Origin of the sequence: Plantibacter sp. T3 (assembly GCF_902506515.1) — a bacterium.
Classification (GTDB): Bacteria; Actinomycetota; Actinomycetes; order Actinomycetales; family Microbacteriaceae; genus Plantibacter; species Plantibacter auratus.
The window spans coordinates 54,968-280,863 of sequence record NZ_LR733286.1 but is presented as its reverse complement, the minus strand read 5'-3'; the positions used below and the strand labels follow the sequence as shown (position 1 = coordinate 280,863).

Sequence of the window (225,896 nt, the reverse complement as noted above, 5' to 3'; positions counted from 1 at the left end):
CACCGCGCCGGCACCCGGTGGGGAGGTCTCAGGTCACCGCGGTGCGCTGGCGCGAGACCTGCCGAGTCGGCGTGGGCGCGGGTCTGGGAGGTGAGCGCACCCCTCTGGAGACCCGCGCTCGCGGCTGCGGGGCGCGCTCGCGTCAGCGCACCGCGCTGGCATCCATCACAAGTGGGGGAGGACCTGGGCGAGCGCGATCGTGGCGTCGCCGGTCAGGGACAGGGTGCCGGCCTCGAGTCGGATGGTGTCGTGCCGCTGGAGCGCACCAGGGTCCAGACCTGGCCCCTCCGCCGACAGCAGCCCGTCGAGGAACACGACGAACGTGGTGGCTCCCGGCGGCGTGGTGACGAGCCTCGACCCATCGACGACGCCGACCTCGAGCGATCCACGGAACCGATCCCGCGACACCATCAGGTTGAGATCGAGCGTCGGCCCGACCACGCCCCGCGACGACACCGCTGAGGCCCCGTCGAAGGCGGCGACCTGCCACCGGTCCAACTCGACCGGCTCACCGTCGATCAGGAGTCCGAGTCCGCCCACCGACAACGCCATCAGTTGTCGGTCGACACCCGGGAACGACGAGAAGACGACGTCCGCGTCGACCGTCGCGATGCTCAGCGTCCAACCCGGCCCGGTCGGCGCGTCCCCGCGCCCGTCCCTGGTCGCGGTCCCGTCACCGCCGTTTCCAGCCTCGGCCGGTTCCGCCGCGATCTCCGCCGCCGTCCCCAGCCCGTTCCGCCACCGGTAGCTCCGATGCCCGGACGCGGGCAACCGCACGATGGCACGCTCGTCAGCCTCGCCGCTCATCGCCGTTCACCGATCGTGACGCGCTCGCCGCGCTGCCGGACGCCGACCGTCAACGGCACGCCGGGCCGGTAGGCGAGGTGTGAGACCGAGGGCGCGTCGAGCACCTGCAGGTCCGCGAGACCACCCACGCGAAGCGATCCGACGGCGTCGACACCGTGCTCGCGGCCGACCGCCACCGCGGCCCCTCGCGTCGCAGCCCACACCGCCTCGGCGATCGTCAGCCGCATCTGCAGCACGGCGGTCGCCACGCAGTACGCCATCGACGTCGTGTACGAGGTGCCCGGGTTGCAATTGGTCGCGAGCGCGATCGAAGCACCGGCGTCGATGAGCGCGCGCGCCGGCGGGAACGGTTCGCGCGTGGACAGGTCGCAGGCGGGCAGCAGGGTGGCGACCGTCGACGAACCCGCCAGGAGGTCGACGTCGGCGTCAGAGAGGTGGTTGCAGTGGTCGACACTCGCCGCCTCCAACTCGACCGCGAGGCGCACCCCGCCGCTCTCGCCGAGCTGGTTCCCGTGCACCCGGACACCCAAGCCAGCGGCGCGACCGGCGAGCAGCACCTCGCGCGACTCCTCGACGTCGAAGGCGCCGACCTCGCAGAACGCGTCGATGTAGGACGCGAACGGAGCCACCGCCGCGAGCATCGGCCCGGTCACGAGGTCGAGGTAGTCGCGGCGGTCCGCACCGGCCGGCACGAGATGGGCTCCGAGGAAGGTGACGACGTCGGCGACCTCGGCCGCCGCCCGAGCGGATCGCGCCTCGCCCTCCACGTCGAGCGCGTAGCCGGTCTTCGCCTCGAGGAACGTCGTCCCCTGCGCGAGCGACTCCGTCCGCAACCGCCGCGCACCCGCGACGAGCTGCTCCTCGGAAGCCGCCCGGGTGGCCGCCACGGTCGTCGCGATCCCGCCCGCCGCATACCGGCCGCCGGCCATGCGCGCCTCGAACTCCGCCGAGCGGTCGCCCGCGAACACGAGATGCGTGTGCGTGTCGACCCAACCCGGGAGCACGGCGCGCCCGCCCACGTCGGTCCGCGCGTCGGCGTCGGGCGCGTCGACCGCTGCGCCGAGCCACGCGATCCGGCCGTCTTCGATGATGAGTGCCGCATCGGTGATCCGGTTGCCGTCGACGTCGCCCGGCCCGGAGCCCGCGTTGGTCGTGAGCTCGGCGATGCCGGTGATGAGTTCGCTGGTCATGGCTGCATCTCCTGCGAGGGGTGATCAGGTGTCGGGGACGAGGTGGCTGTCCGGGGCGTCTCCGTCGATGCTGCCAGCTCGGCGAGGGCCACCGCGAGGAGCTGTTCCGGCGTCGACTCCCGTGACGTCGCGAGCAGCCGGCCGCCCTCCGCCACGAGCTGCCCGCCGACGACGACCCGCTCGACGTCGGACGCGGTCGCGACGAGGGCGAGTTGCGCAGGGTCGGTGCCGGTCGTGCGCAGACTCGACGTCGACACCTCGACGAGGTCGAGCGGGTCGCCGACATCCAGCGTGTGCCGCCCGAGTCCGAGCGAACGGTACCCGTTGTCGGTGCCCGCCGCGAGGAGCTCGGCGGGCGAGAACCGGCCGCGTCTGCCGGAGGCGAGCCGCTCACCGGCTTCGAGTCCACGCAGTTCGAGCAGCGGGTCGACCACTGCGTTCTGGTCGGAGCCGACGGCGATCCGGGCACCCGCGTCCGCGAGGCGGCGGGCCGGTCCGATGCCGTCACCGAGGTCGGCTTCGGTCGTCGGGCACATCACGACGGTCGCGCCGGACCGCCCGATCGCCGTGACGTCCGCGTCGGTCAGGTGCGTCGCGTGGACGAGGCTGATGCGTGGGGCGAGCGCACCGAGCGCGGCGAGCACGCCCGTCGGCGTCCTGCCCGTCTTCGCGAGCGTGTCGACGTTCTCCTGCGGTTGCTCCGAGAGATGGACGTGCAGCGGGACGTCGTCGGGCAGGCCGGCGAGGATCGTGCGCATGGCGTCGACGGGCACGGCGCGTACGGAGTGCAGCGCGGCACCGAGCGTGACGAGCCCGGTGGCGCCGACCGAGCCGGAGAGCGCGTCGCGCAGTCGATGCCAGCGGGCGAGCCAGCCGGACGCGTCGCCGTCGCCGAACGCGAGCTGTTCGGTGAGCAGCGGAGCGGCGGGACCCCCGGCGGGCCCGAGGCCACTCGCGAGGTAAGCCGTGTCGAGGAGGGTGAGCCGGATGCCGACGTCGGCGGCGGCTCCGGCGACCGCCAGTTCCATCGCGTGGGCGGTCGGGTACGGGGTGCCGTCGGCCTGGTGGTGCACGTAGTGGAACTCGCCGACCGCCGTCCAGCCGCAGACGAGCATCTCGCCGAACACGGCACGAGCGACCCGGCCGTAGTGGTCCGGGTCGAGGCTGGCGGCCGCCGCGTACATCGCCTCGCGCCACTGCCAGAAGTCACCGCCGTCGGCGTGGGTGCGCCCCCGCAGGAGGCGGTGGAACGCGTGGGAGTGGGCGTTCCCCATGCCCGGGATGACCGTTCCGAGGCGTCGGTCGCCCGTCTGCGGCCCGACGCCCCGCTCGACGGCGGTGATCCGTCCGGAGTCGTCGGCCGTGAAGCGTACGCGGTCGGTCGGGCGACCGTCGATGATCGCGGTCGCGGCCCAGATGGGAGGCCGGACGTCCGCTGCGCCGGGGTCGACGCTCGCGACCGTCACAGGACGCTCCGGAGCAGGGTCTCGAGCGCCTCGACACCGGCGACGCAGTCGTCCGCCTCGGCGAACTCCTCCGGCGAGTGCGAGACGCCCGTCGGGTTCCGCACGAAGACCATCGCCGTCGGCACGGCTCCGTTCAGGACACCGGCGTCGTGACCGGCACCCGTCGGCAGCAGGGGGACCCCGCCGAGCGTGCCCGCCAGCCGCGCGGCGAGCTCGGGGTCGAACTCGACGACGCCCGACCACGACTCCTCGACCAGCTCAGCTGTACAGCCGGAACCGGCGACGGCCTCTTGCACCCGGCTCTCGATGTCCGCGACGAGGGCGCGCGTGCCGGCGTCGGTGGCGGCGCGGGCGTCCACCCAGGCGTCGACCTCGGAGGCGATGACGTTGGTGCCGCCCGGCACGATGCGCATGCGGCCGACGGTGGCGCGGGCGTCGTCCGTCGCGAGGGCTGCCTGCTCGACCGCGAGGACGGCCCGTGCCGCGGCGACCACGGGATCACGGCGCTCGCGCATGCCGGTGGCGCCGGCATGGTTCCCCTGACCGCTCACGCGGAGTCGCCAGCGGCCGTGGGCGAGGATCGACGAGGCGACGGCGGTGGGCGAGCCGAGGTCGATGAGGCCGCGACCCTGTTCCACGTGCAACTCGATGAAGAGTCCGACGCGGCCGAGCGCCTCGTCGTCGCGGCCGAGGTGCTCGGGAGCGAGCCCGGCGGCCGCTGCGGCCTCCGCCACGGTGACCCCGTCCGCGTCCGTCAGCGCTCGGGCGGCGTCCGCGGTGATGGCCCCGGACAGGAGCCGGGATCCGAGGCAGGCGACCCCGAACCGGGACCCCTCCTCCTCGGCGAACACCACGACGGCGACGGGACGCGACGGCTGGAACCCGGTGGCCTGCAGACGCGCGACGGCGTCCAGCGCTGAGACGACGCCGAGCGGCCCGTCGAAGGCGCCGCCGCCCGGGACGGAGTCGAGGTGGCTGCCGGTGACGACCGCGTCGGGCCCGGGCTCGCCCCACCACGCCCACAGGTTGCCGTTCCGGTCCATCTCGACGTCGAGCCCGAGTCGGGCGGCGCGAGCGGTGAACCACTCGCGCAGCTCGAACTCGGCCGGCGTCCAGACGTGCCGGGAGTACCCGCCGCGTGCCGGATCGACGCCGACGCCGGTGATCTCGTCGAGCCCAGCGAGCCGACCGTGGGCGATCAGGCCGTCGGTCACTCGCCCTCCCACATCGGCACCCGCAGGCCGCGTTCGCGGGCGACCTCGGCCGCCCGCTCATAGCCGGCGTCGACGTGACGCATGACGCCGGTGCCCGGGTCGTTGACGAGCACGCGCGCGATCTTCTCGGCGGCGAGCGGCGTCCCGTCGGCGACGATCACCTGACCGGCGTGGATGGATCGGCCGATGCCGACCCCGCCGCCGTGGTGGATCGACACCCAGGTCGCGCCGGACGCCGTGTTGAGCAGGGCGTTGAGCAGCGGCCAGTCGGCGATCGCGTCGGAGCCGTCGGCCATGGCCTCCGTCTCGCGGTACGGCGAGGCGACGGAACCGGAGTCGAGGTGGTCGCGGCCGATGACGACGGGCGCGCTCAGTTCACCCGAGGCGACCATCTCGTTGAACTTCAGGCCGGCGAGGTGGCGCTCCTGGTAGCCGAGCCAGCAGATGCGGGCGGGCAGCCCCTCGAAGGCGATCTTCTCGCCGGCCGAGGTGATCCAGCGGCGCAGCTTCTCGTCCTCGGGGAAGAGTTCGAGGATGGCGCGGTCGGTCGCGGCGATGTCCGCCGGGTCGCCGGAGAGCGCAGCCCAGCGGAACGGGCCCTTGCCCTCGGCGAAGAGCGGCCGGATGTAGGCGGGCACGAAGCCGGGGAAGTCGAAGGCGCGCTCGCAGCCGCCGAGTTTCGCCTCGGCGCGGATGGAGTTGCCGTAGTCGAAGACCTCGGCGCCGGCGTCCTGGAAGTCGACCATCGCCTGCACCTGCTTCGCCATGGCGAGTCGCGAGCGGCGCGTGAAGTCGACCGGGTCGGCCGCCGCCTCGGTCTGCCAGTCGGCGAGCGCCGTGTCCTCGGGCAGGTAGGCGAGCGGGTCGTGAGCGCTCGTCTGGTCGGTGACGATGTCGATGGCGACACCGCGCCGCAGCAGTTCGGGGAAGACGGTCGCGGCGTTGCCGACGAGACCGACCGATAGCGGGCGCCGTTCGGCCTTTGCGGCGAGCACGCGTTCGACGGCGTCGTCGAGGTCGTCCGTCATCTCGTCGAGGTAGCGGTGCTCGACGCGTCGCTCCAGTCGGCTCGGGTCGACGTCGACGATGAGCACGACGCCCTCGTTGAGCGTCACGGCGAGCGGCTGTGCCCCGCCCATGCCGCCGGCGCCGCCCGTGAGGGTCAGCGTCCCGGCGAGGGTGCCGCCGAACCGCTTGTCGGCGATCGCGGCGAAGGTCTCGTAGGTGCCCTGGAGGATGCCCTGCGTGCCGATGTAGATCCACGAGCCGGCGGTCATCTGCCCGTACATGGTGAGACCCTCGGCCTCGAGCTTGCGGAACTCGGGCCACGTCGCCCAGTCACCGACGAGGTTGGAGTTCGCGATGAGCACGCGCGGCGCCCACTCGTGCGTGCGGAAGACGCCGACGGGCTTGCCGGACTGCACGAGCAGGGTCTCGTCGGCCTCCAGCCCTTCGAGTGTGCGGACGATCGCGTCGTACGCCTCCCAGTTGCGCGCGGCCTTCCCGGTGCCGCCGTAGACGACGAGGTCCTCCGGGTGCTCGGCGACCTCGGGGTCGAGGTTGTTCATGAGCATCCGGAGCGGGCCCTCGGTCTGCCAGCTCTTGGCGGTGAGGGTGGTGCCGCGAGCGGCACGGATGGTCCGGGTGGTGGTCGGCATGCGCTGGTCCTTTACGTCTGCGGTGCGGTGGTGGTGGTGCTGTTCCGACGGGCTCAGGGGCGGGTCGCCGTCCTTGAACCGGTTCTCGCCCCCTGGATTGCTTCTCGACCCCGAGCCCGTCGAAGGGTGCTGCTAGCCGAGGTCGGCGTCCTTCAGCCACTCCTCGGCGATGCTCTTCAGGCTCGTGCCGTCGGACGCCTTGCCGTTCATCTCGATGAGGTCCTCGGTGGTGAGGGCCGCGGACACCTTGTCGAGCGTCTTCGAGATCGTGTCGTCGAGCTTGCTCGTGCTGATGACGGGGACGATGTTCTCGGCCGCGAAGAGCGACTTGTCGTCCTCGAGGGCGACGAGCTTGTTCGCGGTGAGCCCGGGGTCGGTGCTGAAGATGTCGCCGACCTGCACCTGGCCGCTCGTGAGCGCGGTCATCGTGAGCGGTCCGCCGGCGTCGAGGCTGACGAACTCCTTGAAGGTGAGCCCGTAGACCTGCTCGAGGCCGACGACGCCGTTGACGCGCGTCTTCCACTCCGGCGGGCCGCCGAGGCTGAGCTCGGACATGTACGGCACGAGGTCGGAGATCGTCTTGAGGTCGTACTTGTCGGCCGTCTCCTGGGTGACGGCGAGCACGTCCTTGTCCTCCGCGGGCGAGATGTCGAGCATGCTGACACCCTTCGGGAGCTTGTCGCCGAGTTCCGCGACGACGTCCTCGCTCGTGCTGGCCTTCGACTCGGAGTCGAGGTACTTGAGCAGTGCGCCCGAGTACTCGGGGAGGAGGTCGATGGAGCCGTCCTGCAGCGCGGCCATGTAGACCTCGCGGCTGCCGATGTTGAACTGCTCCTTCACCTTCACGCCCTCGGCTTGCAGCGCCTGGGAGTAAATGGTGGCGATGAGCTGGCTCTCGGTGAAGTCGGCTGAGCCGATGATGACGGCGTCGCCGGAGGAGCCGGACGCGCCGTCGCTGCTGAGGGCGTCCTGGCCGCCGCAGCCGGTGAGGACGAGAGCGGCGGCTGCGGTGGTCGCGGCGATGGCCGCGAGTCGACGGGGGAAGGTGGGGAAGGGCATGAGGACCTCGATTCGGTGAGATGGACGGATCGGTGGTGCGGTCGTGCGGAGGTGGTCGTGCGGTGCGGGTGCGGCTCAGGCCGGCCGGGGGATCGCCCCGGTGACGGTGGTCGGGGCCACCGTCCGCCGTCTGCGGCTGGTGCGCCGCAGACCGGGGGAGACGATGAGGGTGCCGAGGAGGGTGAAGGCGATCTCCAGCGCGAAGGCGAGGGCGGCGACGAGGATCGCGCCGCCGGCCATCTGGAAGAAGTCGGCCTGGGCGCGGCCGTCGATGATGTACCGGCCGAGCCCCTGGAGACCGAGGTAGGCGGCGACCGTCGCGGTCGAGACGACCTGGAGGGTGGACGAGCGGATGCCGGACAGCAGCAGGGGGAGGGCGCAGGGGAGCTGGACGTGCCAGAGGATCTGCAGCTTCGTGTAGCCCATGCCGCGGGCGGCGCCCACCGCGTCGGGATCGGCGCTCTGGATGCCCGTGTACGTCCCGGTCAGGATGGGCGGGACGGCGAGGAGCACGAGGACGACGATCGTCGGGATGACGTAGACGAGCTGCCCGGGGACCACCGGCGAGATGAGGAGGAACAGCAGGATGAGGAGGCCGAGGGTCGGCAGGGCGCGGAGGGCGTTGGCCGATCCGGCGACGAGGCGCTCGCCCTTGCCGGTGTAGCCGACGAGGATTCCGAGCGGCACGGCGATCGCTGCGGCGATGACGAGCGCGATGCCCGTGTACAGCAGGTGGTAGCCCATTTGTGAGGGGATGCCGTCCGCACCGGTCCAGTTGGCGGGGTCGGTCAGCCAGTCGATGACGCTCATGCTGCCACCGTCCGATCACGCCAGGGCGTCGCGAGCGAGCCGAGCCGGACGATGATCAGGTCGAGGATCACGGCGAGGACGACGCAGAGCAGGATGCCGGTGACGAGCGGCACGAACAGGCGGAGCTGGAAGCCCTGGGTGAACAGGGTCCCGAGTTGCGGGATGCCGAGCAGGGCGGCCATCGTGACGATGCTGACGTTGGAGACGACCGCGACGCGCAGGCCGGCGGCGATCACCGGGACGGCCACGGGCAGTTCGACCAGCACGAGTCGCTGCCAGGACCGGTAGCCCATGGCCTCGGCCGCCTGCACCGCGTCTACCGGCACCGAGGACAGCCCGTCGGAGACGACACGGACGAGGAGCGACACCGTGTAGACGGTCAGGGCGATGACGATGTTGATCGGGTCGAGGATCTTCGTGCCGAGGATCGTCGGCAGGATGATGAACAGTGCGAGTGACGGGATCGTGTACAGCAGCCCGGCGGTACCGACGATGAACGGTCGGCCGCGACGCGAGCGGTGCGCCCACCAGCCGAACGGGAGGGCGACGAAGAGTCCGAGCACCGTCGGGGTGAGCGTCAACCAGAGGTGGTTGAGCGTGAGGTCGCCGATGAGTGGGAGGTTCTCCCAGATCCAGTCGATCGTCATCGGAGGCTCCGCTCGGGGGCGGGGCGCTCGAGCAGTTCGCTGGCGGCGATGGTGCCCGTGAGACGGCCGTCGTCGTCGAGGAGCCCGACACGTCGACTCGGGTGCGCGAGCGCTGCGTTGAGCGCGATGCGGAGCGACGCCGTGCGCGGCACGAACAGGCCGTGGCCGCTGATGGTGTCGATCGAGACGGAGCCGTGACCGGCTGCGGTGTCGAACCAGCCGAGGGGACGGCGTTCGTCGTCCGTGACCACCACCCAGCCGCTCGCGTGCACACCGGTCACGGCGGTGTCGCCGAGCCGGGCGACGGGCTCACGGTGGAGGGCGTCGTCGTGGTCGAGCCCGAGGAAGCCGAGTGCACGGTAGCCGCGGGCCTCACCCACGAAGTCGGCGACGAACGCGTCGTGGGGGCGGGTCAGGAGGTCCACCGGCGGCGCGATCTGCGCGAGGAGACCGCCCTCGCGCAGGACCGCGACCTGGTCGCCGAGCTTGAGTGCCTCGTCGATGTCGTGGGTGACCATCACGATCGTCTTCGAGATGTCGGCCTGCAGGCGCAGGAACTCGTCCTGGAGCTGCGCCCGGACGATCGGGTCGACCGCGCTGAAGGGCTCGTCCATGAGGAGGAACGGCGGGTTCGTCGCGAGGGCGCGGGCGACGCCGACGCGCTGCTGCTGACCGCCGGAGAGCTGCCACGGGTACTTCTTCGCGAACTTCTCGTCGAGACCGACGCGCTCCAGCAGCTCGAGGGCCGCCGTGCGCGTCTCCCGACGCGAGCCGCCGAGCAGGCGGGGGAGGGCTGCGACGTTGTCGACGACGGTGCGGTGCGGGAACAGACCGGCGTTCTGGATGACGTAGCCGATCCGACGACGGAGGGTGACGCGGTCGAGCGACTGGGTCTCGACGTCGTCGAGCAGGATCGACCCCGAGGTCGGATCGATGAGGCGGTTGATCATCCGGAGCGAGGTCGTCTTGCCGCAGCCGGACGGGCCGACGAGCACCGTGAGGGAGCCGGTCGGCACCTCGAAGGAGAGGTCGTGGACGGCGACCGTGCCGTCCGGGTAGGCCTTCTTGACGTTCGTGAAGCGGATCATGCGCGTCCCTCCAGGAGGTCCGCGGCGTCGTCGGGGACGGTCGCGGGTGTGTTGTCGGTGGGTCCGGTGTACGAGGCGAGCCCGCTGGAGAGCCGGTCCGTGGCGGCGACGAGGAGCTCGCCGTAGGAGGCGATGAGGTCGTCGGTCATCCGGTAGCTCGGGATGACGAGGCTCAGCGCCGCGACGATCCGTGCTCCCGAGCGGACGGGAGCGGCGATCGCGGTGACGTCCGACTCGACGCCCCGCTCGACCGTGACGTAGCCGGCGGTGGGCGTCCGCCCGGTGAGTGCGGCACCCGCGGCCGACCCGTCGAGGGGGATCGTGCGACCGACCCAGCTCGCGTGACGGACGGAGTGGGTGCCCTCCGTGATCGCGAGGTAGAGCGCGGTCGACGCGTGACCCTCGACGCTCAGGTAGGCGGACTCGCCGGTGCGTTCGACGAGGTCGAGCATCTCCGTGTGGCAGAAGCCGACGAGCGACTCGTTGCTGAGTGCCTGCGTGCCGAGCTGGACGACGCGGCTGCCGGGTCGGTAGCTGCCGTCGGCGTCCTTCCGGACGAAGCCCGTGGACTCCAGGGTGCGGAGGAGCCGGAGGGCGGTGCTCGGCGAGAGGTCGACGAGTCGCGCGCTCTCGGCGAGGGTCGTGCGGCCGCGGTCGCACACCACGGCGAGGAGCGAGAGTGCACGCTCCACGGTTCGAGTCGATGATTCAGCCATCAGATCCCTCTCTGTCGAGCCACCACGCTATGGCTCCACGGTTTCAGCGAACCGCCTCAAATGTTTCCGTCAGGTAAAACTCGAATTTCATCTGGTGGGACGTTCGCCGTGTGAGCAAGGATGGTGCACACGACGGCGGAGCGCAAGAGAGGGTGTCGGGATGATCGAGATCGCGGGAGCACTGGGCATCGACGAGCTGCGGCGGATCGCGGACCTCGAGGAGGAGGCCTTCGTGCCTCGCACCGTGCTCGACCGACTGGCCTCGGCGCATGACGCAGCACAGGACCTCGCCGAGCACGCGGACGTCTACGGCAGGAGCACGGGCGTGGGGGCGAACAAGGACACCGCGGTGGCCGACGACGGCGATGCCCACGCCCGCCGCCTGCTCCGCAGCCACGCGGTCGACGCGGGTGAGGTCGTCCCCGACCGGGTCGTGCGGGCGATGCTCGCGGTCCGGCTCAACCAGCTCGCCGTCGGCGGATCGGGTGTCGAGCCCGCGGTCGTCGCGGCGCTCGCCGATATGCTGCGCCGCGACGCACTGCCGACCGTCCGGACCCTCGGGTCGATCGGGACCGGCGACCTCACCGCACTCGCCGGTACGGCGCTGACCCTCCTCGGCGAACGGCCGGCGTCGACGCCGCTCGAGCCGTTGGACGCGTGGGGCGCGGAGAGTGCCCTGTCGTTCATCAGCAGCAGCGCCCTGACCATCGCGCGCGCGGCGCTCGCGGTCACGGAGCTTCGGGTGCTCGACCGAGCTTGGTCGGGGGTCTGTGCGCTCAGCTTCCACGCGCTGGACGGCAACGCGCAGGCCTTCGCCGAGGCGTCGGCGGGTGCGTCCGCCGCGCCCGGTGTCGAAGCTGCTGCTGCGGCGTTGCGCGCGCTCATCGGACCCGCGCCGGAACCGGCCCGGATCCAGGACCCGTTCGCGCTCCGCATCGCGGCGATCACGCAGGGCGTCGTGGCGACGGCGACGGACCGGCTCGCGGACCAGGTGGCGGCGCTCATCGGTGCTGCGGAGGAGAACCCGCTGTACGTCCTCGGTGCCGATGCCGGATCACGGGCGGTCCTCCACCACGGCGCCTTCTTCCAGGCGCAGCTGGCAGCGGAACTGGACGCCACCGCCCTCGCGCTCGCGCAGACGTCAACGGTCACCCTCTCTCGCCTGCGGCTGTTGAACGAACCCGCGTTCACGGGCCTGCCGCCGTTCCTCGGCGACGGGGAACCGGGTGCGTCAGGACTGATGATGGTCGAGTACGTCGCTGCGGGCGCGGTCGCCGACATCCGGCACGCGGCGCAACCGGCGGCGCTCGGCACGGTCGTCCTGTCGCGCGGCGCCGAGGAGGACGCACCGTTCGCCGCGCAGGCCGTCGCCCAGCTGGAGGACGCGGTCGTCGCCACGAGGACGCTCATCGCCTGCGAACTCCTCGGTGCGGTCCGGCTCGTGCGGCGCCGTGGTGTCGCCGACCGACTGACCGGGGCGCTGGCCGACGTGTTCGCCCGGGCGTCGGCGTCGCTCGGCACGGACGACGCCGACCGCGACCTCCGCCCCGACCTCGAGCGGGCGACGGCGCTCCTCACCGAGATCGCGGACCTCGTCGAGGGACGGTAGTCGGACTCAGCGGTGTCGCCGGCTACGGGAGCTTGACGAGCAGCCCGCCGCGGTGCGCGTCGAACGCGACCATGGTCGCCATGCCGAACGCGTCGCCGTCGAGCTCGAGGTCCTGGGCCTCGTCGACCCGCACGGTCAGCGCCTCAGCACGCAGGTTCGTCACGGTGTTCCCACCCCGGCCCTCGGTGAAACGGATCATCCGTCGCCCCACGGCAGTCCGCCGCAGGACCCGGTTCTCCCACGTCACCTTCCGCCACACGAGCAGCCAGCCGAAGGCACCCTTCGGTTGCAGCACCGCGACGTCGAGGAACCCGTCGTCGAGTTCGGCGTCCGGCATGAGCTGCACGCCGCCCTGCAACGTGCCGCAGTTCCCGACGAGCACCGAGCTCACGGTCGCCGCATGCTGACGGTGCCCGCGCAACTGGTAGTGGATGCGGAACGGCGCGGCCGTGGCGATCGAGCGGAGACCGGACTCGACGTAGGCGAGCCAGCCGAGCGACTTCTTGAGGTCGGGGTTCGCGGTGGCGATCATCATCGCGTCGATGCCCATGCCGGCCATCACCACGAACGCGTGCTCCTCCTCCGACCCGTCGGCGCGGGTGATCATGGCGACGCCGATGTCGATCGCGCGCGTGTCGCCCGTGAACGCCGTCCCGATCGCGGCCACCTGGTCGCCGAGCGGCAGCTTCAGGTTCCTCGCGAGCAGGTTGCCGGTCCCCGAGGGGATGAGGGTCAGCGGCACACCGCTCCCGCGCAGCCCCTCGGCGACGGCCCGCACGGTCCCGTCGCCGCCGGCCACGAGCACCACCCGGGCGCCGTCGAGGACCGCTCGCCTCGCCTGACCGACACCGGGGTCGTCGACGCTCGTCTCGTACAGGTGCGGAGCCGCCCATCCCGCCTCCTGCGACCGCGCCTCCAACGCGCTCCGCAGCCGGGTGGCGTCGACCTTCACCGGGTTGTACACGAGCGCGGCGTGCGGGGGAGTCGGCATGGCCCAACGGTACTGTCCCGGGGCCTCGTCACCGACCTCGATCGCTAGACTTGCCGGGTGATCGATCCCGTACTCCTCCGCGAACAGCCAGAAGTCCTCCGAGCGTCGCAGCAGAAGCGAGGGTCCTCCGTCGACCTCGTCGACCAGGCGATCGACGCCGATACCGCACGCCGCGCTGCGATCACCGGGTTCGAGGAACTCCGTGCCGAGCAGAACGCGTTCGGCAAGCAGGTCGCCAAGGCCCCCAAGGAGGAGAAGGCCGCCCTCGTCGCCCAAGCGCAGCAGCTCGCCGCCCGCGTCAAGGAGGCCCAGCAGGTCGCGACCGAGGCCGAGGCCTACTTCGCCGACGTCGCCGGTCGCATCCAGAACCCGGTCCTCGAGGGCGTGCCCGCCGGCGGCGAGGCCGACTTCATCACGCTCCGCGAGGTCGGCGAACGCCCCTCGTTCGACTTCACCCCGCGCGACCACCTCGAGCTCGGGGAACTCCTCGGCGCCATCGACATGCAGCGCGGCACCAAGGTCAGCGGCTCGCGCTTCTACTTCCTCCGCGGCATCGGCGCCCGCCTCGAGATCGCCCTCATGAACCTCGCGCTCGACCGCGCGATCGAGGCCGGCTTCGTCCCGCTCATCACGCCGACGCTCGTGCGCCCCGAGATCATGAAGGGCACCGGCTTCCTCGGCGAGCACGCCGACGAGGTCTACCAGATCGCCGGTGAAGACCTCTTCCTCACCGGCACGAGCGAGGTGGCGCTCGCCGGGTACCACTCCGACGAGATCCTCGACCTCGAGGAGGGCGCGCTCCGCTACGCCGGCTGGTCGACCTGCTACCGCAAGGAGGCCGGGTCCTACGGGCGCGACACCCGCGGCATCATCCGGGTGCACCAGTTCAACAAGCTCGAGATGTTCGTCTACACCAAGCCGGAGGACGCCGCCGCCGAGCACGAGCGCCTGCTGTCGTACCAGGAGGCGATGCTGCAGTCGCTCGGCCTCAGCTACCGGGTCATCGACACGGCCGCCGGCGACCTCGGGTCGAGCGCGGCACGCAAGTTCGACGTCGAGGCCTGGGTGCCGACGCAGGACGCGTACCGCGAGCTCACCAGCACCTCGAACTGCACCACCTACCAGGCGCGTCGCCTCGACACCCGGTACCGCGGGGAGTCGGGCAAGACCACGCCGGTCGCGACGCTCAACGGAACGCTCGCGACCACCCGCTGGATCGTCGCGATCCTCGAGACGCACCAGCAGGAGGACGGCAGCGTCGTCATCCCCGAGGTGCTGCGTCCGTACCTGGGCGGCATCGCGGTCGCGAGGCCGATCCGATGACGGACGAGACGACCACCACCGCGAACCCGCTGCTCGTCGCCCTCGACATCGACGGCACCGTGCTGCACGAGGACGGTTCGCTCAGCCTGTCGGTCGCCGACGAGGTGCGCCGCGTGGTCTCGCTCGGCCACATCGTCACCTTGGCCACCGGTCGCAGCTGGGAGAGCACGCGCCCGGTGCTCGAGGAGCTCGAGCTGACGCCGCAGTACGTCGTCTGCGCGAACGGTGCGCTCATCATGAAGCGGAACGAGTCGAAGCCCGACTCCTACGAACGCTTCTTCATGGAGACCTTCGACCCGACCGAGGTCCTCGGGCTCATCCAGCCGCACCTCTCCGAGGGCAGCTACATGGTCGAATACCCCGACGGCTTCCGCAAGTACACGGTCGGCATGGAGGACTGGAACCTCGAGAACGCGATCGAGGTCCCGTTCGAGGAGCTCGTGACGAGCCCGGTGACACGCGTCGTCGTCGTGTCCCCGAGCCACGACGAGGAGGAGTTCCTCCGCATCGTCGACAAGATCGGGCTCAGCCAGGTGAGCTACGCGATCGGGTGGACGGCGTGGCTCGACATCGCGCCGAAGGGCGTCAACAAGGCGACCGCGCTGGAACGTGTCCGGGAGTGGCTGGGGCTCGAGCGCTCGCAGATGGTCGCCGTCGGCGACGGCCGCAACGACGTCGACATGCTCGGCTGGGCCGCCGCCGGAGGGCGCGGTGTCGCCATGGGCCAGGCGCCCGAGGAGGTCCTCGCGGTCGCGTCGGAGGTCACCGGCACGGTCACCGACGACGGTCTCTCTCAGCTCCTGAGGAGCATTTCGGGTTAGCATCGTCCAAAGCTCCGTGCCGATACGCCGTTTCCGGTGGGCACGGGCGTCGGTGCGCGCCTGCTCCAGGTGTCGCCGGACGACTCGCCGCAGCCCGGTCTCCTGGGTTCCGGCCACCCCTGTTCCTGAGACGAGAGCGAGATCCATGACCCGCAACGCCGACGCGTCCAAACCGCGCGCCGCCGTCCGTCACGGCAGACTCCGCAAGTCGAACCCGTTCGTCACCGTCGCGAAGATCGTCGCCGCGACGGCCGCCGTCGTCGGCGTGAGTGGCATCGCGGTCGCCGGTGTGGCCGCGCTCGACCTCGCCAACAGCGTCAAGCCCGTCGCCCACCTCGACAACGAGACGCCGGGTGCGCCGCCGCCCAACATCGGCGCGATCGAGGGCGGCGTCAACCTGCTCCTCGTCGGCAGCGACTCGGGCGATGGCAACCAGGCGTACGGCGAGCGAGACGAGAACCTCAACGACGTCACGATCCTCATGCACATCTCGGCAGACCACTCGAGCGCCACGGTCGTCAGCTTCCCGCGCGACATGTACGTGCAGATCGGCGACTGCGCCGACGGCGGCAACGGTCGCGACAAAATGAACACCGCCCTCATGTACGGCGGGGCCGACGGCGGGCTCGCCTGCGCGGTCTCCACGGTCGAGGGCATCACCGGCCTCTCCATCCCGTTCGCCGCGCAGATCGGCTTCGACGGCGTCATCTCGATGTCGAACGCGGTCGGCGGCGTGCCGGTGTGTGTCACCGAGCCCCTCAACGACGCCTGGAGCGGCATCAACCTCGACGTCGGCACCCACGACCTCTCGGGCGCGTCCGCCCTCGCCTTCCTCCGCTCACGTCACGGCGTCGGCGACGGCAGCGACCTCTCGCGGATCTCGAACCAGCAGGTCTTCCTCTCCTCGCTCGTCCGCACGCTGAAGAGCAGCGACACGCTCTCCGACCCGATCAAGCTCTACTCGATCGCCCGCGCCGCGCTGAAGAACGTGACCCTGTCGAGCAGCCTGAACAACATCGACACGATGGTGTCGATCGCCGCAGCGCTCAAGGACATCCCGCTCGACCGCGTCGCGTTCGTCCAGACGCCGACGGCCACGGTCGAGGGCGGAGTCGAGGCGACGTCCGATGCCGACGTCCTGTGGACGGCGCTGCAGAGCGACCAGGCCGTCGCCCTGTCCGCCACCGGCAAGTACGTCGTGACCGACCCGAACGCGCCGGTCACGCCAGACCCGGCGACCACCGACGCGGCTGCCGATCCGGCTGCCACGGCGGACCCGGCAGCGCCCGCGGACCCGTCCGCCGCCGGCCCCGTCGCCTTGCCCGACACGATCACGGGCCAGAACGCCGCACAGAACACCTGCACGGCCGGTCGTCCGGAGGAAGACCAGTAGTCACCGCGTGATCGGATGGGGCCGCTTCGTCGCTGGCCCCATCCGATACACTCGATCCTGGTCGTCAGCTGCGTCATCGCGGGCGATCGACCATCAGGAGGGCTGTCCGAGCGGCCGATGGAGCCAGTCTTGAAAACTGGTGGGCAGAAATGTCTCGTGGGTTCGAATCCCACGCCCTCCGCACGTTCATCAGATGGCTGGTTGGGCCTGGCGGCGCAATGCTGGCGCGTTGCGGGGTTCGAATCCCACGCCCTCCGCACTTTCTTCACCGTCCTCAGAGACTCCCGCACCTCGGCGCCCACGGCCTCCGGCTGTGCGCTTCACATGAACCCGTGGTTGAATCGACGAATGCCCCCGCATTCGACCGACATCGACGAGCCCGCCGGCGACGCCGCGGCACGCCGACCGGCAGCTCGTGGGCCCCGCCCGAAGAAGCTCGCGACCATCGCCCGCCACGGACGACTCAAGCGGTCGAACCCGATCACGACCGGCCTGAAGATCGTCGCCTCGACGCTCGCGGTCGCGCTGGTCAGCGGTGGCATCGTGGCCGGCATCGCCCTCTGGGACGTCGCCGCGACCGTGAAGCCCGGCGTCGCGCTCGTCGACTCGCAGGGTGAGGCGGTCACCGACCTGCCCGCGATCGGAGCGTATCCGGGCGGGGTGAACCTCCTCATCGTCGGCAGCGACTCGCGCGCCGGCCAGGATCCCGTCTTCGGTGATGCCGAAGAGGAGACCGGCAACCTCAACGACGTCACGATGCTCGTGCACATCTCCGAAGACCACAGCAACGCGACCGTCGTCAGCTTCCCGCGCGACATGTTCGTCCCCATCCCGTCCTGCCCCGACCCGTCCGGTGGCTCGTTCGACTCGATGAGTCGGCAGAAGATCAACACCTCGCTCAGCTACGGGGGGCTCGCCTGCACGGCGTTGACGGTGTCGCAGCTCACCGGCCTCGAGATCCCGTTCGCCGCAGAGGTCCAGTTCAGTGGCGTGATGGCGATGTCGACCGCGCTCGGTGGGGTGACGGTGTGTGTCGCCGACCCGATCGAGGACGAGTACACGAACACCTTCCTCTCGGCCGGCGAGCACACGCTCGAGGGGTACGAGGCACTGCAGTTCCTCCGCACCAGGCACGGTGTCGGCGACGGCAGCGACCTCAGTCGCATCAGCAACCAGCAGGTGTTCCTGTCGGCGATGATGCAGCAGGTGAAGAGCGCCGAGACGCTGACCAACCCTGGAATCCTCTACTCCCTGGCCAAAGCGGCGGCGAAGAACATGCAGCTGTCCGACAGCCTGACGAGCCTCGACACGATGATCGCGATCGCCATGACGCTGCGTGAGGTCGACCTCGCGAACATCGCGTTCGTGCAGTATCCGAACGCGGCCGTCGAGGGTGGCGTCGAGCCGATCGACGATGCGGCAGCCGCGCTGTTCGAGGCGCTCGGCAACGACCAGCCCATCCAGCTCTCGGGCGCGACGGGCGCCGGTGCGGTGGCGAACCCGACCGACCCGACCGCGGTCGATCCCGCCGAGGGTGCGGATGCCGGTGGCGATCCTGCCGCGACGGCTCCGCCTGCCGATGCGACCGACCCCTCCGCCGGTGGTGCAGTGGTCCTCCCGTCGTCCGTGACGGGCCAGACCGCCGACCAGCGCACCTGCTCCCGCGGTCGTACCCTCGACAACCAGTAGGCGTCCCGGTCCGTCAGCGGCCCGGTCCCAACCTGGTTCGGTCCCTGAGCTGCGCCGCACTGAGCTTGTCGAAGTGTCGAAGGGCGTCTCGGACCCGGGTTCGGACCCGGGGATTCGTCACCACGCCCATCACCGGTTATGCTGGTCGTCGTGCGTCCGCTCGCGAGCGCACATGGAGACGTCGCATAGTTCGGCCTAGTGCACCACCCTGCTAAGGTGGAGTCCCCGTAAGGGGACCGCGGGTTCAAATCCCGCCGTCTCCGCACTGGATCTCAGCTCGAAACCCTCGGCTCGCCGGGGGTTTCTGCGTTGCACGATGTCTGCCGGAATCGCCAGCGCGGTGCGCTGACGTCACCGCGCCCCGCAAGCGTGAGCGCGCCCCTCCGGAGACCCGCGCTCGGGGCTGTGACCCGCGCTCACGCCAGCGCACCGCGCTGGGGAATCCGCCAGGTGTCGGGGCGGGGTGGTCAGGCGGAGCGACGGAGCTCGCCGTGGTGGCGGAGTTCGCGGAGGATGCTGAACGAGCCGGCGTAGTGCTCTTCGGTGAGCGTGTTGAGCGCGGCGAGCGTCCCGCGGTCGAGTCCGGAACGGACGGCGATCGACTGCAGTTCGCGGCGTGAGATCGGGAAGTCCACGGTCCTGAGGAGGGACTTCAAGTCGGTGCAGGCCGCTGTTTCTGGCGGCTCCACCGTGTCGGGGTAAGGTCTGGCATCCATGTCCACATTGTCGGTATCGACCCCCGAAAAGGCGACAGTCGGACTCCGTTCTGGCGCAAGAGGGCGCTAGCCTGACGTGAAATGATGCGAGGGAGCGGCACCGTGCCCGATGACCGCGACACCGGAACGCCGGCCCCGACTGGCCTCGCGTCCGCAGCCGTCGAGTTGCTGCGCGTCCCCCTCAGCGGCTTCGTGGCGGAGCGCAAACGCCTGGCCGTCGCAGCGCGCGACGACGGAGACGGCGACCTGGCGACGGCGATCCTCGCGCTCCGCAAACCGTCGGTCGCCGCCTGGGCGCTCAACGTGTTGACGGCGCACCGCCCGGACCTGCTCAGCGAACTGGAACAACTCGGCTCCGCGCTCGGCGACGCTCAACGCTCCGGCGACGCCACAGCGCTCCGCACGCTCGGCACCGAACGTCGCTCGCTGATCGCGACGCTCGTCACCGCCACCGTCGAGGCCGCAGCAGCGGAGGGGGTGTCCCTCTCCGGAGCGGTGATCGAGACCGTCCGTCAGGGTCTGCAAGCGGCGAGTGCCGACGCCGATCTCGCCGCGCAGGTGTCGTCCGGGCGGCTGACCGACGCCCCGACCTCGAGCGGAGCGGGGTGGGGTGGTGTGGTCGGCGGTCCAGGATCCCCCGGTGGGCGCTCCACCGCCGACGGCTCCCTCGGGACGTGGGGCGACGGAGACGGCGACCGTTCCGACGACGACGACGACCGACGCCGACGCCTTCGGACCCGGCTGGAGGCGGCCGAGCGCGACGAGGAGGCAGCGTCCAGCGCGAGTGAGGAGGCGACCGCCTTCCTGGACGAGTCGGCGGTCCGGCGATCGGGACTGCAGCGTGACCGCGAGGACCTCGCACGGCGGCTCGAGGAGCTCGACGCGGACATCGCCGACGCCGATCGCGAGTGGGCCCGACGCCAACGAGAGGCTGACCGGGCGCAGCGTGCGAGCGACGCAGCGCACGAGGACGTCGAGCGTCTGCGGAGCGCGCTCGAGGACTGAGTCACCGAGCTGATCGAGTCACCGCGGTGCCGAAGCCCGCCGCGACGGATCGCTGCTCGAACGTTCCGGCGCACGCACCATGCGGCACGCGCCTAGACTCACCGTGTGGGTGAAGTGCGACAACCGGAAGCATCGCGGCGGCGACGGACACAGCAGCTGGAAGCGGAGCGTTTCGAAGGCATGCCGATCCTCGGTGACGTCCCGCAGCACGATCGGCTGAGCCTCGTCGCCCCCGATCTCGCGTGCACGATCTGCACCGCGACCCTCGAGCTCGGCGACCGCGTGCTCCGCTGCCCCGCCGGTCACAGCTTCGACATCGCCCGGCAGGGGTACGCCTCGCTCGTCGTCGGCGGTCGGACGCCGAAGACCGGCGACACGCAGGAGATGGTCGCGGCCCGCGCAGCGTTCCTCGAGGCCGAGCACTACGAGCCGATCGCCGACCACGTCGCAACGACCCTGCCGCTCGCGCGCTTCCTCCCGGACGGCTCGGTCGACGACGACAGCGCCCCGCTCGTCGTGGACATCGCCGGCGGGACCGGCTACTATCTGGGCCGGATCCTCGACGCCCGGCCGGCCTGGCGCGGCTTCGGGTTCGACCTGTCGCCGCTCGCCGCTCGTCGCGCCGCGCGCGCACACGGTCGGGCTGCAGCGGCGACCGCTGACGCCTGGGCGCCGTTCCCGCTGCAGGCGGCGTCGGTCGACCACCTGTTGAGCATCTTCGGCCCACGCAACGGTCCCGAGATGCGTCGGGTGCTCCGCCCGGACGGCCTGCTCACCGTCGTGACGCCGCAACCCGGTCACCTGGCAGAGCTGCGCGACCGGCTCGGCATGATCGGGATCGCCGAGCGCAAGGACGCCCGCCTCGACGCGCAGCTCGACGGGTTCGAGCTCCGCTCCCGCGACACGCTCGACTACGCGGTCGAACTCATGCCGGAGGAGGTGCGCGACGAGGTCCGCATGGGGCCGAGCGCCCACCACCTCGACGACGACGTCTTCGAGCAGGCGATCGCCGACCTGCCCGGCTACACGACGGTCACGGTCGCCGTCACGCTCAGCGTCTTCGCGCCCGCCTGACGCCACCCGCCTGACGCCGGGCCAGCCCGGCACCGGCACCGCGAGACCGGCGTCGGGGCGTCGGTGGTGCGTCGATACGATGGAGGGCACTCATCGAAAGGCGCTCATGACGATCACCGCTGCCGCAGACGGCTCCGCCCTCGGCAACCCCGGACCCGCCGGCTGGGCCTGGTATGTCGACGACGATTGCTGGGCAGCCGGGGGATGGCCGCACGGCACGAACAACATGGGCGAGCTGCGCGCCGTCCTCGAACTGTTCCGCGCCACCGAGCACCTCGACGAGGACCTCCACATCCTCTGCGACAGCAAATACGTCATCGACTCGATCACGAAGTGGATGCCGGGCTGGAAGAAGAAGGGTTGGAAGAAGGGCGACGGCAAGCCCGTCATGAACCTCGAGCTCATGCAGGAGATCGACGCCGCCATCGCCGGGCGGCGCTACCGGTTCGAGTGGGTGAAGGGGCACGTCGGTCACCGACTCAACGAGGCCGCCGACATCCGCGCCCGCACGGCGGCTGAGGCCTTCCAGCGCAAGACGCCGGTGCCGGAGGGGCCCGGTTGGACCCGCGCCGGAGCTGCGGAGACCCCGTCGACCACCGAGGCTGATGCCGGCGCTGAAGACGCTCCCGAGACGACCGAGCCGGAGCTGTTCGTCGACCTCGAGGTCGAGGAGGAACGCACCGCCCCCGTGTTCGACGCGGAGGACGACGGCGCGCTGTTCTCGCTCGACGTCGAACCGACGTGGCACCAGCTCACCCTCGACCTCACGTCCGACGAGCACGAGCGCCTGGTCCGTCGCGCCCGCGAGGCCGGGACGAGCGTCCAGGAGTTCCTCCGCGGCCTCATCTGACGTCGCTTCCGAGTTCACAACTCAGGACGAGCGCGGCGTTTCCCGCGTGGCACGCCGCGGCAGGAGGTCGCCGCGCCGAGCGCATCCTGAATTGCGAACCGGACGGGGCGCGCACAGGGGCAGGCGACCGGGTCAGCGGGCGGCGGACTCCGGCGCGTCGTCGTCCTCGGGCACGGCGAAGCCGTAGCTCGCGTCCACGAGGATCGGCAGGTGGTCCGAGATGCCGCGGCGGAGCGTCTGCACCCGGTCGATCTTGAGGCCCACGGACGTCGCGAAGTCGAAGTGCCCACGGAACATCTTGTAGCGGGTGTAGGTGCTGCGGTCACTGAGGCTCAGGTCGTAGCCGCTCTCCTGCATCTTGGTGCCGAGACCCTTCTGGAAGAGCGGGTAGTTGTAGTCGCCGACCATGAGCGTCGGGACGTCGCCCATCGCGTGCAGCTGCTCGTGCGCGGCCTTGATCTGGTGCCGACGCAGTGAGTTGAGCGCGGTGAGCGGGGCCGCGTGGAACGAGGCGACGATGAGTTCGCGCCCGGCCTCGACATCGGTGAGGCGGGTGCCGATGAGCCGCTCGTGCGCCGGCGCGAGCACCATGTCGTGCAGCGACTTCTTCAACGCGAACGTCTGTGTCGACTCGGCGGTGAACCGGTCGCGGCGGTAGTAGATCGCGAGGCCGAGCCGGTTGCGGTGGGTGCTGTCGGCGAGGTGCAGGCCGCCGAGCTCGGCGGGCAGCTGCAGGGTGTCAGCCTCCTGCAACGCGAGGACGTCCGGGCCGAACTCTTCGGTGAGCGCGACGAGCTCGCCGCTGGCCTTGTTCTTCCGGAGGTTGTAGCTGATGACCTTCATCCCAGCCTCACATTCTGTTGGCAGAGCCCAAGCCTACGGTCCTTCCCGTCGCCCGGTGCTCTGGAGGGGTCCGGACGACGGTGCGTCGCCGGTTGCCCACGGTCAGCTCGACGAGTCGACGACCGTGAGCCGTTGGGTGGCACGGGTGAGCGCGACGTACCGGAGCGACAGGGCCGCGTGTCCTGTCCCGCCCAGCGCGTCGGGCTGCACGAGGACGACGCTGTCGAACTCGAGGCCCTTGCTCTCGCGCGCGGTGCCGGTCCACACCCGGGCACGGTCCGCCCCGGCGTCGGCGAGGAGGGCGTCGATCTCCGCCAGGAGCGAGCGCGGTGCGATGACGCCCGCGATACCGGCGTGTGCGGTGATCGCGTCGATGGCGGCGCGGACAGCGGTCGGGGCCAGGGCGGCGGGTTCGACCGTGAGCTGCACGGGCTCCTCCTCGCCGCGTCGGATCGACACGGGCGCCGGGGAGTCCGGGTCGAGTTCGAGCCGGACGGGATCGGCGAGCGCCATGATCTGCTCGGGCGTCCGGTAGTTGACGGTGAGCAGCTCCTCGGTCCAGCGCGGGAGCTGGGGGCCGAGCAGCTCCTGCCAGCTGGAGCGGGTGGCGGAGGTGCTCTGCTGGTTGATGTCGCCGACGAGCGTCATCGAGCGGTTGGGACCGCGTCGCAGGACGGCCCGCAGCAGCATGGGGGTGAGCTCCTGCGCCTCGTCGATGATGACGTGCCCGTAGACCCAGGTGCGGTCGCTCGCGGCGCGTTCCGCGGGGCTGCGGTCGTCCTCCACGGTCTGGCGGTCGGCGAGGTCCTGGGCGGAACGGAGGTAGTCGTCGTCCTGGGCCTCGTCGTCGATGCTGATGTCACCGATCATCTCGAGCACACTGCGCGCGTACTCGACGTCGTGCCGGCGCTCGTAGGCGGCGCGGCGCTGGCGTTCCAGCTCGGGACGCTGGTCCTCGCCGATGAGCTCGGCGGCCTCGTCGACGAGGGCGATGTCGCCGGGCGTGAGCCGGGCCGCCCAGTCGGTCTCACCTGCGCCGTCCGTTCCGGCGACGGGTTCGCGGAGCAGGAGGCGACGCTCCTCCTCGGTGTGGTCGGGCGCGACGCGAGCGAGCAGCTCTGGATCGGTGAAGAGGCGGTCGATGATCTCGGCCGGCTCGAGGATCGGCCACATCGTGTCGAGCAGCTCCTCGACCTCGGGCTCCTCGCTCAGCTCCTGTCGACGCTCGTCGGCATCGTCGCCCGTGCGGGGCTCGAAGCCGTCGCGCTTCGCCTCGAGCCCGATGAGGTGCGTCAGCACGGCGCGGTCGAACCGCAGCTTCGCCTCGTTGTGCGGCGTGCCGGAGCGCTCGATGCCGGCCTTGATCCGGCGCAGGACGCCCGGCGTGACGCGGAGCGGGCCGTCACCGGCGATGCGGATCGTGACCGGCTCGTCGAGCGGCACCTGGCGCTCGCGGACGGCCCGGGCGACGACGTCGGCCATCCGCAGTCGACCCTTGAGTTCGGCGGCCTCGAGCGAGTCCTCCGCGTGTGCGTCGAGTCCGGGCACGAGGGTCGCCGGTGTGACGAGGACGACGGCGGTCTCGCCGAGCGACGGCAGCACGCGGCTGATGTAGTCGAGGAAGGTCGAGTTCGGCCCGACGATGAGCACGACACTGCGCATGAGCCGCTCGCGGTGCTCGTACAGGAGGTACGCGGCGCGGTGGAGCGCGACGGCGGTCTTCCCGGTGCCCGGACCGCCCTGGACGAGGAGCGTGCCGGGGAGGGGCGCGCGGATGATCGCATCCTGCTCGGCCTGGATGGTGTCGACGATGTCCGCCATGTGCTTGGTCCGGGCGCGACCGAGGGCCGCCAGCAGCGCACCGGACTCGCCGATGCCGCTCGGCTCGTCGTCGCTGAGCATGGTCGTGTCGAGGACCTCGTCGTGCACTTCCGTGACGCGGCGACCGGCCGTGCCGATGCGGCGGCGCAGCCGGAGGCCTTCGGGGCGGAGCGGCGTCGCGGTGTAGAACGGGCGCGAGGCCGGCGCGCGCCAGTCCAACAGGAGCTGGTCGCCGCTCTCCGGGTCGCGCAGGCCGATGCGCCCGATGTGGTGGCGTTCGTCGGTCTCGCGTTCGAGGAGGCCGAAGAGGAGTCCGTAGCTGGACGAACGCAGCTCGACCATCCGCTGGCGGTGGTGGGCGACCAGGGCGTCGCGTTCCGAGAAGCTCGAGTCGTCGTCGCCGTCGAAGGCGCGGAGGGCCAGTTCGGAGCGTCGTTCCTCGAGGTCCGACTGCGACCGGATCACGTCGTGCAGCCGATCGAGATGGTCCTGTTCCTCGGCGATCGCGTCGTTCTGCACGGTGCTCCTTCTGGGTGTGGCGCGGTCCGTGTTCCGGGTTCACTGCGAGGACCGCACGAATACGGTAGTCGCTTTCCGGGCCCCTCACCGCCCTTGAGCGTGAGCTCCCAGAGAGCTGGAGGCTGCCGTCGGGGCGAGGGGTCGGGCATCGAGCGCGGGCTGGTCGGTAGGCTGACGGGCATGAGCACACCGGACGGATCCAAGCCGCAGCCCTCTGCGCCGCAGCAGGCGTACTCGCAGCATTCGGTTCCGCCGCAGCCGTACCCGCAACAGCAGCTCCAGCCGCAGCAGTACGGGGTGCAGCCGTACGCCCAGCAGGCGCCCTACCCGCAGCAGCAGCCCTACCCGCCGCAGTACGGCATGCAGCCGTACGCGCAGCCGTATGCGCCCGTGTACCCCGCGCCTTACCCGTACCCGGCGTCGCCGCCGAAGGGGCTCAGCATCTCCAGCATGGTCATCGGCCTGGTGTCGCTGTTCTTCGGGTTCACCTTCGTGCTCCCGGTCGTCGGATTCGTCCTCGGCCTCATGGGGCTCCGCCGCGAGCCCGCCGGTCGCGCGATGGCCATCACGGGCGTCGTGCTCAACGGGCTGTTCCTGCTCGGCTGGGCGGCGCTCGTGCTGCTCTGGGTGTTCGTCATGGGTGGCCTGCTCGCCGGCGTCGGCAGCGCGGCCTCCACCGGCATCGCCGCCTAGTCGCCGGTCAACCGCCGAGCCGCCGGTCAGCCGGCCGGGACGACCGTGCTGACCATCGACAGCACCGCGGCGCCGTCGACGTCTTCGCTTTCCAGCCAGACGGCGATGTTCGAGAACTCGCCCAATGACGCCACGTGGGTGCCGCCGCAGGCGATGACCGCGGGGCCGCCCGGCAGCTCGCAGTGCCAGCTGCGCCGATCGGTGAGCAGCTCACCCTCGCGATCGATCCGGACGGCGGCGCCGCTGTCCAACCAACCATCGAGCGTGTTCCGGATGCGTGACCCGAGCGCGTCGAGGTCGTCGAGGGCGGCCGGGTCGAACCCCTTCCGTCGAAGCGACTTGCCGATGCGGTAACGGTCGGTCGACGCGTTCGGAGCGATCCGCGACGACTCGCAGGCGAGCGCGTCGAAATCCGGAGCCCCGAGGGCGTCGGGGACGACCTCCTTGCGCCAGGCGTCGGCGAGCGCGGCGTTCAGGGCGAGTGATGCGAGGTGGCAACCGGTGTGTCCGGCGGAGAGCGCGTGTCGGGTGGACGCGTCCACCTCGACGCGGGCCGTCTCGCCCTCGACGGCGCTCGGGGTCGCCTCGGCGGAGACCAGATGGGCGACGAGGAAGGCCCACCCCTCGGTGCCCTTCTTCACGGGGATGTCGGCGCCGAGGTACAACTGAGTGCCGTCGGTCGCGGCGACGACGCAGTCGGTCACGGCGACCTCCACGGCACTCGTGCCCGCACCGAAGGTGATGGTCGCCGTGTCGGCGGGCTGGTCGGGCCACGCGGCGTCGACCGGGTGGCAGGCCGTCTCGTCGAGCACGACGGCGAGGTGGTCGCCGACGGGTTCGACGTGCAGCACCGTGCCCGTCGAGACGAGGGCTCCGGAGGGATAGGTGACGCGCGTGTCCGTGACGGGGAGGCTCATGTCCCCACGCTATCGCGACCGGCCCGGACGCCCGTCGGCGGCTGTCAACCCCGGGAGACCGTGGAGGATCACGACGTAGAGTCCGAGGACACGGAGCGCGACGCGTTCCGCGGAGAGGAGTGCATCATGACGGATCAGCAGGACCAGCGTTCAAGCGACGACCTCGCGACCGGTGCGGCCGGAGCGGACCAGGAAGCCTGGGAGGGTGCCGACATCGACACCGCAGAGCTCGTGAGCTCCGACCAGACGACCGCCGGACCGGGCTCGGATGGGTCGAGTCAGACCGTCGACGGCACCGGCTCGGAGGACGCGGCTCCCGACGAGGAGCAGGCGACCGAGGAGGCCGTCGAGACCCCGGAGCCCTCGACCGAGCTCGACGCACCGCTGGCCGAGGGCGAGGGTGGCGACGCCGACGGTTCGGCCGACCACCAGCCCGACTCCGGGCCGGCCTCCGAGGCCACCGACGACGCCCGCGAGGTCTACGACACCGCACCCGACTGAGTCGGACACCACACGACCGACGGGCCGTCCTCCGATCCACTCGGACGACGGCCCGTCGTGCGCTCCGGACACCGTGCTGGGGCGGAGACGGCGGCTCAGATCGGCAGGAGCGACCAGACCACCGCGAGGGCGATCAGACCAGCGACGCCCGCGATCGCCAGCGCGTTCAGCAGGCGGTGCTCGACCATGATGGCGACGTACTCGCGGAGGAACGCGCTCGGCACGTAGTAGGCCGCCGTCGGGGAGCCGATGACCTGCGCCTCGCTCCCGATCGAACGTGCGAGGAGCGCCGCGCGGAGGACGTGGTAGTTGTTCGTCACCACGATCGTCTCGCCGTCCCGCCCGGCCGACTGCTGCAGGTCCCGGGAGAGCAACAGGTTCTCGCGCGTGCTCGTGGACGCGGTCTCCGGGAGCACGTCCGTCGGGTCCGCGCCGTTCGCGACGAGGTACTCGGCCATGGCCGTCCCCTCCGGGCGCGGTTCGTCGTCGCCCTGGCCGCCGGACGGGATCAGGATCGGTCGCGTCGTCCCCGGTGCTCTCGCCCGGTAGATGCGGAGTGCCAGGTCCAGGCGACTGCGCAGTAACGGCGGGACCTCGCCGTGGATGAGGCCGGAACCGAGGACGACGAGGGCGTCGGGCGTCCGGGTGTGGCGGTAGCGGCTGTAGACGAGTGAGTACACGCCGAAGGCCGCGAAGGTCGCCGCCGCGTAGAAGCACGCGAACCCGAGCAGGAGACCCAGCGCGACGAGGACGATCGTCAGCCACGAGGGCAGGGACTGCGGGTGCGCTCCGAGGACCAGCAGCACGGCCAGCACGGGCAGGACGAGGATCGCGACCCCGGCGAACAGCGAGAGCAGGTTGCCCAGGCTGCGTCCTTCGAGCCGGAGCATCGTGATGCCGTTGCCGATGAGGAGGACCCCGAGCACGCCCACCAGCAGGACCGTGCCGAACGCGGCGAGGAGCACGGTGAACGGCGTCGTGCGGGACGCCTCCGAGAGGAGCGCCACCAGCCCGCAGGCGATCGCGGAGACCAGGAAGACCCCGTTGCGCAGGCGGCGGGCGTCGCGGCGTCGGCTCGCGACGTAGAGCACCGCGAAGACGGCGGCCGGGAACAACATGATCATGCCCTCATCCTGCCCGACCGATCGTCCTGCACCGGCCGTTCGGATGGGGCGTGCGGGCAGCGTGTCCGGGGTGCTAGGACCGCGGCGGCTTCGGCGTCATCGCCTTGAGCGTCGCCTCCTCGGCGTCGATCGCCGCCAGGACCGCGGCGACCGCAGGTTCCTGGTAGCGACCCTCGGCGCGCGCCGAGAGGAGCGCCTCGCGTTCCGCCGCGATCATCTGGCGGCGGAGCCGGGCGAACGCGACCGTGCGGAGTTCCGAGCCGTCACCCGTGTACTGCTCGAGGGCGTTGGCCACGAAGCTCGCATTGGTCCGCAGACGGTTGAGCACCTGTTCCTCGTCCGCCTCGGTCGTCAGTTCGTCGAGGCGGTCCAGGCCGGCCGTCTGGACCTCCGCCATGAGCATCAGTTGTTCGACGCGCTCCTGGCTGTGGTTCGGCGGCGGGAGGTGCAGTGCGCGGATGATCCGGGGGAGCGCGAGCCCCGAGAGGAGCGTGCCGACCACGACGACGAACGCCAGGAACTGCAGGAACTCGCGCGACGGGGTGTCCTCGGGCAGCAGGAACACGGCCGCCAGGGTCACCACGCCGCGGACGCCGGCTGCGGAGACGGCTATCCCGTTGCCCCACGACCAGCTCCGCTCACGGAGCCGTCTCGGCCCGAGCCGGTAGATCGCCGTGACCGTCATCTCCCACACGAACCGCGAGACGATGAGCGCTGCGAGGACCCCGATGCTGATGAACACGGTCGGCCAGAGCCCCGGACCGGTCTGGATCGCCCCCTCGAGGATGCCGGCCAGGTTGAGCCCGATGAACAGGAAGACGGCGTTCTCGAGGAGGAACTGGATGGTGCGCCAGTTGAGCGACTCGGCGATGCGCGCCTCGGCCGACTGCACGATGGGCGCCCGGTAGCCGAGCAGTAGCCCGGCGGTGACGACCGCGAGGACGCCCGAACCGTGGATCACCTGCGCCAGGAGGAACGCGAGGAACGGGGTGATGAGGGAGAGGCAGGTGTCGAGGACTGGGGCGCGCAGGCGTCGGCGGACCTCGGACAGCACCCAGCCGACCGCGAGACCGACGCCGACACCGGCGACGACCTCGATGACGAACTCGCCGGCGATCATGACCGGGTTGACGACGCTCGTGATGGCGAGGATCGAGGCGTTGAGTGCCACGAGTGCGGTGGCGTCGTTGAGCAGGCTCTCGCCCTCGAGGATCGTCAGCACGCGGCGGGGGAGCCCGAGTCGTCCGGCGATCGCGCTCACGGCGACGGCGTCGGTCGGCGCGATGACCGCTGCGAACGCGAACGCCGCCGCGAGGGTGATCGACGGGATGAGGAGCCAGCTGGCGAACCCGACCGACACGACGGTGAACGCGACCGCTCCCACCGAGAGCAGGATGATGCCGTCGTTACGGGCACGGATGTCGATGAGGGAGATCCGGATCGCCGACGCGAAGAGCAGCGGCGGCAACAGTCCGTAGAGGATCAGGTCGGGTTCGATCTCGACGGTCGGGACGGCGGGGATGAACGACGCGACGCCGCCGACGAGCACCAGGGCCACCGGGGCGGAGACGCCCGCTCGGCCGGACAGGCCGGAGACGATGACGGTGACGACGACGAACACGACGATCCACGAGATGAGCGCGACGGGATCCATGTGGGGATTCTCCCACCTGGGAGGCCGTGGTCGTCCGTACGATCGTCCGAACTCCGGAGCGGCCGGGATCGGCGCCGGTTCCGGACGCACGACGCCCCCGCTCGGTCAAGCCGTGCGGGGGCGTCGGTTGGAACGGCGAGGGAGCTCAGCCGCGGCGGTTGGCCGTGCTGCTGGAGCCGCGCTGCTCCGCACCGGTCTCCCGGGTGCGGAGACCGAAGCGGTAGGTGAGCTTCTCGGTGGAGTGACCGCGGCCGTGGACGGCGGTGCCCGCGGAACGGTTGGAGGACGCTGGGGTCCGAGTCTGGGTGATGGACATGGTGGTTCTCGATTCTGGTGTTGCGGATGATGGATGGGCCGGTTCCAGAAAGGGAATGCGATGACGATCGGTGCAGGTCGCATGGATGGAGCGACGAGACCGTCCGGAGTGCAGCTGCGCCGAGATTCGGCTGCGCTGGTCGGCTGGGGCCGTCCGGTGGATCGTTCTTCGCCGTTCTGGATGACGGCTGGTGGTGTCGTGTCGGGAGCATCGGCGTATCCGTGGAGGTGTGGACTCTGCACACGGAAGCCGGTTGTGACATCGGCACTCGAGGAACGAGCGTACGCGACCAAGCTGAGAACGACCTGGGAATGCCAGACTTCAGTGCTTGCGCGGGTCGATGCCCGAGATTGGACCCGAGCATCGACCGGCGGTGTCGCAGAGCTTCGGGCCACCGCACCTAGGGGAGGGGTGGCCGTATCTCCCGCGCACCCGAAGGGATATCGGGCTCGGGAGGCCGGAGGGTGATCGCGGGGGACGATCGGTTACCGGTGGAGGCGTTGGAAGAACTCCAACACAATATATATTAACAGCTCAGCGTTGCGTGTTGCTGTGGGATTGCTGGGAGTATTCAGTCCGTCGCAAGGAGGCGCAGGATCCGTGCGGTCTCGGCCGCGACCGCGCTGCGCCCGGCCCGCACGTAGGTGCGGGGGTCGACGAGCTTCGGCTGCTCGTCGAGGACGTCGCGCACCGCCCGGGTGAACAAGCCGTTGAGGTGCGTCGAGAGGTTGATCTTCGTCATCCCGGAACGGACCGCCGCGCGGAGCTCGTCGTCGGGGAGTCCGGAGGAGCCGTGCAGCACGAGTGGGACGGGCACCTCGCGGCGGAGCTGCGCGATCAGCGCGTGGTCGACGGCGGCCTCCCGGCTCGTCATCGCGTGCGAGGTGCCGACGGCCACGGCCAGGGCGTCGACGCCGGTCGCAGTGACGAACGCGACGGCCTCTGCGGGCACCGTGCGCGCACCCGGAGCGTGGACGCCGTCCTTCCCGCCGACCTCGCCGAGCTCCGCTTCGACGGCCACGCCGCGTGCGTGGCAGAAGTCCACGATCTCCTTCGTCGCGCGGACGTTCTCGTCGTACGGCAGGGTCGAGGCGTCGAACATCACGCTGTCCACGCCGAGCTCGACGCCCTCGTGCACGAGCTCGGCCGACTCCACGTGGTCGAGGTGGACGAGGACCGGCACCGTCGCGGCACGCGCGATGGCCAGCGAGGCGAGCGTTATGGGGGCGAGCGACCCGTGGTACCGCACGCAGTTCTCGCTGATCTGCAGGATGACCGGCAGCCCGGCCTCCTCGGCGCCGGCGACGATCGCCTCCGCGTGCTCGAGGAGGACCACGTTGCACGCCGCGATGCCGGCGTTCGAGGCCGAGGCATTGGCGAGGAGCGCGGTGAAGTCGAGGGCGGTGGTCATTCGGTTGCTCCAATGGGGTCGGGTGCGGCGGGTGCGTCGAGGAATCGGTGGAAGGCGGCGAGGTCGATCGCGCCGGCGATCGGTTCGAGCACGGCCGCCGCGCCTGCGACCGCCGCCGTGCGGAGTGCCTCGGGAAGTGTGGCTCCCGCGCGGAGTGCTGCGACCAGGCCGGCCGTGGCGGCATCGCCGGCGCCGGTCGGGTTGCCGCTGACGCCGGGGACGGCCGGGACCTCGTGGGCACCATCGGCGTCGCCGGCGGTGAGGCCGTCGGCCCCACGGGAGATGACGACCGCGCGGGCCCCGAGCGCGAGGAGTGCTGCGCGAGCGGTTGCGAGGTCGGCCGCGCCAGTCGCCTCGAGGGCCTCGTCGAGGTTGGGTTTGAGGATCGTCGCACCGGCGCGGGCCGCGGCGAGGAGCGCCGTGCCGCTGACGTCGACGATCACCGGGACGCCGGCGTCGTGCCCGGTTCGGACGAGGGCTTCGACGACGGCGTCGGGCGTGGCCGGCGGGAGCGAGCCCGAGATGACGAGTGCGCTCGCGTCGTGGAGGGCGCGTCGGAGCTCGGTCGTCAGGGTGGTCCACTCCTCGGGTGTCACGACCGGACCGGCTTCGGCGAAGAGGGTCGGATGCTGGACGCCGTCGACGACCGCGACCGTCGAGCGTGTCTCGGCGCGGAGCTCCACGACTCGGGTGGGGAGGTCGTCGGCCGCGAGGGCGTCCGCGAGCCAGGTGCCTGAGGCGCCACCGAGGGGGAGCACCTGCAGCGTCGGGACCCTGAGCGACTCGAGGACGCGAGCGACGTTCACGCCCTTCCCTCCGGCACGCCGCACGACGGACTGGACGCGTTGCGTGACCCCGAGCTGCTGCTCGGCGACCGTGTAGGTGATGTCCACAGCCGGGTTCGGCGTGACGACCACGACGCGACGCGGCGCGGGCGTGGTCGTCATCGGGCTGCCACCAGTCGGCGAGCGAGGATCCCCGCACCGACCGTGGCCGCCTCGTCGCCGTGACGAGCGGGCAGGAGCTGCGGGACGCGGACCACGTCGAGCCGCTCGCGGAGTCCGTGCTCGAGTGGCTCGAAGAGGGCGGCTCCGGCGAGGGCGAGCCCACCGCCGATCACGATGGCGGTGGGTGCGGCGACGACGGTGATGCCGGCGAGGGCCTCGGCGAGAGCATCGACGGCGTCGTTCCAGATGACGATGGCGGCCGCGTCCCCGCGAGCGACGGCGTCGGCGACGGTCTTCGCGTCGCGGGCGCCCGCGCGTCGTGCGATGCCGCCCGCCGAGGCGAGTTCCTCGACCCGGAGCCCGCGGTGCGGGCCGTCCTGGATCACGCGCTGGCCGATCTCGCCGGCCCAGCCGCCGCCGGCGAAGGGGATGCCGTCGATGACGAGCGCCGAGGCCAGACCGGTTCCGACCGGTACGAACGCGATCGTGCCCGTGACGTCGGCTGCAGCGCCCGAGACCGCCTCCGCCAGCGCCCCGGCGCGGACGTCCTGCCCGAAGGCGAGCGGCACCTCGAGCGCGGGACGGAGGAGCTCGGGGAAGGCGAGGTCGCGCCAACCGAGGTTGACCGCGTGGATGCAGACGCCGTGCTCCTCGTCGACGACGCCGGGCACGACCACCCCGACGGCCGCTGGGGCTGCGACGCGGCTCGCGGCGCCGACGAGTCCGAGGACGATGTCGCGAGTCAGGACACCCGAGGTGTCGCCCGAAGGCGTCGCCTCGCGCCAGCGCCCGAGGACCGTGCCGTCGGCATCCGTCAATGCGGCTTTGATCCCGGTCCCGCCGACGTCGATGCCGAGGACCGCCCGCTCGGTCACGGCGTCAGGATGACGGAGCGCGTGAGCGAACGGGGGTGGTCGGCGTCGAGGCCGCGGGCCTCAGCCAACGCGACCGCGAAGCGCTGGGCGACGACGAGCCCGGCGATGGGGTCGAGGTCGTGCTGCACGAAGGTCGCTCCAGTGGCCGCGACGTCCTCCGGCAGGCCGGCGGGCGTCGGGCCGAGGGACCAGACGAGTCGGCCGGGCTGCGCGATCGCGATAGGACCGTGGCGGTAGTCCATGGCGGGGTAGGACTCCGCCCAGAACTGTGCCGCCTCCCGGGTCTTGAGCGCGGCCTCGAAGGTGAGGCCCACGGCGTGCCCGAGTCCGATGAAGGAGACCTGGTCGGCGGCGAGGTACTCGTCGATCGGGATCTGCAGCGCCCGCTCGGCTTCCACGGCGAGTGCCTCGACGTCGTGGCCGAGCGAGCCGCGGAGGAGCGCGAGCGTCGTCGTGGCGAAGCGGGTCTGGACCACGGAACGCTCGTCGGCGAAGGGGAGGGCGATGACGTGTGCCGCCGGAACGGTCGCGGGGGAGTCGTCGACCGCGGTGATGAGGACGGTGGTGACCGAGTCGCCCACCGCCTCCAGCAGGTGCACGATCTCCGTGGTCGTGCCGGAGCGTGAGATGGCGACGATACGGTCGTAGTCGCGGATGCCGGGGAACTCCGAGCCCGCGAACGCGTCCGTGATGCCGAGCCCCGCCTGTTCGCGCAGCACGGCGTAGCTCATCGCGATGAACCAGCTGGTGCCGCACCCGACCACCGCGACGCGCTCACCTGGCTGCGGCAGTACGGCGGCGGCCTCCGGCACGAGGGCGGCGGCGGTGCGCCAGGATTCGGGCTGCGACGCCAGTTCGGCGGCGACGAAGGTCTCGGGCATGACGTGCCTTTCACGTGAGGGGACGCGATCGCAGCGTGGCGATACGTTGCCGCAACCATACCGGATCGAATCTGATCGATACCAGTGCAAATCGTCAGAATCAATCAGACAGGCGCTGGCTGAGCGCCCATATGATGGTCACAGTACGCCCGACCCGACCGGAAAAGCAGGACAGATGACGCAGCAACAGCGACTCAACGCCCTGCTCGAGCTCGTGAGCGAACGCGGCAACGTGACGATCGCCGAGATCGGCGAAGCGCTCGGCATCTCCGCGGCCACCGCTCGTCGCGACCTGACGGCGCTCGCCGAACAGCGACTCGTCACGCGGACCCACGGCGGTGCCGCCGCCCTCGGCACCGGCTACGAGCTGCCGCTGCAGTACAAGATCGCCCGCCAGGCCGACGCCAAGATGGCCATCGCGAAGGCCACGGCCGCCCTGATCAACGTCGGCGACGCCGTCGGACTCAACGGCGGTACCACCACGAGTGAGGTCGCGCGCGTGATCGGGCGGAGTGAGCACCTCGTCCGTTCGGACGGCGACGCTTCGGTCACGATCGTGACGAACGCGCTCAACATCGCCTTCGAACTGTCCGTGCGCTCGCACGTGAAGATCGTCGTGACGGGTGGCGTCGCACGACGCCAGTCCTATGAACTCGTGGGATCGCTCGTCGCTGGGGCGCTCGCCGAGATCGCCCTCGACGTCGCGATCCTGGGCGTCGACGGCTTGAGCGCGCAGTTCGGCGCCACCACCCTCCACGAGGGTGAGGCCTCGGTGAGCCAGGAGTTCGTCAAGGTCGCGAAGCGGGTCATCGTGGTCGCCGACAGCACCAAGATGACGAAGGCGACCTTCGCCCGCATCTGCCCGCTCGACCGCATCGACGTGCTCGTCACCGACCAGCCGGTGGATCCGACGCTTGCCGACGCCCTGGCCGCGGCCGGCGTCGAGCTCATCATCGCCGCCTGAGTCCTCCGCTTCCGGTCACTGAGCCACCCCCTCTGGGCGCTGAGCCGCCCCTTCCTGTCACTGAGTCGCCCTTCCTGTCACTGAGTCGCCCTTCCGGTCACTGAGTCGCCCTTCCTGTCACTGAGTCGCCCTTCCGGTCACTGAGTCGCCCTTCCGGTCACTGAGTCGCCCTTCCGGTCACTGAGCCTGTCGAAGTGCGACTCCGCTCCCCATGTTTCCGCGCGGTAAAACCTCTCCACATCGGCCGCCCAGCACTTGCGTCAGCGCTGTGATCGCCTATTGTCATTTCATGATCGTTTTGGCATCATATGAATCAACTTCACGCAAGGAAGCGGATGTGATCGAGTGAGCACTGCACCAGCCACCACCCCCGAAGGCCTCCGGGTCGCCGTCATCGGCACCGGCCAGCGCGCCTACATCGCCGAACACGTCGCCACGAGCCCCACGTCCGCATCGGTCGTCGCGGCGGTCGACACCACCGAGATCGGTCGCGGTCGGGCACGGCAGCTGTTCGGCGACGACATCGAGGTGTTCGACTCCCACGAGGCGCTCATCGCGCAGGGCGGTGTCGACGCGGCGATCGTGACGACGCCCGACTGGACCCACAAGGAGATCGCGGTCGACCTGCTGCGCGCCGGCATCGCCGTCTACCTGGAGAAGCCGCTCGCGATCACGCTCGACGACGCCGACGCGGTCCTCCAAACCGCCTACGAGTCGCGGACGCCGCTCTACGTCGGGCACAACTTCCGGCATGCGGCCGTCGTCCGGCTCATGCACGAGGTCATCGAGCGCGGCGAGATCGGCGCGGTCAAGTCCGTCTGGGTGCGTCACTTCGTCGGCAACGGCGGCGACTACTACTTCAAGGACTGGCACGCCGACCGCTCGCGCGTGAACACCCTGCTCCTGCAGAAGGCGAGCCACGACATCGACGTCGTCCATTTCCTCGCCGGCGCGTACACGCAGCGCGTGGTAGCGATGGGCGACCTCGCGGTCTACGGCGACATCGACGATCACGAGGACCGCAGCGGCCAGACCATGGCCGACTGGTTCTCCTACGACAACTGGCCGCCCGAGGCGCAGCGCGGCCTGAACCCCGTGGTCGACGTCGAGGACGTCTCGATGATGCTCATGACCCTCGAGCACGGGATCACCGCCAGCTACGAGCAATGCCACTTCACCCCCGATTACTGGCGGAACTACACCGTCATCGGGACGCGCGGCCGGCTCGAGAACGTCGGCGACACCGCCGGTGGCACCGTCAAGGTCTGGAACCGGCGTCGCACCTGGAGCACCGAGGGTGACGTCGAGTACCCGATCGCGGGCGTCGAGGAGGGGCACGCCGACGCCGATCTCGACACGATGAACGAGTTCCTCGCCTTCGTCGCCGACGGCACCCCGACCACCTTGTCGCCGGTCGCCGCACGCCAGGCCGTCGCCGCCGGTGCCCTCGCCGCACACTCCCTCCGCAACGGTTCGATCCCGCTCGACGTCCCGCCACTCGACCCCGCACTCGTCGAGTACTTCTCCTCCCTCACCGCCAGCACCGCACCGCACTCCCTCGACGCCGCCGCCCGGTAGCGCACCTCGAAAGGACTCCAGTCATGCCTTCGCCGTTCATGAACCGCAACGCCGCACCCGGCGGTCGCAACCGACGCCGTGCCATCCTCAGCGGCATCGGCCTCCTCGCCGCCGCCGCGCTCACCGCCGGCTGCAGCACCGGGGGAGGGGGCGCCACCGGTGGCGAGTACGCCGCCGCCCCGAAGGACCTCAAGGCCGAGATCACCTACGGTGTCTGGGATCAGGCCCAGGTCGAGGCGATCGACGCCAACATCGAGGCCTTCAACAAGATCTACCCCGACATCACCGTCAACGTGAACGTCACGCCCTGGGCCTCGTACTGGTCGAAGCTCCAGACGCAGGCCTCGAGCGACACTCTGCCCGACCTCTTCTGGTTGAACGGGCCGAACTTCCAGGTCTACGCGGCGAACGGCAAGATCGAGCCGATCACCGGCGCCGTGAAGGCGGGCGACATCGACCCGAAGAACTACCCCGAGGCCCTGAACGAGCTGTACTCGCTCGACGACACCCAGTACGGCGTGCCGAAGGACTTCGACACCGTCGGCGTCTGGGTCAACACGGCGCTCTTCGAGCAGGCCGGCGTCGCGCTGCCCGCCGACGACTGGACCTGGGACGACTTCGACACCGCCGCGCAGACGATCTCGACGAACCTCAAGGACCAGGGCGTCTACGGTGCCGCCGGCGGTATGGACGGACAGACCACCTACTACAACACGATCCTGCAGGCCGGCGGCGAGGTCATCAACGCCGACCAGACCGAGTCCGAGTACGACAGCCCCGAGGCCCAGGAAGGGCTCCAGTTCTGGACCGACCTCATCGCGAACGGCTCCTCGCCCAGCATGCAGCAGCTGACGGACACGCCGGCCGACCAGTGGTTCACCTCGGGCAAGGTCGCCATGTACTGGGGCGGCAGCTGGCTGCGACCCCTCGTCGGTGAGTCCGATGTCGCCGCCACCACGCAGGCCTTCCCGCTGCCCACCGGCAAGGAGCAGGCGACGGTCATCCACGGCGTCTCGAACGTCGTCGCGGCGGCGAGCAAGAACAAGCAGGCCGCTCAGGCACTGCAGGTGTTCCTGGCGAGCGAGGAGGCCCAGCAGCAGCAGGGCGACCTCGGCGCCGTCATCCCCGCCTTCACCGGCACGCAGCAGTCCTTCGTCGACTCCTACCCGACGATGAACCTGCAGGTCTTCCTCGACGCCCTCGACTACGCGAAGCCGCTGCCGGTGTCGGAGAACACCGCCGCGTGGAACGCGCTCGAGGTCGAGCTCCTGCCCGACGCGTTCAGCGGCGACAAGCCCGTCGCCGATGTGGCGAAGGACATCGCCGAGCAGATGAACGCAGCGCTGGCCAAGAAGTGACCGGTCAGACCGTGCTGCGCACCCCGTCGGCGCCGCTCTCCTCACGGAGAGTGGCCCGGCGGGGTGCCGCCCGCGGCGAGGGTGCCTGGCCGTGGGTCTTCGTCCTCCCGCTCCTCACCGGCATCGGCGTCTTCTTCATCTGGCCGATGATCCAGACCGCCTACTACTCGTTCACCGAGTGGGGCGTCTTCGGCGGAACCACCTTCACGGGTGTCGAGAACTACGTCCGGTTGTTCGCCGACCCGCGGCTCTACGCCTCCCTCGGCAACACGCTGATCTACACGGCGGTGGTCCTCCTCGGCATCCCGATCGCCGTCTACCTCGCGAGCCTGTTGAACCTCCCCGGCCTGCGGTTCGCGAGTTTCTACCGGGTGCTGTTCTTCCTGCCGTACGTCGCGATGCCGACCGCCGTGGCCATCGTCTGGCGGATCATCTTCAACGGTGACTTCGGCATCCTCAACTACACGCTGTCGCTCGTCGGCATCGACGGCCCCTACTGGATCAGCACGCCGGGCACCGCGATGTTCGCCGTGGCGATCGTCGGCCTCTGGTCGTCGCTCGGCTTCTCGATGATCATCCTGGCGTCCGGACTCAAGAACATCGCACCGGAGCTCTACGAGGCGGCCGAGCTCGACGGCGCCACCCGGTGGCGGCAGTTTCGCTCGATCACGGTTCCGCTGCTCACTCCGAGCATCTTCTTCGTCACGATCATCACGGTCATCTCGAGCTTCCAGCTCTTCGACCTGCTGTACGCGATCCTCGGCAGCACCAACCCGGTGCTCCCGAAGAGCATGTCGCTCGTCTACTTCTTCTACGACCAGGGCTTCGTCCAGAACGACAAGGGGTACGCGGCGGCGATCGCGATCGTGATCTTCCTGATCATCGGACTCGTGACGCTCCTCCAGTTCCGGCTCCAGAAACGATGGGTGAACAATGACTGAGCAACTCACGGCCACAGCACCGCTCACCACCCGTGCCGTCACCGTTCCGGGTTCGGGTCGTCCGTCCGCTGCGTCCGCGCGACGCCGCGAGGCCGGTCGCCCCGGCCAGCGTCGCGGGTCGCACGTCGTCGCCCACATCGTGCTCGGCGTCGGTGGCCTCATCATGGCGTTCCCGTTCATCTGGCAGATCATCATGTCGCTGTCGACGAACGCGGAGGTGCAGAGCGTGGTCCCCACGTTCTGGCCGGCCGAACTGCAGTGGCAGAACTACGCCGCGGTGTTCGAGCGCCTCCCGTTCCTCGACCAGCTGCGCACGTCGATCGTCATCACCGTGATCAGGACGCTCGCGCAGATCGTCCTCTGCACGATGGCGGGGTACGCGTTCGCGCGGATGCGGTTCCGCGGGCGCGCGGTGCTGCTCGCCGTGACGCTGTCGATCCTCATGGTGCCGTCGCAGGCGTATCTCATCTCGCAGTACCAGATCGTGCAGGGCTTCGGTTGGCTGAACACCACGCTCGGCATCGTCGCACCGGGCCTGTTCAGCGCGTTCGGCACGTTCCTCATGCGGACGGCGTTCCTGAACCTGCCGACGGAGCTCGAGGAGGCGGCGCGGATCGACGGCGCCGGGCCCTTCCAGATCTTCTGGAAGATCATGCTGCCGCTCGCGAGGCCCAGCATCAGCGTCCTCGCGATCACGACCGTGCTCTGGTCGTGGAACGAACTGCTCTGGCCGCTCGTGGTCTCCACGTACGCGAACTCGATGCCGCTCGCCGCCGGTCTCGCGACGCTCTCGAGCGACAAGACGACGGACTACCCGGTGATGATGGCCGCGTCGATCCTCGCGATGGCACCGGTACTCATCCTGTTCATCGTGCTCCAGCGCCGGGTGATCGACGGGCTGGCGTTCTCCGGGCTGAAGTAGCCCCTCGACAGGTGGTCCCTGCCCTTCGACAGGCTCAGGAACCGCTTGTCGAAGGGCGTGACCGGGCGGGGCGTCAGGCCTCGCCGGTGCTCCACCAGGAGGCGACCGGCGTCCCGTTCACGACGTGGTCGCCGATCGCCCTGGCCTTGAAGCGGGACGGGTTGTGCGAAGCGATCGTGCGGGCGTTCCGCCAGTGCCGGTCGAGCGCCCGGTGCGTCTCCACGGCGCTCGCACCGCCCACGTCGAACAGGGCGGTCGCGGCGTCGAGCACGGCGGGCAGGATCACGAGCTGCGCGCGCGCCGTCGCGATTTCGACGGCGGCGATCCGTTCCTGGACGAGATCCGGGTCGGCACCGAGGATCGCCGCGCTCGAACGCCCCAGCGCGGTCGTCGCGGCGGCCAGGGCGGCGTCGGCAGCGAACGACTTCGCCGACAGCTCACCCACGACCTCCTGCACGATCGGGTCGGCCTGGGCGGTCGACGCCGCACCGTGGCTGTAGGTCCTGGTCCGCGTCCGGACGAACACACCGGCGTCGTCGACGATGGCGCGGCCGATGCCCGTCACCGCCGCCAGCAGGACCAACTGCACGAACGCGCCGCCGTGCGAGGGGCGTTCCGGCTCGCGCCGGGTCACCGCCGACGCGTCGACGGCGACCTCCGTGAAGACGGTGGTCCCGCTGCCCGTCAGTCGTTGTCCGAACCCGGTCCAATCGTCGATCCGCTCGACACCCGTGGCGTCCGTCTCCACGAGCACCGAGACGAACTCGCCGTCCTGTTCGGCGGCGACCCCGACGAGGTCGGCGAACAGGGTGCCCGTGCTGTAGAACTTGGTGCCGTTCAGCCGGAGACCGCCCGGCGTCTCGGTGAGCCGGGTGGCGAGGGATCCCACCTTCGCGGTCGACCGCTCGTGGCTCGCGTTGCCGACGATGGCTCCGTCGGCCAGCCGGGCGAGGCGCGCCTCGCGGTCCGCGGACGCCGGCGCGTGCAGAGTGCGGTCGATGTAGGAGAAGTGGGAGCGGAACAGTTGCGCGAGGTTCGGGTCACGTCTGGCCAGCTCGGCGAGCAGCTCGAACAGCTCGCCGTGCGTGGCCTCCTCGCCGCCGTACCGTCGCGGCAGCGTCACGCGGGTGAAGCCTGCTTGACGCAGTGCCTCCACCTCGGCATACGGCAGCCGGCGCTCACGCTCCCGTTCGGCGGCGTCCCGCCCGAGCTCGTCGAAGAGCGGCGCGAAGCGCTGCGCCAGGTCCCGGTCGATCGTCGCCGTCTCGCTCATGCCTGCTCTCCATCCGCCGGAACGGGCTCTGTCTCGTGTCGCGCCCCCGGAGCCTGCCACTCGGGCAGGGTGCCGTTGAGCTCGAACTGCCCGAGTGCCGCCGAACGCTGCACGGCGGGATTGTGGGAGGCGATCGTCCGGACGTTCCGCCAGTGCCGGTCCAGCGCGGTCGACCGGCCGACGGCGGAGGCACCACCGACCTCGAACAGGCGGCTGAGGGCATCGAGGACGAGCGGGAGGACGACCTGCTGGACGCGGAAGACCTCCAGGAGTGCCGAGCGCGCGGCGTCCGGATCGGAGGTCGGTTCATCCAGGGTCCGAGCGGACGCGAGGACGAGCGCGCGGGCCGTATGCACGACGCTGCTCAGCTGGCCCACGATCGACTGCACGAGCGGATCCTCGCGTGGCAGGTGCTCGCCCGCGTGGCCGACGGTCCGTCGCCTGGAGCGCACGTAGTCGACGGTGTCCTCGAGGGCACGTTGCGCGATGCCTGCCACCACACCGAGCAGGATGAGCTGTTGGAGGGCGCCCGTCCGGTGCCACCCCGCCGCGTCGCCGCTGTGGACGACGAGGTCGCGCGGGTCCACCGGTACGCGGTCGAAGGTGGTCGTCCCACTTCCGGTCAACGGTTGTCCGAATCCGTCCCAGTCGTCCACCGAGCGGGTGCCAGGATCGTGCGCGGAGACGGTCACGGCGACGCGGTCGGTCCCGTCGAGCGCGGACAGGTAGATCCAGTCGGCGTAGATGCTGCCGGTCGTGTAGTACTTCGTGCCGGTCACCGTGAGGAGTTCGCCGTCGCGGTCAAGGACGGTCTCGAGGTGCGCGGTCGCGTGCCGCTCCGACTGCGCGTTCCCGACGAGGTCGCCGACGCTCAGCCGGGCGAACCAGTGCTCCCGATAAGCGGTGTCGGGCGAGGCGAGCAGCGCCTCGACGAACAGGATGTGTCCCCGCCAGACGTGCCCGAGGCTCGAGTCCGCCGCCGAGAGCGTGATGAGCCGCGCGAACAGCTGCTCGAGCGTGAGCCCGCCGCCGCCGGACGCGACCGGGACTCTGGCAGCGGCGAAGCCCAGGTGCTTGAGCTCGGCGACCTCGTCGAACAGGAGGCGTCGGTCGGTCTCGCGCGACACGGCGCCGCCGCGGATGGAGGAGAGGAACGAGTCGAAGTCGTCAGCGCTCATCGGTGCAGCACCCGCTTCGCCAGCACGTTGCCGAGCAACTGGGCGAGCTGCACGAGCAGGACGAGCGTGACGACCACGAGTCCGACGACGATCCAGTCGAACCGCTGGTAACCGTAGGTCATGGCGAGGTCGCCGAGGCCGCCGCCGCCGAGCACACCTGCCACGGCCGTCGCATCGACGAGGGCGACGAGGATGTAGGTCAGTCCGAGGATGAGTGGGCCGAGCGCCTCGGGCACGACGATCGTGAACAGCACCCGCACGGGGCTCGCCCCCATGGCCGCGCCTGCCTCGATGGCACCCGGTGAGACGGCGACGAGGTTCGACTCGGAGACGCGACCGATGGCGACGCTCGCGACGAGGATGAGCGGGATCGTCGCCGGAAGCGGTCCGAGGCCGGTGCCGAACACGAGCCGCGTGAGCGGGATGAGCGCGATCGCGACGATGAGGAAGGGCACCGGTCGGATGACGTTGATGACGAAGTTGAGAACGCCGAACACGACGCGGTTCTGCAGGAGGTTTCCGGGCCGGCTCGCGTAGAGCAGGAGGCCCAGCAGGATCCCGATGACCGTCGCGACGGCGAAGGACACGGAGACCATGAGGCCGGTCTCCCCGATGGCCTTGAGGAGACGCGGGAAGAACGCGTCGGGATCGAAGTCACGCATGGGTGTGCTCCTTCAGCGTGGTGGGGTCCTCGGCGAGCGGTTCATGCCCTTCGACAGGCTCAGGGACCGGAGCAGGCTCAGGGACCGGCGTGGGCTCAGGGACCGGCGTGGGCTCAGGGGCCGGAGCAGGCTCAGGGACCTGCGCGAGTTCAGGGGCCTGCGGGGTCGGCACAGGGTCGATCGCGGTGACGGTCGCCGTGGCGCGGAGCCCTGCGATGGCGGCGTCCACGCGGTCGTCCGGCCCGAGCAGCTCGACCGTGAGACTGCCGAACAGTCGCCCCTGGAGTTCGTCGACGCCGCCGAACACGACGTTGAAGTCGATGTCGTTGTCGCGTGCGACCCGCGAGAGGAACGGGTGGTTGGTGTCGCGGTCCTCGACGTGCAGCTGGACGAGGCGCCCGTGGTGCACGGCTCGGATCTTCGCGAGCACCTCCTCGGAGGGGATGTGGTGGAGCACCGACGAGACGAAGCGTCGCGCGGTCGCGGTGCGTGGTGCCGAGAACACCTCGTACACACTGCCCTGCTCCACCACCTCGCCACTCTCCATGACGGCGACCCGGTCGGCGAGTTCGCGGATGACGTCGATCTCGTGAGTGACGAGCAGGATCGTGACGCCGTACTCCTCGTTCACCCGCCGGAGGAGCTCGAGGACCTCGCCGGTCGTCTGCGGGTCGAGGGCGCTGGTCGCCTCGTCGGAGATGAGGATCTCGGGGCGGGTGGCGAGGGCGCGGGCGATGCCGACCCGCTGCTTCTGCCCGCCGGAGAGCTGCGACGGGTAGGCGAGGGCCTTGTCGCTCAGCCCGACGAACGCGAGCAGCTCTTCGACGCGGTCGAGGATCTCGGCGTCCGGCACCTTCGCGAGTTTGAGCGGGTAGGCGATGTTCTTGTAGACGGTCCGGGACTCCAGGAGGTTGAACTGCTGGAAGATCATGCCGATCCGCTGACGGGCGGCGTAGAGCGCCTGCCCGGCGAGTGCGGAGATCTCGAGCCCCTCGACGATGACCCGCCCGCTCGTCGGCCGCTCGAGGGCGTTGACGGTGCGAAGGAGCGTCGACTTCCCGGCGCCGGAGTATCCGACGATGCCGAAGATCTCACCCCGCTCGACCGTCAGGTCGACGTGGCGCAGCGCCTCGAAGGCACGGCCCTTCACCTCGAACGTCTTGCTGACGTCCTCGAAGACGATTGCTGTGTTCATCACCTGCTCCTCTCGCGGGCGGGCCGTCCGGGAGACCCCGGACGGCCACTGCGTGGTGGCCGCCGGTCATCGGGAGGCGATGACCGGCCGCCGTGGTGCTACTCGGCTTCGGCTTGGAGCTCGGCGAGCTTGTCGCGGAGGTCCTTCACCGGGACCTTCACGAGGATCGAGTTCCCGGCGAACTCGTCGTCGAGCGCCTCGGCGACGCGCGGGTCGGCGTAGGTGTCCTCGAGGATCTTCCAGGCCGGGTTGTCCTTGTCCTCTGCGCGGGTGGCGATGACGTTGACGTAGGGCAGGTTCTTCTCGGAGAGCGAGTCGTCGAGGAAGAGCGCGTCGTCCTTCGTGATGCCCTGGCTCGGGTCGAAGTAGGAGGTCCCGACGACGACGGCCGCGAGGGACGGGTCGTCGAACTGCTGCGGGATGCTCGTCGCGGGCAGTGGCACGAACTGGAGGTTCTTGTCGTTCGCGGTGACGTCCTCGACGGTCGGGAAGTTCCCCGCGTCCGCTGCGATCTCGATGAGTCCGGCCGCGGCCAGGATGTTCAGGGCACGGCCGCCGTTGGACGGGTCGTCCGGGATCGCGACGCGCGCGCCGTCGGCGAGGTCCTTGACGTCGGTGAGCGTCTTCGAGAAGACGCCCCACTGCGTGATGACGGTCGAGAACACCGGTGTCAGGTCGGCGTCGTTCTCCGCGTTGAAGGCCGAGAGGTAGAGGATGTGCTGGAAGGCGTTCGCGTCGACGGTGCCGGCGACGAGTTCGGTGTTCGGGAGTACCCAGTCCTTCACGTTCACCCACTCGACGTCGAGGCCCTTCTCGGCGGCGACCTCCTTGACGGCGTCCTGGAACTGCGTGTCCTCCGACACCGCGATCTTCACGCTGAGGCGCTCGGCGGGTGCGTCGGAACCGGTCGCCGCGTCGGCGGCACCGTTCTGGCCACCGACGACGACCGAGACGACGACGGCGATCGCGGCGACGGCGACGACCGCGACACCGCCGATCAGCAGGTTCCGACGCTTCCGCTTGCCGGAGGCGATCGACGCCCGCAATTCGCTCGGTTCTGGTCCCGTGTGCTCACTCATGATGGTCCTCGGCTCTGTCTGTGGGTGCACTGGTGCGTGCACGGAGCCAGTTTCCACAGGCGTGCGGAGGGACGCCCGTTGCGTTACCGCGGACCGTCACCGTTCGAGATGAAACGTAAACGCGCAGCACGGACGGGCGATCGTCCCTACACTGCGGCACGTCGACCGGCGCTCCGCACCCCCGGTCCCTGGGCTCCTTCTCCGGTCCCTGAGCTCCCAATCCGGTCCCTGAGCTTGTCGAAGGGTGGTGGGCACTTCGACAAGCTCAGTGACCGGGGCCGGGGCTCAGTGACCGAGTTCCTGCACGCGCCTCTTCCGGTCCCTGAGTTCCTCCTCCGGTCCCTGAGCCTGTCGAAGGGCGGGGTCAGGCGGGGTGGACGACGTTGCTCCGGCGGCGGGCGAGACGTCGGCCCGCGAGCTGATCGAAGATGGGGCAGTCGGCCGAGGCGAGCGGTGACCCGTGCTGGATCGGTGTTCCGGTCGAGCGGGTCTGCTCCGGAGCAGATGACGCCGCCTGCGCGTCGAACCCGTGGGTGAGCGTCGTGAAGATCGGGGACGCGGAGCGCGGCGGGCGCGCGGACGAGCTGGGCACGGGGTCCTCTCGGGAGTCGGCGGCGAGGGCTTCGCGATCACGGTGAGTACGTCGCGACAGCGGTGCTCATATTCTAGAACATGAATGCTGAGTGTCGGCCGCCATCTGTCAGGTGACCACCGTCACCCGACGTCGTATCGCGCCAATGCATCGGCGTCCTGGGCGATCCGCGATGCCCGGCGGGCGGCGTCGAGCGCCTCGACCGGATCGTCGACCGCTGCCGCCTCCGCGAGCGCGAGCTGCCGCTGTGCCTCGGCGAGGCGCGTCCTCGCGTCGGCACCCACCCTCCCTCGGTGCGCGGAGATGACGTCGACGGCGACGCGGATGTTGCTGTCGGCGGTGAACAGTGCCCCGCGCATCGCCTCGCGTGCGTTGTCGAGGCGCTGCTGTGCGCTCCGGGCGGTCGCGAGGGCCGCGTCGAGATCGATGTCGGCGGCGCGAACCGCCTCCAGGCGTCGCATCGGATCGGGCAGGACGCGGTCGCCGTCCACGGACGTGGTCGACTCCGCCTCCAGGAGCGCGCGGTTCGCCCGCTCGACGGCAGCCGCGATGACGGCGGCCGTCTCCGCGCGTTCCACCGCCGCGCCCAACGCCTCCGCTTCGGCGATCACCGTGCGGAGCTCCCGCCCCGCTGCGGCGAGTTCGGTCTCCGCTGCAGCGATGCCCGCGAGCGAGCGCTCGACGGCGTCCAGCCGGTCCTCCGCCTGCTGCAGCTCGCGCCCCAGGGCGTGCAGTGCCGCGGCGGCCGGCCGGCCGGTGTCGATCCGATCCTTCGTCTTCGCCGCATCGGCCGTCGCCTGGTCGGCTGCGTCCTGCGCGGTCCGGCGGAGCACCCGCGCGTCCTCGACGGCGCTCGCCGCATAGCGATCGGCGGCCGAGGCGATCGCGAGGCCGGTGGTGGTGAGTCGTTCGCGCGCGCGGTCGATGCGTCGCTCGAGCTGGTCGAGGAGGTCGGGGGCCGAGCGCTCCGCTCCGCGGCGTTCGTCGAAGCCGCGCAGTCGGGCGCTCAGCGTGCGCTCGACGTCCTCGCAGACGCTGATGATCCGTTCGTTCCAGGCGCGGCGCTGCGCCTCCGTGTCGGCGATCTCGTCCTCGAGCGACTGACGGAGACGGAACGCCTCCCCGAGCGCCGAGCGTGCCGAGGCGACGTCGGCCGCATACCCTCGGGCGGCTTCGCGTCCGAACTCCGCTTCGGCGAATCCGACCTCGTCCTCGGCCTCGCGGACCGCGTCGTCGGTGCGGACGAGGGCGATGCCCGCGCGGCGGTGGAGGTCGTCGATGGAGGCGACGGGGGTCTTCGGATTGCGCCGACGCAGCAGGGTGACGAGCAACCAGACGATGATGCCGACGCCCCCGAACACGATTAGCGAGGGGAGCCACCACAGGTCGTCCATGGGCTCCAGTCTACGAACGCGGAGCGGGGATCGGCTGGGAAGGACGTGGCGTCGGGCGTCGGGCGTCGACGGCGTTTCGACGCCTGTCGAGCTTCCTCGGGATCGCGTTCGACGCGTCGGTCCGCGGGGCTACCCTGAACCCATGACCCGCCAGCAGCGCCTCGTGCTCACGATCGCGATCCTCTCCTCGTTCGTGGCGTTCCTCGACGGCTCGGTCGTGAACGTCGCGCTCCCCGCGATGACGAAGGAACTCGGCGGCGGCCTCATCGTGCAGCAATGGGTGGTCGACGCCTACCTGATCACCCTCGGGTCCCTGATCCTGCTCGCGGGCTCGCTCTCCGACGCGTTCGGGCGCATCCGCATCCTCCGCATCGGGCTCATCGGCTTCGGCGTCACCTCGATCCTGTGCGCGGTCGCACCGACCGCCGAGGTCCTCATCGTCGCCCGGCTGCTCCAGGGTGGCGCGGCCGCGCTGCTCGTGCCGAGTTCGCTCGCCATCATCATCTCGACGTTCAGCGGCGTCGCGCAGGGCAAGGCGATCGGCACCTGGACGGCATGGACGGGGGCCGCGGGCATCACCGGCCCGCTGCTCGGCGGGGTGCTCGTCGACACGCTGTCCTGGCGCCTCATCTTCGCCATCAACATCATCCCGATCCTCGTCACCCTGTGGCTCATGATGCGCACGGATCGCGTACCCGAGCCCGAACATCGCCCGCGTATCGACGTCGTCGGCGCGGTGCTCGGCGCCGTCGGGCTGGGTGGTCCCGTCTTCGCGCTCATCGAGCAGGAGCGCTACAGCTGGTCGAGCCCGATGTTGCTCGTACCGCTCATCGGCGGTGTCGTGTCCTTCGTCGCGTTCCTCTGGTGGGAGCGCCGTCACCCCGACCCGATGCTGCCGCTGTCGCTCTTCCGCGTGCGCAACTTCGGCTACGGCAACATCGCGACCGTCTTCATCTACGGCGCCCTCTCGCTCGGCTTCTTCGCCATCGCGGTCTTCATCCAGCAGACGGCGGGCTTCAGCGCCACGCTGGCGGGCATCGCGACGCTGCCGCCGACGCTCGTCATGCTCGCGTTGTCGTCGTGGTTCGGCAAGCTGGCCGGCAAGCACGGACCGCGGCTGTTCATGACGGTCGGGCCGATCATCGCCGGCGTCGGCTTCCTCCTGATGATGGGTGCGCAGCAGGATCTGAACTACTGGGTGCAGCTGTTCCCGGGCATCCTGCTCGTCGGTCTCGGCCTCGCGATCACGGTCGCGCCGCTCACCGCGGGCATCCTCGGATCGATCGATCCGGCCCATGCCGGCATCGGATCAGCGGTCAACAACGCGGTGTCGCGCGTGGCGGGCCTCGTGTCGATCGCCCTGGTCGGCATCATCGCCGGTGGCGCGCTCGGCGTCGACGGGTTCCCGCGGGTGGTCCTGGCGACCGCCGTGTTCATGTTCGTCGGCGGCGTGGTGTCGTTCGTCGGCATCCGGAACCCGCGGACCGCGACCGCGCCGGAGACGCCCACCTCGGCCCCGGAACGTTGATCGGAGGTGCCTCGCTCGTGTCGATCGGCGCTCCAGTTCGACCGATATCGTGAAGCGGGTGAGCTCCTCCACATCCGACACGACCGCGCTGACGCGGCAGATCCGGTGGAGGTCATGGCCGATCAGCCTCGAATCCTCCGTGACGCGGGCATCGGCGCTGGCATGGTGCTCGTGGGCGGGCTGTACTTCGTGTGGATGAGCATCGGTCTGCCACTCGACCTTCCCGCGGAATGGCGAGACCTCGGCACCGCGGTCGAGATCGTCTTCGGCATCACCGGCGTCGTCGCCAGCATGTTCATCATCCTCGGTGCCTTCCTCGTCACGCAGCCCCTCACGGAACGACGTCGACTCCGCGTGCGCTTGTTCGCGGCCGACAACGGGCTCGAGTACCGCGCGGCTGTCGTGCATGACAAACGGGTGGTACTTCGGCTCAACAGCCGAAGTACCACCCGTCGACAGCTCGGCTAGGACCTGCGCGCGGCGGCAGCTCGCTTGCGGCCATGGATGGACGCAAGCGAAACGACCGCTGCGCCGATCATGAGCGCGACGAGCCCCACCAGCGCAGGGTACGCGGCGTCGGCGCCCGTTGATGCCAACGACGCGTCCTTGTCGGACAGGACCGGTGCTGTCGGCGACGGCGACGGCGATGAAGCGGGCGTGACGGTGATGACGATGCTCGCAGTGCCGACGACGCCGTCCGTGTTCGTCACCTGGTAGGTGACGCTGGGAACGGTGCCCGCGAATCCGCTCTCGGGAGTGAAGATGACCGTGCCGGCTGACAACTCGAATGTTCCGCCGGTGACCGTGAGACTCGAGACGGGTTGTGACGCGTCATCGACGAGCGTGAGGGTGCTGGCGTCAACGCCAGGTTCGCCGGCGAGGCCGTCGTTCACCAGGACGTCGATCGTCACGGGCGACCCTGCGGTGGTCGATGCTGCATCATCGACGAGTGTCGTGGGGAGGGGGGCACGGTCCGTGGACTGCTGCAGGAACACTCCGGAGAAGGTCAGCGAACTCGTTCCCGGGTTCACCCAAGACCAGGTGAGTGAGTTGGGTCCGGCGGCAGCGTAGGTCCACGAGAGTCCGTCCGCTGCGACAACCGCGGTACCCGACTGGGCGAGTGCGGGAACACGGTCGGTGTTGCTGAGGTAACCGATCGTCGGGTTGTCTTGAACGTCGCCTGCGATGACGTCGGGCAGCACGATCTCCTGATTGATCGCGTCGATGTAGGTGCCGGAGGTTTCGGCTTGCTGGGTCGCGAGCGCGCTCAGCGGCGACACGTCGACGATGTGGTTTCCGACCAGGAGAAGGTTCTTGATCTGAACCAGACCTGCCAGCGGTGAGACATCGCTGATCTCGTTGAAGTGCAGGAACAGGATCTGCACGTTCGACAGCGAGCTGAGTGCAGCAATCGACTGGATCTGATTGCTTGCCAAGTCGAGGCTTGTGAGCTGGCTGAGGTTGGCGAGCGGAGTGACGTCCTGGATCTGGTTCCCACCGAGGTACAGCTGTCGCAGGCCGGTCGATGTGCCGAGTGTGGAGATGTCGCTGATCTGGTTGCTTCCGAGTCCGAGGTTTTGGAGGCTCGTGAGCCCGACCAGCGGCGCGAGATCACTGATCTGGTTGCTCCCGAGTTCCAGGACGCTCAGGTTGGTGAAGGATTCAAGGCCAGTGAGGGTTGAGATTCCCAGGTTGAAGCATGAGAGGTCGGTGACCGTCGCAGCTTGGGTGTCGGAGATGGGGTCGTCGGGTTGCTGGCCGAGCGCGGCGTTGACGCAACCCCGCAGTCCCGCATCCGGGATGGAGATGTCAGCGGCGTTCGCCGGCGCTGCGGTGAGGAGCGTCGAAGCGACGATCGCAGCGGCCACGAGTCCAGACGATGTGATTCGGGTTCTGATGGTCATGAAACGGTTTTCTCTCTCGGGGTTCCGGGTCGGGTCGGATGCACTGGAAGAACACTCCACCCGCGAATATTGAAGTAGATCATACTTATGATCAGATTCTTCTGAAATGCTAGCAGGTCCGTCCAGGGATGGCCACTGATGGCGCTTGGGCAGGCGATCGCCGTCCCGGTGTCGGCCGGACCATGCCTGGCGTCACCGAGAACGCGGGCATGTCGCCATGAATCAGCGCGAACACGGGTCGACGGACGTGGTCGTCGCGCTTCGCCGCCCGGGCGCCACCCCGTGGGGGTCTGTGCGCGGCGACACCGCAACGTGTGGGGGTGTTCGCGTCGCTCGATCCTCCCCGATCGGGCCCCGGCTGGTCGCGTGTTCTCGAAGGATCCTTCGCGCGCCAGGCGCTCGGCGCTCGTCGCCGCAAGCGGTCCGGCCTGACCGTCAGGGCGTCGCGGTGCTACTCGGCGTACCGGTTTGGCGTCGTCGGAGCGACGCGCGGTTCCAGCTGGCGACCGCAGCGGCATCCGACGTGGACCGGCTGCTTCCGTGGATTCGCGGTGATGACGCCGAGTTCAGGATGCGTTGTCGGCTGTGCCGGTTACCGCGGGCGCGGTGGTCGCCGCCCCGATCACCGCGTGGAGCATCTCGCGGAGCTGGGTGAGGTGCTCGGCGTCCATGCGGAGCTCGTTCATGACCCGATGCGGGATGGCCTCCGCCTGGGTGCGGAGCTCGCGGCCGGCGGTGGTGAGCGAGACGTCGAGGACGCGCTCGTCGATTCGGCTGCGGTCGCGTCGGACGAGCCCGGCGGTCTCGAGGCGCTTGAGGAGCGGGGACAACGTCGCCGGCTCGAGCTGCAGTGCTCCGCCGAGGTCCTTGACCGAGCGCGGGCTGTGCTGCCAGAGCGCGAGCATCACGAGGTACTGCGGATGGGTGAGACCGAGCGGTTCGAGGATCGGTCGGTAGAGCGAGATGACGCTGCGCGACGCGACGGCGAGCGCGAAGCAGACCTGGTTCTCGAGCTGGAGCAGGTCGTCAGTCGTGGCGACGGTGGTGGATTCGTTGGCGGTCACGGTCCCATCGTACCCAAATGATTAGTACACTCATCAATATGAGCGAGAAACGATCCTTCCGGGAGTCCGTGCGCGAGGCCGGCGGTCTGTACGGCTGGGTGAACGGCCGCATGTGGAAGGTGCTCGGTCCGCCGCCCCTCGGTCCCTACAACGAGGAGCCCTTGCCGCCGTCCGCGCAATCGGGGTGCCCGATCTGTGGCCACGCCATGTCGGAGCACATCGTCGACCGCACGACCGGCCCGCGCACGCAGCTGCACTGCCCGAAGGCGCCCGCCGCCTGAGGGCGATCTCAGTCCCGGGTGGCAGGACGTCATCCTCCAGGTGCATGCGCGGTTCCGCCACATCTGCTGAACTGGTGATATGCCTCAGGTCAACATTTCTTCAACGCCGCCGGTTCCGTCCACCGGCGACGCCACCTCGCGTCGCTGGCACCTCATCGACGCCCTCCGCGGGTTCGCGCTCGTCGGCATCCTCTTCGTCAACGTCCCCGACATCACCCGGCTCGGTAGCGACATCCCGTTCGACCAGCGACAGTCCACGCTCATGGACACCGTGCTCGAGTTCGCGGTGCAGACGCGGTTCGTCCCCATTTTCGCCTTCCTCTTCGGGCTGAGCGCGATGCTCGTGATCCAGGGCGCCCGCCGTCGCGGCACCGGCGCGCTCGTCCCGATGCTGCTGCGGTTCAGTGCGCTGGCGGTGATCGGCATCGCGCACGGGTTCCTCTACCCGGGCGAGATCCTCCGCGAGTACGCGATCTGCGGACTGCTGGTCCTCCCGCTGCTCCTCCTGCTCCCGCGGTGGGCGATCCTCGGGGGCGGTGTCGTGCTCACGATCGCCGCCTACGCGCTCACGGGCGGTGGGCTCGCGACCCTGCCCGGACTGTTCCTCGCCGGCGCGGGGGCGGCGGCATACGGTTTGCCGAAGGTGCTCGACGCCGGCGGGCGGCCCGTGTGGATCACCTTCCTCGTGGCGACGGCCCTCGCCGTCCCGGCCATCGTCTGGCAGACCACCGAGCCCGGCGATCCGCGGTTCACGACCGCCGGCGGGATCGCGGGCGGGATCCTCGCCGTCGTGTACGTCACCGGATTCGCGCTGCTCTGGCAGACACCGGTGCGTCGAGTCCTCGCAGCCGTCTTCGAACCCCTCGGCCGCATGGCGCTCACCAACTACCTCGCCGCGAGCGCCGTGTTCGCGGTCGTCGGGCTGGTCGTCCCCTTCCGGGAGATCGACGACCTGGCCGCGGTGAGCGTCGGAGCACTCGCGCTCATCGCGGTGCAGTCGGTGCTCAGCCGGGTCTGGCTGCAGCACTTCCGCTACGGGCCGGTCGAGTGGGTCTGGCGGATGGCCACCTGGCGTCGCGCCGTCCCGCTGCGGGGCGCTGCGCTGCCGGCCGCCTGAGCACTGAGTCGCTCGGATCTGCACGATTTCGGCTCGGATTCGTGCAGATCCGGGCGACTCAGCGGGGCGGAAGTGAGGCGGCAGCGACCGCGACCGTGTCCGCTGGTTCGCGTCCGAGCAGGGTTCGGAGGTCGTCACCCGCGCCGCCAAGGAATCCGTGCCGGACGCCGGTGAAGATCGACATGAGCATGGCGGGCTGGAACGGCTTGAGCGCGGCCTCAGCCAGCGCCGTCCGCTGCTCGGCGAGGGAGACGGAATGGAGTGGGACGCCCAGCCGATCGGCCACCTGCGCGGCCGTGATCGGTTCGCCCACGAGGTCGTAGCTGCGACCGACGTGGTCCGACGGTGACGTCGCGACGACGGCCGCGGCCTCGGCGAGGTCGGCTCGTGCGACGGCGGCGAGCGCGCCGTCGCCGAACGCCGAACCGAGCGAGTCGCCCGACCACGCCAGGAGCGACCCGAACAGTTCGGCGTACAGGCCGTTCCGCAGGATCGTCCAGGCCAGGTTGCTGTGCTGCAGCCGACGCTCGGTCCACCGGTGCGCGAGCGCGAACGCGAGGTGGTCTCCGGCCGAGGTGAGGCTCGTGTACACGACGTGCTGTACTCCGTCCCGCTCGGCCGCGGTGATCGCGGTCTCGTGTCGGGCGATCACGACGTCGTCCTCGGCTTCACCCGCCGATACGAGGACGAGGGTGTCGACCCCGACGAAGGAGACGGTGTCGGGGTCGTCGAAGTCGATCCGTCGCGTGCCGTCCTGTCCGCTGCGGTTGCTCGCGAGCGGTGCAGCCCCACGGGTGGTGAGCGCATCGAGGATCGCGCCGCCGAGTTGGCCGGTGGTTCCGGTGACGAGGATCATTTCAGGGCCTTTCGGTGTTCGGACTGATGACTCGGACGAGTCTGCGTCCCCTGTTCCCGCCCCACAAGAAGGCACTTCCATGTCACTCACGCACACCGCGGTAACCGCCGACCTCGAACCCTGCGGCAAGGAGGACCACCCGGACTGCGGCATCCGGGACGTCCTCGACCGCATCGGCGACAGCTGGTCGGTCCTCGTCGTCGTCGAGCTCGCGTCGGGCGACCGCCGGTTCCGCGAACTCCAGCGGGCGATCGACGGGATCTCCCAACGCATGCTGACGCTGACCCTCCGCCGCCTCGAACGCGACGGCCTCGTCGACCGGACCGTGTACCCGACGGTTCCCGCGCAGGTGTCCTACGCGCTCACCTCGTCCGGTGCTGGGCTCTCCCACCTGATCAAGACGCTCGCCGACTGGTCGCTCGAGCAGCGGCCGGTGATCGCGGTGTCGCGTTCGGCGTACGACGCCGCCCACCCGGGGCACCGCATCCGGTGAGCACTGTCGCGTGACGCCCGCGCGGAGTAGCGTCGGCGCATGGAGCATCCGATCGTGCATGATCCCGACGATCCGTTCGTCGAACGCGTCAGGCGGTTGTGCCTCGCCTATCCGGAGGCCGTCGAGACGTTCGGCCACGGACGCCCGCGGTTCAAGGCGGGCAAGCGCGTGTTCGTGACCGTCGGGTCGGAGATGCGCATCCCGCACAGCGTCACGTTCACGCCGGCCGAGGAGGAGCGCGGCGCCTGGCTCGAGGACGAGCGGTTCTGGTCGCCGAAGTACGACGGCCCGTCGGGCAAGCTCGCGTTCGACGCCGGTCTCGACGGCGACGACGGCCGCACGCTCGACGACGTCGACTGGGCACTCATCGCTGAGTTGATCGACACCTCGTACCGGCAGGTCGCCCTCCAGCGGCAGCTCCGGGCGCTGGACGCGCGCTGACCCGGGACGGGCCCGGTCGCGGCAGCATCTCGAAAGGGTCGTGCCAGACTGACGACCGGGGGAGCGTCATCGAGACGCATCGGAAGTGGGGAGCCATGAGCGACGGGGGCGCAGCCGGGACATCGCCTGAGCGCGATGACGCCGAGGCCAGCGCCGCCGGATCCGTCCACGCGACCTCGACCGTGGCGACCTCGCCCGACCCCGACGACGCATCCGCGGATCCCCAGGATCCTGCCCGCCGGTCGCCCCGAGTCGCGTTCCTGATCGCGTATCTCATCCGCTCCGTCGACCTCGTCGTCTCGGCCGTCCTCATCATCGCCATCGGGGGCGTCGTCACGACGCTGTTCGACATCGTCGGCACCGCCATGCGCGTCGATCAGTCGACCGGGTCGTACGGCCCCGACGCGCCGCTCGTGCTCGGCGGGCCGTCGGGGGCGGAGCTCTGGTACCAGATGCTCGGCTCGCTCGGCGGGTGGATCCTCCTCGCTGTCGGCGTCATGCTCGTGATCGTCCAACCGGTGATGGAGGTCGTCCGTCGGAGGACCCCCTCGCGCGGGCTCGCCTACGTGAGCGGCCTGACGGCGGTCATGGTCGCCGGGATCGGCTTCGGTGTCCTGGTGGTCTTCGGGATACCGCCCGTGGGGTTGATCGCCAGCGGAGCCGCTGGTGGGCTGGTGAGCAATCTCGGATCAGCACTCGCGATACTCGTCTTCGGACTCGTCGTCTACGGAGCCCCCGTGCTGATCGTCGCCGCGCTCATCATGCTCCTCTCCTTCGCCATCGGTCGGCGACGGGTACGGGTCGTCACTGCGGTGCTCGCCGGTCTCATCGTCGTCGCCGTCATCGTGGCGTCGACCGGTGCGTTCCGCCCGCCGCCCGCGCGTGAGGTCGCCGCGGCGCAACGGTCCGAAGCCGAGGACGGATTCACTCGGGCGCTCGCGGACATCGACGGGATCGCCGACATCGAGGTCGTCGGTCACGGCGCGACGGTGACGATGTCCCTCGATGCCGGCGTCGGGCAGGTGCTCGGCGCGGCGGACGCGGCGAAGCGTGCCGGGGAGGACCTCGAGGGCATCGCGATCGTCGTCATCCAGCGCGAGCCGGACCCGACGTCGGCCGCCCAGCAACAGGATCCACCACGGGGACCGTGGCGGGTGCAGCTCGTGCCGAGCGATCAGAGCATGGACGAGATCGCCGACGAACTGCAGCGGCTGATGCTGACGGAGCGGCTGCAGGTGTCGATCGCCGTCACGGAGGGGGCACCGCTCATCACCGTCTTCTCCATGGATGCCCTTCCCGCGGCGGTCCGGGAACTCCGCGGGATCTACCCGGACGGCGCGCACTACCGTGTGCCGGAACGCTTCTCCATGGCGGACGACCCGGCCGAGCTGAGCGTGCCGATGGTCGACGCCATCCTCGCCGTCGTCGAGGCCTACCCCGATGTCGAGATCGAGGTCAACGCCCAACCGAAGCTCTACGTGAACGACGTGACCCCGGAGGAGGCTGCAGCGATCGTCGCCATCCTGCAGGACCCGGCGCTCGCCGGAACGAGTCCGTCGGGCTACCCCGCCGACTACCAGATCCACACCTCCGGACCCGAGGGGGACGTCTACCTGGAGGGCACCTTCGGCTGAGCCCCTGCCGGTAGCGTGAGGGGATGACCGCCGCTCAGCCCTCCCGCCTCCAGTTCGGTGCCTTCGTGATGAACACGGGCTCCCACATGCAGCACGGCCTCTGGCGCCACCCAGACGCGAAGCAGCACACCTTCGACGACGTGAACCTCTGGGTCGACCTCGCGAAGACGCTCGAGCGGGGTCGGTTCGACACGATCTTCTTCGCCGACGTCGTCGGGGTCTACGGCGGTGCCGGAGCGTCCTTCGACGTGAACGCGCGCGAGGGCATGCAGTTGCCGAGCAACGACCCGTCGATGCTGCTGTCGGCGTTGGCGATCAGCACCGAGCACCTCGGCCTCGCGTTCACCTCGTCGATCCTGCAGGAGCACCCGTTCACCTTCGCCCGGAAGATCTCGACGATCGACCATGCGTCCGGTGGGCGGGTCGGCTGGAACATCGTCACGAGCTTCCTCGAGAACGCGGCGCGCAACTACGGGCTCGACCGCCTTGTCGAGCACGACGAGCGGTACGCGTGGGCCGAGGAGTACGTGGCGGTCGTCGGCAAGCTCTGGGAGGGGTCGTGGGACGACGGCGCGCTCCTTGCCGACAAGGCCAGCGGCGTCTTCGCCGACCCCACCAAGGTGCACCGGATCGACCACGTCGGCGAACGGTACCGCGTGGAGGGCCCGCACCTGTCGTCGCCGTCGCCGCAGCGCTCGCCGCTCCTGTTCCAGGCCGGGTCGTCCGGTGCGGGGAAGGCGTTCGCCGCGAACTACGCCGAGGTGCAGTTCATGATGGCGCCGAGCATCGAGGCCGCGCGGGCGTCCGCGGAGTCGACGCGCGCGCTCGTCGCCGAGACCGGCCGCGACCCGCGCGACGTCAAGTTCTGGCAGGCGATGTCGTTCATCGTCGGCAGCACCGAGGAGGAGGCGAAGCGTATCGAGGCCGAGTACGACGACCTCCTGTCGGCCGACGCGTTCCTCGCTCACTCGAACCTCGGCACCGACCAGGCGACCGGCAAGCCGATCGACCCGGACACCCCGCTGAAGGACGTCGAGACCCAGGGCGGGCACAGCATGCTCGAGGCGCTGAAGGCCCTGTCGCCGGACCGGGAGCCGACCGTGCGCGACCTCGCCAAGCTCACCGCGAAGCTGCGGGGTCGCGTCGTCGGCACGCCGGAGCAGATCGCCGACCACCTGGCCGAGTGGCGAGCGGCCGGGATCGACGGGATCAACGTCGCCAACTGGATGGTCCCGCACTCCTACGAGGTCTTCGTCGACGAGGTCATGCCGGTGCTGCAGGAGCGCGGTCTCGCCCAGCGGGAGTACGCGCCGGGCACGCTCCGCGAGAAGCTCTTCGGTGCGGAACCCACCCTGCCGGAGACGCACCCGCTGCGTGCCTACCGCGGCGCCTTCGCCGGCCGCTGACCCGCACCCGCTCGGCAGCAGGACATCCTCCCGAGAGCAGGACGTTTCGACGCGGAATGTCCTGCTCTCGGGCGGATGTCCTGCGCTCGTGCCGCGGCGGGCTACTCCGGCTTGGCCGTACCGACGGCCCAGACGAAGGGCGGCGGCGTTCCGTTGATGGACCAGTCGCCGACGATGCGCGTCTTGTAGATGACGGGGTTGTGCGACGCGACCGTGCGGGCGTTGCGCCAGTGGCGGTCGAGGGCGCTCGTGCGGCTGACGGCTGAGGCGCCGAGCGTGTTGAACAGCAGCGTCGCGGACCGTGGGACGAGCTCTGAGAGCACCACCTGCGCCTGGGCGGAACGGATCTCGGCCTCGATGTTCGCCTGCAGGTCGTCCGCGGAATCCCGGTCGGCGGCGGTCTCCGACGCCCGCTCGATCGCCGCGGCGACCCCGAGGACGGTCTGCTTCGCGACGAACGCGATCGACGAGATCTCGCCGACGACCGCCTGGATCTGCCCGTCGTCCTTCACGAGCGGTGCGAGACCGTGCGTGTAGACGCGGGTGCGGGCGCGGATCTGCTCCCCGGCGTCGCGCTCGACCGCCGCCGCGATCCCCGCGTGCACGGCGATGAGCACGTGCTGGTAGAGCGCGGTCTGGTAGCGGAACCGGTCGGTGAAGGGGTGCAGCTGGTCGGCGTCGACGACGGCGTCCTCGAACACGATCGTCCCCGTGCCGGTGAGCTGCTGCCCGAAGCCGTCCCAGTCGTCGGCGATCGTCACGCCCAGCTGGTTCGTGCGGACGAGCACGGTGACCTCGGTGTCGGGCTGGCCATCGACGACGAGGCGCGCGGTGGCGTCCGTCCAGTCGGCATAGATGCTGCCCGTCGTGTAGAACTTGCGGCCGTTCACGACGTAGTGACCGTCGCGCTCGGTGACGACCGTTCCGGAGACGCCGAGCGCGCCCGAGCCGACCTCGCTCCAGGCGTTGCCGACGATCTCACCGGCGACGAACCGCTCGAGCCAGGCGGTGCGTCGATCGCTGGGGGCCGCGACCAGCTGGTCCTCGACGAGGGCGATGTGGCCGCGGAAGATCTGCGGGAGGTTCGAATCCGCCGCGGCGAGCTCGATCAGGAGTTCCGTGAACTCCGGGAAGGTGAGCCCCGAACCACCGAACTCGGCGGGGACCCGAAGCGCGCCGAAGCCGGCGGCGGCGAGCTTCCGCACCTCCTCGCGCGGGAGCCGGTGCTCGAGTTCGCGCTCCACGGCGCCGGCCTGGATCTCGGCGAACAGCGGCAGGAGCAGCTCGCGGGCGGCCGCGAAGCCGACCGGGCGGGCGGTGGTGGAGGGTGCGGAGGTCATCTGGTTCCGTTCCGGAGGCGGCGGTGGGCTGGTCGTGTGGTTGGCCCTTCGACAGGCTCAGGGACCGGTGGAGGTGCTCAGGGACCGGTGGAGGTGCTCAGGGGCCGGTGGAGGTGCTCGGCGACCGGGTTGAGCAGTCTGGGTTCGGTCCCTGAGCCTGTCGAAGGGCGGGAGTGGCGCGAAGGCCTAGGTGTAGAGCGAGATCGGCTGCAGCTCGCCGTTCAGGTGGTTCGCGCCGACTTCGAGCTTCTTGTAGTCGACCGGGTCGTGGAGGGAGTGCGTGCGCACGTTCCGCCAGAACAGGTCGAGCCCCACGGAGGCCTTCGCCGAGCTGGAGCCGGTGACCTCGAAGATGCGGTTCGCGACCTCGATGCCGAGCTCGGTGGAGACGACCTTGAGCTTGGCGATCTCGATGGCGATGGCGCCGCGGTCCTCCGCGGTCACGTCCGCTCCCCGCTCGATGATGCGGTCGAAGCTGGCGTTCGTGCGGTCGGCGAGCGCCTCGACGGCGGCGATCGACGACACGAACTCGCCGACGACGCGCTGGACGAACGGGTCGTCGCGGTAGGTCTCGGCGTGGCTGAGGAACCAGGCGTTCTTCCGCGCCCGGACGAGCTCGGTGCCCTGCGCGAGCGCGCCCTCCGCGATGCCGAGGTAGAGGTTGCCGAAGGCCAGCTGGATGCCGGGCGTCACGAGGGAGGAGAACGGTTCGTCGCCGACGGTGCCGAGGATGTCCGTCTGCTCGACGAGGACGTCCTCGAACCGCACGGAACCCGACGCGGAGAGCCGCTGGCCGAGCGCGTCCCAGTCGCCGAGGTAGGTGATGCCCGCGCGGTCGTGGTCGAGGACGAACTGGAAGATCGTGCCGTCGTGGTCGCCACCGCGGACGACCGCGTTGACGAGGATGACGTCGCCGGCCGAGGCGCCCGTCGAGAACCGCTTGAGTCCGTTGAGGCGGAACGCGTCGCCGTCCTGGGTGAGCGAGAGGTCGGGGTCCGTCGGGTTCACGGAGTCGCCCCAGATCCACCGGCCCTGCACGGTTTTGCGGTGCCACTCGGCCTGCGTGTCCGGGTCGGCGGTGAAGCCGATGTTGCCGGCGTTGATGTAGTGGTAGGCGAGCAGCTGGCCGATGGAGGCGTCGACGCGCGACAGGATGCGGACGACCCGGAAGGCGCTCTCCCAGTGTCCGCCACCCCCGCCGAACTCGGTGGGGTCGAGCAGGTTGACGAGGCCCGATTCGCGGAGGAGGTCGAGCTCGGTGGTGGGGTCGAGGTTCGCGCGGTCGCGTTCGAGGACGTCGACCGCGAGCTTGGTGGCGACCTCGGTGGCGACGGCGTCCCAGTGCGCGAGCTCGGCGTCGTCGGCGGTGCCGGACCAGTGCGTACGCCCTTCGGGGACCGGCTGCCCGGTCACTGAGCCTGTCGAAGTGCTGATCGTGTCGATGCTCATGCTGAGGCTCCTTCTGGGGCGTAGGCGTTGGTCTCGTCGGCGTTGTCGGTGTCGAAGAGGGAAGGCGCGGTGTCGTCGGCGGCGGACGGCTGCCCGACGTACGCACCGCGGTAGCGGTGGGCCGGGTGCCACTCGGGCACGACGGAAGAGCCGGTGCCGTTCAGGCGGCCGCGCAGCGTCCCCTCCGGGTACTCGTCCCAGACGCGGCCACGGCGACGCAGCTCGGGCACGAGCAGGTCGACGACGGCCTCGAAGGTGCCGGGCGTGATGACGTAGGCGAGGTTGAAGCCGTCGGTACCGGCGACGTCGATCCAGCGCTCGATCTCGTCGGCGACCGTCGCGGCGCTGCCGACGAACACGGGCCCGATGCCGCCGATGCCGATGTAGTGGGCGATGTCGCGCGGCGTCCACTCGCGCTCCGGATCGGCGAGCGTGAAGATCGCGAGCGCCGAGCGGGCGGCGTCGGTGTCGACGTACTTGAGCGGCTTGTCGGGGTCGAAGGAGGAGAGGTCGAGGCCGGACCAGCCGCCGTAGAGGGTGAGGGCGCCGTCGAGCGAGATGTACTGCTGGTACTCCTCGTACTTCGCCTGCGCCTCCTCGTCGGTCTCGGCGACGATCGCCGTGGCGAGGGTGAGGATCTTCACGCTGTCGCGCGGCCGTCCGAGGGCCTCGGCGCGGTCGCGGATGTCGTCGGTCGTCTTGCGCGTCAGCTCCGGGACGAGCCCGTTGATGAACACCGCCTCGCCGTGGGTGGCTGCGAACTGGCGACCGCGGGCCGAGGCGCCGGCCTGGAAGATGACGGGGGTGCGCTGCGGCGACGGTTCCGAGAGGTGGATGCCGGGCACCTGGAAGTGCTCGCCCCGGTGGTTGATCGGGTGCACCTTCGTGGGGTCGGTGTAGACGCCGTTCTCCCGGTCGATGACGACCGCGTCGTCCTCCCAGGAGCCCTCCCACAGTTTGTAGGTGACGTCGAGGAACTCCTCGCCGATGCCGTAGCGGTCGTCGTGCTTGATCTGGGTGGTGAGCCCGAGGTTGCGGGCGGCGGAGTCGAGGTAGGAGGTGACGACGTTCCAGCCGACCCGACCCTTCGTGAAGTGGTCGAGCGTCGAGAAGCGGCGGGCGAGGGCGTACGGCAGCTCGTAGGTGGACGCGACGGTGACGCCGAAGCCGAGGTGCTCGGTCGCCTTCGCCATGGCCGACACCTGGATGATCGGGTCGCCGACGGGCAGCTGCGCGGAGTCGATGAGCGCGGGCGCGGAGGAGTGACGGTAGACGTCGTAGATGCCGACGACGTCCGCGATGAACAGGGCGTCGAAGGTGCCCCGCTCGAGGAGTCTGGCGAGGTCGATCCAGTAGTCGATGTCGTTGTAGCGGTGCGCCTGGTTGTCGGGGTGCTTCCACAGGCCGGGCGCCTGATGGGTCACGCAGCTCATGTCGAACGCGTTGAGGATGATGCGCTTGCTCACAGGGATACCACCGGGTCGTCTCGTCGAGGCTGGGTCCGACGGCGATCACGGCGCCGTCCAGCACGACGGTACTCGGGGGCTCGGGTGCTCGCGAGGGGCTCGAAACAGAGCGTCACATGGGCCGCCGGGCGTTTGTTCCTCACGGTTCGTTCCCAGAGTTACTTTACCTTACGTAAGGTAAAGTAACTCCCATGAGACCCAGTGCACGGAACGAGATCCTCGATGCGGCCGTCCGCGTCGTCGACGCCTCCGGAGAGGCGAACATCACCTACGAGGCGGTGGCGCAGGAGGTCGGTCTGACGAAGGCCGGCCTGCGCTACCACTTCCCCTCACGGGACGCGATGATGATCGCGGTGATCGAGCATGTCGTCGCCCGCTGGCAGCGCGAGCTCGTGGAGGAGCTGGGGGCGCCACTCGAGACGTCGACGCTCGAGGAGCGGGTGCGGGCCTTCGTCGCCTTCGCCGGGGAGGGCGGGGCGAGCCAGGGCGAGTTCGTCGTCTTCGCCGAGGCGGTCAGGCGTCCCGAACTCGCCGCTCCCTGGCTCGAGTACCTTCGCACCTGGTTCGGGTTCGGTGAGGACACCGATTCGACCTCCCTCCTGCTCGTCTGGTTGGCGGCGAACGGTCTCTGGATCGCCGAGGCGACCGGCATCCTCGACGTCGGCCGCGACCAGCGCGCCGACCTGGTCTCGCGACTCCTGGCCCTCGCTGGAGGTGAACCCCGATGAAGAAGTGGCTGATCCTCTCCGCCGCCATCCTGCTGGAGGTCACGGCGACCCTCTCGCTCCGTGGCGCCATCGAGAACCCCTGGTGGTCGATCCTCGCGGTGGCCGGGTATGCGGGCGCCTTCGTCGCCCTGTCGCTCCTGCTCCGGATGGGGGTGCCGATCGGGGTGGTCTACGGCATCTGGGCTGCGGCCGGCGTCGCGCTCACCGCGGTGCTCGCCTCGCTTGTGTTCGGCGAGCAGTTCACCTTCATGATCGGGCTCGGCATCGCGATCGTGATCGCCGGCGTCGTGCTCGTGGAGACGGGCCACGCCCCGGAGCCGCCGAAGCCGGGCGCGGCGAACGAGGAGGTCGGCGCATGACCTGGTTGCTTCTGGCCGGTGCCATCGTTACCGAGGTCGCCGCGACGCTCTCCCTGCGCGCCTCGGAAGGCCTGCGGAAGAAGCGGTGGATCGCTCCCGTCGCCGTGTTCTACGTGACCGCCTTCGGACTGCTGACCATCGCACTCGCGAACGGGATGCCCGTCGGGATCGCCTACGGGATCTGGGCCGCCTGCGGGGTCGCCCTCACGGCCATCGGTGCGCGCGTGCTCTTCAAGGAGAAGCTGACGCCGAAGATGATCGTCGGCATCGGCCTGATCGCGGTCGGTGTCCTCGTCATCGAGCTCGGTTCCCAGGCGCACTGACCCGCGCTGGTCGTCGCCCCACACCCACTCTCCGCCCGAAAGGAAACGCGTGTTCACTATCGCTCCCGCCTCGCCCGCCGACCTCGAGGAGGCCGCGGCCGTGCTCGCGACCGCCTTCCGACAGGACACGGTCACCTCGACGCTCGTCTCCGGTTCCGATCGTGAGCGCCGGCTCGCCCTCCTCTTCGAAGCGATGCTGTGCTCGGGTGCGGCATCGAGTGGCCGCGTCGACCTCGCTCGCCGGGACGCCGACGGCGTCGTCCTCGGTGTCGCCGTCTGGGAGACGCCGGACGCCCGCCACTCCGTGCTCGACCAGGTGCGGCAGCTGCCGAGGTTCGCCCGTGCGCTGGGGCTGCGCGGACTTCCGCGAGCCATGCGCCTGCAGCGGACTCTCGCGCTGCCCCGTCCGGTCGAACCGCACTGGTACCTCGCACAGATCGGCGTCGGCGACGGCGCTCGCGGGGCCGGTGTCGGGGGTGCGCTCCTCGAGTCACGCCTGCGCGCCATCGACGCCGACGGTCTCCCCGTGTACCTGGAGTCGTCGAACGAGCGCAATCGCGCGCTGTATCGGCGAAGCGGATTCCGGAGTATCGCCTCCATCACGGGCATCCCGGGCGTGACGCCGGCTGCGATGTGGCGGGACGCCGCGCGGTCCGCTCCTGCGTCGACCGTCTCGGCGTCGACGGACAGGCGTGGATCGGTGGCCGTTGACGCTGGACTCCCGTCGCCGGCCTGACCGTGGCCTGACGGGGTGGGGAGCAGTACCCATTGAACGGCTGTCGGGTCTGCGGCATCCTCGTCCTGGGCGAACCGCCCGGAATCGACAGCCTTGGGGGGCTCCTGTGGACAGCAACGTGCTCGCGATCATCGCCATTCTCGTCCTGCTCGCCATCGTCGGGCTGGGGGTGTTGAAGGGACTCGGTCGGCGGAAGCTGCGTGAGGCCGGCGAGAGCAAGCAGGCCAGGATCCCCGCGACCCTGCAGGAGTTCGGTCGCTCCGTCATCCTCGGGACCGACACCGCCGGTGCGGTCGCGCTCATCGAGGGCCTGCCGAAGAGTCGGTTGAAGTCACTGCGTCCGGGCGTCTGGGGCCTCAACCAGATCTCGAAGGAGGACGCGGTGATCGAGGTGTGGCCCGCGGGTTCCGGCGCTGAGGTGCTGGTCACCTCGCTGGAGGAGAACTTCGGGTTCCCGCAGGGGCTCGACGGCTGGCAGCGCTTCACCGGTCAGTTGGAGGCCGCTGCCACGGCGCAGGGTGTCGCCGTCCAGCGTGGCGCCCGGGCCTTCCAGTACCAGCCGGCACCCGCGAACTCCCTCGACCGCGCGCACTGGGTGCTCGCCAAGGTCGTCGCTCGCTGAGTCGCCTCTCCCGAATCGCGGCGGCGCTCACTCACCCCTCCGGAAGAGCTGCGGAGGCGCCAGCACCGTCGTGGCCGCGACCGATACCATCGGGCAATGTCCATCGCGAGGTTCGACACCGTCCTGATCAATGGCAGCGTGGGCACCGGCAAGACCTCCGCTGCCGAGGCAGTCGGTGAGGCGTTGCAGCGATGCGGCGTTTCAGGCGCGGTCATCGACGTCGACTGGTCGAGCCGGTTCTGGCCTGCACCCGAGGACGATCCGTTCCGGGCCGCTCTCGCTCTCGAGAATCTGCAGGCGATCACCGCGAACTTCCGGCGCGCCGGCGCAGCGGTCGTCGTCGTCGCCACGGTGATGGAGACGCCCGACCAGCTGCAACGCACCACCGTCGCCCTCGGCTCCCCGAGGCTGCTGCACGTGCGCCTGACCCTGGATCCGGACGTCGCGCGCTCGAGGTTGGCCGGACGCCACGGTGACGACGAGGCGGCGCTCAGCTGGCACACGCGGCGTCACCCCGAACTGGCGGGCGTCCTCGAGCGGGCCGGATTCACCGACGACATGCGCATCGACACGACTCACAAACGGCCCAGGGAGGTCGCTCGAGAGATCCTCTCGGCAATCATCGCCGGTCCCTGAGCTTGTCGAAGGGCTGTGAGCCCTCGTCTAGTCCCTGAGCCTCCCTCCGGTCCCTGAGCCTCCCTCCGGTCCCTGAGCCTCCCTCCGCTCCCTGAGCCTCCCTCCGGTCCCTGAGCTTGTCGAAGGGCCCGCCAGCCGCCCTCTCGCCTACAGGTTCCCGAGATAGGCCAGGCGCTCGCCGCCGAGTTCGACCGCCAGCGCCCGCTGCCGCTTCACCCGCCGCCAGCGCACGATGAACAGCACCGTCCCGATAGCCGTGAGCACGAGGCTGACGCCGAGCATGATCGGCCCGGTCGCGCCGAGCTCCTCCGGGTCGACGGACAGGAGGGCGCCCGCGAGCACACCGACCCCGCCGAGGCAGGTCCCGGCGTAGGCTCCGGCCGCGAACAGGCGCGACGCGGGGATCGGGCCGAGGAAGTGCTGCAGGAGCACCGGCGGGAGTCCGCGGCGGCGTTGTTCCGGGCCGCGCCGGTCGAGCCACTCGAGGGAGAACCGCTGAGCGATGTGGATCTCGCGTGCCCGCGCGATGCCGCCGACGATCCACGCGACGAACGCGAGTAGCGCGGATCCGACGACCGCGACAGCGACGAGCGCGTTCGCGTCGGACGGCAGGAGGCGGTCGATGACCCCTTCCGCGATGGCCGCCCCGAAGATCGCGAGCAGGCCGATCCCGGCTAGCCCGATGAGGATCCAGTCGCAGACCTTTCGGAGGGTGCGTGCGCCGACCGTCTCCGGAATCGGTTGCAGGTGGACGACGTCGTCGTCGTCCGCGAGCCAGGACCGCACCCGAGCCTGGTCCTGTGGCGGAATCCACGACGGCAACTCGCGTCCGTCGTCCGGGTCGACGCGCTCTGCATCCCGATTGCTGCGCTCTGCATCCCGGTTGCCGAGTGCCCCATTCCGGTCACCGAGCTTGTCGAGGTGCACTCGGTCGACGATCTGCTCCGCGGCCAGCCGGGCCGGGTCGTCCGGTCGACGGAACCGGTCGTCGTCCGTGTCGTCGTCGACCGCCGTCGCCTCGTCCTCGTCCGCGACGACCGACCCGTACTGCGGCGCAGGCGGCACGAGGGGAGTGGGGTTCGGGGCGTCATGCGCCGCTGGAGCCACGTCCTGATGCGCGCGCACGACCTCCTCCACTGCGCCCTGTGCGGCCCGCATCGCTTCGTCCCGGATGCTCCGGCCGAGCGGCCCCGCGGCCTGGACCACCGCGTCGAGCAACTTCACGTCGCCGGTGGACTCCGCCACGGCGATGCAGTCGCCGATGAACCCGCGTCGACCGATCGCGACGTCCGAGCCCTTCCCGGCGAGTGAACGGGAGATGCGTTCCCGGCCGACGTCGAGCGGATCCTGGCCGGTGTCGTCGGGGATGCCGCTACCGGCGATGAGCGCGACGAGTGGCACGAGGTCGGACGTGGGGAGGCTCCGGAGCCAACCGCCGTTCACGATGATGCGCGCACGTGTACCGGTGTCGGTCGTGAGTCGCAGACTGAGGGCCGGCGTGGTGGCGGCGGGATTGCGGGTGAGGAGTTCGCCGCTCACGATTGAGCGCAGCGGGATCGTCTCGCCCCGGAGGAGCGCGGTGCCGCGGACGGTGTCGACGCCGACCGGGCGGAAGGCGGTCCGGAGGTATGACAGGCAGATGCCGGCGGTGAGGAGGAAGCAGAACGGAATGGTGATGATCGGGGCGAGCGCGATGTCGAAGACGGAGTCGATGATGCTCCCGAGGCCCCACCCGACGACGGTGGCGAGGATGCCCGACAGGATGACGATCAGGACGAGGTTCGCCCGGACGGGAGGTCGGCCGATCACGGTGAAGCCGTCGTTCGTCGGTCCTGGTGCAGCGCTCACGTCGTCCTCTCCGCAGGTGGTCGCATCGACTGTTCCATGTCGGCGCCGGTCGTGTCGATGGGGAGCCCTCCCATGGTCCGCGGGCCGCACACGTTCCCTGAGTCACCTCCTCCGCTCCCTGAGTCAGCTTCCCCGGTCCCTGAGCTTGTCGAAGGGTGTGGCCTTCCCCGGCCCCGAACCCTTCGCAGCACGATTCGCGTCTTCGGCTTCCGTGTTGTAGGCTCTACTTCGGCCTGCCGAGCCGAAGTTCTCTTCTCTCAGCAGGCAATGCGCCCGTAGCTCAACGGATAGAGCATCTGACTACGGATCAGAAGGTTGGGGGTTCGAATCCCTTCGGGCGCACATCCTGAAAAGCGGTCCACTTCGGTGGACCGCTTTTGTTTTGCCTGGTCAACGGCCATTTCTTGTTCGCCTTTTCAAGGCTGCGAGGCTGTCGTCGGGATCGATTTGTGATCCCTGACAGCAACCGAGACAGCAACGTCTACGGTATGGGGGCTGTGGGCGCCAGAGCGGAGTAAATAGCGGATGCGGCATCGACGAGCGCGCTCGGCATGACATGGGCTTAGAGGTCCGACGTGATGGACATCGTAGAGTGTCCGAGCACATCCATCACGACCCGCAACGGAACGCCCCGTGCCAGCAGGAGCGACGCGCACGTGTGACGCATGTCGTGGAAACGAATACGACGGACGCCAGTGGTAGTGATCGCCTGGTCGAAGCTCCGCCGCAGGTTGCTTGGTTCGATCATCGTGCCGATGCCAGTCGAGAACACGAGACCGTTCTCCTGCCAGGATTCACCGGCCAGTTCGCGCTCGATGCGCTGAGACCGTTGCCTCGAGTGCAGTTTCTCCACAGCGATGTCGGAAGCGGAATGGTCGACGGGAGCGAGCTGACTTCGGCGGACCGATAACCATGCCGTGGGAAGCTCCCAGGCGTTGAGCCGTTTGCCGGACGTGGAGTTTGCGCGTGGCGAGATCAATGTCCTCCCACCTCAGTCCGAGGAGTTCGCCCCTGCGGAGTCCGAGAGCAAGCGCCAGAGTGAAAAGCTCGTTGTGCTGCTCGGTGGTCGTGAGCTGCAGGAATGTCGCCGCTTCCTCCACCGTCCACGGGGTGGTGTGTGGTTGGGCATACCCCACCCCGATCTCAAACGGGGAGTCCCCTCTAATAGCGATGATGAACGGTCGATTCACTGAAGTGACGCGTGTTCTGGATTCGTCGCTTGGCGAGTAGCCTGAGGCCAGGTTAGAGCCGAGCATCCGGGCCGCGCCCTGCGCCTCTTGCGATCGATCCTGCGCTCGGTCCCTCAGTGTTCGTCGTGTAGGCATCTTTGCGGTTGAACGGAACAGGCAGGCGGCCACTCTGTGCTTTGTGCGCCGAAAGGTCACCATTTTCGACGTTGTAGGGCAGGATGTACGACATGACGAATGCGCCCGTAGTGCCAATTTCGGTCCCGGACAGGTTTGAGAGCCTCCGCTCGGTTGGAGATGGAGTCCTGAAGGGCATCGTTATGCCGATCGACGACCTGCTCGAGATTATCGATGCTCGATTCGAGGACATCAACTCTTCAGGAGTCGGTGAATCTTCCGGGAAGGGTTCATTGATGCTCCTGCGCGGAGACAGCGGAGCGGGGAAGTCGACATTCCTGGATACGGTGGGTCTCTTCCGTAGTGGGGTCGAGACGGTGACTATTCGTTCAAAGGAGAACGTGCAAGAGGTCCTAGCTGCTATGGGGGCTAGCCTGGGGCCCAGAATCATTGTTCTCGAAGGTCGTGAGGCATTGAGAGACGTCTCGGATCGAGATCTAGAGTCGGCTCTTCATGAAATCAATTCGTTCACGCGCTCGGAAGAGGGTAAGGAAACGCTGTTTGTCTGGCCGACAAATCGAGATGACCTGTCAGAGAGACTTGCTGATCTGGGCGATAAAATCGGCGATTCCGGCCTGTTTGGTGTCGACGGTCCTATCGTTCAGTTTTCGGGGCCCCCGAAGGAACAGTGGGTGCGAATTGCTGAGCGTACAGTGAGTGCCCTCAATCAGGGGGCTCAGCTCAGTGCGCTTGGTATTTCTGCTGAAAAAGCGGAAGAGCTGTTGAGTGGATCGAGCACTGTCGGGCACTACCTAGCTAGCGTCCGTAAGCTGCTCCTAACGAACACGAGACGCGTCAAATCTCTGCAAAAAGTCAAGCAAGAGCGTGTCTGGATAGTCGTGATTGCGGGTAACGATCCCGACAATGATGTTGCCGCGCTTACCCGCGGCCGTGGGTCCTACGCAGACATTGAACGCTCAATGTCTGCCACGGAAGCCAATGTTGTAGCAGAGCTCAAGAACTATCCAGACCAGCTCGGAATTCTCGGAACGGTCCTTGATGCGCGGATCATGTACGTCGACACCTTGACTGCCCAAGCGGTTGCGCGTCAATACGGTTCGACGGCGCTTCACGCGGCCATGCGGGAGCGCAGTGGTAGCACCGCCCCGGATCCGAAGGCTCCAGACCGGTTTCGCACGAGTGAGCTTGGAATCGTCGCGGGCGGTGGGTCTCTTGGTGTTCGTCGCCGAGGGAAGAAGCCGGGCTCATCCTCCCAGGCAGCCTTCGCAATTTTGGCAGACATCGCAGCCAAGAACGATGGATTACTGAATGCTGCCTTTGCTGCGGCGATGACCCAACTCGGACTAGCGTCCAATGCTGAAACCGAGGTACCCCTGGAGGGATCCGGATTAAAATATCACAGCGACATCCTTGCAACTATTGGCGGTGAACCTGTCCGAATCGAAATGATGTGGCGTAAGCAGACAAGCAGGGCGGAGATCGCGAATTATGCGCTTACAAAGCTAAATAACTACGGCAAAGCAATCGGCCTGCTGGTGACCTGAGCGAAGCCAGCGCATCATGTTTGTTGAGGTAAAGTCTGAGATAACTGACATTTGCAACGGGAGAGACGATTCGACCGATTTCTGATCGCTTCTACTCACCTTCCGGCGTGGATCGGGCGGGGGAGGATGGCTCATCAACCGGGCGTAGTGCGGCGGAGACCGCATCATCCACTTTGGTCGTGTCGGTAGCGGCCATCAATACCATCTAACCGAACTTTGCCGCTGCGTCACCGTGGAGAGTAACTGACCCTGGAGTCCTCATCCATTTTCGCTCATAATAGTCACGTTCGATAGAGGGCATTGCTTCTTCCATCTTCCCCATCCAGTATCCGTAGGTTTGTGTTCCGTTGGGGGATCTACCCCACCCTCGGACGAACCGCCCGTTGTGCTTCCGTCACAATAGTGCCGAGGATATTCGGTAGTCGATCGCTCCTCGATGGCAGTTGTCCGACGGATTGTTCCGGTAGCTTGACCGGAAAGATATTCGCACGGCACCGTGGGTTAGGAAGGACCTGAGGCCAGCTCTCGGCCTACTCGTAGGGTCACCATTCGAGTTCGATCATGAGGCGGTTTCCGTGAGCGTAGGACAAAAGCCTCTTCCGATGCATCTGATGCACCGCCACGCCCGGTGAAACGCCGATCTGTCGTGCAGTACGCACAATCGCGGTGTCGGACGCAAGTCCGCTGAAGGGCTTCAGTCCATCGTCGCCGAACAGGATGTCGAAAGCAAACGAGTTCGCATTTCTCTCTGCGGTGCTGTTGCGAACTTTCTCGTTCTTGTACTCGATGTGGGTTTCACCGCGAGGGTCGTTCAGTACATGGCCGAGCTCGTGGAAAAACGTCCAGATAATGAACCCGTCGCGAGCGCGGCGACCAGACTGCTGAATGACTGGTACTTTCTGATCGATCCACCGGGTCATTCCATACAGGGGCAGTCCATCCGGCGGCTCAACCATGGAGAAGACGACTCCAACGTCGGAGAGAATCGAGGCGAAATCACGCAGCAGGCGGGCGTCGGGCGTCGCGGCACGCTCTCGCAGGATGGGGAGAGCGGCGCGCAACTGCTCGGAGTCGAACTCGTACTTTCTGCCTCGCTCGTACGCCTCGGAGAGTTCGCCGGCTCGAAGCCATGTCGCACAGGTCACGCGATCGAAGGCCGCCTTACTCTCGGTGAGGGCGGCTAGAGCGTACTCGCCTTGTGCGGCGTCCGTAATGCTAGCTTCGAACGACTCCCACGTTCCGCACCTGTGGAAGGTCAGGAAGTCGGTTACCAGTTGCCCCGGCGTCTTCAGGGTTGCCGCGGTCGCCCCGATGCTGCGGAGGTATGTCGCGGTTCCCTTCGGGATCATTGAGGCATGTTTCGCCAGATCGGCATTCTCGCGAACTCGGGCAAGGTCCAACCTGTACTGCGTTTCGAATCGCAGCCATGAATCGGCCGGGATAGAAGTCAAGCGCTCCAGCTTGAGCGCAGTGTCTGACGACACGGGCGCGCGGCCATTGACTATCTCGTTGACGAGCTTCCGGCTGCAACCCAGAAGGTTTGCGGCGTCTTGTTGTGTTGTCGCGGTGTCATCCAGCCACTCGGCGAGATACTCACCCGGAGCGACAGCGTAGTTTGTGTCCAATGTCATTGTTCTGCCCTCCGGTCAGTGGTAGTCAAAGATTTCTATGACAGTGACGGTCACCGCATCAGCGGCAGCACCTTCTCCATCGGGCCTGATTACGAGTCGCTGGTTTCGACTTAGCTTCCCGGCCCAGGTGCCGGCTCGATTTGACGTGAGCGGGTGCCAATCGCCCAGTGGGTCGAGTGATCGAAGATCCCCGACCTTGCTGGCTATGCGGAGTGCGTTGACCCGAAGTCGAAGCTTGTCGGCGACGTCCGCGCGCTTCTTGAACATCGTTCGTTCATCGGCGCAGGTGCGCTCTAGATCTCGGTCCTCGTATCGAACCTCCATGTGTCACCAACTTCGTTACATGCTAGCCCACCTGCGCGCATAATTCTCCCCACACTGAACCACTCTAGGCGGGCTCTCGGGGATGAACCGACGACCGGCGGCCAGCGAGTGCTGTCGGGGTTACCGGCAAGGCGTTTTGTGAGAACTTTCTATACTCATTCAAGCGACCCGGCTTCGCCGCGTCGGAGCGGGTCGTTTCGTCGCCGCCCGCCTGCGGTGCGTCCGTCCTCGCTTCGCTCCGGGCGGGCGCTCCTCGCCGAACAACGACGAAACGACCCGCCTCGGGGAGACGGGTCGTTCTTGTGTCAGCTCTATCGTGTCGCGTTCGGATCGGAGTAGTCCCACCACTTCGATGGGTACACCTCTCGCAGCTGGGCCTCCAGGGCAACGAGGGATGGCGGCTTTGCGGTGTCCCGCCAGCACTCTGTCCGACCGTGCAGCCCTTTGAGCGTGATCGCCTCGCGTCGTGCGTATGCGCGCGCTGCAAGGATGTGCAGTTCGATCAGGCGTGCGACGCGGGAGTTCGCCACCGGGATGAACTCGACGAGAGGACGACGCGTTGTCACGAGTTTGGACAGTCGACCCGTCGAGGATCGAGTGATTCCTACCTTGAAGAGCTCCTCGTCGAGGATGTGGATTATGTAGACGCGATGCGGCACCCAGCCGATGCCGCGGGGCTTGTACTTTGACATCAGCTGAAAAACGCATGCGTACCAGCCCTCGCCAAGGGTGTGGTCTCTATGGGTCTGCATGTTTACACGTCCTCCTGCGGAGCCAACGTCATGACAGCAACCCTGACAGCAGCTCGCCCGGTTCCATTGGCGTCTGACACCGTCCGATCGCGCGCGGTTGCTTGAATTCTCGGATGAGGTGGACTTCCCTGGACGCGCCGCCCGAGACTACGGATCAGAAGGTTGGGGGTTCGAATCCCTTCGGGCGCACGTTTCGAAAAGCGGTCCACTTCGGTGGGCCGCTTTTTTCGTCCCGCCTGACAGCAGGATATTGGCGCGAGAACAGGATGGAATCGCGGGAAACCTCCGGTTCTCGGGCGTTTGTCCTGCTGTGGTGCAGGGGGAGCTACGCCCGGCAGCTGTCCAGCGTGCCCGTGAGTGCCTGGCGGTCGGCGTCGTCGACCGTGAGGTCGTACACCATCAGGACGAGGACGAACCGCGCCGCGTACTCGCAGTGCGAGGCGGCCGCTGGGGGCATCCAATCGCCGGGTCCGGAGTCCGACTTCGAGGAGTTCGTCGCGCCGTCGACGGCCTGCAGGTTGATCGGGTCGTTCGCGAACTGCTCGCGCTGCTGCTCCGTCCACGTGTTCCCGCCGTGACGCCAACCCCACGCGAGCGGCACGACGTGGTCGATCTGCACGAGCTGACTCGACCGCTCACCGCGCTGGAAGTCGATCGTCGACCCCGTGTAGAGGTCGTGCAGCACTCCGGTGAGGACGACGCAGTCGCGGGTCCCCCGCTTGAAGGTGACATCGACGAGGTCGCGTGCCAGCACGTCGTTGCGGGTGTCGCAGCCGTTGCGGTCGATGTCGGCCCAGCGCTGACCGAACCGGTCCCGGTCGTAGCCGGTGGCCACCTGAGTGGCGGTGTCGACGTCGGCCAGCGCGTCTTCGACTGCGGTGGCCGAGACGACCAACTTCCCCGACGCGTCCACGACAGCGAAGCCGGCCGCCTCGAGCGAAGCCCGCGCGCTCGGGCTGACCGCCGCGGGCGTCGGCGCGTCGGATGTCGGCGTCGATGATCCTGGCTCGCCGAACACGATCCCGCCGTCGAACTGTGTTGCGACGAGCACCACGACGGCTGCAAGGAGCGCGACGAGCAACGCCAAGGGAGTCTTTTTCATGCTGGGTGCTCTCCTCGGGGTCTGCTTCACCAGCGTAGAGGTGGGCGCCGACACGAAGTCGCCGGACGTCAGCCCCGGTAGACGTCGCTCCAATGGCCGAGCGTGATGACGACCACGAGGAGCACACCGTCATCGATCGTGTACACGATCCGATACCTGCCAACCCTGACTCGGAAGCCGGGGCGCCCCTGCAGCGCCGTGGCGCTCGGCGGGCGTGGGTTCTCCCCGAGCAGAGCGATCGCGGCCCGGATGCGTCGCTGGTCCTGATGGTCGATCCTGCGGAGCGCCTTGATCGCGGCCGGCCGCAGCTCGATGTCGTATCGACTCATTCCCAGCCGAGGTCGGCCTTCGCCTGCGCCCACGGGATGCTGTCGCCCTCCTCGGCCATCGCCGCGTCGAAGGCACGGGCGTCCTCGGCGTCTTCGAGCGCTTCCATCATCCGGTCGTACTGTTCGGGACTGATGATGACGGCCTCTGCACGCCCGCGACGCTCCACGAACACGGCTTCGGTGTGGGATCGCGCGATGAGCTCGGAGAACTTCGCGCGAGCTTCGGTGACGTTGATCCGGGACATGTCGCAAATGTACGTTTTGGGCCTCCGTCTGTACATGTGGGGGATGACCGTGGCATCGGCCGACGGTCTCAGGGAAGCCTAGACAAGGTGTGCGGACGACCGACGGCGCTCTCCACAGGGGTGCCCTTCGACAAGCTCAGGGACCGGCGGAGGTGTTCTCAGGGACCGGCGGAGGTGTTCTCAGGGACCGGCGGAGGTGCGCTCAGGGACCGGCGGAGGTGTTCTGCGGGACCGGGGGACTGCCGCTCGCGGCAGGGGCGGGATAGGGTCGAGCAGACACAGGGTGCCCCACAACGGGCGCCCGCGATCAAGGAGGATCACGTGTCAGGTAACAGAGCTGTCGCCTACAAAGCAGCGGGTGTCGTCGAGGTCATCGACATCGACTACCCCACCTTCGAACTCAAGGACGGACCGGGGGTGAACCCGGCCAACGTCGGCCGGAAAGTCCCCCACGGCGCCATCCTCAAGACCGTCGCGACCAACATCTGCGGCTCCGACCAGCACATGGTCCGCGGCCGCACCACGGCACCGCCGAACCTCGTCCTCGGACACGAGATCACCGGTGAAGTCGTCGAGGTCGGACCGGACGTCGAGTTCATCAAGGTCGGCGACATCGTCTCGGTGCCCTTCAACATCGCCTGCGGTCGCTGTCGCAACTGCAAGGAGCGCAAGACCGGCATCTGCCTCAACGTGAACCCCGACCGCCCGGGCAGTGCCTACGGCTACGTCGACATGGGTGGCTGGGTCGGCGGCCAGGCCGAGTACGTGCTCGTGCCCTACGCCGACTGGAACCTCCTGAAGTTCCCGGACCGCGACCAGGCGCTCGAGAAGATCATGGACCTCACGATGCTCTCCGACATCTTCCCGACCGGCTTCCACGGTGCGGTGACGGCGGGCGTCGGCGTCGGCTCGACCGTCTACGTGGCAGGTGCGGGACCGGTCGGACTCGCCGCAGCGACCGGGGCCATGCTCCTCGGCGCCGCTGCGGTCATCGTCGGCGACATGAACGCCGACCGGTTGGCCCAGGCGCGGAGCTTCGGCTGCGAGACGGTCGACCTCACCAAGGGCGAGCCGGCGGAGCAGATCGAACAGATCCTCGGTGTCCCGGAGGTCGACTGCGCGGTCGACGCCGTCGGGTTCGAGGCTCGTGGTCACGGCGGCGACGCGGGTCACGAAGCCCCGGCGACCGTACTCAACTCGCTCATGGACATCACCGCGGCCGGCGGAGCGCTCGGCATCCCCGGGCTCTATGTGACGGGTGACCCGGGCGGCATCGACGAGGCCGCGAAGAAGGGCGCGCTGTCGCTGAGTCTCGGCACCGGTTGGGCGAAGTCGCTGTCGTTCACCACCGGTCAGTGCCCGGTCATGAAGTACAACCACGGTCTGATGATGGCGATCCTGCACGACAAGGTGCACATCGCGAAGAACGTCAATGCCACCGCGATCACCCTCGAGGACGCCCCGCGCGGGTACGCCGAGTTCGATGCGGGGGCTGCGCAGAAGTTCGTCCTCAACCCGAACGGGTATCTGGACGCAGCGTAGGCGGCACTGCGACATCACCGAGAGCGCCCGTTGCGTCGTCTGGAGAGCTTCAGGACGACGGAACGGGCGCTTTCGGCTGCCCGTCGACAGGCTCAGGGACCGGGCGCCGGGGACGGATTCATGTCCTCACCGGGAGGTCCCGACTACTGAGTTTTCACCGAAACGCGTGCGGCGAGGCATCCGGTACGGCGTTGTCTGACGAACTGCTGAGTGAACCGTGAGATTCCCTCCTCTCGGTCCGTCTCTCCAATGACGCGGGAAACCGACGGGGCCATGGGGCCCGTCCCGCGACGAAGAGACCCCCACTCGCACAAGGACGACCATGCAACACTCCTTCCTCGCATCCGAATCAGATCCGGAAAGCGACTCGGACACCAGCCCGCTGCTCGGCAGCGCGAGCAGTACGGCGTCGACGGTTCCGGTCCGCAAGGTCACGGTCAGCGGCGACGACCCGGCCACCGCCCGGCAGAACTACGAGCGCGCCTACGACGGCAGCCGCTTCACCGTCACCCGTGGCACCGAGCCGTTCTCGTTCCAGTGGGTGTCGATCGGCGACGACCGTGTCTCGCTCCGCACCGCGACGATGACCGGACACGTCACCGGTGAGACCCCGGGCCTCACGGATTACGTGGTCTCGTGGGTCACGACCGGCGGCGGCTGGATCGTGCGTCGCGACGGCCAACGGATGGAGATCCCGCGACACCCGTTCGTCCTCCCGTTCCGCCGGCCGTACACGGTGCACCTCACCCCGCACCGGCAGAACTCCGTGCTCTTCTCCGCACCGTACCTCGAGGACATCGCGACCGAGATCCACGCCGGCCCGAGTCAGCAGGTGTCCTTCGATCTCGAGGCGACGCCGACACCCGAGGCGATCGAGCGCTGGCGCGTGGCGCTGAACGCCTCCACCCCGGTGCTCACCGACGAGACGGCGCCTCCGCTGCTCCGTATGAACGCCCAACGACCGCTCGCCCTCGCGCTGCTCCAGCTCGCACCGTGGGCGGTGGTCGACCTGCCGGAGCCGCTCCGCGAGCCCTCGATGGCGCGCACACGCCTCGCGGTCGAGTACCTGCACCATCACGCGGCGGAGCCCATCACGCCCGCCGACGCGGCGAAGGCGGCCGGGCTGCACACGAGGACGCTGCAGCTCCACTGCCGTCGCGAGCTCGGCATGTCGCCCACCGCCTACCTGCGCGACATCCGCCTCGACCGCACCCGGCGCGAGCTCGCCGACAGCTCGCCGCAGGAGACCACGGTCGGCGAGGTCGCGAAGCGGTGGGGGTTCGTCCACCTCGGCCGCTTCGCCTCTGCCTACCGGAACCGCTTCGGCGAGGGCCCGAGCCAGACCCTGCGGGGCTGACGTCCGTCGCCGGATATCCAAAAAATGAGTGCTTCCGGGAAAGTTCGAGACGGACCGTGAGATTCGGGCGTGACGCGCAGTCTCATAGATGTCGCCCGCGAAACGGGCACCGCCGCCGGACATCCGGAGCGTGAACCAGCACCATCAGACACCGAAGGAGCAACACCATGTCGAACACCACCGACACCGCGAACCACGCCGCAACGACCTCCACGGGCAAGAACGTCATCGCCGATGGCGTCGTCCAGAAGGTCGCCGGCATCGCAGCCCGCGAGGTCCCAGGCGTGCACGACCTCGGTGGCGGAGCGGCTCGCGCCATCGGCGCCATCCGCAACGCCATCAACGCTCAGGACCGCGGTCAGGGGGTCTCGGTCGAGGTCGGCGAGAAGCAGGTCGCCGCTGACATCGTGATCGTCGCCGAGTACCCCGTCGACCTCCAGCGCGTCGCGGACGACGTCCGTCGCAGCGTCACCGACGCGATCTCGAACGTCGTCGGCATGGACGTCACCGAGGTCAACGTGACCGTCGCCGACGTCCACATCCCGTCGGACGACGACAACGACGCTGACGAGAGCCGCGTCCAGTGACCACGACCGATCGCGGCATCCTCGTCGGTGCCGTCCTGGCGCTGGCGGCCGTCGCATTCGGGTTCTGGAGCATGATCCTCGTCGCACTGTTCATGCTGATCGGATTCGGCATCGGACGCGTGCTCGAGGGCAAGCTCGACCTGCGCGGTGTCGCCGACGCGCTCCGCGGGCGGCGGTCGTCGTGACCGCGGCGGTGACGGCCGAACAGGCCGTGCATGGTCGCAACACGATCAGCTCCCGCGCCGTGCGTCGCGTCGTGTCTGCCGTCACCGCGGAGGAACTCGGTGTGCGGGCGTCGGAGGTCTCGGTCGAGCTCTCCGACGCCCAGGGGGCCCTCACGGTCACCGCGAGCACGCCCATCCACGTGTCGCCGCTCGGCGCCGGATCCCGGACCTCGGGAACCGTCCTCGAACGCCTGGCACGCGCACAGACCAGCATCCGTGAGCGGTGCCTGGACCTGACCGGGTCGACGATCGGACGCGTCGACCTCCACATCACGGGCGCGAAGCTCGAAGAACGAAGGAGGGTGTTGTGAGCACCCCAGCCCTGTACCGCCGCGCGGTGCGTCGCGAGACCCACTCGCCGCGGTCGACGCTCGCGATCACGATCGCGATCATCCTCGCGCTCGTGCTCGCCTGGCTCGGCACCGAGTCGGTCCTGGCCGCGATCGGGCAGCCGGCGCTCCTCGTCGCGCCGAAGGACATCGTCACCGCGGTGCTGACCGCGGCGACCGCCCCTGCCCCACTCCTCGTCGGCATCGGCGCGGTCGCGGCGATCGTCGGCCTCGTGCTGATCGTCCTGTCGCTGGCGCCCGCCCGACAGGGCCGTCGCGGGTCGATCGCCGAGCGCACGGCGGCGGTCGTGGACGACCGGGTGATCGCGCAGTCGCTCGCCCGCGTCGCCTCGTACGCCGGTGACATCGACCCCTCGCAGGTGAGTGTCAGCGTCGGCGCCAGGAGCGCCCGCGTCGACGTCACGCCGACGAGCGGCCGACGCGTCGACCAGCGCGAGATCCAGCAGGCCGTGGACGCGGAGGTCGCGTCCTACGACTACCGGCCGGCGCTCCGCGCCAAGGTCCGCGTGAGCAGCAAGGGAACGGTGGCCTGATGAACTCCACGAATCGCTTCCTCAACCGGTTCTTCATCTTCGTCGTGGGGCTCGTCGTCCTCGCGGCCGGCGCGGCCCTGTCCGTGGGTGCGCTCCTGCCTGACGTGCAGCGGACGATCAGCGAGAACGCCGAGCGGGCCGTCGGACCGACGAACGACACCATCGACGCCCAGCCGTGGATCCTGTGGGTCGCGGCGGTCGTCGCCCTGCTGCTCATCCTCGTCATCCTCTGGTTCGTGTTCCGGCAGGGCCGCGGGCACACCGGAACGCTGCTGCAGGTCGACGAGCAGCGGACGAAGGACACCCCGACCGGTGGTCGCGTCGTGCTCGACGTGAAGGTCGCCGAGCAGGTCCTCGAAGAGGCGATCGGGCGCAACCCCGACGTGGTCTCCGTCGACGTCACCGGCTTCCGGATCCGCAAGCAGTCCACGTTGCGCCTCACCGCACACGCTCGTCGTGGCGCCTCGCCCGTCCAGCTGCGGCGCGACATCGAGGCGGCCATCCACGAGTGGGACGGCGTCCTCGGGACCTCCACCCCGGTGGTCATCCAGATCGTCAGCGGGCTGCGCACACGGCTCGCCAGCACGAACCGGGTCGTCTGACCCGACACCCCGCGGTGCCGCCGCGGCACCCGAACCGACAGCAGCAGGACCGATGCACCGCCGACGCGGTGCGAGGAGGATCGCATGAGCGACGACACGAAGCACCCGGACCAGCACCACATCCCCACCCCGGCCGAGGTCCGGGCGGAGCACCCGACGGTGCTCGTGCCCGCGCATCCCGATGACGAGGTCCACCGCATCGAGTCGCACGACGGCGAGCACGCGGGGACCGCGCCCGCTCCTGTGGTCGCGCCGGCGAACGGGGCTGTCGCTGGTCCGGAGGCCGCTGAACCGGCCGTGGCCGACTCGATCTCCGCCGAGACGCCGACCGTGACGGTGTCGGAGCCGGTGGCTTCGTCGGAAGCGGCAGACGCACCGGTGGTCGAGCTCGACTCCGGCCGCCGGCGTGAGCAGGAGGCCGACGAGCTCGCCCAGGTCATCGCCACGACGGCCGAGACGGTCCCCGGCGTGCACGCCCTCGGCTCCCCGACGGCCCGCGCCATCGACAGCGCCCGCACCCGCCTGCTCGGCCGAACCGCCGTCCCCGGCGTCAACGTCCTGGCCGACGACGACGTGCTGAACGTCGAGGTCTCACTGGTTGCCGAGTACCCGGCCAGCATCGACGAGGTCGCGGACACCGTCCGGGCCGACGTCGCGGCGGCGCTGGAAGCCCGCCACCCCGGACCGGTCGACATCGACATCACGGTCACCGACATCCACGGGCCGTTCGACCCGATCGAGCCCGATCCGGGCGAGGCGATCGACGACGCGAAGGCCGCCATCGGCAATGCGACGTCTGCGGCGGGTGCCGCGATCGGCGATGCAGCGGAGGCCGCCGGGGATGCCCTCGGCACGGCGAAGGCTGCTGCATCGGACGCGGTGGACTCGGCGCGAGCCGGAGCGGCCGACCTGGCCGACGCCGCCGGTGACGCGGTGGAGCAGCGGACCGGCCGGTCCGAGGGCGACGACGGCCGGTCGCTGGAGAACGAGCAGCCGGTCGTGGTCGCGGGTGCCGACGACGAGCTCACGGCCGACGGCGACGTCGCCGGTGAACCGATCGATGAGGTGGTGTCGGATTCCTCCGACGACGTGTCGGAGGAACTCGCCGAGGCCGCCCGCCAGCTGGCCACCGCGGCCGACTCGCTCGCGACCGTCGCTGACGAGGTGACGCACGGCGAATCGAACCTCACCGGCGCCGAGCCCGTCGGGGCGGCTGACGCGATCCACGACGTTCCAGCGGAAGTGCCGGCCACCACCAGCCCGGATGCCGACCTTGTTTCGGACCCCGAGCAGAACGGCGGCGCCGCTGAGCCCGACGGAACCCCGAGCGCACTCGAGCCCGCCGACGATGACACGCACGACCAGCCTGCCCCGAAGGTCGCTGACGTCGACGAGGTGGCGGACGCCTCCGCCGAGGCCACGGCCGTCCAAGCTGCGGCGCCGACGAAGGAGCAGTGACATGCCGCTCTTCAGCCGGACCACGTCGTACGGCGTCCGTCCGCGTCCGCGTGCCGTGTGGGCGGCCGCGATCACGGGGGTCGTCCTCCTCGTCCTGATCGTCGTCGGGGTGCTGATCCCGATCCTCGGGCTCATCGGTGCGGCCGACGGCGCGACGGTCGGTGCGCTCAACGTCCCGGTCGGTGGCATCGTGGTCGCGCTCCTCATCGGGTACGTCCTCGCGCTGCTGTTCCTGCTCGGATGCGTCCGCAGTCGCAACGGCGCACTCTCCTGGGTGCTCGCCGTCGCCGCGGTGATCTCGGCACTCCTCGTGTCGCTGTGGCCGCTGCTGGCGGTCGCCTTCGCGGGCGTCGACCAGGCGTCGGACGTGGTGCCGTTCATCCAGGACCTCATCCGCCGGGTCACGGGCGGCTGAGCACAGGAGATCCGCCCGACAGCAGGAGGTCCTCCCTCAGGATCTCCTGCTGCCGCGCGGATCTCCTGTTGTCAGCTCAGGCGGCGGGTGAGATGGACGTCGACGGTGTCGCCGATGTCCTTGCCGAGACGCTTCCGCAGCTTCGCGCTGATGGACAGCATGTGACCACCGGAGCCTGTCGGCATGAGCCCGAAGCTCGGGAGCTCGACACCGTCGACGGTCGCGTCGACGCGGACGGATTTGCCAGTGCCGAAGAACTCGGCCGAGCCGGGCATCTCGACGCAGGACCAGACGTCGCCCTTCACGTCGACGCCGATCGGCGCGGTGAAGCGGTGATCGAGCTCGGTCGGTTCGATGGCCATCGGTGGCGCCCCTCATCGGTCGTGGTCGGCGGGGCCATTGTCGCGGCTGAGTCCGACCCGTGGCAAGGGCGGGACCATCCCTGGTCTGGCCCTTCGACAGGCTCAGGGACCGCTTGTCGGAGGCCCCGGAAGCACTCGGCCCCTCGGCAGGCTCGCGGGGAGCACTGCCGAGGGGCCGGGAACCTCAGTTCTGGGGGAAGCCGAGGTTGATGCCGCCGTGGGAGGGGTCGAGCCAGCGGGAGGTGATGGCCTTCTGCTGGGTGAAGAAGCGGACGCCCTCGGCGCCGTGGGCCTTGGTGTCGCCGAACAGCGAGTCCTTCCACCCGCCGAAGGAGAACGTCGCGACCGGGACGGGGATGGGGACGTTGATGCCGATCATGCCGACCTGGATCTCGTTCTGGAAGCGTCGGGCGGCGCCGCCGTCGTTGGTGAAGATCGCCGTCCCGTTGCCGAACGCGCCGCCGTTGATGAGCGCAACACCCTCCTCGTAGGAGGCGACGCGGACGACGGCGAGGACGGGGCCGAAGATCTCCTCCGTGTACACCTTCGACGTCGTCGGAACGTTGTCGATGAGGGTCGGGCCGAGCCAGAACCCGTTCGGGTCGCCGTCGATGGGCGTGTTGCGGCCGTCGACGACGATCGTCGCACCATCGGCTTCGGCGATGTCGAGGTAGGACGCGACCTTGTCGCGATGCACCTTCGTCACCAGCGGTCCCATGTCGCAGTTCCGGCGGCCGTCGCCGATCCGCAGGGTCGCTGCGCGTTCGGCGATCTTGGCGATGAGCTCGTCCGCGACGGGCTCGACGGCGACGACGACGGAGATCGCCATGCACCGCTCACCAGCGGAGCCGAAGCCGGCGTTGATCGCGGAGTCGGCGACGAGGTCGAGGTCGGCGTCGGGCAGCACGAGCATGTGGTTCTTCGCCCCGCCGAGCGCCTGGACGCGCTTGCCGTGCGCGGTGCCGGTCTCGTAGACGTACTTCGCGATCGGCGTGGAACCCACGAAGGAGATCGCACGGACGTCGGGGTGGGTGAGGAGCCCGTCGACGGCCTCCTTGTCACCGTTCAACACCGTGAACACCCCGTCGGGGAGCCCGGCTTCCTTCCACAGCTTCGCGAGCCAGATCGCCGCGGACGGGTCCTTCTCACTCGGCTTCAGCACGACCGTGTTCCCGGCGGCGATCGCGATCGGGAAGAACCACATCGGCACCATCGCGGGGAAGTTGAACGGCGAGATGATGCCCACGACCCCGAGCGGCTGCTTCGTGGAATACACGTCCACACCGGTCGAGACCTGCTCGGAGAACTCGCCCTTGAGGTGGTGCGCGAGGCCGGTCGCGAACTCCACGACCTCCTGCCCACGCGTGATCTCACCCAGCGCGTCGGAGACGACCTTGCCGTGCTCCGCGGTGATGATCTCCGCCAGCTCGCCCTTCTTCGCCTCGAGCAGCTCCCGGAACTTGAACACGATCTGCTGACGCTTCGCGAGCGGCAGGTCGCGCCAGGCCGGGAAGGCCGCGGCGGCGGATGCGACGGCGCGGTCGATCTCCGACTGGTTCGCGAGCGCGACGTGCTTCGTCGCGACACCGAGCGCCGGGTCGTAGACCGGGGCGGTGCGACCCGAGGTGGACGGGGCTTCGGCTCCGTCGATCCAGTGCGGGACGACCGGCAGCGAACCGGCGTCGGTGGTGGGGGTGGTGCTCGTGGCGGTGGTGGTCATGCGGAGGGCTCCTGGGCGTCGTGGGGTGCAGGGGTGCTGGGTGCTGGTCGTGCCGGGACGGGTGCCGGGAGTCCCGACACCGAGTCCCAGAACGGGTCCGGGTCGCCGCTCACGCGCGCAGCTCCCCGAGGGCGGCGTCGATGATCGCGATGCCCGAGGCGACCTCCTCGGCGGTCACGACGGCGGGCGGGACGACGTGGATGCGGTTCTCGCTGATGAACGGCAGGAGGCCGGCCTCGAGCAGGGACGACTTGAACCGACCCATCGACGCCGCATCGAGCGGTGCGCGGGTGTCGCGGTCCTCGACGAGCTCGACCGCCCAGAAGACGCCGCTGCCACGGACCTCGCCGATGAGCTCGTGACGCTCGGCGAGGGAGCGGAGCGCGGGCCCGATGTGGTCGGCGCCGATCGCCTTCGCGTGTTCGACGACGCCCTCCTCGGCCATCGCGGTGAGCGTCGCGACGACACTCGCGGCGGCGAGCGGGTGGCCGGAGTACGTGAGCCCACCGGGGAACACCTGCTCGTCGAAGACGCGGGCGATGTGCTCGGAGACGATGACGCCACCGAGCGGCACGTAACCGGAGTTGACGCCCTTCGCGAAGGTGATGAGGTCGGGGCGCACGTCGAACGCGTCGAACGCGAACCACTCGCCGGTGCGGGCGAAGCCGGCCATGACCTCGTCGAGGATGAGCATGATGCCGTAGCGGTCGGCGATCGCGCGGACACCCGCGAGGTAGCCGGGCGGCGGGGTCAGGATGCCGGCGGTGCCGGGGACGGTCTCGAGAAGGATCGCGGCGATCGAGCCGGGGCCTTCCGCCTGGACGGTGCGCTCGAGGTGGCGGAGGGCGCGCTCCGACTCCTCCTCCGGCGTCGTCGCCCAGAACTCGGTGCGGTAGAGGTAGGGGCCGAACACGTGCACGTGACCGCGCGCGTACTCGTTGGGGATGCGGCGCCAGTCGCCCGTCGCGACGATGGCCGCGCCCGTGTTGCCGTGGTACGAGCGGTAGGTCGAGATGACCTTGTCGCGGCCGGTGGCGATGCGCGCCATGCGGATCGCGTTCTCGTTCGCGTCGGCGCCGCCGTTGGTGAAGAAGACCTTCTCGAAGCCTTCGGGGGCGCGGTCGAGGATGAGACGAGCCGCCTCGGCACGGGTCGCGTTCGCCGCGGCGGGCGCGATGGTGGTGAGCTGCGCCGCCTGCTCCTGGATCGCCGCGACCACCTTCGGGTGCTGGTACCCGAGGTTCACGTTGACGAGCTGGCTGGAGAAGTCGAGGTAGTGGCGTCCGTCGTGGTCCCACACGGTGCTGCCGAGCCCACCCGCGATGGGGAGCGGCTTGAGCGTGCTCTGGGCGGACCAGGAGTGCAGGACGCGCTGGGTGTCGGCGTCGCGGACGCCGGCGTTGTCGAGGCCGGAGAGGAAGTCATTGATCACTCCTGCAGCCTGGCAATCGACGCGGCCGATGTACATGGCGGGATCGGTGATAGCTTCGGCACATGTCCACCACTTCAGTGATCGCTGGCGAGGTCGGCCGTGCGTCCTCGAACGTGTCCCTGCGCACGCTCATGGCTGAGCCGGTCTTCAAGCTCGGCCTCGTCGTCGCGGGTGACGCCGACGTCCTCGATCGCGACATCGCCTGGGTGCACAGCTCGGACCTCGGCGACCCGACACCCTGGCTGGAACCCGGCCAGCTGCTCCTCACCGACGGCATGCAGTTCGCCGGCGAGATGAGCGACGAGCTCGCCGACCGCCGCGCCGACGAGTACGTCCGCCGCCTCTCCGCCCGGGGCGTGCTCGCGCTCGGGTTCGCCACCGGGATCATCCACGCCGACATCCCGCAGCGGCTCGTCGACGCGTGCGAGCGTCACGGGTTCACCCTGCTCGAGGTGGGGGAGCGGACCCCGTTCATCGGCATCATCCGGTTCGTCGCCGACGCGGTCGCAGCCGCGCGCGTGGCGTCGCTCGAATGGTCGCTCGCCGCCCAGCGTGCGGTCGCGAGGGCGGCGCTCCGACCCGACGGCCTGACGGCGATCCTCGCGGAGCTGGGGCAGCAGCTCGGCTGCTGGGTCGCGCTGTATGACGCGCTCGGCAACCGGGTCACCACGAGGACGCGCGAGCCGGTGCCGGAGGGTGTGGAGGCCGCCGTCGCGGAGGTGTTGCGCCGCGGGTCGCGGGCCGGCCTGCACCTCGCGGACGGAGCCGAGGGTGCGACGCTGCTGACGCTCGGTCGCCGGGGTGAGCTGCGGGGCATCCTCGCCGTCGGCTCCAGCGTGCCGCTCGACCACGCCGAGCACGACCTCGTCTCCAGCGTCATCGGCCTCGCGAGCATCGCCCTCGAGCAGCACAGCGCCCTCGACCTCGCACGCCGACAGCTGCGCTCCGGGCTCCTCGAGCTGCTGCTCTCCGGGGACCGCGCCGTCGCCGAGCGCACCGCCCAGCGGCTCTGGGGGCCGCTGCCGCCCGACCCGATCCGCGTCGCCGTGGTCGACATCCCCGAGGGTGAGCTGGGCTTCCTCTCGGAACTCGACGTGCAGGCCGCGGCGCACGGCGGCAAGCTGTTCTTCGCCGAGCAGGACGAGCGGATCGTCATCGTGTCGAGCGACGCGGACACCGGACTCTGGGACGCCGTCGTCCGCCGCCACGGGCTGTCGGGCGGGGTGTCGGCGAGGACGAGCTGGGAGAGGTTGCGGGACGGGCTGTCCGAGGCCGAGCGGGCGCGCGCTTCGGCCGGGGAGACGCCGCGACTCGTGCGGTACGAGGCACTCGCCGAGCAGGGGTTGCTCGGGTTGCTGAGTGCGTCGGGCGGATCGGTGCTGGCGAATCGGCTGCTGGAGCCGTTGGGCGGGCTCGGAGCCGAGGCTCGGGCGGTCCACGTGGAGACGGCCCGGGCGTGGTTGGAGGCCAACTGCGTGACCGATCAGGCGGCTGGCCGCCTCGGGATCCACCGGCAGACCCTCCGCGCGCGCATCACCACGCTGGAGTCGCTGCTCGACCTCGACCTCTCGCGCTTCGGCGACCGCGCCGAGCTGTGGAGCGCCCTCCAGCTCACCGACGGCTGAAGATCCTTCGGGTCCCGGTCGCTGAGCGCAACCCGGTCACCGAGCCCACCCCGGTCACCGAGCTTGTCGAGGTGCCTCCGTGGGCCCTTCGACAGGCTCAGGGAGCGGAGAGGTTGCACGGTTCGGGGTGACCGCCGCTTGCTGACGAACCCCAGCGGGGGTTCCGGTCCCCAAGCCACACCCTGCCATCCCGGTCCCTGAGCTGAACCATCCCGGTCCGGTCCCTGAGTCGCACCCCTCTCGGTCCCTGAGCTTGTCGAAGGGCAGCGACCGCACGACGGGACCGCACTTCGACAAGCTCAGTGACCGGAACGCGTTCCGCGGGTGAGGAGCGCGGTGAGCGGGTGCACCGTGTCCCGGTCCTCGCGCGCACCCCATCCCGGTCCCTGAGCTTGTCGAAGGGCGGTCGACATGGGGCGGGGCCGCACTTCGACAGGCTCAGTGACCGGATGGGGGCGTCAGTGACCGGTGGTGCGAGCTCAGAGACTGGATGGGGCGTCAGTGACCGATGGCGCGAGCTCGGCGACCGGGGCCGAAGCGCCTAGGCGATGCGGATGAGCTTCTTGTTGACGAACTCGTCCATCGCGGGCTTGCCCATCTCGCGGCCGGTGCCGGAGCGCTTCACGCCGCCGAAGGGCAGCTCCGCCGCGTCGCCGAGGACGAGGTTGATCCACACCATGCCGGCGTCGATCCCGTCCGCGACCCGCAGCGCCTGCTCCTGGTCGGTCGTGTAGACGTAGGAGCCGAGGCCGAACGGGGTGTCGTTCGCGAGGCGCACGGCCTCCTCCTCCGACGAGACCCGGTACAGCGACGCGACGGGTCCGAAGAACTCCTCGTGGAACGCGTCCATCTCGGGCGTCACGTCGGTGAGCACGGCCGGCGGGAAGAAGTTCCCCGACGGCTCGCCCGATGCCAGGATCGTCGCGCCCTGTGCCTTCGCGCGGCCGAGCTGCTCGCCGAGTCGCTCGGTCGCTGCGGCCGACGACAGCGGGCCGAGCTGCGTGCTCTCCGCCATCGGATCGGCCGGAGCGTTCGCGGTGAAGACCTCGGTGAACTTCGCGGCGAAGTCGTCGAACAGCTCGTCGATGATGATGAACCGCTTGGCGGCGTTGCACGACTGCCCGTTGTTATCGATGCGGGCGTTGACGGCGTCCTGGACGGCGGCGTCGAGGTCGTCGGTCGACAGCAGGATGAACGGGTCGGACCCACCGAGCTCGAGCACGACCTTCTTGAGGTGCTTGCCGGCCAGCTCGGCGACGGCGGAACCGGCGCGCTCCGAACCGGTGACCGAGACGCCCTGCACGCGCGGGTCGGCGATGACCGTCGCGATCTGGTCGTTCGTGGCGAAGATGTTCACGTACACGGAGTCGTGGGCGCCCAGCTCGGCTTCGGCGTCGTCGAAGATCTGCGCGATCGCCAGCGCCGACTCGGGGCACTGCGGAGCGTGCTTGAGGAGGATCGTGTTGCCGTTGACGACGTTCGGGCCGACGAACCGCGCCACCTGGTAGTACGGGAAGTTCCACGGCATGATGCCGAGCAGCACACCGAGCGACGCACGACGGATGAACGCGGAGCCGGTGCCGTCGGACAGCTCGATCGGTTCGTCGGCGGAGAAGGCCTCGCCGTTGTCGGCGTAGTACTGGTAGATCGCTGCGGCGAAGTCGACCTCACCGAGCGCCTGCTCGTACGTCTTGCCCATCTCGCGGACGGCGATCTCGGCCAGCTGCTCACGGCGCTCCGTGTGGAGGGCGGCGACGCGGGCGACGAGCGCAGCGCGGTCGGCGACGGGAGCGCGACGCGACCACTCCTCGTGGGCGGCGGACGCGGCGGTGATCGCCTGCTGCAGCTCTTCGTCCGTGATCGTCGGGTAGTCGCGGAGAGTCTCTCCGGTCGCGGGGTTGACGACGGCGTAGTCGCTCACTGGTGTGCTCCTTTGTCTGAGGTGCTGCTGGTGCGGTGCGGTGTCCGTTGCGGGCCGATGCGAGCTGTGCGGGTTCGACGTGAGCGGGAGCACCACCTGCACCGTATCGAACCAGGCTCCGCCTGTCATGGGTTGGACTTTGGCTCCTGCGTCGAAACCCGGCTCAGGAGTCGAAGCCCAGCCCGACGGCGTCCATCACGCGGAGCCAGAGCCCGCGTTTGCCCTCGTTGCGGTCGGCCCGGGCCATCTCCGACAGCGAGATGCGCGCGCCGATGAACGCGAGCGGGTCGGGCGGGAACGGCGTCGGCTTCTTCTGGACGAAGTCCATGGTCGTGCGCTCGGTCGGCGCGCCGGCGAGGAGGTCGAGCATGACGTTCGCGCCGTACCGCGTCGCCCCGACACCGAGGCCGGTGAACCCGGCCGCGTGCGCGACCTTGCCGCCGTGCGCGGTCTCGAAGAAGGAGAAGAACCGCCCGCAGGTGTCGATCGCGCCGCCCCACTTGTGGGAGAAGCCGAGGTCGGCGAGTTGCGGGTAGGTGTGGGCGAAGTGGGCGGCGAGCTTGAGGAAGGACTCCTCGCGCTGGTCGAACCGCGGCTCGACGCGCCCGCCGTAGTTGTAGACCGCGTCGTAGCCGCCGTAGAGGATGCGGGTCGACCCGTTCGCGTCGGTCGTGAGTCGCGAGTAGTGGAAGCGGTTGTCGAGGTCGGAGATGCCCTGACGGCCCTTCCATCCCAGGCTTTCGAGCTGCTCGGCGGAGAGTGGATTCGTCATCAGCGCGTAGTCGTAGACCGGCACCGTGTACTTCCGGGCACTCGGGATGAGGGCCTTGAAGACGTTGGTGCCGAGGGCGACGTGCTTCGCGACGACCGAGCCGTGCGTCGTCGTCAGGGTGACCGACGTCGCATCCGACCGGATGGAGCGGACGTGCGTGTACTCGTGGATCTCCACACCCAGGTCGAGGCAGACGCGTCGCAGCTCCCACGCCAGCTTCGCCGGGTTGACGAGCGCCGCACCGGTGGGCTCGAACAGGCCGGCCTGGAAGATCGGCGAGTGGACCTCCGCCTGCATCGCCTCGCGGTCGAGGAACCGGGCGCCGTGCTCCTCGGCGCTCTCCCGCAACCAGTCGACGTGGTGTGGAGCCGTCGCCGCCTGCAGCAGCCCCGTCTCCTCCCAGTCGCAGTCCATGCCGTACCGGGCGATGGTCTCGCCGATCTCGCGCAGGTTCTCGCGCCCCAGCTCCTCCAGACGGTCGAACTCGTGCGGCAGGCGACTCTTGCCGTTCGACGATCCGTGGGTGAGGCTCGGCTCGCAGAACCCGCCGTTGCGACCGGACGCCGCCCACGCGATGCGCCGGCCCTCGAGGAGCACGACCCGGCGGTCCGGGTCGCGCTCCTTCGCGAGCAGTGCGGTCCACAGGCCCGAGTACCCACCACCGACGATCGCGAGGTCCGTCTCGACGTCCGCCTCGAGGCGGGGGAGTGGAGCGGGCCGTGCCGGGTCGTCGAGCCAGTACGGCTCCGGTTCGGCCGAGGCCAGCTGCTCCCGCAGGCGTGCGGTGTCGGCGAGCTCTTCGGCCAGTTCGTAGGTGGTTCTCATGGTGGGTCCCCTGTGGTGCGTGGTTCGGTGCGGTCGCGTGGTGCGCGGTCAGTCGGTGCGGGCGGCGTCGGTGCGTTCGGTCTCGGCACGTGGGGTTCCGGCGGATGCCCCGCCGCTCCCGAGGCCCGCGTCGCGCTTGGTGCTCCGCTGCACGAACAGCCAGATCACGACGCCCAGTGCGAGCAGTCCGAGCGCGATGCCGAGCTCGAGGAACCCGCCGTAGCCCGTGGTGGAGAACCCGGTGGCGCCGACGATGAGGATGATCGCGAGGAGCACCGACAGCACGACCGACAGCGGCACGAAGAAGCGCGGCAGGCGGATCGGGCGGACGGCGTCGGGGCGGTCCTTGCGCAGCAGGAAGAAGCCGGAGACGGCGAAGAAGTGCGTGAGGATGTAGCCGAGGTTGCCGGTCACGATGATCGCGAGCGGGTTCTGCAGCACGACGAGGATGACGACGTTCATGACGAGCATCACGTTGAGCGAGCGGAACGGCACACCGCGACGGTTGAGCACGCCCAGGGACGGGACGGTGACGCGCTCCTTGCCCATGTTGAACAGCACGCGTGAGGCGTCGGCCACCGAGGTGGTCATGATGAGCAGCAGCGAGGCGATGAGGCAGAGCACCATGACGTCCGCGGCGCCACCGACGAGCGAGGCGAAGCTGGCGACGAAGAAGGTCGCCGGGTTGTCGGCGATCGCCGCTTCACCCGCGTAGCCGCCGAGGGTCAGCGGGATGACGAAGAAGACGCCGAGGCAGAAGAGGACGGAGGCCTTGATCGCCTTGGTCGTGTCCTTCACCGAGTCGCGGTACTCCGGGGCGAAGGTCGCGCAGACCTCGATGCCGAAGGTGGTCCACGCCATGATGTACAGCCAGACGATCGCGGTGTGCAGACCCTCGATGCCCTCGAGCTTCCAGGTGAGGTCGAGCGGTGCCCAGTCGGCGCTGAAGAGCGGGAAGACGATGAACACGAACAGCGGGATGAGCAGGATGCCCGCGGTGATGTAGACGAACGCCATCGTGACGCGGACGCCGATGACGTTGATGAGGTACATCACGCCGATGACGCCGAGCCCGATGAGGATCGGGAAGGTGATGGAGATCGGGCCGAGCTGGATCACCCAGTCCTCGTTGGGGAACCACTGGGCCTGGATGAGTGCACCGGTGACCGCGCCGTAGGTGGCGAGGTTGGTGCCCCAGGGGAGCCAGTAGCCGACGCCCGTGATCGGTGCGACCCAGGGTGCACGCGACTTCCACGCTTCGGCCGCGTAGTGCGCGATGCCGCCGGAGGAGTTCGGGAACATGGTGGCGAGCTCGGTGTAGATCCAGTTGACGCCCATCGCGAGGATCATGGAGATCGCCCACAGGACGGCGGCCCCCCAGCCGCCGAGGCCGGTGATGGAGGCGCCGAGGGTGGCGATGAGCGCGGCTGGCATGGTCATCGCCATGGCGAAGCCGTCGAACCAGCGCATCCGTTTCGGCAGGTGCGTGGTCTCGTCGGTGCTGGTGACGTGTTCGGTCGACATGGGCTCTTCTCGATTCGTGGGGGACGGGACGTCGCTGTCTCGCTGCTGGTGTACTCAATGTGCCGAAGAATTGTTGTTACGACAAGATTGTGTCGGTCTCGTTGTTGTAATCGTAACTTTGACGAAACAATACTGCTTGTTCGAGGAATCGCAAGGTCCTAGGCTGATCCCACATTCTCCCGACGACATCCGCACGACGCTGTTCGGCGTCGTCGGCCCAGCCACGACACCAGGAGGTCCGGAATGACCACGTTGCCGACACCCACTCGCACCCAGCTCTTCATCGCCGGCGAGTTCACCGACGGAACCAGCTCGGAGCGCTCGGAGGTGATCAGCCCCGTCACCGGTGACGTCATCGCGTCGATCCCCGTCGCCGGCACCGCCGAACTCGACGAGGCGGTGCGACGTGCGCACGAGGCACAGCGGGAGTGGCGGAAGCTCGGCGTGTTCAAGCGCGCGGAGATCTGTCACCGGGTCGGCGACGCGATCAACGCCCGCGTCGAGGAGCTCGCCCGTCTGCAGACGCTGGAGCAGGGCAAGCCGCTCGCCGAGTCGATCGCCGACATCGCCGAGGCCGCGCAGCTCTTCCACCTCCACGCCGAGGACGCCCTCCGCCTCTACGGCGAGACGCTGCCGTCGAGCGACATCGACAAGCGCATGTTCACCTGGCGCGCGCCGGTCGGCGTCTGGGGCATCATCACGCCCTGGAACTTCCCGCTCCTCATGTTCAGCGAGTTCGTCGCCCCGGGCCTCGCGACCGGCAACGCCTGCATCGTCAAGCCGCCGAGCAACACGCCCCTCGCGGTCCTCGCGGCGATGGACTGCCTCGTCGAGGCGGGCGTCCCGGCCGGGCTCGTGAGCGTCCTCCCCGGCGACGGCGCGTTCGGTTCCGAGCTCGTCTCCCACGACGGCATCGACGCGATCGGCTTCATCGGCTCGTCCGCCACCGGGGCGAAGATCGTCCGCACCGCCGGCCTCAAGCGCTCGCTCATGGAGTGCTCCGGCAACGGCCCGATCGTCGTCCTCGAGGACGCGAACATCGAACGCGCCGCGAAGGCCGCCGTCGACTCCGCGTTCTACAGCGGCGGGCAGGTCTGCTGCGCGACCGAGCGGCTCATCGTCCACCACAACGTCCACGACGCCTTCGTCGAGGCCGCCCTCGCCTACGCGAAGGCCACCGTGCGACTCGGCAACCCCTTCGACGAGGGGATCAACCTCGGCCCGCTCAACAACGAGGGCGTCGCCGCGAAGATGGACCGCCACCTCGACGAGGCGCGTGCGCTCGGCTTCGACATCCTGCTCGGCGGCGGTCGTGCCACCGGCCACCCGACGGACCTCTACTACGACTTCACGATCGTCGACGGCGTCTCCGAGGACAGCCTGCTGTCGCGCGAGGAGTCGTTCGGTCCGGTCCTCCCCATCCTCACGGCCAAGGACGACGACGACATCCTCCGCATCGCCAACGCCGACGCGCTCGGCCTGCAGTCCGCGGTGTTCACCGAGAGCCTGTCGAAGGCCTACCGCTTCATGGAGGAGCTCGAGACCGGCCAGGTCATCGTCAACGACTCCAACGGGTGGTGGGACATCAACATGCCCTTCGGTGGTGCGGGCGGCAAGGGCACCGGCTGGGGTCGGATCGGCGGCATGTACACGCTGCACGACATGACCGACCTCCGCACCGGCGCGATCCACGTCCGCTAGTCGGACCGATCCGCCGATCAGCGACCTCCCTCGGTCCGCTCGATCGGCGTCGCCCCGGTCGACCGCCCGCGTTCGGGTCGGTCGGTCGGCCGGGGCTCGTGGCTCGGGTGGGGCGGACACCGCACCCGGGCCGCACGGCTTCCCTCGCTACGCTTGCCAGATGACCATCCGCCCGCTGCCGGAGGAGCCACATGAACGACCTTGACGACATCGACCGTCGGCTGATCGCGATCCTGCAGCAGGACGGACGGAAGGCGTTCTCCGAGATCGCCACTGAGACCGGTCTGCCGGCGTCGTCCGTCCGCTATCGGATCCAGCGACTCGAGGACACCGGGATCCTGCAGATCGTCGGCATCGCGAACCCGCTGTCGATCGGCTTCGACCACCTGGCGCTCATCGGCATCCGCTGCGAACCTGGGATGGCACGTGGGGTGTGCCAGGAGCTGTCGAAGCACGCGGAAACGAGCTACGTGGTGCTCACGAGCGGTGGCTTCGACGTGATGGTCGAGGCCGTGTGTCGCGACATGGACCACTACAAGACCTTCCTCCTCGACACCCTGCAGCCGACGCCAGGGGTGCGCTCGACCGAGACCTTCTTCGTGCTCGAAGCCCACAAGCTCGCCTACGGCTGGGGCGTCGGGTAGGCCGTCGAGCCGCGCCGACCCCGCTCGTCTCCGTCCTGCCCAGAGAGGTATCTCATGACCGACCACCTGCTCGCTCCCAACACGGTGCTCCAGGGTGCCGACGTGGCGCTCGCCGACAACCCGCTCGCGCCCGAGGACGTCGTCTCGGGGTCGCCGCGGAGCGGGATCGTGACGCTCGCGGCCGTCGGCGACACCGAGGTCGGCGTCTGGGAGCTGGGTGTCGGCGTCGTGCAGGACACCGAGATCGACGAGGTGTTCGTGGTCCTCTCCGGTGAGGCGACGGTCGACTTCGCCGACGGCACCCCGTCGCTGGAGCTCCGTGCCGGCTCCATCGGCCGGCTCGCCGCCGGCGCCCGCACCACCTGGACCGTCCGCGAGACCCTCCGCAAGGTCTACGTCGCCTGAGTCGCGCGCCTCGCGGCGCGACAGCAGGACATCCGCCCGACAGCAGGACGCTTCGCGCCCACCCGTCCTGCCCTCGCGCCGATCTCCTGCGTTCCGGCCACCCCAATAGGCTTGTCGCATGAACCTGCGCACCGTCGAGCTCGACCACACGGACCACGCCGCCCTCGACCTCTGGTGGGGTGCAGCGTCGCGCGGCTTCCTTTCGAAGCCCGACACCGACGTGGCGGTGCGTGCCGAGCGGCGTCAGCTCCTCGTCGGCAGCTCCATCCTCGGGGTCTACGACGACACCGCGGCCGAACCGCTCGTCCCCGTCGGCACGCTCGGTTCCTTCCCGACCGCACTGTCGATCCCCGGCGGCACCGTCCGCGCCCTGGCCATCACCGAGGTCACCGTCTCGACCTCCCACGAACGTCGAGGGATCGCCCGGTCACTGATGGAGAACCGACTCCACCACGCGAAGGCCACCGGTGCCGCAGTCGTCGCGCTCACCGCGAGCGAGGCGACCATCTACGGTCGCTACGGCTTCGCCCCGGCGACCTGGGAGTTCACGCACGAGGTCGACCCCAAGCGCGTCGCTTGGCGGGGTGCGCCGCCCGCCGGCCGCGTCCACACGCTCGACCCGCGCTCGCTCGCCACCGTCGCGCCCGGGCTGTTCGAGCGCTCCCGCGGCACCGGCGACATCGACCGCGGGGTCGCGTGGTGGAAGCAGGCCCTCCGTGAGGTGACCATCCGCCACTTCAGCCACGGTGAGGGTGACACGCTCGCCCTCCGCTACGACGACGCCGACGGCGAACCGCAGGGTTACGCGCTCTACCGCGTCGGCGAGGAGTGGGGGACGATCGTCGTCGACGACCTCGTCGCCATCACCCCGGAGGCCCGCTACGCGCTCTGGCGGCACCTGACCGGGATCAGCCTCACCACGAAGGTCACCTTCCACCAGGCTCCGACGGTCGAAGCCATCCAGTGGCGACTCGTCGACCGTCGCGCCGTCAAGACCACCGCGCGAGCCGACTCGCTCTGGCTCCGGATCGTCGAAGTGCCGACCGTGCTCGGCGCGCGCCGGTTCACCGTCCCCGGGGCGTCCGAACCTCGCGAGCACCTGCTCGACGTCGAGGACGCGCTCGGTCTCGCCGGTGGTCGGTTCGCGCTCCGCATCGATGAGCACGGTGCCGCGGTCGCAGAACGCCTCGGCGACGTGCCGGAGTCGGCCGACGACGACGCTGTGCGCCTCACCATCAACGAGCTGTCGGCCGTCCTCCTCGGCGGCCCGCGAGTGTCGGCGCTCGCCGAAGCAGGCCTCATCACCGGGACATCGGAGGCGGTCCGAGCGCTCGACCTCGCCTTCGCGACGGAGCAGGCGCCCTTCCTGCGGACGCACTTCTAGGGGCTACCCGCCAAGGTGATATAGCTCGGCCGATCGATCAGGGAGCGGTTGCGCCGAGGAGGATCGCCGCGGCCGGGAGGGCGAGCAGCATCATCCAGCCGGTGATGACCGCACCGACGAGGCCTGCCAGGAGGGTGAATCCTCCGATGGTGGCGGCAAGGGTGCGGAACAGCTGGCGTTGCTCGTCCGGGATGCTGCGACGCAGGGTGCGGGGAAGTGCCGCGAGCTGCGGGCGTGGGGTGGGGATGGAGCCGGTGGTGGCTGGGTGCTGCAGGGTCGTCATCGGGGTCGGGTGGTTCCTGGTCGGGTTCGGATGGGAGGCGCGCTTCGGGAACGGCTGATCGGTCGGTCTCAGATCTATATCTCGAAGTGCAGATTTGTTATACACCGTGGTAGACGTGCCTGCAACTCGTCGGCGGCGCACACGCTTGACGCCGCTCCACAGGCGCCCGATCCGCGCTCGCCGCGTCATGCCCACCAACTGCCGAGCCGTCGACCGGCTCCCGATCGATACCGTCGCTGCAGCATCGCGACGGCCATCGTCGCGACACACGGCCAGACAGGAGTATGCGTGGACACGATCCCGGATGAAATGACCACCGATGCGCGCGCGGAGGCGCCGCCAGGGCGCCGTTCCAGGTCTCTCGGGCGGCGCTCGACCATGGCGATCGTCGTCGCGGTGGTCGCTCAGCTGAGTGTGTTCGCGCTGGTGATCGTCGCCTGCACGGGACAGGTCGGGGAGCCGCGGGGTGATCGTGTTTCGGCGGTGCCCGAGCCGCCGGTGATCGACCCGAGCGCTCCTCAGCGCGACGACGAGCTTCCCACCCGAGACGAGGTGTTCGCCGTGGCTGCAGACCTCCTCGGGCAGATGGTCAACGCGGCGACGGGTGGGCAGCCGTTCGCGTTCTCGCCCCAGGCCTCGGAAGCGCCCTGCACCAGTCTGGCGCCGTCTGGTCGGGCCACGAAGCTGGCACGCATGGCCGTCGAGGTCGAGCTGCCGGTCGGAACGAGTCGCGCCGTGCTCGTCGATCTCATCAACGGGTACGCGCCGCCGCTCGAACTCGCGGCCGACTCGGACGAGTTCCGGTCGGAGCTGATCGTGCCCTCGTACGGCGAGCTGGAGCTGTCGACGCAGCTCCGCGACGACGCCATCATCTTCGAACGGGGGCTCCGACCCGATGCCGACGTGCTGCGGATCACGGTCGAGAACGGCTGCTTCCTCCCGCCGATAGAGTGACATCCGTCGAGCAGAGGGGAGTGTCGCATGAAGATCGTCGTCGCAGGAGGCAGCGGGATGGTCGGGCGACACGTCGTCGCGGTGGCCCAGGAGCGCGGACACGGGGTGGTCGCGCTGTCGCGTGCCGCCGGCGTCGACCTCGCAACCGGAGCCGGACTCGCGCAGCAGCTGGAGGCCGCGGACGTCGTCATCGATGTGACGTCGACGGCCACGCAGTCCGCCCAGCAGTCGCGCCAGTTCTTCGGGGCGGTCACCCGCAACCTGCTCGAGGCGGAGGGCGCCGCAGGCGTGCCCCACCACGTCGCGCTGTCGATCGTCGGAAGCGACAAGGCGCCCTTCGGCTACTACGCGGGCAAGGCGCTGCAGGAGGAGATCGTCAGCACCGGACGCATCCCGTGGACGATCCTGCGCGCGACGCAGTTCCACGAGTTCGCGCAGCAGATGGTCGAGCGGTTCCGCTTCGGGCCGGTGACGATGGTGCCGACGATGACCTCGCAGCCGGTCGCCGCGCGCGAAGTCGCCGAGCGCCTGGTGGAGCTGGCCGAGGGCGAGCCGCAGGGGCGCCCGGCCGATCTCGCTGGCCCCGAGGAACTGCGGATGACCGCGATGGTCAAGGCCTACACTGCGGCCACGGGCATCCGTGGCCCGGTTCTGCAGATCCCGCTGCCCGGCAGCTTCGGCAAGGCGATGCGCGACGGCACGACCCTCGCCGGGCCAGATGCGCAGCGCGGCGTGCAGACGTTCGCGCAGTGGATCGACGGGCTCAGCGCCGCTCGCTGACCTTCAGCTCCGCTGAGCCGCCCGGACGTCCTGCATGAGTCGAGGCGTGCGCCATTCGCCGATCCGCTTGAACCACACGGACGGTGGGTAGGCGAGCCGGACGACGAAGTAGTTCACGTACTCGATGACACCCAGGAGCCAGACGAACGGGATGCCGATAGCCGCGAAGGGATGGGCGGGGAACCAGACGATGATGCCGACGAGTCCCGCGAGTAGCAGTACCGCGTCGAGCACGCGGAACCCGCGATAGGTGGCGGCTAGTCCAGGAGGCATGGTGCCCTGCTTGACCCACCGCCGGGCGGCCAGCCAGTAGACGCCGGCCTGCACGAGGATCACCAGCAGCGGTACGAGGGCCGACCAGAACGCGAGCGCATCGGTCGGCTGTTCGAGCAACGGCAGCATGGAGACGAACGCGACCCAGACGAACACGAGGGCAGCGAACAGCTCGCCGAGTCCGAGGCTCAGGTACCGGCCCCGGAGGACCGTGCGGCGATCATCGGTCATGTCACCAGCCTAAACACGGTGTACCGGGCCGATCGAGTCCGCTCGGCGGACCCTCAGGTGCTCAGAACGTGACGGTCGGCAGCGTCATGATCTCGGCGCCGTCCTCGGTGATCGCGATGGTGTGCTCGCTGTGGGCCGTGCGGCTGCCGGTCACGCTGCGGAGGGTCCAGCCGTCGGCGTCGGTGACGAGCGTGTCGGTGTCGGCCATGACCCACGGCTCGATCGCGAGGAGCAGGCCTGGGCGCAGCTTGTAGCCGCGGCCGGCGCGACCGTCGTTCGAGACGTGCGGGTCCTGGTGCATCGTCGTGCCGATGCCGTGGCCACCGAACTCCATGTTGACCGGGTAGCCGGCGCCACGCAGCACGGTGCCGATCGCGAAGGAGATGTCGCCGATCTTCGCACCCGGTTTGGCGGCTGCGATGCCGGCGGCGAGGGCCTCCTGGGTGGTCTCGATGAGCGCGAGGTCCTCGGGGGTCGCCGTGCCGACGACGAAGCTGATGGCCGAGTCGGCGGCGATGCCGTCGAGCAGGACGGCGAGGTCGAGGGTGAGGAGGTCGCCGTCGGCCAGCGTGTAGTCGCGGGGGAGGCCGTGCAGGACGGCGTCGTTCACGGCGGTGCAGATGTAGTGGCCGAAGGGACCGCGACCGAAGGAGGGTGCGTAGTCGACGTAGCAGGAGACGGCGCCGGCCTCGAGGATCATCGCTTTGGCCCAGCGGTCGATCTCGAGGAGGTTGGTGCCGACCGTCACGCGGTGCTTGAGCGTGTGGAGGATGTTCGCGACGAGCTCGCCGGTGCGACGCGCCTTCGCGACCTCGGTGGGGGTGAAGATCTCGATCATGCGGGGCCCTTCCATCGGCGTGCTGCGTTCGTGGTGCGGTGGTGTTCGTGCCGCGAACGGCGCTCGACCAATAACTATACCGGTCAAACTATCCCGTACTACACTGGGCGCATGGTCCGCCTCCCGCTCACCCCCTCCGATGTCGAACGCGGTCAGCGCCTCGGTGCGCTCCTGCGCGAGGCCCGTGGTGAGCGTTCGATGCTCGACATCGCCCTGGATGCCGGCCTCTCGCCGGAGACGCTGCGGAAGATCGAGTCGGGCCGGGTGGCGACGCCGGCGTTCTCGACGATCGCCGCCATCGCAGAGGTGCTCGGCCTCTCCCTCGACGAGGTCTGGGCAACGATCAGCCCTGCGCGACGTGACGCCGCCCAACCCGCCGAACGCCTGCGCGAGCGACTCGTCTCCTAGCTCCCCGGTCGCTCCCGTTCCCTGAGCTTGTCGAAGGGCCCGCGCAATCCCGCGGCCGTGTCCGCCCGACGTGCCGCGCCGGTCCCTGAGCTTGTCGAAGGGCGCGGGAACCGGACATCCGCGCGGCAGCAGGACGCTCGCGGCCCATCTGTCCTGCTGCAGGGCGGTACTCCTGCTGTCAGGAGGACGATCGCTACTGCGTGTCGCTCGTCGTCGGTTGGACCGGGCGGGTGAAGACGTTCTCGCTGATCTTCGTCCAGTCCTCGGCGGGGTCGAGCGCGGTGTCGACGACGGCGTCGGAGAGCACCGTGTACTCGTTGACGCTGTCGCTCATGCTGACGCGGTCACCGCTGCCGCAGGCCCGGAACGGTTCGGTCTCCGCGAAGACGATGATGCAGATCCGGGACTGACCCTGCTCCGTCGCCGACGCGAGGAAGATCTCCGTGTCGCCTTGGACGGCGACGAGTCGGGTCGAGTCGGCGTCGATCGTGAACGGGTCGTCGCTGCCGGCTCCGATGGTGCTCGCCGGGAGCCGATCCTTGTCGGCCTGGTCGCGCTCGAGGTCCGCGTAGCTCGTCACTCCGCCGGTGCAGGCGCTCAGTCCGCCGGCGAGTGTGAGTGCGATGAGTCCTGCTGCGATGCGTCGATGCATGTGACGTCCCCCGATGTCGATTCCCGACAGCCTACGACTCCTGCCCCCGGACAGCAGCCGCGACGGCCGACTCGCGGCTGGCGAGGGCGATGGCGACGATCCCGAGGAAGACGGGGCCGACGACACGGACCCACCCGTCGAGGATGACGATGATCGGGATGAAGAGGGACACGTTCGAACCCGCCGCCACGACGATGATCTGCTGGACGACCCACGATGCTGCGGTCACCGCCACGACCCACAGCGGCGCGAGGTTCCACGGGCGGGGCACGGTTCCGGCGCGCGCGATCTGCGTCGTCGCGATGGCCGCGAGCACGAACTGGACGAGCAGGTCGATGTAGCCGAAGCTCAGGAAGGTCTCGACGGCGGCCGGGATCGTCGCCAGACCGCGGACGAACGAGCTGATCGTCATCCAGACGCCGAGCGCGATGAGGGCACCGGTGCCGAGCGGACGCCTCGCGGTCACGCTGCTGGAACGGTCCGAGCCGATCGCGAACAGGGCGATCGAGCAGACGGACAGGAGTGTTGCGAGGATGCCACCGGTCGGCCCGAGGAACGACCCGATCTGGACGAGTGGGCCGAGGAGGACCGACCCGACCAGAAGCGCTCCGGCGACGACCCACACCTGCTTGGACCCTGACGTGACTGCGTTCGTTTCCCCCATGGGCGCCCAGTCTACGGACGGGCCTGTTTCGCTTCGCGGATCCCCGGTCCCTGAGCCTGTCGAAGGGCGAGCACCTCTCCCCGGTCCCGGAGCCTGTCGAAGGGCGGCGCACCTCTCCCGGTCCCTGAGCCTGTCGAAGGGCGGCGCACCTCTCCCGGTCCCTGAGCTTGTCGAAGGGCGGCGCACCTCTCCCGGTTCCTGAGCTTGTCGAAGGGCGCGCACCTCTCCCGGTTCCTGAGCTTGTCGAAGGGCGCGCACCTCTCCTGGTCCCTGAGCTTGTCGAAGGGCGGCGCACCTCTCCCGGTTCCTGAGCCTGTCGAAGGGCCTGCACGCAGGACCCGAGCTGTGTAGCGTGGCTCGGATGACCGAGGAGCTAGCCGACCTGCACACCACCGGTTTCGTCGACGTGGATGGCGGTGCGTCGATCTTCGTCGAGGAGTCCGGTACCCCCGACGGCGTCCCCGCGCTCTGGCTGCACGGCGGCCCCGGCGGGTCGCTCGGCTCCGGTTGGTACCGCTCGCACTTCGACCTGTCGCGGTACCGCCTCATCGGCATCGACCAGCGCGGGAGCGGCCGCAGCCTGCCGAACATCGTGGACGCCCGCGACCAGCTCGACGGTCACACCACGCAGCGACTCATCGCCGACATCGAGGCGGTGCGAGTCGCCTCGGGTGTGGAGCGCTGGGTCGTGGCGGGGGTCTCGTGGGGCACGACCCTCGCGCTGGCCTACGCGCAGGAGCATCCCGATCGGGTGATCGCGCTGGCGCTCGTCGCGGTGACGACCACGAGCCGTGACGAGGTCGACTGGATCACCGAGGGCGTCGGCCGCGTCTTCCCCGAGGAATGGGCGCGATTCGAAAGTGACAGCGGCCGGCGGGAGGGGGAGCGGGTCGTCGAGGCCTACGCGCGTCGTCTCCGGGAGGGCGACGCGACGGACCGCACACACGCCGCGACCGCCTGGGACCGCTGGGAGAGTGCGCACGTGTCACTCGACCACCCCGAACGCGTCGGCCAGCTGTTCGCCGACGCGACCGTGCGCGAGGCGTTCGCGACGCTCGTCACCCACTACTGGAGTCACGACGGCTTCCTGACCGGCGACCGGGCGGTGCTGTTGCGGATGGACCGCATCGCGCACATCCCCGGCGCGCTGGTGCACGGCCGACGTGACATCAGTGGTCCGGCCGTGACCGCCTGGCGCCTCCATCAGCTGTGGCCTGCGAGTGAGCTGACGATCGTCGAGACCGAGGGCCACGGCGGCGCCGAGGAGAGCGCCGTGCTGCGTGCGGCCCTGGACCGCTTCGTGGCGCTGGTTCCCTGAGCCCAGCCCCGCTGCCTGGCCCTACATCCTGTCCCTGTGCGTGTATGCGGACCCTGCGCGCCTAACCGGTCCCTGAGCTTGTCGAAGGGCGCTCGAGCACCTCGACAGGCTCGGCGAGCGGAGCCCGGCCCCGGGTCACTTGGCTAGCGGCGGCGGCCTCCATCTCGGACACCATCCCGCTCCCTGAGCCTGTCGAAGGGCCCACGAGTCCGCCCTTCCCGCTCGGAGGCTTTCGTCCGGGCGGGCGTCCTTCGTGTGCACTTCGACAAGCTCAGTGACCGTCACTCGGTTCCGGGTCACTGGTGCCTCGGCGGTCCCTCCGCTCGAGCCACCCTTCCGCTCCCTGCCCTTCGACAGGCTCAGGATCCGCCTGTCGAAGGGCACCCCGGACTCACCACGTCCCAGCCATGACAGCGGCCCGTGGCACACTCGACCCATGGAACCCGAGGTCGTGATCCGCGTCGCCACGCCAGCCGATGCCACCGGGCTCGCGGAGCTGAAGCTCATGATGTCGCCGCCGGCCGCTCCGCTCGCCGACTGGGAACGGGTGCTCTTCGCCCACGACCTCGTCTCGTGGATCGCGGTCGACCCCGACTCCCGGGTGTGCCTGATCGCCGAGGTCGACGATCAGCTCGTCGGCATGGCATGGCTCGTCGTGTTCTCCCGCGCACCCAACATCGGCGCACTCCGCCGGCTGACGGGCGACGTGCAGAGCGTCTTCGTCCGCCCGGAGTTCCGTGGTCGGGGCATCGCCGGTCGCCTCGTCGACGGCCTCCTCGATGCCGCCCACGCTCGCGACATCGGACGGGTCTCCGTCAGCTCGAACGACGCGGGTGCGCCGGTCTACCGCCGTGCCGGGTTCGAGGAAGCCCCGCTGCTCCTCGAATGGCGGGCCGACCCACCGGGCCGCTGAACGACGAATCGCCCCGAGTGGTCGCTCCAGGACCTCCTGGACGACCACTCGGGGCGATTCGCGATGCGGCGTGACTTACATGTCGCGGTAGCGCTTGGCCTCGGCGACGAGTTCACGCAGCTTGTCGGCTTCGACGTCCGGGCCGTAGCCGGGGGTGTCGCGCTGGATGCGCCATCCCTCGGAGAGCGCACCGATGTCGAGGGGCTCGAACCCGAAGGAGTCGATGAGTGCGGCGACCGTGGCCTTCGCCTCGGCGTCGTCACCGGCGATGACGAGGGCCCGGCGGTTCGGGGTGCCGGACGGCTTGCCCTTGGTGGTGAGGTCGGCGGCGTAGATGTGGTTGAACGCCTTCACGACCTTCGACTCCGGCAGGTGCGCCTGCAGCATCTCGGCCGTGGTGGTCGTCTCCTCGTCGAGCTCGGCGATGTGGCCGTCGCGCTCGGGGTAGTAGTTGTTCGTGTCGATGACGACCTTGCCCGCGAGCGGTGCGACGGGGACGGTGTCGATCGCGTGCAGCGGGATGGTGACGATCACGATGTCGCCGCGCTCGGCCGCGTCGAGGGCGGTGCCGGCGGTGGCGTGCTCGCCGAGCTCCGAGACGAGGTCGGTGAGCGTCTCCGGTCCGCGCGAGTTGGACACGATGACGTCGTGACCCTGCGCCACCGCGAGGCGAGCGAGCTGAGAGCCGATGTTTCCTGAACCGATGATTCCGATGGTTGTCATGTTCAGGGGAACGGCGGGTGTGGGGTTGGGCATTCCTGCTCCTGGCGATTCTCAGCGGACGTTCAACCGCGATTCCCGAGCTGCGTCCCCGGGCCGTGCCGTGCGTCTGGTCAGTCCGGAGCCGCGACGCCCAGGAGCGCGCCGATCGCCGCGTCGAGTCGGGCGCGGACCTCGCCCTCCGGCTCGGGGGCGTAGGTGAGCTGGGAGGCGACGCCGCCCGCGAGCGCCCAGACGGCCCAGGCGGCGGTGTCCGGTTCGACCCACGCGGGGATCTCGCCCTCAGCACGCCCGCGTGCCACGAGCGAGGCGATGAGGCCGCGGAGTCGGGTGTCGCTCTCGGCGATGGCTGCGGCGATGTCCGGGTCGATCAACGCGACCTGCGCGAACACCTCGCCCTGGCGGTGTGCGGCTCGGCGTGGCTCGTCGAGTGGGAGGACGCCGATGAACAGGTCGACGAGCCACCCGCGCAGGTTCGGGCGGCCCGGTTCGCCGGGTGGCAGGGGTGCCGAGGTGTCGCGGAGTCGGGTGAACGCCGCCGCCACCATCCGCTGCTTGCTCGGGAAGGCCTTCTGCACGGAACCGAGCGAGCAGTCGTCCTCACTCGCGACGGCGCGGAACGACAGTGCGCCCAGGCCGGACCGCGCGACGATCCGCAGCGCCGCATCGGCGAGTTGGGTTTGGCGCTCGGTCAGGTCCACGTTCTCAGGGTAGGGCTGGGGCGTCGGTCGTCGCTGCGCCGTCCGGCCGCGAGGGCGTTCGGCGCCCGAGGAGCGCCGCGTAGCCGACCATGACGACGCAGGCCGCGCCGAGTCCGATGAGTGACCGGCTGTCGGTCGCGTCGCCGCCGATGAAGCTGACGAAGTTCCAAGCGGCGTGCCAGGCGATCGCGGGCCAGAGGCTGCCGGTGAGCACGAGGAGTTGGGCGGCGACGAGGCCGAACAGGGCTGCGAACGCCACCTGCAGGATGGAGGATCCGACGTCCGCGCCGCCCGCAAGGTTCGCCAGGTGCAGGACACCGAAGAGGACGGAACTGCCGACGACAGCAGAGCGGGTGCTGCGTGCGCGGAGGATCGCGAACACGATGCCGCGGAACCAGGTCTCCTCGTTCAGCGCAACGGCGGCGACGAGGACTCCATACGCCGCGATGGTCGGTGCGTCGACCCGGATGCCTTGGGCGCGGAGGATGATCAGGACGGTGGCTGCCGCCGGGACGAACCAGAGTGCGGCGCGCGCTTGCCGCGGACGCCGGAAGCCGTAGTCGCGGACTCGAGGCGGCGACAGGCGCATGACGACCAGGCCGAGGATCGCGGAGACGGCGGCCCCGGCGGCGAGCGTGAGGGCTGCTCCGGCCTCGCTCGCCCCGGAGAGTTGCGCTGCTGCTGAAGCGCCGGCCGTGAACACCACGGGGACGAGCGCGAAGGCGATGGCGGCGACCCACGGTGCGCGCACGCGCCAGCTCGCGATGTGGTGGTTGCTGACCCGGTCGGGTGTGGAGGCGGTGGAAAAGAAAGTCGACACACGGATAGAATACATCTGTATTCCGGTGTCGACCGCAGACGCCTTTGGTGTCGTGATTGATTCGGCCGCCTGGCTGCCGCTCGCGGTCTCGTCGAGGCGCAGCCCGGCTCTTGCTGGAGCGCCGTCCACGCACTCGAACTCCGGGGAGTCGATGCCCGACGACAGCCTGCAGGATGCGGCGCGGGGTGGCGTCAGCGGAGAGGATTGATGCCCGACCACAGGCTCAGGGTGCGAGAGCTCGGCGCGTTGCTCGCCTCACGGCTCAGGCGGCAGTAGCTCGAACGAGAGCGGCTCGGTTGCGACGCCGTCTCTGCGACTGCAGGATTGTGGCCGACCCGACCCGGCCAGTCGTGCTGGGTTGGATCGGGGCGCTATGGCTTGGACACCATCTCGCGCCGTCTTTGAGCCTGCTTGGTCTTGGTGATTGCCCTGACCTGGTGAGGATAGAGTACCCGTGGATCCCTGATCAGGTCGTCCAGTGATATGGCGCCGCTGCGCCACTTCCACCACGCTACCGCGACAATTCTCTCGTAGTGTCCCGAGGGCAGATGCTGCAGCAAGCGGAAGGCTAGCTCGTCACCTGTGTGCAACTGTTGCCGCATGAGTCGGGTGCGTGGCGCTGTCGATGCTGCTGGCGCGACAGCAGACCAGCCAATAAGCCCCCGCAGCTTCTGGTTCGCTGGACCGGTCCATTCTTGTTCGATGCTGATATCTCGGAGCGTCTGAAACAATCTCCAGTGGATGGCCTCCGCCGCCTTCGCGTCTTCGTTTACGGTCGTGACTGAGTGGGCGAGAGCGCCCGACTTCTGACGTCGCCAGCGTCTACCTTGTGCGTCGCTGAACGTGATATGTCCGGCAGAGGAGAACTCCGGATCAAATAGCGATGCGCCGAAACCTGAAACGTGGAAAACTCGCCGAGAATTTGGGCCAATCTCTCCAGGCATGAATAAGGTAACTCCTGGTAGGAAGTAGCGGGGCGTGTGAAGTACGAGTTCGTGTACAGGGGCGTCGGATCTATTCTCGACGATAAGTACCTCACCCCAGCACGAATCGAGTCCCAGATGTTTGTGAGCATTCGCGAGTGACAGGTCGTCCTCATAGGGAAGCGGATGCTCCGAGCACAGCTCATGCCACCAGTGAAGCTGTTCGGCTTGCGCGCGTTCAGCTGCTATGCGGGACTGCTCGCGACGTGCCCTCTTCTCGCGCCAGGTGACGATCGCGCCGGATATGGCTATCGCAAGCGACAGCACCACGGCACCGACAGTTCCGACTGCGGTGAGTTGATCGGTCCATGTCACTACATGATTCAAAGACGCAACCACTGATGCCTCAAGTTCTGGGACGCTCATAGCTGGCAACCTAGCGGCTCGAATTAGATTCGGCCAATTCCGAGGGTCGTTGCCACCAGCCTTAACGAGGTGCCGCTTATGGCCCTCTCAGGGCACCGAGACGACGGCGCTGAATCGCAAGCTCAGGGATCGGGACACGGCAACGCGGTGGGCGGATTGCCACTCTCACTCCACCGGCGGCAGCAGTTCGAACGCCAGCGGTTCGGTCGCGACCCCATTCACCTGCAGCGCGATCCCGTGCGCACCCGGGTGGTAGCGGCGGGTGGTGATCGCTCGGAACGAGTGCTCGCGGGAGAGGAGGATGTGCTCGCCGGGAGCCAGTTCGGTCGTCGTCAGCTTGAACGTCTTCGTCGTCTGCGAGCCGTTCGCCTTCTGGTGGTGCACGACGTAGTCGATCGCCAAGCGGGCCGTCTCGGCACCGGTGTTGCGAACGGTCGCGACGAATCGGACGGTGCCGCCGAACGGGATGTGGGCGCTGTCGAGACCGAACCCCTCCACCTCGGTCGTCGTTGCTTTGAAACCGAGGGCCGCGAGGGCACCCGGGTTGCCGCGCTTCGCGAGGGTGCGCAGTGCGTGGCGGACGAGCGCCGGAGTATTGGCGTCGGGGTCGGCGAGCCAACGGCCGGCAGTTGCGACGACGAGGTCGGGGTCGTCGCGGCTGAGGTCGTTGAGGTGGTCGGCGACGGAGCGGCGCACATACTCGCTCGGGTCGCGGTAGAGGGCGTCGAGGATCGGGACGGTGACGCCCGGGTTCGCGACGATCTCCCGCACGCGCACGGCCCACGGCAGGTAGGGGCGGGTTCCTTCGCTGGCGAGGCGGCGGATGTGCTCGTTGTCGGAGGTGGTCCAGGCGAGGATGATGGCGAGCGCGCGGTCGAGATCGTGGCGCAGGAGGGTGCGGATGGCGAACTCGGCGCTGAGGCGCTCGGTGAGTTCGGCGAGGAGTCGCATGGCATCGTCGAAGGCATCGGGGGTGCCCTCGTCGACAGCACGGGCTGCGACGGCGCTCGTCACCGGCCAGATCAGCCAGCCGGTGAACGCGGGGTTCGATGCGTGGGCGGTGCGGATGATGCCGGCGAGCGTCGCGTAGTCGCCCGGAACGTCCTCGAGCAGGGCGTCGCGCAGGAGGTCGGCGCGCTCGCGGAGCGCGAGACCGTCGAGGTGCTCGGCTGCGTGGGCCGTGGTGTCGAACGGGTTGCCCGGCGCGGTCTCCTGGAGCGAGCGGGTGAGGGTGCGGGCGACGGCGGTGCCGAGGAGCTCGTCTGCGAAGGGCATACGGCGATCATGGCGTGTGCCGCTGACAGGCAAGGGGTCGGGGCTGAGTTGAGTTGCTCGGATGTGTTCCGACTCCGCGCAATCTGCAACAGATCTGGGCGACTCAAGATGCTTGGGCGCCGCCACCTGTGCTGAGTCGCCCGAATGTGTTCCAACGTCGCCCGATTCGCAACACATTCGGGAAACTCAGCATGGTTGCGCCTTGCTGCGCTCGGCACTGCCGCGGAGATCACCGAGGTCGGGTCGACACCCAACCGGTCCAGTGTCAGACTCGGAACGTGACGATCGGCGACCGACAACAGCACTCCCAGCAGCTCAGCGGCGGGCTCCACGGAGCCGATCACGACCTCCTCGAACGCCTCAACGCGGCACATGCCGAAGCGCAGATGGTCGGATGGGACTTCTCTCGGCTGGATGGCGCACTCATCTCCGACAGTCCGTGGTGGGACTTCGAAACCGACTGCCTGCAGGCGCTGCGCGACTCTCGCATCGGAGCCCTGGATCTGGGAACGGGCGGTGGGGAGCGGTTGTCCGCGCTCCTGGAATCGCTCTCCCAAGAGTCCGCACAGCCGCCCGTGGTCGTCGCTACTGAAGGATGGCCACCCAACGTCCCCCTAGCGAGAGCGCAGCTCGCACCCCGCCACGTCGCGGTGCTGCAGTACGACTCGGATGCTGACGACGTCCTCGGCCTCCCTGATCAGTGCCAGGATCTGGTGATGTCTCGGCACGAGTCCTACGACGCGGCCGAGGTCGCCCGCGTCTTGGCCCCCGGCGGCAGGTTCCTGACCCAACAGGTTGACGGCTTCGACGCGCCCCAGATCCATGAATGGTTCGGGAGCGAGTACACCCACCCCGATGTCACCGTGGATGCCCACGCGGAGGCTCTGCGGGAAGTGGGGATGCGGATCGACCAGGTCGACCACTGGGAGGGATCGATGCAGTTCAAGGATGCTGTCGCCCTCGTCACCTACATCGGCCTCGTCCCGTGGGACGCTCCCGACTTCACCGTGCAAGCGCACGCTCAGCGACTCTCCGAGTTGAACGCCGCAGCCCCCATCACCGTGACGCAGCGCCGGTTCCGGGTCTACGCCACCAAGGAGTAGCGGCCGACCGGCGTTCCGCCTCCGTTCACCCGGTCGCGATAGCCTGGCGCGCATGACTGCATCGCTGACTGCCCTGGCCGAAGAACTCACGCGTCGGGGCCTCGTCGCCTCACCGGAGATCGAGGACACCTTCGTGTACGGGCTCGCCCGCTTCGACGCGATCGACGCCGAGGTCATGCTCAACGTCGACCCCGAGCCCGAGGAGCAGGAGGGCGAGCCGGAGCCGGCGGCGCTCGCCGACTTGGCACAGCGGGTCCTGTCGACGCCGACGGCGGAGTGGAAGGTGCTGCTCGACCGGGTGGCGTCGGAGATCGAAGAGGCCGTCGAGTCGGACGAAGTCATCGAGACCGCCGACCTCCGTGACGACCTCGTGCTGCGCTCGGTGATCGTCTTCATCGACGCCGTGCTGCTCTCGTTCGACGCGCCGAAGCAGTTCCCCGACAGCTCAGTGCTCGTGCAGCTCGACGCCGACCTCGCGTTCGAGGCCGTCGAGGTCGAGCCCGACGAGGACGACGAAGAGGGTGTCGAGTCGATCAAGTTCTCGACCGTCGAGGAGCTCGTGCGCCGCCTCTCGATGTGAGTGCGGCGTCGGTCGGTGAGTTCGTGCCTCTTCCGGTCCGCGATCTCGTTGCGGAGCTGCCAGTGACACGCCCATCCCCGGTCGCTGAGCGTGCCGAAGGCCTGACATGGGCACGGTGACACATGCTCTCCGGCAACCGATCCTCTGGGTGCTGCTCGCCATCGCCGCCGTCTACGTGACGGTGGTACTGCTGTTCGACGCGTTCTTCGAGGGCAGCTGCCAGGAGTCCTATCCCGCCCGGTGCCCGGTACTGGACCTGGAACCCGCAGCATTGGTCGTCACAGCGCTCCTGCTCGTCGGTATCGCGGCTGTCGCAGGCGTCCCGACTCGTCGGCCCCGTTCGCGCGCTCAAGCCGCCCTCCTGCTCGCGTTGGTCGCTGCATCGATCGTCCTGAGCGTCGCGGGGTTCCACCTCTCGTTGAGCCCGGCCTGGGAGATCCGCTACTGATCGCTGCTTCTCCGCTGGTAGCGGTTCGATTCATCCCGGACGCTCGACGACAAGACCCCACGAACCGGCCGGGGCGGGTTGGTGGGGTCCTGAACGACGACGGGCGAAGTGACTACTCGTTGAGGTCCATGCTCGAGGCGGAGCACGACGCCGAGGCGTACGCGCCGGTCGAGGTGTTCTCTGCGAGCACCTTGCCGTCGACGGTGATCTTGCAGGAGATGTCGCCCGCGTCGTCGGCTCCGTTCATCGCCATGACGTAGAAGGAGCTGTAGTCGAAGGTGCCACCGGCCTTGATGGTGAACTCCTTGGTGAAGGGGAGCGCCTGGTCGTTGGCCTGCTCGGTGCCGCTGTTGCCGTCGGTGAACGTCATGTAGGTGATCGACGACGCGGCGGACGTGCCGGTCACCTCGTAGACCACGGTGACGTCGCGGTCGGCTTCGGCGGACGATTCCGCCTGCGCGGTCTTGATGCCTTCGCTCACGGCACCGGCGAACCCGGCGGTGTAGGTGATCGCGAGGATGATGCTGAGGATCATCGCGATGAGCGACAGGACCGTGCCCGCGATGGCGAGGCCCTTCGACTTGTTCTTGAGGAAGAGGGCGATGATGCCGAGCACCAGGCCGACGAAGGCGAGGAAGCCGGAGACGAAGTTCACGAACGGGATGAACGCGCCGATGAGTGCGACGACACCGATGATGAGGGCGGCGAGTCCGAGACCGTTGCCGGTCTTCGCGGGCGGCGGCGTCGGCTGGCCGAAACCGGGCTGGCCGTAGGGGGCCTGGCCGTAGGGCTGCTGGCCCTGGGGCGCCTGGCCGTACGGCTGCTGACCATAGGGCTCCTGCGGCGACGGAGGCTGCTCGGGGTAGGACATAGTGGTCGTGCCTTTCTGCGGTGTGATCGGCCGGCGTGCTGGCGTCGGTCGGTGGTGCGGGGAAGCGAGTGGGTGAGCGCTGGTCAGTGCTGCGCGCGCGACCTGGATGCCCGGCGGGTCAGTAGGGGTACGCGATGAGGCGTCGGTTGGCGGTGTCGACCTGGGACTGCATGGTGCAGAGGTCGATGATCCACCACACGAAGGCGGCGAGGATCGCGACGAAGCCGATGCCGAAGACACTCAGCGCCCAGCCGCCCCACCAGAGCGCGATGAAGCCGATGCCGGCGCCGACGTTCCCCAGATAGAACTGATGCGCACCGAAGCCGCCGAGGAGGATCGCCAGCAGGTAGCCGGTGCCGCTCTCCTTGAGCGGACGGGCGTACGGGACCGGTGCCGGGTACGGCTGGTGTGCGTAGGGCATGGGCGCATACGCGGCTGGAGAGGCGGGTGCCCCATACTGCGGTGGTGCGGGAAGCATCGGCATAGGCCCGGTCGGAGCGAGCGGTGCGACGGCCGAGGTCCAGGCGGTGCCGTCCCAGTACTGCTGCTGACCGGGTCGCTGCGGGTTCGGGTACCAACCGGCCGGGATGTTTCCGGGCTGCTGCGGGACGAGCGTCATCGAGGTGCTTTCGGAGAGGGCATGCACCGGCGGAAGGTTCAGCGGGCAGGCAGCGAAGTCAGGTTGACGCCGTGAGGCCCCCTGTGTGTTCAGTCTGATGTCCGCACTGTGGGGGACATCAGTCCCAATCTAGGGCACGCGACCAACTTCGAAGAGGGGGGTATCCCCTGGTCTGGCATCGGAGGAGATCGGCGTTCGCTTGCGTCTGGGGCGTGCTCGGCAGACTCGTCCATGATGCGTACGGCCCGAGGGCATTCGACCGATCTTGTGGTGATCGGTCGCGTGGTCGTTCCCCGCTATCGTCGGGCGGCCGCGCGCCCTTTTGTTGGCCGTCGCCGAATCCACGTCGGAATCGTCGGCGACGTAAATGAATGGAAGTGGATACGGCTCAGGGGGAGGAGCTCACAGGCCACTGCGGTGCTGGTCCAAGGAGTCGTGCGCGATCTCAGGCGAGCCCTGCGCATGAGGGTGCAGGAGTCGGCTGGGGCTCATTCGCTAGGCAACAACGCCTGCCGCGACATCTACTTGAAACCAGCCAGACGCAACGCGGGGGCGACCAGCGATTTCGGCGCTGACGCTAAGCTCTACGTCTTCGGCAGAGCGACACCCGTGGCTCGCGCGCAGGTAACGGATCGCGAACGTTTACGACAATCGCAAACGAATGTGGCGTGAACGGTGCAACATAAGGTACGCATCCTTGTGGAACAAGACTGCGCGGAGAGTTTCAGCGATGCCCCGCAACCGGAGAATAGCCTAGAGATATGGATCGCGTTCTGACCAATCTACTGAGAGTACTTCTGACTTTCAATGCCACCTCTTTGCTCATTGTGGTCTACCAAATCAAGGATCCGTTTCTTCTACCCGCAATCGACGGGGTTCCCAGATATCTATTCAATACCGGCCTCTTGATCGTGCCTGCCCTTCTGACGTGTTTCAGTATTTTGCTCAGCTCTGGCCTCGGTAAGGATCAATTCGTCAAGGGGGATGTTGCTTCAATTGAGTACGCCAACAACTCCTTTCTGCCTAGCTATCTCGGATACTTTTTTGTTGCCTTGAGTATACCCAATCTGGAGACCTTAGTATTCGTTTATGTGATTCTATTCGTATTCACTTACTTCTCCCAGGCGCTGTACTTCAATCCGCTTTTTCTCATCTTTGGATACAAGTTCTACAATGTAACCACTTCGAAAGGTTCGGTGATCTTCTTGATCAGCAAAAAGGACTTCAGGGTCCCTTCTGATATCGCCATTCCGGACGCGCGGCGAATCAACGGATATACGTTCTTGGAGAGAAGATAAATGGACCAGATCTATGCCCGAATTAAACGACTGAGAAATTCACCTTACAGGCGAGTTGTCTCAGGCGAGAGGCTTTTTGACGTCGATGTTGCAAGCCCTGATTCCTGTTCTGAGTATGATCCGAGCACTTTACTTGACGATGGTGAGTGGTACAAGATATCTGGGTTCAGGGAACGCGAATTCTGTTTGCCAGTTCTCCGTGAATCACTGACATCCGCAGATGTGCCCGAACTTGCGAAGGATCAGTTCGAGAGCATCGCCTTTTTGATGTCGGTCCAGGATGGGAAGTACTTCTTTCAACGAGTTCGACCGAGCGCGCTACTGCGTCGCAAATCGATCGTCTTTGGAGATGCCGCGGTCCTTGAGGAGCCTTCGAACAGAATTGTGATCAATCCACAGCCTGATGCGATCTACCTTCCCGATCAGAACGCTCTACTGTTCCGGGAGCTCGCTGCTGTGTCGTCGATTTTCGCGGGTATTGACGCCTTGTACAAGGAGGCCACGGATGATCAAGTCCAGGAGTTCCTCGACTCCACATTTATTGCTTCTGAACTCGAACCGTCCGGTGTATCAAAACCAAATCGGAAGCGAATTGCACTTGCGCTAGACACGTTGAGTAGGATGTCGGAATTTGACCTCGCCAGCGTTTTTGCTTACATTGGCGACTATAGCAACGGAAGGCTTCAGTACGATCCTGATGCAGGCGCTTTCTCGATCGAGAATGACGACGATCTGAAGGTCCTCGTGTATGGCATCGAGCAGCGTTTCTACACTACTTTAGTCGGATCTGAGAAGCGCTTGGCAAACTCCATTGTTCGAATGTAACCAGTGAACTGGCTTGCTTTGAGACCGCAACTCTGGGCATGCAAAGCACGGCGGTTTCCTGCCTTGTTTTGATTGTAGGAAGAGATTGGGGTCATCTTGGTTCAAGTGGTCATGTGGAAGTAATCGACAGGGTCCGCGAGCGGTGCTAGACGAAGGACGACCATCGCGGCGTTGGTGAAACAGTTAATGCAGCACCGGGGAGCCCATCTGCATGCAGTCTGGAGGAGTGTTGGGCCGCGTGTTGTGTGGTGCCGCACCGAGGAACCGCGGAAGTCGTCGTCGCATCGTTCCTGCTCGTGGGAATATCGGTTGCATACGCCCTCGTGGCAGGCCGCCTCAGTCAGTAATTCGGACCGCTTCGCTCGGCAACCCGATCTCCCGAGCGAGCGCCGTCATCGGGTATGGATATGAACTCTCGCTCAGCCCTCCATGGGGAGCCCAGTGCCGAACAAACAATCTTCGGTCATGCCCGCAGCCGCCGACACGCATCGCGCTCGCCCCGGTCGTACGGTTGCAAGGCCGTCATCCGCTGACGTGGTCGTCGCCCTATTTGTTCTCCGTCACCCCGTCCACACCCGACGCGGAGCACGCCACCGATGCATACGCGCCCGTCGAGGTCTGCTCGGCGACCACGTCACCGTCGACGGTGATCTTGCAGCTCACGGACCCGGTGTCCTCGGCGCCGTTGGTCGCGACGAGGGAGAACGCGGTGAAGTCGGTGTCGCTGCCGGCCTTGACGGTGAGCTCCTTGATGAACGGGAGCGCCTGGCCGGTGGACTGCTCGGTGCCGTTGGTGCCGGCCGTGTAGGTGGAGTAGACGATCGAGGCGTCGGTGGCGGTGCCGTTGACCTCATAGACGACGGAGATCTCCTTGTTGGCGGCCTCGGAGGACTTCGCTTCGGCGGTCTTGACCGCGTCGCCGATGAGCCCGGCGAATCCAGCCGTGTAGGTGATCGCGAGGATGATGCTCAGGACGATCGCGATGGCCGAGACGATCGTGCCGGCGACAGCGAAGCCCTTCTTCCGGTTCTTCAGGCACAGCGCGATGATGCCGAGCACAAGGCCGACGAGTCCGACGAACCCGGCGACATAGTTCAGGATCGGGATGAACGCCCCGATGAGCGCGAACCCGCCGACGATGAGGGCGGCGATGCCGAGTCCATTGCCGCGCTTGCCGGTCTTCACGGGAGCCGGGCCGGGCACCGGAAGCGGGTAGGGCTGGTTCTGGGCGGGCGGCTGGTTCGAAGTGGACATGCGCGTGGTGCCTCTCTGCTGCGTTGGTTCCACCGTACCGAGGTCGACGCCGTGGTTCACTGCCGTCTTCGGTTCGCGGTCCATGCCGACAGCGAAGGGGCGGGGCATGTCGGCCGCGCCCTTCGCTTGCCGGCACCAGTCGCTACCGGCTCGCGTCGCGGACGAGTGCCGTGTCGACGAACTGCTCGAAGCGCACGATGAGTCCACCGCGGACAACGAAGTGGTGGGCCACCCGGGCGTTCAGTTCCTTGCCCGTGCCGCGGTGCGTCGCCGTGTACCGCGCGAGCACCACGACGTTCTCGCCGTCGACCACGTAGGTGTCGTCGTGCGCGGTCCAGTCAGCCCAGTCCGCGCCGAGGCGTTCCATCACGTTGCTCGTGACGCCCTCCGGCGTCCGGTACGTTCCGGCGAGCGGGAAGCCGGCCATCTCGGTCCACTCGACATCGGGGGCGAAGGTCGCCCGCAGTGCGTCGAGGTCGCCGGCGGCGGAGGCGAGGTACTGCCTCCGCACGACGTCCCGTGGTGCCGAGGACGGCTCGGTCGTGGTGGTCTCGTTCAGCCCCATGTCATCTCACCCTTCGCGACCTTCGGTCCGATCTGGGCGGCGATGAGCATGCCCGAGGACGGGTACTGCTCGACGAGCGCCTGCGTCGCGGCAGCGCCATCGGCGGACGCTGCGACGATCGTCTCGAACGCCTGCAGGTACGAGCGCGTGTAGTCGATGGCGGTCGCGTCGTTCGCGGTGTCGGGGAGGCGGTGGCCGGCGATCACGAGCTGCGGGTCGAGGGTCTGCATCTCGTCGAGGAGTTCGATCCACGCTGCGCGGAGCTCCGGCGTCGCCGTGTCTGCGGTCCACACATGCTCCTGCTGGAAGAGGAGGACGCCACCGAGGATGGCGCGGTGCTCCGCGTTCCAGAGGTACTGGCGGTCCGGGAGGGCAGCTGAGGCGCCCTTGAGTTCGAGGCGCTGGCCGTCGACGACGAGTGCGTCGCCGCTGAGCGGGGTGAGGGGGACGAGTCGGGTGGGCAGGTTCGCGCCGAGGGAGGCCCAGGCGGTCAGCTTGCCGTCGAACGACGCGTTGATGTGCTCGATGACGATGGGAGTGGCGACGAGCGCTGCGTCGGGGAAGGCGTCTGCGACGACCTCGAGGCCGAAATAGAAGTCGGGGTCTGCGTGGCTGACGAACACGGTGGTGAGCGTCTTGCCGGAGTCGAGGATGGCCGCGACGAGGCGGTGGCCGTCGGCACGCGTGAAACCGGCGTCGACGAGGAGTGCCTCGGTTTCGCCGGTCACGAGGACGGCGGACTTGTTCTTCGAACCTGCGGGGAAGTCGAGGTCGAAGACGTCGAAGTTGAGCGTCATGGTGGTGGATCCTTCGGTTGGACGAGGCTCGGTGCGCCCGAGTCGATGCCGCGGTGCGGCGTACATGAAGGTGCAACAAAAGCTGACTTGTCAGCTATTCCCGACCCTTGGACATAGATCTCCCGACCGATCGGCGGCCTGTCCCCGGCGTCTACTGTGGAGACGTGACGACTGAGAACGAGTTCGCTTCGGCGAAGGACGCCGCGAGTGATGCGCGCATCCTGGTGTTCGGTCGTCTGTTGGGCGCGGCGAACGGGCTCGAGTACCTGCTGGGCAAGGAGCTCGAGGAGCAGACCGGCCTCAGCCATTCGCTGTTCGAGCTGTTGCTGATCGTCGGCCGAGCGGGTGTCGGTGGGCTGTCGGTGCGGGACATCGCACAGGCGAAGGTCGTGACGTCCGGTGGGGCGACGCGGCTCGTGCACCGCGCGGTCGAGCAGGGGCTGGTGAGTCGCCGGGCCTCTGCCGAGGATGGCCGGGTGCAGCTCATCGAGCTGACGGCGGAGGGCGAGCGGGCGGTCGTCGAGGCTGCTGGTCTGCATGCTCGGAACATCGAGCGCCTGATGCTGTCCGTCCTGCCGGTTGAGAACCGCGCGGCCTTCGAGGAGTCGGTCAAGACGTTGAGCAAACAAGCTTCGGGGGCGCTGCCGGTGATGCCGTAGGACGCGTCGGCCCGTGTTCGACCCGTCGGCTTCGGTGCATGCCCTCTGGCTTGCTGAGCACCCGCTTGGCTAGGCTCGCCGCATGAGTAGCGATGTCCCTCTCGTCCCGGGCGAAGACGCCTTCCCGCTCCACATCTTCGACGCCCTCGGCTTGGACCCGGTGGTGTTCAAGGACCGCATCGGTGGGTCGGTGATGGTGATCGAGAAGCGTCCTGAGGACGGGCCGGTGACCATCCTCACCTCAGGGGTGTCTCGGCTTGCGACCGACTCCGGCGAGCGGATCGAGCTCGCGGTCGAGGTCGTCGACGGTCAGCAGGGTGCAGCGATGGTCGCGCTGAGGATCGTGATCAACGAGATCGCCACCAACCGCCGGGTGCCACCGGTGCTCGCGCCATGGCGCAACGGGACGCCGTTCCTCAACGGGACGGCGATCTCTGCGCTCCTGGTGACGCCGTCGCGCTGGGGTGCATCGTTCGACGAGATCCGGAACGAGGCCGGCCAGGTGCTCGGGCACGTGCGGACCCTGCGGTTGCTCACGGACGGTGAAGCCGCGGTCGCGGGGGAGCGTGGTTGGGACGCGCTCGTTGCCGAGGTGGGGTCCGTGGATGCGTTGTTGGATGTGGAGCGAGCGGAGCAGTTCGGCAATCCGGGCGTGCAATAGCTCACCGCTTGCATCGATTGCCGCTGGTAGATTGACCGAATGGCGGACCCCTCACTGCGCGACGAGCTCGCCGATTTCGTGGCCGAGCGTGATTGGGCGCAGTTCCATACGCCGGAGAACCTTGCGAAGAGCATCTCCATCGAGGCAGCCGAGCTCCTCGAGTGCTTCCAGTGGGGGCCGGATGCCGACACCGGTCGCGTGCGCGACGAATTGGCCGATGTCCTCACCTACTGCTTGTTGTTGACGGATCGGCTCGGTCTCGATGCGGAGACCATCATCCGCGACAAGCTCGCACGTACGCGGGAGAAATACCCGGTGGAGAAGGCGCGGGGGCGGTCTGCGAAGTATGACGAACTTTGAGATCACGAGTCTCGACTTCACGTCGACCGAGGTAAAGCTCTGGGCGGCGGGTGATCGGCGGTTCAGCGATTGGCCTGTCGTGTATCTGTTGGATGGGCCGGTCGGATCGTCCAAGGTTCCTTCGGCCTCGCGACGGAGGCGGGTCGGAGTCGCCGCCGAGCGTGATGTCTATGTCGGTGAGTCGCTCAACGTCGCTGCGCGTATGCGCCAGCACTTCGAGTCCACGGCGAAGGAACATCTCACCGGCCTTCGGGTGATCGTGGATGAGACATTCAACAAGTCGGTCTGTCTCGATCTCGAGTCCTTCCTGATCCGTATGCTCGCCGGGGACGGCGCCTACCAGGTGCTCAATCGCAACGACGGCATCGTCGACGCGAACTATTTCGATCGCGACCGCTACCGCGAGTCCTTCGAGGACGTCTTCGATCGACTCAGGGCGGATGGTGTCTTCACTCGATCTCTTCCCGAGATCGAGAACAGCGACCTCTTCAAGCTGTCTCCGTTCAAAGCGCTCACACCTGACCAGACCCTCGCCGTCGAAGGCGTGCTCGAGGGGCTCTTCGAGGACCTCACCCGGTCGCAACGAAGTACGACCGTCGTTCAAGGCGATCCCGGTACCGGCAAGACGGTCGTCGCGATCTACCTGCTGAAACTGATCGCTGACATCCGAGGCTCAGCGGCCCTCGACGAACCTGACGATGACACGCTCTTCTCGTCGTTCTTCACCGAGCGTCACCGCGAGCTGCTGCAGGGTTTCAAGATCGGCATCGTCGTCCCTCAACAGTCATTGCGGGCTTCGATCAAGCAGGTGTTCCGCAAGACGCCTGGCCTGCACCCGGACATGGTGATGACCGCGTTCGATGTCGGGGCATCCGGCGAGGAATTCGATCTCCTCGTTGTCGATGAGGCGCACCGGCTCAATCGGCGTGCGAACCAACCATCCGCGGCACAGAACAAGCAGTTCCGCGAAATCACGACCAAGTTGTTCGGCGCGGACGACAAGTCGAAGACGCAGCTCGACTGGATCATCGCGAAGAGCGCGCACCAGATCTTCCTGCTCGACGCCGGACAGAGTGTCCGTCCCGCGGACGTTCCCGCTGAGCACCTGCACCAGCTGGTCGCCAGTGCGCAGGCTGCTGATCGATACGCCGGCCTCGCCTCGCAGATGCGCGTGCGCGCGGGGTCGGGCTACGTGGACTACGTCCGGAACATCCTCGGAAATCAGGTAGAGATCGAGTTGGCGCCGGACTTCGGCGAGTACGACCTCAGATTGTTCGACGACCTCGCTGAGATGCGAGAGGAGATCCGCAAGCGGGACGCCGAGTTCGGGCTCGCGCGAATGGTCGCGGGCTACGCCTGGGAGTGGAAGACGAAGAACGACAAGGATGCGTACGACATTGTGATCGACGATGTCTCCATGCGCTGGAACGGCACGCAGACCGACTGGATCGCGTCGCCGAAGGCGCTCGAGGAGGTCGGCTCGATCCACACCGTTCAGGGATACGACCTGAACTACGCAGGAGTGATCATCGGGCCAGACCTGCGCTACGACGCTGAGACGAACCGCATCGTCTTCCATCGAGAGTCCTACTTCGACAAGAAGGGCAAGGAGAACAACCCGGCTCTCGGCCTGACCTACTCGGACGACGATCTTCTGCGCTACGTCACGAACATCTACACGGTGTTGCTCACGCGCGGCATCCGGGGGACGTATGTTTACGTGAGTGATCCCGCCCTGCGCGGGTATCTCGCACAATTGATGCGGGAGGATATGCGTGGAGCCGCAGAATCGTAGACGTCCGCTCTCCGCATCGGAGGCCTGAACGCTCGAACCCACGCGCAGATTGTTGGTCGGTCAGCCACCAGCATCGATCTGTCGCTGACAGGTACCAGGCCCAATAAATTGACGGGTGTATGGATGTAGCGCCCATGCTCCTAGCCAGATCAATAGCGAAGTAGATACCCTGTAACAGTTGGATCGGCGCAGGCGGCGCCCTTATCGAGCGATAGGTGTATTCAGATGACGCGCGTGCGTAGTTTCTCCGAGGGAAGACAGAACGTGAAGGCACATGAGACGGAGGTTGAGTGCTACTACCAGTCTGTGAGGACCGTCGAGGGCGACCTACTGCTCCACCTGTCCACTTTCGGCTCCAGCAAGCGTGTCTCGGTGCCCAAGAGTAGCCAGTCGTTGCAACTGGACGTCGTACAGGCGCGAGCACTTCAGCTTCTCATCGATCAAACCTTTGGCTCTCTACGCGACGCTAAAGAATAGGAAGCTTCAACCTCAGGCATAGCTCCACATGCTCGGTCCGGTGCATGTAGTGTCCTCTTCGCCCAGGCTCCAGGCCTTGAACCAGGGCGAAAGCCCGTCATTGACTGGCGATATCCGCAGGCCTAGGGTTTCTATCGTCAGGTAGTCAAGCGCGTTAGGCTGCCTGGACCTCGACCATGCCCGGCGTGCGCACTCTTGGGTCCGACTCCGTTTAGAAACTCCGGCGGGAGGGGCATAACCGGAAGGGCATGTCGAGGCGGTGCCGCGCGCAGCAGCCGTGGTGTCCCAGGCGCGGCGCAGCCAGTAAGAGTCTCCCGTATTGCCTGACCCATGACCTGGGCTAGCAAGGGTGGTGTGGCGTTGCCTGCTTGTTTTGTTCTAGCACGATAATCGCCGGCGAGCTTCCAGGAGTCATCGAACGATTGCAGCCTCAGCTGCTCACGGCTCGATAGAGGTCGGTTCTCCCAGTGAAACGGTCCCGTGGATGGACCTGGCGACGCTGCCAGGGTCCAAGATGGAAGCGAGCGAGATAGCTTTAGAAGGAAGTTCCAGTATTTAGTGCGGTAGCCGAATAACTCTGGACCACCACCGCGACTAGTCAACCATTGATAGTTGTGGCCTTCGGGAATGCTCGCCAATAGCGGTGTCCACTTGCCTTGACTTACCGGCACATCCTCGCGTGGCGCATCATGCAAGGCGTCCCAGCTCGTGCGGGGCGAATCCTTGAATGTAGCTTCAGGCCAGCTAAAATCTCCGCCGTCACGAAGCGCAACGATGATTACGCGACGACGGTTCTGCGGAACCCCATAATCGGCAGCATTCACAAGCCGCCAGTGCAAATCGTATTTCACTCCGTGTCGACGGGCTATGCTCGACAGTTCGTCCTGGAGGTAGCTCAGGGCTGCCCCCTTGCCCTCAACAAAACCGAGCACATTCTCCATTAGCACGGCCCGAGGCAAGAATCGCTCAATTAGAGCAAGAGTGCTGGTAACAGTCGCGGCTCGAGGGTCAAGCATTCCTGCTCGCCCGCTAGCGGCCCATTGCGCCGCAGCAGAGAAAGGCTGGCAGGGCGGACCACCGGCCATGAGGTCCAACTCCCCGGTAGCGAGTCCGACGGCTGCTGGAGTCAGAGTATCCGCAAGTTCGATCACGTCTCCCGAGCCGATCGGGGCCCAATCCCGATTCATCTGGATCGTGCGCCGAGCTGTCTCATCGATCTCGACGAAGCCGGAACAGTGGAAGCCCGCGGCCTCGAGGCCAAGATCCATGCCCCCCGCGCCAGAGAATAGAGATAGAACTCTGAGGTCACTCTTCGCACGGGGTGCGGGCAGTTGAAGCATACGTCGAGCTCACCATGTTCTGATCCAGCTGTCAACTTGATCAGCCTCCGCCTATCCTCTCAGCACTTCGCCACGGAGGACGCTCCTAACGACGCGCACGTCTTGACGAGCTTGGCATCAGGTCAGTTCGGCCAGAACATCGTCCAAGCTTGCTCCTGAGAGCGCCGCGACCTGAGTGAGATCGGCGTGGAAGTGGATCTCTGAGATGGGCGCAGCCTCGGGTACGACCACGCGGGGAATGAGCCGCGCATCCAGTAGAACACAGGCGTTGAGGCCTCTTGGGGCCCACCGGAAGTCGGCAGCCGCCTCAATGTCGCCACCCAGTACCGAGAGGGCCCCTCGGATGACGTGAGCCCTTGACGCAGCCGTGAGCCGAGGACCAATACGTGCCAGCAGATCCTCGATGGAGTACCCTCCGGCGTCAGCCATCGCCCAGATGGAGGCGATCCACGTAGGCCGATCTTGTTGTTCGAGCTGAGCTAACGCAAAAACGTGTCCACGCGCTGCGCGCTCGGTCGTTTTGATCTCGAGGCGGGCGTTGAGGAACGAGAAATCAAAAATGCTGTGACGTTGGTCGTGCCAGCCAGCAGCCAGCGTCTCGGGATCACGCGCTGAGTCCAGGAGCCAAAGCTCACCCCAGAGGCCCAGGAGCGTCGACCGCTCTACTACTGGGGACGCAGAAAACATCGATTCAAAGTCACGGAACAGTCGCTCGATTTCGCCCACGTTTGGCGTCACAGGCACCATCGAAAGCAGCATGCCCGCCAGTGCCCCGAAAGAGCCTGTTAGGTGAACAAAATTTGCCCCTAGGGAAATGCGAGCAAACGTACCCTGCAGACGCGTCGATCCGTCTAGCACAGTCAGTTCGGCACCAGAGGCGAATTCGATCACACTGGTCCTGTATTCACTGACGATGAGACCTGATGGCACTTTCAAGAGCAAATGGAAGGTGCCGTCGACTTCTAGCGCAAAAAAAGCATCAGAGAAGCCTTGCACTGACACGGCGGGCATCGCTCCGGACTCGGTGCCGCGCTGGATCAGCGACTCGCGCGCGGAGATAGCGAAGTCAGCTAAGCTCGACAGTTCAGACATTTTCGAGATAAGCGTCGTTGGCAACCGCGCGTGGAAAGCGCAAGGCGATCCATGGAACAACACCGTAGCTCTCCGAGGAACCTGGTCGAAGATCGGACAGTTTGACAAGCCGCAACTGCACCGCGAGCCGGCTCGGATCTGCGAAGCTGGCGTCACCGGAATAGATGAGCTCCTCGGTGGACGACTTGGCCGGGTTTCTACCGACGTGAATATTGTCGCGCAGTACGGCCAGCTGGCGTCCACTACCAGTGGGATCCGCCAGATCATTCATGAATATGACGTCGCACGCAAGATCAGAAACTGTACCCCTGGCGAGAGCCATATCGATCGCAGAAATCACCAATGAGTCCTCAGCGGTACCGAACCGAAGACTCATGAGAAAGTCTTCCACCACATCGAGCCCCACATCTCGCCAGACCTTGTTCTTGACCACGCGTCGATCCACAGTTCCAGGTATGTTCGTGGCTGGACGTAATGATGGCTGAGCGGCGACCCGTAGGCGCTCAAAGAGCTCCAAATTGTGCAACACGATCGGTGCGCTCACGTGCATAGACTTTGGCCAGAGCCAGCCCAGGCGCAGAGGTATACGACGGACGCTCCGCCCAACTACGTTGTCTCGCGTTGGACGGGCGATTTGACCGTGAAGGATGAAATCACGCTTCCACTCCAGCATGGGCTTACCTTCGTGCCTGTGAAGGCTCTCGCGAAGAAACTCCTCGTCCTCGACGTAGCCCGTAAATGCCTCGATGGCGACGCTGGGCAGATACACGCGACAGAAATCAATATAGCTCTTCCTATACCCGAAGAATCGAGCCCTTTGCTGAAGGACATCGGAGTTCTCGGTCACACGTCGAGGCATGTATGTAACAGTAAGTCCTTCGACTGTGAAGCCTCGGTCCAGCTTTTGGCCGCCGATCAAGATCCAATAAGGCCACTGTTTCCAATCAATCTGCTTCTCGGCATCTTTAGTTGAATTCACCTTCACCACACGCACGTCACGAATGCAATCGAGTAAAGATTGCAGAAGATCCGCTAGAGGCGGGAGATCTGAGACCGTGCGCGACAACTCCTCGAATGCGGGCCGGAACTCCTCATATAGTTCATCAAGTACCGCCGGCTGCGCGCCGTCAAGTGCTTCGTCCCAAGCGGCAATAAGGCTTGACACCCACGTGTGGTATGTCGCGTGGGGAGACGTGTTCTGGTGGGCCTGTATCATCATCGAGCGATTTACTGCAGTGGTCGCCCCTGCGCCGGCAGCCAGCCCAAGGAGGAATAGGCGGAGAGCGTCCTGTAGGCTTGATGGGGGTTCGCTAAAAGGCTCTTTGGGATCGAAGATGTCCGCATCGGGAACCTGCACAATAAGGTCGTCCTTGCGCTCAACAAAGAACGTCTTCCCGCCGGTGTAGCCGTCGCCGCTCTGGATGACCTTTACGAACGATGGGTTGAGGGAATCGCTTATTGCGAGCAGAAGGTTGGCTTGGGGTGTTGCCGTGTACTGTGCATAGGAGTGAAAGGGGAGTGACTCGCGAAGATGTAAAAGCGCTTCGTATGTCCCGCTGCTATCAAATGTTCCGCGCAGCACATTGCTTCGAGCCTTTGTATTCAGGCCGGCTTGGTCGCTTTCGTCATCGATAACGAGAGTCGGTACGTCCACAAGGTCAAGGTTGCTCAGAATCTCCGCAGCACTGTGCAGTCGCATGGCGTGTTTCAGCACCGTTATGAGAATTGCGGGCTTTTCCTGGCTAGTATTGCCGCTGCGGAAACGTTTCCAGCCGTCAATCGTCTTCTTCATGTCTGCGAGGACCTGTGGACTGTACTCCGGGTTCGGGAAGTGGCGCCAATCCCGTTGTAGCTCTGTTAGGCCGAGGTCCGAGCGCAGCCGTTGTTCCGACTGATCCTTGAGGTTGTTTGTTGTCCCAGCCAAGATGACAACGGCGCCGAAGCCATTGTCTCGAGCGAGTGAGGCAAGTGCGGTGAACGAGAGAGTCTTCCCGGATTGCACGTAGCCAACTACCAGGACGGCGTTAGAGGAGGAAGGCATGGCAGGGTTGATGCATTGCGCAAGGATTTCGGCAGACTCCGCGAGAGCTGATTGGAGAGCCGCATCCGGCAGGGCGCCTTTCCCTGCAGTTTTGGCCACCCGGAAGCTATTTGCTCTGTCGCCGGCTACTGGCTTCCACGTTTTTGTCTGAAGTGAGGTATCGGCTGCGAGGATCTTTATGCTCATTGTTTCACTCGTTCCCAGTAAATGTCTTGCGCGCAAGAGTATTCATGTGTTGAAGTATGCTGTAGCTCTTAGCGCCATTCTGTTTCCCGAGAGCTAGGGCTAGTCCGAAAGCTGTCGCCATCGACAGTATGGCTTCAGTATTTTCATTGTTTGAGCCAATGAACTTCTGACTAAACGGATGGGCTAGGCTGATGCTGATTTGCACAACCGTTCGAGGCCCGTCCTGCATAGTGCTCTGTGTCATGGCTCCAACCTGGATCCAGTCACCCATGGCCTCGTCGAGGGTTGCTCGTAGATCTACTCGCCAAGGCTGACCCGCAACGACGACATCGACAAACCGGTGAATCGACTTTGGTGCGGATGGCGGTAGATCGTCCGGGACATGTTGGTCAGGTTCGTTGTCTGCGAGAATCTCGGTCGCGACGGCGCTGAATCGTGACGACACAGAAGATTGAACTTCTGTGGTAGCTCGTTCAATTGGCCTAACCTTGTCGACTATGGATTTGGCTCGGAAGTTCGAAGCCTGACTGAGAAGATCCAGAGGGGCCTTCCTGAGTGCCGTGGCGAGTAGCGTGAGAAATTCGGCCTCATCCTCCTCCCAGCGAATACCGTCTTTTGTATGGCTGACTTCAAATCCCTCCAGGGTCAACTCCCCAAACAGGCGCTGATAGACGTATGAGTTCGATTGACCAAAGATCTCACTTGGTCGATACGGGTCATCATGGCTGCCGACAATCAGCCGCCCACGTCGCATGAGAGCGAACCCCGCGTGCGCGGTGGATCCAACTGCTCGGACTCCAGCAAAGCCGGTGACGCGTTGGCCGCCGCGCATGGTGAAGTCGACCGTCTTTTTCCATCGAACCACATCCTCCTGCGGCTTTGAGGCCGGCGATGCGACGAGACTTTCCACCTCGTTATATCTCAACTGTTCGCCCTGGAAGCTGAGCTGCAGTGTCTGGTCGCGCAGAAATGATCGATAGATGCTTGAGAGATGGTCTCGGATCTTTGTCATTGTCCGATATTGTGGGACGTGGTTGAGATCCTCCAAGACAATCTCCGTAAAATGACTGGAACTCAGGGCCGGCGTCTCAACCACGTGTAGGCGGTCAATCTGTTCAGATGAAATTGCCTGCAGGTCGAAATCAATTGCGCGTTCAATCGGTTCACCCATAACTGACGTTCGCACCCGCCACTTGCGAGCGAACCAAGACGAGGCGCTTTTCATACCCATTCCAAATTCGGATAGACCGCTCCGGTCGGGGGGAACTTGTGCTGCGCGAAACGCCCGAGCAAAGTCTTGAGCTCGGATGCCGGCAGCATTGTCCCGCACCACAATTCGACCCGCGCCCTCGCGCTCGATTGTGATGTCAACGCTCAGTGGTTGTGAGACCAAGGGAAGCGTGGAGGCTAGGTAGCTGCCAAGGGAGTTATCTACATACTCGGCGAGCGCGAACCAGGGTTTGTAGTTTAGATGCCGAAGGACCGCGAGAATGTTGACCTCTGGTCGTATGTCAATGTCCATACATACCCCCGACAGCCTCGCCAGACTCCGGACGAGTGCTCCGCATGTTCGTGTCGTTGATTTTCGTCCCCCCCCGGGCCCGTGCTCCTGCGTAGCATTTTGTTCTCTAGTTGTATCGCACTTTTAGGCAGTCGTGTGTGGTTAGTGGATTGTCGCACCATCGAATTCTCCCGTACGGTCTGAGACTTCGTGTTTCGAGGAGGTCGTGAGGTGGTTCGGGTCAACGCGCATGCGATTTCCGTTGGAGCAGGGTTCCGTCTGCGCACTGGGGCTGGCTCCTTCGTGTGGAGGCGAAGCTCTGCCGGCGTCCGCAGTGTGCAATGTGGCGCCGGTCGCAACTTGTGCGGGGTGTCGCGGGTAGCCTGCTTAGGTCAAGCCGGTCGGGCAACGGTCTTCTAGCTTCGACGGCGAGCAGACTCAGCCCCGTGACGCCCAGGTTTGACGTACCCGCTTCTGAGAGGCTGCGCCCGTGAAATATATTGAACTCAACTCCGCCGTCGGCCAGGGGCTCGAGCAGCTTGGGTTGGGGCTTCGCCGCATCGTCGAGGGTGCGTTCACCGAGGCGGTGCCCGGTGTCGAGTGGACTCGGATTATCGAGGAGAAGGACCGCGCGGCCGGGATCGGGCACGGGCGGTACTCGGCGACCGACGTTTCACTGATGCTTCGGGCGATGACTGAGCGGATCGGGGAGCTGGGGTACCCGTTCGATCGCGTGCTGTCGCGGAGCGCTCGCGGGTATGCGAGTGAGCTTCGGGAGGTTCGGAACGCCTGGGCTCACAACGCGGGGTTCACGGAGCAGTCGGCCTACCGGGCGTTGGACTCGATGCAGTTGTTGTTGGAGAGTGTCGGGGCGACTGAGCAGGCTGCGATTGTGGGGGAGTTGAAGGGGCGGGTGTTGAGCCCTTCGACAAGCTCAGGGACCGATGGGGTGAGCTCAGGGACCGAGACGGGTGCGTTGACGAAGACGGCGAACGAAGACGAGATGGGCCCTTCGACAAGCTCAGGGACCGGAGCGGTTGCGTCGACAGGGTTGGCCGACGGTCGCGAAGCGGAAGATGCGCAGAGCGCCGCAGGCTCCATTTCCGTTGACGGCGCCGCAGGCTCCTCGTCTGCAGCAGACGCCGCCGAAGCCTCCTCCGTCACCATCCGCGTCAGCGCGACGCCGACGCTCAGCTACGCGATGGCGCACTGCAGCATCGCGGTGATCGACGAGATCGTCCTCGAGAATCACGGCGGGGAACGCCGGGCGGCGTCCGTCGAGATCGACGTCGTCACCGCCGACGGCGCCCTCGCCGACACCAAGGTGCTCCTCGCCGACCTCGGCGAAGACCGCACCACCCTCCTCCGCAGCCCCGAGGTCCTCCTCGACCCACGCCGCATGCTCCTCGTCGAAGAACAGCGCCCCGGCGTCATCCGCGTCACCGTGCGTGATGCCACAGGCAACACGCTCGGCACTGACGAGAGCCCCGTCACCGTGCTCGCGTCCAACCAGTGGATCGCCGCACCCGTGCAACTCGGCCTCGAACTCCTCGCCGCCCACGTGCAGCCCAACGCCCTCGTCGTCAGCGAGCTCATGCTCGAAGTCTCCGACCTCCTCGACCAGCAGACCGGCAACAGCTCCCTCGCCACCTACCAACTCGACGACCCCGCCCGCATCGACGCCATCGTCGCCGCCGTCTGGGACGCCGCCCGCGCCCGCGACATCCGCTACGCCGAACCGCCCGCCAGCTGGGGCCAGAGCGGCCAGAAGGTCCGCACCCCCGAGGAAGTCCTCACCAGCCACCTCGGTACCTGCCTCGACACCACCATCCTGCTCGCGTCCGTCCTCGAAGCCATCGGCATCCACCCCTTGCTCTGGCTCCTCAAGGACCACATCTTCCTCGGCTACTGGCGCGTCCAGACCACCCTCGACGTCGTCGCCAGCACCGACGTCTCTGAAGCCGTCAACTCCCTCGAACTCGGCCGCATCGGCGTCGTCGAGACCACCATGCTCACCGGCACCTCCGGCACCTCCGCCACCTTCGCCGACGCCTCCCGCCGGCCCCACACCGACCACCTCGCCGGCTCGCTCGACGACTTCATCGGCGTCACCGACGTCGTCCAGGCCCGCCTCCGCAAGATCTACCCGCTGCCGAGCCGCCGGATCAACGCCGAGGGCGAACCCGTCGTCACCCTCTACCAGGCGCCTGAAGCCCGCGCCCTCACGCAGGACGCCCCGGCCACCGCCGAGTCGACCGCCGCCGGCCACGGCCCCGACGTCCCCAAGCGCGTCTCCACCTGGAAGAACGCCCTCCTCGACCTCAGCCTCCGCAACAAACTCATCAACTACACCGATCGTTCCGGCTTCGAACTCGCCGTCCCCGGCCCCGCGCTCGGCCGCCTCGAGGACAGCATCAACCACGGCACCCCGCTCACGCTCGTCGCCTCCGACACCGTCGCGACGATCGACCAGCAGCGCGGCATCCGCTTCGGCCGCGACCTCGACGAGAGCGACCGCATCACCTTCCTCGAAGACAAGAAGAGCGCCTTCATCGACGTCACCGAGGCCGCCTACCCGACGAAGCTCCGCGCCCTCGCCTACAAGGCGAAGACGATCGTCGAGGAGACCGGCGCCAACAACCTCTACCTCGCGTTCGGCATGCTGAGCTGGCGCTTCGGCGACCGCGATCTCCGCTCACCCCTCGTGCTCGTGCCCGTCACGCTCACGACCACGAGCCGCGGCTCGTCCTACCGCCTTACCCTCGATGAGTCGGGCTCGTCCACACCCAACTACTGCCTGCTCGAGAAGCTACGCCTGAGCTTCGGCCTGGAGATCCCCGGACTCGCCAACCCCGTCGAGGACGGCTCCGGCATCGACCTCCTGGCCGCGTTCACCGCCGTGCGCCAGGCGATCCTCGACGCCGGCCTCCCGTTCCGCGTGGAGGAGACGGCGTCGCTGTCGATCCTCCAGTTCGCGAAGTACCGGCTGTGGAAGGACCTCGACGAGAACTGGGAGACGCTTGCCTCCAACAGCCTCGTCGACCACCTCATCAACTCGCCGCTCGAGGCCTACGCCGACCCGACGCCGGCGCAGACCGACACCGACCTCGACCGCCTCGGCCTCGACTGCCCGGTCGCTGCCGACTCCTCGCAGCTCGACGCGGTCGCCGAAGCGGTCGCCGGCCGCACCTTCGTGCTCGAAGGCCCTCCCGGCACCGGCAAGTCGCAAACCATCACCAACCTCCTCGCCCGGTCGCTCGCCGAGGGCAAGAAGGTCCTGTTCGTCGCCGAGAAGCGTGCGGCGCTCAACGTGGTGAAGCAGCGACTCGAAGACGTCGGACTCGGCGCGTTCTCGCTCGACCTCCACGACAAGGGCGCCAGGCCCAACGTCGTCCGCGCGCAGATCAAAACCGGCCTCGACCTCCGCACCAAGGCCGACATCGACGCGCTGAGCACCAACCGCGAGCTGTCCGAGTCCGGCCTCCGCACCCTCACCCGCTACGCCGATCGCCTCCACGAGGTCAACGCCGCCGGCTTCTCCCTCTACTCCGCGCGGAGTCGCCTGCTCGCGATGGACCACGACCTCGTCCCGATGGCGATCCCCGAGCAGCTCGTCGCCGCCGGCACGCCCGAGGCCTTCGAGGAACTGCGGCAGGTGTTCCGGGATCTGCCCGAACGTTCCGACCTCGCGCGCCCGAGCACGACGCACCCGTGGGCTTTCCTCGACGGCCCCTCGGCTCCCGGGCTCGACGCCGCGACCGTCCAGCAGGCCGCCCGCGCGATGGACGCCGCCCTGGCTGCGACCCTCGACGCCGGCCTCCCGATGGACGCGCTGCGTCTCGCGTCGCGCCCCGACCTGCTCGGCCTGTGGTCCACCGCCGTCGCTGCGCCGCGTCTGCCGATCGGCGCGTTGATGGCTGGAACCAGGCCCGAGGACTTCGTCCGGCTCGGCGACGCCCTCGCCGCCGCCGAGCAGCTCCGCGACGCCCAGGCCGAGTGGCGCTCGACCTTCACACCTGCCATCCTCGACCGCGACATCGCCGGCCCGCTCCACGCCGCCGAGCAGGCCGCTGCGTCGAGCTTCTTCGGTCGCAAGAAGCGGCTCCGGGCCGCGCTCGCCCAGCTGAGCGACGTGCTCGCCGTTGACGCGACCTCGTTCAAAGTCAAGCAGCTCGTGCCGCAGCTCACCGAGGCGAAGGCGGCGCAGGACCGTCTCGTCCAGCTGCGCGGCACGCTCCGGTCCACCGCCCTGCCGCTCGTCGGCGACCGCTGGAACCCGCTCGTCGAACCGACCCAGCCCGTCCGCGAACTCCTCGGTTGGTATCGCTGGCTGTCGGAGGGCTTCCGCCTGCCGGGCACGCCCGACGACGCGTTCATCACCGCCGTCCGCGACCACTACGCCACGACCCAGCCGTCGCAGCAGGCGGCCCAGGCGCTGACGACGCTCGCGAGCACCTGGAGCGACTTCCTGCGCAGCGCGTCCGTCAGCACCGAGCGCCTGTCGGCGTGGTCGGGTGGCGAGGGCTTCCTGCAGGCCTGGTGGTCGACGCGCGACGCCCGCCGTCTCGACGCCGCCGAGCCCGTCGTCCTCGAACGCTGGCTCGACCTCGTGCGGGTCGTCGAACCGCTCCGCACCCACGGACTCGACGACGTCCGCGCTGCGATCCTCGCCGGTCGCATCGAGACCGAGGACGCGACGCTCGCCTTCGAGAAGGGCCTCGCACAGGCGTCGATCGACGAGCGCGAGCGCACCACCACGCTCGACGCCTTCGATGCCACCGCCCACAACCGCAGCGTCACCCGCTTCACCACGAGCGTGAAGGCCGTGCGCGAGGAACTGCCTCGGGCGATCCCGGCGTCCGTGCTCGGGCTAAGGACGTTCAGTTCGCAGTCGGAGAGCGGTCAGGTCGGCGGGCTGCGTCGGCAGATCGACCGTCAGCGCGGCGGCATGAGCGTCCGTGCACTGCTCGAGAACTTCGGCGAGCTCATCACGCAGATCATGCCGTGCACGCTCGCGAGCCCGGAGTCGGTCGCGCGTTTCTTCCCGGCCGCTGCGGAGCTGTTCGACATCGTCGTGTTCGACGAGGCGTCGCAGATCCGGGTCGCCGACGCGATCGGGGCGATGGGGCGTTCGCGCTCGGTCGTCGTCGTGGGCGACAGCAAGCAGATGCCGCCGACGACGTTCGCCGAGGCCGGCGCGACGATCGACGACGACGCCGACTTCACGAGCGAGGTGCTGCAGGACGAGGAGTCGATCCTGTCCGAGTGCGTGCAGGCTCGGGTGCCGAGCAAGTGGCTGTCGTGGCACTACCGCAGCCAGGACGAGTCGCTCATCGCGTTCTCGAACCACCACTACTACGACAGCCAGTTGTCGTCGTTCCCGGCGCCGTTCGCGGGTGCGGGCGACGGTGGCGTTGCGGGTCACGGACTGGCGTTCGTGCGGCTCGACGGGCAGTTCGAGCGGGGTGGTCGCGGCAAGTCGTTGCGGACCAACCCGGTGGAGGCCCAGGCGATCGTCGAGGAGATCTCGCGCCGCTTCGAGGCCTCGCCGGACGAGACGCCGTCGCTCGGGGTCATCACGTTCAACGCGCAGCAGCGGACGTTGATCGAAGACCTGCTCCGCGACAGTGCCGACCCGCGGATCGCGCTGGCGCTCGACGAGCAGGACGGGCTCTTCGTCAAGAACCTGGAGAACGTGCAGGGCGACGAGCGCGACACGATCCTGTTCTCGATCGCGTTCAGTGCGAACGAGAAGGGCGTGATCCCGTTGAACTTCGGTCCGCTCACGCGCGCTGGCGGAGAGCGACGGTTGAACGTCGCGGTGACGCGGGCGCGGCGACAGGTGGTGTTGTTCGCGAGCTTCGACCCGTCGGAGCTGCGGGCGGAACAGACCTCGTCGATCGGCATCAAGCACCTGAAGGCGTACCTGGAGCTGGCGCAGCGGGGGAGTGAGTCCGCGGGCGAGGACGGTCGTCGTCAGGCGATCATCGACCGTCACCGCGACGAGATCGCCGACGAACTCCGGTACGCCGGGCACGCCGTGCGGACGGACGTCGGCTTGTCGGACTTCCGTGTGGACATCAGCATCGCGACGGAGGCGGAGCCCGACCGACCGCTGGTGGCTGTGCTGCTCGACGGGGCGTCGTGGCGTGAGCGTCGGACGGTCGCGGACCGTGACGGACTGCCAGTCGAGGTGCTCAGCGGCCTCATGCGGTGGCCGGGCGTCGAGCGCGTGTGGTTGCCGGAGTGGTTGCACCACCGCGAGGAGGTGCTGGACCGGTTGGTTGCGGCGGTGGAGGCTGCGGCCGAGCGGGCTGCGGCGGGGAGTGCGGTGCCGGAGGTGTCGGCTGGTGCGGAGTCGGATCCGGCTGACGCCTCGGCTGCTGATGATGCGGACGTCGCTGGCGAGGATTCGGATGCGCCCGCACCCGTTCGCAGCGCCCGCGTGCGCGAGTGGTCGGAGCGGCTGGCGTCGCTGGAGACCCTCTCGGAGTTCCGCGACCGCAAGGTCGGTTCGGCGCAGCCCGTCGAGGCGGCCACGGTGGCGGACACGTCCGCGCGCCACCCGGAGCTCTCGGAGTACCAGCCCTGGGACGCTCCCACGTTGGGTGGGATCGAAGTGCTCGACCGCTTGCCCGGGCGGCAGTCGGTCGTCGCGGTGCAGGGCGCGATCCGCGCTGCGGTGGAGGCCGAGGGGCCGATCCACGTGACGCGTCTGGCGAAGCTGGTCGCGGGTGCGTTCGGTCTCGACCGGGTGGTGGGTTCGCGGGCGAAGTCGATCCTCGACAAGGTCCCGGCCGAGTTGTTGGGCCGCTCCGACGAGCCGTTCGCCTGGCCGGCCTCGATCGACCCTCTCACGTGGCGCGGTGCGCGGCAGTCCTCGGCCGAAGCGGCCCGAGCGATCGAACACATCTCCCTGGTGGAGATCGCGAACGCGATGGCGATCGCCGCGGAGCAATCCGCCGGTCTCTCGCCCGACGAACTCCGACGCGAGACCCTCGCGATCTTCGGTGGCAAGCGAGTCACTGCTGCGATCGGAGCCCGCCTCGACGAAGCCCTCGAGTTCGGGTTGGCGTCCGGGCGTGTTCGGCAGAGCGGCGAGACCATCGTTGCTCAGACTGTTTGAGTCTTGGCTGCTTCGGTCGTTCAGAGTCTGAACGACCGAAACGCCTTGACCGAACGACTCCGCCTCAGACGAGTCGAACAGCTCCCAGATAGTCGGAGTGCGTAGCGACCTGGTCCGTCACATCGACATTCTGCAACTTGCTCGACGCGGGCGTGAAGCCCGTGAGTCCTGCCGCTGTCTCTCCGAATTGGGCCGTTTTGTACACGTACTTCAACACGGCGTCGTTACGAGAGTGATATCCGTAGACGACTTCATCTACGGCAGCGGTGAGCCCGTCCCAGTTGCTCTCTGCGCCGATCGCTGCGCCGAGAAGGTGGGCCGACTGGATCCTCGGGCCACCGGGCTTCGTCCCGAGTGTTTCTGCCGCGACGACCATGACCCGTGCACCCAAACTGTGGCCGATGAGTACGTACGATTCAGCGTTCGTGCGCGCCAGTAGGTCTCCGACGATGACACCCGTCTTGTCGGCTCGACTCTTCGCCACATGCCAGGGGTTCTTCGCGAGGTCGGTTGCGATCAACGCCGGCCCGATCAGACCGCCTACAAGCCTCCCGCCAATCTTTGTCGCCACCGCGGCGGCAGCCTGCGCCGCGAACGCGCCGCCGGCTTTGCTCGCGATCCCCGCGCTGAGCACTCCGAAGTCTCGGAGTTCCTTGGAGCCCCAGCGGACTCGATATACCGGGGAGTCGGGGTATCGGTCGCTGACAATCTTCCTCCAGCCTCCCCATTTCTCGCCCTCGCCGTCCGTGAGGAAACCGTTCGCAACGACCACGGGCACGCCTCCGTTGCCGGGACGGAGCAATTCGATGCGGAAGGACTTGTCCTCTCGGACGTATGCGTTGGAAACCGATGCTCCAAGCGCGCCGCCGACCGCCGCACCCACAGCGGTCACGGCTGCGGTGCCGCCCGCCATGCCGAGCCCGCCGGCTGCCAAGCTCCCACCCCCGAGAAGGGCAAGGCCGTGAGCGGAAGCCGCGGCGCCCGATAGTCCGCCGAACAACCCGAGCGAACCGATCGCGCCTCCGATCGCAGGTGCAGCGAGAAAGGTGAGCGGCACGGCGACGCCCACAGCGAGTGCGGCGCCGATCGTGATCTTGGATGCCTTATCGAGGTCGGGTTCTTCGTATCGGAGGAAGTCCTCGTAATCGTGCAGATCCCCGAACGGACCATCGGCCTTCTCGAAGCCCGGAATGTCGTGGCGATGCTCGGCACAGAATTGCGGAATGCGAATGGCTCCGCGGTCGCGGACAGCCAGGTTGTCGCAGCCGAGTGCGACGCAGGGCAGCGTGGGAGATCCGCAGGCCTGACAGACGTACACGGGAAGTTGGCCGACAGGACGGTTCGACTTCCGATGCTCGCTCTGCGTGAAACAGGATGAGCACCATCCATGCTCCACGTCGAGGAGCGACACATCGTCGGCGACGTCGGCGATCCATTGCGCGGTCTTCCCGTAGTCATCAGCACGCTTCTGCGCCATCTTGCGCGCACGTTCGATGAACTTGATGGCCGCCTTCTGCTCATCAGGATCGGCCACACTCAGTGCATCGACAGTCGAGGTCGCACGAGCTGTGTACCAGGTCTTGGCGTGCGCCCACATGTTCCTGAGTAGCGCAGGGTTCGACTCGAGAACACCGCCGCTTTCAACGGTCGGTTCCAGGTCTGTCAGCTCACCGATGAGTGAGAGCGTCGCTCCTTGATCCGATACCACTCGGACGTTGAGATGAGTTCCGTCCATGACGTGGACGTGCAGGGAACCAGGCATGGCAGATGATCCTTGGATTGGGACCCGGCGTGAACCGATGGTGACATCGAAGCGATCGACGGAGCAGGTGACGGACCCGCGAACCGGGCCAAGCACAGTCTGGCGGGGGAGGGGCGGGGGTCATCAGTCCCAGAATGGGTCACGCGCCCGAGTTGTGGGAGGGTAGCGGAAGGTGGATCGACGAGCCCGGCATCTCCCGGCCAGCATCGACCACTCCGACTTGACCCGATGGAGAGTGACCTCCGCATGGCTGAAGCGCTACCCGAAACGGATCCCGGGGGAGACCCACCCGCGCCGCTGAAGTTCACACGAACGACTGCGGGACAGTTGCTGATCGCGTGCTCGATCATCGCGGCGATCGGTGCGATCGTCGTCGTCAGCGTTGTCGTCGGCGGATCGCGTCCTCCAGCAGCCGTCCAGTCGGACAGGCAATCGTCGGTGCAGTCGTCGCCAGCTGACGCTCCTTCGCTGCGGACTGCGGATGATCCGATAGAACAAGCACGCGAGGCGGTTGGCGGCTCGTACTCCTACGAACGAGTGCAGCAGGCGACTGCCGCGGCGCTGGTCGCGACCGGTACGCCGGTCACGACCGACAACTTCTCCAGAGCCTGGAGCTCGGTCCTCGCTGTCACCGACAAGCTCGGTATCGAGCCGATGGACGTCATGTTGTGCGTGCCAGAGCTCGCTTCCTCCGAATCGGGCCTCACCTTTCCAGAGGTCGCTGCGCTCTGTGCCAGTGAGATCTATCTCGGCAAGCGGTGACGAGGGCGACCGACCACCGACTCTGAGCGGACCCGCTGGCGTTGGCGTCCTCGCGAGCTGACCCTGCGCCGCACCGTCATGAGGCGCGCGATCAGCGGCGGAGTAGCTGGTCTCACGGACCACGCGTGTGGCTTATGTCACCAGTGCATTGACGTCACTTCACCCTGCGCCTAGCGTCGATGAGATGTTCGGCATCGGCCGACCGCAGCGAGGGAGGAGCCTGATGGGGAAGCCCTGGTACATCTTCACGGCCGCCGTGGCAGCCGCCATCGTGCTCGTGTGGCTCGTCCAGTCGATTCTCTGGCAGGAGGTCCCGCTGCCGATGGTGACCGCTGCCTACGCGGTGATCGTCATGTCGTCGGGCCTGGGATTCAACATGCTCCGGGATCGTCTCCTCGCGAAGGGTCGGGTCGACGAGTCGGCTGGTCTTGAGCGTGACCTATCGGTCACCGCCCGGGCCGGCAGCTTCAACGATCTCCTGCTCGTCTGCCTCGGGCTCGGCGGAATCTTTCTGCTCAGCGGCAACACCATCGCCGGGCTCGGCTGCGTCGGCCTGGTCATCATCGCGATCGTCAGCGTCGAGACGCGGGTAGTGATGCTCAGACCTCGTCATCCCGCGAACCGTTGAGACCAGGATCCGCGGCGGTCGACCGTGCCCGACAAAGCCTGGGGCATGAGCACGTTCGAGCGATCGACTCTGAGTTCGACGCCACCCGTCGTGTTGTCGAGCCGGCCTGGGGGACGCTCTCACCTCTCACCTTGGCGTTGTCACTCGAGATGTCTGGCCCAGAATCCATCATCGGCCCAACTCGCGGGTACCCCCATCCCTGTGAGGTTCATCAGCGGCCTGGTGACGAGGAGGTTGTGCAAACGACGCGACCATCCGCTGTGAGGCGAGATGGTGTTCAGAACGGACTGCAGCGAGATGAGCACGGGATAGAGACGCTTCTCGGACCGACGAGGAAGAGCGCCGGGAGCCTCCAGCCAGGACACTGTCTGTGATGTTGGAATTGCCGGGTACACGCCCAGACCGACGTTCCAGAGGCGTCCATGGTGCGCACAGATGTTCCGTACGCGGACGTAGCTTCGCAGCCACGATGTCAACACTCGTTCATTGAGTCCAATGCTCGCAGCGATGGCGCTTCTGTCCGAGCGACGCTTCAAGTTGCCGACAAGACTGTCCAGCTGGCCGATTGTCAGTGCTTCAAGCATCAGCCAGGATGGCGGAACTTCCGGTTCGTCGTACGTGGTCAGATAGTGCTCCAGAGCGGACCGGTGGACCAACGCGTCTTCGCCCGCATCGGGCGCACCTCGTAGCCGTTCGTCGCATGACTTTCGAACGATCTGCAGCAGCCCGGCGTGCATTCGGACGTCGCGGAAGTGCTCGGCATTCATGTACCAATGGGCATCTCCGTATGCCGTCGACATGTGGTCGGTGACCGCAGCCCGCACGGCGACTTCGACACGCTCCAACGCATCCATCACGAGCAAGCGAAGAGCCCGGTCGAACACATAGAGGTCGAGCACGTCGTCGAACGAGGTTCCGTCGCGGAACAGATGGTCTGTCCCTGGACTCCGGAATGGAATCGTGCATGGAGATAGCCGGAAATAGCCGATGTGTCTGAGGTACCGACGAGTTCGGTCTCGGTCAGCGATCGTCAGACCGCGCTCTTCGAGTCGACTCACGAGCGCCGCCTCCTTCTCATAGCGAAGGGTGCCGCGGGGTCGAGGTGGTCGAGGCAACGATGGTCCTCCCGAGTGAACAAAAAAATCCCCCAAGTGCGCTTCAACGAGAGGCGTGGGGGATGTGGTGAGTGAAGCCTAGCATTCAGGCGCTGATGGTGGGACGGCGGCATTGAGGCTGTGCAGAGCGTCGACTGCGGGATCCGCGACCACCTCGACCTTGAAGCCCGCCTCGTTCTCGAGCCAGCCCGCGTAGTGCTGCTCGCCACCGGCGTGCGGATAGCGATCCTGATACAGCGGCCGCCAGCCATGCTCGGGGCCCGCCGTCATGATCGCGTCGACAGCCTCCCGCGTGCCGCCGCGGAACGCGAGATGGTTCACGCCCGGACGTCGCCGATCGTGCGACTCCGCGCTGAGGTTCGGCGACGCCGTCAGCGTGACGTAGGTGTCGCCGGCCTCCCAGGACTCGCCGCCCGGCCACTCGCTCTCCTGGGAGAACCCGACGCGCGACAGCAGCCAGGCCCAGCCCGCCCGCTCCGCCTCCACGTCCGCGAGCCACACCTCGACGTGATGCAGCCCGGGACCGGCCGGCGCCGACGGACGCTCCCGCTGCAGCGCATCAGCTCCGTCCTGTAGTCGCTCCAGCGTCCCCGCCACCGCGACTCGCGCCAGTGCATGAGGCCGCGCGAGCACGTCGATGTTGCGGGCGATCCGAACGTCCTCGAGCGGCACCAACACCAGTCGCGGGTCGGCCCGCGGCGCCGTGTACCTCGGGAACAACGCCAGCAGCTCCCCGCCCACGATGAGCGACGCCGCCAGGTGGTAGTCGTTCACCCGATGCGCCCGATGGAACCGCACCCCAGCCGTCGCCTCGACCACCCCGAGCGCGACATCCGGCGCGAAGCCCGCGTGGGCTGCGATCCACGACTCGTCCGCGAGTTCGACCGCCGACACCGACGACCGGCCCGCGAGCGGATGGTCCACCGACATCGCCACATCGAACGGCTCGCTCAACAGCGTCGTCACCGACAGCTGCTCCGACGGCCACGGCTCGTCATGGTCCATCCGGTGCGCGATGACGAGGTCGTACTGATCGACGAGCTCGGCGAACTCCGGTTGCGCGACATCATGCTCGCCGAACACCAGCGACGGTCCACCCTCAGCGTCCTCCAGCAAACCCGGCAACAACGCCTGTCCGGCACTCTGGAACGCCGCCACCCGCACCCGCGCGCCGGTGTCGCCGCCGTACTCGCGCACCGTCTCGGCCGCACGGTCGATCAGCGTGTGCACCGTCCCCGCCATCTCGGCCAGCGCCGTGCCTGCTTCGGTCAGACGGATCTCCCGCCCCACCCGATACGTCAGCGCGACACCGAGCTCGCGGTGCAACGCGGCCAGCTGCTGCGAGATCGCTGGCGCCGTCACATGCAGGTGCCGCGCGACCGCCGCGATCGTGCCGCGTTCGGCCAGTTCGCGCATGATCCGCATCTGAGAGAGATTCATCAGCTCAAGCTAACTGGTGACGTGGAAACCCTCAATATTCATGACGGATCGATCTGACTACGTTGGTCACCAGGACAGCGCAACGACGCCCGTCCGCGACAGCCGGCCCCACCGGCCGCCGCCGCTCCCGCAGGAAGGAACGCCGTTGCTCGCCCTCTGGAAACGACCCGACACCGCCGGTTTCGAACTCGTCGAGCGCGCGATGCCGGCCATGGGCTCCGACGACGTCCTGATCCGCGTCCACCGCACCGGTATCTGCGGCACCGACCTCCACATCGAGTCGTGGGACCCGTGGGCGGCCGGCGCGGTCGACGCCCCGCTCGTCCCCGGCCACGAGTTCTCCGGTGAGGTCGTCGAGGTCGGCAGCCGCGTCGAGGGGATCCCCATCGGCGCAGCGGTCTCCGGTGAGGGGCACCTCGTCTGCGGCACGTGCCGCAACTGCCGCTCCGGCCGCCGCCACCTCTGCCGCCACACCCGCGGCCTCGGCGTCAACCTCGACGGCGCCTTCGCCGAGTACGTCGTCCTGCCGGCCACGAACGTCTGGGTTCACGGCGACCAGGTCACCCCCGACCTCGGCGCCCTCTTCGACCCCCTCGGCAACGCCGTCCACACGGCGCTCAGCTTCCCGATCCTCGGCGAAGACGTCCTCATCACCGGCTGCGGACCCATCGGCCTCATGGCCATCGCCGTCTGCCGCGTCGCCGGGGCGCGCAACATCGTCGCGACCGACGTCGTCGCCGACCGCCTCCAAAAGGCGCTCGCCGTCGGCGCCGACCGCGTGGTCGACGTCTCGAAGGAACGGGTCGCCGACGCCCAGGCCGAGCTCGGCATGCTCGAGGGTTTCGACATCGGCCTCGAGATGTCCGGACAGGCCGCCGCGGCGAGTGAGCTCATCGAGAACCTCAACACCGGTGGCAAGGTCGCGCTCCTCGGTCTGCCCTCGACCAACATCGAGATCGACTGGACCAAGGTCATCACCCGCATGATCACCATCAAGGGCATCTACGGCCGCGAGATGTTCGACACCTGGCACCACGCGAGCGCCATGGTCGATCACAGCCCCGAACTCCGCAACGCCCTCGAATCGCTCGTGACCGCCCGCTTCCCGCTGGCCTCCTGGCAGGACGCGTTCGACACTGCGCGCGGGGGAGCGGCGGGCAAGGTGCTCATCGACTGGACCGACACCCGCGACGTCGTCATCACCGGCGTCATCGCCGAACAGGCACCGGTCGCCGCGACCGCCGCGACGGCGGCCTGAGCGACCGCCACCTCAGCTCAACCGCCCGCTCGACCCCGAGGAGACGACATGTACGGCACCATCAAGACGCAGCTGCGCGACCAGCTCGACCGCATCGAGGCGGACGACCTCACGAAGCGCGAGTTCGCGATCACGTCCCGCCAGGGCAGTCACGTGACGATCGACGGTCGGGAGGTGCGGAACTTCTGCGCCAACAACTACCTCGGCCTCGCCAACGAGCCCTCGATCGTCGACGCCGCCAAGCTGGCGCTCGACGAGTGGGGCTACGGGCTCGCGAGCGTCCGCTTCATCTGCGGCACCCAGCAGATCCACCGCGACCTCGAGCAGGAGCTGAGCGCCTTCCTCGGCACGGAGGACACCATCCTGTTCTCCTCCTGCTTCGACGCGAACGGAGCGGTCTTCGGGGCGCTGTTCGGCGGGCACGACGCGGTCATCTCCGATGCACTCAACCATGCGTCGCTCATCGACGGCATCCGTCTGAGCAAGGCCCGCCGCCTGCGCTACCGCAACCGCAACATGGCCGACCTCGAGCAGCAGCTCATGAACGCCGCCGACGCGCGTCGCACCGTGATCGTCACCGATGGCGTGTTCTCGATGGACGGTTTCTACGCACCCTTGGACGAGATCTGCGACCTCGCCGATCGCTACGGCGCGCTCGTCCTCGTCGACGACTCGCACGCCGTCGGCTTCGTCGGCCCGGGTGGTCGCGGGACGCCCGAGCTGTTCGGGGTGCAGGACCGCGTCGACATCCTCACCGGCACCCTCGGCAAGGCGCTCGGCGGTGCGTCGGGCGGATACGTGAGCGCGAAGCAGGAGATCGTCGACGTGCTGCGGCAGTCGGGCCGGCCGTACCTGTTCTCGAACAGCCTGGCGCCGTCGCTCGTCGCCGGAGCGCGTCGGGCCGTCGAGCTCGCGGCGGAGGGTGACGAGCTGCGCGAGGGACTGTTCCGCAAGGCGGACCTGTTCCGTGCCCGCATGACTGAGGAGGGCTTCCATCTGCTGGAAGGCTCGCATCCGATCATCCCGGTGATGTTCGACGACGAACAGCAGGCGGTGCAGGTCGCGGCGCGGATGCTGGAGCAGGGCATCTACGTGATCCCGTTCAGCTTCCCGGTGGTGCCCCGCGGAGAGGCTCGCATCCGCGTGCAGATCAGTGCCGCGCACAGTGAGCAGGACATCGAGGACTGCGTCGCGGCGTTTGTAGCGGCGCGGGGGTAGGTGCGGCGGTTACTCAGCGAGGTGATCGGCGTCGCTGAGGGCGGCCGTCGATCGAAGTCGCATGCTCAGCACGTGCCGCACCGACCCGTCTGCCCCGAGGTCGTCGGCCACCCGTCGCATGCCGATCTTCTCCGCCACGCGTGACGAAGCCCGGTTGTCGGGGTGAACGATCGCGACGAGCTCTGACGAGTCCGTGTGCTCCTGGGCGAAGTCCCGACTGGCGGCGGCGGCCTCGGTCGCGAACCCTCGACCCTGCCAGGCGGGGCTCACGTGGTACCCGACCTCGAGCTTCAGCTCGCCGTTGACCCGCTGCCACGTCAGGCCGCAGTCACCGACGAATTCGCCGTCGTGGGTCTCGATGATCCACAGTCCGAGGCCGTACTGGGCGTCGTTGTCCTCGTTCCAGGCGATCCACGCCGCGGCCTGCTCGCGGGTCTTCGGTGACGGGTAGAACTGCATGACCGCAGGGTCGCCGAGGAGCTTCGCCATGTCGTCGAGGTCCGCCGGCGTCATGCGCCGGAACCGGAGGTGCTCCGTGTCGTGGGGAAGTGGCATCGGTTGCGCGGCCTCTACTGCGGCAGGACGCGTCCTGCGGCGGCTCGGCGCTCGGCCTGTGTCTCTGCGTGGTGCTTCCGAAGCGCGGACAGGACCGCGGTCCGGATGATGAAGATCCACAGCAGCACGAACAGGATGAAGCCGAGCAGCCAGGCGGCGCTGTAGGCGATGATGATGGCGGTCGGGTCGAGGTTCACCCGTGAAGGCTACCGAAGTCGTGCGTCCGGAGAGTTGGGGCGCTCCTTGGATGGCCCGGGCAGTCACGCAGGCTCCCTGTCGTGCCGAGCGGCGGTGAGGAGGACTGCATCCTTCACCGACGATCCTCGTTACTGAAGTTTGGCTCCCTAACCTTCAGTAAGGGACCTCCTTAGTGAAGTTTGGCTCCCTAACCTTCAGCAAGGGTGTTCATTGACGAAGGTTTCCTTCGCGGAAGGCGCCCGCAGAGACGTCGCCAACACCAGAAAACTTCCGTATTTGACTCTCCCGTAGGGGGAGGCGTGATGCTTGAAACATGTTGCACATCGGAGAGTTCGCAGGCATGACCGGGTTGAGCGTGAAGGCGCTCCGCCACTACGACGAGAAGGGCGTCCTGGTTCCGGCCGACGTCGATCCCGACTCCGGCTACCGCCGCTACGGCGAGGAGCAGGTGCGTTCGGGCGTGATCGTGAAGGCCCTCCGCGATGCCGGCGTGCCCCTCGCCGCGGTGGGCGTCTCCGTCGCCGGCGCCGACCCGTCGACCGCGATCGACGTGCACCACCGCCTGGTCCTGGAGCAGCGGGAGCAGGAGGACCACGCGTTCGCGCAGGCCCGCTCGGTCGTCGCGTCGCTCGCGGCACCGGTCGAGATCGTCGAACGGGCGCTCCCTCCCCAGCCCTACGTCGGCCGGGTGCTCACCGTGCCGCGCGGCGACGAGGACGCCGTGACGGACGACGACGCGAACGAGCAGTTCTCGCAGCTCTACGTCGCCCTGCAGGAGGCCGGCGTCGGCCCGACGGGCACGTTCTGGACCGCGCTCCGTCCGGGCGAGCAGGGGGCGGTCGAGATCGTCTGCTGCTGGCCGACCTCGTCGCAGCTCGAACCGACGTGGGGTGGTGACGAGACCACGGTCGACGTGCTGCCCGAGCGGACCGAGCTCGCCGCGGTCTGGCGATCCGAACCGGGCGTCGAGCTCCCGGAGGGATCGACCCACCCCGCGGTGGTCGCCCTGTTCGACGCGATCGCGGAGCGCGGCATCACGATGCCGACCACCGAGCTCCGGCAGCGGGTGCTCGGCCAGACCGCCGACGAGTACACGGTCGAAGTGTCGATCACCCTGCCGTGATGCGATGGCGAGTCGACACCTGTGGGGCTGTCAGGGCAGGTCGTTAGGCTGGAGTCGTGGCCAACAGCAGAGATTTCGACGCCCGTTACGAGCTCCGTGAGTTCCCGTTCGCGAACGGGGCCGACAGTGAACCGACCCCGGAGAGCCTCGCGGCCCTCGACGCCATCGGATTCGGCTTCCACGAGTCCACCCCCAAGCCGGAGGCGCGCAAGCGCAAGGTGAACGAACTCATCGCCGACGAAGCGGTGCTGCTCGGCGCCTACGTCCGCAAGCCGCAGCCCGGTTCGGTCGACGAGACCTGGCCCGCGGGCACCTTCTCCTGGTTCCCGAAGGCGCTCAGCTGGGGCGACGGCACCAGCATCAACACGCAGGCGATCTCCGACGTCACGGTCCGCCCGACCGAACGACGCCGCGGCATCCTGCGCCGCATGATGACGCAGGCTCTCGAGCGCGGCGTCGCCGACGGCTATGCGATCGCGGCCCTCACCGCCAGCGAGGGCACCATCTACCGTCGCTTCGGATTCGGCTCGGCGATCCGTGAGCGCAACGTCGTCGTGAAGCGCGCGAAGGCACTGCCGTTCCTCGCGCCGACGAGCGGCATCGTGTCGGTCGTCACGCCCGAGTACCTGGTCGATGGCGTCGCGCGTCAGGTGTTCGACCGCTTCGGCGAGCGTTCGATCGGGTCCATGGTCCGCAACACCGGGTCGTGGCCGCTGGTCCTCGGCACGCTGGGTCGCGACGGTGAACCGGCGAAGGACACCCGCGCCGCAGTGCACCGTCCCGCCGACGGCGAGGAGGTCGACGGCTACGTCACGTGGCGCATGGTCGAACAGCCCGGCGGACAGACCGGTATCGAGATCATCGACCTCGTCTACGCGACCGACGCGGCTTACCTGTCGCTGTGGGAGTTCCTGCTCTCCATCGACCTCAACGACGTCGTGAAGTACAACCGCGCGCGCCTCGACGACCCGATCGTCTCGGCCCTCGGCGACAACCGTGCCTACGACATCGAGCACGAAGAGGACCATGTGTGGCTGCGCGTCCTCGACCTCCCGGCCGTCCTCGCGTCACGTCCGTTCGCGGTCGACGGCTCGTTGACGATCGCCGTGACCGACGCACTCGGCTACGCGGCGGGCACCTTCCGCCTCGAGGTGACCGGTGGTCGTGGAACCGCCACGAAGCTGAGCGACGAGACCGACGCTGCCGGCGCCGACCTCGCGCTCGACGTCGCTGACCTCGGTTCGCTCCTGCTCGGCGCGGTCTCCCCGGTGTCGCTCGCCGCAGCCGGTGTGCTGCAGGCGGCCGACGATGCTGCGCCCCTCCTGCTGCGATCGATGCTCCAGACGCCGCGCGCGCCGCACGGGATCACCTTCTTCTAGGCGGTCCCGAGCAGCGACCCGCGGGCGTCGCGCTGTCGCGGATCAGTCGCGCTGCTCGATGAGGGTGAGTTGCGTGCCGTCCGGGTCGATGAGGAATCCGGCCCGGAGTCCCCAGTCCTGCATCCGGACCGGGTGCAGGCGAGGCGCGTCGACGGTCGCCTCGGCGACTCCTGAACGTCGGATCGCGGCATAGAGCTCGTCGACGTCGGCCACGCGCAGACAGCACATGAAGTTACTCGATGCCGGGTCGAGGTCCGGTGCCGGGAAGAACTCGAGCTGCAGACCACCGCGGACGAGGATCAACCAGCCCTCGTCTCGGAACGCGCGCTCGAAGCCGAACGCCGAGTAGAACGTCTCCGTCGCGTCGAAGCTGCGCGACGGCAGGTTTGGTGTCGCGCGGTCGTGTCGTGTCGTGGTCATGGAGTCGATGATCGCAGCGCGGCGGGCGGCTGGGAAGATCAGGCCTGCGTGGCCGGTGTCGCGAGTCGTTCGCGGAGGAAGGCGACCACGCGCTTGCGGGCTTCGAACGCCGGGTGGCCGTCGCGCTCGCGGACCTCGCCGGTGAGGACCGAGTGGGCGGTCTTCGCGAAGCCGGCTGCGTTGCCGGGGGAGGAGTCGAGTTCGATGACCTCGAACGCGTCGCCGAGCTTGGCTGCGATGGTTGCGAAGCGCTCCCGTGGGACGGCTCGGTCCTCGCTGAAGCGGAGGCCGAGTGCGCAGACCGAGCCCTGAGCCGCACGTGCTGCGACGGCGTCGAACTCGGCGGCGGACATCCCGGGGTCGATGCGGCGGGCCCGGCTGACAGGGAACGGCGTGGACGGCTGGCTCATGACGGAGGCGAGGACGTGCTCGTCGACGGCAGCTGCGAGCGCGAAACCGCCGGTGAAGCACATGCCGATGACGCCGACACCAGGACCCGGTGTGCGGGCCGCGAGGTCGGCGGCCAGTGCCCGGACGTGGTCGGCGACGGGTCGGTGGGCGCCGGTCGCGAACGCCTTGAACTCGGCGGAGACGCAGACCTTGCTGACGCTCGCGAGCGTGTAGCCGAGGGTCCCCTCGTGTCCGGGCGTCCCGAACGGTGACGGGATCGCGACGGTGAAGCCCTCAGCGACGAGGTGCTCCGCCAGCCCGAGGACCTCGGGCGTGAGTCCGGGCAGCTCGGGGATGAGGACGACGCCCGGCCCCGACCCCTTCTCGAAGCGGTCGTGCGTGACGCCGCCGCCGGTGAACGGGGTCCGCACCCAGCCGGTGAGGTCTGCGCGTGGAGCGGTGTCGGTGGTCGCATCGTCGGTCATGGGGTGAGCGTAGTCCTGGTCGCTGCGTCCGATCTGCTGGATCGTGGCACGTCCCGCCTGGGAAGCCACCCGCCGTTCACCTCCCGGTCACCGCCGCTCCTCCACCCGGCCACCCCGCGCCGATGGGATGGGACACGATCCCCGTCCCTTCGTGCCCTGGAGACCCATGCCCCACCTCACCCGTGTGTTGACGATGACCGCCGCGTGCGCCATCGGCGCAACCGCCCTCATCGCGACGCCCGCCGCCGCCATCGCCGCCCCAGCGCCGGGGCTCCAGATCAACGAGATCGAGTCCTCCGACGGCCAAGCCTCAGACTGGATCGAGTTCACCAACACCGCGACGACCGCCGTCACGCTCGACGGCTGGGTCGTGAAGGACAACAAGGACGACAAGCCCTACGCCTTCCCGGCCGGCACGGTCGTCGAGCCCGGCGCGTTCCTCGTCATCGACGACACGCAGTTCGGCTTCGGTCTCGGCAAGGACGACTCGGTCCGCCTGTTCGACCCGACCGCCGCGATCGCCGACGAGTACTCGTGGACCGCCCACGCGCCGGTCACCTACGGCGTCACCGCCGACCGCGCCGGCTGGGCCGAGACCACCGAGTCGACGAAGGGCGCCGCGAACGTCTTCACCGCACCCGAGGTTCCCGAGACCGACGGTGAGATCCGCATCAACGAGATCGACTCGCAGCCATCCGACTGGGTCGAGTTCTTCAACCCCGGCACGACGGCCCTCGACATCTCGCGCTACGAGATCCGCGACAACTCAGACGACCACCGCTGGCAGTTCCTGCCCGGCACGTCGATCGCTCCCGGTGAGTTCCTCGTGGTCGACGAGTCGACGATCGGGCTCGTCGGTGGCACCGAGACGCAGGGCGCGTTCCGCGACCCGATCGGCATCGGCAGCGCCGACGAGATCCGCCTGTTCGACGCGACCGGCACGCTCATCGACCGCTCGGGAACGTGGAGTGGCCACGCGGCCATCGACGGTGACTTCATCGCCGCGACGCTCGCCCGCTGCCCCGACGGTGAAGGCGACTTCACGCTTGCACGCATCACCAAGGGTGCCGCGAACGACTGCGTTCTCCCGAACGTCGCGATCAACGAGGTCGAGTCGAACAACGACGCGACCGACTGGGTCGAGATCGTCAACCTCGAGGCGACCGCGCTGGACATCTCCGGCTGGACGCTCATGGACAACGACCCGGTGGGCCACGCTGCCGACACGACCCCGCTGCCCGCGGGCACGATCCTCGAGCCCGGCGCCTACTTCGTCTTCGACCAGAATGTGAACTTCGCGTTCGGGCTCGGCAACGGCGACACCACCACCGTGCGGAACGCCGCCGGCGCGACGGTCGCCGAGTACACCTACGCGGCCCACGCGGACGGCGTCTTCGCGCGCTGCCCCGACGGCACGGGCGAGTTCGTCGACACCGCCGTCTCCACCAAGGGCCTGCGCAACGCCTGCGGCAACCCGGTGCGCATCAACGAGGTCGAGTCCGACGGCGGATCACCCGACGACTGGATCGAGCTCGTCAACCCGACGACCGCCGCCCTCGACGTCTCCGGCATCGTCGTGAAGGACGACGACGACACCCATGCCTACGCCATCCCCACCGGCACGAGCATCGCGGCCGGCGGCTACCTCGTCATCGAGCGCGCAGCCCTCGGCTTCGGTCTCGGTGGCGGCGACACGGTCCGTCTCTTCGAGGGTGACGCACTGCTCGACTCGACCACTTGGGGCGAGGGACACCCGGCGAACACCTGGGGACGCTGCCCCGACGCGACCGGCGCCTTCGCTGCGACGGCCGAGGCCACCAAGGGCACGGCCAACGTCTGCGCCGGTGAGATCCCGGTCGGTCCGTGGCCCGGTTCGCCCGATGTGACGGTGCTCGACACCACGCCGATGTTCCTCGAGGACAGCTCAGGACTCGACACCCAGGTCACCGCCGACGGCGCGTTCCTCTGGGCGGTCGACAACGGCACCGGCTCGTTCTGGAAGCTCGCGATCGCCGCCGACGGTTCCGTCTCGTTCGTCGACGGTTGGGAGAACGGCAAGCGCGCCCGCTTCCAGAAGGACGCGTCGAACCCCTCCGCAGCCGGCCCCGACACCGAGGGCATCACCGTCGACGGCGCAGGTTCCGTCTATGTCGGTGTCGAGCGCGACAACAGCGTGAAGGGCACGACGCTCAACGCCGTGCTCAAGGTCGACCCGAACGCGCCCGGCCCCGACGTCGTCGCCTCCCAGGAGTGGGACCTCACGGCCCTGCTGCCGACGGTCGGCGCGAACCTCGGTGTCGAGGCCGTCGAGTGGGTGGCCGACGGCGACCTCGCCGGCAAGCTCTTCGACGACAACACGAAGGCGACGTACGACCCGGCGAATTACGCTGGCCACGGCGACGGACTGTTCTTCGTCGGCGTCGAGGACACCGGCGACGTGTACGCGTTCGCACTGAACGCCGACGGCTCGGCCACGCTGATCTCGACGATCGACCCGGGCCTCCCGGCGGTCATGGCGCTCGACTACGACACGACGCTCGGCGTGCTGTGGGCCGTGTGCGACGACGGCTGCGCGGGTACCGGTGCACAGATCACGCTGAACGGGACCGAGCAGCCGGGGATCGCTCAGGTCGAGCGTCCGGCGGGCCTGCCCAACCTCAACAACGAGGGCTTCGCGACCGCGCCGGCCTCGCTGTCGGTCGACGGCAAGCGTCCCGTGTACTGGTTCGCCGACGGCTACGCCTCCGAGGCCCTGCGTCTCGGGTCGCTGCCCGGCACGACCACGCCGCCCGTGACCCCGCCGACCGGTGGCGTCACGCCGCTGCCCGGGACGAGCCTCACCGAGGGCAACCGTGGTGCGATCACGCTCGCCGACACGGTGCGGCGGGGCGAGACCGTGACGGTCGGTCTCGAGGACCGCTTCGCGACCACGGCCGTCGAGGTGTGGCTGTACTCGACGCCGGCGCGGATCGCCACCGGCACGACGAACGCCGCCGGTGACCTGCTGGCGACCATCCCGGCCGACGCGACGCTGGGCGACCACCGGGTCGCGGTCTACGCGGCGGACGGCTCGCTCATCGGCTGGACCGAGGTGCGGATCGTCGCGGCCGACGGGACGAGCGTCGACGGTTCGGCGTCGGGTGGGGCGCTCGCGACCACCGGGACTGAGCTGCCGTTCGGCACGATCGGCGCGGGGGTCCTGCTGGTCCTCCTCGGCGGAGTCCTCGTCGCGATGCGTGCGCGTCGCCGGGCGGTCTGACCGACTCGCTGCACGTCCGACGGCCCCGGGAGCACGCAGCTCCCGGGGCCGCCCGCGTCACCGGTCGGGCCTGCCCGGTGTGTGGTGGTGCCAGCGCGGTGCTGTGACGTGAGCGCGGGTCTGGCGCGAGGGCGCGGGTCTCCGGAGGGGTGCGCTCGCGCGTGTGGGGTGCGCCCACGCCGGGAGGCGCACGCTCGCGCCGAGTGCGGCGCACTCACGTGAGCGCACCGCCCTAGCGAGTTCGGTTCCGGTGTCAGCGCGGTGCGCTGGGGCTGACCGCGGGTCTGGCGCGTGGGCGCGGGTCTCCGGAGGGGTGCGCTCACGTGTGTGGGGTGCGCCCACGCCGGGTCGGGAGCACTCGCGTCAGCGCACCGCGCCGGCAGCAGGCAGAGGACACAGGTCGGGCCGGGGTGCGATGCTGGGTGGATGGACGAGCACGGGAGGGCCGAGGGTGGCGTGACCGTCGGTCGGGCGGCCGCCGAGATCGGGGTCAGCGTGCGGACGCTGCACCACTGGGACGAGATCGGCGTCGCGACACCCTCGGGGAGGACGAACAGCGGCTACCGCTCGTACCTGCCCGTCGACATCGCCCGCCTCCGCCGGGTCGTCCTCCTGCGTGACCTCGGGGTCCCGCTCGCTCGCATCCCCACCCTGCTCACCGCGCCGGCCGCCGAACGACGGGCGGAGCTCACGCAGCGTCGGCATGAACTCGACGACACCATCAAACGACTCGAAGCCGTCGCCCGGTCCGTCGACCGCCTGCTCGAAGCCGACGAGGTCGGCGTGCTCATCCCCGAGGACGAGCGCGAAGCGGTGTTCGGCGACGACTGGAACCCCACGATGGCCGAGACAGCTCGCGCCCGCTGGGGCGACTCCGCGCAATGGGCCGAGTACGCCGAACGGTCTGCGACCCGCACGCCGGACGACTGGCGGGTGCTGGTCGGACCCATGCGCGACCTGGTCGACGAACTCGCCGAGGCCGAGCGCGCCGGTGTCGCCGCCGGAAGCGCGACGGCGGACACCCTCGCCGAACGGCATCGCGCCGCCCTCAGCGAGTACTTCCACTGCACGCCGTCCATGCACGTGATCATCGGTCGCCTCGCCCTCACGGAGCCCGGCATGGCCGACACCTACGACCGGATCGAACCCGGCCTCGCCGCGTGGCTCTCACACGTCATCGACGAGAACGCGCGCAGCCACGGCGTGGACCCCGAGACCGCCGTCTGGGAGTGAGAGCGATCCGCCTCAGCCCAGCTCGCGGAGTGCCACCTCGATGATCGTCGCGCTCGGAACGTGCAGGGCTTCGGCGGCGGTCGTCCCCGTCGCCGCCAGATACGCGTCGACGAGACGGTTGCCCGCTGCATACCCGGCACCCATCGGCAGACCGACCGGCTCGCCCCCGTATCGCAGCGCGGCTTCGTCACCGTGTACCCACGAGACGAAGTGCTGCATCCCGCCGACGTCGACACCCTCGACGACCCGGTCGAACACCGCGTCGTCGTCGAGGTGCGCGACACCGATCGGCGTGTAGCCGGACGGCCCGTACATCTGCCGGGCGAACGCATCCGCGAGCCCCTCCGACACCACCTGCTCGCCGACCACGACGGTCGCCGGGTCCCACACCACCCCGCCTGGCGCGTATCGCAGGTTGTGGTTGAGTTCGTGGACGGCGGCCGCCTCGAGGCGCGCGAGGTTCTCCTCCGTCGGCCAGAGGATGAGGGAGATGAACCCGGTCGCGCTGCCGTTGCCGATGAACCCGCGGATCGACTCGATGAAGTAGGTGTCGTCGGGGTCGCCGAGGACGAGCAGGACGGTGATGTCGGGGACGACAAGGGCCGGGACCGCGTCGAGCTGGCTGGCGACCGCCGCGTGGAGCGCTCGTGAGATCCGTCCCCACGCGTCCGCCGCGACGAGTCGGTCGAGGGCGTCGACGACCCGATCCCGGCTCCGATCGATCGGGAACCCCGAGCCCATCGAATGCATGGCGAGCAGGTCGACCTCGCCCGGGAAGTACCGGTACATGTCGGCGACGGGCTCGAGCATGGCGCGGAGTCGCGCTGGTCGTTCGACTTCCGGTGCATCGAGGACGGAACGCATGCCGCTGGCGGTGTCGAGGATCGTGATCGTCATGGTGACTACGCTAAAGCCTCACGCCGCGTGAGGGTCAAGTGCCCCACCCCGGGAAGCTGCCGGCGCGGTGCGCTGACGCGAGGGTGGTGTACCCGGCGTGGCCGCTGCATAACCGGCGTGACCGCTGCACAACCGGCGTGACCGCACCCCGCGCGCGCGAGCGCGACCCTCCGGAGACCCGCGCTCACGCGTCAGACCCGCGGTCGCGTCAGCGCACCGCGTCGGCCCAAGGCGACGGCGGGCGGAGGAGCGGGCTACCGGGAGCGCAGCACTTCGAGCGCCTGGGGCGAGAGCGGTGACCCGGCGCGCTTCGCGGCGTACAGCGCGGCGCCGATCGCCGGACCCAAGAGCGGGGTCCGGAGTTCGTACCGGGCGGGCAGCGCCGCGATGGCCTGCTCGAAACCCGACCGCACCGGCTCAGCGGAGAACACCCCGCCCGAGTACGACACCGGAACGACCTCGTCGCCGCTGAAACCGAGCTCCACGCGGGTCGCCTCGACGATCTCCGCCAGCTCCCCGCTCGCGTCGGCCAGGATCCGCGCCGCGACCTCGTCACCCTGCTCGGCAGCAGCGACGACCGTCTTCGCGAGATCCGCGATCCGGCCACGCTGACCCTTCCAGCGGTTCATGACGACGTCGATCACATCGAGGTCGCTCGTGATCCCGACCCTCGCCCGCACGAGGTCGACGAGCGGACCGCGCGGCAGGCGACCATCGCTCATCCGCGTGAAGGCGTTCAGGCCCCGGGCGGCGATCCAGTACGCCGACCCTTCGTCGCCGAACAGTTCGCTCCATCCGCCGACCCGGTGCCCGCGGCCGCGGCGCTCGCCGTACGTCATGGAACCGGTTCCGCTGATGACGTTGATGCCGTCGACGGCGCCGAGCGATCCGGCCCACCCGCACACCATGTCGTTGTCGCAGGAGAACCGGTCATGACCGAGCACGTCGCGCGGTAGCGCATCGAGGTGGGCGATGTCGGAACTCACCTCGCCGTACCCGGGCAGACCGAAGAAGGCCTGATCGATGTCGGCGGTCGTGACACCCGCCTGCCGGCACACCTCCGAGACACCCTCGGTGAGGATGCGACCGACCAGCTCGATCCCCTCGTCGAAGTAGTAGCAGCTCGCCGTCCTCGCTTCCGCGAGCACCCGTCCGGCGTCGTCGAGCAGCACGAAGGCCGTCTTCGACCCGCCACCGTCGACGCCGAGGTACCACGCCACGACTACTGCTCCTGCAGCTGAGCGGCGACACTCCGAGCGTCGTCGACGCCGTCGAACTCGTGGATCCGGACGCCCTGCACGACGCGGTTCACCGTGCCGCTCGGGAACGGGTTGTCCGGGGTCGCGCCGAGCTGGAGCGAGTACGACAGGCCGAGCAGCTGGGCGATGAGCACGTAGCCGATCGCGAGCTGCGCGTCGTCGAGGCCGGCGAGCTCGGGCAGCACCCAGTCGTACACCGTCGCGTCGGCGACGGGCTCGGAGGAGATCGCGATCACGCGCTCCGGCGAGAGCGTCTCGCGCAGTTCGGCGACGATGTCGAGGTCGTACCGCCGCGTGTATGGATCGGACGACAGGTAGACGACGACGAGCGTGCTGTCGTCGACGACCGCCTTCGGTCCGTGACGGAATCCGAGCGCCGAGTCGTAGTAGGTGACGATCCGTCCGGCGGTCAGCTCGAGCAGCTTGAGCGCCGACTCGCGTGCCAGTCCGGTGAGCGGGCCGCTGCCGATGTAGACGACGCGTTCGCACCCCTCGTTGGCCAGGGCGCGGATGTCCACCTCGCGCTGGTCGAGGATCGTCGTCGCTCCGGCCGCGAGCGCCTGTACGGCGGAGTCGTCCGCGCCGCCGAGGATGAGGAGGACCGAGAGCAGCATCGAGCTGAAGCTCGACGTCATCGCGAAGCCCTCGTCGTTCGACCGCAGGGGCATGAGGACGGTGAGCGACGAGGCGCGGTCGTGGTGGCGTCGGTACAGCTCGCCGGTCTCGTCGCACGTGATCACCAGGTGGTGCACCTCGGCGAGCGACTGGTCGGCGAGTTCCGTCGCGGCCACGCTCTCCGGGCTGTTGCCGGAGCGCGCGAACGACACGAGGAGCAGCGGGACGTCCTCGGCGAACGACTCCTGCGGGTTGGAGACGATCTCGGTGGTCGCGACCGCGTCGATCCGGCGACGGAGCGTCCGGGTCAGAGCCGGTGCCGCGATCTCGCCGATGAAGGCCGAGGTCCCCGCCCCGGTCAGGACGATGCGCAGCTCGGGTCGTGCCAGGAGCGGTGCGAGGAACGCGTCGATCTCCTCGCGGCGGGCGGCGATCCCCGTCGACGCCTCGAGCCAGACGTCGGGCTGCTGGGTGATCTCGCGGACGGTGGCTTCCGAACCGACGATGGTGGTGATGGACACGGGTTGCTCCTGGGGTGGGTCGAGGTGATGAGGGGGAGTTGCGAGGTATCGATGTTGGTTGAGCGTTCGACGCGCGCGCGGCGATGGACGTGATCCTGCCACGCCGGGATTGGTGCCTACCCCTTGAGGCCTGAGAAGGTCATGGTCGCCACGAACTGCTTCTGGGCGAAGAGGAAGAACACGATCAGCGGGAGCGTGGCGACGACGTTGCCGGCCATGAGGAGCGCCCAGTCGGTGCGGCGCGCGCCCTGGAAGTTCGTGATGCCGAGCTGCAGGGTGAAGGCCTGGTCGTTGTTGATCGCGATGAGCGGCCAGACGAGGTCGTTCCACGAACCCAGCAGCGTGAAGATCGCGAGCGTCGCCAGCGCCGGCTTCGCGAGCGGCAGGATCACCCGGAAGAACACCTGCAGTCGGGTGCAGCCGTCGATGAGCGCGGCCTCTTCGAGCTCCGCCGGGAGTGACAGGAAGAACTGCCGCATGAGGAAGATGCCGAACGCGGACGCCAGCCACGGCACGATCGCCGCCCCGAGGCTGTCGATGAGCCCGATCCGGGAGAACAGGATGTAGGTCGGGATCATGAGCAGCTGCGTCGGGATCATGATCGTCGCGACGATCATGAGGAAGCCCATCGTCTTGCCCCGGAACTTCAGACGCGCGAACCCGTAGCCGGCGAGCGAGCAGAGCACGAGGTGGGACAGGACCGCTACCGTCGACACGACGACCGTGTTGCCGAGCCAGAGCAGGATGTTCGACTCGGAGAAGAGCTTCGCGAACCCGTCGAAGGTGATGTGCGAGGGGAGGATGCGGGGCGGATAGGTGTTGATCTCCGACTCCGGCGTCACCGAGGTGATGAACATCTGCACGAACGGGATGGCGAAGATGATCGCGATCGGGGCGAGCACGAGATGCCAGGGGCTGAACCGCCGACGCGTGCGTCGTCCGGCGGGCGGAGCGGTCAGGGACGGCTTGCCGGTGGCGGCGTCGCCGCGTGGTGGGGTGGTCAGGACGGTCATCAGAATGCCTCCACGTTGGAACGGCGGGAGTACAGGACGACACCGATCGTGGCGATGAGTGTCACCACAAACAGCCCGTAGGCGACCGCGGAGCCGTACCCGAACTGCAACTGCTTGAACGCCGCGTCCCAGAGGTAGAACACGATCGTCTGGGTGGCGCCGAGCGGGCCGCCTCTGGTGGTCGTGTACACGAGGTCGAACAGCTGGATCGCCTGGATGAACTGCCAGATGGCGACGAACACGGTGACCGGCCCGAGCTGCGGGAAGGTGATGCGCCAGAAGGACTGCCAGGCGTTCGCACCGTCGATCCGTGCGGCCTCGAGCAGTTCGGCGGGGATGTCCTGCAAGGCCGCCAGGTAGATGACGGTCGTGAAGGCTGCCTGCCCCCAGAGCGACATGATCGTGATGACGACCATCGCCTGCCCCTGGTCTTCGAGCCAGCCCTGCGCCGGGAGTCCGAGGAACCGGAACACGGTGTTGAGGAGCCCGAACTGCGGGTTGAAGAGGTAGGTCGTGAGGATGCCGGTCGCGGCGGCGGAGGCGACGAAGGGGACGAAGATCGCCGTGCGGTAGACGCCGATGAAGCGGATCCGGCGGTTGAGCGCGACGGCGAGGAAGAGTCCGAGGCCGAGCGATGCGGGGACGAAGAGGAGCGTGTAGACGACGGTGTGGACGACGGCCGCCTGCAGCTCGTCGTTGCCGATCATGCTGGCGTAGTTCTCCAGCCCGACCTGCTCCGGCTCGCTGAACCCGTCCCACTTCTGGAGCGACAGGAAGAACGCCCAGATCGCGGGGAAGATCGACAGACCCAGCACGATGAGCATGGCCGGGGCGACGAAGCCCCAGCCGGTGAGGCTGTCGCGGAACCGTCGTCCGGAACGGCGGGGCCGGGCCGGAGCGCGCTCGGCACGCTCCGGCTTCGGCTCCGTCGATGGACGTGTGTCGCGTCCGGCGACCGTGGACATCAGTCCTCCGCCAGAGCGTCGTCGGCGGTCTTCGCGGCGTCCTCGAGCGCTTGCTTCGGATCGCCCTGGCCCTGCAGCACCGAGGAGATCGCCTTGCCGATGGCCTCCGAGAGGCCGACGTAGCCGGGCACCGTCGGGCGGGCCTGCTTGGCGTTGACGCCGTTCTCGGCCATCACGTCGAGGCCGGGCAGCTGAGCCACCTGCGCCTGGAACTCGGGGGTGTCGATCTCGCTCGAGCGCAGCGGGAGGTTGCCGTAGGCGACGTTCCACTTGAGGTCCTGCTCCGAGTCGGTGAGCCACTTCGTGAACTCGTACGCCCAGTACTCGCGGTTCTTGTCCTTGTGGTCGAAGAGCGCCCAGACGTCGGGACCGGAGACGGTCTGGTGGTCGCCGTCGGTGCCGGGGAGGACGGTGACGCCGTACTTCGTGCCCTTCGTCTGCAGCGTCGACAGCTGCCACGGACCGGAGGTGATCATGCCGATGCGGTCGCTGGCGAAGAGGTCGCCGAACTTCGTGTCGGTCTGGTCGAGGTAGACGCTCTTGTCCTCGACCGCCATGTCGCGGAGGAAGGTCAGTGCGTCGACGCCCGCATCCGAGGCGAACTCGGCCGTCTTGGCGTCGTCGGAGATGATCGATCCACCGTTCTGCCAGAGGTGCGGCCAGAACTGCCAGGTCGTCTCCTCGCTGCCCGACACCGAGTACGCGTAGCCGTAGGTGTTCGTCGCCGGGTCGGTGAGCTGCTTCGACGCCTCGCGGAAGTCGTCCCAGGTCCAGTCGGCCGTGGGGTAGTCGACGCCGGCCGCATCGAACACGGTCGTGTTGTAGAGGAGGGAGATGTTGTCGACCACGGCGGGGAAGCCGATCGTCTTCTCACCGGTCGGCTGCACCGTCTTGCGGGCCGCCTCGGAGAACTCGTCCCACTTGACGTCGGGCTCGGCCACCTGGTCGGTGATGTCGAGGGTGCGGCCGGACGCCTCGAGTCGGCTCGCCCAGGATCCGAAGGCGTACGAGACGTCGGGGTAGTTGCCGCCCGCGAAGCTCGCGGAGAGCTTCTGCAGGAGGTCCTCCGTGGACGGCGCGCCCGAGGACACGTCGATGGTCACGTTGGGGTGCAGCTTCTCGAAGTCGTCGACGAGACCGGTGAGGATCTGTTGGGCGGCGTCGGCCTGCCCGGTCCAGAAGGTGAGCTTCACCTTCGCGTCCTTGTCGAGCGTCGTGGCACCGGAGGATCCGCCGGCGCACCCGGAGAGCGCGAGCGCTCCGACGGCGAGGACGGCGGTCGCGGTGATGAGGCGACGTGCGCGGCGGGCGTGCGGGGAGGTGGAAGCGTGGATCGTGGAACGGGGTGGGAACATCGGTGGTCGTCTCCTGTGTCGATCGTTCGGGAACGGTGCGGGTCGGCGGTGCTTCGGGTCGGTCAGATGCGGTCGGCGGGGATGATCTCCCGCAGCGGCTCCGGCAGCAGCTCGCCGTGCGCGGCGACGAGGTCGTTGCACAGCTCCCAGATCTGCTCGGGCGTGAGGGTGGACGAGGCGTTCGGGTCCATGAGGACCGCCTGCCGGATGAGTGTCGGGTTGCCGGTGCGGGCCGCCTCGATCGTGAGCTCCGCGACGGAGACGTACGGGCGGTTGAGTGCGGCGCACTGCACGGGCAGGGCGCCCATGGGCTGCGGGGCGATGCCGTTCCCGTCGACCTGGACGGGGACCTCGACGACGGCACCCTGCGGCAGGTTGTCGATGAGGCCGCGGTTGACGACGTTCCCGTGGATGAGTCGCGGGGTGTCGGTCACGAGCGAGTGGATGAGCTGCGGCGCGTACTCGCTCGCCTCGTCCTCAAGGGTCAATGGGGTCCCGGCGGCGAGGGCGGCCTTCGTCGCCTCGAACTCCGCGACGTTCTCCTCGCTGATGCCGAGATACTCGAGCGGCTGGAGGCGGAAGCGCTCGACCTGCTCGGGGGAGCGGAGGAACCACGACAGGTACTCGGAGGAGTGCTCGCTCGTCTCGGTGGGGTAGTAGCCGATGCGGCGGAACATCTCGACGCGCACGCGGCGGCTGAGCTCCGGGTCCTCGCGGATGCGCTCGCGCAGGGCCGGGTAGAGGTCGCGGCCCTCGTGGGTCCACTCGAGCAGCCACGACTGGTGGTTGACGCCGGCGGCGCGGTAGTTCGTGCCCTCGATCGGCACGCCGACGAGCTCGCAGAGGTCATTGACCGTCCAGAACACGCTGTGGCAGAGACCGATCGTGCTGATGTCGGGGGCGACGACCGACGCCCACCAGATGTTCATCGCCATCGGGTTGGTGTAGTTCAGGAGGTGTGCGTCCGGGCAGATCTCCCGCATGTCGGCGGTCAGCGCCGAGAGCAGCGGGAAGGTGCGGAGGGCGCGGAAGACGCCGCCGACGCCGGTGGTGTCGCCGATGGTCTGCAGGAGGCCGCGGGCCGCCGGGATCTCGAGGTCGGAGACGGTCGCGCGGATGCCGCCGACCTGGACCATGTTGATCACGAAGTCCGCACCGGCGAGGGCGCGACGGCGGTCGGACTCCGCCGAGATCGTCGCGCGGCCGTCGAGGCGCTCGTCGACGTGGCGGGCGGTGCCCTCGGCCACGGCGAGGCGTTCGGGGTCGATGTCGTGCAGGACGATCTCGAGGCCGGCGAGGTCGCGGTAGCGGAGGAGGTCGGCGATGAGTTGGCGGGTGAAGACGACGCTGCCCGCCCCGATGAAAGTCACTCGTGTCATGGAGTGATCATCGACTACAGTGATCGAACCGAGCAAGAACTTGATCGGAAATCGATTGAAATGATCACTTTCGCTGAGCAGAGCCGTCGGCGACGAGGGAGGGGTTCGCCGTGGGAGGACCGACCGCAGCCGAGCTCTCGCGACACGCTCCGTCCGGGAAACGCAGTCAGCGGATGCGCGCCATCCTCGCGCTCCTCGCGGCGGAGGACGCCGTCGTCTCGATCGACGACCTCACGGCCCGGCTCGACGTCTCGGCCCCGACGATCCGTCGTGACCTCGCCGACCTCGACGACCTGGGCCTCGTCCTCCGGACGCACGGTGGCGCTCGGGCGGTGGAGTCGCGCGACGAAGTGCCCGTGCGGTTCCGCGACACGCAGTTCCGTGAGGCCAAGCGTCGGATCGCCTTGCGCGCGGCGGAGATGATCCCCGCGGGACCGTACGCGATCGCCCTGAGTGGTGGCACCACCACGGCGGCGGTCGCGAAGGAGTTGAGCAACCGGGCGGAACTGACGATCGTGACGAACTCGCTCACCACGGCGACCGAGATCGCCTCCCGGCCGAACCTGCAGGTGATCATGACGGGAGGCCTGGTGCGCTCCTCGTCGTTCGAGGCGGTGGGGGCGCTCGCCGAGAACACCTTCAGTGCGATCAACGTCGGCACCGCGATCCTCGGGACCGACGGCATCAGTGCGCAGGGCGGTGCGACGACGCACGACGAGCGTGAGGCGCGGACGAACCTGGCGATGGTGCTACACGCGCAGCGGGTCATCGTGGTCGCCGACGGTTCGAAGGTCGGGCGGGTCACGCTCGCGCGCATGGCCGAGTTGGGGCAGATCCACGACCTCGTGACCGACTCCTCCGCCGACCCCGACGAGCTCGAGCGCCTGGCGGCCGCGGACATCGCCGTGCACGTCGTCGCCCTCTGACCGCTCCTCCTTCCTCTGCTGCGGGTTGGGCCAGCGCGGTGCGCTGACGTGAGCGCGGGCCTCCGGCGTGAGCGCTGGTCTCCGGAGGGGCGCGCTCGCGGTTGTGGGGTGCGCCCGTGCCGAGTGGCGCACACTCGCGTCAGCGCATCGCGCCGACCTCAACCCCACAGATGTCGCGGGCGCGGACGGCATTGTTCTAGTACCATTGCAAACATGTTGTTCCGCGTCGATCCCACCTCCGCGGTCTCGCTCGCCGAGCAGATCGCGGTGCAGGTGCGCTCCGGCATCGCGACGGGCGCGCTGGCGCCGGGGGAGCGCCTCCCGCCTGCCCGCGACCTCGCCCGAGCACTGCAGATCAACATGCACACGGTCCTCCGCGCCTACGGAGAGCTCCGCGACGACGGACTCATCGGGATGCGACAGGGCCGCGGCGCGTGGGTGAACGAGGATGCAGCACCGGGCCTCGTCCGGGTCAACGAACTCGTCGCCCAGCTCGTCACCGAGGCACGCAAGTTCGGGATCACCCCGAAGGACCTCAGCCGGATGATCGAACGCACCTGACGATCCCCGACGCCAACCGCACGACCCCGTCGGTCGACGACGCCGACGATCAGACCACCTCAGCAGCTCAGGGGGAGCACATGCACGACACCACCACCACACCGCCACCGGCAGCACCTGCGCGCGGACGGATCCTGCTCGCCGGCCTCGCCATGGCCGTCCCCGCGATCGCGATCGCACTCACCCGGCTCGTCTGGGGCGATGCGATCCCCGTCGACGTCGCCTCGCACTGGTCGGGCACCGGGGCACCGGATGACTCCCTGCCGGCCGCGGGCGTCTTCCTCGTGACGCTGATCATCGCGTCCGTCGCCGCGATCGCAGCCATCATCCTGCTCGCCCTGCCGAAGCCGGACATGCGCACCAAGCGCATGATCATCCTCTTCATCGGCATCGCCGCTGGGTCGGCCGCGTCCGTGTGGATCATCCCCACCTGGCTCACTGTGCAGGCGGGATCGGTCGACGGTGCCGTCCTCGGCTGGTGGGTCGTCCCGCTCGCCGCGTGCTCGCTCTGGGGCGTGATCCCCGCCGTGCTCCTGCCGGCTCAGCCGCTGCTCGCCGGTGCAGCTGCACGACCGGCGCCGATGGACCTCGGCGAGACCGAGGTCGGTGCCTGGAGTCGGAGCGTCACAGCCCTGCTGTTCCTCTGGCTCGCCCTCGCCCTCGTCGCGATCGGCGCCGTCGCCTACACGCCGATCCTGCTGGGTGGCGAGTCGGGCGTCGCGATGTTCGGTCTGTCGATCCTCGCCCTCGCGACCCTCCTCTGCGCCTCGTTCATCCGGCTCCGCGTGAGCGTCGACTGGCGCGGCCTCCGCGTCGTCTCGCTCTTCGGCATCCCGATGAAGCGCATCCCCCTCGACCAGGTCGACGTCGTCGAGGCCACCGACATCCGCCCGATGGACTGGGGCGGCTGGGGATACCGGATCATGCCCGGCCGCTCGGCCGTCGTGCTGCGCTCCGGCCCCGGACTCGTCGTCACGAGCACCTCGGGCAAGCAGTTCGCGATCACGATCGACGACCCCGAGGAACCCGCCGCGCTCTTGCAGGCACTCGCCGCCCGCGCCGGCTCGCGCGTCTGACGTTGCACCGCGTGACGAACCGGACGTCCAACCTGTCCTGACGCCGTACGGTGAATCCATGAGCGAAGCACCCCTGGCCACGGAGCCGACCACGACCGCGCTGCCCTCGACCACGATCGGGGTCGGCGACACCGCCGCGCAGGTCGGCGCCATCGGGTACGGCGCGATGTCCATCGCCGGCACCTATGGGGCGATCGCCGACGCCGATGTGACCACGATCCTCGACGCCACCCAGGCGAGTGGGGTGAACCTCATCGACACCGCGAACGTCTACGGCGATGGTCGGAGCGAGGAACTCCTCGGCCGGTACCTGACCGGGCGCCGCGACGACGTCTTCCTCGCGTCCAAGGTGGGCATCGTCACCGGCGGCGGCATCGGCAAACGAGGGATCCGTGGCGACCGCGCCCACCTCCACGAGCAGATCGACGGGACGCTCACCCGCCTCGGCACCGACCACCTCGACCTCTACTACCAGCACCGCGTCGACCCCGACATCCCGATCGAGGAGACGGTGGGGGCGCTCGCCGAACTCGTGACCGCCGGCAAGGTGCTCCGCATCGGTCTGTCCGAGGCGACGGGCGACGAACTCCGCCGCGCGCACGGCGTGCACCCGATCGCCGCGATCCAGTCCGAGTGGAGCATCGTGAGTCGCGACATCGAGACCTACGTCGTCCCGACGGCGGCGGAGCTCGGCGTGACGGTCGTCGCGTTCTCGCCGCTGTCGCGCGGGCTGTTCACCGAGGACTTCACGGCCGAGACGGTGCCGCTCGGGGGGACGCGAGCGAACTTCCCGCGCTTCCAGCCCGAGCACCTCGCGGCGAACCTCGAACTGGCGGCCCGCTTCCGCACCCTCGCTCACCGCATCGGGACGACCGCGGAGGCGCTCGCGCTCGCCTGGGTGCACGACCGAGGACAACAGCTCGGCGCGAGGGTCGTCTCGATCCCCGGCACCCGGAGCGTCGCGCACCTGCACGCGAACCTCGAGGCGTTCCAGGTGGAGCTGACGGACGAGATCCGAGCCGAGATCGACACCTACGCCGACCAGGTGAGCGGTCCGCGGGCCGCCGACCCGAACTGGGTGTCGGGCGGTCGCGAGGGGCTCATCTGACGCCATCGCGTGGGTCGTCTCCTCTCGGCCAGCGCGGTGCGCTGACGTCAGCGCGGATCTGTGACGCCAGCGCGGGTCTCCGGAGGGGCGCGCTCACGGCTGTGGGGCGCGGTCACGCCGATTCGAGCGCGCTCGCGTCAGCGCACCGCGCCGGCCGCGGCGCACACCGGCGTGGAGGTGCAGGTGTTATCCGTGCCATTGACTAACATGTGGGAATGACGTCACCCGGGGGACAGACCGCGCTCGACGCGCCCGCATCGACGGCGAACGGCGGGGGCCGATCGCGTCGCGAGAAGCGGACGCGGATGCCCACGATGGCCGATGTCGCCGCGATCGCCGGCGTCTCCCCGCAGACCGTCTCCCGCGTGCTCCGCGGCCTCGACAACGTGACCGAGGTCACCCGCCTCCAGGTCGAGGCGGCCGTCGAGCAGACGGGTTACCGGCGCACCGGCCTCGCTCGAGCGCTCGTCACCGGCCGCAGCCGCACCATCGGGGTCCTCACCCACGAGACCGACTACTACGCCCGCTCCTCCATGATGCTCGGCATCCAGCGGGCGACGCACCAGCACGACTACTTCGTGAGCGCCGCCGGCACGACGTCGCTGTCCGCCGCGTCCATCACCGACGCCATCGATCGGCTCCGTAACCAGGGTGTCGACGGCCTCGTCATCGCCGTCCCGATCTGGGACGAGGTCTCCCTGCTCCGGGTCACGGCCGACCTGCCGACCGTGGTGATCGACGGCCTCGAGTCCTTCGCCGACGAGATCGTGCGCGTGGACCAGGAGGCAGCGGGTCGCATGGCGACGGAGCACCTGCTCGACCTCGGACACGAGACCGTCTGGCACCTGAGCGGGCCGACGGCCTGGAAGGACGCGGGAGGTCGGACGACCGGCTGGCAGGCGGCGTTGCGCGACCGTGGCATCGACGAACCGCCCGTGCTCTACGGGGACTGGAGCCCGGAGTCCGGCTACCGCAACGGTCTGCTGCTCGGGCGCATGCCCGACGTGACGGCGATCTTCGTCTCGAGTGACGAGATGGCGTTCGGCGTCCTGCGTGCCCTGGACGAACTCGGTCGGAGCGTACCCGGCGACGTCTCGGTGATCGGCATGGACGACATCGCGCTGGCGCGATACGCCTCACCGCCGCTGACGACCATCCGGCAACCATTCAGCGAGATGGGTCGAGTGGCGGTCGAGCACCTGCTCACGCTCATCGAGGAGCCGGCCGCGGAGCGGGAGACGGTGGTCATGCTGCCCGAGCTGATCGTGCGCGAGAGCACCGCGGCACCGACGACACGCGCCTAGCCCGCGCAGCGCAGCTCAGAACTCCTCGACGTACTCCTCGGTCGGTCCGAGTTCCGGGCGGTCGACGAACTCGACGGTCGACCCGGCCTCGTGGAGCTCGAGGACGACGATACGGTTCGTGCCCGCCCGCAGGAGGGGCCCCGGCACGTAGAGCGTCTGCTGCGGGCCGATGTTCCAGTAGCGACCGAGGAGCGCCCCGTTGACCCAGACGAAGCCCTTCGTGGAGCCGGGCAGTCGGAGGTGCGTGTCGAGCGGCTCGTCGACGACGAAGGTCGCGCTCGACAGGCAGCCCCCACCGCTCGCGGCGGTCGTCGGGTCGCCGGTCCGGTCGACGACCGCTCGGAGATGGAGCGGGTCCAGCTGGTCGAGGGCCACCGGTCGCGCCCGCCAGCCGTGCACGAGCCGGCGTTCGACGAGGACGGGCCCCAGCAGGCCCTTTTCTGCGCCCAGCTGCGGACCGTAGTTCACGCGGCCGAGGTTCTCGACGACCACGGTCAGCTTCGACACTAGGCCGGAACCGGTCACGGTGACCGTGCCCGAGCCGGTGATCGTGGCCTGGAACGCCCCGTCGAGGAAGACGAGGGCGCGGTCTGCGACGCCGTCGAACACGAGGTCGACCGGTCGATCGGGGAGCAGGACGTCCGCCTCGTAGACGACGAGACCGCCGTCGACGCCGAGGTCCTCGAACGACCGCGGCGCCGACGACCGCGGACTCACGGGGTCGCCGAGCTCGGCGAGTGCGTCCAGGAGCCCGACGCCGCGCTGGAGGGGCACGCTGCCCTCCGGCAAGAACCGCACCTCGGGGGACCGCAGCGGCTCGTCTCCGACGCCGAGGACCTCCCGCAGGGCGAAGAACTTGTCCGTGAACCGGCCGTCCTCGGCGATCGGCGCGTCGGAGTCGTAGCTCGTGATGGTCGGGCGCAGTTCGCCCTCGACGATGTTGGCTCCGGACCAGAGCCCGAAGTTCGTGCCGCCGTGCGCCATGTAGATGCTGATGCTCCCGCCGTCGGCCAGGATGTCGCGGGCCACCGCTGCGGCGTTCCGCGCGTCCCGCACGTGGTGCGGCTGCCCCCAGTGGTCGAACCACCCGTTCCAGAACTCGGCGACGAAGAACGGCTCGTCCGGGCGCCGACTCCGCAGGAGGGCGCGCGCCTCGTCCGGCTTCGAGCCGAGGGTCGCAGCCATCATGATCCCGGGGATGGAACCGCCGTCGATCATCACGTCGGTGGGCCCGTCCGCGGTGTACAGCAGCTCCTGCACGCCGAGGCGACGCAGCAGCGCGGCGAGCCACCCGGGGTGCTGTGCGTCGTCGCCGTAGCTGCCGTACTCGTTCTCCACCTGCACGGCGACGACCGGGCCGCCGTGGATCGCCTGGTACGGCGTGAGCCGGGGGATGAGCTCCTCGAACCACGTCTCGACCGGCCGCTGGTACCCGGGGTCCGAGCTGCGGAGCGCGATGTCGCGGGCGGTGAGCCAAGCGGGGAGGCCCCCGTTCGACCACTCCGCGCAGATGTACGGGCCGGGTCGCAGCAGGACGTCGAGCCCCAGGTCGGCGGCCGTCTCCATGAACCGGCCGACGTCACGCCAACCGGAGAAGCTCGGTGCAGCGTCCGCGCGTGGCTGATGGAAGTTCCACGGGATGTAGGTGTCGATCGAGTTGAGCCCGAGGTCGACGAAGCGCAGCATCCGATCGCGCCACTGCTCCGGCACGACGCGGAAGTAGTGCAGCGATCCGGACCGCACGGAGTGCGGCGCCCCATCGCGGAGCAGCCGGCCGTCCCGCCAGTGCAGTGCGGCCGGAGCCTGCCCCACGGCGTCGTCGATCACGAACGGAACGGCGGGACCGACGGTGTCGGCGAACTTCGTCATGGTGCGGTCGTCTCCTCGGATCGGCGTGCAGACTTCCACTATGAGCCATGCATGTTATGGATGCCAACCCTCTAATTGGCTCATTTCAGCCGATTTGTAACGCTTTCGAGTCAGCGATTGTTATCCGTAGCATTTTCTGCCAGCATGACTGCCAAGCACCGCCGACCCCGCTCCACTCCCACGGAAAGGCCGCACCGATGACCAGCACCGACGCTCCCGCCCACGGCCTCCGTGGTGCGATCTCACGAGGTCGGCGCCGCTCGCTGCTGCTCGCCGCCGGAGCCCTGGTGCTCACGGGAACGGTCGTCGTCGGTGTCGCCGTCAGCGGAGCGGGCGCGGCACCCGCCGAGCTGGGGACCATCGACGGAGCCCCGGTCACCCGCGACGAGCTGCTCTTCCACATGGAGCGCGTCCGACCCGCCATCGAGAACGAGGTCCTCGTCGAGACCGGATCCGGTTCCGTCGACTGGGAAGCGCCGCTCGGCGACACGACCGCCATCGACCGACTCCGGACGGCGGCCCTCGACGAGCTCGCGGCCGACCGCGTGGTGCTCGACCTCGGGCACGAGCGCGGACTCGTCCCGTTCTCGGACTTCGCCGGATTCGAACAGGCCCTCGCCGACACCAACACCGCTCGCGCGGCGCAGCTCGACGAAGGCGAGGTCGTCTACGGACTCACCTCCTTCCGCGCACAGGAGTTCTACGGCCGGTCGATCGCCGATCTCCGCACCAGGCTCGTCTCTGCGCTGAGCTCGGGCTCGGACCCGGTCATCGACGTCTCCGACGAGGAGGTCCGGGGCGCCTTCGACGCGCACGCCGAGGACTGGACCCTGAACGCCGCCACCTACCAGCTCACCCGGATCGCGGTGCCCCTCGCCTCGACCACCGCCGAGCAGTTCGCGGCACGACTTGCCGCGGAGGGCGTCGACGCCGTCTCAGGCACCGACCCGGGCACCACCGTCTCCGCGTCCACCCTCGACGGCGCGACCGGTCTCCTCGACGGCGGCTCCCGCACACCGGACCCACGCCTCGTCGCCGAGGTCGCGACCCTGCCTGCCGGCGCGCTCAGCTCGCCCGTGGTGGAGCTGGGTGAGCACGTCGTCTACCGCGTGGACGCCGTCACCGTCGACCGGGACGCCGCCTTCACCGCCTACGCCGGCCGCATCCGAGCCCAGCTCGAGAACGCCGCCCTCGCCGCGCTCATCGCCGAACGCGTCGCGGCTCAAGACCGCCAGATGAACAGCAACGCCCTGCACCAACTCACGATGGAGGACACGCACTGATGAACACCGCCACCCCCGCGGCGATCCCGGAACCCCGACGCAGACGTCGGAACCGGTCCGCCCACCACCCCGCCCTCCGAGGACTCGCCGTCCTCGGGCTCACCGCCCTCTTCGCCACGGCCTTCGCTCCGGCGGCGTCCGCGGCACCGACCACCCCGGAGACCGCCGTCCAGGCGGCTGCCGCTCCGACAGGCTGGGCCGGTGACACCCCGAACACGACGGGTGGCACGGACTACTTCGTCGACGCCACCGCCGGGGACGACGCGGCCACCGGCACGTCGGCTGCCACCGCCTGGAAGAGCTTCACCCCGGTCAACGCGAAGACCTTCGCGCCGGGCGACCGCGTCCTCCTGAAGGCCGGCGAGACCTGGTCGAACACCTCCCTGTGGCCGAAGGGCTCCGGCACCGAGACCGCGCCCATCGTGATCGACGCGTACGGTGACGCCGGTGCGCGCCGTCCCTACATCGCGACGAACGGACAGGTCCCCAGCCCCTTCACGAGTCCCGGTGTCAAGAACCCCGAGACCGTCGGACTGACCGGCGCAGTGATCCTCCGCAACCAGCAGTACGTCCACATCGCGAACCTCGAGGTGTCGAACGACGACGACTTCGCCACCGACATCACCACGGGCAGCTACGTCCGCGACGGCATCTCCGTCTCGATCAACGCCGACAAGCTCGAGGCCGGCGCCGATTCGATCATGCGCGGGATCTCGATCTCGAACGTCTTCGCCCACGACATCGACGGCCCGAGCTCCTGGCAGAAGATCCACTACGCCGGGGTCAACTTCCAGGTGTTCGGTTCGCAGCAGTACACGGCGTACCCGACAGGTGGCCACCACTTCGAGGACATCAGCATCCAGGACAACACCTTCGAGAAGGTCGAGCTGCACGCGGTGCAGTTCGCGTTCAACTGGTTCGGCGACCAACAGGGGCAGACGGACGCCTCCGGCAAGTACCACGAGGGTTGGGAACAGCTCTGGGTCCGCGACCGCGACCTCTACAGCCGCGACGTGACGATCAGCCACAACTACGCCGAGAGCACCGGCCAGGGTCCGTTCCAGTTCGCGAACACCCAGCGTCTGACCGCCGAGTACAACGAGGCGAACGGCTGGCTCGAGCGCTACAACCAGGTCTCCGCCGGTCTCTACCTGTGGGCCGGTGCCGACAGCGTGATGCGCTTCAACGAGATCTACGGCGGCCCCGCCAACGAGTACGACGCCACCCCGTGGGACCTCGAGTTCACCAACTTCAACGTCGTCTACGAGCACAACTACTCGCATGACAACCAGGGCGGCTGGATGTCTTACATGGGCAACAGCTCCAACTCGATCGCCCGCTACAACCTGAGCGTCAACGACAACGGCGTGATCTTCAAGAACATGCTGTCGTCGAACTACTCGCCCACCTACATCCTCAACAACGTGTTCGTCTACGACGGCGCGGAGCTGGAGAGCTTCCACGACGAGGTGTTGAAGGACCGCGTCTACTTCGCGAACAACATCTTCTACAACACCTCGACGACCACCTCCACGAACTGGGCTCGGAAGGCCGGCGGCCTCGACAAGGGCGTGTTCTCGAACAACGCCTACTTCGAGGCGAGCGGCACGCAGTCGGCCAACCAGCCGGTGGACAAGCGTGCCGTCATCGGCGACCCGCAGTTCGTCGGGAACCCTGCCGACTACGCCAAGGACGCCGGCGTCGACGCCATCCGCGACTCCGCGTCCCTGTTCAAGCTGCAAGACACCTCGCCGCTGATCGATGCCGGTCGGTACAACGAGCGCATCGGCTCGGACGACTTCTTCGGCACCGAGCTCTACTACGGTGACGGCGTCGACATCGGGCTGTACGAGGCCGCGGTCGGGACGAAGGTCGAGAACCCGGTCGACACCGACCCGATCGAGAACGAGGGCGTGGACACGCGCGTCGACCTCGCCAAGGGCAAGCCGATCGTCGCCAGCAGCACGCACCCGCACAACGACTTCGAGTTCAACGCGGGCAAGCTCGTCGACGGCGATCCGGCGACGCGCTGGGCCGGTGCAGACGACGCCACCTATCCGCTGACGATCGACATCGACTTCGGTGCCGACACGACCTTCGACGAGGTCGACCTCTCGGAGTTCACCGACTCGGGCACCGATCCTCGCGTCAACGCCTTCTCCCTGCAGCGATGGGACGCGGCGGCCGGGGCCTGGGTGACGTTCTCCTCCCAGACCGGGATCGGCGCGAGCAAGGTCGTGAAGGACTTCGAGTCCGTCACCAGCTCCAAGCTCCGGGTGTCACTCGAGAGTCTCCTGCCAGGCCAGATCTACGCGCCGACCCTGACCACCATCAGCGTCTTCAACAGTGCGGTCGCCGCAACCGACCCCACGGTGACCCCGACGGCAGCGGTCATGGACAAGAACGCCGCGATGGCGGAGGACCCCGACAACCTGCCGACGTTCACGGTCGACCTCGACGGAGACACGCTCACCGGTCTCCGGTACGTCCAGCCCTCCGGCGCGATCGTCGGCAGCCTCGACAGTGCCGACTATGCCCGCACCGACACCGCGGACGGCGCGACGATCACCCTCACGAACGCGTTCGCCGCCGACAAGGAGCTCGGTACCTCCGGGGTCGTCTTCGAGTTCGGCTCGAACGCGACCAAGCGGGTCACGGTCGAGATCGTCGACACGACCGAACTCGCGGCGTCGATCGGCACGGCGAAGGCCCTCCTCGCCCCGACGGCGGCCGCGGCTCAGTCGGCGCGCGCCGCTGCTCCGGCGGCGGACGGTGCCGAGACGTTGACCGCGGCGGTCGCCTCGGCCGAGGCGGTCCTGGCCCTCGTCAACCGCGACACCGTCGCGACCGGCAACACCGCCGTGACGAACGCCGACGTGCAAGCTGCGGTCGTCGCGCTGAACGCCGCGATCGAGGCCTTCGAGCCCGGTGGCGGCACCCCGGTCACGCCGGGTGGACCGGGTACGCCCGGCACGCCCAGCGCAGGAAGCCCCGGTACCGGTGGATCTGGCGCCACCGGTACCGGTTCCAACGGCGGTTCGCTTGCGAGCACCGGAGTCGACGGCCTCGTGCCGGCAGCCGCAGGGATCCTCCTCCTGCTGGCCGGAGCAGCAGCACTCACCCTGCGGGCCCGTCGCGCATCGGCCATGAACCGATGACGGACCCCAGCACCCTCGCCCACCCCCGCACCACAGCACGGTGGGCGCGTTGGTCGTCATAGTCCGCAATACAACAGGAATCCCCCGGATCCTGTCAAGTGCGAGCGGAAGATGACGTTCTGTTACTCGGGGATTGTCAGCTGGCGGCACAACTGAGATGAGGCGGGAGCAGGGGTCAGACGACGCCGTAGAGGCGGTCGCCGGCGTCGCCGAGCCCGGGGACGATGTACCCGTTCTCGTCGAGCTTCTCGTCGAGGGCGCCCAGGACGATGGTGACGTCCTTGCCGGNCGAGTGTGGCCGGAAGCAGCTGCGATGACGTTGGTGTGGAGCCCGCGGACACCCCAGGCGGCGGGCTCGGTCGTGACGGTGGGGGCGGCGGGGGCGAAGCTGGCGACGTCGCGGATCGTGACGGGGGCCGCCGGTGCTGCTTCGAGGTCGGTGCCGAGGTCGCCGGGGGTGAAGGTGTAACACTCGTCCGGCCGCATGAGGCTGCAGACCGTCCGCTCACCGTTGGGCCCGTCGGTCACCCCGGGTGGCAACTCGGCCGAGCCGCCGCCGCCGCCGCCGCCGCCACCGCCGCCGCCTCCGCCTCCGCCTGTCCCGCCGCCGGAACCACCGCCTCCACCCGAACCAGGCCGCTCGACGCTGCCCCCGATGTCGACCGAGCCGTTGCCAGCGCATCCCCAGATCGCATCCGCGGACCCGCAACTCGCGGCCCTCGCCGGTCCAGGAGCGGCCATTGTGATCGTCACTCCCGCGACGAGAGCCATGGCGAGCATTGCAATTGCCGTCTTCACACGCATGATGAAGCACCTTCTTCCGCATCCTTCGACGTGATGAGGAAGCGGCCGGAGCTTGCCGGGTCAACGCCGAGGGATATCTCGAATCCGATGGCGGGCAGGCGGGCAGGTTGCGGTTGGGGTTGACCGTTCGCATCCAAGATCTCGACGGATCCGATGATCTCGCATGCGAACGCTCGAGCGACGACTCCGACTGAGTCGGGCGAGTTGTAGAACTCGCGAATCTGGACACCGGACAGAGTTATATCTCCTCGGGTGCTGTAGCCGCCATCGCGCATTCGGGAGTAGGCCTCGTATTCGATCGCCGCAACGTCGGCGGACGCGATCACGTCGATGCGCTCCGGATTGACGCCTCCCTCATGGAGGATCGTGTTCGAGATGTCGAGGAACTGCTGATAGCTCTCTGTCACCGCTGCAAGAGCCTCCTGCTCGTTCCCGAAGACCGGAGGCGTGCTCGTCGGTGGCGGGGCTGGTGCCGGGCCGGTGCAGGCCACAAGGCCCAGGAGTCCTGACACGATCGCCAGCGTGGAAACGGTTCGAGGCATCGAGGTCTTTGGCATCCCTCGACGCTAAGCGCACCCAGACTCCCGCCCAGGGTTATCCACAGAGCAGATATGCCTACACGGACATACGTCGCACAACTGGCCCGTGTGCCAGCGCGGTGCGCTGGCGTGAGCGCACCCCGGAGGACGTGAGCGCGGGGCTCCGGAGGGGCGCGCTCACGTCGGTGACCCGCGCTCGCGTCAGCGCACAGCGCTGGCGTCAGGCCCAGGCCCAGGCGCCGAGGTCAGGCGCGGCCGAGCCACCAGGCGGGGGAGGCCGCGATGACGGTGCGGGCCGCCGCGTCGATGTCGTCGAGGTCGCCGGACCGGAGCCACTCCTCGATCGCCGCGACGGTGCCGGCACCGGCGTAGGCCACGAGCATCCGCACGTGTCGCTCGGGCGTGATGCCGTCCTCGCGGGGTGGGGCGATGTGCGGGTGTCGGACGAGGTGGTGCGCGAGCGCCTGCTCGATCCGCTCGGTGAGCGCGTCACGCAGGGGTCCGATGAGCCGGGGGTGCATGGCGTTGCGGTAGATCGTCGCGTGCTCGGCGACGTGACGCAGGAGGTCGCGTTCGGACTCGTCGAAGACGCTGAGCGTCGAGTCGCTGTGCGCCGGCAGATCGGCGTGCGCCTGGAGCGTCTCATCCAGTTCCTCGCCGAGCACGTCGGCGAGCAGGTGGACGGGCGTCGCGGCGTGACGGTAGAAGGTGTCGCGGGTGATCCCCGCCACCCGGGACACCTCCGCCACGGTCACCTGATCGATGCGCTTCGCCGCCGCGAGGGTGTGGATCGCGTCGCGGAGGGCACTGCGGGTTCGCGCCTGACGAGGGTCCATGCGTTCACTCTAGTGATGCCCGACCGGGCGGCTCGTGCCGTAAGTTGCACCCCGGCTCGGAGAGTGCAATACTGCACTTCGTGATGCAGAGTGCAACTTCGACGAATCGACTGTCCGACCGGATGGCCGCCACCGCCGCGCGCCTGACCACCGTGTCACGTCGGCTCACGGCCGCCCAAGGCCTCAACGGCTTCACGATCGAGGAACTCTGCGAGGAGGTCGGCGTCTCGCGTCGCACCTTCTTCAACTACTTCCCGAGCAAGGAGGACGCCGTCCTCGGCATCGACGAGACCGAGGAGACCGAGCGGTTCGCCACCGAGTTCCTCGCCCTCGGCTCGCGGGGGTGGCGCGCCGTGCTCGACGACTTCATGCTCATCGCGGCCGGCCATGCGGAGCGGTCCGGGTTCGGTCTGGCCGAGCACGTCGACTTCCACGCCGCCCTCGAGCGCGAACCGAAGTTGCTGGTCCGGTTCATGGGCCTCAACCGTGAGCGCGAGCAACTGCTCGTCGAGCTCATCGCCGTGCGGGAAGGCGTCCCGGCAGACGACCCGCGTGCCCGCGCCTGCGCGGACCTCTTCGGGATGGCGATCAAGACGACGATGGCGCGTGTCTTCGGCAGCGGCGTCGCCGACATCGGCCAGGGCGGGGAGTTCGACATCGTCGGCTCCATCCGCGACTGCCTCGCGACGTATCGCGCCATCCTCGAGCCCGACGACCCCGAATCCGCCGACGCCGGACTCACCGCCGCCGCGCCTCAGCATCCCCACACGAACCCCACTCCCCGAAAGGACCTCCAGTGACCGCCGCCACCGCCGCACCCACCGAGGGCCCGATGCTGCTCACCAAGCGCCGCATCTGGATCATCTTCGCCGCCCTCATCGCGGGCATGCTGCTCTCCAGCCTCGACCAGACGATCGTCTCCACCGCCATGCCGACGATCGTTGGACAGCTGGGTGGCGTCGACCACCAGGTCTGGCTCACCACCGCCTACCTCCTGGCGACCACGATCGTCATGCCCGTCTACGGCAAGTTCGGTGACGTCCTCGGTCGTCGTCGCCTCTTCCTCGTCGCGATCGCCCTGTTCACGATCGCCTCCGTCGGCTGTGCGTTCGCGGGTGACTTCACGCAGCTCATCGTCTGGCGAGCCGTCCAGGGCCTCGGTGGCGGTGGCCTCATGATCCTGTCGCAGGCGATCATCGCCGACATCGTGCCCGCCTCCGAGCGCGGCAAGTACCTCGGCCCGCTCGGCGCCGTCTTCGGTCTCTCCGCCGTCGGCGGACCGCTCCTCGGTGGCTTCTTCGTCGACCACCTCACCTGGCAGTGGGCGTTCTACATCAACATCCCGGTCGGCATCGCCGCCTTCGCGATCGCGTTCTTCACGCTGAAGCTGCCGAACAAGAAGGCGACCGCGCCGATCGACCTCCTCGGCGTGATCTTCCTCTCGGCGTTCACCACCTGCCTCATCTTCTTCACCGACTTCGGTGGCGACGCTGCGCACGGTTGGGGTGCCATCGAGACCTGGATGTTCGGCATCGGCATGCTGCTCGCCGCGCTGCTCTTCGTCATCACCGAGGCGCGAGCCAAGGACCCGATCATCCCGCTGTCGCTCTTCAAGAACCCGACGTTCATCAACGCGACCGCGATCGGCCTCACGCTCGGCCTCGGCATGTTCTCGGCGATCGGCTTCGTGCCGACGTTCCTCCAGATGTCGTCCGGCACCTCGGCAGCCGCATCGGGCCTGCTCATGATCCCGATGATGGTCGGCCTCATCGGTACCTCGATCGTCTCGGGGAACCTGATCACCAGGACCGGTCGCTACCGGATGTTCCCGGTCATCGGCACGCTCGTCACCGCCGCCTCGATGGTCGCGTTCACGACGCTCACGGCGGACACCCCGATCTGGCTGATCTGCGTCTTCCTGTTCTTCTTCGGCGCCGGTCTCGGCCTGATCATGCAGGTCGTCGTGCTCGTCGCCCAGAACTCGGTGGACGCGTCGATGGTCGGAACCGCGACCAGCACGAACAACTACTTCCGCGAGGTCGGTGCGTCGCTCGGTGTCGCCGTGTTCGGCACGATCTTCACCACGCGCCTCACGGCCAACCTGAAGGACGTGTTCGCGAGTTCGGGTGCCAGCGCGGGGGACGCTTCCAATGCGGCAGCGACGATCGACCCGCAGACGCTCAGCCAGCTTCCGCCGGGCATCCGCGACGGTGTCGTGACCGCCTATGCCGACGCTCTCGCCCCGGTGTTCTGGTACCTGCTGCCGTTCATCGGCGCGGCCTTCCTGCTGTCGTTGTTCCTCAAGCAGATCCCGCTGTCCGACGTCGCCGGGCTCGTCGCCCGCGGCGAGGCGGTCGGCGGGGACGAGGCGGAGTCGCTCGAGGCTGCAGCGCGCGGCAAGGTGCCTGCTTCGACCACCGGGGCACCCGCGTTCGACCGGGCCTCGGGTGGCGACGGTGAACTGGCGGACGCTGATCGCGAGCAGTCGCCGCGGTAGGACTCGGCCGCTGCCTGACGCCGGCCCTGGGACACGTCGTCCCGGGGCCGGCGTCGTCATGCTGAGGGCTGCCTGAAACTATCTGACATGTGACTGATAGATGCGTATGCTGGGGGGTGCTCGCCAGAGCCGGTGAGCAGAACGGAGCGGCATCATGTCGAATGCATCAATCCAGGGCCGGTTCGCCGGCAAGGTCGCGATCGTCACCGGGGGCGTGTCCGGCATCGGGGCGAAGATCACCGAACGGCTGGTCGCCGAGGGCGCCTCGGTCGTCGTCGCGGACATCAATGCCGAGCTCATCGCGCGTGCCGCCGAGACCTTCGGCGATCGCGTGTGGGGTCGGCGCACCGACGTGACCGACGAGGCTGACTTCTCCGCGCTGGTCGCCGAGACCGTCGAACGCTTCGGCACGCTCGACACGCTCTTCAACGTCGCCGGTGGATCGCGCGCCGGGACGATCACCGACATCTCCTTCGAGGACTGGGACTTCACGGTCCGACTGAACCTCTACAGCGCCTTCAACGGCACTCGGCTCGCCGCCCGTCAGTTCCTCGCCGAGGGTAAGGCCGGGTCGATCGTCAACATCGCTTCGCTCAACTCGCTCGTCCCCATGCACTTCGGTGTCGGCTACACGGCGTCGAAGGCCGGCGCGGTCATGTTGACCAAGCAGGCGGCGCTCGAGCTCGGTGAGCATGGCATCCGGGTGAACGCCGTGTCGCCGGGTCTCGTCGCGACGCCGTTGACGAAGTCGCTGACCGACATCCCCGGTGTGCAGGCCGCGTACGACGAGCGCATCCCGCTCCGACGTGCCGCTGCGCCGGAGGAGATCGCCGCAGCCGCCCTGTTCCTCGCGAGCGACGACGCGTCGTACATCTCGGGCGACAATCTCGTCGTCGACGGTGCCTGGCAGACCACCGGCTATCCGGACCTGCGACCGTTCATGAGCTGATCAGGTGGGGCCGACGGCTAGCCCTTCGGGGAGACGACCTTGATGCGGGAGTGACCCGAGGGGCCGCCGGTCGACTCGATGTGGGTCTTGAACGCCTCGAGCGCCCCACGGACGACCCGTCCGGCGAGCCCGAGCGCCGCAGCGGTCCGCTCCACCGCGGACACCGGCTTCCAGTGCACCGTGACGTCCACGCGGGTCTGCTGCTTGTCGATCGCGTCGAAGGTGGCGTCGCCACTGAACCAGACGTCGCCCTCGATGGTGCGCCAGACCAGACGCTCCTCGGGGAGCTGCTCCAGGATCTCGACGAGGAACTGCCGCGAGAGCTTGCTGATCGCGACGGTCCAGCGACTGTAGACCTCGCCGGTCAGCTTCACCTCGCGCACCGCCGGCAAGAACTCCGGGTACGACTCGAAGTCGACCCACTGCTTGTAGACGGCGGCGATGGGGAGGTCGACGATGATGCTGTGTTGGACGGTCGAGACCCCGTCCTCCGCCGTACGGGTTCGCTTCGCCGTCTCTTCGTCCCCGGGCTCGAACGATCCGCCGTCGGGGGCGGAGTCGGTGCTTCCTCGTCGCTTCATTTGTCCTTCTTGTCCTTGTTCTTGCCGTTGTTGCCGTTGTTCCCGTTGTTCCCGTTGTTCCCGTTGTTCCCCTTGTTCCCGGAATCGTCCCCGCCTCCGTCGTCTTCGACCGGTGCAGCGGGTTCGGCCGGCGCGACCGAACTGGGTTCCGGGGTCGGCGTCGGGGTCTCGACCGCGGGGGAGAGGTCGGCGCGGACGAGCGCGATCGCCGCACGGATGTCCGCGGCTCGGGTCGCCGAAACGGTCCCAGCCGCCTCAGCAGCGGCCAGCTGCGCCTCGAGCGCGTCGAGAGCCGCGAGCGCACCCGCAGTGTCGCCGTCGGCGGCTGCGTTCGCGACTACGAGTACACGACTCTGCAGGTCGCGGCCGGTGCTCGCGTCGAGGTCTGCAGCGGGTCCGGCGCAGCCACTCAGCAGGGCGACGACGATCACCGGTGCTGCGAGCAGCCGGAGCCCTCGGTTCCAGGAGTTCCTCATGGCGTCACCTCCCGCAGGAGTTCATCCAGATGCGTCGACAACGGTTCGGGCAGGGTGGGCAGCGTCGGGGCGGGCGACTGTGCCTGGGACACGATGAGCCAGACGACGGCGACCGCGATCACCAGCAGCACGGCCGCGAGGATCAGCCAGCGTCGAAGGCGCCGCGGCTGGTGCGCTGCGGCCGGTCGCCGTGCGCCACCGTCGAGACGTCGCTCCGAGCGGCGAGTGCCGTCGAGCACCGCGGTCGGGCCGGTCTCGGCGCGCGCGCCTGTCATCGGCTCGAACGGCGTCGTCGAGACGAGCGGCTCGGTCGCTGCCGTCGGTGCCGGGTCGCCGGTCGTCGTCATCGCAGGTGCCGAGGTCGCTACGGTCACATCCGCCGGGTCGAGCACGGGGTCCATCGCGCGGACGGTCGTCGCGACGTCGAGGGCGGTGGGGCGTTGCGCCGGATCGGCGGCGGTCATCGCGGTGAGCAGCGACTTCCACTGGTAGCCTAGCTCGCCGGGGATCGTCGGCGACGCGTTGAGGCGTGCCATGAGCGACTCGTGCGTGGTGGTCTGTGGGTAGGCGCGGCGACCGGTCAGGGCTTCGAGGAGGACGAGTCCGAGGGCGTACACGTCGGCCGGAGGGGCCGGATCCGCTCCACGGACGAGCTCAGGACTGAGGTAGGCGACCGTGCCCATCAGTGAGCCCGGCGCGGTCATGCGGGTGCTGTCGATGAGGTAGGCGATGCCGAAGTCGGCGAGCTTCGCGCGGTACTCCTGGTGGGGCAGGATCGTCGGTCGTAGCAGCACGTTGGACGGCTTGATGTCGCGATGGACGACCCGCGCCGCGTGCACCGTGTGGAGTGCCTCCGCGAGGTCGACGGCCATCGCGGCGACCTCGGACGACGGAAGCGGCGACCGAGCGATGCGTTGGGACAGCGTCGGGCCGTCGACGTGCTCCATGACGAGGTAGGAGCCGTCACCGGCCACGACCCTGGCGTCGAACAGGGTGACGAGGGCCGGGTGGTTCAACGACGCGAGCAGACGCGTCTCCGAGGCGGTCCTGGCACCGTCGGTCGCATCGGTCGTTCCCGGGCGGAACAGCTTCACCGCCACCTTGCGCCCGAGCACCTCGTCGGTCGCCAGATGGACGGTCGCCATCCCGCCGGCACCGATCGGTCGCTCGAGTCGATACCGACCGTCCAGCAGTTCGCCGCTCTGGGACGGCGCGGTAGCGGGTTCGGTCATGGGTGGTGCGGCCGGTCCGGTCGTCAGAGGACAGGGCCGTCGTTGTCGGTCGTGCTGCGGCGGGTGACGCGTTCGCCGCTACCGGGGTCCACGGCGGAGCGCGTGGTCGAGGAGACCTGTCGACGGCGGAGCACGAGCACGAGCGAGATGAGGAACACCACGGCGCCGGCGGCCATGAGGATGTACCCGATGAGCGTGAGGTCCACAGCGGGGACGTCGACATTCACGGCGAAGGCGAGGATGGCGCCGATGACGATCAGGGCGATTCCGGTTCCGAGACCCATGAGTAGCTCCTCTTCTGGACGACCGTGAGTTCGAGCGGATCGCTCAAGGGGTGTTCACGGACGACTCAGCCTATTATTGAGTCAATCACGGTTGAGTCAACGGGGGTTGTGTCGGTGGAGTCGCTGGCGGTAAGGGCGTCCAAGTTCGCTGCTCTCTCGGAGCCGGCGCGGCTGCGCATCGTGGACCTTCTCGCGCTCGGCGACCTCTCACCGACCGAGATCCAGCTCGCCCTCGGGATGGGGTCGAACCTCGTCTCCCATCACCTGAGCGTCCTCCAGCGAGCGGGGATCCTCTCGCGGTCGCGATCCGAGTCCGATGGACGCCGCAACTACGTGCGGCTCGTCCCGGGGGCGTTCGACCGCCTCGCGCCCGAACCGATCAGCGCCCCGGCGCGGGTCGTCTTCGTCTGCACGGCGAACTCGGCGCGGTCGCAGATGGCGGAGGCGCTCTGGCAGGACCGCAGCGATGTCCCCGTCGCATCGGCGGGCAGCCGGCCGGCGAGCGAGGTCAACCCGGGCGCCGTCCGGGCGGCGGCACGCCATGGCGTCCGGATCCGCCCGAGCGTTCCACGCGCAACGGCGGAGGTCCTCCGGCACGGCGACTTCGTCATCACCGTGTGCAACCGGGCGCACGAGGAGCTCGGCGGGCTGGACGACCTGCACTGGTCGATCCCCGACCCTGCCGTGCCCGCGACCGACGAGGCGTTCGACGAAGCGTTCCGGGACATCCGCCTGCGCGTCGACGAGTTCGTCAGCCGGCTGGCACCGGTCGCCGGATAGGACCGGGGCGCCCGGCGGTGGCAGCTGGTCGCGGCACCGACCTCATCCGGCGTCGGGCAGGAGTTCCGGGCACTCGCCGCCGGGGACAGTGGCCAACTCGAAGTGCCAGATCTCGTTCGCGTAGGTCTGGCAGAGGCCGTAGTCGGCGCCGTGCTCGATGAGCCAGTAGTCGGCGTCCGTCGCACCGATGTCGACTGCCGCCCCGCGCGTGTGCGAGGACCCGTCGGGCGTGGCCACGTACTGCCGGGCGGCCGCCTCGCTGCCGTACTGGAGGATCGCCTCGTCGAGCAGGTGCTGCTGGTACGCCGTGCTCCGCCAACCGGAGCTCACGTACAGCGCGATGTCGTCCTGCGCCGCTGCGTCGGTCGCCTGCTGGACGGCCTCCAGGAGGTCCGCATCGAGGTTCGCGATGGCCGGGAGATCGGTGTCGTAGGCCGAGCACCGGTTCTCCTCCAACACGCCGTCGTCGGATCCGAACGCGCCATCCGTCGTGGTCGTGGTTCCGTCACCCGCGTCTCCGGACGGTCGCTCGGCCAGTGCGGAGATCCCGCGGGTGATGGTCGGCGCGACGCCCGTGCACGCGGCCAGGGCGATCGCGGCGGTGAGGGCGACGGCCGTGGCGGCGAGGATGACGACGGCTCGGCCGGAGCCTCGGCGGGCGACGGTGCTCCGTCGGCCCGGGTGCCGGTGCGGCTGCTGCTGGTGCTGGTGCTGGTGCTGCTGCTGCATGTCGTGCTGCATGGTTCCTCCTCGGTCGGTCGTCGGTGTTCGGCACGCGACGACCAGGCCCCAGTCCAGCTCGACGGCGGTTGCGCGGGCGTCGGACGATCATCAGACGGTTCCGAAACACGGTGCCGCCTACGATCGACACGACGCCCATCGCGGGCGCCGGAGCGACGCCTTCGACGCGTCGTCCGTCCCGAACACCGGAGGTCCCATGCGTGTCCTGATCGCCGAGGACGAGCAGTACCTCGCCGAGAGCATCCTCGAGGGCCTGCAGCACGAGGGGCTCGCCGCCGACCTCGTGTTCGACGGCGACACCGCGCTCGAGCGGCTCGCCGTCAACGCCTACGACGTCGTGGTGCTCGACCGCGACCTCCCTGGCACGCACGGCGACGACGTCTGTCGCTGGATCATCGCCCAGGAACTGCCCTGCCGGGTGCTCATGCTCACCGCGGCCGCCGACCTCGACGACAAGGAGAGCGGCTTCGAGATCGGCGCCGACGACTACCTGACCAAGCCGTTCGAGCTGCGCGAGCTCGTCCTCCGGCTCCGTTCACTGGCGCGTCGACCCAAAGCGTCGCTCCCACCCGTCCTCGAGTACGCCGGTGTGCGGCTCGACCCGTTCCGCCGCGAGGTGTACCGCAACGGCCGCTACGTGCGTCTGGCGAAGAAGCAGTTCGCGGTGCTGGAGATCCTGCTCGCGGCCAAGGGTGGCGTCGTGAGTGCCGAAGAGCTCCTCGAGCGCGCCTGGGATGAGCACGCCGACCAGTTCACGAACGCCGTGCGGGTGACGATGTCCACACTCCGGAAGGTGCTCGGCGAGCCGTGGATCATCCACACCGTGCCGGCCGTCGGCTACCGGGTCCTGCCGCCAGGTGAGGCTCCCGCCGAGACGAGCGGCGCGGACGCCGACGACGAGGACGACGAGGTGGGCGCATGACCGCCGCTCCGGCCGACGGTGACAACGCCCGGCCGACGTGGATGACCGCCCGCGTCAAACTCACCGCGACCTACGCGGCCTTCACCGTCGTGACGGGACTCATCGCGCTCATCGTCATCAACGTCATCATCTGGCGGTTCCCCAGCTATCCGCTCGCGCCCGCCGCCGACAGTCGACAGATCTCCGCCATCACCCGCGGCGAGATCCGCGATTCGCTCATCAACTACTCGATGCTCGCACTCATCGCGATGGCCGTGATCGGCACCGGCGTCGGCTGGATCGTCGCCGGACGGGTCCTGCGGCCGCTGCGGGACCTCAACGCGGCCGTGCGCGCGGCGGCGGAGGGTTCGCTCGACCACCGCATCGCGATGACCGGTCGCCGCGACGAGTTCCGCGAGCTCGCCGACCGCTTCGACGACATGCTCGCGCGCCTCGAGCAGTCCTTCCTGACGCAGAAGCGGTTCGCGGCCAACGCCTCGCACGAACTGCGGACACCGCTCGCGACGATGAAGATGCTCATCGAGGTCGCCCAGGCCGACCCGGAGGGCCGCGACGTCGACCGCGCGTTGCGACGGCTGCACGAGACGAACGAGCGGGGGATCGCGATCGTCGAGGCGCTCCTGCAGCTGAACCAGCTCGATCGCCGACCGCTCGAGTCCTCGCCCGTCGACCTTGCGGCGGTGGCTCGCGACGCGTCGCAGTTCATCTCGCCGGAGGCCGCGGACGCCGGGGTCACGATCTCGTCGACGCTCCGGAGCGCATCCGTGCGCGGCAACCGCGTGCTCCTCCAGCAACTGTTGACGAACCTGCTGTCGAACGCCGTGCGCTACAACAGCGGTCCGGACGGCTGGGTCTCGGTGTGGGTCGGACCCGACCCGCAGGCGCCGGGACGCGCCGTCGTCGTGGTCAGCAACTCGGGGCCGCTGCTCGACGAGGCTGAGGTGGCGCGGTTCGTGGAGCCGTTCGACCGGCGGGACGCCCGGATGGCGCGGGCTGCCGGTCGCGATCGGGGGAACGGTCTCGGGCTGACCCTGGGGGCCCGCATCGTGGAGCTGCACGGTGGGTCGCTGCGGCTCGCGCCGCTGCCGGCGGGTGGACTCGAAGTGATGGTGCTGTTGCCGGCTCACGACGCCGACCCGGCCGGAGCCTGACCGCGGAACGACAGGACACGGAACGACGGAACGGCCGACCGATCACAGGATCGGTCGGCCGTTCCGTCTGGTGCGGAGGTCACTGCACGGCGCAGGCCCTGGCCTCATCGAACAGGTCCTCCGGCAGGTCCCACACCCCGTTCGCATCCGGGTCCGGGACGTCGAACCCCTGGTCGCGCAGGCATTGGGCGCGGAGCCTGAGCTCGTCGGAGATCTCGGCCTTGCTGGGCTGATCGGGGTTCGTGGGCGGCGGGCCGAGTTCCTCGGCGCAGGCGTCGTAGGCCGTGTTCATCGCCTCGCCACCGTCGAGGGTGATCGCGGTGCCGGGTTCCGGGTCCTCGACGTCGAACCCCTGGTCGCGCAGGCAGCCGGCGAGGGAGATGGTGTAGTCGTCGAACGCCTCGGCGTAGGAGTCGGCGGTCGACGGCGAACCACCGGTCGACGGGGCTTCCGCGGATCCGGAGCAAGCGGTGAGCCCGAGCATGAGGGCGAGGACGGGGACGGCGAAGCCGATGGCTGTGGGTCGGCGCATGGGTGGTCCTTTCTGACGGGCGACCGGTGTCGGTCACCCAGCCATCCCATCAACCGGCCTGTTCCGTCCTCGTCTCCCGATCACCAGACGTTCCCAACACCCTCCCCTGCCCGCGAACTGTCACAAACCGCTAGTCCCGCCCCTCCGGACTAGCAGCAAGTGACAGTTCGCGGGCAGGGGAGGGTCAGTTCATGCGTGTGACGATCCAGACGATCAGTGTTCCGACGACGAAGGCGATGGGGATCCACGTCCCGGAGCGTCGCAACCTGCGGCCGGGCGGAGCGACGCCCGGCGGCGGGGTGAGCAGTCCGATCGCGGGTGGGCCGGCCTGAGCGCCGGGTGCCAGCGGGTGCTCCGGAGCTCCGGACGTCTGCGGCTGCAAGCGGTCGTCCCGCCACCGGGCCCACTGGTCCAACTTCGTCATCAGGGCGTCGATGACGCTGAACAGCCAGGCCCAGGTGTCGGGGTCGAGCGTCGACACCTCCCGTTTCGTGTAGAGGAACAGCCAGTCGTCGATGATCTCGACGTCGAGCTCGGCGGCGTGGTCGATGAACCGCGCCATGATGTCCGGCGTGAACAGATAGAGCGCGTCGCGTTCGTAGCCTTCGGGGCAGTAGAGCGTGAAGTGCCGGTCGAAGTCCCCTTCCAGGGAGAGTCGCTGGGCCCGTTGGAACGCTGCCGGGAGGTTCGAGCCGAACCCGTTGTTGCCGATCGCATCGAGCACGATGTTCGGCAGGGGGACGTCGAGCTTCACCGCGACGTATCCCCAGTGGTGGGTCGTCGAACGCTTCCCGTGACGGACCGTGTACCGGTAGTTGCCGAACTCCACGGCGCGGGCACGACCACCCCGCAGCACGTCGGTCGACTGCCGCGACGATCCGATCCCGAAGATCATGCCGGGGAACGGCGGGTGGCTGAGGTCTGCGGTGTAGGTCATCCCGTTGGCCGCGGCGAACTGGGAGAGACGGAAGCGCTTGATGCGCCTCGTCCGCCAGGAGAGGACCGCGACCACTGCGACGGCGGCGGCCGCGAGGAGTCCGATCCCGAGCAGCGGTGTCGGGCCGGAGCCGCCCCGTGAGGGCGTGGGCAGCGTTCCCAACAGGACGAACCCGCCGACGGTGACCACGACGATCCCCGCGATCAGGCCGATGAGCAGCCGGGCGGACGGCGCGCGATGGTACGAGGGCGCCTTCGCCATGGCGTCACGGTCGATGGGGTCGATGAGCGCTCGGGTGTCGATCGTGCCGTCCATCCCCTCACGCTACCTGCCCGCGAACTGTCACCAACTGCTAGTTGGAGCGGCCAGGACTAGCAGCAAGTGACAGTTCGCGGGCAGGGGGAGGGGTTACATCGAGCGGCGGAGCCAGCTTTCGACACCGGAGACATGGACCGTGACCAGCGCGCGGGTGAGTTCGGTGTCGCGCTTCTCGAGGGCGTCGACGATCGCGTGGTGCTCCTGCAGGGTGCGGGCGACGGCCTTCTCCTCGGTGAGGCCGCGCCAGATGCGGGCCCGGACCGTCTTGCTGCCGAGCGCGGCGAGCAGACTCGCGAGGTAGGCGTTGCCGCTCAGCTCGATCACGCGGGCGTGGAACTGCAGGTCGTGCGCGACGAGGTCCTCGACCGTCGTGGACTCGTCGACCTCATCGACCATGCTGCGCAGCTCGGCGATCCGCTCGTCGTCGAGGTGCTGGATCGCCATCACCGACGCGGAGGGTTCGAGGATGCGGCGCACCTCGAACATCTCGATGAGGGAGGCGTCGGCGTGCATGTCGATGACGAACGACATCGCCTCGTGCAGCAGGCTCGGTTCCAGCGTCGTGACGTAGGTGCCGTCGCCGCGACGGACGTCGAGCACGCGGATGAGCTCCAGCGCCTTCACCGCCTCGCGGAGGGAACTGCGGGAGAGCCCAAGGGTCTCGCTGAGCTCCTTCTCCGGAGGGAGGCGCTGGCCGGGTGTGAGGTCGCCGGCGACGATCATCGCCTGGATCCGCGCGATCGCCTCGTCCGTGACTGCCATGCGACCCCCTGCTCGAGCGAGACGGTCACGTGGAACACCGCCTCGCGCCATGATACATCCGACGTTTCCACGGGCCGCACCCCGACCAGGCTCCACGCACCGCCGACATCGGGCACCTTGTGTTACGTCAGGTTGAGCGCCCTCTCGCGGCCCGTCCGATCACTCCCTACTGTTGCTGCAACCCGACGTCCCGGTGCGCCCCGACCGCTCCGACAGCGGATGTCGGCACGCTCCACCACCCCCTGCACCGTCCCGCACCCCACCGTCATCTGGAGTCCCCATGCGTCGTCGATCGCGCCTCGCGCTGTCTCTTGTCACCCTGGCCGTCGTGGCCGGCCTCGCCACCGGCTGTTCCCTCAAGCAGTCCTCGTCCAGCGAGTCGACGAGCGGCGCCGCTGCCAGCTCGGCCGCCTCCGACGTCGACGTCCCCTCGCTCAAGGGCAAGACCGTCGGCGTCGCCGCCAAGGACGTCGTCCGCGACTTCGGCCGCCTCACCTACCAGGGTGTGCAGGACCGCCTGGAGGAGCTCGGCGCCAAGGTCGTCGCCACCCAGGCCGACGCACAGGACGACAAGCACCTGGCCAACGTCGAGAACCTCGTCTCGCAGAAGGTCGACGCGATCGTCGTCATCCTCGGTGACGCGACCACCCTCGCCCCGGCCTTGCAGCAGGCGAAGGACGCCGACATCCCGGTCTTCACGATCGACCACGCCAGCGAGAACTCGGTGAACAACATCGGTTCCGACAACTGGCAGATCGGCTCCACCCTCGCCCGCACCCTCGCCGAGGACATCGGCGGGAAGGGCAAGGTGCTCGTCTTCAACGGCTTCTACGACGTCACCCCCTGCCAGATCCGCTACGACGAGTTCAAGCTCGTGCTGAAGAACTACCCGAACATCGAGATCATCGAGCCCGAGCTGCAGGACATCTACGAGGGCACCATCGAGGACGCCAAGCAGAAGACGAACGACGCGCTCACCCGCTACCCCAAGGGCGAGATCTCGGCCGTGTGGTCGTGCTGGGACCTCCCGGCGATCGGTGCCTCCCAGGCCATCGACGCGGCGGGCCGCGACGAGATCAAGGTCTACGGCGTCGACGCCGAGCCCGGAGCGCTCGACCTCATCCAGGACCCCGACTCGGTGTACCAGTTCACGGTCGCGCAGCAGCCGACCCTGTTCGGGACGACGAGCGCGAACAACGTCGCCCTGTACCTCGGCGGCAAGCAGGACGAGGTGCCGCTGAGCACCTACCTCGACGCCGTGTTCATCGACAAGGCGAACGTCGCCGACGAGCGCAAGCGACTCGGCCTGGAATGACGCACGACACCTCGATCGACGGTCAGGCCGCCCAGCGCTCGCTGGGCGGTCGGCCCGGTGCCGCCACGGCCGAAGCCTCGGCTCCCGCCGTGAGTATGCGTGGCATCGCGAAGGACTTCGGCGGCGTCCGGGTGCTGGACGACGTCGACCTCGAGGTGTACCCCGGCGAGGTCGTCGCGCTCGTCGGCGAGAACGGCGCGGGCAAGTCGACGCTCATCAAGATCCTCACCGGCCTCTACACGGCGAGCGAGGGCACCATCGAGATCGACGGTGAACCGGTCGTCATCCGCAACCCGGGCGACGCCGAACGCCTCGGTGTCCGCGTCATCCACCAGGACCGCCACCTGGCCGGTCGCCTCACGGTCGCGGAGCAGCTGTTCCTCGGCTCGCGCTCCGCGTTCCTCACCGGCCGGCAGCTCGACCGGCGCGCCGAGCGGGAGCTGCTCGACCTCGTCGGGCTGGACGTGCCGGGCAAGACCCTCGTCGACGAGCTGAGTGTCGCCGAGCAGCAACTCCTGCAGCTCGCGATCGCGACGATCACGCGCCCACGGGTCCTCGTGCTCGACGAGCCCACCGCGCCGCTCGCCGCCGGCGACGTCGAGCGGCTGTTCCGCACCGTCCGGACCCTGCAGAGCCAGGGTGTCGCCGTCATCTACATCTCCCACTACCTGCAGGAGGTGCGCGACATCGCGTCCCGCGTCGTGGTCCTCCGGAACGGTGAACGCGTCGGTGCCCTCGACCTCGCCGATCCCGACGCGACCCTCGACGCCATCGTCCAGCTCATGGTGGGGCGGAGCGTCGAGGAGTTCGGCGACCGCGAACGGATCGTCGCCGACGCCGTCGCCGAACCGGTCCTCGCGATCGACGGCCTGACGGTCGCGGAACGGCTGCGCGGCGTCTCGATCGCCGTCCGTCCGGGCGAGATCGTGGGCGTCACGGGGCTCGTCGGATCGGGCCTCGAGGAACTGGCCGACGCAGTCACCGGGCTCCGGGCGCACGGCGGAACCGTGCGGGTCGGCCAGGCGACGATCCGCTCGCCGCGCGCCTTCGTCCGGGCGGGTGGGGCGTACGTGCCGGCGAACCGCCACCGGGACGGCATCCTGAACCGTCAGTCCGTCCGCGAGAACCTCACGCTCGCCGCGCTCGACCGCATCACCGGGCTCGGCGGGATACTGCGTGGCCGACGCGAGCGGGAGATCGCCGCAGACCTCGTCACGAGGCTCGACGTCCGGCCCGCGAACGACACCGCGGTGGCCGGGAGCCTCTCCGGCGGCAATCAGCAGAAGGTCGTACTCGGTCGATGGCTCGCGGCCGGATCGACATTGTTCGTACTCGACCAGCCGACCTCCGGCGTCGACATCGGGTCGCGTCAACAGATCTACGCGGAGATCGACGCGCTCGTCGCGCAGGGCGCCGGCGTCCTGCTCGTGAGCGTCGACCTCGAGGAACTGATCGGCCTCGCCGACCGCGTCCTCGTGCTGTACCGCGGGACGATCCGGACCGAGCTGCCCCGATCGCAGGCGACCGCCGACACGATCCTCGCCTGGTCGACGGGCGCCGCCGAGGTCGCGTCAACGCCGCCGGCCCCCTCGGTCCCGCCGGTCCCTGAGCTTGTCGAAGGGCCCACGTCGTCGACACAGGCTGATCCCCCGAGGTCTGCCCCGTCGGCAGACCCTGGAGGCGGCACTCTGCCCACCCGAGGAGCTTCCGCATGACCGCCCTCTCCGCTCCACCCGTCGCGCCCGGTCAGGCGCCGTCGGCCGCAGCCGAATCCGCGACCAAACGTCGTCGCCCGGTCTCCCGGCTGGGACTCATCGGCTACGCGATCGTCGTCATCGAGGTCGTCGTCTTCGCGGTCGCCTCGCCCGGCTTCCTCGACCCGGCCAACCTCGCGACGATCCTCACCCAGTCGGCGGTCTACGCGATCGCGGCCTTCGGACTGTCCATCGTCGTCGTCACGGGCGGTGAGGACGTCGTCCGCGGCGGCATCGACCTCTCCATCGGCGCCGTCCTCGGCTTCTCCGGTGCCCTCGTCGCGGTGCTCCTGCAGGCCGAGCTCGGTCTGCCGCTCGCGCTGCTCATCGGGCTCGGAGCCGCGGCGGTCATCGGGCTCGTGAACGGTCTTGTCGTCGTCGCCGGGATCCGCCCGCTCCTCGTCACCCTCGCGATGATGAGCATCGTCACGAGTCTCACGATCGTCATCACGAACAACGTGAAGGTGCCGGTCTCCGACGCCGGGCTGGTCTGGTTGCGGAGCGGACACGTCGTCGGTGTCCCTGCGGCGGTCGTCGTGCTGCTCCTCGTCTTCGCGGTCGCCGCCTTCGCCACCGGGCGCACCAGCTGGGGCGTGAAGAACGCCGCGGTCGGGCAGAATCCGACGGCCGCCCGGGTGGCCGGGATCGCCGTCAACCGCCACATCGTCGTCAGCTACGTCCTCGCGGCGGTCCTCGCCGGGATCGCGGGCGTCCTCATGACCAGTCGGTTGTCCGCTGCCCTGCCGGGGATCGGCGAGCAGTCGCTCATCGACATCCTCCTCGCGACGTTCCTGTCCATCGCGTTCTCCCGTCGGCTCGTCGTCACGATCACGGGGACCCTGTTCAGTGCCGTGTTCGTCGCGATCCTCACCAATGGCTTCAGTCAGCTCGGCGTCCCGAGCCAGTGGATCGGCATCACCAAGGGTGTGCTGATCCTGCTGGTCCTCGCGGTCGCCGCGATCCGCGAACGGAGCGTCAAGCGATGAGTGTCGACACGCGCACGCAGTCCTCCACCACCACCGGCGTCTCCGTCCCGAAGGCCGGGTCGGCTGGAACAGGAGGCGGCGATGACCAGCGTCCCGGCGGCCCGCTCTCGAGGCTGACGGTCCGTGGCCTCGGTGCCGCGGTGCCGCAGGCGCTCGCCCCCGCCGTGCTGGCCGTGCTGCTCATCGTGTTCGCGGTGCTGTCGCCGTCGTTCCTGACCGCCGACAACCTGCTCGGGGTGCTCAACCAGAACGCGCTCCTCCTGCTCGCGGCCGTCGCGATGACGGTCGTCGTCCGCGCAGGCGGTATCGACCTCTCGATCGGTGTCGCCATCGACCTCGCTGCGCTCACCGCGTCGGCGCTCCTGGCCGACGACTACGTGGCCTGGGTGGCGATCGTCGGCGGTCTGGTCGTCGGCCTGCTCGTCGGGGCCGTGAACGCGTTCCTCATCGTGGTGCTGCGCATCCGACCGTTCCTCGCGACGCTGAGCGTCTGGTTCATCGGTGGTGGCGTGCAGCAGGTCGCGACCGACGGCGGGTCGCCCATCTACCTGTCGCGGAGCAGTGTGCCGGACGAGTTCGCTTGGCTGGGTGCCGGAACCGTACTCGGTGTCGCGGCGCCGATCGTCGTCGCCGTGCTCGTGCTGATCATCGTCTGGGCTGCGCTCGAACGGAGTCGCTGGGGTCGGGTGCTGACCGCGGCAGGTGAGCAGCCGACGGCGACCCGGATCTCCGGTCGGCTGGCGGGGACGTCGATGGCGACCGCCTTCATCTTCGCTGCCGGGATCGCGGCCATCGCCGGGCTGATCCTGGCCTCGCGGAGCCAGGGCTTCGTCGCGAACAGCGGGCAGCTCTACGTGCTGGACTCCATCGGCGCGGTGTTCATCGGGACGACGCTGAGTCGGACGGGGCGGCCGAACCTCTTCGGGACGCTCGTCGGCGTGCTCATCTTCGCGCTGCTGACGAACGGGATGAACCTCATCGGGCTGTCCTTCTACTGGCAGGGTCTCGCCCGCGGTGTCGTGCTCATCCTGATCCTGCTGCTCGGTGTCCTCCTGGCGCGCGACCGCGCCCGCAAACCCCTCACCTGACGTCCATCCGAGTCTGGTGGTGCGGTTGCGCCAGCGCGGTGCGCTGACGCGAGGAGGAGTGACTCGGCGCGAGCGCGCCCCGCACGCGTGAGCGCGGGCCTCTGGAGACCCGCGCCCACGTGCATGACCCGCGGTCACGCCAGCGCCCCGCGCTGGCGTCACCCGAGGGAACGGATCAGACCCGGAGGTCGAGCCAGGCGACCTGCTCCGCGGTCAGCTTCAGGGAGAGGGCGTCGGTCGACGAACGGGTCTCCTCGATGGACCGCGGCCCGATGAGGGCGAAGGTCGGGAAGTCCTGCGCCAGGACGTACGCCAGGGCGATCGCCGTCGGCGCGACCCCCAGCTCCGAGCCGAGCTGACGCGCACGGGCCAGCCGCTCGAAGTTGTCGTCGCTGTAGTAGCAGCGCACGAGGTCCGGATCCGACAGGTCCTCGGGCTCGGCACGCCCGGTGAAGAAGCCGCGCGCTTGCGACGACCACGGCAGCAGCGGCGTCTTCGTCTCCTCGAGCCACGCCCGGCTCGTCGGATCCGTCACCTCCACACACCCGGCCCACGGCACGTCGAGCGCGCGGGCGAGACCGAAGTGGTTGCTCAGCGCCGCGAACCCCCGCTTCCCGTTGGCCGCCGCATAGGCGTTCGCCTCCTCGAACCGGTCGATCGTCCAGTTGGAGCCACCGAACGCACGGATGCGACCGGCCTCGGCGTGCTCGTTCAGCACGTCGACGAACTCGCCCACCGGCACCTCCACGTTGTCGCGGTGCATGAGGTACAGGTCGAGGTGGTCGGTGCCGAGACGGTCGAGGCTCTCGAACAGCTGCCGGGAGATCGACTCCGGGTCGCAGAACGGTGTGTGCGCACCCTTGCCGATCACCACGACGTCGTCGCGGAGACCCCGGTTGGCGAGCCAGCGTCCGAGCAGCTGCTCCTGGAGCCCGTCGCCGTACAGCCAGGCCGTGTCGAAGGCATTGCCGCCGCGCTCGAAGAAGTCGTCGAACATCGCCGACGCGTGCGACAGGGTCTGCTGGTTGTCGACACCCATCACGAGCCGCGAGATGTCGTGGTCGATGCCGGCGATGCGACCGGTCGGCATCGGGAGCTCGGCGCGCACGGCGAGCGGCCGGCCGGAACCGGTCGGGATGTCGGTGTCGATCGACTCGAACGGATACTCGAGGCCGACCGCCTCGCGCCAGCGGTCGAGGGTCGCCGCGTTGCCGAGCGAGTCCGCCCAGCGCATCTGCGGTGCCTGACCGGCGTCGGCGAACGCAGCGACCGCGTCGGCCTGGATCGCGTACTGCGGTGCCCCGGGGATGTGGATCGACTCCGTGCCCGAGATGGTGCGGACCTCGATCGTCGAGCCGTCCTCGACCGACGGCAACCACGGGTCGGACACGATGATCTGGCCGGTGGACCCCGTGACGACGACGCGGTTGTCGTCCTGCACGCGCACGCCGCTCGTGACGTGCGCCGTGATGCCCGACGGGAAGACGAGCGACGCGCTGGCCCACTCGTCGACGCCGGTCGAACCGATGGTGCCGTTCCCGGTGACCTCCGTCGGGTCGGCGAACGGCGCACCCACGGCAGCACCCGCGATGAGCCGCGAGATGGAGACGGGGTAGCCGCCGACGTCGAGGATGCCGCCGCCCGCCAGCTCCGGGTTCATGAGTCGGTGGTCGGCGGGCAGATCTGCGGCGAATGCGAACGACGCTTCGATGTGCTGGACGTCGCCGATGGCACCCGACGACACGAGCTCGACGAGCTTCGCGGTCTGCGGGTGGAAGCGGTACATGAACGCCTCGGCGAGGTACACGCCGGCACGGCGGGCGGCCTCGATCGCGAGCATCGCACCGGCGCGGTTCACCGAGAGCGGCTTCTCGCTGACGATGTGCTTGCCGGCTTCCGCCGCTTCGATCACCAGCCGGACGTGCTCCGTGTGCGGGGTCGCGATGTAGACCGCGTCGACGCCGGGGTCGGCCAGCAACTCGGCGACCGAGCCGTACCCGCGGACGGGAGCCGTGCCGTCGCCGAAGCGCTCGCCGAACTCTTCGGCACGCGACGCGTCACGACTGGCGACGGCGGCGAGTCGACCGGTGCGACTGGCGTGCAGCTCGGTCGCGAACCGTTCGGCGATCGTTCCTGGGCCGATGATTCCCCAAGCGACGTGTTCCATATGGTGGTGCTCCTCAACGTTGATCGGCGGTGCGATGGTCTGTGGTGAACGTCACCGTGAACGTTCACGGTGTGAGCGTATCAGTACGATGTGACCATGACCAGGCCCCGCGACGATCGCGCTCCGGCGCGAGCGACGATCATCGACGTCGCCCGCGTCGCCGGTGTCTCGCGCCAGACCGTGACCCGCGCACTCAACGGGATGCGCGACGTCAGCGACGCCACCAGGCAACGGGTCGTCGAGGTCGCGGCTTCGCTCAACTACCGTCCGAACCGCGCCGCGCAGCACCTGGTGAGCGGCCGGACCACGACGCTCGGACTGGTCGTCGACGACCTGCGGAACCCCTACTACCCGGAGCTCGCGGCCGCCCTCGTGCAGCAGGCGGCAGAGCGCGGATGGACCGTGTTGGTCGCCGAGGTCGGGGGAGCGGCGAACGCATCGGGCGACCGACCCGCCGCCGCGGATCGCGGACCGGACCTCCCCGACGCGGAACGTGCGCAGCTCGCCGAACTCGCGCGGCAGGTCGATGCGGTCGTCGGGCGCAACGGCGCCGACCACGGAGCACTCCAGGGCGCCTTCGCCACCATCCCGTTCGTCTCCCTCGGCGACCACCGGTCAGACGAGTCCGAGGCAGGATCGAACCCGTCCGGCGCCGAGCCGACGCTGCAGGTGGCGGGCGTCGACATCGACTTCGAGGACGGGATCCGTCAGGCGCTCGCCCATTTCGTCGCGACCGGGCGCCGGTCCATCGCGATGATCGACGCCTCGGCGGAACCGTCCGGACGACGTCTCGCGTACCGAGCGTTCCTCGAGGAGCACGGCTTGCCGTGGTCGGAGGCTTCGGAGACCTGGGCGGAGGACACCCACCAGGGCGGGGTGTCGGCCGCCCTGCGGTGCCGGGCCGCGATGCCCGACGTCGATGCCGTGCTCGTCTTCAACGACGTCATGGCCGTCGGCGTGCTCAAGGGACTCGCCCGTGCCGGGGTCGGCGTGCCGGAGGACGTCGCCGTCATCGGCATCGACGGACTCGACCTCGGTCGCTTCGTCACCCCTGAGCTCACGAGCGTGGCCGTCGACAAGGGTGACATCGCACGGCACAGTCTCGAACTGCTCGACGGCATGATGTCCGGCACGCTCCCGCTCTCGGGGCCGTCCGTCCGACGCTCGGTCGGTGTCTCACTCGTCATCCGCGAGTCCGCCTGACCCGCTCCGCCTGGGCCACTCCACCCGAGCCGCACCGGCCCCGTCGTCCGGACGGGCGCGGAGGACACGGCAGACTGGTCCCATGTCTGAACTCCTCGCCCTCTGTCGCGTCGAAGCCCTCCAGGTGGACGACGGGTCGATCGGTGTCACCGCGATCGACAAGCGCCCGGTCGACGAGCCACTGCACGTGCGGCCGATGGGGCTGTACGGCGACGTGCAGGCCGATCGCAAACACCACGGCGGTCTGACGAAGGCGCTCTACGCCTACGCCGAGGAGGACGCGCGGTTCTGGGAGGGTGAGCTCGGTCGGGAGATCACGCCGGGGCTGTTCGGCGAGAACCTCCGCACGCAGGGGCTCGACGTGAACGGTGCCGAGATCGGTGAACGCTGGCGGATCGGCGACACCCTCGTCGTCGAGGTGACCTGCCCGCGGACCCCGTGCGGCACCTTCCAGCGGCGCCTGGGCGAGCCTCGGTGGGTGAAGCGCTTCGCCGACGCCGCGCGGCCCGGTGCCTACCTCAAGGTGGTCAAGAGCGGGACGGTGCAGGCGGGCGACCCGATCGAGATCGTCCGACAGCCCGGCCATGGCGTCACCATCGCCTCCTGGTTCGCCGCGGCGGATGAGGCGCAGGCCGTCACCGTCGAGCAGTCGGAGCAGTCCGGCGCCGTGGTGCTGGCGCCCGAGATCCACGAGTCGATCAAGCAGCTCCGCCGCAAGCGGACCGTCTGAGCCCTGCCGTCGCGTCCGCACACCTGTGCGACCGCTGAGTGCAAGCCCCGGCCGGAACAGTCCGGAAGCGGACGCTGTTGCATACCATGGAGCCGAAGACCGGAGCACGCGGGGACCCCGCACGGTGCTCGGCACGAAGGAGGAGTCACGATGAGTGCAGCAGACGAGCAGAGCACGACGACCGAGCGCGCGGTGCTGGCCGGCGGATGCTTCTGGGGCATGGAAGACCTCGTCCGGAAGATGCCGGGCGTGAAGTCGACCCGCGTGGGCTACAGCGGTGGCGACGTCGCCAACGCCACCTACCGCAACCACGGCACCCACGCGGAGGCCCTCGAGGTCGTCTTCGACCCGAGCAAGCTGTCCTTCCGCGAGCTCCTGGAGTTCTTCTTCCAGATCCACGACCCGTCGACGAAGAACCGCCAGGGCAACGATGTCGGCCTGAGCTACCGCTCGGCGATCTTCTACACCTCGCCCGAGCAGGAGCGCGTCGCCCGCGACACGATCGCCGACGTCGACGCCTCAGGGCTCTGGCCCGGCAAGGTCGTCACCGAGGTCGAGCCGGTCTCCGAGTTCTGGGAGGCCGAGCCGGAGCACCAGGACTACCTGGAGCGCATCCCGTGGGGCTACACCTGCCACTTCGTGCGCCCGGGCTGGAAGCTCCCGCGCCGCGCAGAGGTCGCGGAGCAGGCCACCGCGTAAGCACGTCCACAGCGCCCGGCACCTCGGTGTCGGGCGCTGTGCTGTGCGTGGACCGGCAGGCTCAGACGCCGTCGGCGCGCGAGGAGTTGACGGCGTCTGAGGCCAGTCGTGGCGCGAACCGCGGGTCGAACTGCAGTGGTGGATCGTCGGGTGATGCCAGTGACGGCTTCCCGAGGCGGACCCACTCGAGGTACTGGAGGTAGGGGTCGGACCCGGCATCGACCGGCGCATCGACGATGCGCTTGCGTCCCCACGGCCACTTCCACCCCACGATCAGCATCCTACGGACGGTTCCTGAAGATCCGCGGACCATCGCGCCACGATCTCGCAACGATGGCGTCGAGGCGTGCTCGTTTCGTCTGATGGATACGGAGTTGTCCATCGGCCGTCGGTGCTGTCATGATGAAGCACGGCGGAGATAGCTAGACAATCGAGATACTTCGAAGGGTTGTCCGGACCCGGTCACTGCACCTGCCGAGAGAGGTCGTTCCATGGGCTCCGCCGGCAGCGAGACGTCTGAACTCCGCCGAGCCTGGGTGGAGCAGCTCACAGCCGACCGCTTCGGCGTCTTCGTGGGGGATCGGCGAATCGGGTTCATCGATGTGGACTGGCCGCTGCACGTCGCCCTGCGCGGGGCCGACTACGAGACGGCGGTCGAAATCGATCGGGCGATCCGGTTCGACCAGGCGCTACGAGCGGTCCTCGGCGACTGAGTCGCCTCCGGTGTCCGGCGACTATGATCGCAGCACGGTTCGGGTGGACGGTTCGCCGGGCGGCACCCGGTCGGACCTGCGAGACGGAGGGAGAGTGACATGACCGACTCCTTCAGTGCCGAGCCCTGGGCGTCCGGCCTCCCGGTCCTCGAGCTGCCGATGTTCCCGCTCGGCTCTGTGCTGTTCCCGCACATGCCGCTCGCCCTGCGGCTCTTCGAGGAGCGCTACCTGACCATGCTCGCCCACCTGCTCGAGGCCGAGGACCCGGCGTTCGGCGTGGTGCTCATCGAGCGCGGGCGCGAGACGGGAGGCGGTGAGCACCGCTTCCGGACGGGGACCGTGGCGGAGATCGTCGAGGTCGACGGTGGCGAGGGCTTCGTGGCGGTGATCGCCGAGGGCGGTCAGCGCTTCGAGGTGACCGACTGGCTGCCGGACGACCCGTACCCACGCGCCGAGATCCGCACGCTCGACGACTTGGAGTGGGACGAGCGCTGGGAGCAGCTGCGGGACGAGACCGAGGCGGCGGTGCGGCGTTCGCTGGCCGTGGCCAGCGAGTTCAGCGAGCAGCAGTGGGCCTCGGTCGTGGAGCTCGCCGACGACCCGCTGGAGTCGTCGTGGCAGCTCGCGGGCATCGCCCCGGTGAGCGAGATCGATCAGATGCGATTCCTCTCGGCCGGTTCGCTGGAAGAGCTGTTGGTCGGTGTGCGCGATCGCGCCACCGAGGCCGGCGAAGCGTTCATCGCGGGCGGCATCGCCGACGCGGACGACGAGGACTGGGACATCCTAGGAGGCTGAGCCCCGACGTCCCACCTCGACAGGCTCGGTGACCGGTTGGATTCCCCCCGGAAGCTCGCCTCCCGCCCCACCGGTCACCGAGCCTCCCCTCCGCCGGTCACTGAGCCTGTCGAAGTGCCCTTGCGCATTCGTGGAAACGCTTTACTATTTCCTATAGGATCTTTTTTAACCGGGAGCACCAGCCCCGAGCAGTCCCTGAGCGCAATGGAGCATCATGACGGATACGACCGCGACCGCGTCGACCCCCCGATGGACCGCCGACACCTGGCCCATCGCCACCTGCCTGCACGGCATCCCACCCGTCGACCGCAACGGCGTCTCCCTGCACGACGCGGAACCCGAAGCCTGGGACGACCTCTTCGCGCAGGTCGCCGGCGTCGGGTTCACCCTCGCCGAACTGCCCGACAGCCACGTCCGGCCCGCCGACCTCGAACCGTCCCGTCGCGACGAGTTCCTCGCCATCGCGAAGTCGCACGGCGTCGGCGTCCCGTCCGTCCACCTGCAGCGGCAGAGCGTGGTCATGCCGGGCCACGAGGAGCGCAACCTCGAGTACGCGCACCGCACGATCGACGCCGCCGCCGAGTGGGGGATGCAGGTCTTCTCCACCGGCCTGCACCAGCCCTTCAGCGAGGCCCAGCGCAAGGCGCTCTGGTTCTGGACCGCCCAGGGCCCGAAGGACCCCGACGACCCCGAGGTCTGGAACGCCGCCGTCAGCCGCATCCGCGAGCTCGGCAAGCACGCGGCCGACGTCGGGCTGCCACTCGCCCTCGAACTCTACGAGGACACCTACCTCGGCACCGCCGACAGCGCGGTGCGGTTCGTGGAGGAGGTCGGGCTCGACAACGTCGGTCTGAACCCCGACGTCGCGAACCTCATCCGCCTGCACCGCCCGGTGGAGGACTGGCGCGAGCTGTTCGCCAAGACCCTGCCGTACGCCAACTACATGCACGTGAAGAACTACACCCGCGACGAGGCGGCCGACGGCACCTGGGCGACGTCCGTGCCCTCCACCATGGAGGCCGGGCTCATCAACTACCGCCAGGTCTTCCGCGACGCCGTCGAGCTCGGCTTCAACGGCATCATCCTGGCCGAGCACTACGGCGGCGACAGCCTCGGCATGTGCTCCACCAACCAGAAGTACATCAGGACCCTGCTGCCGCAGGCCTGATCCAGACGACCACAGGAGAGCTTCATCATGACCACACACACCATCGCCGTCGTCGGATCGGGGTACATGGGCGGCGGCATCGCCCAGGTGCTCGCGCTGTCCGGCGCCACCGTCCGCATCGCCGACATCTCCGAGGAGATCGCGCGCAAGAACTACGACCGCCTCATCGCCGAGGCCGAGCAGTTCGTCGCCGACGGACTCTTCCCTGCCGACGCCGTGGAGCGGATCCGCGCCAATGTCTCGCCCGCAGCGTCCATCGAGGAGGCCGTCACCGGAGCCGACTTCATCGAGGAGGCCGTCCCCGAGAAGATCGAGATCAAGCACGAGACCCTCCGTCGCATCAGCGCCGCGGCCTCGCCCGACGCCATCATCGGCTCGAACACCTCGACCATCCTCATCGGTTCGCTCGCTGAGGCCGTCACCAACCCGGAGCGGTTCCTCGGCGTCCACTTCTCGAACCCGGCCCCGTTCATCCCCGGCGTCGAACTCATCCCGCACGAGACCACCGCCGATGCGGCGATCGCCACCGTCGAGGAGATCGTCGCAGCGACCGGCAAGGAGACCGCCCGCGTCAAGGACGCGACGGGCTTCGTGCTCAACCGCCTGCAGTACGCGCTGTTCCACGAGGCGACGCAGCTCGTCGAGGAGGGCGTCGCGACGCCCGAGGACATCGACACGATCGTCCGCACCACCTTCGGCTTCCGGCTCCCCGTCTTCGGTCCCTTCGCGATCGCCGACATGGCCGGACTCGACGTGTACTCGTTCTGCTACGCCTCGCTCCAGACCCGGTGGCCCGAGCGGTTCGCCACGCCGGACTCCCTCAAGGAGCTCGTCGACGCCGGCAAGTTCGGCACCAAGTCGGGTGCCGGCTACCTCGACGTCCCGGCCGACCGCACGCCCGAGCTGATCGCCTACCGCAACAAGGCCTACGTCGCGATCAAGCAGCTCATGGACGAGCTCGGCCCCGCGCCCATCAACTGAGCGCGGCGCCGACCGAGCGCACCGTCCGGCTCGATCGGACACCGACTTCACCACTCCCACGCAGAAAGGCCGGCCATGACCGCCACCAGCTTCCCCGAATCCAAGACCGTCGTCCTCACCGGTGCAGCCTCCCCGCGCGGCATCGGTCGCGCCTCCGCCCACCACCTCGCCGAACTCGGCTGGAACATCGGGATCATCGACCTCGACGAGGCTGCGGCGCAGGCGGTCGCCGCCGAGATCGCGGAGCAGCACGGGGTGCAAGCGGCCGGCGCCGGCGCGAACGTCGCCGACGAGGCGCAGGTGCGTGCCGCGTTCGACGCACTCGAGGCCGCCCTCCCACAGCTCGTCGCCCTCGTGAACCTCGCGGGCGTCGCCTCACCGGTGCCCTACCTCGAGGTGAGCGCCGACGAGTGGAAGCGCGTCATCGACATCAACCTCAACGGCGTCCACTACACGACCCGCCGTGCGGCGGAGTCGATGGTGTCGAACGGCGTCGGTCGGGTCGTCAGCCTGTCGTCCGTCTCCGCCCAGCGCGGCGGCGGCACCTTCAGCAAGACGGCCTACTCGGCGGCGAAGGCCGGCGTGATCGGCTTCACCCGCAGCGTCGCCCGTGAGCTCGGCCACGACGGCATCACGGTCAACGCCATCTCGCCCGGACCCATCGACACCGACATCATGGGCGGCACCCTCACCGAGGAGCGCAAGACGGCCATGGCCGCCGACGGCGTCCTGCCCCGCATCGGCACCCCACGCGACATCGCCGCCGCCATCGCCTACCTCATCAGTGAGGACGCCGGCTTCGTCACCGGTCAGACGCTGAACGTCGACGGCGGCCTCTACATGCACTGATCCACCACACGCACCACGAGCGAACGGAGCAGCACCATGCAGCACCTCACCGGTCAGTGGACCAAATCCCGGTTGATCTTCCTCGGTCTCGGCGTCGTCTTCGTCGGCATCGGCCTCTGGATGATCATCCCCTCGATGGTCTCCTGACCACCGCCAGCAGCAGCAGTAGGACCAGCAGCACCCACCCGCACCAGTCATCTCAAAGGAGAGTGTCTTGTCCACACCCAATCCGCCGGCGATCGGATCGACCAACGATCCGGCGCTGAAGTCGGCGATCCGCAAGGCGTCGAAGCACCTCATGCCGATGCTCGTCATCCTGTACTTCGTCGCGTTCCTGGACCGCACGAACGTCGGCTTCGCCGAGGAGGCGCTCAGCGTCGACCGCGGTATCTCCAACGGTGCCTTCGCCCTCGGCGCCGGCATCTTCTTCATCGGCTACGCGATCTTCGAGATCCCGAGCAACCTGCTGCTGAAGAAGTTCGGCGCCCGGTTCTGGCTCGCCCGCATCGCGGTGACCTGGGGCATCGTCGCTGCGGCTTTCGCGTTCACCACGAACGACACGATGTTCATCGTCCTGCGCTTCCTGCTCGGCGTGACCGAGGCGGGGCTCTTCCCCGGCGTCATCATGTTCCTCTCGGAGTGGTTCCCGAACAAGGTCCGTGTCCAGATGTTCTCGATCTTCTACCTGGCGCAGCCGTTCTCGCAGATGCTCGGCGCCCCGCTGAGTGGTGGCCTCATCAGCTTCGGCGACGCCCTGACCCCGTGGCATGGCTGGCAGGTGATGTTCTTCGCCGAGGGCATGCTCGCGGTCCTAGCCGGCTTCGCAGCGCTCTACTTCCTCACCAACTCGCCACAACAGGCGAAATGGCTGGACCAACAGGAGAAGGACTCGCTGACGGCCGCGATGGAACGCGAGGACACCGTGCGGCAGTCGGACGGCCCGACCGGTATCGCGAAGGCGATGACGAGTTGGAAGGTGTGGTACTTCACCATCATCTACTTCTGCCTGCAGATCGCGGTATACGGCACGACGTTCTACCTGCCGCAGCAGGTCTCGAACCTCATCGGTCAGGACGTCGGCTGGCAGGTCGGCCTCGTGGCTGCCATCCCGTGGCTCGTCGGCCTCTTCGCCTGCTACTACGTGGGACGGAACGCGAACACAGTCGTCCGTCGGCGCACCTGGGGCACGTGGTTCTACATCTCGACCGGCGTCTTCATCCTGGCCTCGGCCTGGGCGGGCGCGAACAACCAGCCCATCCTCGGCATCCTGTTCATCACGATCGCCGTGGCGAGCTTCCTCTCGGTCGGGCCGATCACGTGGGCCTACCCGACGGCGTTCCTCACCGGAACGGCCGCCGCGGCCGGCATCGGTCTCATCAACTCGCTCGGTAACCTCGGCGGCTTCGTGGCACCGATCATGCGCACCGGGATCAACGAGAGCGTGCCGACCGACAGCGGTGTGTGGGGTGTGGTCTCGCTCGGGGTGTTCGCCTTCCTCGCGGCCGCGATGCTCTACTGCACCCGGTTCTTCCGTGGTGCGAAGGCGGACGAGCTGCTCGAGACGACGGCGAACCGCACGGCGCACTAGTCTCACCGCAACACCCGGACGGGGTCGATCGCTCAGGCGGTCGGCCCCGTTCTGCCCTTCGACAGGCTCAGGGACCGGAGGAGGGCGGCTCAGGGACCGGAGGAGGGCGGCTCGGGGACCGGAGGACTCGGTCCCTGAGCCTGTCGAAGGGTGGATGCCTGGCCCGGCGCCTGTCAGACTCCGGTCCCTGAGCCTGTCGAAGGGCGGCTCAGTGCTCGGCGTCGCTGCGGGCGCGGGTGCGCACGAGCTCGATGTGCGAGCGCATGGCCGCCGCGGCGGCCTCGGGGCCGTCGGAGAACGCGTCGAGGATGGCGCGGTGCTCGACGACCGCTTGGTCGGCGTCGGTGACGCCCGTCTCGACCGTCTGGCGCATGCGGTGCACGCGGGTGGAGATGCCCTCGGACATGTCGAGGAGGAAGGGATTGCGGGTGCCCTCGAAGATGAGGTGGTGGAAGTTCCAGTCGACCGCGAAGTACTCGCGGAGGAGCGCCACGGGGATCTCGCCGGCCGACGCCGCGGCGCGCACCCTGGCGGTCATCTCGACGTGCTGTGCGAGGGCGACCTCGAGGGCCGGGACGAGCTCGTCGGCGTGGGCGGCGGCCAGCGCGGTGGCGCCGCTCTCGAGCACGATGCGGGCGTCGAACAGCGACTCGAGCTGGTCGTCGGCGAGCGGCGGTGCCACCCGGTAGCCCTTGTGGGTGACCCGGGTGACGAGCCCGGTGCGCTCCAGCTGGACGAGCGCCTCGCGGACCGGCGTCGGCGAGACGTCGAGGTCGCGGGCGATGGCGTCGATCGACAGGCGGGCACCTGGTTCGATACCGGAGCTCAGGAGCATGTCGAGCACCAACTCGTAGACGCGGTCGCGCAGACCACGGCGTTCGAGCGAGGAGGAGGCGCCGAGCGGGAAGACGGCATCAACCACGGCAGCCTCCGAAGGGTGTGCTCGAGGCGTCGTCACGGAGGGGAACCTCCGGTCGAGCGGCCGCGATGATCGTCGAGGACCAGTTTACGGGGCCTCCAGGGGTCATCGCGGCAGGTCGGAGCCCGCGCGGTCGAGGTCGGCCACCTCGTCGAGCACCAGCGAGAGGGCTGCCGGATCGTGGGCGAAGCGGCCGAGGAAGACCCCGTCGACCGCGTCGCCGATCGTCGTGAGCAGGCCGGGTCCGGCGCTCCCGCCGTAGATGACGGCCGAGGAGGTCTCGATGTGCCCGGCCGCGGCGAGCGCGTCGAGGTGGCCGCGCAGCCGGAGGCACACCGTGCGGATGTGGGCTGGACTCGCGGCCTCGGGGGCGCCGATGGCCCAGTGTGGTTCGTAGGCGACGATGACGCGGCCCACGATCCCGGCGGCGACCGCCCCTGCCAGGGCGTCGTCGAGCTGTGCGACGCACTCCGCGGCCGCCACCTCGGCGTCTCCGTGCTCCGCCTCGCCGATGCACAGTACCGGCGCGAGACCGTTGCGGAGCGCGGCGGTCGTCTTCGCGCGGACGACGTCGGGCGTCTCACCGAACAGTCGGCGCCGCTCCGCGTGCCCGACCTCGACGACCTCGCAGCCGACCTCGTGGAGCTCGGCGCCGCTCACCTCGCCGGTGAAGGGCCCGGTGTCCTCGGTCGCGAGGTCCTGAGCGCCCACGGACGCGACGCCGCGGAGCCGCTCGACCGCGCCGGTCACCGAGAGGTATCCGGGGATGACGAACAGCTCCGCCGCGCCGGATCGGAGTGCGTGGTGCTCGGCCGACACCCCCGCGACGACCGAGCACCAGTCGAGCGTCTGCGCGTGCCCGAAGTACATCTTCAGGCTCACGCCGACGAGTCTGGGACGTCCTGACATCAGGACGCTTCGTACGCGCTGATCTCCTGCACCTTGTCGTTCGACGCGCTCGAGGCGTCGAACTCGTAGGTCAGCCACTCGCGCACGTTGCGGCGGGCGAGTTCGATGCCGACGACCCGCTGGCCCATGCAGAGCACTTGGGCGTCGTTCGAGAGCACCCCGCGTTCGACGGAGAAGCCGTCGTGCGCGGTGACGGCTCGGATGCCCTGGACCTTGTTGGCCGCGATCGCGACGCCGAGGCCCGTGCCGCAGATGAGCAGCGCGCGGTCGGCCTCGCCGCGGGCGACGATCTCGGCCGCGGTCACCGCGACGGTCGGGTAGTTGGTGTGGCCGTCGGCGTCGACCCCGACATCGACCACGGAGGCGACCAGGTCGCTCGCCTCGAGGTCGCGCTTGAGGATCTCCTTGTAGTCGTAACCGGCGTCATCGGAGCCGATGACGATTCGCCAGGTGCGGGTCATGGTGTGCCTTTCGTTGCTGGAGCGGGTGGCCCTTCGACAAGCTCAGGGACCGGGGTGTCGCTTCGGGGGATCGGGCGTCAGTGCTCGGCGAGGAGGGTGCCGACGCGCTCGACGATGAGGGCGAGGGAGACGGCCCCGGGGTCCTCGACGCCGACGGCCTTCGAGCCGTGCGAGCGGGCGCGACCCATGCCGGGCATGAGACCGGCCGTGTCGTGGGCCGCGGTGGTGGCCGCTGCCGCCGCCGTGGTCCACGCGGTGGAGAGATCCTCGCCGGCGGCGACGCGTTCTGCGAGCGTGTCGGCGAACGGGACCAGGGCGTCGACGAGCGTCTTGTCGCCGACGGAGGCCTTGCCGTAGCGCATGACGGCGTCCTTCGCTGCGGTCACGCCCTCGCTCACGGCGGTGGCGGTCGGGCGTTCGGCGTCGCCGAGGCGCTCGCCGAGCGTGCGGAGCATGACGCCCCACAGGGCGCCCGAGGTGCCACCGGCGCGGTCGGACCAGGCGTCGCCCGAGCGGTCGAGCAGCGTCGCGACGCCGGCACCGGCCTCACGCAGGCGCTCGGCCTCGGCGGCGGCAGCGGTCGCCCCGCGGTCCATGCCGATGCCGTGGTCGCCGTCGCCGACGATGGCGTCGAGGCGTCCCAGCTCGTCAGCGTGCTCCGCGAGGAGCTCCTGGATCGCGGAGATCGCGTCGGCCACGACGGCTGCCGACTCCTGCGACTCGGGCGAGGCGTCCGGCACGACGAAGGCGACGTCCTCGGTGTCGTCGGCGGCGACGGTCTCGAGTGCGCCGGAGTCGACGGCGCCCGTGCGGAACGCGGGCGTGTCCGCGGCAGCGCTCCACAGTCGCTCCAGCTCCTCGTCCACCCAGAGCAGGGTGAGTGAGACGCCGGCCATGTCGAAGCTCGTGCAGAACTCACCGACCTGCGGGTCGACGAGGGTGATCCCGGCGTCCTCCAGCAGGGAGGCGATGCGGTCGTAGACGACGAACAGTTCCTCCGACTTCACGGAGCCGAGGCCGTTGAGGATCGGGACGACGCGTGCGCCGTTCGGCGTGACGCCCTCCGGGATCTCGGCCTCGTTCAGGAGGTGGTGCACGAACAGCTCCGCCAGTCCGTCCGCGGAGGGGATGTCGGTCTCGTCGATACCGGGCTCGCCGTGGATACCGAGCCCGACGGCCATGCGTCCCTCCGGCACGGAGAACAACGGTTCGTCGGCACCGGGCAGCGTGCACCCGGAGAACGCGACGCCCATCGAACGGGTCCGGGTGTTGGCCAGGATCGCCACGCGCTCGACATCGTCGATGGAGTACCCACCAGAGGCCGCGCCGCCCGCGACCTTGAAGACGGTGAGGTCGCCCGCGATCCCGCGCCGCTTCTCGAGCTCGGTGGGCGGGGCGCTGAAGATGTCGTCGGTCACGGTGACGGTGCGGCAGTCGATGCCGTCGGCCTTCACGGCGTCCTGCGCCGCGGTGAAGTGCAGGACGTCACCGGCGTAGTTGCCGTAGCTGAGGAGGACGCCCCGTCCCTGTTCGCTCGCGCGGACGACGCTCTCCACCTGGTGTGCGGACGGCGACGCGAAGAGGTTGCCCATGGCCGCACCGTGGGCGAGTCCCGGGCCGACGAGGCCGGCGAAGGCGGGGTAGTGCCCGGAGCCGCCACCGATCACGAGGGCGACCTCCGGTTCCGCGGACCTCGTGGAGCGCGACACCCCGCCGGAGACCTTGCGTACCCAGCGTCCGTTGGCTCGGACGAAGCCGTCCACCATCTCGTCCGCGAAGTCGGCCGGTCGGTTCCAGAGCCTGGTCATCTGCATCTCCTCGTCATCGAGTCCGTCGATCCGGCGCAAGCCGGCACATCGCGATAATCCTATAGGATATTGGAACCGACCGAAACCCTGGACTGCGCACAACTCAGGACGCCACGGGCGGGTCGGCGCCCTCGGGCGGCAGCCGGAGGCGACGCGCCGGGGGTACCTGAGTTGTGGACGTGTGACACGAGCGACGCACGTCGCCGGCGTCCCGACGGCTGAACCTGCCGAGGCTGGAGTGGGGGAGACTCAGCCCCGGCAGGTTCGGCGATCGGGACGCCGGCGATCAGGGGCGCGTGACGGTGGACCCCGTGTGCGTGGCTTCGACGCGTTCTGCACGACGCGCGGCGAGGAGCGAGGGCGTGATCGCGAAGGTGATGCTCGACGACCGGCGCGGCGCGGTCGCCCGCAGGAAGCCGAGCCGCTCGGCGAGGGCGATGGACCTGGTGTTCTCCGGCTCGATGACGGCTGTGACGGTCTTCGCCCCGAGCTCGCGGAAGGCCAGGTCGATCATCGCCTCGGAGGCCTCGCTCGCGAGACCGCGTCCGCCGACGGCGGGGTCGAGGACCCATCCGATCTCGACCGAGCGCTCGGCGGGGTGGACCTCCCGGAGATGCAGGGAGACATCGCCGACGAGCCGCCCGTCGTGCTCCACGGCCAGGGCGAGGAAGTCGCCCGACTGCCAGAGGCGGTGGTGCCCGACGCGGTGCCGCAGGTGCTCACGGGACGCCTCGCGGTCGCGGACCGGCCACGGCAGGTGCTCGACGACCGCCGGTGTGGACTGGATGCGGTACCAGGCCTCGGCGTCCTCCAACCGGTGGCGACGCAGGACGAGACGGTCGGTGCTGATCGGGTGCGCGTCGACGGGAGCCTCGATCCGCGGCCCGCGGAGGAATCGAGGACGTGAGACACCTGCCGGGAACAGGGGACGCAGAGCACGGACGGCGGCGGCGAGGCCGCTCCGGATCCGGTCCGCAGGCTCGGCCGTCGCTCCGGCCGTCCGACGACGGCGGGGGGCGAACGACGTGCCCAGGGGCTCTGCTCGGGTCATGCCCTCCACGGTAGGCACCGCGCCCATGGGCTCGGCCTGAAAAGATATGAGGCCTCTATGAATCGCCCGTCGCTCCCGCGCCTCGCAGCTCGACGACGGATAATCGACCCATGCCCTCCGACCTGCCAACGCAGATCGTCGACTCGGGGCGCCGCCGGGCGGTCCTCGCCAAGCTACCGCGGATGTACCGGGCCGACGGTTCACCCATCCGCGTCCTCCTCGTCGACGACGAAGCGGTCCTGACCGACCTCGTGAGCCTGGCCCTCGGCTATGAGGGGTGGGTCGTCGACGTCGCCACCAATGGTCGCGAGGCCGTCCAGCGCTACCGCACGGAACGTCCGGACGTCGTGGTCCTCGACATCATGCTGCCCGACATGGACGGGCTGAGCGTCCTGCGCCAGCTCCGCAGCTTCTCGCAGGGGGAGCCGGAATCGGGCACCCCGACCCTGTTCCTCACCGCTCGCGACTCGGTGGACGACCGCATCATGGGACTCACCGCCGGCGGCGACGACTACATGACGAAGCCGTTCTCGCTGGAGGAGCTCGTGGCCCGTCTCCGCGGTCTCCTCCGCCGCACCGCGCACGTCGTGTCCGACGACGACTCCCGCATCACGATCGGCGGGCTCTTCCTCGACGAGCGCAGCTACGAGGTCAGCCGTGACGGCGAGCCGGTGGCGCTCACCACGACCGAGTTCGAACTGCTGCGCTACTTCATGCGCAATCCGAAGCGCGTGCTGAGTCGTGCCCAGATCCTCGACCGCGTGTGGAACTACGACTTCGCCGGCAAGGCCAGCATCGTCGACCTCTACGTCTCCTACCTCCGCAAGAAGATCGACGCCGACCGTGCGCCGATGATCCACACCGTCCGCGGTGTCGGATACGTGCTGCGGCCGGTCGAATGAGCACCGCATCGGTTCCGACTGCGGGCGTGCCGACGCCTCGGGCGGACCGGCGGCACCCGTGGACGCTCCAGCGACGGCTGGTGACGGGCATCGCTGCGGTCATCGCAGCGGTCCTCGCGGTGTCGGGCATCCTGACGATCGTCACGGTCGAAGGGTCGGTCACCGCCGTCGTCGACACCCAGCTCACCGGATCGATGGAGGCCTTCGAGCACTCCGTGGTGAAGTTCCACGATCAGCAGGCCGGTGGGGGAGCCGTGGTCGACCCCGATGCCACGCGCGGCGAGCCCGGCTACGTCAAGCCGTTCGTGGACTACGTCGGCCATGGTCCCGGCACGCTCATCGCGCTCGTCGCGGACGGTGGGGTCGTCGACTCCGCGCGCTTCACCCAGTCCAACGCGACAGCGCTCGACGTGCGGACGAAGGCGCTCATCGAGGAGGCCGTCGCGGCCGACAGCTCCGAGCGACAGAACATCGAGTTGGGGTCGCTCGGCGGATACCGACTCGAGTTCCTCGACCACGGCGACGGCGAGACCCTCGTGGCCGGCGTCTCGCTCGCCACTCCGCGAGCAGCCGTCCAGCAGGAGGCGATCGTCATCGCGATCCTCGCCGTGCTCGCGCTCGCGGTCACCATCATCGGGGCGATCATCGTGGTCCGCCTCGGGCTCCGACCGTTGTCCCGCGTGGCCGCCGCCGCCGAGGAGGTGTCCACGCTGCAACTCGAGCGTGGCGACACCGGGATCGACGTGCGGGTCGATCAGGCCGACACCGATCCCCGGACGGAGATCGGCAAGGTCGGCGAGGCGCTCAACGGCCTCATCGACCACGTCGACCGCGCACTCGCCGTCCGTGCCGCGACCGACAAGCGCATGCGTCGGTTCGTCACCGATGCGAGCCACGAACTCCGGACGCCGCTCGCCGCGATCCAGGGCTACGCCGAGCTCACCCGCCAGGACAGCGAGAGCCTCCCGCCCATGACGGAGCATGCGCTCGCCCGCATCGAGTCGGAAGCGACCCGGATGAGCTCGCTCGTCAGTGAGTTGCTCCTGTTGGCGCGTCTCGACGAGGGCCAGGACCTGCACCTCGACGACGTCGACCTGAGCGACCTCGTCGCCGCCGCCGTGAGCGACGCGGCCGTCTCGGCACCGGCGCACCACTGGTCGGTCGACGTGCCGGAGCGCGCGATCATCGTGCGCGGCGACCGCGAGCGCCTCCACCAGCTCGTCGTGAACCTGCTGTCGAACGCCGCCGTGCATACCCCTGCCGGCACCTCCGTGGTCACCCGCATCAGCGCACCGAAGAGTCCCGGCGAGCCGCAGCGCGCCGCGCTGACGATCGCCGACGACGGACCCGGCATCGACGAGGCCTTCCTTCCCGAGCTCTTCGACCGCTTCGCCCGGGCCGACTCGTCGCGCTCGCGTGCCGCCGGCAGCACGGGTCTCGGGCTGGCGATCGCGCTGTCCATCGCCGAGGGCCACGAAGGCTCGATCGAGGTCGCCTCGTCGTCCGCCGGCACCACGTTCACCGTGACGCTGCCGTGGTCGGGCCCGTCCGAGGAGCACCCCGCGGTCCGGCCGGCGGCCGACGCCACCGGGACGCGACCGGAGGCGGTCACCTCGTCGCGAGGCTGACGGCCCGTCCTGTCGTCGAGCCGCACCCGGTGACCGAGCCGCACCGGGTCACCGCGTGCCGCCCGGTCACCGAGCGCCACCCGGTCACCGAGCTTGTCGAGGTGCCCTTCGACAGGCTCAGGGACCGGACGGGGTGGCTCAGGGACCGGAGCCGACGGGGCGACCCAGGGACCTGTCGAGGTGCCCTTCGTCAGGCTCAGGGGCCGAGCTCAGGGGGCCGACCGGCGGAGCGCGATGAGCTGCTCTGCCGAGTGCGCGAGGTGCGCGCGGAGCTCCGTCTCGCCGTGGTCGCCGCTGAGTGCGTCGACGAGTCGGTCGTGCTGGTCGATGAGTTCCTCGGGCGGGAGAACGCTTCGGAGCTGCACCATGAACAGGCCGAGCTCGGCGAGCAGTCCAGCGTGCGCCTCGCTGAGTCGAGGGCTCCGGGCCGCGGCGACGATCGCGTGGTGCAGCTCGGCGTGCGCGACCTCGATGGCGCGGTGATCGCCGGGTCGGTCGAGGCAGATGCGTCGGAGACTGTCGTTCGCCGCGATGATCGAGGTCGGTGGGCGCGACGACGGCTCCGCACGCGTTCGCAGCAGCCGGACCGCCTCGGCCTCGATCGCCGTCCGGTACTCCATGAGCGCGAGGATGTCGGCGTCGCTGAACGACCGTACCCGTGCACCGCGGTAGGCCTCGAACGTGACGAGGCGCTCCGCCGCGAGCGCCTGGAGCGCCGCTCGGACGGTGTGCCGGTTGACGCCGAACCGGGCGGTGAGGGCGGTCTCCCGCAACGGCTCGTCCGCGCTGAGCCGTCCGCCGAGGATGTCCTCCCGCAGCGCGTCCGCGACGGCGTCGACCGCGGTCATCGGGCGACCTCGCGACGGTCGATGCGCTTCGGTACGACGAGGATCGCGAGTCCGGTCACGAGCAGCGCGGCACCGACGACGGTGGACGGCCCGAAGGACTCGCCGAGGAGCAGGATGCCCAGGAGCGTCGCCGTCAACGGCTCGAAGAGCGTGAGCGTCGCGACCCGGGACGCGGGCAGCCCGCCGAGCGCGTAGCCGAACAGCAGGTACCCCGCCACCGTGTTCACGAGCGTGAGCCACGCGACCGCGAGGGCGCCGGGCATGGTGAGGATCCAGGCGGTCTCGGTGGTGAGGAGGATCGGCACCGAGACGAGCGCCGCTCCGCCGAAGAGCGCCGCCATGGCGCCGAGCGGTGTCCACCCGTGCTCGATGAGTGCCTTGCTGCAGAGCGTGTACAGGGCGTAGGAGGCTCCGGCTCCGACGGACGCGAGCAGCCCGTCCACGGAGACGGTCCCGATCCCGCCGCCCGTCACTCCGGACAGGACGGCGACACCGGCTGCGGCGACGATCGTGGCCAGGAACCAGCGGGCGCTCGGGCGTTGGCGATGGATCGCCCATTCGAGGAGGCCGGTGATGGCGGGTGCGGAGCCGAGCGCGGTGAGGGTCCCGATCGCGACACCGTTGCGCTCCACGCCGAGGAAGAAGAACGGCTGGTACGCGGTGACGCCGATCGTGCCGACGACGACGGCGACGACCAGCGCGGGCCTCCCGAGTTCCGCTACTCGAGTCAGTGGCGGCCGCGTGCCCCCGGAGCGGCGGGCAAACGCCGCCCACACGAGGACGAGGAGCGCTCCGCCGAAGACGATGCGTGCGGCGCCGAACGCGACCGAGCCCACCTCGATCGGTAGGAGCGCGTGAGCCGTGCCCGTCGTCCCGAAGCACACGGCGGCGAGGATCGCGGCGGCGACGGGCAGGCGCCCGGCGGCGGTGTTGTCGGCGGTCGACGGGGTCTCCGTCGGCGAACGAGTCATGGGGACAGCCTGCCGCAAGATTGTGTAACAATCAACGGCTGACCGTGATGTCCGGGACACACGCCACGACGCCCGCCCGCTCGAGGAGCGGACGGGCGTCGGGTGGGAGATCGGGTCAGCCGGCGTAGCCGCTGCTGATCACCGACACTCCGAGCAGCAGGGCTGCACCGGCGGCGACGATCAGGGCGAGCGCCAGCATGGTGCCGGAGATGATGACGGCGGTGAGGGCGAAGCCCTTCGACTTCGGCTTGCGGGCGAGCGCGATGATGCCGAGCACGAGCGAGGCGATCGGCAGGAGCACGAACGACGGGGCGACGACCGCGGCGATCGACAGGGCGAACGCGATGATCGACAGCGTCTGGGTCGAGCTCTCGCGGTCGGCGGTCGTCGCAGCAGGCACGGGGGCAAGGGGCACGGGGGTCGTCGGCTGAGTCGGCGCGACCTCCTGCACGGGCGTGGCCTGGGTGAGCGGTTCGGGGCCGAACGCTTCGGTCGGGGCGTCTGCCAGGGTCACGTCCTCGGCGGGCGAGATCGTGGTGGACTCGGTGGTGGCTGAGGCGGACATGAGCTGGTTCCTTCCTCCGCGGTGTGCGGAGCTGATCGGTTGATGGTTCCAGCCTCCTCGGATCGCCGCCGGGGCGCGTCGCCCGCGCGCCCGATCTCCTATCCACCTGCGGGACGATCCACTGCGCCTCGCGCATGGGTCTGAGGTGCCGGAGCCCCGCCATACCACGCTGCGCGGTGACCCTCGCAAACCGGACAGCGGGGTTCCGGAGACGTCCGGCGTCCGTTTATCCTGACGCCCATGACCCGCCGCATCGGAGCCGCTGTGCTCGCCCTGCTCGGAGCCTCCGCGCTCGCCCTCACCGCAGCCGTCCCGGCAGCTTCCGCCGCGACCACCTCGAGTTGGGCGACGTGGTCCGAGCTCTCCGGCGGATCGGGGTCGTACCAGGGCACGATGACCCTTGCTGGGCAACCCGAGCTCACCGCGGCGTTGACGAGCGACTCGGTCGGCGGAGGCAGCATCGGCGTCATCCCCGGCACCACGACTTGGCTGGCCGCGTCCACCCCCGTCGGTGCGAAGTACGGCAGCAGCCGCGGTCAGGCCTACCTGAACCTCCGGCCGAAGGCGAACAACGCGGCGTCGCCCTCGACCACGACCTACTCCTTCGCGACGCCGACACCGCCGTCCGGCTGGACGTTCGTCCTCGGCGACATCGACGCCGACCAGGTCACCGTGACGGCGATCGGCCCCGACGGTTCCGCGCTCACCCCTGACGAGCTCGGGTTCAACGGTGGCTTCAACTACTGCGCTCCCGGTCTGGCCGGCAAGCCGTCCTGCACCGGTTCCGCCACGGACGTCCCCACCTGGGACCCGGCGACGCAGGTGCTCCGCGGCAACGCCGCCGCCGCGGACACCGCCGGCGCGGCGGGTTGGTTCGAACCCTCCGCCCCGATCTCCAGCCTCACGTTCACCTTCCAGCAGCGCCTCGGCGCGCCCGTCTACCAGGCATGGTTCGCGTCGATCGCGCGCGACGTGACCGGCACCGTGACCGACCAGACCACCGGCCCGCTGGACGGTGTCGGCGTCCGCCTCATCGACCGCGACGGTCGGGTGGTGGCTTCGACCACGACCGCCGGTGGCGGCGCCTACACCTTCGCCGGCTACTTCGCGACCGACGGCTACACCGTGCAACTCGTCCCGCCGGCCGGCAAGATCGCCGACGGTCCCGCACGAGCCGCCGCGGACCTCACGGACGCCGACGCCGTCGCGGACTTCACCGTCCGGGACATCGTGCCCGTCGCCGTGTCCGGCACCGCGCTCGACACGGACGGTATGCCGATCGTCGGAGCCACGGTCACGATCGACGGCGCGGGCAGCGTCACCACCGACACCGACGGGAACTACCTCTTCGACACCGTGCCGGTTGGCGAGCACACGGTCGTCATCACGCCGCCCGCGGGTTACGCGGTGCAGAGCCCGCCGAACGTCTTCACGGTCCCGGTCGGGAGCGAGACACCCATCACCGAGCAGGACTTCGTGCTCGTCGCGAATCCCAGTCTCGGCGGGGTGATCACGTCCGGTGGAGTCGGTGTGGCCGGTGTCACCGTGAGCGTCGACGGTCCGAACGGGGTCGAGAGCGCCGTCACGGCCGCCGACGGTTCTTACCGCTTCCCGCTCCTGCCCGCTGGCTCCTACGAGGTCTCGGTCGTCGCCCCGGAGGGGTACGTCGTCTCCGGAGCCGCAACCCGGGCGGAGGAGCTCGCCGGCGCCGATCTGGACGCGGTCGACTTCGAGCTCGCTCGGCTCGGCACCGTCATCGGCGACGTCCGGACGGACACCGACGCCCCCGTGCCCGCAGCGACGGTCACGGTGACGACGCCGGGCGGCCCGGTCGCCCTGACCACGACGGCCGAGGGCTCCTACGGGCTCGCCGACCTGGCGCCGGGCAGCTACGAGGTCACGCTGACCGTCCCGGCCGGGTATTCGGTGCCCGCGGGTGGTGCCACGACGGCCACCGTCGTGGTCGGTACGGACGGCGCGGTCCAGACGGTGCCCACCTTCGTGCTCGTCGCCGATGAGGTCGCTCCGGTGCCGCCCGTCCCAACGGCGACGCCGAGCGACCCCGCCGTTCCGAGCAACCCCGCCGTTCCCAGCAACGCGGGTCGTCTGCCCTCGACCGGCGCGGACGCGATGCCGTGGATCGTCGCTGCCGGAGCGCTCTTCGTGCTCGGCGCCGCAGGTGTCGTCACCGCGGCCGTCCTGCGTCGTCGACGCGCGAATCGGGACGAGCTGTCCGGCGAATGACCGTTTGAACGACCCCTCGGGGATGGGAGGGCGCGGCTCGTCCGTAGACTTGGGCGAGCCGCGCCCCACCCAGGAGTGCGGATCGCACTGCTGAACGGGGATCCGTGGACATCATCGGGTGGGTGAACGACGCCGCGACGGCGCTGCCCGATCCGCTGATCTGGCTCCTCGGGCTCCTGTTCACGACCGCCGAATCCGGCCTGTGGCTCGGCCTCGTCGTCCCCGGTGAACCGGTGGTGCTCCTCCTCGCGGCCATGCTCGACTCCGCCCCCGGTGCCCTCGTGCTGTTCCTCGCGGTCGCCCTCGGCGGGTCGCTCGGGGACCAGCTCGGCTACCTCGTCGGTCGTCGTTCCGGCGGTCGCCTCCGTGACTCGGCCATCGTCCGGCGTCTCGGCGTCCACGGCTGGGACCGCGCGGTCGAGGCGCTCGAGCGGCGCGGGGCCCAGGCCGTCTTCCTCACGAGGCTCGTCCCCGTGCTCCGGTGCCTGACACCGACCGCCGCCGGGGTCGCCCGCGTGCCCTACCGGTCGTTCCTCGCGGCGTCGCTGCTGGGCTCCCTCCTCTGGTCCGCCGTCTACGTCGGGGTCGGCTCCCTCGTCCGCGCCACACTCGACACGGTCCGCCAGTACCTCGGTGCCACCGGCTGGGTGCTGCTGTTCGCGCTCGTCGTGGTGGTCACGGTGGTCGCGATCGCCCGATTCCGCCGCGGTGCCGCGATCCCCGGCGACGAGGCGATGATCCCGGTGACCCTGCACGAGAAGACGCCGCTCGCGCGCCTCCGGACGCAGCTGTTCTCCGACGACGACTGGAAGAACCTCCCGAACGCGATCACGGCGGGGCGCATCGTCCTGCTCCCGGTGTTCGCCGCCCTCGTGATCACCGGCTCCTACTGGGCTGCGCTCGTCGTCGGTGCGGTGGTGTTCCTGAGCGACGTCGCCGACGGGCAGATCGCGCGCCGCATGGGCACGGTCTCCGCGCTCGGCACCTGGCTCGACGGGGTCGCCGACCGTCTGACCGTGGTCGTGGTCGCCGCGTCGTTCGCCATCGCGCAGATCATCCCGTGGCAGGTGTTCGTGGTCATGATCGTCCCCGACCTCCTGCTCGCGTTCGTCGCCGTCGTCGCATTCCGCGGGACGCCCGAGGTGCCGGTGAGCATCGCCGGCAAGATCCGGACGGTGTTCCTCTTCGTCGGCTTCTTCGCGCTGCTCATCGGCCTCGCGCTCGGCGGCGGGGATCCGGCGTCGGCGCTCTACCGGGTCTTCGGCGGGGTCGGCTTCGTGGCGATCCTCCTGGGACTCCTCGGCCACTTCGTCGCGGCGACCCAGTATGCGCGACGCATGGTCGTCACCTGGCAGCGACAGGGCGTCCGCGCGGCCCGCTGACCATGACGCCGACCGCCGTCGGAGGTCGCCGCCGGAGGGCACACGGCCACAGCGCAGGCGGTGTCGTTTAGGCTCGGAGCATGCCAGTCGACTATCCGGACCTCGTCATCTTCGACTGCGACGGCACGCTCGTCGACACGGAACGCATCTCCGTCCGGGTGAACCTCCAGCTGCTCAACGAGGTCGGCGGCGACTACACCGAGGCCGAGGTGCGGGAGCTCTTCGTCGGCGCCTCGCTCGAGACCTACGCGACGCTCGTCGAGCAGCGTCTCGGGAAGCCGCTCGAGGCCGACTGGATCCAGCGCTGGAGCGACATGTTCCGCGGCATCTGCGAGCGCGAGCTCGAGGCGGTCGACGGGGTCGTCGACGCCCTCGACGGCATCGCTGCGACCGGGGTGCCGCTGTGCGTGGCCTCGAACGGGATGCTGCACGACGTCGTCCGCAACCTCGGGCAGGTGGGCATCCACGACCGCTTCGATGGGCGCATCTTCAGCGCGACCGACGTCGCCGTCGGCAAGCCCGCACCCGACCTCTTCCTTCATGCCGCCGCCGACTTCGACACGGCCCCCGAGCGGTGCGCGGTCATCGAGGACAGCGTCGTCGGCGTCCTCGCTGCCCGCGCGGCCGGCATGACGGTCTACGCCTACGCCGGCGGCATGACGCCCGCCGAGCGCCTCATCGGCGACGGCACCCACGTCTTCGACGACATGCGCTTGCTGCCCGACCTCATCCGCGACACCTGGGCGACCTCCGCGGCGCGCTAGCCGCGCCGCACTAGCTGCGACTGCGGAGCTCGGGGAAGCCGTCCTCATCGTCAGGGACGGCCTGCGCCGCGACCGTCGGCGCCGCTGCCGGATCGGCTGACATCGACACGTCCTGCTCCTCGGCGCGACGCCGCGTGCGTTCGCCACCGCGCTTGACGGCACGGTCGAACAGCTGGGGGCCGGTCGTCGCCAGGCGCCTCCAGGGGAGGGTGCCCTCGATCTCGATCTGCAGGGAGAAGCTCAGCAGGGTGCGGATGACGACGATGATCGCCAGGACGAGTGCGTCGGTCAGCGAGGGCGTCGACGTGACCGTCTTCACGAGGTCGGCGGCCACGAGGATCTCCAGCCCGAGCAGGATGACCGAGCCGATCGTCTCCCGGAGCATCCGGAAAGCCCGTGCGCCGTCGCGCGTGCTCCACCACAGGCGGGCCGAGAGGGTGACGGCGATCACGAAGCCCACGACCATCGCCCCGACACCGGCGACCTCGAAGACGATGGTGACCAGCTCGAAGAAGTCCATCCCTCCATCATCCTCGCCCGCCCGCTGGACGGGAAGCCGGGCCGACCCGCTAGGGTGGTCGCGAGTGACACGGGGTGCCGATCCCACGACGATCGGCTGAGAACACACCCGTCGAACCTGATCTCGTTAGTCCGAGCGAAGGGATGTCGCGAATGAGCATTCGCACACCGCAGCAGTCTGCCCACCCGTCCACCGACGAGCCGTCCGTCGGCGAGTTCGCGAGCGCCTCCGGGGACCTCCTCGACCGCCTGCGCGAGTGCACGCCGCTCGTCCAATCGATCACGAACGCCGTGGTGACGAACTTCACCGCGAACGTCCTACTCGCCATCGGCGCCGCCCCGGCGATGACCGACATCCCCACCGAGGCCGGACCGTTCGCCCGCATCGCCTCCGGGGTGCTCCTCAATCTCGGGACGCCGCAGGCGGAGCAGCGCGAAGCCATGGTCGAGGCCGCCACCGCCGCGAACGACGCCGGCACCCCGTGGGTGCTCGACCCCGTCGCCGTCGGCTTCCTGCCGGTGCGGACGGCGCTCGCCGCCGAACTCCTCGCCCTCCGGCCGACGATCGTCCGCGGCAACGCCAGCGAGATCATCGCGCTCGCCGGACTGGGCGCCGGCGGTCGCGGGGTCGACAGCACCGACTCGGTCGACAGTGCGATCGAGGCGGCCACCGCGATCGCCCGCACCTCGGGTGCCGTCGTCGCGATCTCCGGGCCGACGGACGTCATCACCGACGGTGAGCGCATCGTCCGCTGCTCGAACGGACATGCCTGGCTCACCCTCGTGACGGGCGGTGGCTGTGCCCTCGGTGCCGTACTCGCCGCCTTCGCGTCACTCGACGACGACCGGCTGCTGACGACGGTCGCGGCGACCACCGCGTACACGGTCGCCGCGCAGCTGGCGGCTGCGGAGAGCCGTGGCCCCGGCTCCTTCGCTCCCGCCTTCCTCGACCACCTCCACCTCCTCGATGCCGACACCGTCCGCAGCCTGGCGGTGATCGCGTGAGCGCCTCGACCACCGCGGACCGGGTCCTCGCGGCCCGTTCGCACGCCGAGCTCGTGCGCCGCGGCATCGCGACCTACCTCGTCACGGACGCCTCGGCCAGCGGCGATCGCGGTGTCCTCGACGTCGTGCGCCGAGCCGTCGACGGCGGGGTGACCGCGGTCCAGCTGCGGGAGAAGACCGCGTCGGCGCGAGAGCTGTTCGAGCTGACCGTTCGTGCTGCAGAGGTCGTCGCCGGGCGGGCGCTGCTGCTCGTCGACGATCGGGTGGACGTGTTCCTCGCCGCCCGTTCCGCCGGTGCAGTCGTCCACGGTGTCCACGTGGGTCAGAGCGATCTCCCGGTCGACGCCGTGCGTCGCATCGTGGGACAGGCCGCCGTCGTGGGGCTGACGGCGAACACCCCGGCGCACCTCGATGCGGTCGCAGCGCTGCCTCCCGGGACCGCCGACTACCTGGGCGTCGGCGTCATCCGCCCGACGACGACGAAGCCGGACCACCCGGAGCCGCTCGGCGTGAAGGGGTTCGCCGCGATCGCCGCCGCGACCCCACTCCCGTGCGTCGCGATCGGTGGGGTGTCACTGGAGGACACGGTCGAGCTCCACGCTGCCGGTGCCGCTGGTCTCGCCGTCGTCTCCGCCATCTGCGCCGCCGACGATCCGGCGGCCGCCGCCCGGGCGTTCCGCAGCGCCTGGATCGAGGTCTCGGCATGAGCGCCGTGGAACAGACGACGGCGCCGGAGTCGTCGAGCTCGGACCGGGTGCGCGGTCGACGACCTGTCACGGTCCGGGACACACCCCGGGTGCTGAGCATCGCCGGGACCGACCCGACCGGTGGTGCCGGGATCCAGGCCGACCTCAAGAGCATCGCCGCGAACGGCGGATACGGCATGGCGGTCGTCACCGCGCTCGTCGCCCAGAACACCCGGGGCGTCCGGTCCGTGCACACCCCGCCCGTCGGGTTCCTCCGCGAGCAGTTGGACGCGGTCGCGGACGACGTCGTGATCGACGCGGTCAAGATCGGGATGCTGGGCGACGTCGCGATCATCGACACCGTGTCGACCTGGCTGCAGGAGACGGTGACCGGACCCGTCGTCCTCGACCCGGTGATGGTGGCGACGAGCGGCGACCGCCTCCTCCACCGCGACGCTGAGGCGGCCATGCGCGCGCTCCTCCCGCACGTCGACCTCGTCACCCCGAACCTCCCCGAGCTCGCCGTCCTCGCGGACGAGCCGGTGGCGACGAGCTGGGCCGACGCACTCGCCCAGGCGGAACGGGTCTCGGTGCAAGCGGGCGTGATCGTGCTCGTGAAGGGCGGGCACCTGACGGGGACGACCGCGTGCCCGGATGCGCTCGTCGACGCCACCGGCGGTCTGGGTGGCGGCCGATCACTCGTCGAGTTCGACGGTCTTCGAGTCGACACACGGAACACCCACGGAACCGGATGCTCCCTGTCGAGCGCGATGGCCACCCTCGTCGCCCAGTCGGGGACCTGGACCGAGGCACTGGGCGAGGCGAAGTCCTGGCTCACGTCGAGCCTCCGGCACGCGGACGCGCTCGCGGTCGGCTCGGGCAACGGCCCGATCAGCCACTTCGCCGAGCTCTGGGCGTCGGCCGGGATGACCTCGGGCCGCCAGGACGGCGCCGACATCCTCACGGGCTGGTGGGAGGACATCGCCGAGCTGCGGGACCGGATCGACCACCTGCCGTTCGTGACGACGCTCGCGGACGGCACCCTCGATCCAGCCCGGTTCGCCTGGTACCTGCAGCAGGACGCGATCTACCTGCGGGCCTATTCGCGGGTCCTTGCGCGAGCGAGTGCACTGGCGCCGACGGCCGAGGAACAGGTGTTCTGGGCGACCGGCGCGGCGGGCTCCATCGAGGCCGAGATGGAGCTGCATCGCACCTGGCTCAGCACGTATGCCGTCGGCGGTATGGATGTGGAGCCGTCGGCGACGACCACGGCCTACCTCGACCACCTGCACGCGGCGACCGTCGACGGCGACTACGGTCGGGTGGTCGCCGCCGTGTTGCCCTGCTACTGGATCTATCAGGATCTCGGCGAGCGGCTCGTCGGCGCATCGCACGCGGAGCATCCGTTCGCGGCGTGGCTCGACACGTACGCCGACCCCGCATTCGCGACGGCGAACGCCCGGGCGATCGAGATCGTCGCCGGGGCGGCAGCTCGTGCGGACGAGGCCGGCCGGGAGACGATGCGACGGGCGTTCCTGGCCTCGGCCGCGCACGAGGAGGCGTTCTTCGCCGAGCCGATACGATGAAGGCCGGATCCGCCGCCGCGGTCCCGGACCACGACGAGAGGCCCCTGATGCTGACGAGCAATGAGTACTTCGACGGCAACGTGAAGTCGATCGGCTTCACCACGAACGAGCCCGGTGCGGAGTCGGCCAGCGTCGGAGTGATGGAGCCGGGGGAGTACACCTTCACCACCGGCAAGGCCGAGGAGATGTCAGTGATCTCCGGCAAGCTCCGCGTGCTGCTGCCGAACACGAGTGCTTGGCAGGACTTCGGGCCCGATGCGCAGTTCAGCGTCCCTGGGCGCAGCAGCTTCCAGGTCGAGGTCGAGGTCACCACCGCGTACCTCTGCCGCTACCTCAACATCTGAGCGCCCTTCGACAGGCTCAGGGACCGGGGTGGGTGCGCCCTTCGACAGGCTCAGGGACTGGGGTGGGTGCGCCCTTCGACAGGCTCAGGGACCGGTTCGGTTCGTCCGAGCGTCCCCGGCTCAGGACCGGTCGACGACCTCGAGCGTGAGGACGACGGTCGAATCGTCGGAGCTGTTCGTCAGCGTCACCGTCGTGCTCCCGACCTCGAGCGGCTGCAGACCGGGGTTGAACGACGCGCCGCCGCGGGATCCGCCCGGCACGTACTCCGCGATCGACGGATCCTCGACCTTCGCGGACCAGACGGTCGGATCGACGGCGACGAGGTCCACCACGTTGTCGAGGCCGACGGTGATGGTGCGGCCGTCCTGATCGACGAGCTGCACGATGACGGGTGCGATCACACCGGCCTCGCTCGCGGAGCTCTGACCGGAGGGCGAATCCGCGCCACCGGTGCAGGCACTCGTGCCGAGCACGGCGCCGACGATCGCGATCACGGTCAACCCACGGGTCGCACGGCGCATGGCGGTCCTCTCTCGACGTGACCTCACCCTACCGCCGGGCGACGGTGGACCTCAGGACCGCAGGGCCAGCGCGTCGGCGGCAGCGCTGAGCCGGCCGTCCTCCATGACGAGCACCTGGTCCATGCGGTCGAGGTGGCTCCGATCGTGGGTGACCAGCAGCGTCGCGGCGCCCGAGGTCGCGGTGAGTTCGAGGATGAGCTCGATGATCGTGGATCCCCGCTCGTGGTCGAGCGCACTGGTCGGTTCATCCACGACGAGGGCGTCGGGCTCGTTCATGAGGGCGCGCGCGATGTTGACCCGCTGCCGCTGACCACCGGAGAGCTGGTGCGGCCGCTTGCCCGCCTGGTCGGCGAGCCCGACGGCGGCGAGCAGCATCGCGGCCCGCTCGCGGGTGAGCGTCCGGTCGGCCCGCGACGCGCGGCCACCGAGTGTCCCGAGGACGCACAGCTGCTCGAGGGCCGTGAGCGACGGCAGCAGGTTGGCCTGCTGGAACACGATGCCGAGCCTCGTGCGGCGGAAGTCGGTGGCCGCCCGGCGGTCGAGGGAGGTGACGTCGACCCCGGCCACCTCCACGAGGCCGCTGTCGGGCCGGATGAGGCCGGCCGCGACGGCGAGCACACTCGACTTCCCGGAGCCCGAGGGCCCGGTGAGCGCGGTGACGGTCCCGGCCGGGACGGTGAGGGTCGCGTGGTCGACGGCGGTGACGCGGTGGTCGCCGTCGGGGAAGGTGAGGGTGACGTCGGTGAGCGAGATCATGCGGTGACTCCGATGGTGACGAGGGTGGGTGCGAGGAAGGATGCGGGGAGGGCGTGCGCGGTCACCGGTTGCCGCCGAGCGCGGTCAGCGGGTCGGCCGAGAGGATCGACCGTAGGGCGAACGCCGCGCCGATCAGGCCGAGGGCGATCATGATCACCCCGGGCACGAGCGTCGTCAGTGGGCTGAGGACGAACGGCAGCGCCGTGCCAGCCGCGGAACCGAGTGCGGCGGTGATACCGATGCCGAGTCCGACGCCGAGGACGAGGAGGACGAGCGCCTGGCCGAGCGCATCGAGCGACAGCCGACGGGTCGTCGCGCCCAGCGCTTTGAGGATCGCCACGTCGCCCGCGCGCTGCATTGTCCACACCGTGAAGAAGGCTCCGATGACGAGCGCGGAGATCCCGAACAGCATGGCGACCATGAGGAGGAGCGATCCGATCTCGGAGCGGAACGAGCCGATCGCGAGCAGGGACGACAGGACGTCCTTTGACACCGTGCCGGTGGCCTGCTCCGCTCCCGCCACCGCATGGGCGCTCGGGTTCCCGGTGATGGCGAGCGCGGTCACCCCGTCGCCGGGGGACCCTTGCGCGGCCTGTAGCGACCGCCACTCCGACAGGCTCGTCCAGACGACCGGCGTGTGGCTGTACCACTGGTCGTCGACGACCGATCCGACCTCGAGTTCGCTGCCACCGATCGAGACGGTGTCGCCTCGGGAGACGTGGAGGGCCATCGCGGCGGCCCGACTCAGGCGGGCGGTCCCGTCGGCCGGCACCTCGGCAGCGCGACCCGCGACGGCGTCACCGCTGATCCCGAACAGCGCCACGGAGGTGCGCGCATCGTCCGTGGTCATCCGCGTCTGGCTGATGCCGAGCTCCTGGACACCGTCCACCCCGGGGACCGCAGCCCACGTGGTGGCCGCGTCCGCGTCGATCGCGGAGTCCGCGAACGTCGCCTGCTCGCCGTCGGACGGGGCCGCGAGGACGATGCTCGACGCACCCAGCCCGGTGATCGCCGAGATGTTCTGGTTCGCCAGCCCTGCGGTGAGGCCGCTGAGGAATCCGACGAGCAGGGTGATGAGGGCGACGACCGCCCCGATCAGCACGAAGCGACCGGTGGCGAAGCGCATGTCGCGCCAGGCGACGAACATGGGACTCCTTGTCCGCCGCCCGACGGCGTCTCCGTGGTGCGGCAGGATTCCAGCCTCGCCGCGTCGCCGACGCCGGGCATCGTCGGACGGGACGGTCCTCCGGCGCGGTCAGGTGGAGGCGACGTTCCACCTTTCTGATGATTCGCGAGGACGATCCCCGCCGTACGCTGGGCGGATGAAGCACTCGGCACTCAGCCCCGTGTTCACCGGCCTGCAGCTCGGCCTCCACGGCCTCGTCACCGCACTCATCGTGCTCGTGATCGCGCGATCCGTCTCGGTCGGTGGCCAAGCGGGCCTCGCGGCGATCGTCCTCGCGGTCGTCATGCTGCTCACCTACGCCGCTGGCGCGATCCTCGGCGGTCGGGTCCGCCGTGCGGTGGCCGTCAGCGGCACCACCGATCGCGACGCTGCTCCTGTCGGCGTGCGTCGAGGTCGGGTGTCCGTCCTCGTCTGGCTGGTGCTGCTCAGCGTCGAGTGGGTGGTCCTCGTGCTCCTCAGCCCGGATGCCGCCTACCTGGTCTTCCCGTTGTTCTTCCTCTATCTGCACCTCCTCCCCAGGGCCGTCGCGGTGCCCGCCGTCGTGACCGCCACCATCGCCGCGGTGGTGGCGATCGGTCTGCACGCCGGCTTCAGCGTCGGGGGAGTCGTCGGCCCGCTCGTCGGTGCGGCCGTGGCCGTCGCGATCGGACTCGGCTACGAGGCGCTGGCCCGGGAGGCGGCCGAGCGGGAGCGACTCATCGCCGAGCTCGTCGCAGCACGCGAGGAACTCGCCGAGCGCGGTCGGCAGGCGGGCAAGCTGGCGGAGCGCGAGCGCCTCGCCGCCGACCTCCACGACACGGTCGCCCAGGCCCTGTCGAGCATCCAACTGCTCCTGCACGCGGCCGAGCGCTCGGCCGTCGAGCAGCCCGGCACCGAGCAGCTGCGTTCGCACATCGGTCTGGCGCGGGACGCCGCGGCGACGGCCCTCGCCGAGACGCGCAGCCTCATCGACGAGCTGAGCCCGCCGGCGTTGGTCGGCGCGACGATCGCGGACGCGCTCGGTCGGCTCGCCGAGACGACGACCGCCCAGAGCGGCACGCCGGTCTCCACGACGGTCACCGGCGATGCGTTCGTCCTCGGCACGCCGGTGACGACCGCGCTCCTCAGGACCGCGCAGAGCAGTCTCGCGAACGTCGTCCGGCATGCCGGAGCGAGCCGGGCGGACGTCACCCTCACCTACCTCGACGAGGAGGTCATCCTCGACATCGACGACGACGGGGTGGGGTTCGATGCGGCGAGCGTCGCCGAGCGCACTGCGGGCGGTTCGTTCGGCATGATGTCCATGCGCCGTCGCATCACCGAACTGGGTGGCGAGGTCGAGGTGCGCAGCGCGCCGGGCGCCGGCACGACCATCACCGTGCGGTTCGCAGCACCAGGAGCGGAGGGGGACGTCCATGCGTGACGATGCGACGGATGCCGGGGAGCCGCCGGTCATCCGGGTCGTGGTGGCGGACGACCACCCGATCGTCCGAGCCGGACTCCTCGCGGTGCTCGCGCCGATCGCCGACATCGAGGTGGTCGGGACCGCGTCGACCGCAGCCGAGGCCGTCGCCGCCGCACCCGGCGCCGACCTCGTCCTCATGGACCTGAGCTTCGGCGACGGTCCGACGGGGATCGATGCGACGAGGGAGATCGCGTCGCTGCCGGGCGGTCCGTCGGTCCTCGTGCTGACGAACTACGACTCCGACGCCGACATCCTCGGGGCGATCGAAGCCGGAGCCGCGGGGTATCTGTTGAAGGACGCCGCCCCGGAGGACCTCATCGACGGCATCCGCTCGGCGGCCGGCGGGAATTCGGTGCTCGGGCCGGCCGTGGCGACCCGGCTGGTCGCTCGGGTGAGCGCACCGCAACAGGCGCTGAGCGCGCGGGAGATCGAGGTGCTCGCGCGGGCGGCCGAGGGCCTCACCAACCTCGAGATCGCCGGGCGACTGCACGTCGGGGAGACGACGGTGAAGTCGCACCTCGCGCACATCTACACGAAGCTCGACGTGTCGAACCGCTCGGCGGCGATCGCCGCGGCCCAGCGTGCCGGTCTCTTCCGCACCCGCTGAGCGCCATCTCGGTAACTGAGCGTCCACCCCGGTCCCTGAGCGTCCACCCCGGTCCCTGAGCTTGTCGAAGGGTCGACTGACTCACGGTCCGATCCACGCGGTCCCTGAGCCCCACCCCGGTCCCTGAGCCTGTCGAAGGGTCGAAGAACGACGGCCCGGAGCTACGCCCCCTTGACCTGCTCGTACGCCGCGAGCGCAGCCTGTCTCGTCTCGCCGAGGTCGACGATCGGCTCGGGGTAGTCGGGCGTGCCGAACTCGGGCACCCACCGCTTGATGTACGCGTCGTCGGCGTCGAAGCGTTCGCGCTGCCGTTCCGGGTTGAAGATCCGGAAGTAGGGCGAGGCGTCGAAGCCGCTGCCGGCCACCCACTGCCAGTTGAAGGGGTTGGACGCCGGGTCGGCGTCGACGAGCGTGTCCCAGAACCAGTCCTCGCCGAGCTTCCAGTGGATGAGCAGGTTCTTGGTGAGGAACGATGCCGTCACCATCCGGATCCGGTTGTGCATGGTGCCCGTCGCCCAGAGCTCCCGCATGCCGGCGTCGACGAGCGGGATCCCGGTCCTCCCGGCGGTCCAGGCGTCGAAGGCGTCCTGGTCGACGTCCGGCCACGGGAACCGGTCGAAGGCCTGACGCCAGTTGCGCGTCGCGAGGTCCGGGAAAGCGAAGAGGCAGTGGTAGGCGAACTCGCGCCAGCCGAGTTCTTTGAGGAAGGTGGCGCCGTCGTCGCCGAGGTGCCGCCGGCCGTCGCGGGCGGCGTGCCAGATCTGCGGCGAGCTGATCTCGCCGAAGCGGAGGTGCGGGGAGAGCCCGGAGGTCGACGGCTGGGCCGGGAAGTCGCGGTCCTCCGCGTAGCCCGTGACGCCGTCGTCGAGGAACTCGGCGAGCCGCGCGTCGGCGCCGGCCTCACCGGGCGTCCACTGCTCCCGGAGTCCGGCCGCCCAGTCCGGCTTCGTCGGGAGCAGGTTCCAGGAGCCGAGCTCGTCGCCCGAGGGCGGTTCGGCCATGGCGGTCATTGCGGTCGGCGCGGGGAGGGGGTGTCTCGGCGGGTTCGCCGCGTGCCGCTGCAGCGAGGCCTTCCAGAACGGGGTGAACACCGAATACGGCTGCCCCTGTCCGGTGACGATCTCCCACGGCTCAGCGAGGAGGTTCGCGGCGAAGCTGCGCGCGTCGAGCCCGGCATCCTTCAGCTCCGACTTGATCCCGGCGTCGATCTCCCGCTCGGCCGCGCCGTAGCGACGGTTCCACAGGACGGCGCCGGCACCGATCGAGCGGGCGAGTTCGGGCACGATGGTCGCCGCACTCCCGGATCGGAGGAGCAGCGTGCCGCCGAGACCGCGGATGTCGTCGCCGAGCGCCTCGAGGCTGTGGTGCAACCACCAGCGGGACGCGCCGCCGAGCGGTCGCAGTTCTTCACTGTCGTCGAGGACGAACAGGCAGAGGATCGGCGCGCCGAACTCGACTGCTGCGTGCAGCGCGGGGTTGTCGGCCAGGCGG

211 protein-coding genes, 3 tRNA genes, 3 pseudogenes and 1 riboswitch (1 of these 218 cut by a window edge) are annotated in these 225,896 nt (G+C 68.8%); of the genes and pseudogenes, 108 read left to right on the top strand and 109 right to left on the bottom strand.

The features are described 5' to 3' along the window. Positions 1-165: 165 nt before the first annotated feature. The 10 genes from GV015_RS01370 to GV015_RS01325 form a co-directional block, all read right to left on the bottom strand. Positions 166-807 carry a HutD family protein gene (locus GV015_RS01370; RefSeq protein ID WP_159876088.1) on the bottom strand — a complete coding sequence of 214 codons (642 nt, stop codon included), beginning with the start codon at positions 805-807 and terminating at the stop codon, positions 166-168. Further along, positions 804-1,997, bottom strand: a complete 1,194-nt coding sequence (gene hutI, locus GV015_RS01365) for an imidazolonepropionase (protein ID WP_159876086.1) — start codon at positions 1,995-1,997, stop codon at positions 804-806. Before hutI ends, GV015_RS01370 begins: the two co-directional genes overlap by 4 nt. Then, positions 1,994-3,463, bottom strand: a complete 1,470-nt coding sequence (locus GV015_RS01360) for a formimidoylglutamate deiminase (protein WP_236555279.1) — start codon at positions 3,461-3,463, stop codon at positions 1,994-1,996. The genes hutI and GV015_RS01360 overlap by 4 nt, the downstream gene beginning before the upstream one ends. Beyond that, positions 3,460-4,677, bottom strand: a complete 1,218-nt coding sequence (locus GV015_RS01355) for an allantoate amidohydrolase (protein ID WP_159876084.1) — start codon at positions 4,675-4,677, stop codon at positions 3,460-3,462. The genes GV015_RS01360 and GV015_RS01355 overlap by 4 nt, the downstream gene beginning before the upstream one ends. Continuing rightward, a complete protein-coding gene (gene hutU, locus GV015_RS01350) occupies positions 4,674-6,335 on the bottom strand; it encodes a urocanate hydratase (RefSeq protein WP_159876082.1) in 1,662 nt (553 codons plus the stop codon). Before hutU ends, GV015_RS01355 begins: the two co-directional genes overlap by 4 nt. Positions 6,336-6,467: 132 nt before the next feature. Then, positions 6,468-7,394 (bottom strand): ABC transporter substrate-binding protein, encoded by a 927-nt coding sequence (locus tag GV015_RS01345; protein ID WP_159876080.1) that lies wholly within the window; start codon positions 7,392-7,394, stop codon positions 6,468-6,470. A 75-nt stretch (positions 7,395-7,469) separates the two neighbouring features. After that, entirely contained in the window at positions 7,470-8,204 is a 735-nt protein-coding gene (locus tag GV015_RS01340; RefSeq protein WP_159876078.1) for an ABC transporter permease, read from the bottom strand. Continuing rightward, positions 8,201-8,851, bottom strand: coding sequence for an ABC transporter permease (locus tag GV015_RS01335; RefSeq protein WP_192006239.1), 651 nt, complete (start codon positions 8,849-8,851; stop codon positions 8,201-8,203). The genes GV015_RS01340 and GV015_RS01335 overlap by 4 nt, the downstream gene beginning before the upstream one ends. Further along, the gene (locus tag GV015_RS01330) at positions 8,848-9,939 is read right to left on the bottom strand and encodes an ABC transporter ATP-binding protein (protein ID WP_159876076.1); all 1,092 of its coding nucleotides are present in this window, start codon (positions 9,937-9,939) and stop codon (positions 8,848-8,850) included. Before GV015_RS01330 ends, GV015_RS01335 begins: the two co-directional genes overlap by 4 nt. Beyond that, positions 9,936-10,631 (bottom strand): IclR family transcriptional regulator, encoded by a 696-nt coding sequence (locus GV015_RS01325; protein WP_236555278.1) that lies wholly within the window; start codon positions 10,629-10,631, stop codon positions 9,936-9,938. Before GV015_RS01325 ends, GV015_RS01330 begins: the two co-directional genes overlap by 4 nt. A gap of 184 nt (positions 10,632-10,815) precedes the next feature. Here GV015_RS01325 and GV015_RS01320 point away from each other — a divergent pair, with 184 nt between their 5' ends. Beyond that, positions 10,816-12,264, top strand: a complete 1,449-nt coding sequence (locus GV015_RS01320; protein WP_159876074.1) for an aromatic amino acid lyase — start codon at positions 10,816-10,818, stop codon at positions 12,262-12,264. A 22-nt stretch (positions 12,265-12,286) separates the two neighbouring features. Here GV015_RS01320 and GV015_RS01315 read toward each other — a convergent pair whose 3' ends face one another. Beyond that, positions 12,287-13,255 carry a diacylglycerol kinase family protein gene (locus GV015_RS01315; protein ID WP_159876072.1) on the bottom strand — a complete coding sequence of 323 codons (969 nt, stop codon included), beginning with the start codon at positions 13,253-13,255 and terminating at the stop codon, positions 12,287-12,289. Between the two features lie 57 nt (positions 13,256-13,312). Between GV015_RS01315 and serS the strand changes: the two genes are divergently transcribed. The 6 genes from serS to GV015_RS01285 all read left to right on the top strand — a co-directional run bounded on the left by serS (position 13,313) and on the right by GV015_RS01285 (position 18,744). Beyond that, positions 13,313-14,578, top strand: a complete 1,266-nt coding sequence (gene serS / locus GV015_RS01310; protein ID WP_159876070.1) for a serine--tRNA ligase — start codon at positions 13,313-13,315, stop codon at positions 14,576-14,578. Next, positions 14,575-15,399: an HAD family hydrolase gene (locus GV015_RS01305; protein ID WP_159876068.1), complete on the top strand. Its 825-nt coding sequence runs from the start codon at positions 14,575-14,577 to the stop codon at positions 15,397-15,399. The genes serS and GV015_RS01305 overlap by 4 nt, the downstream gene beginning before the upstream one ends. Before the next feature lie 145 nt (positions 15,400-15,544). After that, positions 15,545-16,792, top strand: a complete 1,248-nt coding sequence (locus tag GV015_RS01300; protein WP_079706469.1) for an LCP family protein — start codon at positions 15,545-15,547, stop codon at positions 16,790-16,792. A 96-nt stretch (positions 16,793-16,888) separates the two neighbouring features. Beyond that, positions 16,889-16,973: transfer RNA gene (locus GV015_RS01295), tRNA-Ser, on the top strand. Positions 16,974-17,140: 167 nt separating this feature from the next. Continuing rightward, a complete protein-coding gene (locus tag GV015_RS01290) occupies positions 17,141-18,481 on the top strand; it encodes an LCP family protein (RefSeq protein ID WP_159876066.1) in 1,341 nt (446 codons plus the stop codon). 174 nt (positions 18,482-18,655) lie between these two features. Continuing rightward, positions 18,656-18,744, top strand: a tRNA-Ser gene (locus GV015_RS01285). A gap of 204 nt (positions 18,745-18,948) precedes the next feature. Here the strand turns inward: GV015_RS01285 and GV015_RS01280 are convergent. Continuing rightward, entirely contained in the window at positions 18,949-19,197 is a 249-nt protein-coding gene (locus GV015_RS01280) for a DUF2795 domain-containing protein (protein WP_159876064.1), read from the bottom strand. Positions 19,198-19,299: 102 nt separating this feature from the next. Between GV015_RS01280 and GV015_RS01275 the strand changes: the two genes are divergently transcribed. The 3 genes from GV015_RS01275 to GV015_RS01265 all read left to right on the top strand — a co-directional run bounded on the left by GV015_RS01275 (position 19,300) and on the right by GV015_RS01265 (position 22,126). Beyond that, complete coding sequence (locus GV015_RS01275; protein WP_159876062.1) at positions 19,300-20,202, top strand: hypothetical protein; 903 nt, start codon at positions 19,300-19,302, stop codon at positions 20,200-20,202. Positions 20,203-20,307: 105 nt separating this feature from the next. Further along, positions 20,308-21,276: a putative RNA methyltransferase gene (locus GV015_RS01270; protein WP_159876060.1), complete on the top strand. Its 969-nt coding sequence runs from the start codon at positions 20,308-20,310 to the stop codon at positions 21,274-21,276. Between the two features lie 106 nt (positions 21,277-21,382). Next, positions 21,383-22,126, top strand: a complete 744-nt coding sequence (locus tag GV015_RS01265) for an RNase H family protein (protein WP_159876058.1) — start codon at positions 21,383-21,385, stop codon at positions 22,124-22,126. A gap of 132 nt (positions 22,127-22,258) precedes the next feature. On the opposite strand, the gene GV015_RS01260 is transcribed toward GV015_RS01265, so the two are convergent. Continuing rightward, positions 22,259-22,969 carry an endonuclease/exonuclease/phosphatase family protein gene (locus GV015_RS01260; RefSeq protein WP_079706474.1) on the bottom strand — a complete coding sequence of 237 codons (711 nt, stop codon included), beginning with the start codon at positions 22,967-22,969 and terminating at the stop codon, positions 22,259-22,261. A gap of 102 nt (positions 22,970-23,071) precedes the next feature. Next, positions 23,072-25,309, bottom strand: a complete 2,238-nt coding sequence (locus tag GV015_RS01255) for a UvrD-helicase domain-containing protein (protein WP_159876056.1) — start codon at positions 25,307-25,309, stop codon at positions 23,072-23,074. Positions 25,310-25,489: 180 nt separating this feature from the next. Between GV015_RS01255 and GV015_RS01250 the strand changes: the two genes are divergently transcribed. Then, entirely contained in the window at positions 25,490-26,002 is a 513-nt protein-coding gene (locus tag GV015_RS01250) for a DUF4190 domain-containing protein (protein ID WP_159876053.1), read from the top strand. 26 nt (positions 26,003-26,028) lie between these two features. Here the strand turns inward: GV015_RS01250 and GV015_RS01245 are convergent, their stop codons facing one another. Next, positions 26,029-26,919 carry a metal-dependent hydrolase gene (locus tag GV015_RS01245; RefSeq protein ID WP_159876051.1) on the bottom strand — a complete coding sequence of 297 codons (891 nt, stop codon included), beginning with the start codon at positions 26,917-26,919 and terminating at the stop codon, positions 26,029-26,031. Between the two features lie 126 nt (positions 26,920-27,045). Here GV015_RS01245 and GV015_RS01240 point away from each other — a divergent pair, with 126 nt between their 5' ends. Beyond that, positions 27,046-27,420 carry a hypothetical protein gene (locus GV015_RS01240; protein WP_124767560.1) on the top strand — a complete coding sequence of 125 codons (375 nt, stop codon included), beginning with the start codon at positions 27,046-27,048 and terminating at the stop codon, positions 27,418-27,420. Positions 27,421-27,515: 95 nt separating this feature from the next. On the opposite strand, the gene GV015_RS01235 is transcribed toward GV015_RS01240, so the two are convergent. From GV015_RS01235 to GV015_RS01205, 7 genes are all read right to left on the bottom strand, one after another. Continuing rightward, the gene (locus GV015_RS01235) at positions 27,516-28,544 is read right to left on the bottom strand and encodes a YdcF family protein (RefSeq protein WP_159876049.1); all 1,029 of its coding nucleotides are present in this window, start codon (positions 28,542-28,544) and stop codon (positions 27,516-27,518) included. A gap of 73 nt (positions 28,545-28,617) precedes the next feature. Further along, on the bottom strand, positions 28,618-30,198 hold the full coding sequence (locus tag GV015_RS01230) for a sodium:proton antiporter (protein ID WP_159876047.1): 1,581 nt from the start codon (positions 30,196-30,198) through the stop codon (positions 28,618-28,620). Between the two features lie 145 nt (positions 30,199-30,343). Further along, positions 30,344-30,514, bottom strand: a complete 171-nt coding sequence (locus tag GV015_RS01225; protein WP_159876045.1) for a hypothetical protein — start codon at positions 30,512-30,514, stop codon at positions 30,344-30,346. A gap of 571 nt (positions 30,515-31,085) precedes the next feature. Beyond that, on the bottom strand, positions 31,086-31,925 hold the full coding sequence (locus GV015_RS01220; protein WP_159876042.1) for a class II fructose-bisphosphate aldolase: 840 nt from the start codon (positions 31,923-31,925) through the stop codon (positions 31,086-31,088). After that, complete coding sequence (locus GV015_RS01215) at positions 31,922-32,872, bottom strand: 1-phosphofructokinase family hexose kinase (protein WP_079706481.1); 951 nt, start codon at positions 32,870-32,872, stop codon at positions 31,922-31,924. Before GV015_RS01215 ends, GV015_RS01220 begins: the two co-directional genes overlap by 4 nt. Then, positions 32,869-33,747: an ROK family protein gene (locus GV015_RS01210; RefSeq protein ID WP_159876040.1), complete on the bottom strand. Its 879-nt coding sequence runs from the start codon at positions 33,745-33,747 to the stop codon at positions 32,869-32,871. Before GV015_RS01210 ends, GV015_RS01215 begins: the two co-directional genes overlap by 4 nt. Next, the gene (locus GV015_RS01205) at positions 33,744-34,628 is read right to left on the bottom strand and encodes an SIS domain-containing protein (protein ID WP_159876038.1); all 885 of its coding nucleotides are present in this window, start codon (positions 34,626-34,628) and stop codon (positions 33,744-33,746) included. Before GV015_RS01205 ends, GV015_RS01210 begins: the two co-directional genes overlap by 4 nt. 175 nt (positions 34,629-34,803) lie before the next feature. On the opposite strand from GV015_RS01205, the gene GV015_RS01200 reads away from it, so the two are divergent. From GV015_RS01200 to GV015_RS01180, 5 genes are all read left to right on the top strand, one after another. Further along, entirely contained in the window at positions 34,804-35,592 is a 789-nt protein-coding gene (locus GV015_RS01200; RefSeq protein WP_079706484.1) for a DeoR/GlpR family DNA-binding transcription regulator, read from the top strand. 345 nt (positions 35,593-35,937) lie between these two features. Then, positions 35,938-37,170 (top strand): Gfo/Idh/MocA family protein, encoded by a 1,233-nt coding sequence (locus tag GV015_RS01195; RefSeq protein ID WP_159876036.1) that lies wholly within the window; start codon positions 35,938-35,940, stop codon positions 37,168-37,170. 23 nt (positions 37,171-37,193) lie between these two features. Further along, positions 37,194-38,528 (top strand): sugar ABC transporter substrate-binding protein, encoded by a 1,335-nt coding sequence (locus GV015_RS01190; protein WP_236555276.1) that lies wholly within the window; start codon positions 37,194-37,196, stop codon positions 38,526-38,528. Continuing rightward, complete coding sequence (locus GV015_RS01185) at positions 38,525-39,469, top strand: carbohydrate ABC transporter permease (protein ID WP_236555274.1); 945 nt, start codon at positions 38,525-38,527, stop codon at positions 39,467-39,469. Before GV015_RS01190 ends, GV015_RS01185 begins: the two co-directional genes overlap by 4 nt. After that, positions 39,462-40,391: a carbohydrate ABC transporter permease gene (locus GV015_RS01180; protein WP_079706486.1), complete on the top strand. Its 930-nt coding sequence runs from the start codon at positions 39,462-39,464 to the stop codon at positions 40,389-40,391. Before GV015_RS01185 ends, GV015_RS01180 begins: the two co-directional genes overlap by 8 nt. Before the next feature lie 73 nt (positions 40,392-40,464). On the opposite strand, the gene GV015_RS01175 is transcribed toward GV015_RS01180, so the two are convergent. The 7 genes from GV015_RS01175 to GV015_RS01145 all read right to left on the bottom strand — a co-directional run bounded on the left by GV015_RS01175 (position 40,465) and on the right by GV015_RS01145 (position 47,764). Further along, the gene (locus GV015_RS01175) at positions 40,465-41,664 is read right to left on the bottom strand and encodes an acyl-CoA dehydrogenase family protein (protein WP_159876034.1); all 1,200 of its coding nucleotides are present in this window, start codon (positions 41,662-41,664) and stop codon (positions 40,465-40,467) included. Then, complete coding sequence (locus GV015_RS01170) at positions 41,661-42,842, bottom strand: acyl-CoA dehydrogenase family protein (RefSeq protein WP_159876032.1); 1,182 nt, start codon at positions 42,840-42,842, stop codon at positions 41,661-41,663. The genes GV015_RS01175 and GV015_RS01170 overlap by 4 nt, the downstream gene beginning before the upstream one ends. Beyond that, complete coding sequence (locus tag GV015_RS01165; protein WP_079706489.1) at positions 42,839-43,504, bottom strand: methionine ABC transporter permease; 666 nt, start codon at positions 43,502-43,504, stop codon at positions 42,839-42,841. The genes GV015_RS01170 and GV015_RS01165 overlap by 4 nt, the downstream gene beginning before the upstream one ends. Beyond that, positions 43,497-44,699, bottom strand: coding sequence for a methionine ABC transporter ATP-binding protein (locus tag GV015_RS01160; RefSeq protein ID WP_159876030.1), 1,203 nt, complete (start codon positions 44,697-44,699; stop codon positions 43,497-43,499). The genes GV015_RS01165 and GV015_RS01160 overlap by 8 nt, the downstream gene beginning before the upstream one ends. Before the next feature lie 98 nt (positions 44,700-44,797). Continuing rightward, entirely contained in the window at positions 44,798-45,778 is a 981-nt protein-coding gene (locus GV015_RS01155; RefSeq protein WP_159876028.1) for a MetQ/NlpA family ABC transporter substrate-binding protein, read from the bottom strand. A gap of 364 nt (positions 45,779-46,142) precedes the next feature. Beyond that, positions 46,143-46,370, bottom strand: coding sequence for a hypothetical protein (locus tag GV015_RS01150; RefSeq protein ID WP_159876026.1), 228 nt, complete (start codon positions 46,368-46,370; stop codon positions 46,143-46,145). Positions 46,371-46,492: 122 nt separating this feature from the next. Beyond that, positions 46,493-47,764, bottom strand: a complete 1,272-nt coding sequence (locus tag GV015_RS01145) for a hypothetical protein (protein WP_159876024.1) — start codon at positions 47,762-47,764, stop codon at positions 46,493-46,495. Between the two features lie 142 nt (positions 47,765-47,906). Here GV015_RS01145 and GV015_RS01140 point away from each other — a divergent pair, with 142 nt between their 5' ends. Both GV015_RS01140 and GV015_RS01135 read left to right on the top strand, forming a co-directional pair. Beyond that, positions 47,907-49,292, top strand: coding sequence for an MFS transporter (locus tag GV015_RS01140; RefSeq protein ID WP_159876022.1), 1,386 nt, complete (start codon positions 47,907-47,909; stop codon positions 49,290-49,292). A 114-nt stretch (positions 49,293-49,406) separates the two neighbouring features. Next, positions 49,407-49,760 carry a hypothetical protein gene (locus GV015_RS01135; RefSeq protein WP_159876020.1) on the top strand — a complete coding sequence of 118 codons (354 nt, stop codon included), beginning with the start codon at positions 49,407-49,409 and terminating at the stop codon, positions 49,758-49,760. Here the strand turns inward: GV015_RS01135 and GV015_RS01130 are convergent. After that, entirely contained in the window at positions 49,757-51,160 is a 1,404-nt protein-coding gene (locus GV015_RS01130; RefSeq protein ID WP_159876018.1) for a leucine-rich repeat domain-containing protein, read from the bottom strand. The genes GV015_RS01135 and GV015_RS01130 overlap by 4 nt on opposite strands. 602 nt (positions 51,161-51,762) lie before the next feature. Then, entirely contained in the window at positions 51,763-52,260 is a 498-nt protein-coding gene (locus tag GV015_RS01125) for a MarR family winged helix-turn-helix transcriptional regulator (protein ID WP_159876016.1), read from the bottom strand. A 38-nt stretch (positions 52,261-52,298) separates the two neighbouring features. Between GV015_RS01125 and GV015_RS01120 the strand changes: the two genes are divergently transcribed. Both GV015_RS01120 and GV015_RS01115 read left to right on the top strand, forming a co-directional pair. Then, positions 52,299-52,541 (top strand): hypothetical protein, encoded by a 243-nt coding sequence (locus GV015_RS01120; protein ID WP_056011014.1) that lies wholly within the window; start codon positions 52,299-52,301, stop codon positions 52,539-52,541. A gap of 79 nt (positions 52,542-52,620) precedes the next feature. Continuing rightward, positions 52,621-53,658, top strand: coding sequence for a DUF418 domain-containing protein (locus GV015_RS01115; RefSeq protein ID WP_159876014.1), 1,038 nt, complete (start codon positions 52,621-52,623; stop codon positions 53,656-53,658). 58 nt (positions 53,659-53,716) lie between these two features. Here GV015_RS01115 and GV015_RS01110 read toward each other — a convergent pair whose 3' ends face one another. Further along, on the bottom strand, positions 53,717-54,514 hold the full coding sequence (locus GV015_RS01110) for an NAD(P)H-binding protein (RefSeq protein ID WP_159876012.1): 798 nt from the start codon (positions 54,512-54,514) through the stop codon (positions 53,717-53,719). 79 nt (positions 54,515-54,593) lie between these two features. Between GV015_RS01110 and GV015_RS01105 the strand changes: the two genes are divergently transcribed. The 4 genes from GV015_RS01105 (at position 54,594) to GV015_RS01090 (ending at position 58,488) form a co-directional block, all read left to right on the top strand. Next, positions 54,594-55,007 carry a helix-turn-helix domain-containing protein gene (locus GV015_RS01105; RefSeq protein ID WP_159876010.1) on the top strand — a complete coding sequence of 138 codons (414 nt, stop codon included), beginning with the start codon at positions 54,594-54,596 and terminating at the stop codon, positions 55,005-55,007. Positions 55,008-55,046: 39 nt separating this feature from the next. Then, complete coding sequence (locus tag GV015_RS01100) at positions 55,047-55,448, top strand: MmcQ/YjbR family DNA-binding protein (protein ID WP_159876008.1); 402 nt, start codon at positions 55,047-55,049, stop codon at positions 55,446-55,448. A gap of 95 nt (positions 55,449-55,543) precedes the next feature. Continuing rightward, complete coding sequence (locus GV015_RS01095; RefSeq protein WP_159876006.1) at positions 55,544-57,082, top strand: hypothetical protein; 1,539 nt, start codon at positions 55,544-55,546, stop codon at positions 57,080-57,082. A gap of 23 nt (positions 57,083-57,105) precedes the next feature. After that, positions 57,106-58,488: an LLM class flavin-dependent oxidoreductase gene (locus GV015_RS01090; protein WP_159876004.1), complete on the top strand. Its 1,383-nt coding sequence runs from the start codon at positions 57,106-57,108 to the stop codon at positions 58,486-58,488. 101 nt (positions 58,489-58,589) lie between these two features. Here GV015_RS01090 and GV015_RS01085 read toward each other — a convergent pair whose 3' ends face one another. The 3 genes from GV015_RS01085 to GV015_RS01075 all read right to left on the bottom strand — a co-directional run bounded on the left by GV015_RS01085 (position 58,590) and on the right by GV015_RS01075 (position 62,743). Next, positions 58,590-59,828: an acyl-CoA dehydrogenase family protein gene (locus GV015_RS01085; RefSeq protein WP_159876002.1), complete on the bottom strand. Its 1,239-nt coding sequence runs from the start codon at positions 59,826-59,828 to the stop codon at positions 58,590-58,592. A 186-nt stretch (positions 59,829-60,014) separates the two neighbouring features. Beyond that, entirely contained in the window at positions 60,015-61,277 is a 1,263-nt protein-coding gene (locus GV015_RS01080) for an acyl-CoA dehydrogenase family protein (protein WP_159876000.1), read from the bottom strand. Next, complete coding sequence (locus tag GV015_RS01075; RefSeq protein ID WP_159875998.1) at positions 61,274-62,743, bottom strand: LLM class flavin-dependent oxidoreductase; 1,470 nt, start codon at positions 62,741-62,743, stop codon at positions 61,274-61,276. The genes GV015_RS01080 and GV015_RS01075 overlap by 4 nt, the downstream gene beginning before the upstream one ends. Positions 62,744-62,934: 191 nt before the next feature. On the opposite strand from GV015_RS01075, the gene GV015_RS01070 reads away from it, so the two are divergent. The 6 genes from GV015_RS01070 to GV015_RS01045 all read left to right on the top strand — a co-directional run bounded on the left by GV015_RS01070 (position 62,935) and on the right by GV015_RS01045 (position 66,147). Then, positions 62,935-63,471 carry a TetR/AcrR family transcriptional regulator gene (locus GV015_RS01070; RefSeq protein ID WP_159875996.1) on the top strand — a complete coding sequence of 179 codons (537 nt, stop codon included), beginning with the start codon at positions 62,935-62,937 and terminating at the stop codon, positions 63,469-63,471. Continuing rightward, positions 63,468-63,830: a multidrug efflux SMR transporter gene (locus tag GV015_RS01065; RefSeq protein WP_159875994.1), complete on the top strand. Its 363-nt coding sequence runs from the start codon at positions 63,468-63,470 to the stop codon at positions 63,828-63,830. The genes GV015_RS01070 and GV015_RS01065 overlap by 4 nt, the downstream gene beginning before the upstream one ends. Further along, a complete protein-coding gene (locus GV015_RS01060; protein ID WP_071260538.1) occupies positions 63,827-64,153 on the top strand; it encodes a multidrug efflux SMR transporter in 327 nt (108 codons plus the stop codon). The genes GV015_RS01065 and GV015_RS01060 overlap by 4 nt, the downstream gene beginning before the upstream one ends. Before the next feature lie 49 nt (positions 64,154-64,202). Then, positions 64,203-64,889 (top strand): GNAT family N-acetyltransferase, encoded by a 687-nt coding sequence (locus GV015_RS01055; protein WP_159875992.1) that lies wholly within the window; start codon positions 64,203-64,205, stop codon positions 64,887-64,889. A gap of 106 nt (positions 64,890-64,995) precedes the next feature. Further along, positions 64,996-65,511: a hypothetical protein gene (locus GV015_RS01050; protein ID WP_159875990.1), complete on the top strand. Its 516-nt coding sequence runs from the start codon at positions 64,996-64,998 to the stop codon at positions 65,509-65,511. A gap of 96 nt (positions 65,512-65,607) precedes the next feature. Beyond that, on the top strand, positions 65,608-66,147 hold the full coding sequence (locus GV015_RS01045; RefSeq protein ID WP_159875988.1) for an AAA family ATPase: 540 nt from the start codon (positions 65,608-65,610) through the stop codon (positions 66,145-66,147). A gap of 147 nt (positions 66,148-66,294) precedes the next feature. Here GV015_RS01045 and GV015_RS01040 read toward each other — a convergent pair whose 3' ends face one another. Further along, entirely contained in the window at positions 66,295-67,995 is a 1,701-nt protein-coding gene (locus GV015_RS01040) for a hypothetical protein (RefSeq protein WP_159875986.1), read from the bottom strand. Between the two features lie 269 nt (positions 67,996-68,264). Between GV015_RS01040 and GV015_RS01035 the strand changes: the two genes are divergently transcribed. Then, positions 68,265-68,337 (top strand) — tRNA-Arg (locus GV015_RS01035). A 220-nt stretch (positions 68,338-68,557) separates the two neighbouring features. Here GV015_RS01035 and GV015_RS01030 read toward each other — a convergent pair. Next, the gene (locus GV015_RS01030) at positions 68,558-68,974 is read right to left on the bottom strand and encodes a tyrosine-type recombinase/integrase (protein ID WP_159875984.1); all 417 of its coding nucleotides are present in this window, start codon (positions 68,972-68,974) and stop codon (positions 68,558-68,560) included. A 438-nt stretch (positions 68,975-69,412) separates the two neighbouring features. On the opposite strand from GV015_RS01030, the gene GV015_RS01025 reads away from it, so the two are divergent. After that, positions 69,413-70,864, top strand: coding sequence for a hypothetical protein (locus GV015_RS01025; RefSeq protein ID WP_159875982.1), 1,452 nt, complete (start codon positions 69,413-69,415; stop codon positions 70,862-70,864). Positions 70,865-71,406: 542 nt separating this feature from the next. On the opposite strand, the gene GV015_RS01020 is transcribed toward GV015_RS01025, so the two are convergent. The 5 genes from GV015_RS01020 to GV015_RS01000 form a co-directional block, all read right to left on the bottom strand. Beyond that, positions 71,407-72,495, bottom strand: a complete 1,089-nt coding sequence (locus GV015_RS01020; RefSeq protein ID WP_159875980.1) for a HigA family addiction module antitoxin — start codon at positions 72,493-72,495, stop codon at positions 71,407-71,409. Positions 72,496-73,130: 635 nt separating this feature from the next. After that, entirely contained in the window at positions 73,131-73,571 is a 441-nt protein-coding gene (locus GV015_RS01015) for a hypothetical protein (RefSeq protein ID WP_236555272.1), read from the bottom strand. A gap of 325 nt (positions 73,572-73,896) precedes the next feature. Further along, positions 73,897-74,673, bottom strand: coding sequence for an HNH endonuclease family protein (locus tag GV015_RS01010; protein ID WP_159875976.1), 777 nt, complete (start codon positions 74,671-74,673; stop codon positions 73,897-73,899). 68 nt (positions 74,674-74,741) lie between these two features. After that, positions 74,742-75,002 (bottom strand): type II toxin-antitoxin system RelE/ParE family toxin, encoded by a 261-nt coding sequence (locus GV015_RS01005; protein WP_159875974.1) that lies wholly within the window; start codon positions 75,000-75,002, stop codon positions 74,742-74,744. Next, the gene (locus GV015_RS01000; protein ID WP_064296825.1) at positions 74,999-75,247 is read right to left on the bottom strand and encodes a type II toxin-antitoxin system Phd/YefM family antitoxin; all 249 of its coding nucleotides are present in this window, start codon (positions 75,245-75,247) and stop codon (positions 74,999-75,001) included. The genes GV015_RS01005 and GV015_RS01000 overlap by 4 nt, the downstream gene beginning before the upstream one ends. Positions 75,248-75,568: 321 nt before the next feature. On the opposite strand from GV015_RS01000, the gene fdhA reads away from it, so the two are divergent. The 9 genes from fdhA (at position 75,569) to GV015_RS00955 (ending at position 82,315) form a co-directional block, all read left to right on the top strand. Continuing rightward, the gene (gene fdhA, locus GV015_RS00995) at positions 75,569-76,789 is read left to right on the top strand and encodes a formaldehyde dehydrogenase, glutathione-independent (RefSeq protein WP_079706515.1); all 1,221 of its coding nucleotides are present in this window, start codon (positions 75,569-75,571) and stop codon (positions 76,787-76,789) included. A gap of 322 nt (positions 76,790-77,111) precedes the next feature. Then, positions 77,112-78,146, top strand: coding sequence for a helix-turn-helix transcriptional regulator (locus GV015_RS00990; protein ID WP_159875972.1), 1,035 nt, complete (start codon positions 77,112-77,114; stop codon positions 78,144-78,146). A 167-nt stretch (positions 78,147-78,313) separates the two neighbouring features. After that, entirely contained in the window at positions 78,314-78,733 is a 420-nt protein-coding gene (locus GV015_RS00985) for an Asp23/Gls24 family envelope stress response protein (protein WP_064296822.1), read from the top strand. Next, the gene (locus tag GV015_RS00980) at positions 78,730-78,918 is read left to right on the top strand and encodes a DUF2273 domain-containing protein (protein WP_064296821.1); all 189 of its coding nucleotides are present in this window, start codon (positions 78,730-78,732) and stop codon (positions 78,916-78,918) included. The genes GV015_RS00985 and GV015_RS00980 overlap by 4 nt, the downstream gene beginning before the upstream one ends. After that, the gene (locus GV015_RS00975; protein ID WP_064296820.1) at positions 78,915-79,268 is read left to right on the top strand and encodes a hypothetical protein; all 354 of its coding nucleotides are present in this window, start codon (positions 78,915-78,917) and stop codon (positions 79,266-79,268) included. The genes GV015_RS00980 and GV015_RS00975 overlap by 4 nt, the downstream gene beginning before the upstream one ends. Beyond that, entirely contained in the window at positions 79,265-79,840 is a 576-nt protein-coding gene (locus GV015_RS00970) for a hypothetical protein (RefSeq protein ID WP_159875970.1), read from the top strand. The genes GV015_RS00975 and GV015_RS00970 overlap by 4 nt, the downstream gene beginning before the upstream one ends. Beyond that, entirely contained in the window at positions 79,840-80,442 is a 603-nt protein-coding gene (locus tag GV015_RS00965) for a hypothetical protein (RefSeq protein ID WP_159875968.1), read from the top strand. The genes GV015_RS00970 and GV015_RS00965 overlap by 1 nt, the downstream gene beginning before the upstream one ends. Positions 80,443-80,526: 84 nt before the next feature. Next, positions 80,527-81,900: an Asp23/Gls24 family envelope stress response protein gene (locus GV015_RS00960; RefSeq protein WP_159875966.1), complete on the top strand. Its 1,374-nt coding sequence runs from the start codon at positions 80,527-80,529 to the stop codon at positions 81,898-81,900. A gap of 1 nt (position 81,901) precedes the next feature. Next, positions 81,902-82,315 carry a hypothetical protein gene (locus GV015_RS00955; protein ID WP_159875964.1) on the top strand — a complete coding sequence of 138 codons (414 nt, stop codon included), beginning with the start codon at positions 81,902-81,904 and terminating at the stop codon, positions 82,313-82,315. A 71-nt stretch (positions 82,316-82,386) separates the two neighbouring features. On the opposite strand, the gene GV015_RS00950 is transcribed toward GV015_RS00955, so the two are convergent. The 3 genes from GV015_RS00950 to GV015_RS00940 all read right to left on the bottom strand — a co-directional run bounded on the left by GV015_RS00950 (position 82,387) and on the right by GV015_RS00940 (position 85,829). After that, entirely contained in the window at positions 82,387-82,677 is a 291-nt protein-coding gene (locus GV015_RS00950; RefSeq protein WP_159875962.1) for a DUF1905 domain-containing protein, read from the bottom strand. A gap of 184 nt (positions 82,678-82,861) precedes the next feature. Next, a complete protein-coding gene (locus tag GV015_RS00945) occupies positions 82,862-84,397 on the bottom strand; it encodes a CoA-acylating methylmalonate-semialdehyde dehydrogenase (RefSeq protein ID WP_159875960.1) in 1,536 nt (511 codons plus the stop codon). Positions 84,398-84,506: 109 nt separating this feature from the next. Then, positions 84,507-85,829 carry an aminotransferase class III-fold pyridoxal phosphate-dependent enzyme gene (locus GV015_RS00940; protein ID WP_371416526.1) on the bottom strand — a complete coding sequence of 441 codons (1,323 nt, stop codon included), beginning with the start codon at positions 85,827-85,829 and terminating at the stop codon, positions 84,507-84,509. 62 nt (positions 85,830-85,891) lie between these two features. Here GV015_RS00940 and GV015_RS00935 point away from each other — a divergent pair, with 62 nt between their 5' ends. Then, positions 85,892-87,454 (top strand): PucR family transcriptional regulator, encoded by a 1,563-nt coding sequence (locus tag GV015_RS00935; RefSeq protein ID WP_159875956.1) that lies wholly within the window; start codon positions 85,892-85,894, stop codon positions 87,452-87,454. 541 nt (positions 87,455-87,995) lie between these two features. Here GV015_RS00935 and GV015_RS00930 read toward each other — a convergent pair. The 3 genes from GV015_RS00930 to GV015_RS00920 all read right to left on the bottom strand — a co-directional run bounded on the left by GV015_RS00930 (position 87,996) and on the right by GV015_RS00920 (position 92,496). After that, positions 87,996-89,375, bottom strand: coding sequence for an NAD-dependent succinate-semialdehyde dehydrogenase (locus tag GV015_RS00930; RefSeq protein WP_159875954.1), 1,380 nt, complete (start codon positions 89,373-89,375; stop codon positions 87,996-87,998). Between the two features lie 163 nt (positions 89,376-89,538). After that, positions 89,539-90,972: an FAD-binding oxidoreductase gene (locus GV015_RS00925; RefSeq protein WP_159875952.1), complete on the bottom strand. Its 1,434-nt coding sequence runs from the start codon at positions 90,970-90,972 to the stop codon at positions 89,539-89,541. Between the two features lie 48 nt (positions 90,973-91,020). Continuing rightward, complete coding sequence (locus tag GV015_RS00920) at positions 91,021-92,496, bottom strand: APC family permease (RefSeq protein ID WP_137244075.1); 1,476 nt, start codon at positions 92,494-92,496, stop codon at positions 91,021-91,023. A 243-nt stretch (positions 92,497-92,739) separates the two neighbouring features. Here GV015_RS00920 and GV015_RS00915 point away from each other — a divergent pair, with 243 nt between their 5' ends. From GV015_RS00915 to GV015_RS00900, 4 genes are all read left to right on the top strand, one after another. Further along, a complete protein-coding gene (locus GV015_RS00915) occupies positions 92,740-94,197 on the top strand; it encodes an aldehyde dehydrogenase (protein ID WP_159875950.1) in 1,458 nt (485 codons plus the stop codon). A gap of 191 nt (positions 94,198-94,388) precedes the next feature. After that, positions 94,389-94,841 carry an Lrp/AsnC family transcriptional regulator gene (locus tag GV015_RS00910; RefSeq protein ID WP_056013555.1) on the top strand — a complete coding sequence of 151 codons (453 nt, stop codon included), beginning with the start codon at positions 94,389-94,391 and terminating at the stop codon, positions 94,839-94,841. Between the two features lie 54 nt (positions 94,842-94,895). After that, entirely contained in the window at positions 94,896-95,246 is a 351-nt protein-coding gene (locus GV015_RS00905; protein ID WP_159875948.1) for a cupin domain-containing protein, read from the top strand. 118 nt (positions 95,247-95,364) lie between these two features. Then, the gene (locus GV015_RS00900) at positions 95,365-96,630 is read left to right on the top strand and encodes a GNAT family N-acetyltransferase (RefSeq protein WP_159875946.1); all 1,266 of its coding nucleotides are present in this window, start codon (positions 95,365-95,367) and stop codon (positions 96,628-96,630) included. A gap of 37 nt (positions 96,631-96,667) precedes the next feature. Here GV015_RS00900 and GV015_RS00895 read toward each other — a convergent pair whose 3' ends face one another. Then, a complete protein-coding gene (locus GV015_RS00895; RefSeq protein WP_159875944.1) occupies positions 96,668-96,913 on the bottom strand; it encodes a hypothetical protein in 246 nt (81 codons plus the stop codon). Between the two features lie 378 nt (positions 96,914-97,291). On the opposite strand from GV015_RS00895, the gene GV015_RS00890 reads away from it, so the two are divergent. Continuing rightward, complete coding sequence (locus tag GV015_RS00890) at positions 97,292-97,867, top strand: hypothetical protein (protein ID WP_159875942.1); 576 nt, start codon at positions 97,292-97,294, stop codon at positions 97,865-97,867. Between the two features lie 27 nt (positions 97,868-97,894). Next, positions 97,895-98,647, top strand: a complete 753-nt coding sequence (locus GV015_RS00885; protein ID WP_159875940.1) for an SDR family oxidoreductase — start codon at positions 97,895-97,897, stop codon at positions 98,645-98,647. 3 nt (positions 98,648-98,650) lie between these two features. Here GV015_RS00885 and GV015_RS00880 read toward each other — a convergent pair whose 3' ends face one another. Both GV015_RS00880 and map read right to left on the bottom strand, forming a co-directional pair. Further along, on the bottom strand, positions 98,651-99,151 hold the full coding sequence (locus GV015_RS00880) for a hypothetical protein (RefSeq protein ID WP_159875938.1): 501 nt from the start codon (positions 99,149-99,151) through the stop codon (positions 98,651-98,653). A gap of 61 nt (positions 99,152-99,212) precedes the next feature. Further along, a complete protein-coding gene (map, locus tag GV015_RS00875; protein WP_159875936.1) occupies positions 99,213-99,989 on the bottom strand; it encodes a type I methionyl aminopeptidase in 777 nt (258 codons plus the stop codon). 111 nt (positions 99,990-100,100) lie between these two features. Here map and GV015_RS00870 point away from each other — a divergent pair, with 111 nt between their 5' ends. Beyond that, on the top strand, positions 100,101-100,397 hold the full coding sequence (locus GV015_RS00870) for a helix-turn-helix domain-containing protein (RefSeq protein WP_159875934.1): 297 nt from the start codon (positions 100,101-100,103) through the stop codon (positions 100,395-100,397). 193 nt (positions 100,398-100,590) lie between these two features. Here GV015_RS00870 and GV015_RS00865 read toward each other — a convergent pair whose 3' ends face one another. Both GV015_RS00865 and GV015_RS00860 read right to left on the bottom strand, forming a co-directional pair. After that, entirely contained in the window at positions 100,591-101,049 is a 459-nt protein-coding gene (locus tag GV015_RS00865; RefSeq protein WP_159875932.1) for a hypothetical protein, read from the bottom strand. Positions 101,050-101,080: 31 nt separating this feature from the next. After that, on the bottom strand, positions 101,081-101,713 hold the full coding sequence (locus GV015_RS00860) for a hypothetical protein (protein WP_159875930.1): 633 nt from the start codon (positions 101,711-101,713) through the stop codon (positions 101,081-101,083). A gap of 361 nt (positions 101,714-102,074) precedes the next feature. Between GV015_RS00860 and GV015_RS00855 the strand changes: the two genes are divergently transcribed. Both GV015_RS00855 and GV015_RS00850 read left to right on the top strand, forming a co-directional pair. Further along, positions 102,075-103,031 (top strand): alpha/beta fold hydrolase, encoded by a 957-nt coding sequence (locus tag GV015_RS00855; RefSeq protein WP_159875928.1) that lies wholly within the window; start codon positions 102,075-102,077, stop codon positions 103,029-103,031. Between the two features lie 436 nt (positions 103,032-103,467). After that, complete coding sequence (locus GV015_RS00850) at positions 103,468-103,944, top strand: GNAT family N-acetyltransferase (RefSeq protein ID WP_159875926.1); 477 nt, start codon at positions 103,468-103,470, stop codon at positions 103,942-103,944. Positions 103,945-104,019: 75 nt separating this feature from the next. Here the strand turns inward: GV015_RS00850 and GV015_RS00845 are convergent, their stop codons facing one another. The 5 genes from GV015_RS00845 to GV015_RS00825 form a co-directional block, all read right to left on the bottom strand. Beyond that, complete coding sequence (locus GV015_RS00845) at positions 104,020-104,700, bottom strand: NADPH-dependent F420 reductase (RefSeq protein ID WP_371416525.1); 681 nt, start codon at positions 104,698-104,700, stop codon at positions 104,020-104,022. Positions 104,701-104,777: 77 nt separating this feature from the next. Next, positions 104,778-105,365: a TetR/AcrR family transcriptional regulator gene (locus GV015_RS00840; protein WP_159875922.1), complete on the bottom strand. Its 588-nt coding sequence runs from the start codon at positions 105,363-105,365 to the stop codon at positions 104,778-104,780. Between the two features lie 4 nt (positions 105,366-105,369). Then, positions 105,370-106,185, bottom strand: coding sequence for a CPBP family intramembrane glutamic endopeptidase (locus GV015_RS00835; protein ID WP_159875920.1), 816 nt, complete (start codon positions 106,183-106,185; stop codon positions 105,370-105,372). Between the two features lie 371 nt (positions 106,186-106,556). After that, positions 106,557-107,534, bottom strand: coding sequence for a hypothetical protein (locus GV015_RS00830; RefSeq protein WP_159875918.1), 978 nt, complete (start codon positions 107,532-107,534; stop codon positions 106,557-106,559). Between the two features lie 165 nt (positions 107,535-107,699). Beyond that, entirely contained in the window at positions 107,700-108,809 is a 1,110-nt protein-coding gene (locus GV015_RS00825; RefSeq protein ID WP_159875916.1) for a DNA alkylation repair protein, read from the bottom strand. Between the two features lie 278 nt (positions 108,810-109,087). Here GV015_RS00825 and GV015_RS00820 point away from each other — a divergent pair, with 278 nt between their 5' ends. The 3 genes from GV015_RS00820 to GV015_RS00810 all read left to right on the top strand — a co-directional run bounded on the left by GV015_RS00820 (position 109,088) and on the right by GV015_RS00810 (position 110,940). After that, positions 109,088-109,912 (top strand): class I SAM-dependent methyltransferase, encoded by an 825-nt coding sequence (locus GV015_RS00820; RefSeq protein WP_236555271.1) that lies wholly within the window; start codon positions 109,088-109,090, stop codon positions 109,910-109,912. A gap of 52 nt (positions 109,913-109,964) precedes the next feature. Then, a complete protein-coding gene (locus GV015_RS00815) occupies positions 109,965-110,492 on the top strand; it encodes a hypothetical protein (RefSeq protein ID WP_079003398.1) in 528 nt (175 codons plus the stop codon). A gap of 106 nt (positions 110,493-110,598) precedes the next feature. After that, positions 110,599-110,940 carry a hypothetical protein gene (locus GV015_RS00810; protein ID WP_159875914.1) on the top strand — a complete coding sequence of 114 codons (342 nt, stop codon included), beginning with the start codon at positions 110,599-110,601 and terminating at the stop codon, positions 110,938-110,940. 112 nt (positions 110,941-111,052) lie between these two features. On the opposite strand, the gene GV015_RS00805 is transcribed toward GV015_RS00810, so the two are convergent. Further along, a complete protein-coding gene (locus GV015_RS00805; RefSeq protein WP_159875912.1) occupies positions 111,053-111,811 on the bottom strand; it encodes an MmpS family transport accessory protein in 759 nt (252 codons plus the stop codon). 118 nt (positions 111,812-111,929) lie between these two features. Further along, positions 111,930-112,430, bottom strand: a complete 501-nt coding sequence (locus tag GV015_RS00800) for a DUF2510 domain-containing protein (RefSeq protein ID WP_159875910.1) — start codon at positions 112,428-112,430, stop codon at positions 111,930-111,932. 761 nt (positions 112,431-113,191) lie between these two features. On the opposite strand from GV015_RS00800, the gene GV015_RS00795 reads away from it, so the two are divergent. Both GV015_RS00795 and GV015_RS00790 read left to right on the top strand, forming a co-directional pair. Then, entirely contained in the window at positions 113,192-113,728 is a 537-nt protein-coding gene (locus GV015_RS00795; protein WP_159875908.1) for a hypothetical protein, read from the top strand. Beyond that, positions 113,729-114,553: an ATP F0F1 synthase synthase gene (locus GV015_RS00790; RefSeq protein WP_159875906.1), complete on the top strand. Its 825-nt coding sequence runs from the start codon at positions 113,729-113,731 to the stop codon at positions 114,551-114,553. It abuts the gene before it with no gap. A gap of 546 nt (positions 114,554-115,099) precedes the next feature. On the opposite strand, the gene GV015_RS00785 is transcribed toward GV015_RS00790, so the two are convergent. The 3 genes from GV015_RS00785 to GV015_RS00775 form a co-directional block, all read right to left on the bottom strand. Next, positions 115,100-115,807, bottom strand: a complete 708-nt coding sequence (locus tag GV015_RS00785; protein WP_159875904.1) for a DUF4190 domain-containing protein — start codon at positions 115,805-115,807, stop codon at positions 115,100-115,102. A 142-nt stretch (positions 115,808-115,949) separates the two neighbouring features. After that, the gene (locus GV015_RS00780; protein ID WP_159875902.1) at positions 115,950-116,372 is read right to left on the bottom strand and encodes a nuclear transport factor 2 family protein; all 423 of its coding nucleotides are present in this window, start codon (positions 116,370-116,372) and stop codon (positions 115,950-115,952) included. Continuing rightward, positions 116,363-117,169 carry an MBL fold metallo-hydrolase gene (locus GV015_RS00775; protein ID WP_159875900.1) on the bottom strand — a complete coding sequence of 269 codons (807 nt, stop codon included), beginning with the start codon at positions 117,167-117,169 and terminating at the stop codon, positions 116,363-116,365. The genes GV015_RS00780 and GV015_RS00775 overlap by 10 nt, the downstream gene beginning before the upstream one ends. Positions 117,170-117,333: 164 nt before the next feature. Between GV015_RS00775 and GV015_RS00770 the strand changes: the two genes are divergently transcribed. The 4 genes from GV015_RS00770 to GV015_RS00755 all read left to right on the top strand — a co-directional run bounded on the left by GV015_RS00770 (position 117,334) and on the right by GV015_RS00755 (position 120,644). Beyond that, positions 117,334-117,828, top strand: coding sequence for a MarR family winged helix-turn-helix transcriptional regulator (locus tag GV015_RS00770; RefSeq protein ID WP_159875898.1), 495 nt, complete (start codon positions 117,334-117,336; stop codon positions 117,826-117,828). An 82-nt stretch (positions 117,829-117,910) separates the two neighbouring features. Beyond that, positions 117,911-118,489 (top strand): suppressor of fused domain protein, encoded by a 579-nt coding sequence (locus GV015_RS00765; RefSeq protein ID WP_159875896.1) that lies wholly within the window; start codon positions 117,911-117,913, stop codon positions 118,487-118,489. A 39-nt stretch (positions 118,490-118,528) separates the two neighbouring features. Continuing rightward, a complete protein-coding gene (locus GV015_RS00760; RefSeq protein WP_159875894.1) occupies positions 118,529-118,849 on the top strand; it encodes a nucleotide pyrophosphohydrolase in 321 nt (106 codons plus the stop codon). Further along, complete coding sequence (locus GV015_RS00755; protein WP_159875892.1) at positions 118,836-120,644, top strand: DUF2075 domain-containing protein; 1,809 nt, start codon at positions 118,836-118,838, stop codon at positions 120,642-120,644. Before GV015_RS00760 ends, GV015_RS00755 begins: the two co-directional genes overlap by 14 nt. A gap of 614 nt (positions 120,645-121,258) precedes the next feature. Here GV015_RS00755 and GV015_RS19280 read toward each other — a convergent pair. The 4 genes from GV015_RS19280 to GV015_RS00735 all read right to left on the bottom strand — a co-directional run bounded on the left by GV015_RS19280 (position 121,259) and on the right by GV015_RS00735 (position 127,302). Further along, positions 121,259-122,461 carry a DNA cytosine methyltransferase gene (locus tag GV015_RS19280; protein ID WP_371416524.1) on the bottom strand — a complete coding sequence of 401 codons (1,203 nt, stop codon included), beginning with the start codon at positions 122,459-122,461 and terminating at the stop codon, positions 121,259-121,261. Between the two features lie 117 nt (positions 122,462-122,578). Then, positions 122,579-123,553: a PD-(D/E)XK motif protein gene (locus GV015_RS00745; protein WP_159875887.1), complete on the bottom strand. Its 975-nt coding sequence runs from the start codon at positions 123,551-123,553 to the stop codon at positions 122,579-122,581. Continuing rightward, positions 123,546-125,780, bottom strand: coding sequence for a Z1 domain-containing protein (locus tag GV015_RS00740; RefSeq protein ID WP_159875885.1), 2,235 nt, complete (start codon positions 125,778-125,780; stop codon positions 123,546-123,548). Before GV015_RS00740 ends, GV015_RS00745 begins: the two co-directional genes overlap by 8 nt. Positions 125,781-125,784: 4 nt before the next feature. Further along, positions 125,785-127,302, bottom strand: coding sequence for an ATP-binding protein (locus tag GV015_RS00735; RefSeq protein WP_159875883.1), 1,518 nt, complete (start codon positions 127,300-127,302; stop codon positions 125,785-125,787). A 469-nt stretch (positions 127,303-127,771) separates the two neighbouring features. Between GV015_RS00735 and GV015_RS19275 the strand changes: the two are divergent. Both GV015_RS19275 and GV015_RS00730 read left to right on the top strand, forming a co-directional pair. Next, positions 127,772-128,140, top strand: a pseudogene (locus GV015_RS19275) (Swt1 family HEPN domain-containing protein); the annotation flags it as partial. A gap of 192 nt (positions 128,141-128,332) precedes the next feature. Continuing rightward, positions 128,333-134,407, top strand: coding sequence for a DUF4011 domain-containing protein (locus GV015_RS00730; RefSeq protein ID WP_371416580.1), 6,075 nt, complete (start codon positions 128,333-128,335; stop codon positions 134,405-134,407). A 64-nt stretch (positions 134,408-134,471) separates the two neighbouring features. Here GV015_RS00730 and GV015_RS00725 read toward each other — a convergent pair whose 3' ends face one another. Beyond that, on the bottom strand, positions 134,472-136,169 hold the full coding sequence (locus GV015_RS00725) for a DUF726 domain-containing protein (protein WP_201299324.1): 1,698 nt from the start codon (positions 136,167-136,169) through the stop codon (positions 134,472-134,474). Between the two features lie 228 nt (positions 136,170-136,397). Here GV015_RS00725 and GV015_RS00720 point away from each other — a divergent pair, with 228 nt between their 5' ends. Together GV015_RS00720 and GV015_RS00715 are read left to right on the top strand one after the other, a co-directional pair. Continuing rightward, positions 136,398-136,931, top strand: a complete 534-nt coding sequence (locus tag GV015_RS00720; RefSeq protein ID WP_236555269.1) for a hypothetical protein — start codon at positions 136,398-136,400, stop codon at positions 136,929-136,931. A gap of 184 nt (positions 136,932-137,115) precedes the next feature. After that, positions 137,116-137,559 (top strand): hypothetical protein, encoded by a 444-nt coding sequence (locus GV015_RS00715; RefSeq protein WP_159875879.1) that lies wholly within the window; start codon positions 137,116-137,118, stop codon positions 137,557-137,559. A 140-nt stretch (positions 137,560-137,699) separates the two neighbouring features. Here the strand turns inward: GV015_RS00715 and GV015_RS00710 are convergent, their stop codons facing one another. The 3 genes and pseudogenes from GV015_RS00710 to GV015_RS19075 form a co-directional block, all read right to left on the bottom strand. Continuing rightward, positions 137,700-138,617, bottom strand: a complete 918-nt coding sequence (locus tag GV015_RS00710) for an Abi family protein (RefSeq protein WP_236555268.1) — start codon at positions 138,615-138,617, stop codon at positions 137,700-137,702. A 135-nt stretch (positions 138,618-138,752) separates the two neighbouring features. Next, positions 138,753-139,229, bottom strand: a complete 477-nt coding sequence (locus GV015_RS19080; protein ID WP_236555548.1) for a VOC family protein — start codon at positions 139,227-139,229, stop codon at positions 138,753-138,755. Positions 139,230-139,253: 24 nt separating this feature from the next. Beyond that, positions 139,254-140,099, bottom strand: a pseudogene (locus GV015_RS19075) (LysR family transcriptional regulator); the annotation flags it as partial. A 160-nt stretch (positions 140,100-140,259) separates the two neighbouring features. Here GV015_RS19075 and tdh point away from each other — a divergent pair. Next, positions 140,260-141,372, top strand: a complete 1,113-nt coding sequence (gene tdh / locus GV015_RS00700; protein ID WP_159879978.1) for an L-threonine 3-dehydrogenase — start codon at positions 140,260-140,262, stop codon at positions 141,370-141,372. Between the two features lie 48 nt (positions 141,373-141,420). Next, a complete protein-coding gene (locus GV015_RS00695) occupies positions 141,421-142,590 on the top strand; it encodes a glycine C-acetyltransferase (protein WP_159875875.1) in 1,170 nt (389 codons plus the stop codon). A 9-nt stretch (positions 142,591-142,599) separates the two neighbouring features. On the opposite strand, the gene GV015_RS00690 is transcribed toward GV015_RS00695, so the two are convergent. Together GV015_RS00690 and GV015_RS00685 are read right to left on the bottom strand one after the other, a co-directional pair. Next, a complete protein-coding gene (locus tag GV015_RS00690) occupies positions 142,600-143,145 on the bottom strand; it encodes a GNAT family N-acetyltransferase (protein ID WP_159875873.1) in 546 nt (181 codons plus the stop codon). 14 nt (positions 143,146-143,159) lie between these two features. Continuing rightward, on the bottom strand, positions 143,160-143,342 hold the full coding sequence (locus tag GV015_RS00685; protein WP_159875871.1) for a hypothetical protein: 183 nt from the start codon (positions 143,340-143,342) through the stop codon (positions 143,160-143,162). Positions 143,343-143,656: 314 nt separating this feature from the next. On the opposite strand from GV015_RS00685, the gene GV015_RS00680 reads away from it, so the two are divergent. Both GV015_RS00680 and GV015_RS00675 read left to right on the top strand, forming a co-directional pair. Continuing rightward, positions 143,657-144,466, top strand: a complete 810-nt coding sequence (locus tag GV015_RS00680; protein ID WP_159875869.1) for a MerR family DNA-binding transcriptional regulator — start codon at positions 143,657-143,659, stop codon at positions 144,464-144,466. 56 nt (positions 144,467-144,522) lie between these two features. Further along, positions 144,523-145,845 (top strand): GNAT family N-acetyltransferase, encoded by a 1,323-nt coding sequence (locus tag GV015_RS00675; protein ID WP_159875867.1) that lies wholly within the window; start codon positions 144,523-144,525, stop codon positions 145,843-145,845. Between the two features lie 42 nt (positions 145,846-145,887). On the opposite strand, the gene GV015_RS00670 is transcribed toward GV015_RS00675, so the two are convergent. Then, positions 145,888-146,265, bottom strand: coding sequence for a bleomycin resistance protein (locus GV015_RS00670; RefSeq protein ID WP_159875865.1), 378 nt, complete (start codon positions 146,263-146,265; stop codon positions 145,888-145,890). A gap of 38 nt (positions 146,266-146,303) precedes the next feature. After that, positions 146,304-147,140: a dienelactone hydrolase family protein gene (locus GV015_RS00665; protein WP_159875863.1), complete on the bottom strand. Its 837-nt coding sequence runs from the start codon at positions 147,138-147,140 to the stop codon at positions 146,304-146,306. A gap of 166 nt (positions 147,141-147,306) precedes the next feature. Here GV015_RS00665 and GV015_RS00660 point away from each other — a divergent pair, with 166 nt between their 5' ends. Further along, positions 147,307-150,399 (top strand): lamin tail domain-containing protein, encoded by a 3,093-nt coding sequence (locus tag GV015_RS00660; protein WP_159875861.1) that lies wholly within the window; start codon positions 147,307-147,309, stop codon positions 150,397-150,399. Positions 150,400-150,825: 426 nt separating this feature from the next. Further along, positions 150,826-151,632: a MerR family transcriptional regulator gene (locus tag GV015_RS00655; RefSeq protein WP_159875859.1), complete on the top strand. Its 807-nt coding sequence runs from the start codon at positions 150,826-150,828 to the stop codon at positions 151,630-151,632. 12 nt (positions 151,633-151,644) lie between these two features. Here GV015_RS00655 and GV015_RS00650 read toward each other — a convergent pair whose 3' ends face one another. The 7 genes from GV015_RS00650 to GV015_RS00620 form a co-directional block, all read right to left on the bottom strand. Further along, positions 151,645-152,529 carry a DUF2268 domain-containing protein gene (locus tag GV015_RS00650; RefSeq protein ID WP_159875857.1) on the bottom strand — a complete coding sequence of 295 codons (885 nt, stop codon included), beginning with the start codon at positions 152,527-152,529 and terminating at the stop codon, positions 151,645-151,647. Positions 152,530-152,783: 254 nt separating this feature from the next. Beyond that, positions 152,784-153,749, bottom strand: a complete 966-nt coding sequence (locus GV015_RS00645) for an N-acetylglucosamine kinase (RefSeq protein WP_159875856.1) — start codon at positions 153,747-153,749, stop codon at positions 152,784-152,786. Between the two features lie 2 nt (positions 153,750-153,751). Then, entirely contained in the window at positions 153,752-154,924 is a 1,173-nt protein-coding gene (locus tag GV015_RS00640) for an SIS domain-containing protein (RefSeq protein ID WP_159875854.1), read from the bottom strand. A 116-nt stretch (positions 154,925-155,040) separates the two neighbouring features. After that, a complete protein-coding gene (locus tag GV015_RS00635; protein ID WP_159875851.1) occupies positions 155,041-155,937 on the bottom strand; it encodes a carbohydrate ABC transporter permease in 897 nt (298 codons plus the stop codon). Continuing rightward, complete coding sequence (locus tag GV015_RS00630) at positions 155,937-156,902, bottom strand: carbohydrate ABC transporter permease (RefSeq protein ID WP_124767461.1); 966 nt, start codon at positions 156,900-156,902, stop codon at positions 155,937-155,939. Before GV015_RS00630 ends, GV015_RS00635 begins: the two co-directional genes overlap by 1 nt. Further along, positions 156,902-158,257 (bottom strand): ABC transporter substrate-binding protein, encoded by a 1,356-nt coding sequence (locus GV015_RS00625; RefSeq protein WP_079706575.1) that lies wholly within the window; start codon positions 158,255-158,257, stop codon positions 156,902-156,904. The genes GV015_RS00630 and GV015_RS00625 overlap by 1 nt, the downstream gene beginning before the upstream one ends. 62 nt (positions 158,258-158,319) lie before the next feature. Further along, positions 158,320-159,636, bottom strand: a complete 1,317-nt coding sequence (locus GV015_RS00620) for an alpha-glucosidase/alpha-galactosidase (RefSeq protein ID WP_159875849.1) — start codon at positions 159,634-159,636, stop codon at positions 158,320-158,322. A 173-nt stretch (positions 159,637-159,809) separates the two neighbouring features. Here GV015_RS00620 and GV015_RS00615 point away from each other — a divergent pair, with 173 nt between their 5' ends. The 5 genes from GV015_RS00615 to GV015_RS00595 all read left to right on the top strand — a co-directional run bounded on the left by GV015_RS00615 (position 159,810) and on the right by GV015_RS00595 (position 164,611). Continuing rightward, positions 159,810-160,562: a DeoR/GlpR family DNA-binding transcription regulator gene (locus tag GV015_RS00615; protein WP_159875847.1), complete on the top strand. Its 753-nt coding sequence runs from the start codon at positions 159,810-159,812 to the stop codon at positions 160,560-160,562. Between the two features lie 213 nt (positions 160,563-160,775). Further along, positions 160,776-161,123, top strand: a complete 348-nt coding sequence (locus tag GV015_RS00610) for a GntR family transcriptional regulator (protein WP_086474803.1) — start codon at positions 160,776-160,778, stop codon at positions 161,121-161,123. An 80-nt stretch (positions 161,124-161,203) separates the two neighbouring features. After that, on the top strand, positions 161,204-162,199 hold the full coding sequence (locus GV015_RS00605) for a hypothetical protein (protein ID WP_159875845.1): 996 nt from the start codon (positions 161,204-161,206) through the stop codon (positions 162,197-162,199). Between the two features lie 58 nt (positions 162,200-162,257). After that, complete coding sequence (locus tag GV015_RS00600; protein ID WP_159875843.1) at positions 162,258-163,307, top strand: aldo/keto reductase; 1,050 nt, start codon at positions 162,258-162,260, stop codon at positions 163,305-163,307. Positions 163,308-163,522: 215 nt separating this feature from the next. Continuing rightward, positions 163,523-164,611, top strand: a complete 1,089-nt coding sequence (locus GV015_RS00595) for a LacI family DNA-binding transcriptional regulator (RefSeq protein WP_236555267.1) — start codon at positions 163,523-163,525, stop codon at positions 164,609-164,611. 15 nt (positions 164,612-164,626) lie between these two features. On the opposite strand, the gene GV015_RS00590 is transcribed toward GV015_RS00595, so the two are convergent. Continuing rightward, a complete protein-coding gene (locus GV015_RS00590) occupies positions 164,627-166,480 on the bottom strand; it encodes a glycoside hydrolase family 35 protein (RefSeq protein WP_159875841.1) in 1,854 nt (617 codons plus the stop codon). A gap of 197 nt (positions 166,481-166,677) precedes the next feature. Between GV015_RS00590 and GV015_RS00585 the strand changes: the two genes are divergently transcribed. Continuing rightward, positions 166,678-167,763, top strand: a complete 1,086-nt coding sequence (locus GV015_RS00585) for a peptidylprolyl isomerase (RefSeq protein WP_159875839.1) — start codon at positions 166,678-166,680, stop codon at positions 167,761-167,763. After that, a complete protein-coding gene (locus tag GV015_RS00580; RefSeq protein WP_159875837.1) occupies positions 167,763-170,921 on the top strand; it encodes a discoidin domain-containing protein in 3,159 nt (1,052 codons plus the stop codon). Before GV015_RS00585 ends, GV015_RS00580 begins: the two co-directional genes overlap by 1 nt. Before the next feature lie 175 nt (positions 170,922-171,096). Here GV015_RS00580 and GV015_RS00575 read toward each other — a convergent pair. The 3 genes and pseudogenes from GV015_RS00575 to GV015_RS00565 form a co-directional block, all read right to left on the bottom strand. After that, positions 171,097-171,209, bottom strand: a pseudogene (locus GV015_RS00575) (uracil phosphoribosyltransferase); the annotation flags it as partial. 506 nt (positions 171,210-171,715) lie between these two features. Beyond that, positions 171,716-172,282 carry a hypothetical protein gene (locus tag GV015_RS00570; RefSeq protein WP_159875835.1) on the bottom strand — a complete coding sequence of 189 codons (567 nt, stop codon included), beginning with the start codon at positions 172,280-172,282 and terminating at the stop codon, positions 171,716-171,718. Between the two features lie 227 nt (positions 172,283-172,509). Next, entirely contained in the window at positions 172,510-173,100 is a 591-nt protein-coding gene (locus tag GV015_RS00565) for a TetR/AcrR family transcriptional regulator (protein ID WP_159875833.1), read from the bottom strand. Positions 173,101-173,183: 83 nt separating this feature from the next. Here GV015_RS00565 and GV015_RS00560 point away from each other — a divergent pair, with 83 nt between their 5' ends. The 3 genes from GV015_RS00560 (at position 173,184) to GV015_RS00550 (ending at position 176,546) form a co-directional block, all read left to right on the top strand. Further along, positions 173,184-173,900 carry a TetR/AcrR family transcriptional regulator gene (locus tag GV015_RS00560; protein WP_159875831.1) on the top strand — a complete coding sequence of 239 codons (717 nt, stop codon included), beginning with the start codon at positions 173,184-173,186 and terminating at the stop codon, positions 173,898-173,900. 32 nt (positions 173,901-173,932) lie between these two features. Further along, positions 173,933-175,597 (top strand): MDR family MFS transporter, encoded by a 1,665-nt coding sequence (locus tag GV015_RS00555; RefSeq protein WP_124770019.1) that lies wholly within the window; start codon positions 173,933-173,935, stop codon positions 175,595-175,597. 154 nt (positions 175,598-175,751) lie between these two features. Beyond that, complete coding sequence (locus tag GV015_RS00550) at positions 175,752-176,546, top strand: SDR family NAD(P)-dependent oxidoreductase (protein ID WP_124767452.1); 795 nt, start codon at positions 175,752-175,754, stop codon at positions 176,544-176,546. Positions 176,547-176,563: 17 nt separating this feature from the next. Here the strand turns inward: GV015_RS00550 and GV015_RS00545 are convergent, their stop codons facing one another. The 4 genes from GV015_RS00545 to GV015_RS00530 are packed head-to-tail and all read right to left on the bottom strand — an operon-like array spanning position 176,564 to position 179,119. Beyond that, entirely contained in the window at positions 176,564-177,127 is a 564-nt protein-coding gene (locus GV015_RS00545; RefSeq protein ID WP_159875829.1) for an SRPBCC family protein, read from the bottom strand. Further along, positions 177,124-177,603, bottom strand: a complete 480-nt coding sequence (locus GV015_RS00540; RefSeq protein ID WP_159875827.1) for a hypothetical protein — start codon at positions 177,601-177,603, stop codon at positions 177,124-177,126. The genes GV015_RS00545 and GV015_RS00540 overlap by 4 nt, the downstream gene beginning before the upstream one ends. After that, complete coding sequence (locus GV015_RS00535; protein ID WP_159875825.1) at positions 177,600-178,835, bottom strand: serine/threonine-protein kinase; 1,236 nt, start codon at positions 178,833-178,835, stop codon at positions 177,600-177,602. Before GV015_RS00535 ends, GV015_RS00540 begins: the two co-directional genes overlap by 4 nt. 23 nt (positions 178,836-178,858) lie before the next feature. Next, entirely contained in the window at positions 178,859-179,119 is a 261-nt protein-coding gene (locus tag GV015_RS00530; protein WP_064295666.1) for a DUF6458 family protein, read from the bottom strand. A gap of 108 nt (positions 179,120-179,227) precedes the next feature. Between GV015_RS00530 and GV015_RS00525 the strand changes: the two genes are divergently transcribed. Further along, positions 179,228-179,899 (top strand): metalloregulator ArsR/SmtB family transcription factor, encoded by a 672-nt coding sequence (locus GV015_RS00525; RefSeq protein ID WP_159875823.1) that lies wholly within the window; start codon positions 179,228-179,230, stop codon positions 179,897-179,899. 42 nt (positions 179,900-179,941) lie between these two features. Here GV015_RS00525 and GV015_RS00520 read toward each other — a convergent pair whose 3' ends face one another. Continuing rightward, positions 179,942-180,640: a M15 family metallopeptidase gene (locus tag GV015_RS00520; RefSeq protein WP_201299323.1), complete on the bottom strand. Its 699-nt coding sequence runs from the start codon at positions 180,638-180,640 to the stop codon at positions 179,942-179,944. Between the two features lie 196 nt (positions 180,641-180,836). On the opposite strand from GV015_RS00520, the gene GV015_RS00515 reads away from it, so the two are divergent. Next, a complete protein-coding gene (locus GV015_RS00515) occupies positions 180,837-181,562 on the top strand; it encodes a response regulator transcription factor (RefSeq protein WP_159875821.1) in 726 nt (241 codons plus the stop codon). Beyond that, positions 181,559-182,713, top strand: a complete 1,155-nt coding sequence (locus GV015_RS00510; RefSeq protein WP_201299322.1) for a HAMP domain-containing sensor histidine kinase — start codon at positions 181,559-181,561, stop codon at positions 182,711-182,713. The genes GV015_RS00515 and GV015_RS00510 overlap by 4 nt, the downstream gene beginning before the upstream one ends. Before the next feature lie 79 nt (positions 182,714-182,792). Here the strand turns inward: GV015_RS00510 and GV015_RS00505 are convergent, their stop codons facing one another. The 3 genes from GV015_RS00505 to GV015_RS00495 form a co-directional block, all read right to left on the bottom strand. Further along, positions 182,793-183,245 (bottom strand): hypothetical protein, encoded by a 453-nt coding sequence (locus tag GV015_RS00505; RefSeq protein WP_159875819.1) that lies wholly within the window; start codon positions 183,243-183,245, stop codon positions 182,793-182,795. A gap of 184 nt (positions 183,246-183,429) precedes the next feature. Beyond that, positions 183,430-184,497 carry a hypothetical protein gene (locus tag GV015_RS00500; protein WP_159875817.1) on the bottom strand — a complete coding sequence of 356 codons (1,068 nt, stop codon included), beginning with the start codon at positions 184,495-184,497 and terminating at the stop codon, positions 183,430-183,432. Between the two features lie 93 nt (positions 184,498-184,590). Continuing rightward, positions 184,591-185,262: a FadR/GntR family transcriptional regulator gene (locus GV015_RS00495; protein ID WP_064295672.1), complete on the bottom strand. Its 672-nt coding sequence runs from the start codon at positions 185,260-185,262 to the stop codon at positions 184,591-184,593. Between the two features lie 280 nt (positions 185,263-185,542). On the opposite strand from GV015_RS00495, the gene GV015_RS00490 reads away from it, so the two are divergent. Genes GV015_RS00490 through GV015_RS00475 form a run of 4 tightly spaced genes read left to right on the top strand, consistent with a single transcriptional unit; the run spans position 185,543 to position 190,405 of the window. Continuing rightward, positions 185,543-186,577, top strand: a complete 1,035-nt coding sequence (locus GV015_RS00490; protein ID WP_079706592.1) for a sugar ABC transporter substrate-binding protein — start codon at positions 185,543-185,545, stop codon at positions 186,575-186,577. After that, positions 186,574-188,292, top strand: coding sequence for a sugar ABC transporter ATP-binding protein (locus tag GV015_RS00485; protein WP_159875815.1), 1,719 nt, complete (start codon positions 186,574-186,576; stop codon positions 188,290-188,292). The genes GV015_RS00490 and GV015_RS00485 overlap by 4 nt, the downstream gene beginning before the upstream one ends. Beyond that, positions 188,289-189,317 (top strand): ABC transporter permease, encoded by a 1,029-nt coding sequence (locus tag GV015_RS00480; protein WP_159875813.1) that lies wholly within the window; start codon positions 188,289-188,291, stop codon positions 189,315-189,317. The genes GV015_RS00485 and GV015_RS00480 overlap by 4 nt, the downstream gene beginning before the upstream one ends. After that, positions 189,314-190,405 (top strand): ABC transporter permease, encoded by a 1,092-nt coding sequence (locus GV015_RS00475; RefSeq protein ID WP_159875811.1) that lies wholly within the window; start codon positions 189,314-189,316, stop codon positions 190,403-190,405. The genes GV015_RS00480 and GV015_RS00475 overlap by 4 nt, the downstream gene beginning before the upstream one ends. A gap of 175 nt (positions 190,406-190,580) precedes the next feature. On the opposite strand, the gene GV015_RS00470 is transcribed toward GV015_RS00475, so the two are convergent. Then, the gene (locus GV015_RS00470; protein ID WP_159875809.1) at positions 190,581-192,572 is read right to left on the bottom strand and encodes an aldo/keto reductase; all 1,992 of its coding nucleotides are present in this window, start codon (positions 192,570-192,572) and stop codon (positions 190,581-190,583) included. 96 nt (positions 192,573-192,668) lie between these two features. On the opposite strand from GV015_RS00470, the gene GV015_RS00465 reads away from it, so the two are divergent. From GV015_RS00465 to msrA, 3 genes are all read left to right on the top strand, one after another. Continuing rightward, positions 192,669-193,775, top strand: coding sequence for a LacI family DNA-binding transcriptional regulator (locus tag GV015_RS00465; RefSeq protein ID WP_159875807.1), 1,107 nt, complete (start codon positions 192,669-192,671; stop codon positions 193,773-193,775). Between the two features lie 82 nt (positions 193,776-193,857). Beyond that, positions 193,858-194,505: an MOSC domain-containing protein gene (locus tag GV015_RS00460; RefSeq protein WP_159875805.1), complete on the top strand. Its 648-nt coding sequence runs from the start codon at positions 193,858-193,860 to the stop codon at positions 194,503-194,505. A 150-nt stretch (positions 194,506-194,655) separates the two neighbouring features. Then, positions 194,656-195,204, top strand: coding sequence for a peptide-methionine (S)-S-oxide reductase MsrA (gene msrA, locus GV015_RS00455; protein ID WP_079706599.1), 549 nt, complete (start codon positions 194,656-194,658; stop codon positions 195,202-195,204). Positions 195,205-195,265: 61 nt separating this feature from the next. On the opposite strand, the gene GV015_RS00450 is transcribed toward msrA, so the two are convergent. Further along, positions 195,266-195,475 carry a hypothetical protein gene (locus GV015_RS00450; RefSeq protein WP_124767435.1) on the bottom strand — a complete coding sequence of 70 codons (210 nt, stop codon included), beginning with the start codon at positions 195,473-195,475 and terminating at the stop codon, positions 195,266-195,268. 220 nt (positions 195,476-195,695) lie between these two features. Here GV015_RS00450 and GV015_RS00445 point away from each other — a divergent pair, with 220 nt between their 5' ends. The 6 genes from GV015_RS00445 (at position 195,696) to GV015_RS00420 (ending at position 201,298) form a co-directional block, all read left to right on the top strand. Then, on the top strand, positions 195,696-195,917 hold the full coding sequence (locus GV015_RS00445) for a hypothetical protein (protein WP_079706600.1): 222 nt from the start codon (positions 195,696-195,698) through the stop codon (positions 195,915-195,917). 99 nt (positions 195,918-196,016) lie between these two features. Continuing rightward, entirely contained in the window at positions 196,017-196,712 is a 696-nt protein-coding gene (locus tag GV015_RS00440; protein ID WP_236555265.1) for an LON peptidase substrate-binding domain-containing protein, read from the top strand. Between the two features lie 214 nt (positions 196,713-196,926). Further along, on the top strand, positions 196,927-197,880 hold the full coding sequence (locus GV015_RS00435; protein WP_159875803.1) for a sugar phosphate isomerase/epimerase: 954 nt from the start codon (positions 196,927-196,929) through the stop codon (positions 197,878-197,880). Positions 197,881-197,907: 27 nt separating this feature from the next. Then, on the top strand, positions 197,908-198,861 hold the full coding sequence (locus GV015_RS00430; protein WP_079706602.1) for a 3-hydroxyacyl-CoA dehydrogenase family protein: 954 nt from the start codon (positions 197,908-197,910) through the stop codon (positions 198,859-198,861). Positions 198,862-198,936: 75 nt separating this feature from the next. Next, complete coding sequence (locus tag GV015_RS00425; RefSeq protein ID WP_159875801.1) at positions 198,937-199,710, top strand: SDR family NAD(P)-dependent oxidoreductase; 774 nt, start codon at positions 198,937-198,939, stop codon at positions 199,708-199,710. A gap of 214 nt (positions 199,711-199,924) precedes the next feature. Continuing rightward, entirely contained in the window at positions 199,925-201,298 is a 1,374-nt protein-coding gene (locus GV015_RS00420) for an MFS transporter (protein WP_236555264.1), read from the top strand. A gap of 208 nt (positions 201,299-201,506) precedes the next feature. Here the strand turns inward: GV015_RS00420 and GV015_RS00415 are convergent, their stop codons facing one another. From GV015_RS00415 to GV015_RS00395, 5 genes are all read right to left on the bottom strand, one after another. Next, positions 201,507-202,220: a GntR family transcriptional regulator gene (locus tag GV015_RS00415; protein WP_236555263.1), complete on the bottom strand. Its 714-nt coding sequence runs from the start codon at positions 202,218-202,220 to the stop codon at positions 201,507-201,509. Between the two features lie 102 nt (positions 202,221-202,322). Further along, the gene (locus GV015_RS00410; RefSeq protein ID WP_371416523.1) at positions 202,323-203,099 is read right to left on the bottom strand and encodes a triose-phosphate isomerase; all 777 of its coding nucleotides are present in this window, start codon (positions 203,097-203,099) and stop codon (positions 202,323-202,325) included. A 26-nt stretch (positions 203,100-203,125) separates the two neighbouring features. Further along, on the bottom strand, positions 203,126-203,587 hold the full coding sequence (locus GV015_RS00405; protein ID WP_071258616.1) for a ribose-5-phosphate isomerase: 462 nt from the start codon (positions 203,585-203,587) through the stop codon (positions 203,126-203,128). 77 nt (positions 203,588-203,664) lie between these two features. Next, entirely contained in the window at positions 203,665-205,395 is a 1,731-nt protein-coding gene (locus tag GV015_RS00400) for a dihydroxyacetone kinase family protein (RefSeq protein ID WP_159875797.1), read from the bottom strand. Between the two features lie 286 nt (positions 205,396-205,681). After that, on the bottom strand, positions 205,682-206,446 hold the full coding sequence (locus GV015_RS00395; protein WP_159875795.1) for a GNAT family N-acetyltransferase: 765 nt from the start codon (positions 206,444-206,446) through the stop codon (positions 205,682-205,684). 110 nt (positions 206,447-206,556) lie between these two features. Between GV015_RS00395 and GV015_RS00390 the strand changes: the two genes are divergently transcribed. Then, positions 206,557-207,348: a response regulator transcription factor gene (locus GV015_RS00390; RefSeq protein ID WP_064295688.1), complete on the top strand. Its 792-nt coding sequence runs from the start codon at positions 206,557-206,559 to the stop codon at positions 207,346-207,348. Beyond that, entirely contained in the window at positions 207,345-208,976 is a 1,632-nt protein-coding gene (locus tag GV015_RS00385) for a cell wall metabolism sensor histidine kinase WalK (protein WP_159875793.1), read from the top strand. Before GV015_RS00390 ends, GV015_RS00385 begins: the two co-directional genes overlap by 4 nt. A 209-nt stretch (positions 208,977-209,185) precedes the next feature. On the opposite strand, the gene GV015_RS00380 is transcribed toward GV015_RS00385, so the two are convergent. From GV015_RS00380 to GV015_RS00370, 3 genes are all read right to left on the bottom strand, one after another. Further along, a complete protein-coding gene (locus GV015_RS00380; RefSeq protein WP_159875791.1) occupies positions 209,186-209,824 on the bottom strand; it encodes a GntR family transcriptional regulator in 639 nt (212 codons plus the stop codon). Next, positions 209,821-210,795: a DMT family transporter gene (locus GV015_RS00375; RefSeq protein WP_159875789.1), complete on the bottom strand. Its 975-nt coding sequence runs from the start codon at positions 210,793-210,795 to the stop codon at positions 209,821-209,823. Before GV015_RS00375 ends, GV015_RS00380 begins: the two co-directional genes overlap by 4 nt. A 115-nt stretch (positions 210,796-210,910) precedes the next feature. Further along, positions 210,911-211,360: a hypothetical protein gene (locus tag GV015_RS00370; protein ID WP_086474833.1), complete on the bottom strand. Its 450-nt coding sequence runs from the start codon at positions 211,358-211,360 to the stop codon at positions 210,911-210,913. Between the two features lie 240 nt (positions 211,361-211,600). Between GV015_RS00370 and GV015_RS00365 the strand changes: the two genes are divergently transcribed. From GV015_RS00365 to GV015_RS00355, 3 genes are all read left to right on the top strand, one after another. After that, positions 211,601-213,604 (top strand): carboxypeptidase regulatory-like domain-containing protein, encoded by a 2,004-nt coding sequence (locus GV015_RS00365; protein WP_159875787.1) that lies wholly within the window; start codon positions 211,601-211,603, stop codon positions 213,602-213,604. A 104-nt stretch (positions 213,605-213,708) separates the two neighbouring features. Continuing rightward, a complete protein-coding gene (locus tag GV015_RS00360; protein ID WP_159875785.1) occupies positions 213,709-214,986 on the top strand; it encodes a CDP-alcohol phosphatidyltransferase family protein in 1,278 nt (425 codons plus the stop codon). 80 nt (positions 214,987-215,066) lie between these two features. Further along, positions 215,067-215,750 carry an HAD family phosphatase gene (locus GV015_RS00355; protein WP_079706612.1) on the top strand — a complete coding sequence of 228 codons (684 nt, stop codon included), beginning with the start codon at positions 215,067-215,069 and terminating at the stop codon, positions 215,748-215,750. Positions 215,751-215,760: 10 nt separating this feature from the next. Here the strand turns inward: GV015_RS00355 and GV015_RS00350 are convergent, their stop codons facing one another. Continuing rightward, on the bottom strand, positions 215,761-216,270 hold the full coding sequence (locus GV015_RS00350; RefSeq protein ID WP_159875783.1) for a DUF1622 domain-containing protein: 510 nt from the start codon (positions 216,268-216,270) through the stop codon (positions 215,761-215,763). A gap of 60 nt (positions 216,271-216,330) precedes the next feature. Continuing rightward, positions 216,331-216,431, top strand: a riboswitch (TPP riboswitch). Between GV015_RS00350 and thiM the strand changes: the two genes are divergently transcribed. The 4 genes from thiM to GV015_RS00330 all read left to right on the top strand — a co-directional run bounded on the left by thiM (position 216,423) and on the right by GV015_RS00330 (position 219,890). Continuing rightward, the gene (gene thiM, locus GV015_RS00345; protein WP_124767424.1) at positions 216,423-217,274 is read left to right on the top strand and encodes a hydroxyethylthiazole kinase; all 852 of its coding nucleotides are present in this window, start codon (positions 216,423-216,425) and stop codon (positions 217,272-217,274) included. (Overlaps the previous riboswitch by 9 nt.) Then, positions 217,271-217,981: a thiamine phosphate synthase gene (gene thiE / locus GV015_RS00340; protein ID WP_236555262.1), complete on the top strand. Its 711-nt coding sequence runs from the start codon at positions 217,271-217,273 to the stop codon at positions 217,979-217,981. Before thiM ends, thiE begins: the two co-directional genes overlap by 4 nt. Beyond that, positions 217,978-219,546, top strand: a complete 1,569-nt coding sequence (locus GV015_RS00335; protein WP_159875781.1) for a bifunctional hydroxymethylpyrimidine kinase/phosphomethylpyrimidine kinase — start codon at positions 217,978-217,980, stop codon at positions 219,544-219,546. Before thiE ends, GV015_RS00335 begins: the two co-directional genes overlap by 4 nt. A 47-nt stretch (positions 219,547-219,593) precedes the next feature. Beyond that, complete coding sequence (locus GV015_RS00330) at positions 219,594-219,890, top strand: pyrimidine/purine nucleoside phosphorylase (RefSeq protein ID WP_159875779.1); 297 nt, start codon at positions 219,594-219,596, stop codon at positions 219,888-219,890. A 120-nt stretch (positions 219,891-220,010) separates the two neighbouring features. Here GV015_RS00330 and GV015_RS00325 read toward each other — a convergent pair whose 3' ends face one another. From GV015_RS00325 to GV015_RS00315, 3 genes are all read right to left on the bottom strand, one after another. Continuing rightward, positions 220,011-220,412 carry a hypothetical protein gene (locus GV015_RS00325; RefSeq protein ID WP_159875777.1) on the bottom strand — a complete coding sequence of 134 codons (402 nt, stop codon included), beginning with the start codon at positions 220,410-220,412 and terminating at the stop codon, positions 220,011-220,013. Between the two features lie 51 nt (positions 220,413-220,463). Continuing rightward, positions 220,464-221,168, bottom strand: coding sequence for an ABC transporter ATP-binding protein (locus GV015_RS00320; RefSeq protein WP_159875775.1), 705 nt, complete (start codon positions 221,166-221,168; stop codon positions 220,464-220,466). Positions 221,169-221,229: 61 nt separating this feature from the next. Next, positions 221,230-222,315 carry an FtsX-like permease family protein gene (locus GV015_RS00315; RefSeq protein ID WP_159875773.1) on the bottom strand — a complete coding sequence of 362 codons (1,086 nt, stop codon included), beginning with the start codon at positions 222,313-222,315 and terminating at the stop codon, positions 221,230-221,232. A 175-nt stretch (positions 222,316-222,490) separates the two neighbouring features. On the opposite strand from GV015_RS00315, the gene GV015_RS00310 reads away from it, so the two are divergent. Beyond that, the gene (locus GV015_RS00310; RefSeq protein ID WP_159875771.1) at positions 222,491-223,756 is read left to right on the top strand and encodes a sensor histidine kinase; all 1,266 of its coding nucleotides are present in this window, start codon (positions 222,491-222,493) and stop codon (positions 223,754-223,756) included. After that, entirely contained in the window at positions 223,749-224,405 is a 657-nt protein-coding gene (locus GV015_RS00305) for a response regulator transcription factor (RefSeq protein WP_159875769.1), read from the top strand. The genes GV015_RS00310 and GV015_RS00305 overlap by 8 nt, the downstream gene beginning before the upstream one ends. Positions 224,406-224,566: 161 nt before the next feature. Here the strand turns inward: GV015_RS00305 and GV015_RS00300 are convergent, their stop codons facing one another. Continuing rightward, positions 224,567-225,896, bottom strand: partial view of a deoxyribodipyrimidine photo-lyase gene (locus GV015_RS00300; RefSeq protein ID WP_159875767.1) — the 3' portion only. Its footprint extends 38 nt past the window's final position; 1,330 of the gene's 1,368 nt are visible here — the last part of the coding sequence; its start codon lies beyond the right edge, outside the window — the gene reads right to left on this strand; the stop codon is at positions 224,567-224,569.

Bases quoted from the DNA above. Each gene is read 5' to 3' on its own strand.
- GV015_RS00920 (WP_137244075.1), bottom strand. From the start codon at position 92,496: ATGTCGACCGAACACGTCACCAGCACCGACGAGACCACGCACCTGCCG.
- GV015_RS01340 (WP_159876078.1), bottom strand. From the start codon at position 8,204: ATGAGCGTCATCGACTGGCTGACCGACCCCGCCAACTGGACCGGTGCG.
- GV015_RS00720 (WP_236555269.1), top strand. From the start codon at position 136,398: ATGGAGAGTGACCTCCGCATGGCTGAAGCGCTACCCGAAACGGATCCC.
- GV015_RS00735 (WP_159875883.1), bottom strand. From the start codon at position 127,302: ATGGACATTGACATACGACCAGAGGTCAACATTCTCGCGGTCCTTCGG.
- GV015_RS00325 (WP_159875777.1), bottom strand. From the start codon at position 220,412: ATGCGCCGTGCGACCCGTGGGTTGACCGTGATCGCGATCGTCGGCGCC.
- GV015_RS00775 (WP_159875900.1), bottom strand. From the start codon at position 117,169: ATGACGCTCAACTTCGACGTCTTCGACCTCGACTTCCCCGCAGGTTCG.
- GV015_RS00745 (WP_159875887.1), bottom strand. From the start codon at position 123,553: ATGTCTGAACTGTCGAGCTTAGCTGACTTCGCTATCTCCGCGCGCGAG.
- GV015_RS01120 (WP_056011014.1), top strand. From the start codon at position 52,299: ATGAGCGAGAAACGATCCTTCCGGGAGTCCGTGCGCGAGGCCGGCGGT.
- GV015_RS00690 (WP_159875873.1), bottom strand. From the start codon at position 143,145: ATGCCACTTCCCCACGACACGGAGCACCTCCGGTTCCGGCGCATGACG.
- GV015_RS01175 (WP_159876034.1), bottom strand. From the start codon at position 41,664: ATGAGCGAGACGGCGACGATCGACCGGGACCTGGCGCAGCGCTTCGCG.
- GV015_RS01260 (WP_079706474.1), bottom strand. From the start codon at position 22,969: ATGAAGGTCATCAGCTACAACCTCCGGAAGAACAAGGCCAGCGGCGAG.
- GV015_RS00315 (WP_159875773.1), bottom strand. From the start codon at position 222,315: ATGTTCGTCGCCTGGCGCGACATGCGCTTCGCCACCGGTCGCTTCGTG.
- GV015_RS00795 (WP_159875908.1), top strand. From the start codon at position 113,192: ATGGATCGCGTTCTGACCAATCTACTGAGAGTACTTCTGACTTTCAAT.
- GV015_RS00505 (WP_159875819.1), bottom strand. From the start codon at position 183,245: ATGCGCCGACCCACAGCCATCGGCTTCGCCGTCCCCGTCCTCGCCCTC.
- GV015_RS01140 (WP_159876022.1), top strand. From the start codon at position 47,907: ATGACCCGCCAGCAGCGCCTCGTGCTCACGATCGCGATCCTCTCCTCG.
- GV015_RS01300 (WP_079706469.1), top strand. From the start codon at position 15,545: ATGACCCGCAACGCCGACGCGTCCAAACCGCGCGCCGCCGTCCGTCAC.
- GV015_RS19280 (WP_371416524.1), bottom strand. From the start codon at position 122,461: ATGCTTCAACTGCCCGCACCCCGTGCGAAGAGTGACCTCAGAGTTCTA.
- GV015_RS00330 (WP_159875779.1), top strand. From the start codon at position 219,594: ATGCTGACGAGCAATGAGTACTTCGACGGCAACGTGAAGTCGATCGGC.
- GV015_RS01345 (WP_159876080.1), bottom strand. From the start codon at position 7,394: ATGCCCTTCCCCACCTTCCCCCGTCGACTCGCGGCCATCGCCGCGACC.
- GV015_RS00475 (WP_159875811.1), top strand. From the start codon at position 189,314: ATGAGTGTCGACACGCGCACGCAGTCCTCCACCACCACCGGCGTCTCC.
- GV015_RS00500 (WP_159875817.1), bottom strand. From the start codon at position 184,497: ATGGACGGCACGATCGACACCCGAGCGCTCATCGACCCCATCGACCGT.
- GV015_RS00310 (WP_159875771.1), top strand. From the start codon at position 222,491: ATGAAGCACTCGGCACTCAGCCCCGTGTTCACCGGCCTGCAGCTCGGC.
- GV015_RS00915 (WP_159875950.1), top strand. From the start codon at position 92,740: ATGACCACGTTGCCGACACCCACTCGCACCCAGCTCTTCATCGCCGGC.
- GV015_RS01245 (WP_159876051.1), bottom strand. From the start codon at position 26,919: ATGAGCCTCCCCGTCACGGACACGCGCGTCACCTATCCCTCCGGAGCC.
- GV015_RS00885 (WP_159875940.1), top strand. From the start codon at position 97,895: ATGAAGATCGTCGTCGCAGGAGGCAGCGGGATGGTCGGGCGACACGTC.
- GV015_RS00540 (WP_159875827.1), bottom strand. From the start codon at position 177,603: ATGAGGAACTCCTGGAACCGAGGGCTCCGGCTGCTCGCAGCACCGGTG.
- GV015_RS01315 (WP_159876072.1), bottom strand. From the start codon at position 13,255: ATGCCGACTCCCCCGCACGCCGCGCTCGTGTACAACCCGGTGAAGGTC.
- GV015_RS00610 (WP_086474803.1), top strand. From the start codon at position 160,776: ATGTTGTTCCGCGTCGATCCCACCTCCGCGGTCTCGCTCGCCGAGCAG.
- GV015_RS01280 (WP_159876064.1), bottom strand. From the start codon at position 19,197: ATGGATGCCAGACCTTACCCCGACACGGTGGAGCCGCCAGAAACAGCG.
- GV015_RS00665 (WP_159875863.1), bottom strand. From the start codon at position 147,140: ATGACCGACGATGCGACCACCGACACCGCTCCACGCGCAGACCTCACC.
- GV015_RS00830 (WP_159875918.1), bottom strand. From the start codon at position 107,534: ATGAGCGTCCCAGAACTTGAGGCATCAGTGGTTGCGTCTTTGAATCAT.
- GV015_RS01240 (WP_124767560.1), top strand. From the start codon at position 27,046: ATGACGGATCAGCAGGACCAGCGTTCAAGCGACGACCTCGCGACCGGT.
- GV015_RS00625 (WP_079706575.1), bottom strand. From the start codon at position 158,257: ATGTTCCCACCCCGTTCCACGATCCACGCTTCCACCTCCCCGCACGCC.
- GV015_RS00510 (WP_201299322.1), top strand. From the start codon at position 181,559: ATGACCGCCGCTCCGGCCGACGGTGACAACGCCCGGCCGACGTGGATG.
- GV015_RS00620 (WP_159875849.1), bottom strand. From the start codon at position 159,636: ATGACACGAGTGACTTTCATCGGGGCGGGCAGCGTCGTCTTCACCCGC.
- map (WP_159875936.1), bottom strand. From the start codon at position 99,989: ATGATCGAGATCTTCACCCCCACCGAGGTCGCGAAGGCGCGTCGCACC.
- GV015_RS00910 (WP_056013555.1), top strand. From the start codon at position 94,389: ATGAACGACCTTGACGACATCGACCGTCGGCTGATCGCGATCCTGCAG.
- GV015_RS00565 (WP_159875833.1), bottom strand. From the start codon at position 173,100: ATGGACCCTCGTCAGGCGCGAACCCGCAGTGCCCTCCGCGACGCGATC.
- GV015_RS01330 (WP_159876076.1), bottom strand. From the start codon at position 9,939: ATGATCCGCTTCACGAACGTCAAGAAGGCCTACCCGGACGGCACGGTC.
- GV015_RS00490 (WP_079706592.1), top strand. From the start codon at position 185,543: ATGCGTCGTCGATCGCGCCTCGCGCTGTCTCTTGTCACCCTGGCCGTC.
- GV015_RS00855 (WP_159875928.1), top strand. From the start codon at position 102,075: ATGACCGAGGAGCTAGCCGACCTGCACACCACCGGTTTCGTCGACGTG.
- GV015_RS01080 (WP_159876000.1), bottom strand. From the start codon at position 61,277: ATGAGCATCGACACGATCAGCACTTCGACAGGCTCAGTGACCGGGCAG.
- GV015_RS00935 (WP_159875956.1), top strand. From the start codon at position 85,892: ATGTCCACCACTTCAGTGATCGCTGGCGAGGTCGGCCGTGCGTCCTCG.
- GV015_RS00755 (WP_159875892.1), top strand. From the start codon at position 118,836: ATGACGAACTTTGAGATCACGAGTCTCGACTTCACGTCGACCGAGGTA.
- GV015_RS00470 (WP_159875809.1), bottom strand. From the start codon at position 192,572: ATGGAACACGTCGCTTGGGGAATCATCGGCCCAGGAACGATCGCCGAA.
- GV015_RS01235 (WP_159876049.1), bottom strand. From the start codon at position 28,544: ATGATCATGTTGTTCCCGGCCGCCGTCTTCGCGGTGCTCTACGTCGCG.
- GV015_RS01110 (WP_159876012.1), bottom strand. From the start codon at position 54,514: ATGATCCTCGTCACCGGAACCACCGGCCAACTCGGCGGCGCGATCCTC.
- GV015_RS01335 (WP_192006239.1), bottom strand. From the start codon at position 8,851: ATGACGATCGACTGGATCTGGGAGAACCTCCCACTCATCGGCGACCTC.
- GV015_RS01025 (WP_159875982.1), top strand. From the start codon at position 69,413: ATGACGAATGCGCCCGTAGTGCCAATTTCGGTCCCGGACAGGTTTGAG.
- GV015_RS00605 (WP_159875845.1), top strand. From the start codon at position 161,204: ATGCACGACACCACCACCACACCGCCACCGGCAGCACCTGCGCGCGGA.
- GV015_RS01155 (WP_159876028.1), bottom strand. From the start codon at position 45,778: ATGAGTGAGCACACGGGACCAGAACCGAGCGAATTGCGGGCGTCGATC.
- GV015_RS00890 (WP_159875942.1), top strand. From the start codon at position 97,292: ATGGCGATCGTCGTCGCGGTGGTCGCTCAGCTGAGTGTGTTCGCGCTG.
- GV015_RS01015 (WP_236555272.1), bottom strand. From the start codon at position 73,571: ATGCAGACCCATAGAGACCACACCCTTGGCGAGGGCTGGTACGCATGC.
- GV015_RS00925 (WP_159875952.1), bottom strand. From the start codon at position 90,972: ATGAGAACCACCTACGAACTGGCCGAAGAGCTCGCCGACACCGCACGC.
- GV015_RS00385 (WP_159875793.1), top strand. From the start codon at position 207,345: ATGAGCACCGCATCGGTTCCGACTGCGGGCGTGCCGACGCCTCGGGCG.
- GV015_RS00870 (WP_159875934.1), top strand. From the start codon at position 100,101: ATGGTCCGCCTCCCGCTCACCCCCTCCGATGTCGAACGCGGTCAGCGC.
- GV015_RS01190 (WP_236555276.1), top strand. From the start codon at position 37,194: ATGCCTTCGCCGTTCATGAACCGCAACGCCGCACCCGGCGGTCGCAAC.
- GV015_RS01230 (WP_159876047.1), bottom strand. From the start codon at position 30,198: ATGGATCCCGTCGCGCTCATCTCGTGGATCGTCGTGTTCGTCGTCGTC.
- GV015_RS00800 (WP_159875910.1), bottom strand. From the start codon at position 112,430: ATGACGCTCGTCCCGCAGCAGCCCGGAAACATCCCGGCCGGTTGGTAC.
- GV015_RS00860 (WP_159875930.1), bottom strand. From the start codon at position 101,713: ATGGGGGAAACGAACGCAGTCACGTCAGGGTCCAAGCAGGTGTGGGTC.
- GV015_RS00465 (WP_159875807.1), top strand. From the start codon at position 192,669: ATGACCAGGCCCCGCGACGATCGCGCTCCGGCGCGAGCGACGATCATC.
- GV015_RS00535 (WP_159875825.1), bottom strand. From the start codon at position 178,835: ATGACCGAACCCGCTACCGCGCCGTCCCAGAGCGGCGAACTGCTGGAC.
- GV015_RS00485 (WP_159875815.1), top strand. From the start codon at position 186,574: ATGACGCACGACACCTCGATCGACGGTCAGGCCGCCCAGCGCTCGCTG.
- GV015_RS00570 (WP_159875835.1), bottom strand. From the start codon at position 172,282: ATGCCAAAGACCTCGATGCCTCGAACCGTTTCCACGCTGGCGATCGTG.
- GV015_RS00760 (WP_159875894.1), top strand. From the start codon at position 118,529: ATGGCGGACCCCTCACTGCGCGACGAGCTCGCCGATTTCGTGGCCGAG.
- GV015_RS00395 (WP_159875795.1), bottom strand. From the start codon at position 206,446: ATGACCCGAGCAGAGCCCCTGGGCACGTCGTTCGCCCCCCGCCGTCGT.
- msrA (WP_079706599.1), top strand. From the start codon at position 194,656: ATGAGTGCAGCAGACGAGCAGAGCACGACGACCGAGCGCGCGGTGCTG.
- GV015_RS00615 (WP_159875847.1), top strand. From the start codon at position 159,810: ATGCGCGCCATCCTCGCGCTCCTCGCGGCGGAGGACGCCGTCGTCTCG.
- GV015_RS01115 (WP_159876014.1), top strand. From the start codon at position 52,621: ATGCCTCAGGTCAACATTTCTTCAACGCCGCCGGTTCCGTCCACCGGC.
- GV015_RS00945 (WP_159875960.1), bottom strand. From the start codon at position 84,397: ATGACCACCACCGCCACGAGCACCACCCCCACCACCGACGCCGGTTCG.
- GV015_RS00900 (WP_159875946.1), top strand. From the start codon at position 95,365: ATGAACCTGCGCACCGTCGAGCTCGACCACACGGACCACGCCGCCCTC.
- GV015_RS01305 (WP_159876068.1), top strand. From the start codon at position 14,575: ATGACGGACGAGACGACCACCACCGCGAACCCGCTGCTCGTCGCCCTC.
- GV015_RS01070 (WP_159875996.1), top strand. From the start codon at position 62,935: ATGAGACCCAGTGCACGGAACGAGATCCTCGATGCGGCCGTCCGCGTC.
- GV015_RS00765 (WP_159875896.1), top strand. From the start codon at position 117,911: ATGAGTAGCGATGTCCCTCTCGTCCCGGGCGAAGACGCCTTCCCGCTC.
- GV015_RS00350 (WP_159875783.1), bottom strand. From the start codon at position 216,270: ATGGACTTCTTCGAGCTGGTCACCATCGTCTTCGAGGTCGCCGGTGTC.
- GV015_RS00365 (WP_159875787.1), top strand. From the start codon at position 211,601: ATGACCCGCCGCATCGGAGCCGCTGTGCTCGCCCTGCTCGGAGCCTCC.
- GV015_RS00845 (WP_371416525.1), bottom strand. From the start codon at position 104,700: ATGCCCAACCCCACACCCGCCGTTCCCCTGAACATGACAACCATCGGA.
- GV015_RS00810 (WP_159875914.1), top strand. From the start codon at position 110,599: ATGGGCACGGTGACACATGCTCTCCGGCAACCGATCCTCTGGGTGCTG.
- GV015_RS01085 (WP_159876002.1), bottom strand. From the start codon at position 59,828: ATGACCTCCGCACCCTCCACCACCGCCCGCCCGGTCGGCTTCGCGGCC.
- GV015_RS00560 (WP_159875831.1), top strand. From the start codon at position 173,184: ATGCAGAGTGCAACTTCGACGAATCGACTGTCCGACCGGATGGCCGCC.
- GV015_RS00585 (WP_159875839.1), top strand. From the start codon at position 166,678: ATGACCAGCACCGACGCTCCCGCCCACGGCCTCCGTGGTGCGATCTCA.
- GV015_RS01215 (WP_079706481.1), bottom strand. From the start codon at position 32,872: ATGACGACCACGCCCGCGCCGCGTCGCGTCGTGGTCGTCACGCCGAAC.
- GV015_RS00785 (WP_159875904.1), bottom strand. From the start codon at position 115,807: ATGTCCACTTCGAACCAGCCGCCCGCCCAGAACCAGCCCTACCCGCTT.
- GV015_RS00405 (WP_071258616.1), bottom strand. From the start codon at position 203,587: ATGACCCGCACCTGGCGAATCGTCATCGGCTCCGATGACGCCGGTTAC.
- GV015_RS00950 (WP_159875962.1), bottom strand. From the start codon at position 82,677: ATGGCCATCGAACCGACCGAGCTCGATCACCGCTTCACCGCGCCGATC.
- GV015_RS00320 (WP_159875775.1), bottom strand. From the start codon at position 221,168: ATGATCTCGCTCACCGACGTCACCCTCACCTTCCCCGACGGCGACCAC.
- GV015_RS00905 (WP_159875948.1), top strand. From the start codon at position 94,896: ATGACCGACCACCTGCTCGCTCCCAACACGGTGCTCCAGGGTGCCGAC.
- GV015_RS00895 (WP_159875944.1), bottom strand. From the start codon at position 96,913: ATGACGACCCTGCAGCACCCAGCCACCACCGGCTCCATCCCCACCCCA.
- GV015_RS00375 (WP_159875789.1), bottom strand. From the start codon at position 210,795: ATGACTCGTTCGCCGACGGAGACCCCGTCGACCGCCGACAACACCGCC.
- GV015_RS00580 (WP_159875837.1), top strand. From the start codon at position 167,763: ATGAACACCGCCACCCCCGCGGCGATCCCGGAACCCCGACGCAGACGT.
- GV015_RS00715 (WP_159875879.1), top strand. From the start codon at position 137,116: ATGTTCGGCATCGGCCGACCGCAGCGAGGGAGGAGCCTGATGGGGAAG.
- GV015_RS00590 (WP_159875841.1), bottom strand. From the start codon at position 166,480: ATGACGAAGTTCGCCGACACCGTCGGTCCCGCCGTTCCGTTCGTGATC.
- GV015_RS00660 (WP_159875861.1), top strand. From the start codon at position 147,307: ATGCCCCACCTCACCCGTGTGTTGACGATGACCGCCGCGTGCGCCATC.
- GV015_RS00545 (WP_159875829.1), bottom strand. From the start codon at position 177,127: ATGAAGCGACGAGGAAGCACCGACTCCGCCCCCGACGGCGGATCGTTC.
- GV015_RS00335 (WP_159875781.1), top strand. From the start codon at position 217,978: ATGAGCGCCGTGGAACAGACGACGGCGCCGGAGTCGTCGAGCTCGGAC.
- GV015_RS01225 (WP_159876045.1), bottom strand. From the start codon at position 30,514: ATGTCCATCACCCAGACTCGGACCCCAGCGTCCTCCAACCGTTCCGCG.
- GV015_RS01265 (WP_159876058.1), top strand. From the start codon at position 21,383: ATGACGATCACCGCTGCCGCAGACGGCTCCGCCCTCGGCAACCCCGGA.
- GV015_RS01090 (WP_159876004.1), top strand. From the start codon at position 57,106: ATGACCGCCGCTCAGCCCTCCCGCCTCCAGTTCGGTGCCTTCGTGATG.
- GV015_RS00480 (WP_159875813.1), top strand. From the start codon at position 188,289: ATGACCGCCCTCTCCGCTCCACCCGTCGCGCCCGGTCAGGCGCCGTCG.
- GV015_RS00695 (WP_159875875.1), top strand. From the start codon at position 141,421: ATGTACGGCACCATCAAGACGCAGCTGCGCGACCAGCTCGACCGCATC.
- GV015_RS00965 (WP_159875968.1), top strand. From the start codon at position 79,840: ATGAACTCCACGAATCGCTTCCTCAACCGGTTCTTCATCTTCGTCGTG.
- GV015_RS00740 (WP_159875885.1), bottom strand. From the start codon at position 125,780: ATGAGCATAAAGATCCTCGCAGCCGATACCTCACTTCAGACAAAAACG.
- GV015_RS00865 (WP_159875932.1), bottom strand. From the start codon at position 101,049: ATGCATCGACGCATCGCAGCAGGACTCATCGCACTCACACTCGCCGGC.
- thiM (WP_124767424.1), top strand. From the start codon at position 216,423: ATGAGCATTCGCACACCGCAGCAGTCTGCCCACCCGTCCACCGACGAG.
- GV015_RS00445 (WP_079706600.1), top strand. From the start codon at position 195,696: ATGGGCTCCGCCGGCAGCGAGACGTCTGAACTCCGCCGAGCCTGGGTG.
- GV015_RS00655 (WP_159875859.1), top strand. From the start codon at position 150,826: ATGGACGAGCACGGGAGGGCCGAGGGTGGCGTGACCGTCGGTCGGGCG.
- GV015_RS01180 (WP_079706486.1), top strand. From the start codon at position 39,462: ATGACTGAGCAACTCACGGCCACAGCACCGCTCACCACCCGTGCCGTC.
- GV015_RS01045 (WP_159875988.1), top strand. From the start codon at position 65,608: ATGTCCATCGCGAGGTTCGACACCGTCCTGATCAATGGCAGCGTGGGC.
- GV015_RS00595 (WP_236555267.1), top strand. From the start codon at position 163,523: ATGACGTCACCCGGGGGACAGACCGCGCTCGACGCGCCCGCATCGACG.
- GV015_RS01160 (WP_159876030.1), bottom strand. From the start codon at position 44,699: ATGAACACAGCAATCGTCTTCGAGGACGTCAGCAAGACGTTCGAGGTG.
- GV015_RS01060 (WP_071260538.1), top strand. From the start codon at position 63,827: ATGACCTGGTTGCTTCTGGCCGGTGCCATCGTTACCGAGGTCGCCGCG.
- GV015_RS01020 (WP_159875980.1), bottom strand. From the start codon at position 72,495: ATGACATTGGACACAAACTACGCTGTCGCTCCGGGTGAGTATCTCGCC.
- hutU (WP_159876082.1), bottom strand. From the start codon at position 6,335: ATGCCGACCACCACCCGGACCATCCGTGCCGCTCGCGGCACCACCCTC.
- GV015_RS00635 (WP_159875851.1), bottom strand. From the start codon at position 155,937: ATGACCGTCCTGACCACCCCACCACGCGGCGACGCCGCCACCGGCAAG.
- hutI (WP_159876086.1), bottom strand. From the start codon at position 1,997: ATGACCAGCGAACTCATCACCGGCATCGCCGAGCTCACGACCAACGCG.
- GV015_RS01065 (WP_159875994.1), top strand. From the start codon at position 63,468: ATGAAGAAGTGGCTGATCCTCTCCGCCGCCATCCTGCTGGAGGTCACG.
- GV015_RS01220 (WP_159876042.1), bottom strand. From the start codon at position 31,925: ATGACCACCGCCCTCGACTTCACCGCGCTCCTCGCCAATGCCTCGGCC.
- GV015_RS01145 (WP_159876024.1), bottom strand. From the start codon at position 47,764: ATGGACGACCTGTGGTGGCTCCCCTCGCTAATCGTGTTCGGGGGCGTC.
- GV015_RS00955 (WP_159875964.1), top strand. From the start codon at position 81,902: ATGCCGCTCTTCAGCCGGACCACGTCGTACGGCGTCCGTCCGCGTCCG.
- GV015_RS01010 (WP_159875976.1), bottom strand. From the start codon at position 74,673: ATGAAAAAGACTCCCTTGGCGTTGCTCGTCGCGCTCCTTGCAGCCGTC.
- GV015_RS00790 (WP_159875906.1), top strand. From the start codon at position 113,729: ATGGACCAGATCTATGCCCGAATTAAACGACTGAGAAATTCACCTTAC.
- GV015_RS00985 (WP_064296822.1), top strand. From the start codon at position 78,314: ATGTCGAACACCACCGACACCGCGAACCACGCCGCAACGACCTCCACG.
- GV015_RS00550 (WP_124767452.1), top strand. From the start codon at position 175,752: ATGTCGAATGCATCAATCCAGGGCCGGTTCGCCGGCAAGGTCGCGATC.
- GV015_RS00435 (WP_159875803.1), top strand. From the start codon at position 196,927: ATGACGGATACGACCGCGACCGCGTCGACCCCCCGATGGACCGCCGAC.
- GV015_RS01165 (WP_079706489.1), bottom strand. From the start codon at position 43,504: ATGCGTGACTTCGATCCCGACGCGTTCTTCCCGCGTCTCCTCAAGGCC.
- GV015_RS01100 (WP_159876008.1), top strand. From the start codon at position 55,047: ATGGAGCATCCGATCGTGCATGATCCCGACGATCCGTTCGTCGAACGC.
- GV015_RS00630 (WP_124767461.1), bottom strand. From the start codon at position 156,902: ATGTCCACGGTCGCCGGACGCGACACACGTCCATCGACGGAGCCGAAG.
- GV015_RS01170 (WP_159876032.1), bottom strand. From the start codon at position 42,842: ATGAGCGCTGACGACTTCGACTCGTTCCTCTCCTCCATCCGCGGCGGC.
- GV015_RS01095 (WP_159876006.1), top strand. From the start codon at position 55,544: ATGAGCGACGGGGGCGCAGCCGGGACATCGCCTGAGCGCGATGACGCC.
- GV015_RS00850 (WP_159875926.1), top strand. From the start codon at position 103,468: ATGGAACCCGAGGTCGTGATCCGCGTCGCCACGCCAGCCGATGCCACC.
- GV015_RS00825 (WP_159875916.1), bottom strand. From the start codon at position 108,809: ATGCCCTTCGCAGACGAGCTCCTCGGCACCGCCGTCGCCCGCACCCTC.
- GV015_RS01370 (WP_159876088.1), bottom strand. From the start codon at position 807: ATGAGCGGCGAGGCTGACGAGCGTGCCATCGTGCGGTTGCCCGCGTCC.
- GV015_RS00460 (WP_159875805.1), top strand. From the start codon at position 193,858: ATGTCTGAACTCCTCGCCCTCTGTCGCGTCGAAGCCCTCCAGGTGGAC.
- GV015_RS00425 (WP_159875801.1), top strand. From the start codon at position 198,937: ATGACCGCCACCAGCTTCCCCGAATCCAAGACCGTCGTCCTCACCGGT.
- GV015_RS00430 (WP_079706602.1), top strand. From the start codon at position 197,908: ATGACCACACACACCATCGCCGTCGTCGGATCGGGGTACATGGGCGGC.
- GV015_RS00680 (WP_159875869.1), top strand. From the start codon at position 143,657: ATGTTGCACATCGGAGAGTTCGCAGGCATGACCGGGTTGAGCGTGAAG.
- GV015_RS01250 (WP_159876053.1), top strand. From the start codon at position 25,490: ATGAGCACACCGGACGGATCCAAGCCGCAGCCCTCTGCGCCGCAGCAG.
- GV015_RS00495 (WP_064295672.1), bottom strand. From the start codon at position 185,262: ATGGCAGTCACGGACGAGGCGATCGCGCGGATCCAGGCGATGATCGTC.
- GV015_RS01000 (WP_064296825.1), bottom strand. From the start codon at position 75,247: ATGTCCCGGATCAACGTCACCGAAGCTCGCGCGAAGTTCTCCGAGCTC.
- GV015_RS01205 (WP_159876038.1), bottom strand. From the start codon at position 34,628: ATGCCCGAGACCTTCGTCGCCGCCGAACTGGCGTCGCAGCCCGAATCC.
- GV015_RS00370 (WP_086474833.1), bottom strand. From the start codon at position 211,360: ATGTCCGCCTCAGCCACCACCGAGTCCACCACGATCTCGCCCGCCGAG.
- GV015_RS00725 (WP_201299324.1), bottom strand. From the start codon at position 136,169: ATGCCTGGTTCCCTGCACGTCCACGTCATGGACGGAACTCATCTCAAC.
- GV015_RS00400 (WP_159875797.1), bottom strand. From the start codon at position 205,395: ATGACCAGGCTCTGGAACCGACCGGCCGACTTCGCGGACGAGATGGTG.
- GV015_RS00880 (WP_159875938.1), bottom strand. From the start codon at position 99,151: ATGACCGATGATCGCCGCACGGTCCTCCGGGGCCGGTACCTGAGCCTC.
- GV015_RS01200 (WP_079706484.1), top strand. From the start codon at position 34,804: ATGACGCAGCAACAGCGACTCAACGCCCTGCTCGAGCTCGTGAGCGAA.
- GV015_RS01290 (WP_159876066.1), top strand. From the start codon at position 17,141: ATGCCCCCGCATTCGACCGACATCGACGAGCCCGCCGGCGACGCCGCG.
- GV015_RS00780 (WP_159875902.1), bottom strand. From the start codon at position 116,372: ATGGGGCTGAACGAGACCACCACGACCGAGCCGTCCTCGGCACCACGG.
- GV015_RS00380 (WP_159875791.1), bottom strand. From the start codon at position 209,824: ATGACCGCGGTCGACGCCGTCGCGGACGCGCTGCGGGAGGACATCCTC.
- GV015_RS00555 (WP_124770019.1), top strand. From the start codon at position 173,933: ATGCTGCTCACCAAGCGCCGCATCTGGATCATCTTCGCCGCCCTCATC.
- GV015_RS00355 (WP_079706612.1), top strand. From the start codon at position 215,067: ATGCCAGTCGACTATCCGGACCTCGTCATCTTCGACTGCGACGGCACG.
- GV015_RS00805 (WP_159875912.1), bottom strand. From the start codon at position 111,811: ATGTCCTACCCCGAGCAGCCTCCGTCGCCGCAGGAGCCCTATGGTCAG.
- GV015_RS00530 (WP_064295666.1), bottom strand. From the start codon at position 179,119: ATGGGTCTCGGAACCGGAATCGCCCTGATCGTCATCGGCGCCATCCTC.
- GV015_RS01135 (WP_159876020.1), top strand. From the start codon at position 49,407: ATGGCCGATCAGCCTCGAATCCTCCGTGACGCGGGCATCGGCGCTGGC.
- GV015_RS00650 (WP_159875857.1), bottom strand. From the start codon at position 152,529: ATGACGATCACGATCCTCGACACCGCCAGCGGCATGCGTTCCGTCCTC.
- GV015_RS00520 (WP_201299323.1), bottom strand. From the start codon at position 180,640: ATGCAGCACGACATGCAGCAGCAGCACCAGCACCAGCACCAGCAGCAG.
- GV015_RS00600 (WP_159875843.1), top strand. From the start codon at position 162,258: ATGAGCGAAGCACCCCTGGCCACGGAGCCGACCACGACCGCGCTGCCC.
- GV015_RS00990 (WP_159875972.1), top strand. From the start codon at position 77,112: ATGCAACACTCCTTCCTCGCATCCGAATCAGATCCGGAAAGCGACTCG.
- GV015_RS00305 (WP_159875769.1), top strand. From the start codon at position 223,749: ATGCGTGACGATGCGACGGATGCCGGGGAGCCGCCGGTCATCCGGGTC.
- GV015_RS00960 (WP_159875966.1), top strand. From the start codon at position 80,527: ATGAGCGACGACACGAAGCACCCGGACCAGCACCACATCCCCACCCCG.
- GV015_RS01105 (WP_159876010.1), top strand. From the start codon at position 54,594: ATGTCACTCACGCACACCGCGGTAACCGCCGACCTCGAACCCTGCGGC.
- GV015_RS00515 (WP_159875821.1), top strand. From the start codon at position 180,837: ATGCGTGTCCTGATCGCCGAGGACGAGCAGTACCTCGCCGAGAGCATC.
- GV015_RS00670 (WP_159875865.1), bottom strand. From the start codon at position 146,265: ATGACCACGACACGACACGACCGCGCGACACCAAACCTGCCGTCGCGC.
- GV015_RS01005 (WP_159875974.1), bottom strand. From the start codon at position 75,002: ATGAGTCGATACGACATCGAGCTGCGGCCGGCCGCGATCAAGGCGCTC.
- GV015_RS01320 (WP_159876074.1), top strand. From the start codon at position 10,816: ATGATCGAGATCGCGGGAGCACTGGGCATCGACGAGCTGCGGCGGATC.
- GV015_RS00815 (WP_079003398.1), top strand. From the start codon at position 109,965: ATGACTGCATCGCTGACTGCCCTGGCCGAAGAACTCACGCGTCGGGGC.
- GV015_RS00390 (WP_064295688.1), top strand. From the start codon at position 206,557: ATGCCCTCCGACCTGCCAACGCAGATCGTCGACTCGGGGCGCCGCCGG.
- GV015_RS00440 (WP_236555265.1), top strand. From the start codon at position 196,017: ATGACCGACTCCTTCAGTGCCGAGCCCTGGGCGTCCGGCCTCCCGGTC.